This window comes from Novosphingobium sp. ERW19 (assembly GCF_012641315.1).
In the GTDB taxonomy this organism is placed as follows: domain Bacteria; phylum Pseudomonadota; class Alphaproteobacteria; order Sphingomonadales; family Sphingomonadaceae; genus Novosphingobium.
On the sequence record NZ_JABAIC010000009.1, the window covers coordinates 1 to 202069 of the forward strand.

Sequence of the window (202069 nt, forward strand, 5' to 3'; positions counted from 1 at the left end):
GCCGCAAATCGGCCGCTCGCACAAACAACCCCGGCGCGGGGTGGAGCAGCCCGGTAGCTCGTCAGGCTCATAACCTGAAGGTCGCAGGTTCAAATCCTGCCCCCGCAACCACCTGTACGGAACTCGGTGCACCGCCCCTCGGGGCGGTGTTTCCGTTTGTGGGCCAGGCATCCTGTGGTGCGGTCTGGGTTACCTCCCCACGCGGATAGATCGGCCATGATTGGTCCTCCCGCATTTTGGGAACGCGCCTGTCCAGGCATTGTTCTGGGTTATGGCTCGTTATGGCGGCCATGACTCAGTGGAGCGATGCCGTACGGTATCGAGGATGAGCGCCTTTTTGTCTGGTTGCTTGAATGGCGTCGCGGACGGCCGTCTTCAACGCTGATCTCAGACTCAACCGGCAACTCGACGCCAGAGACCTCAAGGCGCGCCACCATGACCCGGACAGGGGAGCGGGTGATACCCCTCAGCAGCGCAACTTTGCGCCCCTTCGGCCTCCGCGTCGGCATCCATCTCTCCGGCGCAGATCAAGCCGCCAGAATGGACCAGCGATCACGATTCACAGTCTCCCCAGCAGGTGGCTGGGAATGACGCGAAATGGCCGCCGTCATGACCTCGGAATCCGCATTCAACTTAAGCTGACAGTCTTTTGCTGGCTTGGCAGCAAGCGCTGCACCTGTTCGCCCGGAACAGGCCGGCCGATGAGATAGCCCTGGATCATGTCACAGCCTTCGTGGCGCAGAATGTCCATCAAAGCTTGAGTTTCCACGCCTTCCGCGAGAGTTTCCATCCCCAGTGCATCTGCCAGGGTGGTGATTGCCCGCACGATCGCGTGCGCACTACCGCCTTCCTCCAAGGCACGCACGAAGCTCTGGTCGATCTTGATCTTGTTGAAGGGGAAGGAGCGCAGATAGCTGAGCGAGGAGTAGCCGGTGCCGAAGTCGTCGAGCGCCACGCGCACACCCAATGCCTGCAGCGAGTGGAGGAGCTTCAGCGTCTTGTCGACGTTGCCGATGAACACGCTTTCGGTGATTTCGAGTTCGAGGCGGCTTGCCGACAGCCCGCTTTGTGCCAATGCCTGTGCGATACAGGGGGCGAGGCCGTCGGTCATCAACTGGCGGGGCGAGATATTGACGGCGACACTGATATCTTCCGGCCATTGGGCCGCCTGGCGGCAAGCGTCGCGCAGGGCCCACTCACCGAGTTGCACGATCAGGCCGGTTTCTTCCGCGATCGGGATAAAGGTGGCCGGCCCGATCATCCCGTGTTCCTTGTGCGGCCAGCGCATCAACGCCTCGAAACCTTTGATGCGATTTTCCGAGATGGAAAACAGGGGCTGGAAGTACAGTTCGAAATCACCGTCGCGGATCGCGCGGCGCAGATCGATTTCGAGGTGGCGCCGGCGGCTTGCCTCGGCGTCCAGCTCGGGTTCGAAGAAGTGGCAGGCGCCCTTGCCTTCGTTCCGGGCACGAAGAAGCGCAAGATCGGAGCACTTTAGCAAGCTATCGGAGCTACCGGCATCCTGTGGGCCAATCGCGATGCCGATGCTGGCCGAAACCGCGATGCTGCGCCCGTCGATGGTCAACTCGCGGTTGAGCAAAGTTTCGAGGGTTCTGGCCAAAGCCGTGCAATCGGTGGCAGGTTCAATCCCCTCGAGCAGAAGACCGAACTCATCGCCGCCTAGCCGCGCCACCATGGCGTTGGGAAAGCGTTCCTGCAGCGTCTGTCCCACGATCCGCAGCAGCCCGTCGCCAAAGGGATGGCCCATCGCGTCGTTGATCGCCTTGAAATCGTCAAGATCGATGAAGGCGACAAGCGTGCGATGGCTTCCGCTTTGCCGGGCTACCGCACGATCCAGCTTTTCGATGAAGAAGCGGCGATTTGGCAGGCCGGTCAGCGCATCGTGGAGCGATGCGTGCATGATCTGCTGCTCGCGCTCTTCCACCGCATCGACCATCGCATTGAAGCTGGAAGCGAGTGAGCGCACCTCCATTGCCCCTTCTACCTTGACCTTGGCGACTGCACCGCCGGCGTAGGCGCGTGCGGCTTCCGCAAGGAGCTGCAGCGGCCGCGCAATTTCGCGGGAGAGGCGGACTGCGGCCCACGCACCGGCCAACAGGCCAAACAATCCGATCAGCATCAGCACCAGGCGCAAGCTGAAATACCGGGCCAGCACCGAGTTCAGCGAATGTGCCATCACCAGGCGCGGCTCGTTGCCGTCTTCCAGACTCGGAATTGCCGAAACGCGGACGAGTCTCGGGCCGTCGCGGCCCTCCATTTCGGCGATCTGGCCAAGCTGGAGCGAAGCGAGGTGCCCGTCGAGTTGCGCCCGCTCGATCACGCGAGCCTCTATCGGTGCGGCCGACAGGCCTGAAAGCTGTGCCATGTCGGCCGGGCCAAGCGTGTTGAGCAGGACCAGCCATCCGGCAAGATCGGGCATCTCGATCGGCACGGCAGCGCCCAGCGCTTGCGCCTGGCCGACCCGGATGACGCCGCGATTGGCACCGTTTTCCAGCCGTGACAGCATGGCCGTGCCCTTGACCGTCGTGGCCATGTTCGAAGAGATTACGCTGCCGTCGAGCTGGACGATGGCCACTTCGCTGACCTTGGCGCGATCACGCAGGCTTTGCAGGGCCGAAACGAGGGTTGGCGCATCGCCAGTGGCCAGGGCTTCGCGAAAGCCGAAATCGTGGGCGACGACTTCGCCCGCGTCGGCCATCTGCCTTTGCCTGCTGGCAATGATCTGGTCGAACACGCGGGAATTGGCGGCAAGCTCGCGCTCGGCAGTTTCGTAGGCGAACGTGTTGACGCCTGAACCAGCCGCGATCAGCGTTGCGGTTGTGACCACTGCCAGCAACACGACGTACAGCAGTGCAATCCGGCTGCCGAGTGAACGGACGCGTACGCCAATCGCTTTGCGCAGGCGGCGGAGTGGCTGGTCAAGCGCCTGCACGATCGACCGTTTCATTTGCCGTTGCCAGGCCGCACCGCCACCATGATCCGGCCGCGGTTGCCCGGTTCCAGCACCATCTTGCCGCGCCACTCGCCACCTGTCCCGCGGATGCGGGGATGCCAGACGATGACATCATACGTGCCGCGACCGAGGCCCTCGATGGCGGCCAGTCCGTTCAGATCGCTGCGCGCGGCAAAGGGCGTGTCGGTCACGCGGATAAAGCCCTGCATCTTGTCGTGGATATTGCACCCCAGCGCGATCGTGCCGGCCACCTTGAACTGGTGCGTCCGCGTCTGGTCCTGCCCATAGAGATCTATCTTGAACGGGCCTGGCCTGGAAAAGCTGTAGATCGAATGGCGCAGGTTATCGAGGTTCGGGAAGGCCACCACTGCGCCCACTGGCACGATCAGTGTGCCCGGCACGAAAGCCTGGTTCTTCTGCGCCATGGCATTGCGCCACGCGAAAGCCGGGCGGCGGGTGTTGCCAGCCGGTGGCCGGATCTCGATCACCGCATCGCGCAATGGAACGCCCGCCTGATCGACCACCTGCACCGGCAGCACGTTTGCCGGCGTGGCCGAGATCAGCAGCGGTAGCGTCAGCGCCAAGCCCAGCGGGCCGGACCGGCGTGCTTGATAAGACCAGGCTCTGAAGCGGGGGCGGTTTCTCATGAGGCCCGATTACGACAGAATGCCTTAGAAATTCAGAATCCTGCCTAGAGGTTGCTTTAGGATTTCCCAACAGCTCTTGATTAACCCTTTTGCCTCGTGGTTCGACAATGGTGGCAGAAGCATGTTCAAGAATTCGAAGTGGGGCGTGGCCATGGCCAGCCTGATGCTTGCTTGCCCTGCGCAAGCCGATCCGCTGTTGGACGGCGGAAAGCTGGTGCTGACCAATGGCATTTCCTCGATCGAGGGCGCCAGCGGCGGCGGGCTTGCCAGCTGGGCCACGATTGCAGGCATGGAAACCGACCGCGGGCTTGGGCTCTCCGCCCATGTCACTGGTATCGAGCTGGCCGACTATGGCTGGCAGAGCCACGGTTTTGCCGTGGGCATCAAGGACCGGCTTGAGCTGTCCTATGCCCGCCAGAACTTCGATACGCGCAAGGTTGGCGCTGCCCTTGGCCTGGGCGAGGGTTACCGCTTCAATCAGGACGTCTTCGGCGCGAAGGTGCGGCTGATTGGTGATGTCGTCTATGGTTCGCCCCTGATGCCGCAGATCAGTCTGGGGGTGCAACACAAGCGGAGCCTTGATGGCGCCATTGTCAGGGCGGTGGGTGCAGCGTCGGCGTCGGGCACCGATTTCACGGCCAGCGCCACCAAGCTGTTCCTTTCGAAAAGCCTGTTGGTGAACGCCACCGCGCGCCTGACCAATGCCAACCAGTTCGGCCTGTTGGGTTTCGGCGGTCCCAACCAGACTGACCGCACGCTGCAGTTCGAAGGCTCGCTTGCGTGGATGCTGAGTCCACTCCTTGTCGTCGGCGGGGAATACCGGACGCGGCCCAGCAATCTTGCCATCGCGCGCGAGGATGATGCCCACGACCTGTTCGTGGCCTGGGCTGTCACCCGCAACGCCACGTTGACCGCGGCCTATACCGATGTCGGCTCGGTCGCCACTTTCGATGGCCAGCGCGGCGGGCTCGTCTCGCTCCAGATCGCATTCTGAGGAAGCTGTTGATGCCATTTGCCCTCGCCCTCGCGTTGCTTGCCGCCCAGCCGGTCACCCCCGATGCGCAGGAGTCCCCAGCTGCGCAGGACAATTTCTCCGGCGTCGATTGGGAAAAGGAATTCGGGGTCGAGAAGAAGGTAGCCGATCCTGTCACCGGCGAACTGCCGGTCGATCCCTATGAGCAAAGCCCTGCCAATGCGGAGGCCGCCCCCTTCACCGGCGACAGCATGGCCCGGGCCTTCGGCGGTCGGGATGGAATCCGCCGCATCGTGGATCGACTGGTCATGCTCAACGAGAGCGACCCGCGCATTTCCGCCATTTTCAAGAACCAGGATATGGTTCGCTTGCGACGCACCCTGTTCGAACAGTTCTGTTTCCTGTTGAACGCCGGCTGCGCCTATACCGGGCGCGACATGACGGCTGCCCACAAGGATCTCGGGATCACCCGCGCCGATCTCAACGCCCTGGTGGAAAACCTCCAGCAGGCGATGCGCGAGGGGCAGGTGCCCTTCGCTGCGCAGAACCGCCTTTTGGCAAAGCTGGCGCCGATGGATCGGCACATCGTCGAACGATGAAGGGCTGGCGGCCTCAGCCTTGCAGCGAGGCCAGCCCGCCGGTGGAGCCGAAGCCGCCTTCGCCGCGCGCTGTATGGTCGAGCGTTTCGGCCTCTACCCAGATTCCGCGCGTAACCGGTGCGACGACTAGCTGGGCGACACGGTCGCCACGGCGGATCGCAAAGCTGTCGCTGCCGTGGTTGATGAGGATCACTTTCAGTTCGCCGCGGTAGTCGCTGTCGATCGTGCCGGGCGTGTTGGGCACGGTGACGCCATGCTTGAGCGCGAGGCCCGAGCGCGGGCGGATCTGGATTTCGTAGCCCGCCGGAATTGCGACCGAAAGGCCGGTGGCAACGGCGTGGCGCGCGCCCGGGGCAAGATCGACGTCCTCGGCTGCGACAACGTCCATGCCTGCTGCGCCATCGGTGGCATAGGCCGGCAGTGGCAGGTCCAGCCCGTGGGGCAGGCGCTTTACGAGGACGGGGACTTCAGGCGAGTGCATCGGCAATTCTTTCGATCAGGAGCGCGGCGGCCGCGTCCTTGGGGAGTTCGGGCAGGCTCTCGACGCCCGCCGCGCTGACGATGTGGAGGAGGTTGACCTCGCCACCCATCTTGTGCGTGGCGACATCGTTGGCGACGATCCAGTCCGCCCCCTTGCGCGCCAATTTGGCCTTGGCGTGATCGAGCACGTCGTTGGTTTCGGCGGCAAAGCCGACCACCAGTGGCGGGCGGCGATCGGACTTGCTTAAGCTGGCAAGGATGTCCGGGTTTTCGACCAGTTGCAGCGGCGGGACTGCGCCGGAGCCGTCCTTCTTGATCTTCTGCGCGGCTTCTCCGGCGCTGCGCCAGTCGGCCACGGCGGCGACCATGATCGCGACATCGGCGGGCAGGGCGGCGTCGACGGCAGCGGCCATCTGGCGCGCGGTTTCCACATCGATCCGGGTTACGCCCTGTGGCGTGGGCAGGTTCACCGGGCCGGAGACGAGCGTGACCGAAGCACCTGCGCGGGCGGCGGCGGCGGCGATGGCGTAGCCCTGCTTCCCGCTAGAGCGGTTGGCGATGTAGCGCACCGGGTCGATCGGTTCGTGGGTGGGGCCTGCGGTGATGAGGACGTGGCGGCCGGTGAGCGGCTTGGCTTCACTGCCAAGATGGCGGGCAATTTCCGCGCAGATCGCAGGCGGTTCGGGGAGGCGGCCGGGGCCGAATTCGCCGCAGGCCATCGCGCCTTCGTCAGGTTCCATCACGGTAACGCCATCGCCGCGCAGAGTGGCGACGTTGCGCTGCGTCGCCGCGTGCTGCCACATGCGCACGTTCATGGCGGGCACGGCGAGCACCGGCTTGTCGGTCGCGAGCAGGAGCGTCGTGGCAAGATCGTTGGCGATGCCGCCCGCCATGCGCGCCATCAGGTCTGCCGTGGCCGGGCAGACGACGACGAGATCGGATGCCCGCGAAAGCTGGATGTGGCCCATCTCGACCTCGTTCTTGAGGTCCCACAGCGTGGTGTGGACGGGATTCTCGGACAGCGCGGCCAGCGTCATCGCGGTGACGAAGTGCGACCCGCCCTCGGTCAGCACGCAGGTGACGTCCGCGCCCTGCTTGCGCAGCAGGCGAACGAGTTCGCACGACTTGTAGGCCGCGATGCCGCCGCCAATGATGAGGAGGATGCGCTTTCCCTGCATGGATGGGGCTTGTGCAATGACGGGCAGGATCGCGCAATCCTTTTGCGCGAGGGGACGCGTTCGGGCACAGTCTGCCACAAACCATAACGGGGGATCGAGAGATGAGACTGATACTGACGGCGCTGGTGTTCCTGGCGGGCCTGTTCGACCTGTTCCTGGCGATCGGTTTCCTGACCGATCCGGTCCAGCAGGCCACCGGCTTCGGCATCGCCGCCAGCGGCGTGGGCGGCATCTCGACCATCCGCGCCGACTTCACCTCGTTCTTCGGCGTGGCCGCGTTCTGCATGATGTGGGGTGCGTGGCGCAGGAATGCCGACCTCATGCTGGTCCCGGCGCTGCTGTTCGGCACCTCGTTTGTGGGCCGCGCGATCAATCTGGCGGTGACCGGGGCCTATCCGGGCTGGCCGGTGCCGATGGCGGTCGAGGCGGCGCACGTCGTGCTGATGCTGGCGGCGTGGCGCATGCTGCCGCACCACAAGCTGGGCGAGATTGCGGGGTGACCGCACGAGCCTATCCCCTGGGACCCTGGTTCGCGCATCTGGCCGGGCCGGAGCGGTGCTTGGCCGTGGAGGTGGATGCGGCGTTCTGGGAAGGCGGTGTGCAGGCGCTGCCGCCGGGCCGGCTCGTCAGCATGTTCGAAAGCGCTGCGGACTGGCAGGTGTGGGAGTGTCATCCCGAAGGCGAGGAACTGATCATCCAGATCGAGGGCGAGTTGGTGCTGATTCTCGAGCAAGACGGTGCGGAAGTGCGCGTGCCGCTTCGTGCCGGGGAATTTGCAGTGGTGCCGAAGGGCGTCTGGCATACCGCAGATGCGCTCGTGCCGGGCAAGGCGATCTATATCACTCCGGGTGAGGGGACGCAGAGCCGCGAACGGCGATGATACGGTCAGGCCGTGGACAAGGTCCCCGGCCGGAGATAGCCAAACATGTGCGCGACGTAATCGGCCTTGCCCAGACCGACGCCCTTGTGGCGAAGAATGGCGTAGGCAATCATGATGTGGAAGTAGAACTGGCCTAGCGCCCAGTCGCGGCCGTACTGGTCCTCGGTAAGGTCGAACACCATGCCATTGGGAAGTTCGTGTGCAATCAGTGCGGTGCCGTCGGACCCTTCGCTTTCCGGACGTGCAGAGACGAGCGAAATGGTCTCGGCAATCCTTGAGCGTGCCTCGCTTAGCGACCCCGGCCGATCGCCGGCCTCGCGGCCTTCCTCAAGCAGGATCGCGTGCAAGGGCGGCAAGGACGCTCCCTGCAGCCGGTGGACGCCTTCCAGCGCCTGCGCGCAGGCAAAGCGGACCTGGGTGGCCAGCGGGAACATGTCCGGCGCGAGCCGCGCTGAAGGCAGCGCAGCCACTTCCGCCTCGGGCAATTCGGCTTCGGCCTTGTCCAGCCAATTGGACAGGGCGCCGAGCATCTGCAGATATGTCGGGGCAAGGAGTGCGAAGGGTGTCATGGCATTTCCCTTTCAGCGGGATTGCGCCGCGCCTTCCACCGTCCCCACAGAGCGAACACTGCGCGCTGGGCGGGGCGCTCGAACTTTGCGTGGCTGATGAAGCCCGCCGCGATGGCGAGAGTTACGAAGAGGATCAGGAACCACGGCTGGCGGGCAATGTCGCGCGAAAGGCCCGTGGAATCGAGGATCAGGACGAGCGTCAACTGGATCGGAATGTGCCAGAGGTAGATGCCGTAGGAGGCATCGCCGAGCTTCTGGCCGAACTGCAGGCGGCCCTTTTCGTCATTGAGGTCAAGCGCCAGCGTCAGGAACAGGACCGCGAAAGTGCCGGCGATCGTCGCCGCATCGCCGCTGCGGTAGTTGGCCTTGAGCATGAAGGCGCTCGCCAGGAGGGCCATGCCGAGCGGCAGGAGCGTGGCCGGGCGCAGCCAGCCCTTCAGCGTCGCCCCATAGGCCGCGCAGCCGAGCATGAAGTAGCCGATGCAGGACAGCACGTCCTTGTTCGGAGCGCCCTTCAGCGTGGCCCACAGCAGCAGCGCGCCCAGCGGCAGGGCCAAGGCCAGCGGGGCGCGGCGCAGGGCGGGGATGCTCAGGAAGAACACGAGGTAGGCGAGGATCTCGGTCGAGAGCGACCACGAGGGGCCGTTGAACGACTGGTTATCCTGCCAGCCCCAGTACTGCATCAGCGGGATCGAAAGCAGGAAGTGCTTGAGATCGTTGGTGTGATAGATGAACTCGGTGCCGGTGCGGGCGACGTAGATGCCCTGCAGGATTGCCATCAGGCCCAGCGTCAGCAGGTGCAGCGGCCAGAGGCGGGCGATGCGGGCTGGCCAGAACCGGGCCTTGTAGTTGGCGTCGGCGAGATAGACGTGGGCGAAGACGAAGCCTGATACTGCCCAGAAATACTGCACGGCGGTGTGACCGTGATTGTAGAGCCACGAGAGCGCCTCGTACCACGGCTGGATCGCGCGGTTGACGTGCACATGGTATGGCACCGGCGGCACGAAAACGTGCTGGTAATGCCAGAACAGCACCATGATCGCCGCGAGCAGGCGCGACAGGTCCAGCGCGTGAAAGTGGCGCTTGGGCAAGCGCAGGTGCGAAAGGTCGTGGCTCAAGGGAGCGGTCTTCTCAGCCCCACCAGCCAAGGGCGTGGGTGCCGATGACGAGGGCGCCGCCCGCGAGGAAGGTGAGGAGCTGGCCGAACATGCCGCTCCCGCGCTTGCGCTGCCACATCAGTTCGATCCTGGGCAGCGGCGGGGCTTCGGGCGCGCCGCCCTTGGGGGGGAAGCGGTCCTCGATGCGGCGGATCAGGTCGGGGATGCGCAGCAGCGTCTGCGCATCTTCGCGCAGGCGGTCGGCAATCGCGGCTTCAGGGCCAAGCTCGTCGCGCACCCAGGCGCGGACGAAGGGGGCCGAGGTTTCCCACATGTTGATCTCGGGATCGAGCTGGGTGGCGATGCCTTCGACCATGACCATGGTCTTCTGCAGCAGCAGCAGGTGCGGCTGGGTCTGCATGTCGAAATCGCGGGTGATGGCGAATAGGCCATCGAGCATCTGGCCGACGGAGAGTTCGGAAACCGGCTTGCCACGCATCGGTTCGCCCACCGCTCGCAGGGCCGTGGCGAATTCGTCGACCGAGTGGTAGCTTGGCACGTATTGCGCCTCGAAGTGGATTTCGGCGACGCGGCGGTAGTTGCCGGTGGTCAGGCCGTAGAGAATCTCGGCGAGCCACTGGCGGGCGCGCCGGTCAATCCGGCCCATGATGCCGAAATCAATGGCGACAATGGTGCCATCGGGTTCCACGAACAGGTTGCCCTGGTGCATATCGGCGTGGAAATAGCCGCCGTTGATCGCCTGCGTCAGGAAGGCAAGGACGAGGCGCTGGGCCAAGGCCTTGCGATCATGTCCCGCGGCATCGAGCGCGGCGGTATCGCTGATCTTGACGCCATCGATCCAGTCGAGCGTCATCACCCGGCCATTGGTGCGGTCCCAGTCGATGGCGGGGACGCGATAGCCGGCGTGGGCGCGCATGGTTTCGGCCAGTTCCGAGGCCGAGGCGGCTTCGCGGCGCAAGTCGAGCTCGCGCACGGTCCAGCGCTTGAAGTTGGCGATGACCATGCGCGGGCGCAGGCGGCTGGCTTCACCGCCGAGGCCTTCGAGATGGGCGGCGGCCCATTCGTAGGTGTCGATATCTCGCGCGAATTTCTCGCGCACGCCGGGGCGCAGGATCTTGACCGCGACCTTGCGGCCCTCTGTCGTCACCGCGCGGTGGACCTGCGCGACCGAGGCTGCGCCGACCGGGACCGGATCGAACGAGGAGAACAGCGCTTCCAGCGGCTTTTCGAACGAGCGCTCGATCTCGGCGCGGATCAGCGCGAAATCGACCGGGGGCAGCTGGTCCTGCAGCGCGAGCAGGTTGTGCGCCGCTTCCTCGCCCACGAGATCGGGGCGGGTGGCGAGGGTCTGGCCGAGCTTGATCGCAGCCGGGCCGATGGCGCGGAAGGCGCCGGCATAGTCGGGCGTCTTCGGCTGGATCGTGCCGAAGCGCGCGACCTTGCACAGGGTGCGGACCGGAGCGGGCGTGTTCGGGTCGCTCTCGATCCCGCGCAGCGCGCCGTGCCGGGCAAGCGTGCGGCCCCAGCCGAGCAGGCGGCGGATGTGCGTGGCGGGAAGGGTCAAGGGATCAGACCTTCCAGCCCGAATGGATCGCGACGAGACCGCCGAGGATCGGTTCGACCCGGGTGCGCTTGAAGCCTGCGGCCTGAATCATCTTCTCGAACTCGGGCATCGGCGGGAAGCGGCGGATCGATTCGATCAGATAGCGGTAGGAATCCTCGTCGCCCGCGATCATCTGGCCGAGCTTGGGGACCAGCTTGTGCGAATAGGCGTCGTAGATTTCGGAAAAGCCGGGCCATTCGGTCGTCGAGAATTCGAGGCAGAAGAAGCGGCCGCCGAACTTCAATACGCGATGGGCTTCGGCAAGGGCGCGGTCGATGTGCGTGACGTTGCGGATGCCGAAAGCGATGGTGTAGGCATCGAACACGCGATTGGGGAAAGTCAGCTCCTCGGCGTTCTGGCGCGACCATTCGAGGCCTTCGAGCCCACGTGTCCCAGCGCGTTCGATGCCGACATCGAGCATGTCCTGGTTGATGTCGGACACGGTGATCTGCGCGCCGTGCTTGGCCATGCGGAAGGCGATGTCGCCGGTGCCGCCGGCCATGTCGAGAATCGCCTCGCCCGGCTGGGGGCGTACCCGCTTGACGAACTTGTCCTTCCACAGGCGGTGCATGCCGACCGACATGGCATCGTTCATCACGTCATACTTGCGCGCGACGTTCGAGAAGATCGCGCCGACGCGGCCTTCCTTCTCTTCTGCCGGGATGTCTTCGTAGCCGAAGGAGGCGGTTTCGTGCGCGGATTCTGATGCGGTCATGCCTTGGCCCTTTAGTGGGGAATTGCCCGGACGGCAAAGACTGATAGGGGTGGAGCGGATATGCCAGAGCTACCCGAAGTAGAGACGACCGTTCGCGGCCTTGCAACCGTGCTGGAGGGGCAGATGATCACGAGCGTCCGGGTGAACCGCGCCGATCTGCGGCGGCCGTTTCCGGTCGATCTGGCGCAGGCGCTGACCGGTGCGCGGGTGACGGGGCTTTCACGGCGGGCCAAGTATGGCCTGATCCATACCGACCGCGAGCGGACGATGGTGTTCCACCTCGGCATGTCGGGGCGCTGGCGAATCGATCCGGAAGACATCGGCAAGCACGACCACCTCGTGCTGGAGACCGGGGAAGGCCGGTTCCTGTCGCTGAACGATGCGCGGCGGTTCGGTTCTGTGGACCTTGTCGACAGCGATAAGCTGGCGAGCTGGCCGCAATTCGCGGCACTGGGGCCGGAGCCATTGGGACCTGATCTGACGCCGAAGGTGCTGGCAAAGGCGTTCAAGGACCGCATTGCGGCGGTGAAATTGTTGCTGCTCGACCAGCGCATCGTGGCGGGGCTGGGCAATATCTATGTGTGCGAAGCGCTCTATCGCGCGCGGGTGCATCCGGCGCGCGAGGGCGGGAAGGTCAAGCCGGGCGAACTGAAGCTGCTCGTTCCGGCGATCAAGGCGGTGCTGGAGGAATCGATCGTGGCCGGCGGATCGACCTTGCGCGACTATGCCCGGCCCGACGGCGAGCTGGGCTATTTCGCCAAGGACTTTGCCGTCTATGGCCGCGAGGGCGAGCCGTGCACCTGCGGCGGCACCGTGGAGCGCATCGTCCAGGGCGGGCGATCGTCGTTCTTCTGTGCGAAGTGCCAGAAGTAGCTTCGGCGCTTTCCTGTTTCACGCAGAGACGCGGAGAGGAAAGGGGCGACGCGGAGAAGAGGAGAGTTTGAGGCGGCTGCGCCGCAGGCGCCTTCCCAAGAGCTCTGCGTCTCCCTTTCTTCCTCTGCGTCTCTGCGTGAACCATTCCACGCTTTGATACAGAAGATCATCCGCTGGCGAGTGCGGACGGTAACGCCGAGAGGAAGCTGACAGATCGCGCGACCGGTGCGGTGCCGTTGCGGCACGCAAGGGATGGGGCGCGGGACCGGTTGCGAGTGGCCGGGGGGCGGTTCCGAACCCTGGTCGGCTCAGCCTGAGGGCGGACACTGATGAAAGGACGAAGCCTTGGCAGCGGCTCGCTTGCTGCCTTGGCTTCTGGCAAGCGGCTGCGTGAAAAGAACCTGTCGTTTGCGCCGACATTGTCACGCAAGTCATGGCGGGTTCCGCATCCGCAGCGTCGCTCAGGGTTCGGCGCCGTGCTATCAGCCCTGGGTTGTCCTGTCTGTCCTTGGGTAACGACAGTTGTTGCCCGGTGGGTCTTGGGCTTTACGCCCCGCATTGAACCCACGCGCACCTGCCGCACCGATCGCGCCGGAAGCATCAGCACACAGCGTCAGCTTCCGAAGGAGAGGAGCGGGTTGGCCTTGTGCCCTCTCCTGACCTGTGGGCGGGGCGTATAACCTATATGGTTCGTTTTGTCAATTCAGTTCTTGAGTGTATCGCTTGGTTTTAGCTGGTGCAGACACTTGCAAAAGTTTCTTGATACGCCCGAACTCTTTCATCGAGCCAATCTGCCATTTGATCCCAATTTTCCCGGTTAGAGGTATCGATTTTAAGATTTTGAGAGAGAAAACTCGTCTGACCACCGGCGGGCGCGGCGAGGCTGGTTGCTAGAGCTGCGAGGTAAGGCGCTAGCTCAATCGCCAAGTCTTCCATCGCCCCACCTCGACGCGGCCTAACAAACACACCGACACTGTCACGTGCGAGATATTGAACTACAACTGCGTCCGTCCCAGGAAGTATACTCCAACGGGAACTCGCTGCATCAGGTGTCCCATAAGATGGATATTTGCCACAAAAATGCGTCCAAAACTGCCGCCGGTTTTGGCCTAACTCGCTCAAGTTGCCTTCTGCAGTGCGCTTCTGCTGGGCTAGCTGGCGATCCCAATTATTCGGGCGCTCAATGATCTCGAAAAGTGGAGCCAAGGGTGAGTTATCTATCCGCAGAACTCGCACTCTGATCGCGAAAAACGCAAATGGGTCAATTGTATGTTCGTTTAGCCAACGGATCGCTGAGAGGTGTTCGTCTCGAAAATTCGGCGCAACCCAAATCATCGTATGAGTTGAAAGCCCGGCAAGGTAGGTCATAATCTGGCCTAGGTGGGTATGATCCGAAGCTTCAAGTTGGTTTTCAATTAAAACGATACTGTCGTCCGCCGAATTTTTCGCAAGAATGTCAGCACTAAAGGAGCCGACACGGGTTTCAGTGCCGATCAGTTCAAGTGGAATGCCAATTAATGCTGATAGACGATCAAGATTTGATGCGAGCCACGGCGTGAAACGATGGGCTTCGTGTGACCATGCTTCACGGATTGAAACATCGACAAGGGTACCGAATGTTGCGCCGTGATCCACTGTGCACCTTTTGATTTCACTGACGGCTGAATACTAAAAATATTTATATGGCTGATTGTAAAAGCCATCATTAATTATATCGCTGAATCACTCAACTTTTTTGCGACCGGCCCCTCCGTCATTCGCTGGCGCGAATGCCACCTCCCCGTTTGTGCTTTGCAAAAACGGGGAGGATTTTGGTGGGGTTCACCGCCCCTTCCGCAGCACGATATAAACCGCCCCCGCCCCGCCATGCCTCGGCTGCGCGGGGCGTACTGCTGCGATCTGGCTGGCGTGGGGGCTATGCGCTAGCCAATCCAAGAGTTTGGCGCGGATGGCGCCGCGGCGGTTGCCGCGTTGGTCTTGTTCGTCGTGGGGGCGGGGCTTGCCGGCGATGAGGAGCATGACGCGGGCGCCCATGGCGAGGGCTTGCGACAGGCTGGCATTGAGGCGGGCATGGGCGGCGTCTAGGGTCAGGCCGTGGAGATCTATGGTCACGTCGGGGATGATCGGCCCTCGTGCCAGTTTGCGGTCCCAGCTGGAATCGAGGCCGTGGTTTTGGAGGGGGCGGGCGACGGGCGTCGGCGTTGGCGTGGGAAGTGGCGGGGGGATGCGGCCTTTCACGCGCTTGGCCGGGAGCGGCGGCGGGAGTGTGGTGGCCAGCGCTGGCTCGGCCGCTTTTGCCTTGGGGCGCGGCGGGTGGATCGGGGTGATGGTGGCGGCGACCTTGTTCCACAGGTCGGCCTCTTCGGGGGAGAGGCCTCTCGGAGCCCTGCTCACTGCTGGCCGAGACGCGCCAGCGTCCCCTTGGGCAGGAGTATAAGGGCGCGGCCCCTTGCGCTCATGCCGCCGGCGATCTGGCGGGCTTCGGCGCCCGCGCCCCAGAAGCTGTCAAAGCGGTTGGCGCCCTGGATCGCGCCGCCGGTATCCTGCGCGACCCAAAGGCCGCTGGCTTCCTTGCGGTCCACCTGCAGCCAGACCGGCGCGCCCAGCGGCACGAAGGCGGGATCGGCGGCGACGGTGCTGCGGCCTGCGATGGGCACGTTCAGTGCGCCGACCGGGCCGGGGCCGGTCAATTCGCGGAAGAAGACGTAGCTGCGATTCTGGCGCATCAGCGCTTTGCCGGCATCGGGGAAATCGCGCAGGTATTGCTGAATGCCCTGCATCGAGCCGGAATACTGCCCGGGCGAGGCGCCGATCAGCCCACGCTCACGCATCAAGGAGCCGATGCCGGTGTAGGCGTGGCCGTTCTGTCCGGCGAACCCTAAGCGGATCACGCTGCCATCGGGGGCGCGCAGGCGGCCCGAGCCCTGGATCTGCAGGAAGAAGAACTCGACCGGATCGGCGGCCCAGGCGATTTCGAGGCCTTTGCCCTGCAGGGCGCCATCCTCGATCTGGCCGCGGTCGTGGTAGGCAGTGAACACGCCGGCATCGTCATAGCGGCCGAGCGGCATCTTGCCATCGGGCAGGGGTTGCGCATCGCCCGGCCTGGCGCGGACGAGGTCCTTCGGCAGGGCATAGACCGGCACGTCGTAGCCCGGCTGGCGGGTGCGGGACCCTGCGATCTCGGGCTCGAAATAGCCGGTGACGAAGGCCGCGCCATCGCCGACTTCGGCGGTTTCGAAATAGGTGGTGAAGAAACGCGCGGCTTCGCCAGCGGGCCAGGTGGCGGCGGCGGTGCAGGCGGGCGCCCAGTCTTCGGGCCGGGTGAGGCCGGAATTGTCGGTGCGGCGGGTCAGCCGGGGGCAGGACGTGGCGAAAGCCTGCAGGGCGGCGGCGGTGTTATCGGGCTTGAAGCCGAGGCCCGCGGTGACGGGGCCGCGCATGACGCCGGTGAGCGCGGCGGTGGCGGGTTTTACCGCAGGCGGGGTTGGCGGCGTGACCGGGCGCGGAGCACTGCCTTCGGGCACAAGGCGCACGCAGCCGCCAAGCAGAAAGAGCGCCGCGATGATCGCAGCGCTCTTCGTTTTACAGAACCCTTGAATGCCCCTCACTTGAAGCCTCAGGCCTCGTCGGTTTCGTCGAGCAGCCAGTCGGGATCGCGCGAGGTGAGGTCGCGGCGGAAGGTCCACAGATCGCGGGCTTCGATCGCATCGTCGAGCGAGCCGGCGATGACCTGCCCTTCCGCGTTGCGGGTGACCGAGGCGATGTCAGCCAGGAAGCGGACGGTGATGCGCGCGGTCTGTCCTGCGATCGAGGCGGCGACGATGCGCGCTTCCTCGATGCGAATCACGCGGGCGTCGATCACTTCGCCCGCAGCGGCGCGGGCATCGATGGCCGAGCTGAAGCCTTCGAAGACGTCAGCATCGCAGAGCTGGCGCAGATCGTCCTTGTCCCCGCGCCAGAAGGCTTCGAGGATCATGGTGTAGGCGCCCTTGGAGCCGGCAAGGAACTGCGCGACATCGAAACGGCGATCGGCCGAAATGATGGCGCGGACGCCGGCTTCGGCACTGTTGTCAAACGTGCTGGGCGCAGGCGCTGCGAGTTCGCGCGGGCGCGGCGCGGCGGAACCGCCTTGCTGCTGCACCGGCTGCTGCGCTTTGGCGGAGGGATCGGGCTGTTCGATCCGGCGGCGCATCGGCTCCTCGTCATGCTCGGGCCGGCGGCCGAGGACGGAGTAGAGGCGCAGGCCAAGGAAGGCCGCAATCATCGCCAGGATCACAATTTGAACAATCACGCGCAAGATTCCCGAACTGTCCATGGCCCCGGATCGGAAGACCTGAGCTCACGGCGTCATTCCAACGTGCCTCAAATAGGTACGGATTACAAATGAACAACGCGTGCATGACCCTTTGGGCTCATCCCTTGGCAAAGAATCTTGGCCAGTTGTGGCGCTGATGCGCCAGACGCTTGCGCAGAGCTTGACGAAGACAAGGCGGATTGCGGGTCTTTGGCCATGGTGCTAGTCGCGCGGCCAAGGGAAACCCACACAGAAAGCACGTCTACATGGCCGACGAAGGCAACATCATTTCGAATCTCAACGTCGATGGTCCCGTTCCCAACGGGGAAGACACTTCGCCCGCGATCGGCCTGATCTCGCAATATGTGAAGGACCTTTCGGTCGAGAACCCCAATGCGCCCGAATCCTACCAGTGGAGCGAAGCGCCCGACATCGCGGTGGATTTCAACATCTCGGCCCGCGTGATCCAGCCGGAGATCCACGAGATCGAGCTGAAGATCAACGTGACCTCGAAGGGCAGCCAGGGCACCGCGTTCATCGTCGAGCTGGCCTATTGCGGCCTCATCGGCATGCGCAACGTGCCCGACGACCAAGCCCATCCGTTCCTGTTCGCCGAAGGTCCGCGCATCCTGTTCCCGTTCGCCCGCCGCATCGTCGCCGATGCCGTGCGCGATGCAGGCTATCCGCCGCTGATGCTCGAGCCGATCGATTTCAACGGCCTGTACATGCAGCAGCTGGCGCAGGCCCAGGCGACCGCGGAAGCGACCCCGGCCGGTCAGGCCTGATCTGACAGACTGAATCCGGTGGCCCGAAGGGTGCGGCTATGAACCTCCTCAAGGCTACCGGATCGATTGGCGGGCTGACGCTGCTCAGCCGGATTCTCGGGCTGGTGCGCGACAGCCTGTTCGCGCGGTTCGTCGGCGCGGCGTTTGCCTCGGACGCGTTCCTTGTCGCGTTCCGGCTGCCCAACATGTTCCGCGCATTGTTCGCGGAAGGGGCGTTTGCCAGCGCCTTCATCCCGATGTTCAACAAGAAGGTCGCCGATCCGGAAGGCGCTGGCCTGCGCGACGGGCTGGACTTTGCCGAGGCGGCGCTCGCCGTGCTGCTGCCGGTGCTGCTGTTGATGACGGTGGTGCTGGAAGTCTTCGCCTGGCCGGTGACGCTGCTGCTTTCGGGCAAGTTCAACGGGGTGAGCGCCGACCAGTTCGCCTATGCGGTGGAACTTTCGCGCTGGACGATCCCGTACCTGATGCTGATCAGCATCGTTTCCTTGTTTGGCGGGATTCTCAATTCGCTGGGCAAGTTCTGGGTCAACGCGGCGGCGCCGATCCTGCTGAACCTGACGCTGATCGTGGCGCTGCTGGGCTTCCATTCCGACGATCCGCTGGTGACGGCGCGCAATCAGGCGATTGCGGTGTCGGTATCGGGCGCGTTGCAGCTGGCGTGGCTCGCATGGGCCTGCCGGAAGAACGGGGTGCGGCTGCGCCTTAGGCGACCAAGGCTTTCGCCGGAAGTGAAGCAGTTGCTCAAGCTGATCCTGCCGGCGGCGGCAGGCGCGGGTGCAGTGCAGATCAATCTGGTGATCTCGACGGCCCTTGCCGCATCGCTGCTCGATCACGGCTCGGTCACCTACATCTACATGGCCGACCGGCTGAACCAGTTGCCGCTGGGGCTGATCGGCATCGGCCTTGGCACCGTGCTGCTGCCGACGATCTCGCGCCAGCTGGGCGGGGGCGAGGAGGCTGCGGCGATGGAGACGCAGAACCGGGGCATGGAACTGGCGCTGCTGTTGACCCTGCCTGCCACGGTGGCGCTGGTGCTGTGCGGCGAGCCGATTGCGGCGGCGCTGTTCGGCTATGGCAAGTTTGACGCGCAGGACACGCATTTCACCGCGCAGGCGCTGGCGGCGTTCTCGATCGGGCTGCCGAGCTATATTCTCGTCAAGGTGCTGACGCCCGGATACTACGCGCGGCAGGATACGAAGACGCCGGTGCGCTATGCCACGATCTCGATGGTGGTGAACCTTGCTGGCAACCTCGCGCTGATCGTGCCGCTCAGGCACATGGGGCCACCGCTGGCGACGGCGATAGCCTCGACCGTCAATGTCTGGCTGCTCTATCACACGCTGGTCAAGCGCGGGCACTTTGCGGCGGACGCGCGGCTCAAGCGGCGCACCGTGCGGCTGGCGCTGGCAGCGCTGGCGATGGGCGCGTTGCTGTGGGCCGGCCAAGGGCTGGTGATGCCCTATGTCCATGGCACGTGGACCCTGCGCATTGCGGCGATGGCTGCACTGGTCACCAGTGGGGTCGTCGTCTATGGCCTTGCCGCCGTCCTGACCGGGGCTTTCCGGGTGGACGACCTCAAGCTTCTCCTGCGGCGCCGCCGCTCCAACTGAAGGCAGTTCAATGCGTATCGTTTCGGGCATCCAGCCAACCGGCAATCTCCACCTTGGCAACTACCTGGGTGCGATCCGGAACTGGGTGCGCATGCAGGACGAGTGGTCGGCCAAGGGCGGGCAGTGCCTCTATTTCCTTGCCGATCTGCACGCGATTTCGATGCCGCATTCTCCCGCAGAACTCGCCGCCAACACGCGTGAGATGGTGGCGGCGCTGGTTTCGTGCGGGATCGATCCCGACAAGTCGATCCTGTTCAACCAGGCGCAGGTGCCCGCCCATGCCGAACTGCAATGGCTGCTCAACGGCACGGCGCGTATGGGCTGGCTGAACCGCATGACGCAGTGGAAGGACAAGGCGGGCAAGAACCGCGAGGGCGCGTCCGTCGCGCTGTTCACCTATCCGGTGCTGCAGGCGGCTGACGTGCTGCTCTACCAGGCGACTCACGTGCCGGTGGGCGAGGACCAGAAGCAGCATCTGGAACTGGCGCGCGACATCGCGCAGAAGTTCAACAACGACTTCTGTGCCGAGGACGCACCGCTGTTCACGCTGCCCGATCCGATCATTCCGCCCGAGGCCGCGCGCATCATGTCGTTGCGCGATGGCAGCGCGAAGATGAGCAAGTCCGATCCTTCTGACATGAGCCGTATCAACCTGACCGACGATGCCGATGCGATCATGCAGAAGGTGAAGAAGGCCAAGACCGATCCCGAGCCGCTGCCGGGCACGGTGGAGGGCCTCGCCGGGCGGCCCGAGGCGAACAACCTCGTCGGCATCTATGCGGCGATGGCCGGGACCACCCCGGCCGCAGTGCTGGCGCAATTCGAGGGCAAGGGCTTCGGCCAGTTCAAGCCGGCGCTGGGCGAACTGCTGGTCGAGACGCTGTCGCCGATGGCGGCACGCTATCGCCAGCTGCGCGAGGACGGCGAGGCGCTGGACGCGATTCTGGCCAAGGGTGCGTTGAAGGCGCGGGATCTGGCAGCGCCGACGCTCAGGCAGACCTATCAGGCATTGGGCCTTGTAAGGGGCTGATTTTCCGTCAGTTCGTTGCAAAACATTACGTGCCTGCAACATATGTTGCAGGCACCATTCAACGTGCATTCAGCACTTCCCGTCCAAAAAGGCGGCATGCTATGCAGTGCGTGTGTCTGGCAAGGGGCGGCGGACGCATAACAGGAGTCGCAAGGATGAATTCCGTTTCCAAAGTGAAGCCCTCGTCTTCCGGCAAGCGCCGTCTTCTGGGGCTTTCGGCTGTTTCGCTGATGCTCGTCTCGCTCGCCGGGTGTGCCACGCCGTTCAAGGCTGACGTCAAGCGTTTCCAGGCGCAGTTGCCGGCACCGGCTGGCCAGACCTTCGCGGTCGTGGCCGACGATCCCCGGGATGCAGGCGGGCTCGAGTTCGCGCAGTACGCCTCGCTGGTTGGTCGGCAGATGGAAAAGCTGGGTTATCAGCCCGCTTCCGCTGAAACCGCGGACCTGCTGGTCAAGTTCGACTACGGTATCGATGGCGGGCGTGACCGCGTCCGTTCCACCGGCTTTGCCGACCCGTTCTGGGGCGGTTGGGGTGGCTGGGGCGGCTGGGGCCCGGGTTGGGGCCCAGGATATGGTCGCTGGGGCCGTCGTGGCATAGTCGGCGGCGGCTGGGGCTGGGGATGGAACGACCCGTTCTTCTTTGGCGGCGGTGGCTGGGGTGGCGGCGTTGACGTCGTGACCGTCTACACCTCGGGCATGGACCTGAAGATTGACCGCCGTGCCGATGGCCAGCGCCTGTTCGAAGGCAAGGCCGAAGCAGCCTCGTCGTCGAATCGCCTGTCCTATGTCGTGCCGAACCTCGTCGAGGCGATGTTCACCGACTTCCCCGGCAACAACGGGGAAACGGTGAGGATCTCGATCGCGCCGGAAAAGAAGACGGTGAAGAAGGTCAACTGACCTTTAATGCGCTGAAATTCGGGAAGGCCTCGCAGCGATGCGGGGCCTTTCTGCTTGTGCGGCAGGCGTGGTGTTGTGCGTTTGCATCAGGTTTGCGCCATGCTGCGCGCGAAAGCGGATTGTTTGTGACAGCCCTTGGGGGATGCGCTATTCAGCCCGCGTAAACGTTGCCCGACGCGGCCTTGGGAGAGGATGCGACAACGTTCGCGCCGCGTCGGGCTTTCTACGTTCCCACATCATCGAAGCGCCTGAACACCGTGCGGGTCACTGCCGGTGCGGGATATCGCGTTCGAGCTCGAGCAATTCCTGCGGCAGGCGCAAGGAGCTGGCGGCTATGCGCGTTTCCAGCAGGAGATAGACCAGGGCAATCATCAGCAGCGCGATGGCGCCGAAGAAGGTGATGCCGGTAAGGTTGCGCAGTTCGAGCCCGGCCATTTCACCGATGAACAGCGATCCCACGGTGACGCCGATCGCGAGGCCGGACACGACCAGCAGCAGCAGCGCCCGGCCGATGAGATGGATGCGGCGATCGACATAGCGAATCTCGATCACGACAAGATCATGCTCCCGGCCCGAGGTCTGCGCGTGCTGGCTTTGCAGGGCGCGGGACCGGTCGACGATACGGCCAAGCCGCGTCGTGAGGATGTTCATGATATTGCCGATCGCCACGAGGACGAACACCGGGGCAAGGGCCAGCTGGATGGTCTGGGCGATCACGCCTGCATGGCCCGGATTCATGAAAACACTCGCTGCATCCGGGCTTTGTCGCACGTTGCCGCGCAAGCGGGCAAGCCGGATACGAATTCAGAACCACATCCTTAAGCCGACCACGGCGCTGACCTGCGAGGGACTTTCGCCTTCGAGGCGCGCCAGCCGGGCCGTTTCGCCAAGCTTGCGCTCCCAGTGTACACCGACATAGGGCGCGAATTCGCGCGCGAATTCATAGCGGACGCGGGTGCCCAGTTCGACCTTTTCAAGGCCCGCGCCGATGCCGAGTTCCGGCACGTCCTGCGCAGCAGCGTCGATCTCTATCGAGGGTTGCAGGATCAGGCGCTGGGTCAGGCGCATGTCGTGCTCTGCCTCGAGCCGGAAGTGCACGTCGCCCTTGTTCGAGACGAAAGCGTGGGCGCCGACTTCGAACCAGTAGGGGGCAAGGCCTTCGAAGCCGATCACGCCGTAGGTGCGATCGGGGCCAGCGCCGAAGTCCTGCCGCGCGCCGAGTTCGAAGTTCCACCACGGATCGAGCGCGTGGCGCCAGGCGGCGCGAACTTCGCCGGTTTCAAGCGGTTCGCCGAAGGCACCTTCGCCTTCGGTTTCGACGGCGAGGCGGTCAATATCGCCGCCGATCCAGCCCATGGCCTGCCACGCATAGCCGTCCTTGCCATTGCGCGGGCGATATTCGAGGCGATCGAGGATCAGTGCGTTGCCGAAGAAGCGCCCTTCCTTTGACAAATCGGCGCGGGCCTGCGCCATGCGCTGCTTGTCCCAGAAGGCATCGGCGGGATTGTCGGTCGGGACGGGCGGCGGCGGTGCATTGCCGACTTCGCTGTCGGTTACAGTGGGCATGGCATGGCCCATGTGGGCCGAGTGATCCATCGGCGCAGTGTCGGCGGGGGCGTCGGCGGGGGCGGCGGCGGGCGTGTCTGGCGCTGGCTGCTGGTGCATGGAGTGGTCCATGCCCTGCATTGCCGGCTCCTCGGCAGTCTGGCCGTCCATGGCGCCCATGTCGTGCCCGGAATGATCCATCTGGCCCTGCATCTGGCTCATATCGTGGCCGGCGTGCGGGTCCTGCGCTTCCTGGGCGAGGGCGGGCGTCGCGATCAGGGCCGCACCGGCGAGCAGCAGGCGCTTCATGCCGCGTCTCCCGAGCTGCGCACAGTCACGACGCGCATCATCCCGGCGTGCATGTGCAGCAGCATGTGGCAGTGGAACGCCCAGTCGCCCTCGGCATCGGCGGTGAGATCGAAGCTGGCCTTGCCGCCGGGCAGGACGTTGACGGTGTGCTTGCGCGGGCGGTTGCCCGGCTCTCCCGTGACCAGTTCGAAGAAGTGGCCGTGCAGGTGGATCGGGTGCGGCATCATCGTGTGATTGATCAGGTTCACCCGCACCCGCTCTCCCTTGCGGAAGGGGATCGGCTTGGCGCCGTCGGAGATGGTTTCGCCATCGATGGACCACATGTAGCGCTCCATGTTGGCGGTGAGGTTCACGTCGATCTGGCGCGACGGCGTGCGGCGATCGGGGTTGGCATCGCGCGAGCGCAGATCGGCATAAGTCAGCACGCGGTGGTCGACATCCTCGAGGCCAGTCGGCTTGTCGGCCAGACGGTCGGCGGGCATTGGCGAGATCGTGGCGACGCCCGGCCCCGGCTTCACGCCGGGCGCAAGGGAGAGGTCGCGCATCTTCATGGAATGGCCGGCCATGCTTTCGTTGGCGGGCTGGGACAGGTCGATCTCGCCGCCCGTCCCCATGTCCATCCCGCTCATGTCCATGCCCATGTCGCGCATGGTGAGGACAGGGCGGGCGCGGCGGGCGGGGATGGCCCCGGCCATGCCGATCTGCGGCGCAAGCGTGGCACGGACCAGGCCGGAACGGTCGATCGCCTCGGCGATGATGCCGAAGGGGGTGGTTTCGGTCGGCTGCACGATCACGTCGTAGGTTTCGGCAATCGCGATCTGGAACTCATCCGTCTCGACCGGCTGGACGTTGCAGCCGTCGGCCGCGACGACAGTCATCGGCAGGCCGGGGATGCGGAAGTTGAAGTTGGTCATCGACGAGGCGTTGATGATGCGCAGCTTGACCCGTTCGCCGGGACGGAACAGCGCGGTCCAGTTGGCGGCGGTGTCGTGCCCGTTGATGACGAAGGAATAGGTCGCGCCGGTGACGTCCGAGATGTCGGTCGCATCCATGCGCATCTTCGCCCATTCGAGCCGGTCCTTGAGGCTTTGGTCACGGCCTTTCAGCAAGCCGCCCACGGTTTGCCGTTGCCAGTTGAAATAGCCACCCATGGCCTTCAACTTGCGCAGCTGCTCGTGCGGGTTCATCGGGCTCCAGTCCGCCAGCATCAGCACGTATTCGCGGTCGAACGGGGCGGCGGTGTCGGGCTCGGCGGGGTCGATCAGGATCGGGCCGTAAAGCCCTTCGGCCTCCTGCATTCCCGAGTGCGAATGATACCAGAAGGTGCCGGAGTGCGCGATCGGGAACTCGTATGTGAAGGTCTCGCCCGGATCGATGCCGGGGAACGACAGGCCGGGCACGCCGTCCATCTGGAACGGCACCAGCAGCCCGTGCCAGTGGATCGAGCTTTGTTCACCCAGCGTGTTGGTAACGGCGATGCGCACCTTCTGCCCTTCGCGCAGGCGGATGAGCGGGGCGGGGATCGAACCGTTGACCGCGATGGCGGGGGCAGAACGATCCCCCACCGCGAACTTCGCCGCGCCGATGGACAGGGCAATGCTCTCGCCCGAAAGCACGCCGCCGGTGTTGCGCCCGGCCATGGCGCCGCCTTTACGCGAATGGCCGCCGTGGCCCGATTGCGCCCAGGCAGGGACAAGCGGCATTGCGGCGAGGCTACCTGCTCCGAGAAGCAGGTTGCGGCGATTGAGATGGAGCGTGTCGGTCATTACCTGCGATTACGCAGGACGACGGCTTATCCCTCAAGCATTTCCGACAATTTCTGCCGTGCCCGGTAGATCCGCGTTTCGACGGCCTTCTCGGTAAGGCCGAGCACGTCGGCGGCTTCGGCCATGCTCATTCCTTCGAGGCGGCACAGGATCAGCGGGTCCTTGAGATTGGCCGGAAGCGCGGCGATGGCGGCCGAGACGCGGGCGAACTCGCGCCGCGATATGGCTTCAGCTTCGGGATCGAGGCCGTGGTCGGCAACGTCGAAGGCATCTTCGAGGGGCCGCGCCATGCGGAACAGCCGCCGCACCGCACGGCGCCGCGCCCAATCACGGCACTTGTTGACGGCGATGCGCATCAGCCAGGCGCGAAACGGGCGGGCGGCATCGAACTTCGCCAGCGCGGCGAAGGCGGCGATGAACGCTTCCTGCGTGACGTCGAGCGCTTCGCCCTCGTCGCCGGTGTGGTGACGGGCGAGCCGGTACACGGCCTCGCGATGGCGTGCCATCAGCGTTGCGTAGGCGCTTTGCCTGCCGGCAAGCGCGCTGGCGACCAGCTGTGGGTCGCTTTCGTCTGGAGCGTCGCCCCCCGCCACCGGATCAGCGGCGGTCGGGCGAAGGGGGGGCGGGCGCGGTGAGGGCGCGGGCGATCTCGCGGTCGAAAATCGCCTGCTGGCTGGGGTTGAGCACTGCGCGCATCGCGAAGACATGGGCCAGCGTCGCCTTCTGCAGCTCGCCCATCGCCATGTGCGAGGCATCGACCGCGCCGGTCACCTTGGGGCCGATCTGGTGTTCGCTCTCGATCGCGCGGGCGAGATCTGCGTTCGAAGCGCGCAGGCGCTCGTCCAGCGTGCGGCGCTTGTTTGCGAATTCCGTCTCGAGCCGGTCGATCTCCAGGTTCTGCTGCGCCGAGAGATCGAGCCGCTCGTGCATGAGCTGGTGCAGTTCACTGCCGTGCTGCATCGGCATGAAGCCGCGCGCAAAGTGGCTGGCGGCAAGGGCGACGGCGGCCGAGACCACTGCCACCACGACATAGCGCAAGGCCGCGCCCATCAGTCCGCCAGCAGGTGCGAGGGCGCGCCCGAAGGCACGCCGAACAGGGGTTCCGCCTGGGCAGGCGCTGCAGGGGCGACTGAGCCGACGATTCCGACGACGGCGGCAATCGCCACGGCCATGACCATGCCGCGCCGTGCCGTGGCACTCTCGCGCCTGCGGGCGAGGCCGCGCATCACCTCTTCATCGATGACGAAGAGTGCAGGCGGAGGTGCTTTGGCGGCAAGAGCGCCCAAGAGTTCGTCGATATCGGCCATTGCTGGCTGGGTTCCTTTTTCCACGCAATTCCCATTACGCGCGCTCGGGCAAAATCCCTCAAGACAAAATTTGCGCTATGGCTTGAGGGATGCCGGGAATTGCTGCGTAAACCCTCCTAGATCCCAACCCGAAAGGACTTCCCATGCGCCGTCTTGCGCTCCTTGCTGCTCCTGCCCTTGCCATGCTGGCCATGCCCGGCGCAGCCTTTGCCCATCCCAAGCTCCTTTCGTCCAACCCGGCCCCGAATACGGCCGTGGCCAAGCCGACCAAGCTGACCCTGACGTTCTCAGAAGAGCTGGTCGGTCCGCTTTCGGGCATTGAGCTGGTGATGACCGGCATGCCGGGCATGGCCAACCATGCGCCGATGCCGATCAAGGGCTTCAAGACCGCCGCTGCCGGCAAGGTCCTGACCATCACCCTGCCGCGCGCTCTTCCGGCGGGCAGCTATAACCTCAAGTGGCATGCGGTTGCTGCCGACCAGCACCGCATCGAAGGCCAGTACGCCTTCACCGTTCGCTGATTCGGCCAAGGGGGCGTGGAAACGACGGGCCTGCTGACCGCGCGGGCGGCGGCGTATCTTGCGCTGCTGCTCGTGGCGGGCGTGCCGCTGCATGCGCTGGCGGCGGGGCAGGTGCTGGCGTTCCGCGCCCGACTTGTGCTGGCACTGCTGGCCATCGTCGCCGCTTTTGCCTCTGCATGGTGGGCGCTGGAAAGCGTTGCCGCCATGGCCGGCATCAGCCTTGCCGAACTGGATCAGGCGACGGCGGAGGTCGTGCTGGCGCAGACGCCGCTCGGCAAGGTCATGGAATGGCGGCTGACGGCGCTGGCCGCAGTGTTCCTCGCCTGCTTCTTGCCGCTTCGCGTGTTGCGCCTGCCGATCCTGGCGCTGGCTGGGGGCATCGCGCTCGGCTCGGTGGCCTGGACGGGGCATGCCGGGGCCAGCGAAATGGCGCTTCACCGTGTATCGGACGTGGCGCATGTCCTTGCCGCAGCGACGTGGATGGGCGCTCTGGCCGTATTCGTCACTTCGGCTTTCTCCCGCGAGGGGGCTGACATTGCCGCACTTGCGCGCTTTGCCCGCACCGGGAGCGCGGTGGTGGCGGTCCTCATCCTGACTGGCCTGCTCAACACGCTGGTGATTGCCGGCTGGCCGATGGCGTTCGAGGCGCGCTGGTTCAGCATACTTGCGGTGAAGCTGGCGCTGTTCGCGGCCATGCTGGCGCTGGCCGCCGGGAACCGCTGGCGTATCGTCCCGGCGCTGGAGCGGGGCGATAAGGGCGCCACGGCACGTCTGCGCCGATCGCTTGTGCTGGAATTCGCTGCAGGCATCGGTGTTGTCGGCGCGGTAGCACTGCTTGGCGTGCTCGATCCCTTGGTCTGAGGCCAAATGGCAACAAAGAATTCCCATCCGGGCGCTTGACCGCGCAAGCCAGTGGCTTAGCTCTCTTGCCGCTGCAACCTGTCAACGGGAGAGAGCTATGTTCAGCCATGTGATGGTTGGCGCCGACGATATCGACGCTGCCAAGAAGTTCTACGATGCCACCTTCGCTGCGTTCGGCGGGCCGGAAGCGATCACCGATCCCAAGGGCCGCCTGATCTATCAGCACAACGGCGGGCTGTTCATCGTGACCAAGCCGATCAATGGCGAGCCTGCCTGCGGCGCCAACGGTGGCACGATCGGCTTCCGCATGAACCCGGAACAGGCCAACGCCTGGCACGCCGCCGGCGTTGCGGCTGGTGGTACGGCTTGCGAAGACCCGCCGGGGCCGCGCGAAGGTTCGCCCTATTATCTGGCTTATCTGCGCGATCCGGCCGGCAACAAGCTCTGCGCGCTGGACATTATCGCCTGATGACACTCGAAACGGTCTCGACTTCGAAGGCGCACGGCGGAACGCTGGGCGTCTACAAGCATGAGTCCGCCGCGACGGGGACGGGGATGACCTTTTCGGTCTTCCTGCCCCCGCAGGCGGTGGACGGCGCTAAGTTGCCGGTGCTGGTCTACCTTTCCGGGCTGACCTGCACCCACGTCAACGTCACCGACAAGGGCGAGTACCGCAAGGCCTGTGCCGAACTCGGGATCGTCTTCGTTGCGCCCGATACGTCGCCGCGGGGCGAAGGCGTGGCTGACGATGCGGAAGGCGCCTACGATTTCGGCCTTGGCGCAGGGTTCTACGTGAACGCCACGCAGGAGCCCTTCGCGCAGCACTATCGCATGTGGGATTACATTGCCGAGGAACTGCCCGCGCTGCTGGGCGCGAATTTCCCGGTCGATCTGGATCGCATGGGGATCACCGGCCATTCGATGGGCGGCCATGGCGCACTGACGCTGGGGCTGACGTACCCGGAGAAGTTCAAGTCGCTTTCGGCCTTCGCGCCGATCGTGGCGCCGGGGCAGGTGCCATGGGGGCACAAGGCTTTGGGCGGCTATCTTGGCGATGACCGGGCGGCGTGGCGCAAGCATGATGCCGTGGCGCTGATCGAGGATGGCAAGCGTCCGGCGGGTGCGGTGCTGGTCGATCAGGGCGATGCCGATGGCTTCCTTGCCGAACAGCTGCGTCCTGAACTGCTGGAGGCTGCCTGCAAGGCGGCAGGCGTGGACCTGACGCTGCGGCTGCAGCCGGGTTACGACCACAGCTACAACTTCATCTCGACGTTCATGGAAGACCACATCCGCTGGCACGCCGAGCGGTTGTAATCGACAAGATCCTCCCCGTTTTCGCGGAACGCGCAAACGGGGAGGTGGCATTCGCGGTAGCGAATGACGGAGGGGTTCGATCCCCTCCACCACCAGCTGCGCTGGCGGTCCCCCTCCCCAATTGTCCTGCGGAAAATCGGGGAGGATTTGGAAGTTAACGCACGTCCTTCGCCACGGCGTCCAGCACGCCGTTGACGAACTTCGCCTCGCGCTCTTCGAAGAAGGCGTGGGCGACGTCGACGTATTCGGTGATCACCGTCGCCACCGGCACGTCCTTGCGGGCCATCAGTTCGTAGGAGCCGGCGCGCAGGATCTGCAACATGGTCTTGTCGAGGCGGGCGAGCGACCAGCCCTTGGCGAGCTTGGCCGAAAGCAGCAGGTCGATCTCGTTGCGGCGGGCGTCGACGCCCTTCACGACGTCATCGAAGAAGGCGACGTCGGCCTTGAGGTATTCGACGTCCTCGATCTCTGCGCCGAGGCGGTGCTGGTGGAACTCGTCCAGCAGCAGGTGGAGCGCGGTCTGCTCCATGTCGGCCTGATAGAGCGCCTGCACGGCGGCGAGGCGCGAGGCGGCGCGGGCCTTGCCCGAGATCGCGTTCACAGGCCGAGCCTTACTTCGATAGAACGGGCGTGGGCGGCAAGGCCCTCGGCCTCCGCAAGGGCGATGGCGGCGGGGCCGACGGCGGCAAGCGCGGCGTCAGTCGCCTCGATAAAGCTGGTGCGTTTCATGAAATCCAGAACGGAAAGGCCCGAGGAAAAGCGCGCGCGGCGCCCGGTGGGCAGGACGTGGTTCGGCCCGGCGACGTAATCGCCGACGGCTTCGGGGGTCATGCGGCCAAGGAAGACCGAGCCGGCATGGCGGATCTGGTCGAACAGGACCTGCGGATCGTCGGTGGCGATCTCGACGTGTTCGGCGGCAAGGGCATTGGCCAGCGCGGGCGCTTCATCGAGCGAGTCCACGACGATGATCACGCCGTAATCGTCCCAGCTGGCCTTGGCGACCCTGGCGGTCGGCAGCATGGCGATCTCGACGCCGACCATGTCCGCCACCTGATCGGCAAAGGCGGCATCGTCGGTGATCAGGATCGACTGGGCGACCGGATCGTGTTCGGCCTGGCTGAGCAGGTCGGCGGCGATCCACTGCGGGTCATTCTTCGAGTCCGCAATCACGAGGATTTCGGAAGGCCCCGCGACCATGTCGATGCCGACCACGCCGAACAGCTGGCGCTTGGCTTCCGCCACCCAGGCATTGCCGGGTCCGGTGATGACATCGACCGGCTTGATCCTGGCGGTGCCATAGGCCAGCGCGGCCACCGCCTGCGCCCCACCGACGCGCCAGACTTCGTCGGCTCCGGCGAGGTGGGCGGCGGCGAGGACCAGCGGATTGGCCTCACCCTTGGGCGTCGGGGTGACGACGACGAGGCGCTCGACGCCGGCAACCTTGGCGGGAATCGCGTTCATCAGCAGTGATGAGGGATAGGCCGCGCGGCCGCCGGGGACGTAGAGTCCGGCGCCATCGACCGCGCTCCACCGCGCGCCCAGGCGCATGCCGCTGGCGTCGGTGTAGTCGCGGTTTTCCGGCAACTGGGCGCGGTGATAATCGCGGATACGCTGGGCGGCGAGTTCGAGCGCGGCGCGCAGATCGGGCTGCAGCGCGTCGAAGGCTTCGCGGCAGGCTTCGGGCGAAATGCGCCAGTCATCCTCGCCGGGGGCGTGGCCATCGAACTTCGCGGTATATTCGGCCAGCGCTTCATCGCCGCGCAGGCGCACGTCCTCGATGATCGTCTGCACGTCGCGCGCGACGTTCTCGTCGCTCTCGCGGCGGTCCTTGACGAGGCGGGCGAAGGCCTTGGCAAAGCCGGGATCGCTGGATTTCAGGCGCAGCATCAGGCGGCCTTCCTTGCGGCGACCATCTCGCGGAAGGCATCGACCAGGCCGCCCATGCGGGCGCTGTCAGTCTTCAAGGCGGCGCGGTTGACGATCAGGCGGGCCGAAACGGGGAGGATCTGGCTGGTTTCGACAAGGCCGTTCTCCTTGAGCGTGCGACCGGTCGACACGAGGTCGACAATGCGGCTGGCAAGGCCCAGCGAAGGGGCCAGTTCCATCGCGCCGTTGAGCTTCACGACTTCGGCCTGGACGCCGAGCTTTTCGAAGTGGCGGCGCGTCAGGTTGGGGTACTTGGTGGCCACGCGGGCGTGGCTTTCGCGCGCGTTCGCGCCGCTTTCGACCATGCTCACCGGCTCGGCCACGGAAAGGCGGCAGTGGCCGATGTCGAGATCGACCGGGGCATAGAGATCGGCATAGTCGAACTCGTCGATCACGTCCGATCCCACAACGCCCGCATGGGCCGCGCCATGCGCCACGAAGGTCGCCACGTCGAAAGCGCGGACGCGAATGATCTTCACGTCGTCGCGGTTGGTGGCGAAGGACAGTGCGCGCGAGGCCTTGTTAAAGAAATCGGCCTCGGGCACGATCCCGGCCTTCTCGAGCAGAGGCAGGGCCTCGTCGAGGATGCGGCCCTTGGGCAGGGCGAAAACGAGCGGTGCGGCGGTGGACATAACCCGCCGCCCTTATGGCAGCACGGCGCAAAGGGCAACCGAATGAACCCGATCATGGAGATCGAAGAGGCCGCAAAAGCCATAGAATGGCAGGCTGACCACGCCACGAACAATGGTGCACCCTGCACGGGGCGGGTGGTGCGGGCGCAATTGCGGCTGCTGGATGGCGACACCGAGGTCGGCAAGCGAATCGCGGCGTGGCCGGGAAAGCCGCTGGAGGACGCCTTGCCGCTGCGGCTGGCGGGCGGGCATCACAACCTCGTGCTGACGGGCAAGGATGCGCGCCTCGCCCCGGTCTATCGCGGCGAGGTGACCGATCAGGCCGAGGTCGATGCGCTGGTGGTTGCGGCAACGCGGGAGCATGACGCCGAGTTGCTGCCGTGGCTCGACGGGCCGCCGCAGACCAACGAGGCGGGGCGGTCGGCCTCGATCATGGCGGCGCTGCTGTGGCTTTCGGCCCGCGTCGGCCCGCGCTTCGAGCTGAACGAGCTGGGGGCCAGTGCCGGCGTCAACACGATGATGGAGCGGTTCTTCTTCGATCTCGGCGGGACGACGGCTGGCCCAGCGGATTCGCCGATGCGGATCGTGCCGGAGTGGCGCGGGGCCCCGCCGCCGCAGGCAGAGGTCGAGATCGTGGGCATCAAGGGCTGTGACCGCGCGCCGATGAACCTTGCCGATCCGGAACAGGCGTTGCGGCTCAAGTCCTACGTCTGGGCCGAGGTGACAGAGCGCATCGGACGGATCGACGCGGCGATTGCCCTGGCTGGGGAGAAGGCCCCGGACGTGGTACAGATGGACGCGGGCGACTTCGTGGCCGAACGGCTGGCGGCACCGCAGGACGCCGATACGACGCGCGTGATGTTCCATTCCATCGTCTGGCAGTACCTGCCGGACGAGACCCGCGCGCGGATCGAGGCGCTGATGACCGAGGCGGGCGCGAAAGCCAATGAATCTCGGCGACTGGCGTGGGTCATGCTCGAGACCAATCGCCAGACCTTCCGGCATGAATTGACCGTGCGACATTGGCCCGGCGGAGAGCAGCCCGTGCTGCTCGGTACTGCCCATGCCCACGGCGCCTGGGTGGAGTGGCTGCCCTAAGGTCTGCCTCACGAAACGAACGCTTTGCGCAATGGTTGAGCGAGGATGCGTCGCTCTTTTCTCCGCACTGTCGTCGTCCTGCTGGTCATCGCCTCGGCGGGTCTGGCGGGGCGGGAGTGGCTGCAGCGGCATCCCGAGCATAACCCATGGGCGCCGCTGGCCTTGGCCGATCCGCCGGGCTGGGCGACGGCGATGAAGCTGCAGACGTTGCGGGGTGACCGTGCGGTGTGCGGCAGGTTTCTGGAAAGCAGCGGAATCATGGCCGAGGCCCTGCCGCCTGCCGGCGAAGGGCAATGCCTGCGGGATGACCGGCAGGTTCTGCAAGGTCTGGCGCAGGCGAAGGTGAGGCTGGCACCGGGCGGAGCGCAGGCGACTTGCGCGATCGATGCGGGGCTGGCCCTGTGGCTGCGGCATGGCATCCAGCCTGCGGCGCAGCGGCTGCTGGGCAGTGCTGTTGCCTCGGTCGAGCATTTCGGCACGAGCAACTGCCGCCGGATCGGCGGCGGGTCGGAAGGGGCGTGGAGCGAGCACGCGACAGGCAACGCCATCGATGTGAGCGCGTTTGTGCTGAAGGACGGACGCCGCGTCTCGGTGCTCAAGGACTGGGGAACGGGCGACGAGAAAGCGGCGTTCCTGCGAGCAGTACGCGACGCTGCATGCCAGAGCTTCTCGACCGTGCTGTCACCGGACTACAACGCCGCCCATGCCGATCACCTGCACCTCGATCAGGCGCAGCGCACCGGCGGCTGGGCGGCTTGCCGATAAATCTCAGCCAAGGAACCGGTCGAGCGCGGCATTCACCGTGTCCGGTGCCTCCCACGGCACGAAGTGCCCGCAATCGTGCACCGGTTCGATGGTGAGATTGGTGACAAGCTTGTCCATGCCATCGAGGTTGCACGGGGGCAGAGCCATGTCGTCCATTGCCCAGATCACCAGCGTGGGGATCTTGAGCGGCGGGACGGCGGCGTCCTGATAGCCCGCAGGCAGTTCGAACGGCGCGTCCATCGGCGGGACAGCCATCGGGCTGGCGCGATACCAGTTGAGCATGGCGATGGCGGCGTCGGGGTTCGACCAGTCCTTGAACAGGGCGGCGCGCTCTTCCTCTTCCATGACCGGCGAGCGGTTCCAGTTGAGGGCTTTCATCAGCAGCGCCCCGAGGCCGTGTTCGCGCACCATGGCGTCGTTGGCGGTATCGCGGAAGGCGCGCATGTACTGGCTCGCCTCGCGCTGCTGCCGGTCGGTCCAGAGCAGGCGCGGGAAGATCACCGGGTGCGGGGCATTGGCGATGACGGCACGGGTAACGCGCGTCCCTTGTCCTAGCAAGGCCACGCCCCATGCAATCGCACCGCCCCAATCATGGCCGAGGATCGTGAACTGCTGCACGCCCAATGCATCGGCAAGCTGGAAGATATCGCCGATCAGTTTGTCGGGCGTGTAGTTCTCCACGCCCTCCGGCTTGGACGAGCCGCGATAGCCGCGCTGATCGGGCGCGATGCAGCGGAAGCGGGAGGAGAGGTGCGCGATCTGGTGGCGCCAGGTGCGGTGGCTTTCGGGAAAGCCGTGGAGGAAGATCAGGGCCGGCGCATCGCGGGGGCCGACGTCCAGCACATCGAGTTCGATTCCGCTGGCAAGTTTCACGCGCGCAAGTGCAGTCATTCCGGAGCTCCCTCGTCCATCTTTTGCGCATAGCCTGCTGCGACGACTGCGGCCATGCGGTCGTGCAGGGCATCGGGCGTGCGGCGCAATTCGCCGATTTCCTTTTCCATGCCCTCGCCCATGATGATCTCGCGCTCGCCTGCCGCTATGGCATCAAGCATCATTCCTGCGGCAATGTCCGGGTCGAGCCCGTTTTCGATGACCGCATCGCTGACCCCACGCCGTGACCCATCGGCCGTAATCGCGTTGCGCGAAACGTCGGTGCGGATCGAACCGGGCGCGATCACGTGGACCTTGATGCCGAGCCCGGCAACTTCGGCGCGCAAAGCGTCGGAATATCCGAACAGCCCGAACTTGGCCGCGCTGTAGCCGGTGCGCATCGGCGAGCCGACCTTGCCGGCGATGCTGGAAACCATGACGATACGCCCTGACTTGCGCTGTGCCATGCGCGGCAGCAGCGCCTGTGTGAGGGCTATGGGCGCGAGCAGATCGACCGCGACGATGCGTTCATAGACGGGGAAGGCGGTGTCCAGCGCAAGCGAGCGCTGCGAGATGCCGGCGTTGTTGACCAGCATGTCGACGTGGCCTTGCCAGCCCCATGCCCGATCGGCTGCCTGAGCGGCGGCGGCGTAGTCGGTCGCCTCGAAGGGCAGGACGAGGGCGTTGCCGCATTGGCTGGCGATCCGGGCAAGCGCGGCTTCGTTTCGTCCCGACAGGATCAGTTGCGCGCCCTGGGCGGCCAAGGTTCGCGCCAGCGCGGCGCCGATGCCGGAGGACGCCCCGGTAATCCAAACGACTTGTCCAGCAAATGCCATCCGCACGTTCTCCCGTTTGGACCGACTCTTAATCGATCCATTAAGGGCATGGTGTCAGGGATTTGCCGGAGAGGGAAGAGCGGGAATTACAGGAGCGATCAGGCGACTCTCAGCACCGGGGGCGAACGCTCCGCGCGCTCATCGTGGTCCGACGTGCGGAACCTGCTGACGAGGCGGCGCAACTCCTCGGCCGCGCGGGCCAGTTCGTGGGCGGCGGCGTTGCTTTCCTCGACCATCGCCGCGTTCTGCTGGGTGAGCGTGTCGAGGTTGGCGAAGGAGCCGCTTACGCGAGCGAGTTCTGCCGATTGCCGTACCGCCGAGTCCGCGATTTCCGATACCGAGCCGCTGACCTGCGAAACTCTGGTCACGATGTCATCGAGCACCGTGCCGGTCCTGCCGACCAGGCTGACGCCTTGGGCGACCTGTTCGCTCGACGTCTGGATGAGGTGGCGGATGCTGCTGGCCGCGTCGGCCGACCTCTGCGCAAGCGCGCGCACTTCATTGGCGACAACGGCAAAGCCCTTGCCCGCATCGCCGGCGCGGGCTGCCTCGACCCCGGCGTTCAGGGCGAGCAGGTTGGTCTGGAAGGCAATGCCGTCGATCAGGGAGATGATCTGGCCGATTTCGTTCGACGAGCGCTCGATCTCGTTCATGGCAGCGACTGCGCTGGAGACGACCGTGCCGCCTGCTTGCGCAAACTGCTGCGCTTCCCCGATGGCTTCGCGGGTCTGGCCGGCATTTCGCGCGGTCTGGTTGATTTCCGCGCAGATGTCCTGCGTGACCGAGGTGTTCTGTTCGAGAGCGCTGGCCTGCTGTTCGGTGCGGCGTGCCAGATCGTCCGATGCGCTGCGGATTTCAGAAGAACCGCGCGTGATGTGATGGGTGGTGGTCGAGACCGCACCGACAAGCCGGTCGAGATCGGTCGTCGCGGCGTTGAAACTGTCCTTGAGTTTTGCATAGGCCGGGGGAAAGTCGACGTCGATCTTGGTGCGAAGATCGCCAGCGGCCAGTTCCTCCAGCCGCTGTTCCACGGCCGAGATCACCAGTCTCTGCTCGTCGGCAACGCGTTGCCGTTCTGCAGCCGTCGCCTCTTCCATGGCGCGCTTGTTCGCTTCTGCCTCAGCCTGGGCGATGATCAGGCGCTGCAACTGGACGCTGAGGAAAACCAGAGCTGCCGTTTCTGCAATCACGACCACCGCGTGCAGGACCACGCGGAGAAAATCGGCGCCATTGTTGTAGACAAGCTCGGGCGCGACGAAGTTGCCGAGCAGGTGATGCAGGGCGGTCAAGGCGGCTGCGGTGATGATCGCGCGCCAGTCTGCCAGCACGACGATAATCGCCAGGCAGGCGAAGAAGACCATGTGCAGGTCTATCATCCAGCTCGATCCGGCCCACTGATAGAGCAGGATCATCGGGAAGGTCATGATGCCAGCCGCAACGGCGCAGCGCTGTGTAGTGTCACCCTGGCCGTTGAGGGCGACATAGGCAGTGAGGGCGGCCGCAATCGTCGCTGCGATCGGCGGCATGAATCCCGATCCTGCCCAGATTGCGCCGAGCCAGACGATCAGGGCGCCTATGAGCGATGCGAACGCCAGGGCACGAAGGCCGTTGGTGCGAAGGGCCTGCAACTGATCCATTACTTTTCAATCCCTGGAGAGCTGGTGCAAAGCCCAAGCGGGACCGCAATCGCGATCGCGCCGTGGCTTAGGGCAGAATACAAGGCGCCATCGGGCGCATGATCGAGGACTATTCCGCCGAGCGGCGTCGTCCCGATGATCCGGGCTCCGCGACCGGTTGCCCAGCCTGCGTAAGAGGCAGAGCCTGTTGGCGAAAGGGAAAGCACGGCCAGCGCCGCGCCCTGCTTGGGGGCAAGTGCCGTTGCCGGAACAAGCGCGCAGGCAAGCAGCAGCAGGCTGAGGCTGCCACGCTGGCGTTTCCTGCTATCGTTTCCTGCGACCCGCATGGGACAAGGATAGCAAACGAGTCTTGCCGGTAAGATATTGGCTGATCCGGATTTATACGTGCAACGGGAGCCGCCCGTGCAGTTCCGGGCAGGTCGGACCTTGGTGGTCGGCGCTTGCCGGCCTATGAGCGGGCGCGCCTGTCAGCAGGTTCGGAACAAAGCGTCGGGATATCCAAGCACAGTGAACTATCGTCATTCCTTTCATGCAGGCAACAGTGCAGATGTCGTCAAGCACAGCTTGCTGATCGCGCTGGTGCGGGCATTGCAGCTCAAGGACGGCGCATTGACGCTGATCGACACCCATGCCGGTTGCGGGCTTTACGACCTTCATGGCGATCAGGCGCAGCGTACCGGTGAGGCCATGCAGGGCGTGATGCGGGCATTTGCCGATGCGGACCCGCTGCTCGATGACTATCGCGCTGCAGTGCGGGCAGTGAACGGGGCGGGAAATGAAGGGGCCGGGAATGAAGGGGCCGGGCCGCTGCTCTACCCCGGTTCGCCGCGCATTCTGGCGCAGCTGCTGCGCCCGCAGGATGCCCTGATCATCAACGAAAAGCATCCCGAGGACGCCTATGCCCTGCGCGGGGCAATGCGCGGCACGCCTGCTGCCGTACATGAGCGCGACGCCTACGAGTTCTGGCTGGCGATGCTGCCGACCCGGACCCCGCGAGGGCTGGTGGTGGTCGATCCGCCTTATGAACAGACTGACGAACGCGCGCGGATCACCAAGACTCTCGCTGCCGCGCAGCGCAAGTGGGCGCATGGCGTGACGGTGATCTGGTACCCGCTGAAGGACCGCTCGGCGCATGTGCACTGGAAGGAAAAGCTGCGCAGGCTGGGCATCGCGAAGCTGCTGAACGTGGAGCATTGGCTTTATGACGCCGACCAGCCCGGCATCTACAACGGCGCCGGGCTGTTCATCGTGAACCCGCCTTATGCGTTTACGCAAGGCCTGCCGCCGATGCTCGATGCGTTGCGCGAGGCGCTGGCGCCTGAGGGGCATCGCGGCACTCTCAAGGCTGAGTGGTTGAGCTGACGACTAGGGATAGCTGACGGTGGTCGCCACCTTCGGCAGTGGGATGAATTCTTCCTCGTCGCCCGGCACTTTCGGGAAGCGGCCTTCCTGCCAGTCGGCTTTGGCCTGGTTGATGCGGTCGCGGCTGGAGCTGACGAAGTTCCACCAGACGTGGCGCTTGGTCGAGAAAGCCTCGCCGCCCATCAGCATGACGCGGCCGCCGGTTTCGGATTGCAGCTTGAGGACTGCACCGGGGGCGAGGACGACGAGGTCGTAGAGGGAAAGGGGGTGGCCGTCGACCTGCGCTTCGCCGCCGACGAGCATGACGGCGCGTTCGTCCGCCTCGGCATCGATCGGCAGGGTGCCGCCGGGCGCGAGCAGGATTTCGGCGTAGATCGTGGCGGCGTGCTGGGTGGTCGGCGCGGTCTGGCCCCAGAGCGTGCCCATGATCACACGGGCGCTGGCGCAAACGTCCTCGACCAGTGGCAGGGCGGTGACCTGTTCGAAGGCGGGAGCGATTTCCTCCTTGCCATCGGGCAGGGCGAGCCAGGTCTGCATGCCGTAGAGGTGGGGGCCGCCGGGGCGTTCGGTTTCGGGCGAGCGTTCGGAATGGACGATGCCGGTGCCGGCGGTCATCAGGTTGACCTGCCCCGGGCGGATCGTGGCGAAGGAGCCGAGGCTGTCGCGGTGGTCGATCGCGCCTTCGAAGAGCCAGGTTACGGTGGCGAGGTTGATGTGCGGGTGGGGGCGCACGTCCATCGCGGTGCCGGCGGGCAGGTGGGCGGGGCCGAACTGGTCGACGAAGATGAACGGGCCGACCATTGTGCGCTGGCGCGAAGGAATGGCGCGGCGGACCTCGAACGCGCCGAGATCGTGGGCGACGGGGGTGATGGTCTGGATGATAGGTTGATTCACGCGTCAGCCTCCAGATCGAGCAGCTCGAGCAGGTTCACCGGAAACACCGGCTCGTGCCACTGTGCCAGTTCTTCGCGGGTAAACCAGCGAAATTCCTTGATAAGTTCGCGCTCGATGGCGGTGTGGCCGGAGGTGTCGGGCGTGAAGCTTTGCGTGCGGACGCGGAAGAAGCGTTCGTCCGAGGTGATCGGTTCGCCTTCGAGGGTGAGGTAATCGTCGGCGCGGCGCGCGACTTCGGGTCCGCAACTGTCCACGGCGAGGCCGGTTTCCTCGAAGAGTTCGCGCACGGCGGCCAAGGCGAAGTCCTCGCCGGGATCGCATTCGCCGCCGACGCCGCACCAGAACGGGCGGCGGTCCTTCGGCGCGAAACGGATGAGGAGCAGGCGGTCGTGCTCGTCGAGCAGGAGGATGCGGGCGGCGCGCCTTATGCGCCTTGGCTTATTCACCGGGGGCTTTTGCCTTGATGGCAAGCGCGTGGACGCGCTGGCCGGGGAGGTCGCCCAGGGCCTTGTTGACCATGCGCTGGCGGGCAAGGCGCGACTGGCCGGCGAAGGCCGCGCTTTCGATCTCTACGGTGAAGTGGGATTCGCCGGTGCCATCATCACCCATGTGGCCCGAGTGCGAGGCGCTGTCGTTGATCACGGCAAGGCGCACAGGCGCCAGGGCTTCGGTCAGGAGTCGTTCGATTTCCTGTGCAACTGGTCCCGTCATGTCTTCCCTTCCTGACTTCCCGTCGCCATGTGGGGCGCAAATGCGTAATGACAAGTTCCACGGCCGCGTCCAGGGCACAGGGCGTGTGTGCAATGCTCCCGGTTGTGACGAGCCGGGCGAATTCCGCGCGCCGGGCGTGCGCTCTTCGGGCTTCGACGGGCCGGGCGATTATCGCTGGTTTTGCCTTGAACACGTGCGGCAGTTCAATTCGGGATACGATTTCTTTGCCGGGATGACGCCGGAGGAGATTCTCAAGGCGCAATCGCCTCTGGCCGGCTGGGAGCGCGAGACGCGGGCGTTCCGGCCCGATGCCGGGATCGATCAGGCGCCGCGCTGGGCAGACTTTGCCGATCCTCTGGAGGCGATTGCCCAGCGTGCCAAGGCGCGACGGGCCGATCACCAGAGGGCGGCCGATGCGGCGCGGCGCGGGATCAGTCCGGACGAGCGCAAGGCCTATGATGCGCTGCACCTGGCCTATGATGCCGATCGTCGGCAGTTGCGGCAGAGCTATTCCGAACTGGTGCGCAAGTACCACCCCGATCGCAACGGCGGCGACCGTACGTTCGAAGGGCGGTTGCAGGAAGTGGTCGAAGCGTACAACCTGCTCAAGGGCAGTGCGCTGTTCGCCTGATTTTCCGGCGTTGCCTGACATTTGTTGCGCCAGTCTGGTGACGTCTCGCACAGACTTTCCATAGGAAATTTCCTATGCCCTCCGTGCCAACAGCACATGGAGGCACGGACATGGCTTACGTCATCAAGAACGGAATCCTCAACGACAACTCCGATCCCGTAAGACAGATCAAATCGCGCAACACCGGGGGCGCCTTTCCGGCCCCGCCGAAGATCGTGGTCATCCACTTTACCGCAGGCGGATCTGCCGCCTCTTCGGCCAACTGGTTCGCCTCGCGCGACAACACCAATTCATCGGCACACGTGGTTGTCGACCGGGATGGCTCGATCATCCAGTGCGTCAATTTCAACGAGGTGGCATGGCATGCGGGCAAGTCGAACTGGCGCGATCTCGTCGGGCTGAACAGGCATTCGATCGGCATCGAGATTGCCAACTGGGGCGCGCTGCGCGGCGGCGCTAACGGCTGGTACAACGCAGCCGGGCAGAAGGTCGACAATGTCGTGATGGCGGTTCACCGCAATGGCAATCCCGATGGATCACGCACGCCGATCGGCTGGGAAGCCTATCCGGCAGCGCAGTTCGAGGCCGTGGTCGCCTTGGTGCGGGCGCTGCGGGAAGTCTATCCGATTGCCGAGATCGTCGGGCATGACGACATCGCCCCGGTGCGCAAGTCCGATCCGGGGCCGGCATGGGACATGGTCCGCTTCCGCCAGCGTGCGCTGGGCGGGCGCGATCAGGATGGTGCGAATGTCGGGGTGGTCCGCTCTCCGGGCGGGCTCAACCTGCGCAGCGGCCCGGGGACGAATTTTGCCGTGGTCCAGTTGCTGGCCGACGGCAGCAAGGTCATGCCGATGGGCGTGAACGGGTCGTGGATCGAGGTCACCACGCTCGATGCGGCGGGCAGGCCGAACAAGACCGGCTGGGTGCACAGTCACTATGTCGACCTCGACTGAGGTCTGAAACGAAACGGGGCTCCCGAAGGAGCCCCGCAGCGTTTTCAGCAGTGCAGCCTGAGATCAGGCGGCGGCAGGCGCCGCATCGCGGACCGACTGATCGACGTAGTCGGCAAACTGCTGGAAGTTGTCCACGAACTTGTGGACCAGTTCCTGCGCGGTCTTGTCGTATTCCTCGGCGTCCGCCCAGGCAGAGCGCGGATCGAGCAGGCGGGTTTCGACGCCGGGAACTTCGACCGGCACTTCGAAGCCGAAGTTCGGGTCCTTCTTGAAGGTGGCGTTGTTGAGGCTGCCGTCGAGCGCGGCGTTGAGCAGGGCGCGGGTTGCCTTGATCGGCATGCGCTTGATGCCTTCCTGCGTGGCCTTGCCACCCGACCAGCCGGTGTTGACCAGCCAGCACTGCGCGCCGCCCTTGGCGATGCGCTCCTTGAGCAGATTGCCATAGACCGACGGGTGGCGTGGCATGAACGCCGCGCCGAAGCAGGTGCTGAAAGTGGCTTCCGGTTCGGTCACGCCGATTTCGGTGCCGGCGACCTTGGCGGTGTAGCCCGAGAGGAAGTGATACATCGCCTGCTCCGGCGTGAGCCGTGCGATCGGAGGCAGAACGCCGAAAGCGTCAGCCGTGAGGAAGATGATGTTCGACGGCGGCGGCCCGAGGTTCTCGGCGCTGGTGTTCGGAATGAACTCGATCGGGTAGGCGCCGCGGGTGTTCTCGGTCTTGCTGGAATCGGTGAAGTCCAGTTCGCGCGTGGCCTCGTCCATCGTCACGTTCTCGAGGATCGTGCCGAACATCTTCGTCGTGGCATAGATCTCCGGCTCGCCCTCTTCGGAGAGGTTGATCATCTTGGCGTAGCAACCGCCTTCGAAGTTGAACACGGCGGTGTCCGACCAGCCATGCTCATCGTCACCGATCAGGGTGCGCGACGCATCCGCCGAAAGCGTGGTCTTGCCGGTGCCCGAAAGGCCGAAGAAGATCGCGCTGGTGCCATCGGCGCCGATGTTGGCCGAGCAGTGCATCGGCATGACGCCCTGGGCGGGGAGCAGGAAGTTGAGCAGGCCGAACACGCCCTTCTTCATCTCGCCCGAATATTCGGTGTTGCCGATGAGGATCAGCTTCTCGGTGAAGTTGACCGCGATCACGGTGTCGCTGCGGCAACCATGGCGTTCCGGATCAGCCTTGAAGCTGGGCAGGTTGAGGATGGTGTATTCCGGCACGAACGAGGCCAGCTCTTCAGCCTTGGGGCGCACCAGCAGGGTGCGGACGAACAGGCTGTGCCAGGCCATCTGCGTGACCACGCGCACGTTGACGCGATATTCGGGCTGGCTGCCGCCGAACAGGTCGGCGACATAAAGTTCTTGCTGACCCTCCATGGCAGCGAGGAAATCCGCCTTCAGGTTGGCCCAGTGATCAACCGACATAGGCTGATTGATCTTGCCCCAGTTGATCGAATTCTCGGTGGTAGCGTCGCGGACAATGAACTTGTCCTTGACGCTGCGGCCAGTGAACTTGCCGGTGTCGACAAGCAGTGCCCCGTCCTTTGTCAGCCGTCCTTCGCCCTTGCGCACCGCATGTTCGACAAGCGGCGCAGTACCGAGATTGGCGAACAGCACTGCCGGTTCGGGGAAGCCCTGGCTGGCGAGGGACACGTTCAGGCTGGTATCGGACACTTGGGGCCTCCCGTTGGTGGCGCTTCGGACAGGGTTTTGCCCGCTTGCGCACGGATTGCGAATACGAATGCGCTGATTCTCGACCTGCGCATAGTCACCTGCGTTTGCTGCGTCAAATGACACGCGGCAACGAAGTTTTTTTGCGCATCGGGTTGCGTTCCATGCAACTGTAAATGCTGCAGTGCAGCGGCATTTGCGCTTGAAGTTGCAAGCTTTGCTTTGGCCCGGTATCGCTCGAAACCATGGCCACGCCGCAACCGCCTCGCGCCGAAAGCGCAGACATGCCGCGCACGATCGCGCTTGTGGATGATGACCGCAACATCCTGACAACGGTTTCGATCGCGCTGCAGACCGAGGGCTTCGCCACGCGGCTCTACAATGATGGCGATGCTGCCCTGAAGGCGCTGCTCGACAATCCGCCGGATCTGGCGGTGTGCGACATCAAGATGCCGCGCATGGACGGGCTGGAATTGCTGCGCCGCCTGCGCGAGAAGAGCGATCTGCCGGTCATCTTCCTGACCAGCAAGGACGACGAGGCCGACGAGGCGCTCGGCCTGTCGATGGGGGCTGACGACTACATCGCCAAACCGTTCAGCCAGCGACTGCTCGTGGCGCGGATAAAGGCGATTTTGCGGCGCAGCGAAATCGTGCGGCGCGAGGCTGCCGAACTGGAAGCGGACAGCGAACCTTTGCCCGAGCCGATCCGTCGCGGGCGGCTGGTGATGGATCCGGCGCGCCATGCGGTGACATGGGGCAGCGAGCCGGTTTCGCTGACGGTTACGGAATTCCTCATCCTTGAGGCGCTGGCGATAAGGCCGGGCGTGGTGAAGACGCGCAACCAGTTGATGGATGCGGCCTACCACGACGACGTGTTCGTCGATGACCGCACGATCGACAGCCACATCAAGCGCCTGAGGCGCAAGTTCCGCGCAGTGGATGGCGAGTTCGGGGCGATCGAGACCCTCTACGGCGCCGGGTACAGTTTTGCCGAAGACTGACGGCCGTGTTCAGCCGGGTTTGCGTCGGCGGCGCCTGCGGGCGCTGTGGCGTATCCGCGGCGTCTCGCTGACCACGCGCATCCTGTTCGTCAACGTCATTGCCCTGGCGCTGCTGGCGGGCGGGTTCTTCTATCTCGACAGCTATCGCACCCAGCTGATCGAGGAGCGGTTCAAGCTGGCGCGGGCCGAGGCGGAGATTGCTGCCGATGCCTTGGACGGGGCGAAGATGGCGCAACGCAAGGAACTGCTGGCGCGGATCGGCACCGATCAGGTGCTGCGCCTGCGGCTCTACGATCCTGAAAGCCAGTTGCTGGCCGACAGCTTCGGCCTCGCCCCCCCGTCGTTCGCGTTAATCAATCCCGAGACCGAGCCGTGGTACCAGAAGGCGGCGCGATTGCTGGACCGGGGGGTTGACTTCATCGTCAACGCGCCGACGGTCGAGCGCTACAGCGATACCTCCGAGCGGCCGGCCGGTAGCTGGCCGGAGATCAAGGCGGCGCGTCAATCAGGGCGGACGGAAGTGTACCTGCGCTATGCGCCCGACCGCACTCCGGTGATCACGGCGGCGACCCCGGTGGGCGACAAGGGCGAAGTGCTGCTGACCTTGCGCAACGCGCTCGACGTGACGCAATCGGTGCGTGATGCCCGCCAGACGCTGGTGATCATCATCGGCATTGCGCTGCTGCTGTCGGTGCAACTCTCGCTGTTTCTGGCGCGGACGATCGTGCAACCATTGCGGGCGCTGGTGCGGGCGGCGGTGCGTGTGCGGCTGGGGCGCGAGCGCGAGGTGGTGGTGCCGCGCCTGCCCGATCGTGGCGACGAGATCGGCCTGCTGGCGCGGGCGGTTTCGGACATGACGACGGCTTTGCGCCAGCGGATCGACGCGGTGGAAAGCTTTGCCGCCGACGTGGCGCACGAGCTCAAGAACCCGCTGGCTTCGCTGTCGAGTGCGCTGGAAACGATGGAGCGGGTCGAAGAGCCGGCACTGCGCCGCCAGCTTTCCGACATTGCCGCGCATGATGTGCAGCGCATCGACCGCCTGATCACCGAGATCGCCGACGCGAGCCGGATCGATGCGGAACTGAGCCGCGCGACCTTTGTCGAGGTGGACCTCGCCTTGCTGGCCTCGCAGGTGGTCGGCGCACGCGATGTGCGGGCCAGCGCTACCGTGCCGATCCGGATGGCGCGACTGGAGGGCGAGACGACCGTGCCGGGCGATGCCGCGCGGCTGGAGCGCGTGCTGGAGAACCTGCTCGACAACGCGGTGTCATTCTCGCCGCCGGGCGGCAGCGTTGACGTCAAGGTCTGGGGTGATGGGGATTGGGCGCATATCGCGGTGAGCGATCACGGCCCGGGCGTGCCTGTGGCAGAGCGGGACAAGGTGTTCGAGCGGTTCCATTCGGTGCGGCCTGCCGAGGAAGCGTTCGGCGCGCACAGCGGCCTTGGCCTGGCCATCGCCCGGACGATTGCCGAAGCGCATGACGGCACGCTGACGATCCATGACCGGCCCGATGGCAAGGCCGGCGCCTACTTTCTGCTGAGCATTCCTCTCGCGGTAGAGGAGGAGGCGGAGTGAGCCGGGCGGTGCAACTGACTTGCGTGGCGATTGGCGGAAGGGGCCTGCTGATCGCGGGTGCGCCGGGGAGCGGCAAGTCCAGTCTCGCGCTCGCGCTGATCGATCGCGGGGCGGTGCTGGTCGGCGACGACGGGGTGATGTTGGAGGCAAAGGCAGGCCGCCTGATCGTTGCCGCGCATCCCAATACGGCCGGAAAACTGGAAGTGCGCAACCTTGGCATTCTCGATTTCCCGGTCTCGGCCCCGGTCCCGGCGGCCTTGCTTGTGCGGCTGGACAGCGCCGCACCGCGGTTTATCGAGCAGGCGCAAGCATATGAATTGGAAGGAATTAGCCTTCCTTCAGTGGCGCTCTGGCCGGAGTCGCCGGTGCTGCCGCTGCGCGCGGAACTGGCGCTTTCGCGCTATGGGTTGACGTTTTCCTGATTGGGGACAGGTCCTTTTTGCGGACTTTCCAAGCGTGCGGCAAAGGCGCAAAGCGGGCTTCCGATGGCGCAAGACTCAAGCTCTCCAGACTCTGGCCCTCAGCGCATTCTCCTCGTCACCGGCTTGCTCGGCGCGGGGAAGACAACCGCGCTGCGCACGCTGGAGGATCTGGGCTGGGAGGCGATCGACAACTTCCCGATCCGCCTGCTTGATCGCCTGCTCGAGACCGAGCCGGGGACGGCGCGGATGGAATCGGGCGCGCCGATGGCGATCGGCTTTGACACCCGGACGCGCGGGTTCGATCCGGCCAGGACGATCCAGCTGGTCAAGAAGCTCTCGCAGCGCAAGGACATCGAGGTCACCACGCTGTTCCTCGATTGTGGTGGGGCCGAACTGGAGCGTCGCTACAACGAAACGCGCCGCCGCCATCCGATGAGCGAGGACAAGCCAGCCTCGACCGGGATCATGGCCGAGCGCGAACTGCTTGAGCCGCTGCGACGCTGGGCCGACGTGGTGATCTCGACCACCAGCTTCACCTCGAACGACTTGCAGCAGGCGATTCGCGACCAGTTCGGCAATGTGACCGCCGCTGCGCCAACGCTGACGATCAGCAGCTTCGGCTTTTCGCGCGGGACGCCGCCGCTGGCCGATCTGGTGTTCGACATGCGTTTTCTTGCCAACCCGCACTGGGTGGACGAATTGCGACCGCAGACCGGGCAGGACCCCGCGGTGGGCGACTATATCCGGCAGGACCCCGCTTTTGCCGAGGCTTTCGAGCGGATTCGCGATCTTCTTCTGCTGCTGCTTCCGCGCTATCGGCAGCAGGGCAAGGCCTATGTCCACGTGGCTTTCGGGTGCACCGGAGGCAAGCATCGTTCGGTGTTCATGGCCGAGCAGATCGCTTCAGCCTTGCGCGCGGAAGGATTTTCACCCACATTGCTGCATCGCAACCTCGCGTCGCGCGCGGCCGATCTGCTTGAAGGTCGGAAAGCTTGAGACAGCGAGGGAGAACAAGGATGGGCGGGGCAGCACTGGAAGCCATGCGTTTTGATTCCCAGTCGTCTTGCGCGCCCTGCAATCCTGCCAAGCTCGCGTTCATCGCCAGCAGTGCAGATTGCCCGGCCGCACTTCGGAGCCTGCCCCTTTCATGATCGGTCTTATTCTGGTTACCCACGGCGCTCTTGCCGACGAGTTCATTCATGCGATGGAGCATGTCGTCGGCCGACAAAGCGACGTGATCGGCGTGTGCATCGGCCCCAACGATGACATGGAGAAGCGCCGCAAGGAAATTGCCGACGCGATTCGGCGCGTCGACAGCGGCGAAGGCGTGATCATCCTCACCGACCTGTTCGGCGGAACGCCCTCGAACCTTGCGATCTCGCTGATGCAGGCGGGGCGCGTGGAAGTGATTGCCGGGATCAACCTGCCCATGCTGATCCGTCTGGCCAAAGCGCGCAATTGCATGGGTGTGAAGGAAGCGACAGCCGCCGCGCGAGATGCGGGGCGGAACTACATAACGATCGCTTCGGAGTTCTTAGGGCAGGATGCATGAGATGGCAGAACAGGGTTACGTCACCCGCGAGACGGTAACGATCGTCAACCAGCGCGGCCTTCATGCACGGGCCAGCGCCAAGTTCGTCAACGCGGTGGCCAAGTTGCCGGCGGGGTTCGAAGTGACAGTAGCGAAGGATGGCACCGACGCCGCCGGCGCCTCGATCCTGGGGCTTATGATGCTGGGCGCGGCCAAGGGCGATACTGTCGATGTGAGCGTGGCCGGGCCTGAAGGCGAGGCGGACGCGATCCTGATGAAGCTGACCGGGCTGATCAAGGACGGCTTCGGAGAGGATTGATCCTCTTGCCGCAATGGCTGCACTGCCCCATGGCAGCGGCATGACCCGCAAGATCATCACCGGCTATTCCAACCCGACGGTAAAGTTCGTCCGCAGTTTGCGGGAGAAGAAGCACCGGCGGCGCGAGCGCAAGTTCCTGGCCGAGGGGCTGCGCCTGCTGACCGACGCGCGCGAGGGCGGGCGGCTGCCGGAAATCCTGCTGATGGCGCAAGGGCGCGAGGGGCATCCGCTGCTCGACGAGCTAGAGGCGGATGTCGCCCGCGCCGGGGGCGAGGTGATCGAACTGCCGCTGGATATCCTGGCCAAGGTTACCGGCAAGGAGAACCCGCAGGCGGTGGCGGGGGTGTTTGCCGAGTGGGACACTTCGATCGGCCTGATCGATCGAAATTCTGCGCCGATCTGGTTGGTAGCGCACGCCATGCGCGATCCCGGCAATCTTGGCACGATGCTGCGCACGGCTGATGCGGTGGGTGCAGGCGGGTTGATCCTTATCGACGATTGCGTGGATCCGTTCTCGGTCGAGGCGGTGCGCGCCAGCATGGGCGCGATCTTTACCGAGCGGCTGGCGCAGGCGCGGTGGGATGAGTTTCTCGGCTGGTTGCGTCAGGGCGAGGGACAGCTGGTGGCGGCCAGCTTGCGCGAGGCGGTGCCCTATCGCGGCGCGCCCTACGCCAGCCCATGCTTCGTGATGGTCGGCAATGAATCACGCGGGCTGCCCGAAGATTACGAGATGGCCTGCGACTTGCGCGTGACCATGCCGATGAAGGGTCGCGCGGATAGTCTCAACGCGGCGGTGGCAGGCGCGGTGCTGGCCTACGAAGTGCTTGCCAGCCTGCCTGAATAACCACGTACTAACCGGTTAATCGCACGCTCAGTCGCGCGGGCGCATGGTCGCCTCATGCGTTCGACTCTTGCTCTTCTTGCGGTTTCGGCCTCGCTCATGGCGGGTTGCGCCACTGCGCCTTCGGGCAGCGCTGGGTTGTCCGGGACAGAGTGGACCATCCTGCGCGTAGATGGGGCGGCGCCGGTCGTGCCGGAGAAGGCTTCGCTGAAATTCGAGGACGAGCGGCTGAGTGCCAACGTCGGCTGCAACGGGATCGGCGGTGACTATCGCGTCGATGGCGTCCGGCTGGTCGCAGGGCCATTAATGGCGACGCGGATGTTCTGCGAGGGTCCGGTGTGGCAGCAGGAAGAGGCGGTCAATGCGCTGCTCTCTGCTGCGCCCCAGATCGAGCGGCGCGGACGGACGATGCGGCTGGTGTCCGGCGGTCATGCGCTAGATCTGGAACTGACCGCAGGTTGATCAATCCCCGGCGATGAAGGCGGTGATCTGCCACTGACCCTGCTTGGGTTCGGCAATCAGGCGATAGTCGAGCAGGCTGCGAAGCTTGCGCGTCTCGATCCAGCCCTTGGTGCCATCATGGGTGGTGACGCGGATCGCCTTGGCTTCACTGTCGAAATCCATCGGATCGATGCCGACAATCGTCCAGCCTGCCTGCGCTGAGGGTTTGCCGCCGGGCTTATCGAGGGGTTTGTCGAGCAGGGGCGTGTCGTCGCCGAGCACCAGCATGGCACTGTAGCTGTCGATGTCTTCCGGCACGTTCCAGAAAACCCACGGCATGGCAGCCAGCCCGCCTTGCACGGCGCAGCCGAGCGGCAGCAGCGCGTCGAGTTCCTGCCACAGCTTCGTTTCGGGATCATCGAGGCGCTTGACCAGTTCGGCAGGGCCATTGCCGCCGCCATAATCGAGCGCGATATCGGGGGCTGCGAGCTTGGATAGTGCTTGCGCGTCCCGCTTCCGGATCGCGGCGACCACGGCCTTGTGGAAGGCAGGCCAGCCTGGCTGCTTCTGGCACTCGTCCCGCGGCGCATAGCGGGCTTCCTTCACCGAAGTAGGCGCGAGGGTGGCGGGCTCGCTAGCTTCAGGTTCGGGCGCTGCCGCTGATTCCGTATCCCGTGGGGACGGTTGCGGGATTGGGGAGGCGGCACTCGCGCTTGGCGACGCATCAGGCTCGCTCCCCTTTTCGCACCCGGCCAGAGCCGCAAGCGCGGCAGTGGCCAAAAGGAGCCGGGCGAGCCTATGGGTCATTCTGCCGCCACGTCTCCATCGTCGTTGGCAATTGCCGAGAGCGCTGCCGGTTCTGCCTCGGCATAGCGTGGAGCGGATTCGACGAGGGGGACTTCTTCCAGCTCGCGCTTGCCGATTTCGATGTGCTTGTCCTTGAGGCGACGGCCTGCGGACAGGACGTTGCGTTCGAAGCTGCCGACGAACTTGTTGTAGTTGCTCACCGCACTGTCGAGCCCACTGCCCACGCGCTTGAGGTGCTCGGCGGCGACGGCAAGGCGGTCATAAAGTTCGCCGCCCATCTTGCCGATCTCGCGCGCTTCGCGGGCCAGCCCGTCCTGCCGCCAGACTTGCGCCACGGTGCGGGCGATGGCGACGAGGTTGGTCGGGCTGGCGAGCAGCACGCGCCGCTCGAAGGCGAAGTCCCACAGCGTCGGGTCGCGCTCCAGCGCGGCGGCGATGAAGTGTTCGCCGGGGACGAACATCAGCACGTAGTCCGGCGCTTCCTCGAACTGCGACTGGTAGGACTTTGCGCCCAGTGTCTGGATGTGGTTGCGCATCGACTGGACGTGGGCGTTGAGAGCGATCTTGCGGGTGTCGTCGTCCTCTGCCTCGAACGCATCCTGATAGGCGTTCAGGGAAACCTTGGCGTCGATAACCAGCAGCTTGTTGCCTGGCACGCGCACGATCGCATCGGGGCGCAGGCGGCCATCTTCGGTGTTGACCGAATGTTCGGTGATGAAATCGGTGTGTTCGGACAGGCCGCACTGTTCCAGCACGTTGCGCAACTGCAGTTCGCCCCAGCGCCCGCGCGTCTTGGGGCCATTGCGCAAGGAGTTGCCGAGCTGCGCGGCGGCGGCGCGCACGGCTTCCTGCCCATCGCGCATCGACTGGATCAGGCCGGTCAGCTGGCCGAACGAATCCACGCGCTGCTTTTCAAGGCTCTGCACCTGCTCTTCATAGCTGCGCAGGCGCTGGTCGACCGGGGCGAGGAGGGACTTGAGACGTTCGGCGCTGGTCTTCTCGCTCTCCTCGAAGCGGGCCTGGGCGCGGTTGAGGAAGGCTTCCTGCGCCTTTTCGAGCACCTTGTTGCCGGCGTTCTCGAACTCCTTGCGCAGCGCTTCCTGCGCCTCGATCAGCAGGCGCTTTTGCTCTGCAAAGTTCTCGGCATCGGCCTTCATGCGTTCGAGGTCGGCGCGCAGGGCCTCGCGCTCGGCACGCACTTGCGCGAGTTCGGCGCGTACCTGATCGGCATCTGCGGCGCGCTGTTGCGCGGCGGCGAGGGCGGGGGCGAGTTCGTCGCGCTGGCGGCGGACGTCCTGCAGTTCCGCGAGGCCAGCTTCGAGTGCCTTTGCCCGCTCCACCGTGGCGGCAAGGTCCACCGTCATAGCCTTGACTGTGCCTTCGTGCGCCTTGGCTTCGGCATCGCGGCTGTCATGGCGGGCGCGCCATTCGGCCGCCGGGCGTGAACCGAGGAACCAGCCGATACCAAGCCCGATCACAAGCGCTACGATTACGAAAAGGGCAGATTCCACGAACTTCTCCAGCAGGAACGAAATGGGAACCTACCGTGACGTGCGGATTGGCGCAACCGATTCAGCCGGCGTGTTCCACAAGCAGGACGGGGCGCGGAACGGAAAGGCGCGCGACCCGCTAAGTCCTTGCGAACGAAGGAGAGCGCCCATGTCGATCGAGAAGATGATTTCGGAGCACCCGCAGGTGGGTGGCAACTACAATGCGTCGCTGGGTCTGGCGGTGAAGCATGCGGTCTATTGCTCGGCGATCTGCAACTCGTGCGCCGATGCCTGCCTTGCCGAGGCGATGGACATGGACCAGTGCATCCGCATTTGCCTCGATTGCTCTGACGTCTGTGCGGCGACCAGCCGTATTGCGATGCGGCGGACGGGTTCGAACCGTGAGCTGATCAGGGCGCAGCTTGCCGTGTGCATCAAGGCCTGCGAGATCTGCGAAGCCGAGTGCGCGAAGCACGACCATGCCCATTGCCGCCGCTGCGCGCAGATGTGCCGGGAATGCGCGGACGATTGCCGTCGGGCGCTGGAAGATCTGGATCGTGAGGTGCATGAGGCCGCATAACGCGGCCTCATCGCGTCAGGCGACCTTGCGCAGCTTTTCCAGCTTCTTGAGCGCCATGTTGCGCTTGAGACGGGAAAGGTGGTCGATGAACAGGATGCCTTCGAGGTGGTCCATCTCGTGCTGGAGGCACGTGGCCATCAGGCCGTCCATGTCCTCTTCATGGGTGTTCCCCTCGAGGTCCCGCCAGCGCGCGCGGATGCGGGCGGGGCGTTCAACCTCGGCGTAGATCTCGGGCACCGAGAGGCAGCCTTCCTGGTAGAGGCTGTGCTCTTCCGAGGGATCGAGGATCTCGGGGTTGATGAACACCCGCGGTTCCTTCTTCGTCGGCTGGTGGTGATGGTGGTGACCATCATGATCGCAGGCGACGGGTTCGGCATCGGGATCATCGGGCTGAAGGTCGATCACCAGAACGCGCAGCGGCACGCCCACCTGAATCGCGGCGAGGCCGATGCCGGGGGCATCGTACATCGTCTCGAACATGTCTTCGACCAGCGTCTTGAGCTCGTCGTCGAACTTTTCGACGGGGACGGAGACCTGCTTGAGGCGCGGGTCGGGGACTTCGATGATTTCGCGGATGGCCATGGGGGGCAGATAAGGAATGTGGACCGGACTCGCAAGTGCGGTGCGCAGGCGTTGCGCCAGTGCCCACCCCCGGCCCCTCCCGCCTGCGGGAGGGGAGGTGACAGGGCGGTTTCCATTCCGGGGTGGGGTCCTAAGCCACGGGCCGCCTCGCCCGCAAGGCTTGCGCCAAGGTGCCCTCGTCGAGATAATCGAGCTCTCCACCCACCGGCAGGCCGTGTGCGAGCTGCGTCACGCGGACCGGTGCGTCTTCCAGCCGTTCGGCGATGTAGTGCGCGGTCGTCTGGCCTTCGAGCGTGGCGTTCATGGCGAGGACGATTTCGTCGATCCCGCCTTGGGCCACGCGATCGAGCAGCTGGCCGATGGTCAAGTCCTCCGGGCGCACACCTTCCAAGGCCGAGAGCTTGCCGCCCAGAACGTGGTACTTGCCGGTGAATAGGCGCGCACGGTCCAGCGCCCAGAGGTCAGCCACTTCCTCGACCACGCAGATGGAGCGCTGGTCGCGGCGGGGGTCGCTGCAGATGCCGCAGGGGTTGGTGGTGTCGACATTGCCGCACACTTCGCATTCGACCAGCAATTCCTGCACCTGGGTCAGCGCGTTGAGCAACTGGGGCAGGGCCGTCTCGCGCCGCTTGATCAGCCACAGCACGGCGCGGCGGGCCGAGCGGGGGCCGAGCCCGGGAAGGCGCGCCAATGCGCCGGAAAGTGCCTCGATCTCTTGCGATGCCATGGCAGCACAGATAGGGCCGGGGGCGACAAACGGAAGGCCTTGCAGACAGCTTATGCGCATCATCTTCATGGGGACGCCCGATTTCGCGGTGCCGACGCTGGAAGCGCTGGTGAAAGCGGGGCACGAGGTGGTTGCTGCCTATAGCCAGCCGCCGCGTCCGGCCGGGCGGGGCAAGAAGCTGCAACCCTCGCCGGTGCATCTGGCGGCAGACGCGCATGGCATCGAGGTGCGCACGCCGGTTTCGCTGAAGGGCGCCGATGAGCAGGCGGCCCTTATGGCGCTGGAGGCTGATGTGGCGGTGGTCGCGGCCTATGGGCTGATCCTGCCGCAAGCGGTGCTGGATGCGCCGCGGCTGGGGTGCCTGAACGTGCACGGCTCGATCCTGCCGCGCTGGCGCGGGGCGGCGCCGGTGCAGCGGGCGATCCTTGCAGGGGATAAGACGACGGGCGTCACCATCATGCAGATGGAGCGCGGGCTCGATACCGGGCCGATGCTGGCCAAGGTTGAGACGCCGATCGACGGCAAGACGGCGGGGGAGTTGACTTTGGAGCTTGCCGAGAAAGGCGCCGCTCTGATGGTGGAGGTGCTGGCTGACCTTGCGGCTTATACTCCCGTGGTGCAGCCGGAGGCGGGCGTCACTTACGCGCACAAGATCGACAAGGCGGAGAGCCGGCTGGACTTCGCGCGCGATGCGGTGGACGTGGAGCGGCAGGTGCGGGCGTTTGCGCCTGCGCCGGGGGCGTTCTTCGAGCTTGAGGGCGAGCGGTATCGCATTCTCGCGGCGGAAGTCGTCGATGGGACGGGAGAAGCAGGCGTGACGCTGGACGAAGCGCTCACCATCGCCTGCGGCGCAGGCGCGATCCGGCCGATGTTGATCCAGCGTGCAGGGCGTCCGGCGATGGACGCTGCCTCGCTGCTGCGCGGGCGGGCGATTGCGGCGGGGACGCGGCTCGGCTGATGCGGTTCGCTCTGACTCTCGAATGGAACGGCCGGCCCTACATGGGCTTTCAGCGCCAGTCGCACGGACCGAGTGTGCAGCAGGCGGTTGAGGACGCAGTCGAGTCCGTGACCGGTGAGGCCGTGATACTCAACGCCGCCGGGCGGACCGATACCGGTGTCCATGCGCTGGGGATGCGGGCGCACTTCGATCTGGCGCGCGAATTCGATCCGTTCCGCATGATGGAGGCGCTGAATGCGCGGCTGCGGCTGGCCGGGCATCCGATCGCCGTGCTGGATTGCCATGAGGCGGCGGACGACTGGCATGCGCGCTTCTCGTGCATCGGGCGGTCGTACGAGTATCGCATCATCAACCGCCGCGCGCCGCTGACGCTGGACCTTGGGCGGGCATGGCGTATCGCCAAGCCGCTGGACGCTGCGGCGATGCATGAAGCAGCGCAGGCGCTGGTCGGGCACCACGATTTCACCACGTTTCGTTCGGTTCATTGCCAATCGGCCAGTCCGCTCAAGACGCTCGACCGGCTTGACGTGCGGCGCGAGGGCGACCGGGTGATCATCGAGGCGGCGGCGCGCAGTTTCCTCCACCATCAGGTGCGCTCGATGGTCGGGTGTCTGGCGCTCGTGGGGCAGGGACAGTGGCCGGTGGCCCAAGTGGCCGAAGCGCTCGCAGCAAAAGACCGTAGCAAATTAGGACTTAACGCGCCCGCCGAAGGTCTATACTTCGTCTCCGCAACATATCCCGGAGAGTGAAAAATGACCGAACTTCAAGGCCAGCGCATCGTCTCGCAGCTTGATTCCGACGGCACCCTGACCGTCAGCCTTGAAGACTTCACCCTGCCTGCGCCCGAGGGGCGGCAGGTGGTGATCCGCGTGGAAGCGACGCCGATCAACCCTTCGGACCTTGGCCTGCTGTTCGGCCCTGCCGATATCGAGAACGCGGAATTCTCCCCGGGCAAGATCGTGGCGCGCATGCCGGACCCTGCCGTGCGCGCGATGAGCGCGCGTCATGGTGCTGCGATGCCGGTGGGTAACGAGGGCGCGGGCACGGTCGTCGCGGCGGGCGATGCGCCCGAAGCGCAAGCGCTCCTCGGCAAGCGTGTGACCTGCTTCCCGGGCGGCATGTATGCGACGCTGGCTGTGGCTGACGCCGCCATGTGCCTGGAACTCCCTGAGGGCGTGACGGCGGAGCAGGGCGCCTCGGCCTTCGTAAACCCGCTGACCGCGTTGAGCTTCACCGAGACGATGCGCCACCTTGGCCACAGCGCGCTGGTGCATACGGCGGCGGCGTCGAACCTGGGCCAGATGCTGGTGAAGATCTGCCAGGCTGACGGGATTCCGCTCGTCAATATCGTGCGCAACGATGCGCAGGTTGCGATCCTGAAGGGGATCGGCGCCGAGCATGTCGTCGACAGTTCGAAGGAGACGTTCCTCGATGATCTCGCCGCCGCGATCGGCGCGACCAAGGCGACGATGGCCTTCGATGCGATCGGCGGCGGCAAGCTGGTCAGCCAGATCATGACGGTGATGGAGCAGGTCGCCAATTCGGGCGCAGCCTACAGCCGTTATGGCTCGAACAGCCCGAAGCATGCGTTCATCTATGGCGCGCTCGATCTTTCGCCGACCGTGCTGACCCGCAACTTCGGATTCAGCTGGGATGTCTCGGGCTGGTTGCTGACGCCGTGGATGGGCAAGCTGGGTGCCGAAGTCGTCGAAAAGATGCGCCGCCGCGTCATGGCAGAACTCACCACGACCTTTGCCAGCCACTACAAGGCGCGGGTCACGCTGGACGAGGCGCTGACCAAGGCAGCGGCGCTGGAGTACAATGCGCGACGCACCGGCGAGAAGTATCTGATCACCCCCTGATTTGATGACCCGGCACCTGCGTAAGGTTACATAGGCTTTGCGCCAGCAATCTTGAACTGCTGGTGACCTATCCGGCAGTGATGGACAGGGTTCGGGGCAGGATTGGGCTGGAAAGGCTGTGGCAGTGGCTACTGTCGCAGCCCGGCTCGTTGCTGCATCTGTTGCGCTATCACATCGAGCCGGGCGAGGCCGAGTGGTTTGCACGGCGCAAGCTGGAATACATCAATTCCCTTAGCGGCAACCTGTTCGAAGCGCTGCGCATGGCGTTGTTGCTGGCGATTTGCGCTCCGGGCCTTACCTGGCACTTCTATGTTTGCGCCGTGCTGCTCCTCGCGCAGATGCGGGTCGGCTTGACCGAACTGCGCCGGAAGGAAAGCTGCGGACAGTACGCGCCATCCGAAATGGTCGAGATCTGGGCGAAGGGCATCTGGCTGCGCGCGATATTCCTGGCGGCGTTTACCGCCTGCTGCATCATCGCGGTGCCGACGGAGCGGGTTGGCGCGCTGATCATCTATGTGCTGGTGCTGGCGCAGTTGGAACTGCTGCTGCAGTTCACGATGCCGGTTGCCGGGATCATCTCGCAGACGATCTCATTGGGCCTGACCACAATCGCCCTGCTGTTCCGGCAGGATATGCGTGGAGAGCTGATTTTGCCGGTCATGGCGCTGCAGCTGCTTGCCCTGCACGTCATGCTGTTCAACCTGCACTACATGTTCGCCACGCGCATCCTGCGGACGCGGCGCTTGAAATCTGCCAACGAGACGATCCAAAGCCTGCTCACCGAGTACGAGACCCACGCCAGCGACTGGATGCTGGAAACTGACGCGAGCGGGCGGATCGTTGTGCCATCGGACCGGCTATGCGCGGCCTTGGGCCGGACTGCGGCCGAGCTTGAGGGCGTCAAGCTCATCAATCTCCTTGTCGCCGGGGTGGAGACAGAGGCGATGCGAGTGGCAGCTCGAAAGCTCAAGCCATTTCACGATTTGGTTGTGCCGGTGGTGATCGATGGGGATCTTCACTGGTGGTCGGTGACGGGAAATCCGGTCTATGACGACCTCCGGCATACGGGGTTCCGTTTGTTCATAAGAGACGTGACCGACCGCTATACGGCGGAAAGCCAGGTACGCTTCCTTGCCGACCATGACAGCCTGACTGTCCTGCCCAATCGCCACAATTTCCAATCGCGGCTGGAATCTGCGCTGGACGGTGCAGATGCGGACAATCCGTTCGCGGTGCTGTATGTCGATCTCGATCACTTCAAAGCGGTGAACGACACGCTGGGCCATCAGTTCGGCGATAGCGTGCTGGTTGAAGCGGCATGGCGCATCAAGTCCGCCCTTGGCGGCAAGGATTTCGTGGCGCGATTGGGTGGCGACGAGTTTGCGTGCATTGTCGATAGATTCGATGCGATCGAAGACCTGCGGCTGGCTGGCAAGGCAATCGTCGAGGCGATTAGCCAGCCAATGGAAATCGAGCGCCGCACCGTTCGCATCGGTGCAAGCGTCGGTATCGCGTTTGCGCCCGAACATGGGCCGACTTCGGAAGTCCTGCTGCGCAGCGCTGACCTTGCGCTGTACGAGGCGAAATCGCGCGGTCGCGGATCGGCGATCGTCTATGATCCGGCCATGGAGGAACTGAAGCAGGAGCGTGGACGGCTGGAGCTTGATTTGCGCAGTGCCCTCGCCGATGGGGAATTCGAGCTGCACTACCAGCCGTTGCATGAGCTTGCCGGAGACCGGATTGCCGGGTTCGAGGCCCTGCTGCGATGGCGACACCCCGAGCGTGGACTCATCCCGCCCGACGTGTTCATCCCGATTGCCGAGCAGACCGGTCTGATCGTGGCGCTGGGCGAATGGGTTCTGCGCGAGGCGTTGGCGGAAGCGGCTACCTGGCCGGCGGACATGACGGTGGCTGTGAATGTGTCGCCAGCGCAAATGGCGGATTTCACCTTGCTCAAGCAGGTGATTGCGGCGCTGTCGGCGAGCGGCTTCGATCCGCATCGGCTGGAGCTGGAGATTACCGAGACGATGCTGATGCAGGAATGCGACGAGCACCTGCAACAGCTTGAGCGCCTGCATGCCCTGGGCGTGCGGATCGCGCTCGATGACTTCGGGACGGGATATTCGTCGCTGAATTATCTGCGCAGCTTCCCGTTCGACAAGATCAAGATCGACCGCTGCTTCATCACCGAAATGCAGGCCGGTAGCGAGAGCAGCGCGATCATCGAGGCGGTGCTGGATCTGGCGAGCAAGCTCAACATGCAGACCATCGCCGAGGGCGTTGAATCCGAGGAACAATTGGCCAGCCTGCGCGCCTTGGGTTGCGAGCAGGTGCAGGGCTATCTGATCAGCAGGGCAATTCCGGCCGCTGACCTGCCGATTACCCGACGTTTTGCGAGGCAGGACTGCGCCATTGAGGCTGTCACGCCCCTCACGCCCGAATACCAGCCTGTGGCTGACGCGTTTCCAGGCGCAGACATTCAGGAGGCCCGGCGGGCCTGAGCCCGCCGCAACCGTCACCCGTTTCAGCCGCGGTGTGCGACGCTTTCGGGCAGGTCCTTGCCGAAGACGCGCTGGTAGTATTCGGCCACGAGCACGCGCTCGGTCTCGTCGCACTTGTTGAGGAACGAGAGGCGGAACGAGAAGCCGACGTCGTTGAAGATCTGGCTGTTCTGCGCCCAGCTGATCACCGTGCGCGGGCTCATCACGGTCGAGATATCACCGTTGATGAAGCCTTGGCGGGTCAGGTTCGCAACGCGCACCATGTCGGCCACGATCTTCGGATCGAGCGTCGGCACCTTCTTGCTGACGATTTCGACCTCGGTCGAATCGGGCAGATAGTTCAGCGCGACGACGAGGTTCCAGCGGTCCATCTGGCCCTGGTTGATCGCCTGCGTGCCGTGATAGAGGCCCGAGGTGTCACCCAGACCCACCGTGTTGGCGGTGGCGAACAGGCGGAAGTGCTTGTTCGGACGGATCACGCGGTTCTGGTCGAGCAGCGTGAGCTTGCCTTCGGTCTCCAGCACGCGCTGTATCACGAACATCACGTCGGGGCGGCCGGCGTCGTACTCGTCGAACACCAGCGCGGTCGGCGTCTGCAGCGCCCAGGGCAGCAGGCCTTCGCGGAACTCGGTGACCTGGAGGCCATCGCGCAGGACGATGGCGTCGCGGCCGACGAGGTCGATGCGGCTGATGTGGGCGTCAAGATTGATGCGGATGCACGGCCAGTTGAGCCGGGCGGCAACCTGTTCGATGTGGGTCGACTTGCCGGTGCCGTGATAGCCCTGGACCATCACGCGGCGGTTGTAGGCAAAGCCCGCAAGGATCGCCAGCGTGGTGTCCGGATCGAACACGTAGGTTTCATCGCGATCGGGCACGCGCTCATCGGCGCGGCTGAACGCGGGGACCTTCATGTCGATGTCGATGCCGAAGGTCTCGCGGACATCGATTTCGGTGTCGGGCGCGGCGAGCAGCGTCGTCGCGTGGCTGTTCGGAAGTTCGCTCATCGCTGCCTCGCCTATACGGGCGGGCGCGGCGCTGCAATAAGGTTTCACGGAACCTGTCCGTTAGAATGGGAGAATTTCGATGAAGCTCTACGGCGCGATGCTTTCGCCGTTCGTGCGCAAGGTGGCGGTTGTCCTTACGGAAAAGGGCATTTCCTTCGATCTGGCACGGGGCGGGCCGGGGAGCAGCGATCCCGAATTTCTCGCCTGCAGCCCCTTGGGCAAGATTCCGGCGATCGACGACGACGGCTTCCAACTGGCCGATTCGACTGCGATTGCGATGTACCTTGATGCTCAATACCGCGAACCGCGTCTGATCCCGGACGATGCCAAGCTGCGCGGCAAGGCGGTGTTCTGGGACGAGTTTGCCGACACCGTGCTGGGCGCGTCGGGCCTCAAGATCCTGTTCAACCGCCTCGTCGGTCCGAAGCTGATCAAGACCGGCGGTGACGAGGAGATTGCCCTGCAGGGCGAGGCCGAACTGCCGCGCTGGGTGGACTGGCTGGAAACGGCTGTGCCGAACGAGGGCTGGCTGCTGGGCGAGAGCTTCAGCCTCGGCGACATTGCCGTCGCCTCGATGTTCCGCACGCTGGCCTATGTTGGCCACGGTGTCGACGCAGCGACGCGGCCCAAGACGGCAGCGTGGTATGCGCGTGTCACGGCGCGGCCAGCGTGGGCGGCGGTGGCGGCGATGGAAGAGCCGATTGCGCGGCGCATTATGGCCATGTGACCTCGGGGTGCGGGAGGGCGGGTTGCGTCCCCCCGGAAACGCTTCATCGCTTTGCGCTTGTGGCATACCGACTGGTTGGTATGCCTGACCGGGTGATCCCGAATCGACCCTTTCGACCTCCGGCAGTGACCGCAAAGGACAAGCTGCTTGAGGCGGCGGTAAAGCTGATCCGGTCGAACGGCTTTGCCGGGACCTCGGTCGATCAGCTTTGTGCCGAGGCCGGGGTGACGAAGGGTGCGTTCTTCCATCACTTCGCCTCGAAGGAAGCGCTCGGCGTGGCGGCGGCAGAGTACTGGTCGGCGAGCACCAGCGGGTTCTTCGCCGAGGCACCTTTTCATGCACTGCCCGATCCGGTCGACCGGGTGCTGGGCTACATCGATCTGCGTATCGCTCTGATCGGCGGGCCGCCGGAAGCCTTCTCGTGCGTGGCCGGGACCCTGGTGCAGGAAGCGTTTCGATCGAGCGCGGCAATTCGCGTCGCGGCTGAAGCCAGCATCATGGCGAATGCGCGGGCGCTTGAAGCGGATCTCGACGCGGCGGTGGCACAGTACGGCGTAGCGGGCACGACAGGAGCCAGCCTTGCACGGCATGTCCAGGCGGTGATTCAGGGCGCGTTCGTTCTGGCCAAAACCCAGCCCGATGAGACCGCCGCGGAACTGGCGCGAGAGCAACTGGCGCACCTGAGGCGCTACTTCGCGATGTTGTTCGGGAGAGATACCGGAGAGGAGTGAAGGCCCATGCCCTATGTAGACGGGTTCGTGCTGGCGGTGCCGACCGCCAATCGCGAGAAGTACGAGGCAGTCGCCCGCAAGTTCGACGCCATGCTGGTCGAGCATGGCGCGCTGCGGGTGGTCGAGGCTTGGGGAGAAGATGTGCCCCATGGCAAGCGCACGGATTTCCACCGCGCTACTGAGGCGACAAGCGAAGAGACAATCGTGTTTAGCTGGGCGGAATGGCCTGACCGGCAGACCCGCGATGCCGCGCACGCCGCGATGGAAAAGCTCATGTCCGAAAGCAGCGAGCCGATGGACATGCCCTTCGACGGGACGCGGATGATCACCGGGGGCTTCACCACGATGCTCGATCTGGGGCAGAGGGTGTGAGCCGCCCTGTTCCGTTCTGCTGGTACGAATTGATGACCAGTGATGACGAGGGCGCGGCGGACTTCGACCAAGCGGTGGTCGGCTGGAGCTTTTCTGCGCCCGATCCGCAGTCGCCGATGGATTATCGCATGATCGCGCGCAGCGATTGCGGTGCCAATGGCGGGGCGCTGACCCTGATCGCGGAGATGCAGGCATGACCGTCCCTCCAGTAACGCTGTGCCTGTGGTACAACGGCGACGCCGAGGAGGCGGCGAGTTTCTACGCTGCAACATTCCCCGACAGCCATGTCAGAGCCAGCCATCGCGCGCCGACCGATTTTCCTGGCGGTTCCGCCGACACGGTGCTGACAGTCGATTTCACCGTACTCGGCATTCCGTGCATCGGCCTCAACGGCGGCCCGCTGTTCCCGCATAGCGAAGCGTTCTCGTTTCAGGTCGCGACCGATTCACAGGAGGAAACCGACCGTTACTGGAACGCCATCGTCAGCAATGGTGGTGCCGAGAGTGCTTGCGGCTGGTGCAAGGACAAGTGGGGCCTGAGTTGGCAGATCACCCCGCGCGTCCTCACGAACGGGATGGCCCATGGCGATCCCGCCGTCCGCGCCCGGGTCTTCACCGCAATGATGACCATGCACAAGATCGATCATGCCGCGATTGAGGCCGCAGTCCGAGGAGAAGCCTGATGCTCGCGCTCTACGGTCACCCGTTCTCATCCTACACATGGAAGGCGCTGATCGCGCTTTATGCCAATGGCACGCCATTCACATTCCATAGCCTTGATGCGGAAAACCCTGAGCATGAGGCCGCCTATGCACGGGTCCAGCAGGCCAGTCCGATGGGCAAGTTTCCGCTGCTGGTAGATGGGCAGCGCGAGGTGTTCGAGGCGACCTCGATCATCGAGTATCTTGCGCTTCATCATCCCGGTCCCGCGCCGCTCATGCCTGTGGAAGCAGACGACGCGATCCGCACGCGCATGATTGACCGGGTATTTGACAATTACGTGATGAACGCGATGCAGGACAGCGTCGACGATGCGATCCGGCATGGGGCGGTCTCGGCCGAAGTGCAGGCGCGGGTCGAGCAGCGCGTCACGCGCGCCTATCGCTGGATCGACGCATGGCTGGCGGGATATGCGATGCCTGCGACGATCAGCCTGATCGAATGCGCCGCCGCGCCCTCGCTGTTCTACGCCGACTGGGTGGTGCGCATCCCCGATGACTGCGCCCGCCTGCGGACGTGGCGCGCGCACCTTCTGGCATTGCCGCCGGTCGCGCGCTGCGTCGAGGATGCCCGGCGGTTCCGGCACTACTTCCCGCTTGGTGCGCCCGATCGCGATTGACATGCAAGGAGACAGACATGCACGAGCTTTCGATCACTCGGTATATTGCGGCCAGCCCGGTCAAGGTCTGGGACGTGCTCGCCAACCGGCAGGAGGAATGGTGGTGCCCCAAGCCGTGGCACATCACCATGGTCGCTCAGGAGCGTCGGCCCGGAGGCCGGTCGGCGATGGTCATGCACGGCCCGGATGGCGAGGAGATGCCGCAGGAGGGGATATTCCTCGCCTGGGAGGAAGGCCGGCGGTTCATCACGACAGATGCGGTGACGCATGACTTCGAGCCATCGGGACCGTTCATGATCGGTATCTGGGAAGTGGCGCCGGAGGGCGATGGCACGCGCTATACCGCCAGCGCCCGGCACTGGACCGAGGAGGCCATGCAGAGCCACGCCGAGATGGGCTTCGAAGCCGGGTGGAACGCCTGCGCCGACCAGTTGCAGGCGCTCGCCGAGGCAGATTGACGTTACGGCGGGGCAGGCGCAATCTCCCGCCATGGGAGAGAGAGCGCAGGCACCGGCGCAACTTGCCGGGTTCGATCGCGAGACGTGGGCGGCACTGCTGGGCAATGCCTCGCCGTTTGCCGTCGGCGCGGGGGAGGTGCTGTTCCGGCAAGGCGATCATGCCGATGCACTCTACCTTGTCGAAAAAGGCCTGCTGGAAATCGCCGCGCGCATCCCGGGTGACGACAATGCGGTAATCTCGGCGATCCGTCCCGGCGAAGTCGTGGGCGAGTTTGCGCTGCTGGACGACGGCCCGCGTTCGGCCCGGGTCAAGGCGGTTGAGGACACGCGCGGGCTGGTGGTGTCAGGCCGCCGCTTTCGGGCGCTGCTGGCCGATGGCTCGGACTGGGCCATGCAACTCGGCCACGCCTTGCGCCGCCTCGTGGCCGCGCGCACTCGGCAGACATTGGAGCGGATCGTTTCCGAGGGGCATTTCGATCCTCTTTCGCTGCGGCAATTGCATTCCGGCCCGGGACCGGTCCCGTCGCGTGTCGATGCTGCCGCGCTGGCGCGAGGGCTTGGTCGCCTGAAGGGGATCGAGAATGTTGTGGGGACGGGGACCCTGCTGGAAGCGCGGCGGGGTGCTACGGTCGCTGCTCCCGGCGATAGCCAGGACGGCCTGTTTCTTGTCTTGCGCGGGGCAGTGCGCGCAGCGGTGCCACGGGGCGCGATGGCGGAGCAGGTCTTCGTGTTCGGACCCGGCTGCTTTGTCGGCCTGACCGGCCACAGCGACGGCGGGCCGCAGCCCCTGCTGGTGACGGCGGCGGAACAGGCGCAACTTGTCCATCTTCCTGGCCATATGCTGGCCGCGCTGGAGAGAGAGGCGCCGCCGTGGCTGCCCGCGCTCCACGCCGCATTCGGTCGGCAACTGGTGCAGGACCAGCGCAAGGCCAATCGCCATCTCGGGCGCTCGCTGTCTCTGGCGCGGTTCAACCATGCCGGGGAGCTGGGCTGATGTGCCGCATCCTGAGCTATCTCGGCACGCCGGTCCTGCTCGACGACCTGCTCTATGCGCCTGATTCCTCACTGCTCAACCAGACCATCGGCGCGCAGATGCTGCAAATGCTGAATCTGGCAGGCTTCGGCATGGCGGCGTGGGACGAAGCAAGCCATGCCCCCAACGTGCCCTTCCGCTATCGCACGACGCAAGTCGCGCTGTTTGACCGCAATCTCAAGGCGCTGGCCGGAAAGCTGCGTTCATCCGCACTGCTAGCGCACATTCGCGGCGTGCCCTACAACTCGACCGTCCAGATCAACGAGCAGAACTGCCATCCCTTCCGCTTCGATGGGGTGCCCCTGTCCATGGCGCACAACGGTGATCTTGCGGGATTTCGCGACATGCGCTTCGATCTCGCGCCGCATATCCGGCCCGAGTTCGCCAGGCAGATCCAGGGCTCTACCGACAGCGAATGGATCTATGCGCTGGTCGTCTCGGCACTGCCCGATCCGGGCGGGATCAACGAGCCGGACGCCATCCTCGCCGCCATCCGCCATGCCTTGAGCGTGCTGCGCGAGGCGCGGGCGCGGCATGGGATTACGCGGTCGAGTTCGACCAACCTGATGTTCTGCGATGGCACCAACCTCGCCGCCGTGCGCTTCACTTTCGACTTCGGGCACTTCGATGCGGGCGCGCTGCAGGGCAGCTCGGAGTATCTCTCGATGTGGTACACCTGCGGACGCGACTATGGCCTGCACGAGGGCGAATGGAAGCTAACCGGCGGCGCGATCGATGCCGACAGCGTGATTGTCGCTTCCGAGCCGCTGACCCGCGATTTCGCCACGTGGATCGAGGTGCCGGAGTATTCGGCGTTGCTGGTGCGGCGCGATGGGGCAAGGCGGCGGGCGGAAATTCACGCTCTGGAAGTCTGACTGACGCCTGTTACTCTGCATGGGGCAGAGAAGGGGATTTCCAATGAGCCTGTTCGATTCGATCCTTGGCCAGGTGGCCGGCAATGTCGATGTGAAGAACCTTGCGGCAAAGGTCGGCATCGATCCCGACATGGCCGAGAACGCGATTGCGGCGCTGGCGGCGGGGCACCAGTCGAAAGGCGACACGATCGAGACGGCAGCGGCCAATTCCGGGCTCGATGCTTCGAAGCTGCAGGAGATCGTCGGCCATATCGGCGGCGAGGGCGCATTGGCGAGCTTTGCCTCGGCGCTCGGCCAGAATCCCGATGCGCTGAGCAAGGTTTCGGCGTTCCTTGACAGGGACGGCGACGGCAATCCGCTCGACGATCTTGCCGGTATGGCCAAGGGCCTGTTCAGCCGCTAACGGATTCTGATTGGCGGCACCGGCCCGCTCCCCGGCCCGACCACCCATAGGAGACACTGCCGGGTGGTCGGGCCGGGGGAGCGGGCCGGTGCCGCATTCAAGGAATCCTGCATGCTTGATGCCGCGCTTTCGCTGATGATGCTGGCCGCCATTGCTCTGGTCGGTGGGGCGGTGTTCCTGCTGCGCCGGGGTGAGCGCAAGCGGCCGGTGCTGATGCTGACGCTCGCCGGGATCATGGTGTTGAACCTGATCATCTGGACGCTGCCAGATAGCACAGGCACTACGCTGAAGGGCGCGGCCGAGGCGGGGCCGAACCAGTAGTCAGCCCAGTTCGATGCACCCGCCATCGACGCTGAGGTCCACGCCGTTGATGAAGCTGGCCTCCGCACTGGCGAGGAACAGCACCGCGCGCGCCACTTCTTCCGCGGTGCCCATGCGGCCGATCGGCACGACCGACGAGAGCATGTCGCGCATGCCTTGAACCTCCTCGGGCGTGGCGTCGCGCTTGAAGATTTCGGTGTCGGTCGGGCCGGGGCTGACCATGTTTACCCGGATACGGCGCGGCAGCAGTTCCTTGCCGACGATGCGCGCCATCGCCCTGAGGCCAGCCTTGGCGGCGGCATAGGCGACATTGCCCGGCACCGCGGCGGTCGATCCGATAGAGCCGGTGATGACGATCGCGCCGCCATCGCGCAGCAGCGGCAGGGCCTTCTGGATCGCGAAGAATGCGCCGCGCAGGTTGACGCTGTGGATCTGGTCCCAGAACTCGGGCGTGACATCGGGCACCATGGCGAAGCCGCCGACGCCAGCGTTGACGAACAGCACGTCGATCCCGCCCAGAGCCTCCTCGATCTCGGCCCAAGCGGCCTCGGTCTGGGCCAGATCGCCCATGTCCGAGCGGACGCACAGGGCATCAAGCTCTTCGGCCACCGCACGCAAGGTTTCGGCGTTGCGCCCGGTGATGGCGAGCTTGGCACCCTCGGCGGCAAACATTCGCGCTGCGGCAAGGCCGATGCCAGCGTTGCCGCCAAGGATTGCCACGCACGTGTTGTCGAACCGCATAGTTCGCTGCTCCTAGTCCAATTCTTCGTCGCCCCGGCGCAGGCCGGGGTCCATTGCCTCTCTGTCCCGCACGATTGCGCCGTTATGGATCCCGGCCTGCGCCGGGATGACGGGCAGGCAGTTTCAAAACATCGTGTTGGTATTGGCCGAAGCCTCCGGCACGGGCGAAAGCACGTCCCAATGCTCCATCACCCGGCAGCCCTCGACACGGAAGATGTCAACCACGGCAAAGCCCCGCTTGGCCGCTGCGTCGCCGTTTTCAATCCAGCCGTGACTATGGACCGCGACAAGATTGCCATCGGCGATGATGCGGTGGATCGTCGTGCGCTGGCCGGGGTTCTCGGCCACGAACTTCTCGAGGAACCCGATGGCGGCTTCACGGCCGGTGGCGGCATAGGGGTTGTGCTGGATGTAACCGGGATCGACCCAGCGCTCGAACGAGGAGCGGACCTTCTTCTGGATGTAGAACTCGTCCATGAAGTTGCTGACGACCTGCTTCGGGGTCAGCTTGCATTCCTTCGCCTGCGCGGCACTGGCGGTGAGGGCGAGGGCAATTGCTGCGAATACGAGGCGCATCGTTCTTCTCCCTTCAAAACATGCTGTTGGGGTTGACCGGCTGGGCCGGAACATCCTGAATTACGTCCCAGTGCTCGACGATCATGCCGTCTTCCACCCGGAAGATATCGACCACGGCAAGGCCCGGATCGCCCGGCCAGCGCACCACATGGGTGTGGGTGATGACATGGTCGCCATCGACGAAGCTGCGGTGGATGGTCTGCGTGGCCTCGGGCGATTCGGCTCGCACGCGGTCGAGGAAGCCCTTGAGCGCCTCTACTGTCGGCTCGGCCAGCGAGGAATGCTGGACGTAACCCGGCGCGATGTAGCGGTCGACCGCGCTGCTATCCATCGCGATCAGGACCTTGTGGTACATCTCCAGCACGAGGTCGTGGTTGGCCTGTTCAGCCGCTGTCCGCGCCATGCGCCTCTCCCCTTTATTTATAACAATTGGTAGAGTATGCCTTGCCACGAGAAGGCCGTCAAAGCCTCAATTTGTCTTGGGAGAATCGATGACCCGCGCCGAGCTCTATGCCGTTCTTGACCGGTTCCTGGCAGCGTTGAACGCGCGCGATCCGCACGCGCTCGATTGGGCGCCGGGCGCGCATCACAGCGAGAACAACGTCATGCTGGAGATTGGTGACGGCGTTTGGGGCACTATCGACCGGCTGGGCGACTATCAGTTGCGCTTTGCCGATGTGAAGACGGGTCAGGTGGGCTATTTCGGCACGGTGATCGAACCCATCGAGGAATCCGCCTTCACCCTGCGGCTGGGGCTGAACGAAGCGGGGCAAATCGTGGAGTGCGAGATGCTGATCGTCCGCCAGTCCGACAGTGGCATCAAGTTCGAGAACTGCCGCTACTGGGACAAGCCGATCCTGCACCGCGAAGCGCAAGCGCCGGTTGCGCGCGAGGAAATGGTGCGCCTGTCGAACGGCTACTTCGACACGCTCCAGCGCAATGACGGGACGATCCACACGAAGTTCCACCCCGATTGCAACCGGGTGGAAAACGGAGTCCAGACCACGCGCAATCCCGATTTCGCCAAGATCGTGCCGGTCTCGGCGCTCGGCTGCGAAGAGCAGTTCCGCATGGGCAACTACCGCTACGACGACGACTTGCGCGCCCGCCGATTCCCGCTGGTGGATGAGGAGCGGGGGCTGGTGCTGGCGTTCGGCTTCATCGACCATTCCGGCCGCTTGCGGGAGTTCCAGCTGACCGACGGGCGCACCGTGAAAAGCCCCGTGCTGCGCCCGCACAGCTTCTATATTTCCGAGCTGTTCAAGATCGACCACGGCATGATCGAGCAGATCGAGGCGAACTTCATTACCGTGCCCTACCGCATGCCTTCGCCATGGGATTCGCTGTGATGGCGGGTCTTGTGCGGGCATGCTTCGACAAGTTCCGCATGAGCGGCAAGGGAGCACTTGGGGTGGCAGCTCTGGCTGTCGCAGCCTGCACGGTGGCTGCCGTTCCACTGCAGGTTGGCGCAGGGCGGGAATGGCTCAGCCCGGGCGGCGATTCCGGCAAGACCCACCACTCGCGCCTGACGGCCATCAATGCACAGAATGTCGGCCAACTCGGCCTCGCCTGGGCGGCTGATCTCGACACCTTCCGCGGGCAGGAAGCGACCCCCGTCGTCGTCGATGGTGTGCTCTATACGTCGGGCACTGCCGGTCGCGCCTATGCCTTCGATGCAGCAACCGGCAAGGAACTGTGGCGGTTCGAGCCCGAGGTCGACATGCAGGTCAACCGCACGGTCTGCTGCGACATGGTCAATCGCGGTGTCGCCGTGGCGCGGGGCAAGGTGTTCGTCGCGTCGCTCGATGGCTGGATGTACGCGCTCGATGCGCGAAACGGCGCAGTCGTGTGGAAGAGCGACTTTATCGAAAACCGCGCCAAGGGTGATAATTCGACTGGCGCGCCGGAAGTGGCGGGCGATGTCGTGGTGATCGGCATGGGCGGCGCGGAATACGACGTGCGTGGCTATGTCACTGCGCTCGATCTCGACACTGGCAAGCTGCGCTGGCGCTGGCATGTCGTGCCGCATGATCCGAAGCTCGGGCTGCAGGAGACGCCGGAGCTTGAAGCCGCGCTCAAGACCTGGGACCCGAACAGCCGCTGGGACATCGGCGGCGGTGGTAGTCCGTGGGATGCGATCAACTATGACCCGGAAACCGGGCTGGTCCTTGTCGGCACCGGCAACGGCGGGCCCTATGCCACGTCGAAGCGCTCGCCTTCGGGCGGGGACAACCTCTACCTCGCCAGCCTCGTCGCGCTTGATCCGAAGACGGGGCGGATGAAGTGGCACTATCAGGAAACGCCGGGCGACAACTGGGACTTCACTGCCACCCAGCCGATGATCTTCACCCGCATGGACATCGATGGCGAGAACCGCCCGGTCGTGCTGCACGCGCCCAAGAACGGCTACCTCTACATTCTCGACCGGCGCGACGGGAAGCTGCTGCGCGCCAACCCCATCGTCCGCACCAACTGGGCCAAGGGCATCGATCAGAAGACCGGACGCCCGATCCTTGATCCGGAAGCGGCGGACTATACCACCGGCCCGAAGATCGTGTTCCCGGCCACGACCGGTGCGCGCAACTGGCATCCGGCCAGCTACGACCCGGCGACCGGGCTCTACATTGGCGCCGTGCTCGACATGGGCAACCTGATCTTCATGACGCCGGGGGCCAAGCCGCTCAAGGCGCGCGGGCTCAACAACGACGCGGCGCTGATCTTCACGCCCGATGTGAAGGAGGCGCTGGCTGCATTTCCGCCCGAGTTCGGTGATGCCGTGCGCAAGCTGCCTGCCTATCAGGAAGCGCTGCGGCAACCAGCCACTGCGCAGATCCGCGCGATCGATCCGCTGACCGGCAAGACCGTCTGGTCCGCCGACACCGCTGGCTGGCAGGATCGTGGTGGCGTGCTGACGACTGCATCGGGCCTTACCATCTATGGCGGCGTCACCGGCAAGCTGTTCGTGCGCGAAACGAAGACCGGAAAGCTGCTCAAGGAAATCGACACCGGCACCCCGATCATGGCGGCGCCAATGACCTACGAGGTCGGTGGCGTGCAGTACATCGCGGTCATGGCCGGGTGGGGCGGGGGCGGTTATCCGTTCGTGCCGCGCTATTCCGCTGCCTACACGCGCGGCAACATGAACCGGTTGCTGGTGTTCAAGCTGGGTGGCGGCACGGTGCCGATGCCCGATCTGCTGCCGACACTGGAAGTCGCGCCCGAGCCGCCTGCACAGTCCGCCGGCGTCACCGCGGCTACCATCGCAAAGGGGCAGGGGCTGTTCTTTGGCAACTGCGCCATTTGCCACGCCAACCAGCCGCGCTCGATCACGCCCGATCTGCGCCGGATGCAGCCGGGCACGCACGAGGCGTTCCGCCAGATTGTGCTGCAAGGGCTGCTGACGCCGAACGGGATGCCGCGCTGGGACGATATCCTCTCGCCCGGCGATGCCGATGCGATCCACGCCTATCTGATTGACCTGCAGGGCAAGACCCGTGCCGACGAGCTTGCCAAGCAGAAGGCCGGCAAGCCGCTTGACGGGCCGAGCCTGACGATCCTCTCGAACTATTGAGGCAACTCATGGACTTCTCCACGCTCGACAATCCTCGCCTCGAATTCGCCTTCGCCTGCCGGTTGCGCTTCACCCGCGTCCAGATGGTGCCGGACCTGCCTTCGGGGGGCATGCGTAGCGCGGTCTACGTGGACGAAGGCGAGTTCGAAGGGCCGCGCCTGAAGGGCAGGGCGGTGCCCAATTCGGGCGGCGATTATGCGTTCTTCCGGCCTGACGACACAGCCGTGTTCGACGCGCGTTATGTGCTCGAAGTCGATGATGGCACGCTGATCTACATGCAGAACAAGGGCTTCCTGTGGGGCCGCGAGCCGGGAACGATGGACCGCCTGCGTGCCTGGGCCTTTGCCGGGGGAGAGCCGGTGCCGCACGCGGAATACTACCTGCGCGCCCAGCCCACTTTCGAGACCAGCAAGGGCAAGCACGACTGGCTGACGCGGCATGTGTTCATCGGCGTGGGCGAGCGCAAGCCGGACGGGAATTACGTGAAGTATTACGCGCTGACGTGAGGCTTGACGGCATATCACAAGTGCTGCAAACAATAACAATTGTTAGAAAAGAAGTGACGGGAGAGTCCACGCCTTGAAGCTGCACCTGCCTCCGCGCGTCAGTCCCAAGCAGTTCCAGGCGGCAATGACCGCCTTCGCCGGCGTGGTCGGCAAGGACTGGGTGATGGACTCGGACGCCGACCGCGACGTCTATTCCGACACTTACGCCCCCGGCAGCACCGAGGAGTGGCCGGCATCGGCTGCGGTCGCGCCTGCCTCGGTCGAGGAAGTGCGCGCGATCGTGCGCCTCGCCAACGAGCACAAGACGCCGCTCTGGCCCGTCGCGCGCGGCAAGAACCTGGGTTACGGCACTGCCGCGCCGCGCCTGCCGGGTACGGTGGTGCTTGACCTTGGCCGGATGAACAAGATCCTCGAACTCGATACCAAGCTGGCTTACTGCGTGGTCGAGCCGGGCGTTGGCTTCTTCGACCTCTACGAGCATATCCAGCGCGAGAAGGCACCACTGTGGATGTCGGTGCCGGGCAATGCCTGGGGCTCGGTGCTCGGCAACGCACTCGAACATGGCATCGGCTACACACCCTATGGCCTGCACGCCCGCAATCTTTGCGGGATCGAGGCAGTGCTGCCCGATGGCGACCTTGTCCGCACCGGCATGGGCGCAATGAGCAACAATCCGGCCTGGCACCTCTTTCCGATGAGCTATGGCCCGACCTTCGACCTCGCCTTCTCGCAATCGAACCTGGGCGTGGTGACCAAGGCCGGTGTGTGGCTGCAACCTGCGCCGGAAAGCTCGCTCGAGATCGTGTGGGACATTCCGAAGGTCGAGGACATCGGCTGGGTGGTCGACACCATCGCCCCGCTCAAGATTTCGGGCCTGATCGACCAGAACGTGTTCATACCGTCGTGGCTGGGCAAGATGGTCCTCAAGGGCCAGCGGCAGGACTTCTGGGACAAGCCATCGGCCATCCCCGAATGGCGCGTCGAGGAACTGCTGAAGGAGCACAAGCTTGGCTACTGGCAGGTCGCGCTGCGGCTCTATGGCGAGGAAAGCGTGGTCAAGGCCAAGGCCGAAGTGGTCAAGGCGGCGATGAAGCGTAATCTGGCCGCCGCTCCCGAAGAGCATTGGTGGCATCCCGGGGACTACATCCACGGTGTCGACACGACGATGGGCATTCCATCAGCCGTGCCGCTGCAGATGTCCGACTGGATCGGCGGACGCGGGGCGCACATGGGCTTCTCGCCCGTGGTCCCGGCCACCGGCAAGCATGTGCTCGATCAGATGGCCCGCAGCCGCAAGATCATCGCCGACTTCGACGTCGATTTCTACGCCAGCTTCACCATCGGCGGGCGCTTTGCCAACAACGTCAACATGCTGATGTACGACCGCGACAATGCGGCCGAGGTGGTCAAGATGCGCAAGCTGTTCGACGCGCTGATCACCGAGACGGCCAAGGCCGGTTATGCCGAATACCGCACGCACCTCGGTTGGATGGATCCGGTGATGGAAACCTTCGACTTCAACAACCACGCGCTGCGTCGCTTCGGCGAGAAGGTGAAGAACGCGCTCGATCCCAATGGCATCATTGCGCCCGGCAAGCAGGGCATCTGGCCCGCGGCCTATGCGGACGCGCGCGGCAGGAGCAACAAGGTATGACCCGCGCATCGCTCGTCCTGGTCGGCGCACTGGGCCTCGCCGCAACAGCCGTCTTCGCTGCGCCTCCGGGGCCACCGCCCGGCCCCCCGCCGCCCTACCAGATGCGCCCGGTCGCACCGACAGGCGACAGGCTCAAGCCCGGCGGCGATGGCAAGGTGCTGTTCGAGGTGCATTGCGGTTATTGCCACCTGACCGGCGGCATGGGCACAAACCTGCTGACCAAGCAGCAGGTCATGGCCGGCAACAGCCCTGACAAGGGCCTGCTCGCCAACCGCACCGACCTGACTGCCGATTACGTCAAGACCGTGGTCCGCATGGGCAAGGGCGCGATGCCGCAGCAGACCAAGGTCGATTTGACCGACGCCGAGCTTGATGCCGTGGCGAAGTACCTCGGAAAGGCGGGCTGATGCGCGTTTCCCGTCGCTCGATGCTCAAGGGCAGTGCACTGGCAGGCGCTGTTGTCGCAACGCCCGCGATGGCAGCCGTGGCGAGCCCGCGGCCACTGGTGGTGTTTGACAGCCGCATTCCTGAATCCGCTGCCTTCGCTGCAACACGGGCTCCGGGCCGGTCGATCGACCTTGCCCTAAGTTCGGCTGATGCTGCGCGTGCGATCAAATTCCCTCAAGTCGTGACAGGGCTCACACGCTGGAGCGACTGGACTGCGCTAAGAGGGGTCATGGAGGCGCAGGGTTTGCGTCTCTCGGAAGAGATTCGTGCTGCCGCCCCCCTCTCCGGCCGCACGCATCTTTTCCTCTGGACGATGACTGCGCGCTAGACAGTCCCGGCGCAAAGCCAGCAGTCTGCAAAAAGGGGTGCGTTCCTGTCGGGACGTGCCCCTTTTAACGTGCCGTCCGTTTTCACTCGGTGAAACGTTCAGAATGGGCGTCTGCCCCACCCGCGTCTTATTCCTCAATGCGTATTTCGACAGCATGCGGGCTTGACCCGCGCTCTCGCGCAATTAGTATGTGTTACTAACAAATTCCGTCGCGTATCGGAATCGGGAGAGAGGCGATGCAACCAGTGGGCAACAGATGGACGCGGTAACTCTCTATCACTGGGAACCCAACGCCAACTCGGGCAAGCCGATGCTGGCGCTGATGGAAAAAGGTGTGCCCTTTTCCAGCCATTACATCGACATGCTGCAGTTCGACCAGCACAAGCCGGAATATCTCGCGATCAATCCGCAGGGCACGATCCCGGCCATGACGCACAACGGTCTCGTCCTGACCGAGAGCACCGCGATCATGGAATACGTCAACGACCGCTTCGAAGGCCCCGACCTCATGCCATCCGACGCGCAGGATCGCTGGCGGGTGCGCTGGTGGATGAAGTTCATGGACCAGTGGCTTGGCCCCAGCTTCTCGATGATCGGGTGGAGCGTGTTCGTCGGGCCCATGGTCCGCCAGCGCGATCCCGCCGAACTTGCGGCTGCGATTGATCGCATCCCGCTGCCCGAACGCCGCGTGGCCTGGCGCAAGGCGATCAACGGCGATTTCTCGGAAAGCGAGATGGCTGAAAGCCGCCGCCGCGTCGGCCTCGGCATTGCCAAGCTGGAAGAGGAACTGGGCAAGCGGCCCTACGTCGGCTCGCATGAGTACAGCCTGGCCGACATCAACATCTTCAACAGCACCTATTCGCTGCCCCTTTCGCAGCCCGATCTGGCCGGCAAGGACAAGACGCCGAACATCATGCGCTGGCTCAAGCGGGTCTACACCCGCGACGCGGTGAAGAAGACCTGGGCGATGGGCAAGACGGACCTAGCCCATCGCTATGGTCTGATCATGGCGGAGATCGAGGCATGAGTGCGGTTCTTTACCACGGCGAGCCCAACGGTGCTTCGCTGACCGTGCTTGCCGCGCTGGCGCAATCGGGCCTCGACATCGAATGTCGCCGCATCGACCTGCTTACCGGCGAACGCCATGCGCTGCCCGGCATTGCCGACCCGGTTGCGCTCGACCTGTGCATCGAGGGTGAAGGGCCGGTGCTCGTCATCAATGGCGAGGCCATGACCGAGTCCGTGTTCCTGGCGCAGTATTTCGACGAAGCGGCGGGCGGGGTCGGGCTGCAACCGGCGGACGCCTATGCGCGATGGGAAATGATGATGTGGTGCCGCCAGATCACCGAGCGCTTGTCGCCTGCTGCCGCGCTGCTCGGCAATCTCGCCACCTCGCAGCAGGCCATAACCGCTATCCCTGCCGAAGAGTTTGCAAGTCTTACAGCGCGCATCGTGTCGGACGACCTGCGCCAGCGCTGGCAGGCGCTTGACGACGATGTTGTCGATGCTGCCCAAGTGGCCGACAGCGAGACCAAGGTCGCCGCCGCTGTCGAGCGCTGCGAGAAGCAGCTGGCCGATGGTCGCGAATGGCTGATGAGCACATTCTCGATTGCCGACCTCGTCACTTGTTCCTGGCTCGCCGGGATGCAGGTTCTGCGCCCCGGCGCTTTCGCCCATGCGCCGCTGACGACCGCTTGGCTTGCTCGCACGCTGGAACAGCCCAGCGTTCAGGCGGCGCTTGCCAGATCGACCGTTTCCGAACCGCTCCGCGCCTGGGCGCCGGGGCCAGAAATCAACCGTTGGGGATAACCAATGCGCGCCATCGACTACTTTGACCGCGGCCATGACCGCGATCCGCAGCGTCTCGCCATCGTCGACACCGAGACCGGCCTCAAGCTGACCTTTGCCGAGACCAAGGCCCTGTCCGAACGCATTGCCGCCGCGCTGCAAAAGGGCGGCTTCGAGAACCAGGACTGCCTCGGCCTTTATGGCCCGAACGACGGCATGCTGCTGGTGGTGCTGCTGGCGATGTGGCGCGCCAACGGCAAGTGGATTCCGGTCAACACCCGCAACGCGATCGATGCCAACGCCGCCTACATCAATTACGTGCGCCTCAAGTGGCTGGTCTATCATTCGTCGAAGGCCGACGAAGTCCAGCAGCTCAAGGACCTTTGCCCGACGCTCCAGCACTTCGTCTGCCTTGATCAGCGCATGGGCAATGACCCGAGCCTCGACGAGTTCATGGCCGGCGTGAGCGAAGCCGATTTCGTCGAGCCCGAGATCGATGCGTTCGGCAACCTGATGGACATGGTCGGCATCTTCCCGACCGGCGGGACCACTGGCCCCTCGAAAGGCGCGAACGTGACCAACCTCGGCTGGGGCACGATGATCGAGACCGCAGCCGACGGCATGGGCGGGCGCACCGATTCTCCGGTCGCGCTGGTTTCTGCCCCGATCACCCACGCCGCCGGCCCGATTGCACTTTCCACGCTGAGCCTTGGTGCCACGCAGGTGATCCTGCCCGGTTTCGACGCCGAGCGCGTGCTGCGCACGATCGCGGAGTACAAGGTCACCCACATGTACCTGCCACCGACGGCGCTTTACCAGTTGCTTGCTTCGCCGGAGCTGGGTGACCACGACTATTCCAGCTTGCGCATCTTCATCCTCGTCGGCTCGCCCTGCAGCCCGGAAAAGCTGCGCCAAGCAGTCGAGGTGTTCGGCCCGGCGATGTGCCAGTCCTATGGTCAGGTCGAATGCCCGATGATCGTGGCGTGGTTCCCGCCTGAGGATGTGGCGAAGTTTGCGACCTCGTCACCTGAAAAGCTGGCCTCTTGCGGCAAGCCGACCCGCTCGATCAAGGTCGCGCTGCTTGACGATGATGGCAACGAAGTGCCGCTTGGTGAAGCGGGCGAGATCTGCGTGCGTGGCGCGCTCGTCACGCATTCCTATTTCGAGAAACCCGAGGAAACCGCCGAAATCCGCAAGTTCGGCTGGCACCACACCGGCGACGTCGGCAAGTTCGACAAGGACGGCTACCTCTATATCGTCGACCGCAAGAAGGACATGGTCGTCTCGGGCGGTTTCAACGTGTTCACCGCCGAAGTCGAAGCTGCCGTGACCGAGCTTGCGCAAGTGCGCGAGGCCTGCGTCTTCGGCATTCCGCACGAAAAGTGGGGCGAGCAGGTCCACGCGGTGGTGGTGGCAGACGGCATCACCGAGGCTGAAATCATTGCCTATGCCAAGGAGCGCCTGGGCGGGGTCAAGGCGCCGAAATCTGTCACGTTTATCGACTCGATTCCGCGCACCGCTGCGGGCAAGATGGACAAGAAGGCGCTGCGGGTTCCCTATTGGGGCAACGCCGATCGTATGGTCAACTGATCCGGAAAACGGACAGTCGGGAGAGAGCTGGATATGCGTTTGAAGGTCCTGGGCCTGATGGCCGCACTGCTGCCGCTGGCGGCGTGCAACATCAAGAGCGATGGCGACAAGGTCGCCGTCGCTACCGCAGGCGTCACCGATGCGATGATCGCGCAAGTGCCCGAAGGCGAATGGCTGAGCTACGGGCGCGATTACGGCGAGCAGCGCTTCTCCCCGCTGACCCAGGTCAACGATACCAACGTCGGCCAGCTCGGCCTTGCGTGGTTCCATGATCTGGAGACCGCACGGGGGCAGGAAGCCACCCCGCTGATGCACGACGGCACGCTCTACATCTCGACCGCGTGGTCGATGGTGAAGGCGTTCGATGCCAAGACCGGCGCGCTCAAGTGGTCCTACGACCCGGAAGTGCCGCGCGAAACGCTGGTCAGGGCCTGCTGCGATGCGGTCAATCGCGGTGTTGCGCTCTATGGCGACAAGGTCTTTGTCGGTACGCTTGACGGTCGCCTCGTCGCTCTCGACCAGAAGACCGGCAAGCCGGTGTGGTCGAAGGTCGTCGTGCCCAATCAGCAGGACTACACCATCACCGGCGCACCGCGCGTGATGAAGGGCAAGGTGCTGATTGGCAGCGGCGGTTCGGAATACAAGGCGCGCGGCTATATCGCGGCCTATGACGTGAACTCCGGCAACGAAGTGTGGAAGTTCCACACCGTCCCCGGCAACCCCGCCGATGGCTTCGAGAACAAGGCCATGGAGAACGCCGCCAAGACCTGGGCTGGCGAATGGTGGAAGCTCGGCGGTGGCGGCACCGTGTGGGATGCGATCACCTATGATCCCACCACCAATCTCGTGCTGTTTGGCACCGGCAACGCAGAGCCGTGGAACCCCGCTGCCTCGGGCCGCGAGGGCGACAGCCTCTATACCTCATCGATTGTCGCGGTGAATGCCGATACGGGCGAATATGCCTGGCATTTCCAGGAAACACCGGAAGACCGCTGGGACTTCGACAGCGCCCAACAAATCACGCTGGCAGACCTGAACATCGGTGGCCAGCAGCGTCATGTCGTGCTGCATGCCCCCAAGAACGGCCATGTCTACGTGCTCGATGCCAAGACCGGCCAGTTCATCTCAGCAACGCCTTTCGTTGCGGTCAACTGGGCGACCGGCATTGATCCGAACACCGGCAAGGCCACGGTCAACCCCTCCGCCCGTTACGAAAAGGGCGCGCCATTCGTTAGCCTGCCCGGCGCGGTCGGCGCGCACTCGTGGCAGCCGCAGAGCTTCAGCCCGAAGACGGGCCTGCTCTACTTGCCGGTAAACAACGCGGCGTTCCCCTACGCCGCTGCCAAGGACTGGAAGGCGACCGATATCGGCTTCCAGACTGGCCTCGACGGGTACGTCACCGCAATGCCGGCCGATGCCAAGGCTCGCTCCGCCGCGATGAGCGCGACTACCGGTACGCTGGTGGCGTGGGACCCGGTCGCGAAGAAGGCCGCGTGGAAGGTCGAACTGCCAAGCCCGTCGAACGGTGGCATTCTTTCGACCGCCGGCAATCTCGTGTTCCAGGGGACCGCGGGCGGTGATTTCGTCGCCTACAGCGCGGACAAGGGCAAGCAGCTCTGGTCGTTCCCAGCCCAGAGCGGGATCATTGCCGCACCGATGACGTATGCGATTGACGGCGAACAGTACGTCGCGGTCATGGTCGGATGGGGAGGCGTCTGGGACGTCGCCACCGGCGTCCTTGCGCACAAGGCCAAGAAGCAGCGCAACATCAGCCGCCTCATCGTGTTCAAGCTCGGCGGCAAGGCTGCGCTGCCTGCCGCTCCGCCAATGGCCAAGATGGTGCTCGACCCGCCGCCCTTCACCGGCACGCCTGAACAGGTCAAGGCTGGTGGCGAGCTCTATGGCCGTTACTGCAACGTCTGCCATGGCGATGCGGCGGTTGCCGGCGGCGTGAATCCGGACCTGCGCCATTCCGCCGCGCTCAACGCTCCTGAAGCCATCCGGTCGGTAGTGATCGACGGCGCGCTGCAGCACAACGGCATGGTGTCGTTCAAGTCGGCCCTGAAGCCCGAGGATGCGGACAACATTCGCCAGTACCTGATCAAGCGCGCCAATGAGGACAAGGCTCTGGAAGCGCGCTGACAAGAATGCTATGAACAATAGCAATCATAACGAGTGGAGAGATTCATGACGCATCTTTATCCCAACCTGATCAATGGCGAGCTGGTCACCACCGCATCGTCGCTCGATGTGGTCAACCCGGCCAACGAGCAGGTCATCGGCCAGGTCCCGGCTTGCGGCGCTGAAGAACTGGATCGCGCCGTTGCAGCCGCGCGCGCCGCCTTCAAGACCTGGTCCAAGACCCCGGTCGACGACCGCCGTGCCGTCATCCGCAACATGGCCTCGGCAATCGAAGCCAACTTCGATGAACTGTATCGCCTGCTGACCAGCGAGCAGGGCAAGCCGCACCACCAGGCCCAGCACGAGATCGGCGCCTGCGCCGGGATCATGAACGCCCAGTCGACGCTGACCCTCGAAGAGACGATCAACGAGGACAGCGCCGAACGTCTCAGCCGCACCCGCCGCGTGCCGGTCGGAGTGGTCGCCGGGATCGTGCCGTGGAACTTCCCGCTGCTGATGGCCGTGCAGAAGATCGCGCCCGCGATCCTCACCGGCTGCACCATCGTGCTCAAGCCTTCGCCGTTCACGCCGCTGACCACGCTCAAGTTTGCCGAGCTGATCAAGGACATCGTGCCGGCGGGCGTCGTCAACATCATCACCGGGGAAGACGCGCTCGGCCCGATGATGACCTCGCATCCGGACATCGACAAGATCACCTTCACTGGCTCGACTGCAACCGGCAAGCGCATCATGGAAGGCGCCTCGAAGGATCTCAAGCGCATCACGCTGGAACTGGGCGGCAACGATGCCTCGATCGTCCTGCCCGACGCCGACGTCGAGAAGGTGGCCGAGCAGCTGTTCTGGTCGAGCTTCACCAACGCCGGCCAGATCTGCGTCGCTGCAAAGCGCGTCTACATTCACGAGGACATCTACGACGACCTGTCCAAGGCGATCGCCGAATACGCCAAGACCGTAAAGGTCGGTGACGGTTCGGAACAGGGCACTGGCGTCGGCCCGATCCAGAACAAGAAGCAGTTCGAACGCGTCTGTGAATTGATCCAGGACGCCAAGGACAACGGCTACAAGTTCCTCGTTGGTGGCGACGTCGATCCCTCGGGTTCGGGCTACTATGTGCCGATCACGATCCTCGACAATCCGCCCGAAGACGCCCGCATCGTGGCGGAAGAGCAGTTCGGCCCGGTCATGCCGCTGATGAAGTTCTCGAGCGACGACGAAGTGATCGCTCGCGCCAACAATTCGGAATATGGCCTTGCTGGCGCTGTCTGGACCAAGGACACAGAGCGTGGCGTGAAGATCGCCGAGCAGCTTGAGACCGGCACGGTGTGGATCAACGAGTTCCTCCACCTCTCGCCTTTCGCGCCTTTCGGTGGCCACAAGCAGTCCGGCTTCGGTGCGGAATACGGCATCGAGGGCCTTAAGGAGTTCACCTATAGCCAGGTGATCACGGTCAAGAAGGACGCGCTGGTCTGATCCGCGCCTGAATGTCGAAGTCGGCCCTGTCGTATCGCGGCAGGGTCGTCTCGACCTTGCACAAATGAAGGAATAGAACGGTGCCTATCGACCTGTCGAAGATCAAGGCGATTGACGTCCACGTCCATGCCGAGGTCTCGTGCCACGATCCGGAAGATCCGGTCATGGGCCAGTTCTTCGACGCGGCTTCAGCCTACTTCAAGGCTCCGCGCGAACGCCCCAAGATGCCCGAGATCGTCGAGATCTACCGTGAGCAGCAGATTGCGTTCTGCATGTTCACGGTCGATGCCGAATGCGGCATGGGGGCCAAGCGCGTGTCGAACTACGAAGTCGCCGAGATGGCGGCCAAGAACGACGACATCTGCATCGCCTTTGCCTCGATCGATCCGCACAAGGGCAAGTTCGGCGCGCGCGAAGCACGTGACCTGATCGAGAACTATGGGGTAAAGGGCTTCAAGTTCCACGGCATTGCCCAGAACTGCCACCCCGCCGATCGCGTCGGCTATCCGATCTACGAAGTCATCGCTGAATACGGCCTGCCCGCAATCTTCCACACCGGCCACTCCGGCATGGGCACCGGCATGCGCGGCGGTGGCGGCATGCGCCTGAAATATGGCCAGCCGATGCTGGTCGATGATGTCGCGGTCGATTTCCCCGACATGAAGATCATCCTGGCCCACCCATCGTGGCCGTGGGTGGATGAAAGCCTGTCGATGGCGTTGCACAAGGACAACGTGTTCATCGACCTGTCCGGCTGGAGCCCGAAGTACTTTGCCCCGCAGATCATCCAGTACGCCAACACGCAGCTCAAGAAGAAGATGCTGTTCGGTTCGGACTTCCCGCTGATCCACCCGCAGAAGTGGATCGACGCCGCGCTTCAGGTCGGCTTCAAGGAAGAGGTCATGCCCGGCATCATGAAGGACAACGCCGCGCGCCTGCTCGGGCTCGCCTGAGCCTGCGCCATGGCCGATCCTGACGACATCCGCGCCTGGCAGAGGCTCGATGCGGAAGTGACCACGTCGGGCCGGATCGAGGACAAGGACGTCATGCGCCTCGCCGATCTGGGCGTCGCGCATGTCGTCAACCTCGCGCTGGAGACCCATCCCGAGGCCTTGGCCGGGGAAGGGGAGAAGCTGGCCGCGCAAGGCATTGCCTATACCCACATTCCCGTGCCGTTCGACGCGCCGGGCGAGGAGCACTTCGCCGCCTTCGTGAAGGCGGTGGAGGAAGGTCCCCGGCCGGTGCACGTCCACTGCATCATGAACTGGCGCGTCTCGGCGTTCTTCTACCGCTACAACCGCGAGATTCTCGGACTGCCCGAGACAGAGGCGCGCAAGCTGATGGAACGGCAGTGGTCTCCCGAAGGTCATGACAGCAAGGAAGCCCGCGTCTGGGCGGAGTTCATCGCAAGGACGTCCGAGTGACCGACCTTACGGGCAAGCACATCGTCATCACCGGCGCCTCCACAGGCATCGGACGCGCCACCGCTACCGTATGCAGACAGGCCGGCGCGCGTGTTTCGCTGATCGCCCGCCGCGCCGATCTGCTCGAACAAGCCGCGCGTGACCTTGGCGGGAGCACCGCCTTCGCTGCAGCGGACGTTGCCGACAAGGCCGCGCTTCATGCAGCGCTCGATCACGCGGCCGCTGCCAACGGCCCGATCGATGGCCTGTTTCTGAACGCCGGCATCGGCGGCATGTTCGCTCCCGTCGAGCAATATACCGACGAGATGTTCGATGCCGTGATGGCGGTGAACCTCAAGGGCGTGCTCTGGGCGATCCAGCACGTACTACCCGCCATGAAGGAGCGTGGGACAGGCGCGATCCTCGTCACCGGCAGCCTCGCCAGCGAGCGCGGTTTGCCGATGAACGCGGGCTATGTCGCGAGCAAGCATGCTGTCCTTGGCCTGTCGCGCGCGGTTGCCAACGAAGTCGCCGAGTTCGGGGTGCGCTGCAACTGCATCGTGCCGGGGCTGATCGAGACGCCGATGCTCGATGGCCTGCCGCCCGAAGCCGCCTCGCAGATGGCCAAGGCCGTGCCGCAAGGCCGCACTGGCCAGCCCGAGGAACTGGCCAGGGTCGCCGCCTTCCTCCTTTCCGACGCCGCGAGCCACGTCACTGCCCAAAGCTGGGCGGTCGACGGTGGCATGCTTGGCACCATGCGAGTCTGACCCCCGGGAGACGCCGATGGCCCTGAAATACTACCACGCCGAACCGCTGGCGAATTCGCTGAAGTCGATGGTGCCGCTCAAGGAGAAGGGCCTCGCTTACGAGAGCATCTACGTCGACCTGCACAAGTTCGAGCAGCACCAGCCGTGGTTCACTGCGATCAATCCCGAAGGCCAGGTGCCCGTGCTCGATCACGACGGCACGATCATCACCCACACCACGGTGATCAACGAATACCTCGAGGACGTTTTCCCCGATGCCCAGCCCGCCGACGCGCCGTTGCGTCCGCGCGATGCGGTGGGCGCGGCGCGGATGCGCTACTGGAACAAGTTCATCGACGAGCACGTGATGAACTTCGTCTCGATGCATGGCTGGCACCGCATGGTCGGCGTGATCGCGCGCAATATCGAGAATGGCGAGTTCGAGAAGCTGCTCGAGAGCATCCCGCTGCCCGATCAGCGCAAGAAGTGGGCAACGGCGCGCTCCGGCTTCTCCGAGGCGGACCTCGCCAACGCCACTGCCAAGATCGAATATGCCCTCGCCAAGGTCGAGGCCCAGCTTGGGCAGACAAAGTGGTTGGCAGGTGACACGTACACTCTTGCCGACATCAACTTTTATTCGCACTGCGGCATGATGGTCGAGCGTATGTTTCCCGAGATGGAAGTGGCGAGCCGCTTCCCCCGCCTGTGCGAATGGCGCGATCGCGTCACCGCGCGTCCCGCTGTCGCCGAAGCCCTCAAGAGCGAGGACCGGACCGCCCCGGGCCTGCGCACCTGGTCGGGGCATGTGCGCTGATGGCTGGTTTCGTTCTGATCCATGGGTCCTGGCACGGTGGCTGGTGCTTCGATCCTGTCGCGGAAATTCTCCGCGCGCGGGGGCATACTGTGGTCGCGCCGACACTGCCCGGCATGGGCGGCACCGCGGAGGAGATGGCCGCCGTCACGCTTGATCGCTGGGGCGATTTTGCTGCGCAGCATTGCCGTGACCTCAAGGCGCAGGGTGTAGGGCCAGTTGTCCTTGGCGGACACTCGCGCGGCGGCCTTGTCGTGTCGACCGCAGCGGAGCGTGATCCGTCTGCCATGGACGCCATCGTCTATATCTGCGCAATGATGTTGCCAGCGGGCATGAGCCGCGCCGAATTCAAGGAACTCGAAGGCCCCAACCCCGCCTTCGATGCGATCATTTCCAAGGTTCACGGCGGGATCGCGACCGTCATCGACGCGGCAAATGCCGCACCCGTCTTTGCGCAAGTCTCGCCGCCAGACCTCGTCAGTGCGGCGATGGCAAGGCTCATGGCCGAACCCCACGCGCCGCGTTCGGAGAAGATCGCGGTGACACCGGAGCGCTGGGGCAGTCTTCCGCGCACTTACGTCGAATGCACGCTCGACCGCACGATCCCGATCGAAAGCCAGCGCCGCATGATTGCCATGTCGCCTGGCGCGAACGTGGTCACGCTTGAGGCCGATCACAGCCCCTATCTGTCGAAGCCGCAGGAACTGGCCGACGCTCTGGAGGCGGCAATCTCCGCCTAATCGGCGAAGAAGTTCAACTCCAGCAGCACGTTGTTCGGGTCTGCGGTGAAGATTTGCCGCAGGCCGATGGCTTCAACCACGTTGGTCTGGCAGTCGAGTCCCAGCGCGGCCACGCGCGCCACCACTTCGTCATAGCCCGAGCAATTGAGCGCAACGTGATGGATCGCGCCGGTGAGCGCGCCCGGCTGCACCTCGCGGTCATAGGCGCGCGGGCAGTCCACGGCGTTGATGTGCACGATGGCCTTGCCGGCTGCATCGTACATCCACTGCGCGTTCTGCGGGGTGAGGGGAGGTGGGCCGTCCCGCCGTTCCAGCCCGAGCAGCGCCTTGTAGAACTCTGCCGTCTCGTCGAGCCGGTCGGTGATGATGTTGACGTGATCGAGCGCGTTGACGTGCATCTGTACTCTCCCGCAGCAAAACGGCGGCAGGAGCATGGTGCCCCCGCCGCCGCCCTTTCTCAACTATTGAAACCGCTCAGCTCTTGAACACGACCGTCTTGTTGCCGTTGACCAGTGCGCGATCCTCAAGGTGCAGGCGAACCGCTTCGGCGAGGACGCGGCGCTCCACGTCGCGGCCCTTGCGCACAAGGTCTTCGGGGCTGTCGGCGTGGGTCACGGTCTCCACGTCCTGGTGGATGATCGGGCCTTCGTCGAGGTCCGCGGTAACGTAATGCCCGGTCGCGCCGATCATCTTCACGCCGCGCGCATGCGCTTGGTGATAGGGCTTTGCACCCTTGAAGCTCGGCAGGAACGAGTGGTGGATGTTGATGCAGCGGCCGGCGAGGAACGCCGTGAGATCATCCGACAGGATCTGCATGTAGCGCGCCAGAACCACCAGTTCCGCGCCCGTCTCGGTGACGATGCGCTTCACTTCAGCTTCCTGCTGCGGCTTGGTCTCCTTGGTGATCGGCAGGTGGTAGTAGGGCACGTCGCCGATCAGCGAGATCGACAGCGCTTCCTTGGGATGGTTGCCGAGGATCGCCACGACTTCCATCGGCAGTTCGCCGATGCGGGTGCGGTACAGCAGGTCACCCAGGCAGTGGTCGAACTTGCTGACCATGAGCACGACCTTCCGCTTCACGGCGGTGTCGCGCATGTTCCATTCCATGCCGTAGTCATCGGCAACCGGCGCAAAGGCCGTGCGGAACGCATCGATCCCGGTCTCGCCCGGATCGAACACGACTCGCATGAAGAACTTGCCGCTCAGCGAGTCATCGAATTGCTGCGCCTCGCGGATGTTTCCGCCCGCTTCATAGAGGTTGCCCGTGACCCGGGCGACGATGCCCGGCTTGTCTTCGCAAGACAGCGTCAGAATCAGCGATGCGCTCATCAAAATCTCTCCCGTCCTTGTCGCGTTAGGGGTGGCGCACAGAGGGCGCAACATTTCCCATTGCGAATCTCGAAGGAGATTGTATGTGTTGCATACAAGTTTTTCAACCCTGCCATTTCACAAGTCGGGAGAGTTCAAGATGGCGAAGAACCTCGAAGAGGTAATCCAGCAAGGCGGCAACGTCGTCGAGATGCTGCGCAACTCGCAGCTCGGTGCTTATGTCTATCCGGTCGTTGCGCCGGAATTCTCGAACTGGCGCAGCGAACAGTGGGCATGGCAGCACAGCGCCGTCCTGTTCGACCAGTCGCACCACATGGTGAACCTCTACATTCGTGGCAAGGACGCGCTGAAGCTGCTGTCCGACACCATGATCAACAGCCCCAAGGGCTGGACGGTCAACAAGGCCAAGCAGTACGTCCCGACCACGCCTTACGGCCACGTCATCGGTGACGGCATCATCTTCTGGGAAGAAGAAGAATCGTTCACCTACGTCGGCCGCGCCCCGGCTTCGAACTGGCTTCGCTACCACGGCGCGACCGGTGGCTACGATGTCGAGATCGAACTCGACGACCGTTCGCCGATGCGCCCGATGGGCAAGCCCGTCACCCGCAAGGAATGGCGCTTCCAGATCCAGGGCCCGCAGGCGTGGAACGTGATCGAGAAGCTCCACGGCGGCCCGCTCGAGCAGCTCAAGTTCTTCAACATGAGCACCATGAACATCGCCGGCAAGACAGTGCGCACGCTGCGCCACGGCATGTCGGGCGCACCGGGCCTTGAAATCTGGGGCCCCTATGCCGAGCAGGAGGAAATCCGCGCCGCCATTCTGGAAGCTGGCAAGGAATTCGGCCTGATCGCTTGCGGCAGCCGCGCCTACCCGTCGAACACGCTGGAATCCGGCTGGATCCCCTCGCCGCTGCCCGCCATCTACACCGGCGAAAAGCTCAAGGGCTTCCGCGAATGGCTCGCTGCCGACAGCTACGAAGCGACCGGTTCGATCGGTGGTTCGTTCGTCTCGGACAACATCGAGGACTACTACCTCAACCCGTGGGAGCTGGGTTACGGCAACTTCGTCAAGTTCGACCATGACTTCCATGGCCGCGAGGCACTGGAAGCCCTGAACCCCGCCGAGCAGCGCAAGAAGGTGACGCTCGCCTGGAACCCTGAGGACATGGCCAAGATCATGGCCTCGCTGTTCAACCCGGATGGCGAACAGTACAAGTTCTTCGACACCCCGCTCGCCAACTATGCCTCGTCGAACTACGATCGCGTCGTCGATGCTGGCGGCAAGACCGTCGGCTTCTCGATGTTCACCGGCTACTCGTACAACGAGAAGCAGGCGCTCAGCCTCGCCACGATCGATCCGGAAATCCCGGTCGGCACCGAACTGCGCGTGGTGTGGGGCGAAGAAAACGGCGGTACTCGCAAGACCACCGTCGAGCCGCACAAGCAGATTGAGGTCCGCGCGATCGTCTCGCCGGTTCCCTACAGCCGCGTCGCTCGCGAAAACTATGCCGAAGGCTGGCGCACCGCGCGCTGAGCCCAAGCAGACTGGCGCCGCCCGGATTGCTGCAAAGGCAACCGGGCGGACTGCCCTCAACCATTGAGAGGATCCCGCACATGGCAGCACCGCTTATCCATCCCAACTGGGACAAGGCGCCCGACGGGATCACTGATGGCTTCAGCCTGGAGATGACCGCGAAGGACGAGGCGTCGCTGCGCGATGCCGCCCCGCTCATCCCGGCCGACACGCCCATTGCCGTCACGTTCCTCCCCGGCGAGGACGTTGCCGCCCGCGTTGCCGCCACAGTCGCGGTTCGCCAGCTCGGCTTCGAGCCGATGCCCCATTTCTCCGCCCGCCGGATCACCTCCGAGGACGATTTCGAAGGCTACCTTCGCGCTGTGGTCGAACAGGCCGGCGTGACGCGCTGCTTCATCGTCGCAGGCGATCCGCCCGAGCCGGTTGGCCCCTATTTCGATACCTCCGCCCTGATCGCCACCGGCGCGTTCGAACGCTCCGGCATCAAGGCCATCGGCATTGGCGGGCACCCGGAAGGGCATCCGAACATGACCGAGGCCGAATGCTGGGCGGTCCTCGAAAAGAAGGTGGCCGAGATCACCGCGCGCGGCATGGCCCCGCTGATCGTCACCCAGTTCGGCTTCGATCCCGATGCCTTCCTCGCCTGGCTCAAGGAATTGCGCGCGCGCGGCATCGATGCCCCGGTGCGCATCGGCGTGCCCGGCCCCGCCGGGATCAAGCGCCTGCTCGCCTTTGCTGCCCGCTGCGGCGTGGGTGCGTCGACCTCGGTGCTCAAGAAGTACGGGATTTCCGTCACCAACCTTCTCGGCACGGCTGGACCAGACAAGCTGGTCGATGCCTTCGCCCGTGGCCTCGGGGCCGAGCACGGCAAGGTGCGCCTGCACTTCTACCCGTTCGGCGGCCTGACCAAGACGCTCGAATGGATTCACGGTTACAACAAGAAGCACGGCATCGGCCCGGGGGCCTGAGCCATGACCGACTTCGTGCTGGTACACGGCGCGTGGGGCGGCAGTTTTGCGTGGGATCGGTTGAAAGCTGATCTCACCGCCGCCGGGCACCGCGTCCTCGCTGCCGATCTCACCGGTCTTGGCCGCCGCAAGGCCGAGTTCAACCCCGGCATCACGCTGACCACGCACATCGATGATGTGTGCGACCAGATTGCCAAGGCCGGTTTCGATCGCTTCGTGCTGGTCGGCCATTCCTGGGGCGGCATGGTCATCACCGGTGTCGCCACGCGCCTCGGTGCGCGGATCGACGCGATAGTCTACGTCGATGCTTTCCTGCCGCAGGATGGCCAGTCACTGTGGGACCTGACTGGGCAGTGGGAGCACGATCACTACATCGGCAGCCAGAAGCGCAAGCCGGGTGCGGTTTCCCCGCTCCCCGGTCTTGAAAGCCCTGTCCTGTCCGATCACCCGTTGCTGACGTTGGTCGAGGCGGTGCGCTTCACCGGTGAGGAAGCGAAGATCCCCCGCCACGTCTACATCTTCGCCAATGGCTGGAGTCCGTCACCTTTCGGCAAGTTCGCCGATGCAGTGCAGGACGATCCGGCGTGGGAGTATCACGAGGCCGAAGCCACCCACAACGTCATGGGCGATCAGCCCGAGCAACTGCTTCAGATTGTGCTCGGCTGCGCCTGAATTTTGCTCAACCCTGCTGCGCCAGGCTCTGCATCCGCTTGAGATAGCGCGCCAGCACGTCGATCTCGAGGTTGACCTTCGATCCCGGCTTCAGCGCGCCCATGGTCGTGACCTGCGCGGTGTGGGGGATGATGTTGAGCGCGAAGTGGCATGAACCGTCGGGTTGATCGGCCACTTCGTTGACGGTCAAAGACACGCCGTTGACCGTGATCGACCCCTTGGCCGCGATGTAGGGCGCCAGCTCCTGCGGCGCAGAAATGCCGAACTTCAGCGATGCGCCTTCCGGGCAGATGCCGACGACTTCGCCCACTGCATCGACGTGCCCGGTCACGATGTGCCCGCCCAGCTCATCGCCCAGTTTCAGCGCCGGTTCGAGATTGAGCGGCGCGCCCACGGTCCATTGTTCGGAGGCGGTGCGGCTGACGGTCTCGCCCGAAACGTCCACCGCAAACCAGCCTTCGCCAGCCACGCCACCCTTGTCCACCACGGTCAGGCATACGCCCGAGCAGGCGATCGAGGCACCGATGGCGATCTTTGCCGGGTCCATCGCGCACGAGATCGTGATGTGGCGGTCGCCCTTGTCCTCGATGGCGAGGATGTTGCCGATTTCCGTGACGATCCCGGTGAACATAAGAAATCTCCTTCAGCGGACCCGCTCGTAGACGTCGAGCGCATCGCTGCCAAGCGTCCGCCGGTCCACATTGCGCCAATGGCCGTGCGCGTCAGCAAGCGAGCCCAGGCGGATGTCCCCGATGCAGGGCAGGCCATCGCCAATGATGATCGGTGCGCGATAGAGCAGCAGCCGGTCGACCATGTCAGCGGCAAGGAAAGATGCCGCCGCTTGCGCTCCGCCTTCGACGAAAAGGTACTGGGCATCTCTGAAAGCCTGTGGTGCGGTGATATCTACTACCGCCGTCCAGCCTTCCGGAACCGTTCCCCGCGTCAGTACCATGCGCTGCGGGCTGCGGTGTTCAAGCCCCGGCAAGCGCACGTCAAGCCTTGGCGCATCGGCGCGAAAGGTTCCGCCGCCGACCAGGATCGCGTCGGCCCGCGCCCGCTCGACATGACAGTGCGCCCGCGCCTCGGGGCCGGTGATCCATTTGCTGCTGCCATCGGGAAGCGCGATCCGGCCATCGAGCGATGTGGCAAGCTTCAGCGTTATGTAAGGCCGTCCCAGTGTCGCGCGGCTCAGATATCCGGCCAGCGAATCCCTTGCAGCGGGGCTGGGCAGGATTTCGGCCTCGATCCCGGCTTTTCGTAATGCCGCGATGCCACTCCCCGCCGTTCGAGGGTCCGGGTCCTCAACGCCGATCACCGCCCGCGCAAGGCCGCTCTCCAGAACCAGTGACGTGCATGAGGGCCCGCGCGCACTGGCGTGGGCGCAGGGCTCCAGCGTCACGTAGAGCGTCGCACCATTAGCCGCCTCGCTCGCCATCGCGAGTGCCTCGGCTTCGGCATGAGGGCGACCGCCCGCCTGCGTCCAGCCGCGTCCAACGACCTTGCCGTCCTTCACGATCACCGCGCCTACCGCAGGATTGGGCCTGCTCAGCGGACGCCCGCGCGCAGCAAGTGCCGCCGCAGCATCGAGCCAGCGCAGGTCCTCAGGCCTGCTCATGGTTTTTCGGTCTGCGCCTTCTTCATCTCGGCATCGTAGACCGGATTGTCGACCAGGTGCTTGTCGAGCACTTCCTTGCGCGCGGCCTCAACCTTCTTGCGGTACGCCTCGCGCTCGGCCTTGCCTTCTTCATAGGCACGCTTGGTTTCAACCCCGGTGGCGTCGCCGACCGCCTTGTACATCTGGCGGATACGCTCCTGCCGCGCCTCTTCCTCGGCTTCCTCTGCCCGGGCCTTGGCCGTCGCCGCCTTGTTCTCGGCAAGAATCTCGGCGTCGCTGCGGTCCTCGATGAAGCTCGGGAAGTAGATGATCTCGGGCGGGCGGGGCAGCGCCGTGCCGCCTTCCATGGCCATCGCGGTGAACAACGTCCCCGTCACCGCCGCCGCCATCACCAGTCCGACACGGCGATAGTCGCTGGGCGCGGTAAACACCTGCCAGAAATCGACGATGGCCCGGCGGGGGGAAACATTGCGGAAGAAGGCTCTCATGCTGGCCTAGATAGGCGCTGGCGCAGGCTTTCGCTACCCATCGGCAGGCATTCAGCCAAACGGCACATAGAGCGAGCGACCGTGCCGCTTGAGCCAGCGGTTCGCGCTCTCGATCTCGCCTTCGAAAAGCTGTTCGAGATGAGCGTGGAAAGCGGGGCTGTGGTCGAAATGCTTCATGTGCGCCACCTCGTGGGCCACGACCGAACGTCGCACGAAATCGGGCGCCATGATCAGCCGCCAGTTCATCCGGATCGATCCGTCCGCCGCACAGCTACCCCAGCGGCGCTGCGCGCGCGACAGCGACAGGCGCGGCACCACTTCCCCGGCAAGGGCGCAATAGTGTGCAAGATCGACGGCAAAAAGCGCCAGCGCCTCTGCCTCCAGCCAGCGCTGCAGCCGTGGAGACAGCCCCTCGACCGGCCCGCCGACGATCAGGCGGCCATCTGTGATCACCGGCTTGCGGGGGGCCCGCTCCGACCATTCGATCTGCAAGGTCTCGCCCCGCCATGGCAGCGCGGCATCGGGCGCGATCGTGCGGGGTTCCGGCATCCGCGCCAGTTGGCCCGCGAGCCAGTCGGCCCGGTCGCGCGCAAATGCCTCGGCATCGCCGACGCGGCCCCACGCGGGGATGGAGATGCGCGCTTCGCTGCCATCGGGCGCAAGCCGCAGCGTCATGCGCCGGGCATGGCCAAGCTTGCGGATCACCAGCGGAAGTTCGCGCCCAGCCACGTCGATCGTGCGGCGCGATACCGCGCGCGGGGCCAAAGTTCCGCGAGAGGGGGTCTGCGACTTCGCTTTGGTGTCGGCGCGCCGTAGCCAGTCGAGCACGCCCCTACCCATCGAAGTATTCCGGGGGCACGACATGATCCTCGATCGGTCCGGCCAGCGTCTCGCTCACCGCCTTGCCCACGACCGACTTCCCGGCACGGTGCACTGCCTCGCGATCGCCCGACACCAGATAGTGCCAATCGGGCAGTGGCCTGTTCTCGGCCCTCAGGCGATAGGCGCAGGTGTCGGGCAGCCACGGCAGGTCGCGCGCCAGCTTCGGCGTCAGGCGCAGGCAATCGGGCACATAGGCGCGGCGGTGCTTGTAATCGCTGCACCGCGCAGTCCTGAGGTCCAGCAGCTTGCAGGCGACATTGGTGTGGACCACCTCGCCGGTGTCCTCGTCCTCCAGCTTGTGCAGGCAGCACTTGCCGCAACCGTCGCACAGCGCTTCCCACTGTTCGCGGCTGAGTGTCCCCACCGGCCGTTCCCAGAAGCGGTCCTCCGTCATTCCGGCGTCAATTCACCCACTTGGCGAGTTCGGCGGCCACGGCTTTGCCGTCCTGCTCGGCAGGCAGCAATGCGATGGCTGCGCCGTCCGGGCCCATCAGATAGGCCGCGCGGCTGTGGTCCATCAGGTAGGCATCGGGCTTGCCCTCGTCGCGCCGTTGATAGAACACCGCCCACTTCTTCGCGACGTCGGCGATCTGCGCCGGTGTACCCGTCAGCCCGACCACGTTCTTGCCGAAGTTCGCGGCATACTTGCCGACGACCGACGCGGTATCGCGCTCGGGATCGATGGTGATGAAGATCGGCACGATCGGCTTGGCGTCGGGGTGCTCCTTCGCGAACAGGCGCAGGCCCTGCGCGATGTTCTGCATGTCGAGCGGGCAGACATCCGGACAGAACGTGTAGCCGAAATAGACAATGCGATACTTGCCGGAAAAGTCGCTCCACTTCACGGCCTGCCCATCCTTGCCGGTCAGCGTGAAGTCGCCGCCGATTGCCGCGCCTGCGAGAGGCGGTTGCTCGGCAGGCGTCATATTGCAGCCGCCAAGCGCGAAAGTGCAGGTTGCGGCAAGCGCGGCGAGTGTCGATCTGAAAGTGAGGGCCATGGCGCGCCGGTTCATGCTCTGCTAACCGTGTCCTTGCAAGAGGCGAGTCCGCAAGGCCGTAAATGGCTGATGGGGCACGCAACAGGAGGATCGAATGCTGTCGAAGATGCGCAGGCCGCTTACCATGCTGGCCATGCTGCTGGCCGCTGCCACGGCAATTCCGGCGCAGGCCCAGTTTTCCGACAGCTACAAGTTTCTCGATGCCGTCCGCAAGAAAGAGGGCGACAAGGTGACCGAGGCCCTGAACGAGCCCGGCACACAGATCATCAATACCAAGGACTACACCACCGGGCAGACCGCGCTGCACATTGTCGTGGCCCGGCGCGACCTTGTCTGGGTGCAGTTCCTGATCGCCAAGGGAGCCAACGTCAACGCGCGCGACAACCGCGGTGTCACGCCGCTGGTGGCTGCCTCGGAAATGGGCTTTCTCGAAGGCGTGGATGAACTGATCAAGTCGGGCGCGCGCGTCGATGAGGCCAACAACACCGGCGAAACCCCGCTGATCAGCGCCGTTCACCGAAAGGACCTCGCGCTGGTGCGGATGCTGGTCAAGGCCGGGGCCAATCCTGATCGCCCGGACAATTCGGGCCGGTCCGCGCGCGATTATGCTGCGCTCGACAAGGGCAGCCCGGTGCTGGGCGAACTGGAAAAGGCTTCGAAGGAAGCAAAGTCCGCCGCGCCCAAGAAGACCTACGGCCCCTCGTTCTGACGGGTACTGACATGACCGACGAAACCCTCGATGCCCTCCGCCTTCGTCTGGCTCCGGCTATTGCCGAAGCTGCTGCGTTCGATGGCTGGAAACCGGCTGCCGTTGCTGCGGCCGCTGCCATGGAGGGCGTCGATCCCGCGCTGGCTGCCTTTGCGTTCCAGGGTGGTCCGATGCAGATGATCTCCGCATGGATCGCGCGCATCGACGCCGACATGGCCGATGCGCTGCCCAGCACCCAACTCGGCAACCTGCCGATTCGCGAGCGCATCCGCCGTCTTGTCCAGTTCCGGCTCGATGCGCTGGTCGGCAAGGAAGAAGCCCTGCGTCGCGCGCTGGCGGTCATGGCAATGCCGCAGAACGTGGCAAAGGCGACCCGGCTGGGCTGGTCGAGCGCCGATGCGATGTGGCGGCTCGCAGGAGATGTCGCCACCGATTACAACCACTATACCAAGCGCATCACGCTAGGCTCGATCTATGCTGCGACGCTTGCCTACTTCGCGCAGGATACCAGCGACGGCCACGAGGACACGCGCACCTTCCTCGACCGCCGGATCGAGAACGTGATGCAGTTCGAAAAGGCCAAGGCCAAGTTGGTCAAGCCGCGCGAGGAAACCTTCTCGCTGACGCGAATGCTGGGCCGCCTGCGCTATCCGGCGGCGTAACCGGTAACACATAGCGCGCCGCCCTTCGCCGGGATGACGATTGAAGGGTGGCGCCGACCTTCCTTTTTTGATCCAGCGCAATTCTATTGCGAATGACTTGCAAATGCTGGCTCGCTATGGCAGCGGGAACCGGTGACGCTCGATCAGCTCCCTATCGGTACGCCCGCCCGAATCGCATCGGTGGATTGGTCCGCGCTTGTCGCGGAAGAGGCGCAGCGCTTGCGTGCGCTTGGTCTTGACGAGGGGGCGAGGGTCACGCTCGCCTATCGTGGTGTCTTTGCCGGTCGCGATCCGCTGGCGGTGGAGATTGGCCGCATGACCGTCGCCATCCGCCGCATCCATGCGCTGGCGATGACGGTCGAACCGATCGCAGAAGCTGTCGCATGAGCAAGATGCCCACCGTCGCCGCACTGGTCGGCAACCCCAACGCCGGGAAAAGCGCGCTGTTCAACGCGCTGACCGGTGCGCGCCAGAAGATCGCCAACTATCCCGGCGTCACGGTAGAGCGCAAGGCGGGCCGCCTGCTGCTCCCCTCGGGCGAGCCGGTCGAACTGGTCGACCTGCCCGGCTCCTACGGCCTCGAAACCACCAGCCCTGACGAGGAAGTGACCCGCAAGGTCATCATGGGCGAGCAGGCCGGCCAAGCCAGGCCCGATGTCATCGTGCTGGTGCTCGACAGCTCGAACCTCGAACAGCACCTCGTTTTCGCGCAGGAAGTGCTCGAACTCGGCCGGCCTACGGTGGTTGCGCTCAACATGGTCGACCTTGCCGAGCGCGATGGCTTGACCCTCGATCCCGCCGCACTCGAAGCTGCGCTCGGGGTGCCGGTGATCCCGACCGTGGCCGTACGCCGTCGTGGCCTGACCGAACTTGCTGCCGCCATCGCCGAAGCGCGTGACAAGCCCGAGCGCGCGCACGATGCAGCGCGTCCCCACGTCACCCTGCCCGAACGCCGCATGCTGGCCCACCAGATGGCGACCGCGGCGATCCTTTCGGAGACGGCAAAGCACCGCATCCATGCGCGCATGGACAGGCTCCTGCTCCACCCGTGGGCGGGGCCACCGATCCTCTTCGCGTTCCTGTTCATCGTCTTCCAGGCGGTGTTCAGCTGGGCCACGCCCTTTGCCGATGCGATTGACGGCGGCGTTTCGGCGCTCGGCGATCTGGCCAAGGCCACCCTGCCCGAAAACCTGCTGCGCGATCTCCTGACCGATGGCGTGATCGCAGGCGTCGGCTCGGTGCTGGTGTTTCTGCCGCAGATCATCATCCTGTTCTTCTTCATCCTGACGATGGAGGCGACCGGCTACATGGCCCGCGCCGCCTTCCTGATGGACCGCATGATGGCCGGCGTCGGCCTTTCCGGGCGCAGCTTCATCCCGCTGCTGTCGAGCTTCGCCTGCGCCATCCCCGGCATCATGGCCACGCGCAGCATCACCGATCCCAAGGACCGCCTGACCACGATCCTGATCGCCCCGATGATGACGTGTTCGGCGCGTTTGCCGGTCTATGCGGTGATCATCGCCGCGTTCATCCCCAACACCCGCGTCGGCCCCGGCATTGGGTTGCAGGGTCTCGTCCTGTTCTGCCTCTACGTCGCCGGGATCGTCGGCGCGATGGTGGTGGCGCTTGTCCTGCGCCGTTCGGTCACCAAGGGCGCGGCTTCGGGCTTCATCATGGAGCTGCCCAAGTACCAGCTGCCCACGCTCAAGGACCTCGCGCTCGGCCTGTGGCAGCGCGCGTGGATCTTCCTGCGCCGCGCGGGCACGATGATCTTCACCGTCACGATCGCGCTGTGGATCCTGCTGAACTTCCCGCGCGCAGAGCCGGGGCAGGACCAGGTCAACGCCTCGGTCGCCGGTACTCTGGCCAATGGCCTGTCGGTCGTGCTCGAACCCATCGGCTTCAACCGTGACATGAGCCTGGCGATCATCCCTGCAATGGCCGCGCGCGAAGTCGCGGTCAGCTCGCTCGCCACGACTTATGCCGTCAGCGCCAGTGATGACGAGGATCAGGCTGCGATGGCGCTGGGCGACCAGCTCAAGTCGCGCTGGACCCTGCCGATGGCGCTCGCCTTCCTCGCGTGGTTCGTCTTCGCGCCGCAGTGCCTCTCGACCATCGCCGTCGCCCGGCGCGAGACCAACGGCTGGAAATGGCCGGCGTTCATGCTCGCCTACCTCTTCGCGCTGGCCTATGCGGCGGCGGGGGTGACCTACTGGACGGCGATTGCGGCGGGGCTGGGTTAGAAGGGTTTCACGCAAAGGCGCGGAGAAGAAGGGGAGGCGCGGGGTTGTCGCGCTTGCGGCATAGCCGCTCTCCAATTCCAATCTTGCGTCAGCCTCGTCGTTGCCGGAGTAGAGGGGCCTGTCGGCCCAGCGCTACCCCCCTCTGCGTCTCCCTTTCTTCTCCGCGTCTCTGCGTGAACCAATCTTCCTTCTGGAAAACTCACAGGCCCGGACTCGCCCCCCACCAAAGCCATGCGCTACGCAATCGGCCAGATCAGAAGGAACGTGATTCGATGGCAGGCAGCGTCAACAAGGTGATCCTTGTCGGGAACCTCGGGGCAGACCCCGAAATCAAGAGCTTCCAGAACGGTGGCCGCATCGCCAACCTGCGCATCGCGACATCCGAAAGCTGGAAGGACCGCGCCACCGGCGAGAAGAAGGAGCGCACCGAGTGGCACTCCGTGGTGATCAATTCCGACGGTCTCGTCGGCGTGGTCGAACGCTTCCTGCGCAAGGGCTCGAAGGTCTACATTGAAGGCCAGCTGCGCACCCGCAAGTGGCAGGATCAGTCCGGCAATGACCGCTACACCACCGAAATCTCGGTCGGCGGCATGGGCGGCGTGCTGACCATGCTCGATGGGTCGGGCGGCGCTGGCGGCGGCGGCATGGGCGGTGGCGGCGGCGGCCGCTCGTCCGGCGGTGGCTGGAATGATGGCGGTTCTTCGGGCGGTTCGGGCGGCTTCGGCGGCGGTTCCTCGCGCGGTGGCGGCTCGTCAGGCGGCAGCGCCGGCGGTGGCTGGAACCAGGGCGGCGGCGGCTTCGGCGACGATCTGGACGACGATATTCCGTTCTGATCGTCGGATTGCTTGACGCAGGAACAACAAGGCGCTGCGGGCAAAAGCTTCGCGGCGCTCTTGTTTATCGCAAGCTCAGGTCCCCCGTGTATCCCCGTAGAGGTGGATATGCAGCCGGTCGGTAAAGCGCCAGCCGCGTTCCAGCGCTTCCTCGGCCAGCCAGCGCGAGCGTTCGCGCAGAACTGAACTGGCTGTGCCCTCGGGCATCACGAACAGGTGATCGCTGGCGATGCCATGGCGGTCCTGCAGCGCGGCGATCTCGGCAAGGTCGGAAGCGCTGGCCACCACGAACTTGAACCATGCGCGGGTATCGCGTGCCCATGCATCCAGCCGCTCGGGCACCAGCGCCAGTTCTGCGGGATTGCCCGAATGCGCCAGCTTGGGGCTGACGTTGAACTGGTCGATCAGCGCATCGAGTTCCGGATGCACTGCCACGGTGCCGTTGGTCTCGACCTCGACATGCAGGGCAGGGCGTTCGGCCTTGAGCATGGCCACGGTGCGCGCCAGCGCTGCCCCCTGCAACAGCGGCTCACCACCAGTGATCACCAGCCGCTCCTCGGGGTGGGACAGGATCAGCGCGGCTGCGTCAGCCTCGCTCATCGCGATCTGGTTCTCTCCCCGCTCGAACGCCACCTCGTCGCGGTGCGGCCGATTGTCGCCGGTGAAGCGCCAGGTATAGGCGGTGTCGCACCAGCGGCAGGCGAGGTTGCAGCGCGAAAGCCGTACGAACACCGAGGGCCGACCCATGCCAGGGCCTTCGCCCTGAAGCGAGGAGAACACCTCCGGCTCGCCGGGGTTCACGGTGGCCAACACGATCGACATCTCAGGCCCTTACTTCTTCCCCCATCAAGGGGGACGGGAGTTTATCCCAACCGCTGCAGCGCCGCCGCCAGGCGCTCGGCCTCGGCAGCATGCATCGCGTGGTCGGCGCGGGCCTTCTCGACCGCTTCGGGCTTGGCCTTCTCGACGAACGAGGGATTGCCCAGACGCCCTTCGAGCGACTTCGCTTCCTTCTGCGAGACTGCCAACGCCTTCTCCAGACGCGCCTTCTCCGCCGCGATGTCGATCACGCCTTCGAGCGGTACGATGATGTTGGCATCGCCCGCGCCAACCTGCATCGCAGCGCCCGAAGGCGCCGATTCGAAGCGGATGCCGTTTAGCCGCGCAAGACGCTCGATTGCCGCAGGGTTCGCCTCGATGATCGAGCGCGTCTGCGCCGAAGGCTCGGGCAGGTAGGCGTCAAGCTTGGCCCCCGGCGAAATGCCGAGTTCGTTCTTGGCGGTGCGCAGGTTGGAGACCAGCGCGATCAGCCATTCGACCTCGCGCTTGGCGGCCGCATCTACCGTAGCTTCGGGCTTGGGCCAGGCCGCGACGATCAGCTCGCCGTCGCGCTTGCCCAGCGCATGCCACAGCTCTTCGGTTACGAACGGCATGAACGGATGGAGCATCACCAGAATCTGGTCGAGCACCCAACCCGCGACCGCCTTGGTCTCGGCATCGAAGTTGCCCTTGATCAGTTCGATGTACCAGTCGCAGAACTGGTCCCACACGAAGTGATAGACGGTGTTGGCCGCGGCATCGAAGCGCAGGTCGGCCATCGCCTGATCCAGCGCGGCGACGGTTTCGACGACTTCGCCGATGATCCACTTGTTGACCGCCGCTGTGGCGGCAGGGGCTGCGACCGAGGTGCTGCCGGTGATACCGTTGCTCTGGCAGAAGCGCGCGGCGTTCCACAGCTTCGTGGCGAAATTGCGATAGCCCTCGACGCGCTTCTCATCCATCTTCACGTCGCGGCCCTGGCTCTCCATCGCGCACATGAAGAAGCGCAGTGCGTCAGCCCCGTACTTGTCGATCAGGCCGAGCGGATCGACCACGTTGCCCTTGGACTTGCTCATCTTCGCGCCATCGGCGGCGCGGACAAGGCCGTGCAGGTAAAGCTTCTTCCAAGGCACCTCTTTCATGAAGTGCAAGCCCTGCATCGCCATGCGCGCATCCCAGAAGAACAGGATGTCGAAACCCGAGACAAGCAGGTCGTTGGGATAGTGCTTCTTGAGCAGCGGTGCGTCTTCATCCGGCCAGCCGAGCGTGGCGAAGGGCCACAGGGCGGAGGAGAACCACGTGTCGAGGACATCGTTGTCGCGCTCCAGCGTCACGCTCGCGCCTGCTTTGGCCTGCGCTTCCTCTTCGGTTTCGGCAACATAGCACTGGCCGTCCGAGCCATACCAAGCCGGAATCCTATGCCCCCACCACAGCTGGCGGCTGACGCACCAGGGCTGGATGTTTTCCATCCAGTTGAAGAAGGTCTTTTCCCAGGTCTTCGGCACGATCTCGATAGCACCCGAGCGGACCGCTTCCATCGGCGCCTTGGCCAGCGTTTCGGCATCGACGTACCACTGGTCGGTCAGCCACGGCTCGATCACCACGCCGCCACGATCGCCAAACGGGGTCTGGATCGTGCGCGGTTCGGCATCGTGCAGAACCTCGTTGCCTTCCTTGTCCTTCGTCACGTGCGGGATCAGGAAGCCCTGTTCCTTCATCCGCTCGACCACGAGCTTGCGCGCATCGAAGCGGTCGAGCCCGAGGAACTCCGCAGGCACCAGCCCGTCGGCGGTCTGCACCACCTTGGCCTCGGCATCGAACATGTTGAGCATGCCGGCGGCCTTGATCCCGGAGCGCTTGCCCACTTCGAAGTCGTTGAAATCATGCCCCGGCGTGATCTTCACCGCACCCGAACCCAGTTCCGGATCGGCGTGCTCGTCGGCCACCACCTTGAACCGGCGTCCGGTCAGCGGCTGCAGGATGTCCTTGCCGATGACCGACTTGTAGCGCTCGTCCTCGGGATGGACCGCCACGGCCATGTCGGCCAGCATCGTCTCGGGGCGCGTGGTCGCAACCTCGATGTAGTCCAGCCCGTCGTCGCGCTTCACGCCATCGGCCAGCGGATACTTGAAGTGCCAGAAGCCACCCTGAACCTCGCGCGTCTCGACCTCAAGGTCCGAGATCGCCGTCTTGAGCTTGGGGTCCCAGTTCACCAGCCGCTTGTCGCGGTAGATCAGGCCCTGGTTGTAGAGGTCGACGAAGACCTTCACCACCGCGCGGGTGAAGTGCGGGTCCATCGTGAACTGCTCGCGCGACCAGTCCATCGAGCAGCCGAGGCGGCGCAACTGGCCGGTGATCGCGCCGCCGCTTTCCGCCTTCCACTCCCACACCTTGTCCACGAACTGCTCGCGGGTGTAGTTGGTGCGCTTGTCCTGCTTCGCCTCCATCTGGCGCTCGACCACCATTTGCGTGGCAATCCCGGCGTGGTCCATGCCCACCACCCACAGCGCATCCTTGCCGCGCAGGCGTTCATAGCGGATCGCCACGTCCTGCAGCGTGTTGTCGAGCGCGTGGCCTATGTGGAGCGAACCTGTCACGTTCGGCGGCGGGTTGACGATGGTAAAGGGCGCGGCATCGGGCCGCTCGGGGCGGAACAGCCCGTTCTGCTCCCAGTGGGCATACCACTTGGCTTCGATCCCGGCGGGTTCGAATGTCTTGGCGAGTTCGCCGGAAGTCTGCGCTGAAGTCGTCTCGGTCATGGGGCAGCGCCTTGCCATTGCCGGCCCGCGCCTGCAAGCGTTCCGGGGAACCGCAAGCGTTGTTCCGCCGTTACGGCGCTTGTGATGCACTTGTCGCCTTGGATTAAATCCCCCATGAAGCGGGCAAGATGCGGGAACTGACCGATTTCCAGATTGAGGCCTCTGCGCAGGGGGAAGGCGCGACGCTCGCCTTCCGCGGGCCGATGACGGTGTCCTCGCTGGGCCTTGCCGATGCGCGTCTGCGCTCCATCGGCGAATCCGTCAGCGTGATCGATCTTTCCGGTGTGACCCGGATGGACACCGTCGGCGCGTGGACCGTCTGGCGGCTGTCGCGAGACAACGACGCGAAAATTACTGGCTGCAGCGAGGATGCGCAGAAGCTGGTCGATGCGATCAGCAAGGCGGATTCGAACGACCATTCGGTGGCCGCCGCGCGCCTCCCGCTGCTTGAACGCGTGCCCGCGCATGTCGGCGATGTGATGATCGGTCTGGGGCTGGGCATGTTGCAGGTGCTCGGCTTCCTCGGCCAGATCATCCAGGCCGCCGGGACACTGCTGCGCCACCCATCGCGCTTTCGCGGCAAGGCGCTGGTCCACCAGATGGAACTGGTGGGCGTGAACTCGCTCGCGATCATCGGGTTGATGAGCTTTCTCGTCGGCATCGTCATCGCCCAGCAGGGTGCAGTGCAGCTGCGCCAGTTCGGGGCGGAGATCTACACCGTCAACCTCGTCGGCCGCCTGACCTTGCGCGAGCTTGGCGTGCTGATGACCGCAATCATGGTCGCCGGCCGCTCCGGCTCGGCCTTTGCGGCACAGCTTGGCACGATGAAGCTGACCGAAGAGGTCGACGCCATGCGCACCATCGGCGTCTCTCCGATGGAGGCTCTGGTCGTCCCGCGCATTGCGGCAACGATGATCATGATGCCGCTGCTCGGCTTCTATTCGGCCTTCCTTGGCATCATCGGCGGCGCCTTCCTGTCGAGCGTTTCGCTCGGCATCCCGTTCTTCACCTTCCTCGCGCGGATTCAGGAAGTGGTGCCCCTGCACGACGTCTGGGTTGGCCTGACCAAGGCACCGGTATTCGGCCTCATCGTTGCGCTGGCGGGCTGCTATCAGGGCATGCAGGTCAAGAACAATGCCGAGGAAGTCGGCGCGCGCACCACCGCTGCGGTGGTCATGGCGATCTTTACGGTCATTGTGCTCGATGCGTTCTTCGCGGTGTTCTTCACCAATATCGGGTGGGGCTGATGGAACAGGCCGCAACCACCACGACCGAGCAGCTTGTCGGCCTGCCTGATCCGTTCGAGGGCAAGTACCCGATCCGCGTGCGCGGCGTGCGCAATGTCTTTGGCGATCACGTGATCCACGATGGCCTCGATCTCGATGTGCGCCGGGGGGAAATCCTTGGCGTTGTCGGGGGGTCGGGCACCGGCAAGTCGGTCCTGATGCGCACGATCATCGGCCTGCAGATTCCCGATGCGGGCGAGGTCGAAGTGCTCGGCGATACGATCACCGATGCCCGCGACGATGATGACATCGACATCCGCAGCCGCTGGGGCGTGTTGTTCCAGGGCGGCGCGCTGTTTTCGACGCTGACCGTGGCCGAGAACGTCGAAGTCCCCTTGCGCGAATTCTATCCCGAAATCAGCGACGAACTCCGCCACGAGATTGCGCGGTACAAGGTCCTGCTTTCGGGCCTGCCGGCCGAGGCGACAAGCAAGTATCCGTCCGAACTTTCCGGCGGCATGAAGAAGCGCGCCGGCCTTGCCCGTGCGCTCGCGCTCGATCCCGAATTGCTGTTTCTTGACGAGCCGACCGCCGGGCTGGACCCGATCGGCGCAGCGGCGTTCGACCAGCTGATCCTCAAGCTGCAGCAGACGCTTGACCTCACCGTGTTCCTGATCACCCACGATCTCGATACGCTGTATGAAATCTGCGACCGGGTGGCGGTGATCGCGGACAAGAAGGTGATTGCCGTGGGCACGATCCCGGAACTGCTCGCGCTCGATCATCCGTGGATACAGGAATACTTCAACGGCCCGCGCGGACGTGCGGCGCAAGATGCGCAAGAGCGGCATGATGCTGTGCGGGCAACACTTTCGGACGACGGGCGTTCTTCGCCTGATCCTGACGGGGCATAAGGACTAGCCGATGGAAACGCGCGCAAACCATATCTGGGTCGGGCTCGTCACGCTGGCATTGCTGGCGGCGACCGCCGTGCTGACCATCTGGATCGCGCGCCTGAACCAGGGCGACCTCAACGAATACGACATCTTCTTCAAGCAGTCGGTCGACGGCCTGGCCAAGGGGTCGGAGGTCTCATTCTCGGGCGTGCCGTCGGGCCAGGTCAAGGACATCAAGCTGTGGGAGCGCGATCCCGAGTTCGTGCGCGTGCGCATCGCGGTCGACCGCAAGGTGCCAATCCTGCAGGGCACCACTGCCAGCCTGCTCGGCAGCTTCACCGGCGTTTCGACGATCCAGCTTTCCGGCGCGGTCAAGGGCGCCCCGCCTATCGCTTGTCCGAAGGAAAACAAGCGCGCCACTTGCCCCGAAGGCGTGCCGGTGATCCCGACCAAGCGCTCGGGCCTTGGCGAAATCCTTTCGAACGCGCCGCTCCTGCTCGAACGTCTCGCTACGCTGACCGAGCGCCTGACCATGGTGCTGTCGGACAAGAACCAGAAGTCGATCGAGAACATCCTCGCCAACACCGATCGCATGACCGGCAATCTCGCCGATGCCTCGCCCGATGTGAAGCGCACGCTGGCCGAACTGCAGGCCACGCTGCGGCAGGCCAACTATACGCTGGCCAGCTTCGAGAAGCTGACGAACTCGGCCGACAATATGCTCAACAACGATGCCAATGGCCTCGCCAAGCAGCTGCGTCAGACGCTGAAATCGGCCCAGGGCGCGGCTGATGAGCTGCAAGGCACCCTGAGCGAAGCCCGCCCGGCCGCCCGCCAGCTGAACGAACGCACGCTGCCTGCGGCCGAAGCGGCCATCCGCGATCTGCAGGCGACCACGAAGAGCTTGCGCGAAGTGACCGACCGCCTGAACGATCAGGGCGTCGGCGGTTTTGTCGGCGGCCCCAAGCTGCCCGACTACAAGAATTGAGGAGGCGATGAAGATGATCCGCAAAGCCCTTGTCGTCCCCGCACTTCTCGCCGCCCTCTCCGGTTGCGTCAGCCTCGGCCCCAAGGTGCCGGACACGCTGCTGGCGCTCACCCCCACCGCCGCGCCTGCTGCAGGCAGCGGCACCAGCGGCACGTTGGCCACTGCGCTGGTAGTGATGGAGCCCTCGGCCGAAGCGCGCCTCGCCGTCACGCGGGTGCCGGTGCAGATTGACGATGCCAACGTGGCCTATCTCCAGAAGACGATGTGGGTCGAACGCCCCTCGCGCCTGTTCCAGCGCCTGCTCGCCGAAACCATCCGCGCGCGCGGCAGCCGCCTCGTGATCGAGAGCGATCCGGGTGCAGCGGGTCTCCACCTCTCGGGCCGCCTGCTCGACATGGGCTACGACGCGCGCACCCGCTCCGCCGTGGTCCGCTACGATGCGGTCAAGGAAGCCGGCGGCCGCGTGGAGACCAGGCGCTTTGAAAGCACGGTGCCGGTGGCAGAGGCCGAAGCCAAGTACGTCGGCCCGGCGCTGAACGAAGCCGCGAACGCCGTGGCCAAGCAGGTGGCCGACTGGGTGGGGTGATGTTGCCCTTGCGCTGATTGGGCAGCAACTGGATCCCGGCCTGCGCCGGGATGACGAGAAACAGAGCTTTGTATCAATCGTCACCCCGGCGCAGGCCGGGGACCATTGCCTGTAAGCCTAACCCCGCGCCAGCCCCGCAAACCGCGCCGCCGCCGCAAACGCGCCAGCCCGCTTCTCGCGCCGCTCCATCGCTTCGGCGTCCTTGCCCCAGAGTTCGGCCTGCCAGTCTTCTTCGAGGTTGGCGGCATCCCACAGCGCGTCAAGGTCGGCTTGCGGTTGCAGCGCGGCGAGGCCGATCACCAGCGAGGCGGCGAGGCTGGTGGTGTTGCGCAAGGCGGCAAGCTGGAAGGCATCGAGCGCTTCGAGTTCATCGCGCAGGGCGGCCAGCGTTTCGACCGGTTGCGGCTTGTGGATAATGCCGGTTACCCGCACGAACTGCACGCCCAGACGGGTTTCGGCATTCGCCAGCAACGGTTCCCACATCAGCCGCTGGCGCGCGGCAAAGGCCTCGTCCGGCTCGGCGCGATAACATAGCGTATCGGTCTCGGCGTAGGGCAGGATTTCCCCGATCACCGAGGCGCGGTCCCGCGCCACCACGTCGATCGCGTAGTCTGCCATGTCGCGCAGCAGGAACAGCGCGGGGTCGATTTCCGGTCCTTGCGCAGACCATTCCGCCGCCATGGCCTCGGCCAGGGCTTGCGTCGGCACCACTTGCGGCCTGCCGCCTACCGTCTTGATCGCCCGCCCGTCGAGCCTCACCCCGAAGCCGCCTTCTGCCGCCTCGACCGTCACTGCCTTGTAAAAGCGCTTCATTGTCTATTCCGGAGTACGCCACCGCCGCGCGACGATGCGCGGCAGGAAAAAGAAGTCCCACAGGCCTGCCAGAGCCAGCACGATCCCGACCAGCGGCGGGAGCTCGGCCAGCGGCCCCGGCCCCTTGCCCGCCTGCACCAGCACGCCGAGCAGCACCAGCACCGCGCCCGAAGCCCGCACCGCCTGCAACGCGAAATAGCGGCCCATTGCCGGATCTCGGGCCTGATCGCTCATGCAATCCTCCCCAGCAGTGCACGCAAGTCCTCGATGCTCGTCGCCACCGCTTCCGCGCCGGCTTCGATCAGTTCCTCGGTCTCGTGATAGCCCCAGTCGACCCCGAACGAGCGCACGCCCGCGTTCACGCCCATGTGAATGTCATAGACGGTGTCGCCGATCATCGCCGTGCGTGCGCGATCCGCGCCGGCATCGGCAATGCACTGCTCGATCATCGAGGGGTCGGGCTTGGAAGGATGACGGTCCGCGGTTTGCAGCGAGACGAAATGCCCGGTCAGCCCATGCGTGGCGAGGCAATGGGCAAGGCCCCGGTCTGACTTGCCGGTGGCGACGGCAAGTTGCCAGCCTTGCCCCGCGAGTTCCTCGATCAGCGAGGCGATGCCTTCATAGAGCGGCTCGGCCACCGCCCCTGCGGCACGGCGGGCGCGGAAGGCGTCCTTGTAGAGTTCGGTGAGGCTCGCGTGCTCGTGGTGTTCGCCCTCAGGGTGCAGTTGGCGCATCGCCTCGTGCAGCGAGAGGCCGACGACGCGGCGCGTCAGCTGGCGTTCGGGCGGGATCAGGCCCGCAGCCTTGAACGCCGCATCCATCGCCGCGCAGATATCGGCCTGGCTGTCGACCAGCGTGCCGTCGCAATCGAAGATCGCCAGTTTCAAGGAACAAGCCTCCGCATCAGTTCGGCGATCGCCGGAGAGCCCTCGGCTTCCAGCCCAGCCGCCACGCGCGCACGCTCATCGGCGCTCTTGTTCTGCGATAGCTTGAAGGTGGGCCGCCATGCCAGCACTTCCATCTCGAAGCCGACGATCCCGCCCATCATCGCACGCAGCTTGTCCTCGGGCATCTTGTCCATCGTCCAGGGTGTGCCTTCGGTCACCCGCGCCTCATGCGCATCCGAAACGGTCTCGAGCAGTCCGCGCAGTCCATCCTGATCCATCCGCCGCACCCGGCCTTCCATCTCCAGCGCGACGTAGTTCCACGTCGGCACTTGCGCCGGATCGGCATACCAGCGCGGGCTGACATAGCCGTCCGGTCCGTTGATCACCGCCAGCGCGGTCATGCCGTCAAGATGCCGGGTCAGCGCATTGCCCCGCGCGAGGTGGAACTGCACCGCTCCGTCGCCGGTCGAATGCAGCGGTACGTGCGCCACGCGCGGCCCGTCCGGCACCGTGGCAAACACCATCCCGAACCCGATCTCGGCAATCAGCGCCTCGAACAGGTCGCGGTCATCATGCCGGAAGGACGGGTTGGGATGCATCAGTCCTTCCGCGTCCTCGGGGCAGGCTTGCCCGATGGCGCCCTGCGCGGAGCAGCAGGCTTCCCGGCAGGCTTTGCAGGACCCTTTTTCGGCGGCGCGCCCTTTGTCGGACCAGCGCGCTTGCCCGTGGGCTTGCGACCGGCGCTGCCCGCACCCTTCTCACTGTCGGCGCGCTTGCGGCGTTCGCCCCGGCGCTCCTTGCGATATTCCTTGGCGTGCTGCTTCGCCGCGCGCTTTTGCATGGTCTTTTCAGGGACCAGCTTGGGCGCTTCCAGCGGCAGGTCGCCGTCTTCCTCGTAGAAGCCGAGGCTGGCCATGCTCGCCGCGAAGTGCGCCGGAAGCGGCGCGGTCACGTCGATCAGGTCGCCCTCGGGATGCTCGATCCGCAGGCGGCGGGCGTGGAGGTGCATCTTGCGGCTGATCGTGCCGGTCAGGAACGCGGCCTGCCCGCCATACTTGCCGTCACCGACGATCGGATGGCCGATCGCTGCCATGTGCACGCGCAACTGGTGGGTGCGCCCGGTCAGCGGCTGCAGTTCGACCCATGAGGCCGAATTGCCCGCGCGGCTGATCACGCGGTAACGGCTGCGCGCGGACTGGCCCTGGCCGCTCTCGTCGACCATCATCTTCTCACCGCCCGTGCCCGGCTGCTTGGCCAGCGGCAGTTCGATCAGTCCGTCCTTCACTTCTGGCACGCCAACCACCAGCGCCCAGTAGATCTTGCGCGCCGAGCGGCCGGAGAAGTGCTTGGAAAAGAATGCTGCGCTGCCCGGCGTGCGCGCGATGAGCAGGACGCCCGAGGTGTCCTTGTCCAGGCGGTGGACGAGGCGCGGGCGGGGCTCGCCATCGGCGGCATAGGCATCGAGCAGTCCGTCGACATGCTCGTGCGTGCCGCTCCCGCCTTGCGTCGCAAGGCCCGGCGGCTTGTTCAGCACGATTGCGGCGCGGTCCTTTTCGAGGACCATCGATTCGGCCAGCGCAATCTGCTCCTCGGTCAGCGGCTTGCGCACGCGCTGGCCCTTGATCCCGGCGCCCACCGGCGTGGCATTGCCGGGAGGGACGCGCAAGGTCTGCCCGGCTTCGAGCCGCGTATCGACATCGGCGCGCTTGCCATCGACGCGGATCTGCCCGGTGCGGGCCCAGCGCGATACGGTGGCAAAGCCGACCTGCGGCAGGTGGCGCTTGAACCAGCGGTCAAGCCTTGCTCCGGCATCGTCGCGGCCCACGGTGAACTGGCGGACGTTGTCGTCCGGGATCTTGCCGCGGCTCATGCTGCACCCCGCATCATTGAAAGGCCAAGGAACAGCCCGGCCACGCCGCCCAGCAGCGAGCCCAGCGCATAGAAGCCGGCCATGCCATAAAGTCCGCGCTGCATCAGCATGGCGGTTTCAAGGCTGAAGGCAGAGAAGGTGGTGAAGCCGCCGAGCACGCCGACGCCGAGCAGCAGGCGCAGCGATTCGCTGCCGTCCTGCCGCGCCAGCCATCCTGCAAGCAGGCCCATCAGCAGGCTGCCGCTGACGTTGATCAGGAAGGTGCCCCATGGGAACAGCGTGTTGGGACCGGAAAACGCAGTTACGGCGCGCCCCGCGTGATAGCGCAGCATGGCGCCTACGCCGCCACCCAGGGCGACGATGGCAGTTGCCGTCAGTGTATTGGGAGAGTTCATCCGCCGCCCTTAACCTCATGGCCTGCAAAATGCACGACTTTGCTTGCCTTTGTGGCCCGATTTGGCTAGTGGCGCACCCGTTCGGGCCGGTCCTGTACGGATTCGGCTTGTTTTGTGTTTCCAGATTCAAGGTGACTCCCGCCGGTTTCGCGGGCTCTCGCCGTCAGATTGAGGTGTAGCGGTTTATGCAGATTCTCGTTCGCGATAACAACGTCGACCAGGCTCTTCGTGCACTCAAGAAGAAGCTGCAGCGTGAAGGCGTGTATCGCGAAATGAAGCTGCGTCGCCACTTCGAGAAGCCCTCGGAAAAGCGCGCTCGCGAGAAGGCTGCTGCCGTCCGTCGCGCCCGCAAGCTTGAGCGCAAGCGCCAGGAGCGTGACGGCGTCAAGTAAGAAGGATCGGGGCGGAAACGCTCCATCTGGCTACTTGCCGTTCGCGCCCTGATGGGCCAAGAGGGCGCCGCACTCCGGCGCCCTTTTTCGTGTGCCGGATCAGGTCATTCGAATCATCCAGCGCGATTCGAAGCGAATCGCGCTTGAGGGGGAAAGCATGTCGGAAATCACCCGCGTTCCGCTCCAGCCCGTTGCCAAGGGCTCGGTCGGCAAGATCTGGCTCGGCGTCATCGCTGCGGTCGTGCTCGGCTCGGGCGTGGCCTATGCCACCCGCTACCAGGGCATCGAGATCGAGACGGTCAAGGCCGGCACCGGCGCTTCGCCGACCAAGGCTGACGTGGCGCTGATCAACTATGTCGGTCGCCTCGCCAGCGGCAAGGAGTTCGACCGTGGCCAGAATGCGGTCCTCCCGCTCGAAACCGTGATCCCTGGCTTCTCCGAAGGTCTTTCGAAGATGCAGAAGGGCGGCAAGTACGTCCTCGAGATCCCTTCGGAAAAGGCCTACGGCGCCGAAGAGAAGCGCAATCCGCAGACCGGCGAAGTGGTGATCCCCGCCAATTCCGACCTCGTCTTCGAAATCGAACTGCTCGATTTCCGCAGTGCTGCCGAAATCCAGCAGCAGCGCATGATGCTCGAACAGATGCAGCGCATGCAGGGTGGGGCCGGTGGTGCGCCCGGTGGCGCTCCGGGTGGCGTGCCGATGCCCGAAGGCGCTCCGCAACCCTGATCCTGGCCGGGCGCCCTTATGGGGCGGCCTCGGCTTGAAGCACGCCGTGCGCTCTGGTAGCGCGCGGCGTTCCTTTTTTCTTTCCGATAAGAGTATCCGCCATGTCCGTAGATACCGCCACGGTGGCGAAGATCGCCTCGCTGGCCCGCATCAAGGTCACCGAGGCCGAGCTTGACGCGATGGTCCCCGAACTCAACGGCATCCTCGCCTGGGTCGAACAACTCGGCGAAGTCGACGTCACCGGGATCGAGCCGATGACTGCCGTCATCCCGAACCACCAGCGCCTGCGCGATGACGTGGTCAATGCCGATCCGCTGACCGGCGGCGACATGCGCGATGCGGTGCTGGCCAACGCGCCAGCGCCCGAACATGGCTTCTTCGGCGTGCCCAAGGTGATCGAATAATGACGAATATTACTGATCTCGGCATTGCCGCCATCCGCGATGGCGTGGCCAAGGGCGCGTTTTCCGCCACCGAAGTCGCCACCGCGTTCAACGCGGCGGTCGAGGCCGCGCAGCCCGCGCTCAACGCCTTCATTGTCACCACGCCGGAAAAGGCGCTGGAAGCTGCCGCGAAGGTCGACGCGGACCGCGCCGCTGGCAAGCCGCTTGGACCAATGGCGGGCGTGCCGATTGGCATGAAGGACCTGTTTGCCACCAAGGGCACGCAGACCACCGCCGCATCGAAGATCCTCGAAGGCTTCAAGCCGCAGTACGAATCGACCGTTTCGCAGAAGCTGTGGGACGCGGGCGCCGGCATGCTCGGCAAGCTCAATCTCGATCAGTTCGCCATGGGCTCCTCGAACGAGACCAGCGCCTTCGGCAATGTGATCTCGCCGTGGCGTCGCCCGAACGACACCGCGCCGCTGGCCCCCGGCGGCTCTTCGGGTGGTTCGTCCGCGGCGGTTGCCGCGCGCATCGCGCCTGCTGCCACCGGCACTGACACTGGCGGCTCGATCCGCCAGCCCGCGGCCTTCACCGGCATTTCCGGCATCAAGCCGACTTACGGCCGATGCTCGCGCTGGGGCGTCGTGGCGTTTGCCTCGTCACTCGATCAGGCAGGCGCAATGGCCCATGACGTGACCGACTGCGCGATCATGCTGGAAGCCATGGCCGGGTTTGATCCGAAGGATTCGACCAGCCTCAACCTGCCGGTGCCGGAATGGACCGCAGGCCTCAACGCCGACATGCGCGGCAAGAAGGTCGGCATCCCGCGCGAATACCGCCTCGATGGCATGGACCCTGACGTCGCGAAGAGCTGGGACGATGGCATCGCCTGGCTGAAGGATGCCGGCGCCGAGATCGTCGAGATTTCGCTGCCCCACACCAAGTACGCGCTGCCGACGTACTACATCATCGCGCCGGCAGAAGCCTCGTCGAACCTCGCCCGCTACGATGGCGTGCGCTATGGCCTGCGCGATCTGCCCGATGGTGCCGGCCTGCAGGACATGTATGCCGCCACCCGCGCCGCCGGGTTCGGTCCGGAAGTGAAGCGCCGGATCATGATCGGCACCTATGTGCTCTCGGCGGGCTTCTACGATGCCTACTACACCCAGGCGCAGAAGGTCCGCACCCTGATCGCGCGCGATTTCACCAATGCGTTCATGGACGTCGACGTGATCCTCGTCCCCACCGCGCCGTCCTCGGCCTTTGCGCTGGGCGAAAAGAGCGCCGACCCGCTGGAAATGTACCTGAACGACGTGTTCTCGGTGCCTGCCAGCCTTGCTGGGCTCCCGGCCATGTCGGTCCCGGCCGGGCTTGACCGCAACGGGTTGCCGCTTGGCCTTCAGGTCATCGGCAAGGCGTTCGACGAGCAGGGCGTGCTCAATGCCAGCCTCGCCATCGAACAGCGCGCGCAGTTCTCCGCGCGCCCGGAGAAGTGGTGGTAAGACAGTCGACCGACGGGAGCGGCGCGGGCATGCCCTTGCGCTATCCCGTCCTCGATGCCTTGCGCGGTCTTGCGGCGCTGGGGGTGGTGTTCCACCATATCCCCGCAACAGCAGGCCTGTCCGCCGCCGGATTCGATGCGAACTTCGGCCGCATGGTCGATCTGTTCTTCGTCCTTTCCGGCTTCGTGATTGCCGCCTCCTATGGCGCGAAGCTGTCGGCAGGCTTCTCGTTCTCGCGCTTCATCTGGCTGCGCTGGGGCCGCGTCTGGCCGCTGCATGCCGCGATGCTCACCGTCTTCGCGCTGTCGATGCTGGCGCTGGGCGTGATGCGGCCAGAATTGCGCACCCACGGCCTGATGGCAGGGCAGGGCGATCCGGCGGACCTGCCGATTGCCTTCCTGCTGCTGCAGGGCGTGGTGCCGTCGCTCGGGATTACATGGAACCACCCGAGCTGGTCGGTCTCGGTCGAGATGCTGCTCTATCTGCTCGCCGCTGCGGGCTGGAAGCTCGCCGGGCAGCGCGTGTGGATGGCGTGGCTGGCGCTGGCCGTGGCGGTGCTGACCTTTGCCACGTTCGGCGGTCCGCTTGATGGCCTGGCGTCCAACATCGGGCGCGGAATTGCCGGGTTCGGCCTCGGTCTTGCGCTGCATCGCGCCTACGAGCAATCATCGCCACCGCAGTTGCCGATTGCTGTGGCGACCGTGCTTGAGCTGGCTGCCTTTGCCGCTCTTGGCGCGGTGCTGTGGGGCAGCGGCAATCTCATGGCCTTCGATCTTGCCGCCACCGCGCTCGTCGCGCTCTCGGCCCTGCAACGCGGGCTCGTCTCGCGCCTGCTGTGCGCCGCGCCGTTCCAGTGGCTCGGCACGATGTCCTACGCGCTGTACATGGTCCACGTCTTCGTGATCGGCCGCGTGTTCGATCTTCTGGCGGTGCTCCAGCCGCGCCTGGGGCTGATGATTGCCGATAGCACCATCGGCGGTGCCGACGCGCTGACCGGCCCCGATTGGCAGGCCGACGCGATGAAACTTCTCATCATGGCGCTGTGCCTGATCGTGGCGGTGCCGTTTGCCAGACTGATCGAACAACCGGCGCGGGCGTGGTCGCGCCGCCTGGCCGGACGACCGGAGCCGAGGCCAGCCAATTGACCCCTTTCCAACCCATCCCTCACACCTTATCGGGCAGAGCATGAGCGAATATCGTATCCAGGGCGCAACCGGCGAATGGGAGGTCGTGATCGGCCTCGAAGTCCACGCGCAGGTCACTTCGAATGCCAAGCTGTTTTCCGGCGCGGCCACCGCGTTCGGGGCTGAGCCGAACACGCAGGTCAGCCTGGTCGACGCGGCGATGCCCGGCATGCTGCCCGTGCCGAACATGGAGTGCATCCGCCAGGCGGTGCGCACCGGCATGGCGATCAATGCGCAGATCAACAAGTGGTCGCGGTTCGATCGCAAGAACTACTTCTATGCCGATTTGCCGCAGGGCTACCAGATCAGCCAGCTCTACCATCCGATCGTCGGCGAAGGTTCGATCGAAATCCAGCTTGACGACAAGAACCCGGAATCGACCAAGACCATCGGGATCGAGCGCATCCATGTGGAGCAGGACGCCGGCAAGCTGATGCACGATCAGCACCCGACGATGTCCTATGTCGATCTCAACCGCTCGGGCGTGGCGCTGATGGAAATCGTCAGCCGCCCGGACATGCGTTCACCGGCAGAGGCCGGGGCCTACCTGTCGAAGCTGCGCACGATCCTGCGCTATGTCGGCTCGTGCGACGGCAACATGGACCAGGGCTCGATGCGCGCCGACGTCAACGTCTCGGTCCGCCGCCCCGGTGAACCGTTCGGCACCCGCACCGAAACCAAGAACGTCAACTCGGTCCGCTTCGTCATGGCCGTGGTCGAGCAGGAGGCAAAGCGCCAGGTTGCCCTGATCGAGGATGGCGGTGCGGTGGTGCAGGAAACGCGCCTCTACGATCCCGACCGCAACGAGACCCGCTCGATGCGTTCGAAGGAAGACGCGCACGATTACCGCTACTTCCCCGACCCCGACCTGCTCCCGCTCGAACTCGATGATGCTTTCCTCGAGGACTGCCGCGCGTCGCTGCCCGAGCTGCCGGACGCCAAGCGCCATCGCTATGAGACCGCGCTCGGCCTGTCAGCCTATAACGCAGGCGTGTTGACGGCGGACGTGGAAACCGCGCGCTGGTTCGAGGCGCTGCTGGCCGAGACAGCCGCCAAGGCGAAGAAGCCCGAAGCGGAAGTGGCCAAGCAGGCCGCCAACTGGCTGATTTCCGAACTGTTCGGCGCGCTGAACAAGCTCGGCAAGGGGCTGGACAATTCGCCGGTCAGCCCGGCGGCAGGTGCCGAACTGCTGGCGCTGATCGCCGACGGCACGATTTCCGGTTCGATCGCCAAGCAGGTGCTCGAAAAGATGCTCGAGAGCGGTGACGGCGCCGCCGCCATCGTCGAGCGCGAGGGCCTGAAGCAGACCTCCGACACCGGCGCGATCGAAGCGGCGATTGACGGCATCCTCGCCGGCAATGCCGACAAGGTCGATCAGTACAAGGCAGGCAAGGAAGCCCTGTTCGGCTTCTTCGTCGGCCAGACGATGAAGGCGATGCAGGGCAAGGCCAACCCCGGCGTCGTGAACGAACTGCTGAAGAAGAAGCTGGCCTGATCCGAGTTGTGATGCGGCAGGGACCGACGTTGCGCCCGTCCCTGCCGCATAAGGTCAGGGCTTTATCGGCTTGCGCGGGGCCTTGGCTTCGTTGTTGGCGTATTCCTCGAAGTTCTTCTTGAACACGCCGACCAGCTCGTCGAGCGCCGCAAGCGCATCTTCGCCTTCCTTCGGCGGGAAGAGCTTGAGGCCATTGCCGCCCCAGGCCTTGTATTCGAAGTCGATCTTCTGGTCCTTGCCGAACTCGCGCACCATGAACAGCGTGCGCAGCGAGCGGCCATAGATCGCCGCCTTCTGGTAGAACACGTCAGCCACGATCAGTTCGGAGTAGCACGTCGCCTGCGAATCCGAGCGGCGCGTCTTGACCGAATTCATCGTCTTGCGCTCAAGCGGCTTGGCATGGGTGATGATCGTGGTGCCCGGCGTCATCTTGATCATGCTGCGCAGGTCAAGCGACAGGAGCGCGTCGAGCTGGCTGGGGCTGTCGAGCGCGCTGGCCAGCAGCGTGCGGTTCGTCGCGTCGCGGTTCGAATGGAGGGCGGCATCGAGCAGACCCCCGCCCAGCAAACCAGTCGTCATCGAGGTCATGCGCTCGGCAGGCCAGATGTGCAGCTCGCAGCCGTCAGCTGCAGCATCCTTGGGTGCATAGGTCATGGTTTCAGGGCCAGCGGGCGTTGCCGGAGCAGCCGCTGCTTCCGTCGCGGCGGTCGGCGCCTGCTCTTGCGCGAATGCCGCGCCAGCGCTTGCCAGCAAGAATGCGCTGGCAGAGATCAGATACGTCTTCATGCTTGGATCTTTCCCCGTCCGTTAGATTTCCCGTACTTCACTTCTTCTTTTTCGGAGGCGCATTGAGCGCCAAGCCGAAATCTTCGACGCTGCGTGCGAGCGCAGCGCCAATTTCCTTCATTGCCGGTGCGGGATCGGTTCCCTGGGCTGGCGGGAAGGCCAGCAGCTTGATTGCCATGATTTGCCCGAAGCTGCGCGATGGCGTTTCCGCGCCATCGAAGCGCTTGAAGCGGTAGATGACCTTCAGGTATTTTCCGCTGAACACGTCTTCCTGGAAGAACACGTCGTCTATCGCGAGCTCGGCCTGGCAGGCGGCAGGTGCCGCCCCACCGCTGGCGGCAAGCCACGATCCCGGCGTTCCGCGCAATGTGCGACTGTCGAGTGCTTCGGGATGTATCGTCAGCGAATAGCCGTTCAGGCCGAGCGCCTTGGCAATGTCGATGCCCGAGAGGATGTCTTTCTGCCGTTCGGTGTCCAGCGGACCCTCCGGCAACTTCTTGTAGCCATCGCGGCCGTTCACTGCCCCATCGACGATCCCGCCGTGAAGCCAGCCGTAATATGTCGAGCGCAGGTTGCTCCCGGGCCAGACGTGCAGCGCGCAGGCAGCTTCGGGCTGCGGCGCGGCAGCAGTGGCCGGGGTGGTCTCTGTTGCCTGAGCCGGGGCGTCCTGAGCCTGGGCAGAGTGCGATGCCGCCAGCAGGCAGGCAAGAACGGTCATCACGCGGGACTGTTTGGTCATTTGGCCTTTCCGCCTTTGTCTTGCGCCTTGTCGCGCGCACGCGCGAAGAGCCCGATCGTATCCAGAAAGGCTCGCTCGAGATCCTCGGCAAAGGCTTCGGGCGTGCGCTGTTCTTCCTTTGGCGAGGTCATGAGCGCAGCCTCGACCGGGATTGCCGCGCGCTGTTTCAGGTCGTGTGTCGACCCGAATTCTCGCAGGATCACCAATGATTTGAGGCTGTGGCCGTGGGCATAGACGCGGGTATAGGTAAGATTGGCCAGCAGCAACTCGGCATGGCAGGGGCTTGCCGCGCTGACCAGCGGAGCCGCGTTGCGAGCCATGGCCATTGTCGCGGTCTCATCATGAAGGACGATGCGGTAGCCGCCGAGATGCAGGGTTTCCGCCAATGGGGCCTGCAGCAGCAAAGCGCGTTGCCGCGACGGCTGCAGCATCTCGACCTGTTCAGCCTCTTTTTCTTCGTAAGAGAAATTGTCGACCACGCCCTTGGCGCGATTGGCCCGTTCAGGTGCGATCAGGCCGACCACGCCTCCGCCAATAGGATGGCCATGGCCATAAGTGAAATTATCGAGGGCGCGCGCACTCAACATAGCGAGTCCGGGGCTCGGCCAGACGTGAAGTTCGCAGCCCTCTGCCGGCTGCGCGGCTGAAGGGCTATCAACCAAGGCGGTGCTTGCAGCAAAGGCGAGGCAAGCTGAAACCAGCGCAGCTGCGCGCTTGTTCATGATCTTAACCGCCCCCAGATCCCCAATGGAGCGGACAGTACTGTTATGAAGATTACAGAACAAGGTCCAAAATGGCCCGTTCCGACTGCCATTTCAGATATTCTTGGGTCGTGTCAGTGAACCGGGCGCCTGTGCAGCTGTGCTGACCGGCGCCCAGCATTCTTACCCCCGCGTACCCTCCATCGGGAAAGTGCCGAACATGCCTGCCGTTACCTTGCCGGTCAGGGTGTCGCCTTCTATCGTGGCGGTGCAATCGAGCGTCATCGGCATCGGCACGGTCATCTTCATCTGCCAGGTCAGCGTGTTGCCATCGACCTTGCCGTTCTCGACGTCCATCGAGCCCATCTGGCCGCTGTTGGTGCCGGTGAAGCTGTCGCCATCGACGTTGACGGTGAAGGTGCTGGTCTGATCGCCCATCGGGGTGTGGGTCACGCAATTGTAGGTGCCGGCAACGGACATTGATGCTCTCCCATTATGGTGTGCTGGGCAAAGTCTATCTACAAACGTGTCAATAGCAAGGCAGGCCGCGTGACGAAGCGTTGCGCGCGGTTGGCAGCACGAAAAAGGGGGCGTGCTCGCCGCACGCCCCCCCAATTCGCTTGCCGTTGTGAAGCTTACTTCGGCGCGGCCATTTCCTCCACCGGCAGGCCGAACTTGTCGAGCTGCGGCTTCACCTTGGCGGCATCGCCGACAACCACCCAGACCATGCCGTCCGAGTTGATCTTCGAACGGAACGCCTTGTCCACTTCGGCGGCGGTCATCTTGCCGTAGCGGGCGGACAGCGTCTCGTAGAAGTCGTCCGGGCGCTGGTAGTTGACGATCTTGGCAAGGCCGTCGAGCACAGCGGCGCTGGTCTCGAACATGCCCGGCAGTTCGCGGGCGCTGCCCTTGGTCGACCAGTCCAGCTCCTCGGCGGTCACGCCCTTGGTGCTGCCGTACTCGTCGATCTCGCGCTTGATCTCGACCAGTGAATCCCCGGTGCGGTCGGTCTGCACCGGTGCGATCACCTGGAAACGGACCTTGTCGAGCGGTTCGCTGACGCCGTTGTAGGCGCCATAGGTCCAGCCCTTGGCCTCGCGCAGGTTCATGTTGATGCGGCCGAGGAAGTTGCCGCCGAGGATATCGTTGGCGGTGTTCAGCGCGACGGTGTCGTCAGTGCCCTTGGCGTCGATCACCTTGCCGGCCATGATGAACGACTGCGGCGAGCCCGGGCGGTCGACGAGGATGACGCGGCTCTTTTGTGCCGGAACTGCCGCCGAGAAGTCCTTCACCGGCCGCGCCATGCGGTTCGAGGGCCAATTGCCGAAGCTGTCGTCGAGCATCTTGACCACGGCGTCGAGCGTGGTGTCGCCCACCACGAAGATGCGCGCGGTGTCCGGGCGGAACCAGCGGGCGTGGAAGGCCAGCAGATCCTCGCGCGTCAGCTTCTTCACGACTTCGGCATCGCCGAGGCCGCTGGAGGGGAAGGCGTAGGGGTGGCTGCCGTAGAGCGTGGGCACGAGCACGCGGGTGGCGAGGGCCTGCGGGCTTTTCATCTCGGCCGAGATTGCGGTGAGCTGCTGCGTGCGCACGCGCTCGAGGTCTGCCGGGGCGAGCGCGGGACGGCGCACCACGTCTGCGAGCAGGCCGAGCGAGGCGCCGAGGTTGGGCGACAATGCATCGACCTGGAACGAGGTCAGGTCGCTCGTTGCCGACAGCGAGATGTTGGCGCCGAGGCGTTCACGCTCCCGCGCGAATTCCGAGCCCGAAAGCTTCTGCGTGCCTTCGTCCATCAGGCTGAGCAGTAGCGATTCGGTGCCGAGCGCCGACTTGGGATCGGCGGCATAGCCGGCATCGAAGCTGACGCGGACCGATACGGTCGGCACTTCGGAACGCTTGGCGAAATAGACGGGAATGCCGTTCTTGAGCGTCGCGCGCTGGATCGCCGGGAAGTCGAGCGGGGCAAGCTGGCCAACGGCGGGCAGCTTCGAACGGTCGGCTCCGGCGACAGCAGGGGCGGGCACGCCCTTGGCCGGCATGTCGGGATCGCGGAAGTAGGCAGGGTGGGCACCGGTTGCGGTCTGGGTGTAGAACCCGCCGCGCGCCTCGCCACCCTCGGTCCGCTCACCCGGCTCGACAGTCAGCGCGAAGGCCGGGCGGGTGAGCCACTTGGCCGCTGCTGCCTTGACCTCGGCGGGCGTCATCTTGGCGGTGCGCTCAAGCTCCTGCCGATAATGTTCGGGCGTGCCGTTGTAGAGCAGGCCCTCGGCCAGCGTCGGAGCCTTGCCGTTGAAACCGCCGGTGCGCTCCAGCCCGCGGATCTCGCTGGCGGTGGCGGAGGTTGCCGCGCGCAGCAGCTCGTCCTGCGTCGGGCCTTCCTTGATGAACTTCGCAATCTCGGCGTCGAGTGCGGCGGCGACCTTGGCCGGATCCTGGCCCGGCGTGACATCGGCCTTGATCACGAACTGCGCAGCCTGCGCGAAGACTTCGGCATCGGCCGAAACCGCGACCGCAACTTTCTGTTCGCGCACCAGCGCATCGTCGAGACGCGACGAGGCGAGGCCGCCCAGCACCGAGGCGGCAAGGTCAAGCGGCAGATAGTCCGGGTTATCGAGACCGGGCACGGCCCACATGCGGTAGATGCGCGTGGTCGCGACCTGATCCTTGATCGTCTTGGAGACGGTGGAAGGCAGCGTTGGCACCGGGGCGCTGACCGGCTTGACCTTGGGACCCGGCTTGATGTCGCCGAACCACTTGGCAACCTTTGCCTTGGCGGTCGCCGCGTCAATATCGCCCGACAGGACGAGGATTGCATTGTTCGGGCCGTAGTGGTCGGTGAACCAGCCCTTCACATCGGCGAGGCTGGCGGAATCGAGGTCGGCCATCGAGCCGATGGTCGAGTGGTGGTAGGGGTGGCCCGAGGGGTAGAGGTTCTCGAGCTGTTCGTACTCGACGATGCCGTAAGGGTTGTTGTCGCCCTGGCGCTTCTCGTTCTGGACGACGGCGCGCTGGTTATCGAGCACCTTCTGGGTCACCGCGCCGAGCAGATGGCCCATGCGGTCGGATTCCATCATCAGCACCATATCGAGCGCGGCAGTGGGCACGGTCTCGAAGTAGTTGGTGCGATCGAACCAGGTGGTGCCGTTGACGTCGGTCGCGCCGACCTGCTGCAACGGGGTGAAGAAATCGCCCGGCACATTCTCGGTGCCGTTGAACATCAGGTGTTCGAAAAGGTGGGCAAAGCCGGTCTTGCCCTTGGGCTCGTTCTTCGAGCCGACGCCGTACCATACCGACACTGCCACGACCGGGGCCTTGCGGTCGGTGTTGACCAGTACAGTCAGGCCATTGTCGAGCTTGAAGCTTTCGTAGGGAATCTGGACCTTGGCGACGAGGTCAGGCAGCGGAGCGGGCTTTGCTTCCTGGGCAAAGGCAGGGGATGCAAGTGCAGTCGATGCGGCAAGGGCAAGCAGGCTGGCGGAAAGTTTGTGCTGCATGAGTGTCCCATGGAGTGGCAGCGAACAGGGGCGCTGCGGGGGTTGTGCAAGGTCGAAGAGCAGGTCCCGCCTGAACAGCGGCTTAGCCACAGCTCCCAGATTTGGTTTGATTGGAAACTTTCTAGTGCCCATGCTCGCGCGCGCAAGTGGGGCGTGCCCAATGGGCAGGTGCCACGCGATCCGTTTCGACAAACGACAAAGAGAGACCGATGAACGTCAAGCTGCTTGTTTCTGCCCTGTTGCTGTCTGGCGCAGCGGTTCCCGCCCTGGCCGAGGAGCCGGTGTTCGATGCGCAGGCCGTGCGCGCGCACGTGACCTTCCTGGCCGACGATCTGCTGGAAGGCCGCGACACCGGCAGCCGCGGCTACGACATCGCCGCCAGTTACGTTGCCTCGCAGTTCATCGCGTTGGGCCTCAAGCCCGCCGCTGCGGACGGCTCGTTCTTCCAGAAGCTGACGGTGCGCGAGGCGCGGCTCGATGGGGCGCCGAAGCTGGCGCTGACCTATGGCGGTAAGGAAACGGTGTTATCCGACACCGCGCAAGTGCTAGTGCGGCCGAGCCTGACCGACGCCAAGGTAGCGATCGAAGCGCCGCTGGTGTTTGCAGGCTTCGGCTTCGACCGCCCGGACCTCGGCTTCAATGACTACAGGGGGCTCGACGTGAAGGGCAAGATCGTCGTCGTCCTGACCGGCGCGCCCAAGGGCACGCCGAGCGAGCTTGGCGCGCACCTCAACTCCGACAAGGCAATGATGGCGATGAAGCGCGGCGCGATCGGCGTGATCAGCATTCCGACCGACGAGGACACCAGGCGCCGCCCCTGGGACAAGCGCGTGGCGATCTCGGACGGTCCGGCCAAGGGCTGGGTCGGGACCGATGGCAAGGCGTTCAGCCGCACGCCTGGAATCATGGGCGGCGCCACGCTCAACCCTGATGTTGCCGCGCCGCTGTTTGCCGCATCGGGCAAGTCGCTCACCAAGATTCGCGCCGAGGCCGACAGGACCGGCGGCAAGCCCAAGGGCTTTGCGATGAAGGCCAAGGCCAGCCTGTCCTACGCGCAGACCTGGAAGGACGTGCAGAGCGAGAACGTCGTTGCCGTGCTGCCGGGTTCCGACCCGGCGGTTGCCGGCGAATTCATCGGCATGACCGCGCACCTCGACCACATCGGCATCCACGGCAAGGGACAGGACACGCTGCACAACGGCGCGATGGACAATGCCTCGGGCGTGGCGACGATGCTGGAAGTGGCCAAGGCCGTGGCGAAGGAAAAGCCCCGCCGTTCGGTGATGTTTGCGGCGCTGACCGGCGAGGAAGGCGGGCTGATCGGCTCGGACTACCTCGCGCGCAATCCGGTGGTTGGGGGTGAAGTGGTCGGCCTCGTCAACTTCGACATGCCGGTGCTGACTTACATGTTCTCGGACGTCGTCGCGTTCGGGGCGGAGAATTCGACGATGGGCAAGGTCGTGGCCGAGGCCGCGAAGAAGGCGGGCATCAAGCTTTCGCCCGATCCGATGCCGGAGGAGGGCCTGTTCACCCGGTCGGACCATTATCGCTTCGTCCAGCAGGGCGTGCCGGCGGTTTTCATGATGACCGGCTTCGAAGGGCCGGGCGAAAAGGCGTTCCGCGGGTTCCTGAAAGACCACTACCACCAGCCCAGCGATGACCTGAAGCTGCCGTTCAATTGGGACGCGGGCGCGCTGTTTGCAAAGGTCAACTACTACACCGTGATGGGCCTCGCGAACGGGGCCGAGCGGCCCAAGTGGTACGCTGGCAGCTTCTTCGGCAAGGAGTTTGCACCCAAGGCGGCGAAAGCGGCTGATCCTGTGAAGTGAGGTTGCGCGGGGTGCCCACCCCGCTGCGACTAAGCCTTTCTGCGAAAGGCCAAGTCTCGCGGCCCTCCCGCCTGCGGGAGGGCTGGAACAGGTCGTCCAACTCCCCTCCCGCAGGCGGGAGGGGCTGGGGGTGGGCATCGGCACCACACTTTGCTCCCGATCAAGGAACCACCCCGGTCGAGTGGTGTAGCTTTTTCGTCGGCGCAGCACTTGTGTTGCGAAAAAGCCACACCATGTCTTGCGCAACAGGAGGACACTCGACCTTATGAACCTCGAGAAATTCACCGACCGCGCCAAGGGCTTCCTGCAAGCCGCGCAGACCGTTGCGATCCGCATGAATCATCAGCGGATCACGCCGGACCATATCCTCAAGGCCCTGCTGGAAGACAGCGAGGGCATGGCCAGCGGGCTGATCCAGCGCGCGGGCGGCAATGCTGCCCTGGCGCAGACCGAAGTCGACAAGGCGCTGGCGAAGATTGCCGCCGTCTCCGGCTCGGGCGCGCAGCAGACGCCGGGCCTCGACAACGATGCCGTGCGCGTGCTCGATTCCGCCGAGCAGATCGCGGCCAAGTCGAACGACAGCTTCGTGACTGTCGAGCGTATGCTCGTCGCGCTGACGCTCGCCACCACGACTTCGGCGGGGCAGGCGCTGAAGGCTGCGAACGTCACGCCGCAGGCGCTCGAGGCGGCGATCACGCAGCTGCGCGGCGGGCGCACGGCGGACAGCGCCAGCGCCGAAAACGCCTATGACGCGATGAAGAAATACGCCCGCGACCTGACCGAGGCCGCGCGCGAGGGCAAGCTCGATCCGGTGATCGGCCGCGACGAGGAAATCCGCCGCACCGTGCAGATCCTCGCCCGCCGCACCAAGAACAACCCGGCGCTGATCGGCGAACCGGGCGTGGGCAAGACCGCGATTGCCGAAGGCCTCGCGCTGCGCATCGCCAATGGCGACGTGCCGGATTCGCTGCGTGACCGCACGCTGATGGCGCTCGACATGGGCAGCCTGATTGCGGGCGCGAAGTATCGCGGCGAGTTCGAGGAGCGGCTCAAGGCGGTGCTTGACGAGGTCAAGGGCGCGGAAGGCCAGATCATCCTGTTCATCGACGAGATGCACACCCTGATCGGGGCGGGCAAGAGCGAGGGCGCGATGGATGCGGGCAACCTGCTCAAGCCCGCGCTCGCCCGCGGGGAGCTGCACTGCATAGGCGCGACGACGCTGGACGAATACCAGAAGTATGTCGAGAAGGACCCCGCGTTGCAGCGGCGGTTCCAGCCGGTGTTCGTGGGCGAGCCGACGGTGGAGGACACGATCAGTATCCTGCGCGGCATCAAGGACAAGTACGAACTGCACCATGGCGTGCGCATTGCCGACAATGCGATCGTGGCGGCGGCGACCCTGTCCAACCGCTACATCTCCGACCGCTTTTTGCCTGACAAGGCCATCGACCTGATGGACGAGGCGGCGAGCCGCATCCGCATGGAAGTGGAAAGCAAGCCCGAGGAGATCGAAAAGCTCGACCGCCGCATCATCCAGATGAAGATCGAGGAAATGGCGCTGGCCAAGGAGACCGATACCGCGTCGAAGGACCGGCTGGCGACCTTGCGCGAGGAGCTGGCGAACTTCGAACAGCAATCGGCCGAGCTGACCACGCGCTGGCAGAACGAGCGCGACAAGATCGCCGCCGAGGGCAAGGTGAAAGAGGCCCTCGACGCCGCGCGCAGCGAGCTGGACGTGGCGCAGCGCAATGGCGACCTGGCGAAGGCCGGGGAGCTTGCCTATGGCCGCATTCCCGAGCTTGAGCGACAATTGGCCGAAGCGCAGGGCGTCAGCGCCAATGCCATGCTGCGCGAGGAGGTGACCGCCGAGGACATCGCCGCCGTCGTCAGCAAGTGGACCGGCGTGCCGGTTGACCGCATGATGGAAGGCGAGCGCGAGAAGCTGCTCAAGATGGAAGAAGTGCTCGGCCAGCGGGTGATCGGGCAGAAGGACGCGGTGCTGGCCGTGTCCAAGGCGGTGCGCCGTGCGCGGGCCGGCCTGCAGGACCCGAACCGTCCGCTGGGCAGCTTCCTGTTCCTCGGCCCCACGGGCGTCGGCAAGACCGAGCTGACCAAGGCGCTGGCCGGCTTCCTGTTCGACGATGACAACGCGATGGTCCGCATCGACATGTCGGAGTTCATGGAGAAGCATTCGGTCAGCCGCCTGATCGGCGCGCCTCCGGGCTATGTCGGTTATGACGAGGGCGGGGTGCTGACCGAGGCGGTGCGGCGCAGGCCCTATCAGGTCGTGCTGTTCGACGAGGTCGAGAAGGCGCACTCGGACGTGTTCAACGTGCTGCTGCAGGTGCTTGACGATGGCCGCCTGACTGACGGGCAGGGCCGCGTGGTGGACTTTACCAACACGCTGATCATCCTGACCAGCAATCTCGGCAGCCAGTACCTCGCCAATCTGGAAGAGGGGCAGGATGTGCAGACCGTCGAGCCGCAGGTGATGGACGTGGTGCGCGGACATTTCCGGCCCGAGTTCCTCAACCGCCTGGACGAGATCATCCTGTTCCACCGTCTGGGCCAGGAGCACATGGCACCGATCGTCGAGATCCAGGTGGCGCGGGTGGCCAGGCTGCTCAAGGATCGCAAGATCGTGCTGGACCTGACCGATGCGGCCAAGCGCTGGCTGGGCCGGGTCGGCTACGATCCGGTCTATGGCGCGCGTCCGCTGAAGCGGGCGGTGCAGCGCTATCTGCAGGACCCGCTGGCCGAGAAGCTGCTGGGCGGCGAAGTGCCGGACGGTTCGACCGTGCGCATCGACGAGGGCGATGGGGCTTTGAGTTTCGTCGTCGAGTGATCGAGGAAGGGGCTGCTGCGGTGGCCCCTTTTTCTTTCTGTTTCACGCAGAGACGCGGAGAAGAAAGGGGAGACGCGGAGGAGAGAAGAGAGTTTGAGGCGGCTGCGCCGCAGGCGCCTTCCCAAGGACTCTGCGTCTCCCTTTCTTCCTCTGCGCCTCTGCGTGAACCATTCCACGCTTTGATACAGAAGATCATCCGCTGGCGAGTGCGGACGGTAACGCCGAGGGGAAGCTGACAGATCGCGCGACCGGTGCGGTGCCGTTGCGGCACGCGCGGGATGGGGCGCGGGACCGCTTGCGAGTGGCCGGGGGGCGGTTCCGAACCCCTGATCGGCTCAGCCTGAGGGCGGACATATGTGAAAGGACGAAGCTTTGGCAGCGGCTCGCGGGCTGCCTTGGCTTCTGGCAAGCGGCTGCGTGAAAAGAACCTGTCGTTTGCGCAGACACTGTCACGCAAGTCAGGCGGGTTCCGCATCCGCAGCGTCGCTCAGGGTTCGGCGCCGTGCTATCAGCCCTGGGGTGTCCTGTCTGTCCTTGGGTAACGACAGGTCTTGCCCGGTGGGTCTTGGGCTTTACGCCCCGCATTGAACCCACGCGCACCTGCCGCACCGATCGCGCCGGAAGCATCCGCGCCAGACTCTGGGCATCGGCTTCCGAAGGGAGAGGAGCGGGTTGGCCTTGTGCCCTCTCCTGACCTGTGGGTGGAGCATGTAACCTATATGGTTCGTTTTGTCAAGAAACTTAGTTTGTGCTCTCTGTGCGCGAGGAGGATGCAGATCGCCGCGAACGACTTTGCAGGTGCGAAGAAGATGCTGCATTGCAGTTCCCTGCACCGGGAACCCTCGCTATAGGCAGCATCAAGGGTATGTCTCACGGCAGGCCAAGTGGAGCGGAAAATGAAGTTTATTCGCGAGATAGTTGGTCTGCGAATCTACCTCGCATTATGGGTTGCAGTAGGACACGGTCTGCAGCTGAGTGGCTGGCTGAAAGGTGACAATCCAGTTCTCTGGTTGCTCCTGCGGACAGATGCAGCAGTATATGTGTTCATGATCGTTAGCGGGTTTGTGATAACAAACCTGATCGAGAGTCAGAAAGAACCGTATTTAAAGTACATTTTTCGGCGTTTCTTTCGACTCTATCCCGCCTTTATTGCCTGCTGTGTCATTGGATACTTTATTCTACCAGCTTGGGCTGAATTGGTTGTTCGGGTGGCGTGGCAGGACGCACCGGGATGGCAAGAATATGCTTCTTCGGTGGAGCTGCTCCGGAGTCAATCAGTCGATAATACAGCGCCGCATTTGCTCTTGCACGCCACCATGCTCCACGGACTTGTCCCGATCGAGATGCTTCCAAAGGCACCGGTGGCCTTTCTGCCGGCGGCATGGAGCATTTCGTTGGAATGGCAGTTTTATCTCATCGCACCTTTCCTGCTGTCCCTGAGGGGAAAGCCATTCGCAATGGCAGGTGGTGCGATCGTAATGGCTGTACTTCACCTCACATTTTATCGGGGATTGCTCGGGCACTACGAGGTGGCTTCATCCATTTTTGGTGTGCTGGTGTTCTTCGTGGTGGGCATCGTCTCCCGCTTGGCCTACGATCGGTTGCGCGGTCTTGATGGCAACCCCTATGCATGGTCGGCTTTGCTTGGCGCCGTTGCACTTGCCGTTTTGAAAGATCCCATACCCCTTGGCATTTGGGCGATCTTTTATCCTTTTCTGCTTTGGCCCGAGAAAGCCGGCTATGCATTTCGGTTGCTGTTTGCCTCCAAGCCCGCACAGATCCTCGGGGAGGCCTCTTACTCTCTTTACCTCATCCATCGGCCAGTTCAGGTTGTGCTGGCTGTCGTTGCCGTGTCGATCGTTCCAATATCGAGTATTGGGCGCCAAGAAATGCTTATCGTTCAACTTGTTGCAATCGTTGCAGCGCTCCCGATAAGCGTTGCCATGTATTACTGGCTGGAGCGACCGGCGATGCGTTTTGCAAAACGAGTGACTTCAGGCCCCGTCCTAACACCCCCAGAATTGCGGTGAGAAGTACGGCGACAATTTGCGGGGGTGGCTAACGTCCACCCCCGTCGTGCGCCACGGTTGCTACCGCTCATACAGTGCCTTGCACCCTACCTCCATCCTTCCCATATCTCCACCAATGGGGGCCGCTGACACGATCATTTCCGGAACTGTCGCGAGTGGCGGGCAGCGGCTGGACAAGGCTCTGGCCGATGCTTCGGGCCTTTCGCGGGAGCGGGTGAAGGCTTTGCTTGCCGAGGGGCGGATCAGCCTTTCGGGCAAGGTTGCCGCGCAAGCCTCGGTCAAGGTGGCCGAGGGCACCGCCTTCGAAATCCGCGTGCCGGAAGCCGCGCCGGCCGAGGCTGTGGCGCAGGATATTCCGCTGAGCGTCGTCTATGAGGACGATGCGCTGATCGTGGTGGACAAGCCGGCCGGGCTGGTGGTGCATCCGGCGGCGGGGAATCTCGACGGCACGCTGGTCAACGCGCTGCTGCACCATTGCCGGGGGCAGCTTTCGGGCATCGGCGGGGTGGCGCGGCCGGGGATCGTGCACCGGATCGACAAGGATACGTCCGGGCTGCTCGTCGTCGCCAAGACTGACGTGGCGCATGAGGGGCTGGCCAGGCAGTTTGCCGACCATTCGATCGTGCGCGCCTACAAGTGCGTAACGGCGGGCGTGCCGATGCCGCCATCCGGCACAGTGCGCGGGGCGATTGCGCGGTCCAGCCATGACCGCAAGAAGATGGCGCTGGTCGAGGACGGTCGCGGAAAGCATGCCGTGACGCATTTCCGCACGCTTGCGGCGCTCGAAGGGGCGGCTTTGGTCGAGTGTCGGCTGGAGACCGGGAGAACCCACCAGGTGCGCGTTCACCTTGCGTCAATCGGCCATGCGCTATTGGGTGATCCTGTCTATGGACGCGCACCTTCAAAGCTTCGGCCGCTGCTCCAGCGGCTCGGGTTTCATCGCCAGGCGCTGCATGCGGCGGAACTGGGGTTCATTCACCCCGTTACCGGTGCAACCCATCATTTCGCCAGCCCGACGCCCGTCGATATGCGGGAACTCATCGTCGAACTCTGCGCTGAAGGGCATGATGCAAAGGTACTGGCGATGTTGTAATGAAGGACTTTGGAGTCGTCCGCGAGGAGGCTCCGTTTGAGTGGTCCCGCCGCCGGTCGCCCATCAGGGGGCCGTCACATGGGAACCGACGAGAAGAAAGGACGTGTTCAGGTGAGTGAGGAAAGAAAAGCTGTGACAGTACCTGCCCTTGGCGGGGAAGCCAGCCTCAACCGCTATCTCTCGGAAATCCGCAAGTTCCCCGTGCTTACGGCTGAGCAGGAATACATGCTCGCCAAGCGTTTTCAGGAACATCAGGATCCCGAAGCTGCCGCTCAACTGGTGACGAGCCACCTGCGTCTCGTGGCGAAGATCGCCATGGGCTATCGCGGCTATGGCCTGCCGGTCAGCGAGCTGATCTCCGAAGGCAACATTGGCCTGATGCAGGGCGTGAAGAAGTTCGAGCCCGACCGGGGCTTCCGTCTGGCCACCTATGCGATGTGGTGGATCAAGGCTTCGATGCAGGAATTCATCCTGCGCTCGTGGAGCCTGGTGAAGATGGGCACCACGGCGGCGCAGAAGAAGCTGTTCTTCAACCTTCGCCGGATGAAGAAGAACCTCGAGGCGTTCGAGGATTCGGACCTGCATCCGGACGACGTGCGCAAGATCGCGACCGACCTGGGCGTGCCCGAGCAGGAAGTGGTCAACATGAACCGGCGCATGATGATGGGCGGCGATGCCTCGCTCAACGTCTCGATGCGCGAGGACGGCGAGGGTTCGTGGCAGGACTGGCTGACCGACGACCGCCCGCTGCAGGACGAGACCGTGGCCGAGGCCGAGGAGGCAAGCTATCGCCACCAGCTGCTGGTCGAGGCGATGGACAGCCTGAACGAGCGCGAGCGCCATATCCTCACGGATCGGCGTCTGGTCGACGAGCCGAAGACGCTGGAAGAGCTTTCGCAGGTCTACAATGTCAGCCGCGAACGCGTCCGCCAGATCGAGGTGCGCGCATTCGAGAAGCTGCAGAAGGCGATCCAGCGGATCGCGGTGGAGCGCAAGCTGCTGCCGGCCTGATGCGGGTTGGGTGTTTGATAAGAAACGGCCGGGTGGTGAGCCCGGCCGTTTTTGTTTGGGCTACGACATGTGCAGCCGGTCCGTATCCAGCGCGGCCCCGGCCAGAAACCACAAGGCGTGGCGGCCGGGGAGGAAGAAGTAGCCGCCGCCTTTCAAGGTGACGTAGCGCTGTACCGGGCATAGCTCGAGCGGGGCGTTGCGGCCGATGATGGTGAAGCGCTGGACGTCGCTCTCGCTCGGCCCCTTGTGCATGGCGAAGGGGTCGGGCTCGCATTCGAGGCCGTGGAAGGTGGGCGAGGCGAGCCAGGTTTGCTGGACGAATTCGAACTGGCGTTCGAGATCGGCGTTGAAGGCCATGAACAGCGTGCCGCGCGCGGTATCGCCGTCGTTGTCGAGATAGGGCCGGCCACGGCGGAGCAGGCGGTGGCGGTTGCTGACCGAGAGTTCCACCGGCTCTGTCGGCGCGAGGCTGTCGCGCGGGAAGGTGCGGCGGACGTGGGCACCGAAGGGGCAGCGCAGGCCTTGCGGATCGGCGTCCTTGTAGAGGAAATCGTTCTTGCGCATCGCGTCCACGCCGCTCTTCATCGCCGGGTGGAAGGGATTGTCGATCAGCGCCGAGCCATCGCGCCAGCGGCCGAGCATCTTGGCGGCGATCCATTCGCGGGTGCGATGGATGTTGCCGTTGTGCGGGTTGATGACATCGGGCTGCTTGCAGATTTCGTGCGCCTTTTCATCGAGCTGCCTGCGAAAGCCGTCGACGTCCTGCGCGAGCTGGCGGATCACCAGATAGCTGCCGTTGCGGCCGAAATCGCGCGCGCGGGCGCCCTGATCGGCGAAGTCGGGGTACTGCGTCGGCTGGTCTGGCGGGGGCGAGGGGAGGAGGAGCTGCGGGCACATCCCGAGATCCTGCATCGGGCGCTCGACCAGCGGCGATGGCGGGTAGTAGCCGCGATTGTCGGTGTAGCCGAGGATGAACTCGCCGGGTTCGACGCCGTGGACCGGATCCGGCGCGCCGTGGCGACCGGGGAAGCCGCGCACCAGGGGCTGCGAGACGCCGTCGACGAAGCCGAAGGGTTCTTCGGAGAGGTCGTCGTTGCTTGATGTGGCATGGACGAATTCTGCGCCCTCGGCAGGCTTGGACACGCTGTCGTCGCTGGTTCGCCATGCCTCCTTGAAGCGTTCGAGGTCGAAGGCCTTGAGGCCGGTGCGTATGGAGGCCTTTTCGGTGATGCCGATGGCGGCAGCGTCGCTGACGATCTGCGCGAACTTCTGCGCGGCAACTTCGTCCTTGGCATAGAGCAGCAGCACGATGTGGGTATCGTCGTCACACCATTCGAGCTGTTCTGGATCGCCCAGTGCGCGCTTGCGGCTGGCGTGGGCCATGCCGAGCGAGAAGGCCGGCGGGAAGGCTTGCGGCGTGCCGGGGCCTTCGAGCGCCAGTTCCTTGTCCAGCCCGAGCAGGCGCAGGCCGGCGGCGGAGAAGGCGATATTGCAGACGAAATCCTGCGGCGGCTTGTCACCGAACGAGACGAGGTCTTCGGCGATCAGGCCAGCCAGCCACTTCTGCACATGGGCATAAGGGTGGGCGCTGCCTTCGCGGCGGGGTTCGCCGAAGTTGAGCGCGACGACCCGGCTGTGCGGGTGGCGCTTCAGCCCGCCAAACATCAGCGTCTGGATTTCCTCGTACTGCAACCCGTAATCGGGGCGTGGGATCGAGCCGAACAGGTCGAGCCAGGCCTCGGCGTCCGACGGGTTGGCTTCGAGGCGGTCCTTGCACAGAAGGCCGCTGACGATCAGCGCGTGCTTGCGCATGGCGGTGGTGGAAAGATCGGGGTGTGCGGCGAACCAGAACGGGGTGGGGCGCATCGAGCAGCGGGCATAGCGCTTCATCCGGTCGCCGTCCTCGGCGCCCTTGAAGAACAGCAGGCGCGTGGCGGGGAAACCCTCGGCGTTGCTCCACACGGCGGTGACGCCCTCGGACGCCTTGGTGATGAAGTCCTCGAGGTAGCTTTCCCAGCTGCCATCGTAGTTGGAGAAGAACACCAGTTGGCGCGTGCCGGGCAGGACCACCCAGCGTGCGGCGTGGATCGTGCCGATGGTGGCGAGGAAGCCTTTCCGCATCACCCCGATCTTCGCCATGATGGCAACGGCAGTGAAGGCGAGCGGCAAGGTCCACTTGCGCACCCATGCCTTGCGCAGGGTAGTGACGCTGACCATGTGGTTGGGGATCACGCCGGGCGCATTCTCCTTGGCCATCATCGCGCCGAGTGCGGCGGCAGACGGCGTGCGGTCCACCGGCGTGTTGGCGAGTTCGTCGCGGCGCAAGGCCCACGCCACCGCGGCGACAATCAGCAGCGCGATGACCACGGAGGGCAGGATCGCGCCCTTGAGGAGCGCAAAGCCGGTGGCTCCGCCCGCGCGGCCGAGCAGAAGTGCCAGAAGATAGCCGATACCCAGCAGCGGCCAGATCAGTCCTTGTGCGTTGGCAAGGCCCTTGCCGATCCAGCCGAGCGTCCAGCGCGAGCGGGCGAAATCCAGCCACGGCGCGTCGTTGCGTTCGCAGAACGCGAGCTTGGGCGGCTTGCGGTCTTCCAGATGGGCGAGGTCGTCCTTCAGCTCTGTCGCGACGACGCGGAACAGGCTTTGCGGGCCGTGGAGCGAGGAGCGGGCACGTTCGCGCGCGATGATGGAACGCGCCTTGGCGACGATCGCGCGGTTCTCGTCGATGGTGCGAACGCCGAGGCCCGGCAGACCGACGAAGGGCAGGCCGGTCAGGCGGCGGTCGAGAAACGGCACGCGGAACACCGCCGGGTTGATGCCGTAGGCATGGCGACGCAGCAGCGGCAGGACCTCGCCGACCGCGCTGATGCCGCTGGTCAGCTTGAGCACCGGGAGCAGGAGCGCTCCGGCGTGTTCGGCAATCAGATCGAGCGCACGTCCGGCGTTGCCATCGACGGTGGCTTCGAGCACCAGATGGGCCTGCTTTCCCGGCGCTTCGGGCGGGATGGCGTGGATGCTGGCGAAGTGGACCACGCCGGTCTGGCGCAGGGCCGTGGCCATGGCTTCGTTCGCCGGATTGCCGAGTTCGCCGATCTCGCGCTCTATATCGCCGACGTCGCACCATTCGGACTTGTCTCCGAAGGGGATGGCAACGGTGACGAAGTCCTGATTGACGCTCAAAGGTTGGTTCCTTTGTAATTAGGGGATGGCGGTAAAGCTCAGGTCGTCGGGCAGGCCGAGGAAGGTGCCGAGAGCGGCGTTGGGTGCGGGTTCAATCCGCCCGGATGTGGCGGCGATGGCCTCGGCAATGATGGTCCAGGCAATGCCCCGGCCGTAGCAGACATGGGGCCCCTGCAGCGGGCCGGAGGTGATGTAGGGGCGCGCCGGATCGGGAGCGAAGCGGTGCGGCTGGGGGAATGCGGCCTCGTCGTGCGCTGCAGCGCCGACCAGCGCAACGATGCGGTCACCGGCCTTCAGTTGTTCCCCGCGCCAGGTGCAATCGTGGCGGACGCGGCGGACGAGCTGGCTGGTATCAGCAAGGCGCAGCATTTCGGCGACGGTGGCGTCGCGCGCTTCGGGCCCTGGCGCGGGATCGCCCAGCCGCTGCACCAGCGCGGGCCAAGGGATGCCCGCTGCGCGTCCACGCTCCGAGGCGCTGAAGGCGGCCACTTCCGAAAGCACCTTGCCGACGATCAGCACGAGCGCGCCGGTCAATTCGAACAGGACGCTGCGCGCCTGCAGGCGGTAGTCGGCGACTTCGGGGAACTGCGGCTGCACCGCGACAAGCGCGCTGAGCAGGCTGGTTTCGGGCGCCACTTGCGGCATGTCGAGCGCATCGTCGATGGCGGCGAGGCCGACGCTGGCGGTCTTCCCGGCCAGCCACGGCATCGCTCCGGAGCTGGTGGTGATGGTACCGAAGACATGGCCGAACAGCGGCACCTGCAGGAACAGGGCGTTGAGCGCATCGCCCAGTTCGTCCCTGCGGCGCAGGGCGGGGCCGGGTCTCGTCAGGTTCCGTGCGAACAGCAGCAGCGGCACCGGCCATGGCACCTTGGAGGGTGCAGGCACGCCCAGAACCCGCCGCGCCATGCGGTAGGAGAGCAGGAAGGCATATTCGCGGACGAAGTTGATGGTCTCGCCAGTGCGCGCGCGCGACTGGTAACGGTCGAGAAGATGCGTAGCTTCCTCGCGCGCCATGGCTGCAATCCAGCCGCGGAAACCGGGATCGAGATTGGGCGGAAGGCTTGGGTTCACGCCGGGGATGCGGGCATTGAGCCAGCTTTGCGCAGCATGGAGCTGGCGGAGGCGCACTTGCCGGTTGGCGTCGTTCTCACCCACCAGGTAGCGCGTGCCGGGCAGGACCTGTTCGAGCAAGTCGTCGTACTGCTGCAGCGAGAACGTGTCTTCTTCGCAGAGCAGGGCGCTGACCACGTCGTGCCTTGCGGCGGCGAAGACACGAACGCCGTTCTTGTCCAGCTCGGCGCAGCGGAGCAGCGCGGGCGCACCCGGCTGGAACAACCGGGCTGACGCTGCGGCAAGCACGGCCTGCTGGTTCATGCGATGCGATCCTCGATGGCGACGAGCCGGCGTTGCAGGCAAGCGAGGCCGAGTTCGTCGATCCTGCTGACGAGATCGGCGGTCGGCACATCCTGCGCGCCCCACACGGCCATCCCGGTATGCGCCTCAACCTCGCGGCACAGCACCAGTGCGTGCAGTTCGTGCATCGCTTCTCCGCACGAGCGGCTGTGTTCGAGAGCCTCGGCGGCAAGGTCGGCGGCCTGCACCACCTTGCCCTGCGCCATGGCGAGGCGGGCGCGGGCCTCGTGCAGGTAGTAGGTCGCAGAAGTGCGGACCTGCCGGAAGTGGCCACGCGCGACCGATTCCGCCAGCACGGCTTCGGCTTCGTGCAATTGGCCGAGTTCGATCAGGGTCAGGGCAAGCCAGCTTGCGCTGGCCGGTTCGAAGCCGAGGAAATGGTGGTGCAGGCAATCGGCATAGGCGCCGCGCAATATGCCAAGGGCCCGTTCGAACCTGCCCTCGCGGTAATGCAGGTAGCCATGGGCGAGATCGGCGAGCAGTCGGGAATAGGCGTGGGCATAGCGGCGCGAAAGGTTGAGCGCCTCGGCCACCCACGAGCGTGCCTTGGCGATTTCACCCAGATCGGTAAGATACCACGCGCCGAAAGCGCGGGCGAGGACGTGGGGGATCACCACCACCGCGCCGAAGGTCGATCCGCGCTGTCCATCGTCCAGCCGGTTGCCCAGACGTTCGATCCGCGCGATTGCCGCACGCGGGCGGGCTTGCGAGAAGGCAAGATAGGCCGCGACGAGATCGGCATAGGTCCGGCGGGGCAAGCTGTCATGCGCATCGAGATCGGCCTCGGCGCGGGCGAGCCAGGCCTCGCCCTGAAGTGGGGCGCCATCGATCCAGTCGAGCACGGCCATGTTGATCCGCGCCACGGTGCGGATGCCGGGGCCCATGTCGACGGTGCCTTCGGCCAGAAGCGCCATGTCTTCGCGCGTGATCTGCTCTTGCGAGAGTTGCTGCAGCGTATCGAAGGCGAGCAGCGAGAAGCGTGCCCGTTCCATGGCGGCAGCGGCCGGTTCCAGGCGTGCCGCCATTTCACGCGCGCGCAGGTAGAGCTGGCGCACCGAATCGATCGCGGCGAGGCTCAATGCCTGCTGGCAGGCATCCCAGAGATGTCCGAGAGCGCGCTGCGGCAGGCCGGCCTTCTCGGCGTGGGTCGCAAGTTCGGCATGGCTGGCAACCTCGGCCTCCTGCGACGACGAGGCTTGCGCGGCGAGCAGTTCGAGCGCCCTGGCGTGCATCATGGTGCGCCGACGGCGGGGCATGGTGCGGTAGGCCGCTTCCTGCACAAGCTGGTGGGTGAAGCGCGCCTGGTTGGCCACGGCAAATTCCACCACGCGCGCTTCGACCAGCCGCGCGATGGCGCCGGAAGGGTTGCGGCAGACGAGGGCAGCGCCGTTCTGCAGTCGGCTTACCGGGAAGATCGGCCCAAGTGCGGCGCAGAACTGGCACAGGCGCGTCGCATCATCGTCAAGCGCGGCGAGGCGGGCGCCAAGCAGGGCATCGAGCCGTGCCGGGATGCGGGCCGACAGTTCGGCCGGTTCGGTGCCGTCCTCGCCTTGCGCGCTGACCGCGAATTCCTGCAGGGCGAGCGGCAGGCCTTGGGCGCGGTCAAGAATCCGCTCGATTGTATCGTCATCAAGCGGAGCGAAGCGGTTGATCATCGCGACAAGGCTGCGTGCGGCGCGGGGGCCGAGCGGTTCGAGGTTCATCACCTGATCGCAGCATTGGGCGAGGCTGGTGAGCGCTTCCGGCCGTCCGGCCAGAAGCATCGTCATGATGCGGCCATCCCTGATGCCGGTGAGCACCGACAGGCTTTCGCGATCGAGATACTGGCCATCGTCGACCAGCAGGAGCAGGGGAACGTGGACTACGGCCAGCTGCAACAGGCGCAGGATCGTCTGCGTGGCGATACGGTTGCGGTCGCCCGGAGCGAGATGGGCCAGCCACTTCTGGCCATTGTCGATAAGGCCCTGCAGGCATTCGGCCTGGTCTGCCGTCAACGCTGCGGCGGATGCCACGTCGGCCAGCAGGGGCTGCAACAGTTGCATCAGATGGCGGACAGGACCGCCGAGGCAACCGAACGGCACCGGCGCGAGCAGCGCGTTGCCACGGACCACCAGCGTCGTCACGCCGAAGCCCGCCGAGAGGCGCGCGCCTTCCAGAAGCAGGCGGCTCTTGCCCATCCCGGCTTCGCCGACGATGCACAATGCGGCGCCCGCCTGACCCGAAACCAGCGCCTTGACCGCGTCGAGCTCGACATCGCGGCCAATCAGCGGGCTGGTGGCGTTGCCCTTCACCGGAATGCGGTCCCCGCCTTCAAGGTCAATCGCGGTGAGTTCGAAGACCGCTTCGCCGCGCTGGTCGATCTCGCTGGTGATCGTGCCGAGTGGCTGCAGCTGGCAGGATTCGGCAATCAGCGAAACGGTAGTGGCCGAAATTGCCACGCTTGCCGGTGGCGAGAGCTTTTCGATCTGCCCGGCAACGTGCGTGGCGTGGCCGACGACATCGAGGATGCTGCCGAAATCGTTGTCCTGGCGGCGCAGCAGGATCGGCCCGGAATGGAGGCCGACGCGTGCGCGCGGTGCCGGAAGAATGCCCGAAGGCCCGCTGCGCATGCGTTCGACAATGGCACGTGCGGCAAGCGCGGCGCGCAAGGGGTGGTCCTCCACCGCCGGATGCACGCCGAACACGGCCATTACGCCATCGCCCTGCACGCGCACGACCATGCCGTCGAAATCGTGGATCGCCTTGCGGATGAGGCTGATCGTGCTGTCAAGAACATCACGGGCGTCTTCCGGATCGAGCACGGAAATGAGCCGGGTGGAGCCGACGATATCGGCGAAAAGCACGGTGGCAAAGCGCACGGCCTCGACATCGCCGGACAGCGAGGGCACCCGCCCGTTCGCTTCCCCGGCAATCGGCTGCACCGGTTGTCCGGTGGCAGTATCGAGTCCCTCGGCCCGCACCTTGTTGTCTTTCGCCCCCATGACAGTCCGGTCGAATCTCGCGCCGAACCGACTGACAATGGCAGATATTCAGTTTGTTGACTGAATCGCAACGAGAATCGGCAGGGACCTTCGGCATGTGCTGTCGCACAGCCGGTCATGACAGGCCGATGATCTGGTGGCTGCGCGCCATGCCCGAGCGTTCCGGGATGCGTTGCAACTGCGCCCGGGTAAAGCCATCGCGGCGCAGCGGCAGGGCCGTGCCGTCAAGGTCATAGCATGGCAGCGCCTCGCCCTGGCGCGAGACGCGGATGGACCAGCCCCAGCGGCGCTGGTCGCATGCGAGGCCGAGAAAAGCATCGCATTGCAGCATCAGGCAGGGCGGGCGCAGAGCGCCCCTTGCCGCAAGCACGCGGTCGACATCCTCGTCTGAAAGCGAAAAGCGCGCGACATCGCAATCGTCCTGCCGGGGCAGGGGATCGGAACCGGTCGGCGTGACGATCTGCAGCGACGGGCGCAGGATAGCCTCGCCCACGCGTCGGAATTCGACCTGCAGGGGGCCGGGGCCGGATTTCCAGATGAGATAGCGCTGCATTGGCCTCGGTCGTTCGTCCCCGGCAATTGGCCGAAAACGGTGGAAGTGTCGGGCCGCTCTCTATGCCGTCCGCCCGCGTGAGGCGTCCGTCGGCCAGCGCACCGGCCCCTTGTGATTTGGCGCACATTCTCTAAGCCTTCGCCGTGAGATGCCGCGGGAACGGTGATATCTGTGTCCAGTTCGATCCTAATGGTGCCGGATGATGTCCAGGCAGTTCTTGCTCTTCACGGGCGGCAGATGCGCGTGCGCAAGGGGCAGGTCCTGCTTGCGGTGGGTCTGCCAGCGACCGACGTCTACGTCGTGCTGGAGGGCAGCGTCAGCGTCTCGCTCGTCTCGGCGCAGGGGCGCGAGACGGTGCTCCGGGCCATCGGCGCGCGGGAGATGTTCGGGGAACTTGCCGCGATCGACGGGGAGCCGCGCTCGGCCGACGTGGTCGCGGCTGAGAACAGTACCCTGCTGGTCATTCCCGGGCCGACCTTTGCCGGCCTGCTGGGCGTGGAGCCGGTCCTCTCGCTGTGGCTGGCCCGGTACCTTTCGCACCAAGTCCGCTACCTGACCAACCGCATCTACGAGCTTTCGACGATGGGCGTGGGACCGCGCCTTCAGGCAGAATTGCTGCGGCTGGCAGGCGAGCCGGACCAGGCCGGGGCCGCCACGATCAACCGCATTCCGACCCAGGCCGAACTTGCCGCCCGCATCGGCACCAACCGCGAAACCGTGACGCGCGAATTCTCGCTGCTGATCAAGGAAGGGCTGGTCACGCGCGAGGGACGCCGCATCGTCGTGCCATCGGTGGCGCGGCTGGCCGACCGGCTGCATCGTTATTCGCAGAGCAGTTGACGATCAGGTCTGCCAAGGCGTTGCCAGACCGGGTGCGGCGCGGATAGGCTGGGTCCATGCTCGAGGACCTGAAGAACCCCCGCACCACCACTGGCCGACGCTCCGGAATCATCGGGCGCATCGGCTGGATTCTTGCCCGGCTGATTGCCGCCTTCCTGTTCATCTCGGTCGTGCAGGTGGTGATCTACAAGTTCGTGCCGGTGCCGGTCACGCTGACCATGCTGATGGACGATCATTCCATCACCAAGGACTGGACCCCGCTGGGCGACATTGACCGCGACATGGTGGCGGCGGTGATTTCGGGCGAGGACGGCAAGTTCTGCCAGCACAACGGCTTCGATCAGGAGGCGATGATGCAGGCGTTCAAGCGCAACCAGAAGGGCGGGCGCATCCGCGGCGGTTCGACGATCAGCCAGCAGACCGCCAAGAACGTGTTCCTATGGCAGGGCGGCGGCTATTTCCGCAAGGGTCTGGAAGCCTGGTACACCGTGCTGATCGAGACGATCTGGGGCAAGCGCCGGATCATGGAAGTCTACCTCAATGTCGCCGAGACCGGGATCGGCACTTATGGCGTCGAGGCAGGTGCCCAGCGGTATTATGGCAAGAGCGCGCGCAAGCTGAGCCCAGTGGAGGCCGCGCGCATCGCCGCCGTGCTGCCTTTGCCCAAGGAGCGCGAAGTAAACGGCGCGGGCGGCTTCACCCGGCGCCACGGCAATTCCATCGCGCGCCAGGTCCGGGTGGTGAAGAACGACGCGCTGGATGCGTGTGTCTATAATTGAGGGTGGGCTGCCACGTTTCGGCGATCATCTTACTTTAGGAGCTGATAGCTTCCATCCGTTTCAAAAAGGCAGAGAATTCCTGTAGAACTCTAATGTCACTATCGTCTAATCCATCGGGATCAAAGTGCATAACTTGGTTGCGAATCCCCCGGACCCGGTCGAGCTGCTCGCAAAACGCACCGCGATCGATTTTTATGTCGAGGCGGTTCCAGTTAGCTGGATCTCGCAACAGAAAAACGTATTCGCCGAATGTCAGATCCGCGACTGAGTGGACGACGTGTGTGCTGCCAGGATCGCGAGCGGCGGTCAGCTCCGGAATTGTGAAGGCATGTCCGATCATGTTGCGCACATGAGTTTCGACCTCGCTAAGTAACAGAAATGGCTCTGAAAGCGCGCGGAACTGAAGGCTAAGGTCGGCAGCTGTGACAATCCCCACGATTCGGCGCTCGCGGTCACGCACGAGCACGAAGTCGTGTTGTACGATTTGCTGGATCGCATCGAAGATTGATGCGTCACCGTCGAGTACGACTGGCTTGATCATATGGTCGACTAGTCGACCGTCGGCCTTTCCCAACACCGACCGCATCGCGATGGAGGACCATGTAACGACACCTTTAACGTCCCGTTCGCCAACCATCACAGGCAATTGACTGAAGTCGTTGAGCATCATCGTTGTAACCGCCTGCTCAAGGCTCGCCTCTGGGTTGATCGAGACGACCGGTTTGTTGGCAGCTTGGAAGCGGCTCAGTCGATAACCCGCCTCGCGCCGCTCCCACTTGGATTCCAGATGCTCTACGTCTGGTGCTTGTGAGGCGACCCCTTCGGTTACCCCAATGGAGCCTGCAGCGGTGTGGCTTGCCGCCTCCGCGACGCCGCTGAGATGAAAGGCGATCAATCCGTCGATCCATTGCTCATCAATATCCGGCACCGTGGAGAGTTGCAGCGATTCCAGTTCCTCGCGGATCCGCGCCACAATTGAGATACCGCGTCGCTTTGCGTCGAACCAAGAAAGAAACTCGCGCACGGTGACTGGGTTGACAGCTCGCCCTTCATGAAGCGCATCACGGATAGTGGTCAATTCGGTTGGTGGCACGTTACTTCCCAAACGGTTAGCGATCATTGGCTGCCTCGGTTCGAACCTTTGCCGCCTGCTCAACGGCTGCCATAGAGCCCCTTCACGGTCGAAGTTCAATCGGGAAATAGACGACATTCCTTTTACGGGCACGAACGACCGTTTCGTCCCATTTGATGCAACACGTTGCGCAAACTCTGCTGCGTTTCATGGTCGCCACCAGTGAAACCCATACCAACCAACAAAAAGCGCGGGGTGAGTTTCCCCACCCCGCGCCGTTTTGTTCAACCGTTCAGGCTAATCAGAAGCCGACGCTGATCGAGCCGATCACCGTGCGCGGTGCGCCGATCTGGGCGAAGGGCACGCTGCTGGTCGAAGTTGCGGTGCCGCTGAAGCCGCCGACATAGACTTCGTCGAACACGTTGAGGACGTTCAGCTGGAAGAACGTCTTGTCGTTCAGGCCGAGGAACTCGAGGCTGACCTTGGCGTCGAGATCGACCAGCGTGTAGGCCGGGGTCTTGTTCGGATAGACCACCGAACCGCCCGAGGTGATCGGCAGGTTCTGGTCGTTGACATAGCGCGGACCCGTGCGCTTGGCCTGGACGCCGAGCGAGACCGGGCCGATTTCACCCTGGGCGCGGGCGCCGAAGGTGTAGACCGGCGCGCCGCCTTCACGCTTGCCGGCGGTCTGGGCGAAGATCGGGGTGGTCACGCCGCCCGAGGTCGTCTCGCCGATGACCACGTTGTTCTTGATCTTCGACTTCAGGTACGAGCCGAACAGGTAGAGGCTGAACTGGTCGACCGGCATGAACGAGATCGAGCCGTCGACGCCGTACTTGTCGACGCGGCCGAGGTTGCGATAGATCGTCGCGTCCAGATCGACGTCGTAGGCCGAGGCCAGACGGTTGTTGTAGATCGTCCACCAGCCCGAAGCCTGCGCCTGCACGCGGCCCGAACGGACGCGGAAGCCGAGGTCGAAGTTGTGCGAGGTTTCGGGGTTCGGCTTCGCTTCAGCACGATCCGGAGCGTAGAAGAACGACTGGTAGAGGTTGTCCGTACCCGGCACCTGCAGGCCCTTCGAGTAGTTGCCGAACACGCTGGCGCTGGCACCGATGCGGTACGTGAAGCCGGCGGTCGGCAGCGGCTTCGAATAGTTGAAGATGCGCTGCTGCGGGGTCTGGAAGGTGGTTGCCGCGTCGTACGTGGCGTTGGCCGCATCGGTGCCGAAGCAGGCGACGTTGCCGCCTGCTGACGTTGCGAAGCAGTAGTTGGTCAGGTTGCGGCGGAAGAACGGCATGCGCACACCGGCGGTCACCGTCAGATCCTTGAAGTCGCCGCGGTATTCGCCCGAAACCTGATGCAGGATCGCATAGGACAGGCGGTTGCGCTTCTGCAGGCTCGAACCGTCCTTGGCGAGGATCGGGTTGTCGACCGGGAAGTAATCGGCGCCGAAGCCGTTCTGGGCGAGCAGACCCGCTTCACCCGTCTGCCGGTGACGGCCGCGATCGTACGAGTAGGCAAGACGGACGGTGTTGTTGTCGTCGATATCGTAGCGCAGCGACGAGATGACGCCGAGGCGCCAGGTCTGGGTCTGGCTGGGGCTGTGGACGCGGACGCGATCGAGGATGTCACCGTCGCCATTGATGTCGACACCGGCGAAGTAGTTCGGGTTCGAGCTCGAGCCCTGAATGAAGCCCGAAAGACCCTGCGGGGTGAGGCCTTCGCTGGCGATCAGCGTGCCGCCGCCGTTGGCCTTGGTGTACTGGATGCTCGGATCGACGGTCAGCACCAGGCCATCGGCCAGCGTGAAGCGCGAATTGATGCGGATATTGCCGGTGTTCGAGGGGTTGTAGCGGTAGTCGAAGGCCGAACCGCAGCTGGATGCGGCATCGGCAACGCCTGCGACGCCAGCGGGCACGGTGCAGCGCGCGGTCTTGATGTCACGCTCGGCCTTGGTGTCGGGGAAGGTGTCGCTGCGCAGGTTGACCGAACCGAAGAAGTTGTTGCGGTTGCGGTTGTAGTGACCGGCGATCGAGATGAAGTCGCCATTGTCGCTCAGCGGCTGGAAGATGCGGGCGTTGATCTGCTTCTTGTCGATCTGGCCGATGCCGCCGAAGATGGTGTCATTGGTGGCCGAGCTGGCGGCGATGAACGCGCGAAGGCCCGAGGCATTGAGGTTGCCAGTGTCGATCGAGCCGAACACGCGCATGAAATCGAAGCGGCCAGCCGAACCGACCATGCGCACGCCGAAGTCTTCGGTCGGCTTGCGGGTGCGGTAGTTGACGGTCGAACCCGAAGCGGCGGCAGTCGGGCTGTCGACATCGGTCGAGCCGAGGTTGACGTTGACCTGTTCGATCAGCTCGGGGTCAAGCTGCTGGTTCGAATAGAGCGCATAGTTGCCGGTGTCGTTCAGCGGCAGGCCGTCAAAGGTCTGCGAGATGCGCGTGCTGTCGAAACCGCGGATGGTCAGCGTGCCGCCGGCCGAACCGAACGGGTCGTTGTTCTGGAAGCTGACGCCGGGAACGAGGTTGATGATGTCGTTGATCGACTGGCCGGGTGCCTGGCGGCTGATGATGGCCTGGTCAAGCACCTGCTTGGCGCGGGTCGTGTTCGGCGTTTCGACGCCTGCAACCGACTTGGCGACGGTGCCGGTGACGATGATCGGCTGTTCGAAGTCGACCGAACCGGTGGACTGGGCGTGGGCTGCGCCGGCCATGGCGACGCTACCGAGAGCAATGGTCGAGGCTGCGACCAGGAACTTCATCTGCATTATCTGACCCCGTTTCAAGGCGCCGTGTGGCGCGGTTTGTGGCGCGGTTGTTCCCCGCCGTATGCTTAGGCCGGAGCGGGAATCACCCGGTGCGCCGAACCTTCGCGAGCGGCCTTAGCGGCCCTTGCCTTGGCTCCAAACCGGTCTCAGGTGACACTATAATGACGAGGTTACGACAATGCGGCGGCGTGGTTTGCGCCTGCGTAAAAAACTGTCGTGGAGTTTGCCTGCGCGTATCCAAAGATTGCGCAGTTGCCTCGTTTCCGGCCATTTTCCGGAAGCCGTGGCGATGTTGCAACACATAACAAAAATTGTTGCATTGCAGCGAAGTGCAGCGCCTCAACGGCTCAGGCGGCTTCGCGTTCCTGCGGTGCGATGAAAGCTGTCAGCAGCCATCGCCGATCTCCCTCGCAACCCAAGGCGGTGAGCTTGCCGGAAGCAAAAGCGCCGGTATCGATGCCGATGCGGTTGTGCCTCAGCACCGGCTCGTCGGTGATCGTGTGGCCATGCACGACAAGGTGGCCGTGCGGATCGGCATGATCGAGAAATTCGCGGCGGATCCAGCGCAGGTCCGAAGTCATCTGCCGGTCAAGCGGCACACCGGGGCGGATGCCGGCATGGACGAACAGGTAATCGCCCATGACGATCTGGTCTTCCATCGCCTGCATGAAGGCAATGTGATCGGGGGGAACCAGTGCATTCGCCCGCTCGATGATCTCTTCGAGATTGCCGCGGCTGTATTCCTCGCCCCGCAACCCATAGCTGAACAGCGTTTCCCGGCCGCCGTGGCGCAGGAAATGGCGCATCGTTTCCTCGTCGCGCAGGCTGCCGAGCATCATCTCTTCATGGTTGCCGGCAAGGATGCGGACCTTGCCGGTGGCCATGAGCTGCATTGCCCGCTCGATCACCCCGCGGCTGTCGGGGCCGCGATCGACCAGATCGCCGAGCAGGATCAGCGTCGTGTCGGCAGCCCCGCGCGACGCATCGTCGGCGTCGATCCGGGCGAGCAGCTGCTCGAACAGGTCAAGCCGTCCGTGGATGTCGCCAATCGCATAGACGCGCTGCCCGGCAGGCAAGGAGGCTTGCTGCGGCAGGGGCTCTTCGGCGACAGGAGATGAAAACAGCGAGCGAAGCTTGTTGAACATGGATCCTCGTTAGCGCGCGATATGGCCCCGGCCTGTGCTTCATGCAACACCTTTGCCAAGCAATGCGTTGCCGAGGCCCTCGGGGCTTGCCCGCAGTCCGGCCCGCAGCCCGGCCGGATCAGCGCAAGTAGAAGTCGATCGTCGTGACCACCCGGACCTTCTTGTATGGCGTGTCCGACACGCCCCAGCCGCCGCCATCGCCATCGCGCGCGGTGATCTCGAAATAACCCTGGCTTGCGGTCTTGATGCCATCGACCGAGGCGCCGCTGTCGCGCGCGAACTGTTCGGCGGCGGCGCGTGCATCCTTGGTGGCGGCGGCGACCATTTCGGGCTTGATCGCGTTGAGGCGCGTGAAGGTATAGGCCATGCCCGAGCCTTCCTCGAGCATCACCCCGCGCCGCACCAGATCGAACTGGCGCTTCACTGCCCGTTGCGCGCGGGCGATATCGGTGGTGCGCAAGGTCATGCGCTGGCGCACCGAGAAGCTGACGACGCCGTCGCTGGTCATCGTCTGGACGTTGACCCCGGTCGGCTGCAGCGCGTCTGCGGGGAAGCCGAGTTCGCCGAAGAAAGCGCGGATCGCCTGGCTGTCGCGGTCGACGCTGGCCTGTGCGCTGGCAAGGTCGGGCGCGGTGGCGGAATAGGCCAGGGTCCATGTGGCGAGATCGGCAGTCACCTCGCGTTCGGCCAGGCCGCGCACGGTGACGGAACGATCGGCAACCTTGGCGCGGCGGAATCCGTCGCCGATGAACCAGCCGCCGGTGACCAGTCCGGCCGCCAGGATCGCGACCGGCAGGAGCGCCATTCCACCCTGCGGCAGGATACGTGAGCCGCGCCCTTGGGTTTCCGTCGCGTCGTCACTATCTTCAGCCTGCATCGCCATCTCCCGGGCTTGGTTGCCTGCGACGAGTTGTGCGATTCTGTCGATGAACCGCTTTTGAACGGAATCCCTAGCCGTGACCAAGTTTCTCCACACCATGATCCGCGTGACCGACCCGGACGCGACGATCGCCTTTTTCGAACTGATCGGTCTCAAGGAGACGCGCCGCTTCTCGAGCGAGCAGGGACGCTTCACGCTGATCTTCCTGTCCGCTCCTGGACAGGAGGGCGTCGCCGAGGTCGAGCTGACCTACAACTGGCCGCCGGAAGACGGATCGCCTGCCGAAGTCTATGGCGGCGGGCGCAATTTCGGCCATCTCGCCTATCGCGTCGACAATATCTACGAGACCTGCCAGCGCATCATGGATGCGGGCCACATCGTGCACCGCCCCCCGCGCGACGGGCACATGGCTTTCGTCAAATCGCCTGACGGCATTTCGATCGAACTGCTTCAGGAGGGCCATCTGCCGCCGCAGGAGCCTTGGGCAAGCATGCCGAACACCGGCAGCTGGTAAGCGCAAAACCTTGCTGTTGTCCGAAACGGCGCCCGGAGTGATCCGGGCGCCGTTTGCTATGTGCGTCAACGGGTTTCTGGCCTCGATCCGAAAAGGGTGAGCCACCTGCCCAAAAGGGCGTTGACTCCATGTTGCTCTGCAGCATTATCAATCCCGGACAGGCGTCATGGAATGGTCAAAAGGCCGCGCCGGTCGAAGGGGTATTGCTGACAACCTGATGTCTGTCGCGCCGACGCGACGGGGCCGGAGACGCTGCTGTCTTCGGCTGGCGGGGATGCTTTGCCTTTTCATCTGGGCCGTCTGTGCGGCGGTCCGGCCATGTTGCGGTGCAATGTGGGGAAGATGCGCAATGGAATTGGGGATGGATGCACGGGGAGAAGCAAGGGCCGGGTCAGACCTGTCCGGGCCAGCCATAACAGGGGGTTGACGAGATGAAGAAGCAGATCGGGTTCAAATCCAAAGCCATGCGGGCGCTGGGCGTTTCGACCATCCTTTCGACGATGGTCCTGCCCACCGTCGCCCGCGCCGCCGACGAGCCTCAGGAAGCCGCCGCTCCTGCTGCCGAACCGCAGGCTGCCGAGGAGCAGGGCCTGGGCGAGATCGTGGTGACCGCGACGCGCACTGCCACTTCGATCCAGAAAGTCCCGATCTCGATGCAGGCGCTGAGCGCCGACACGCTTGGCCAGCGCCAGGTCAAGGGCCTGACCGACTTTGCCTCGCTCCTGCCGTCTGTGACCTTCGCCGGCATCGGGCCGGGCCGCAACACGCCCTATTTCCGCGGGATCGTGCCGGCGGGCGGCGGGCGTGAATCCGTGGGCTACTATATCGACGATATCCCCATCACCGGGACTGGCCTGCCCGACATCATGGCCTACGATCTTGAGCGCATCGAGGCGCTCTCGGGGCCGCAGGGCACGCTCTACGGTGCAGGCTCGCTGGCCGGTACGATCCGCTTCATCACGAAAAAGCCCAATCCCGACAAGTTCGAGTTCGGCTATGATGCCGAGGTCAACAAGTACGGCAAGGGCGATTTCGGCGGCCAGTACCAGAGCTACATCAATGTGCCCGTTACCGATACGCTGGCGATCCGCGCGATGGGTTTCTACCGGCGCGATGGCGGCTACATCGACAACACGCCCAACAACGGCAAGTTCAACGATGGTCGCCCCTCGGTCCTGACGCTGGGTGACGAAAATCCGAACACCAGCTTCACGCTCGACAATTCGTCGATCGCTCAGGACGACTACAACTCCATCGAAGGCTATGGTGGGCGCATTCAGGTGCTGTGGCAGCCGTTCGATGGCTGGGACATCATGCCCCAGATCAGTGCGCAGAAGCAGACGACCAATGGTTACTTCGGTTTCGATCCCCGCGTCGGCGATCTTGAAGTCCACGACTATGACAAGACCAGCCAGAACGACAGGTGGTATCAGGCCGCTCTGTCAATTCACGGCCATATCGGTGACTTCGATCTGGTCTCGGCCACTGGCTACTACCAGCGCCAGATCAAGCTGCTGAACGACTACACCTACTACACCGTCACGTATGATGGCTTCGGCCCGGGCTACGAAAACTACCTGCAGTTCTTCAGCAAGAACGGTTGTACCGGTTCCGGCGCCTCGCTCAAGTGCAGCAGCCTGATCAATCCGACGCAGTTCTACAGCGGGCTTCGCAACGAGAAGAAGTTCACGCAGGAAGTGCGCCTGACTACGCCGAAGTCCTGGCCGTTCGACGTGACCATCGGTGGTTTCCTTCACCACCAGACCAACGACATCAACAACGACTACGGTATCCACGGTCTGGCCGACATCGTCGGCTACACGCAGTCGGGCGGTGGTGACAGCAATCCGGCAGGCTTCGGCATTCCGGTCAGCCAGGGCGGAACGATGGTCCTTGGCTCACCCGCTGTGAAGCGCGATGCCTTTTATCTCAGCGAGCAGACAAACCACTGGAAAGACTATGCTGTCTTTGCTGAAGGGCACTACAACATCACGCCCGAACTGAAGCTGACCGGCGGCATCCGATACTTCTGGACGCGGTTTGACGTGACCGGATTTGGCGGCGTGGCGGCATCGGCGCAGAACGCACCATCGATCTTCCTGCCGACCGGTGCGGTGGGCTGCCCGCTGCCGTTGCCGGCCGAGCGACTGCAGTGCCGCAACTTCAACCGCCTCGATCCGCTTAGCGTCGGCCGCTATCGGGAGCAGGGCGAAACGCACAAGGTCGCCGTGAACTGGCAGTTCCAGCCGGACAAGATGATCTATGCGAACTACTCGACCGGGTTCCGTCCGGGTGGCTTCAACCGACCGCTCCGCATTCGTGCCTCGGGCGGGTTGCCGCAAGTGATCGTGGCGGCGCCACCGTTCAAGTCGGAAGAGCTGACCAACTTCGAACTCGGCTTCAAGGGTACATGGAACAACATGTTCCGCCTGAACGCCGCAGTCTATCTCGAAAAGTGGAACAACATCCAGTATTCGGTTGTGGTCGCGGGCGCACAGGGTGCGGGCTACACCGGCAACGCCGGCAAGGCCGAGGTCAAGGGCATCGAGTATGACGCCGATCTCAAGCTTGGTGCCGTTACACTCTCGACCTCGGGCGCCTATAACGACGGCAAGCTCAAGGGCGACTTCTGCAATTTCATCGCAGACCGCGCCGCGCTTAGCATCACCCAGCTTGCCACTTGCGCCGTCGGTACGCCGGTCCCGGGCACCAATGGCCAGACTCCTTCGGTTGCCGCGATCGACGGAACCCGCCTGCCGCGCCAGCCGAAGTTCAAGGGCACCACGTCGGTGCGCTATGACGGTGACTGGGGCGACAAGGACTTCTACGTCCAGGGCGCAGCGCTCTATCAGACTGGCGCGACGCAGGACCTCAATGTCGACCAGAACGCTCTGTACGGCAACACCCCGGGCTTCGTAAGCTTCGACTTCTCGGCCGGGATCAAGACCGAAAGCTGGACGCTCGACGTGTTCCTGCAGAACGCCTTCGACAAGCGCGGGCAACTGACCAAGAACACCTTCTGTTCGATCGACTTCTGCTCGGGCTCGTCCCGCACTTTCATCATCAAACCGCAGTTCTTCGGCATCCGCTGGGGCCAGAAGTACTGAGGTTCCCAGGACTTTACCCTGCAAAAGCGACTGTGCCCCCACGGGAAACCGTGGGGGCTTTTTGGTGGGGTGGTGTGCATGATCCCCCTCCTCTGAAGAGAAGGGGAGATGCTTGTGCGATGGCTTGGCGGGCGCTCGCCCCTCTCCCAACCCTCTCCCCTGAAGGGGAGAGGGCTTTAGACGGAAGGCGCGTCGGGGTAGCTGTCCAGCACCGGACCCAACGCGGACTTGAGCGGGCCGAGCCACGGCTCGTAGGGCTTCCACGCCTCGAGCCCGTCCTTGAAGATCGGCTGTCGGACCTGTTCAGAGCTGGCGGTGCGCACCGCGCGCTCGGTCTTGTAGAATTCGAGGCAGGCGGCATCGAACGGCACGCCGATGTAACCGAGCAGGCGCCGCACTTCGCTTTCGGTATCGGCGACCATGCGCTCGTAGATCACGCGGTGGACGTGGCCGGGCGCTTGCGTGTCCCACGCTGCCATCAGGCCGACGTAATCGCTGTAGTAGCGCCCGATGTCAGTCAGATTGTAAGTGAAGGTCTGGCCGCGCGCGAAGTGCTGCTTCCAGCCTGAGAAACAGCAGGACAGAGGGTGCCGCCGCGCGTCGACGATCCTGGCGTTGGGCAGGATCAGCCGGATCAGGCCGACGTGCTGCCAGTTGTTGGGCATCTTGTCGATGAACAGCGGACGGTCGGTCTGACGGTGTACACGCGTGCGCTCGATGTATTCCTCGCCGAGCCGCTGGCGGTCGGCCGGGGTGAGCGAGGCGATCATCGCGGCGAAGTCGGCAAACTCGCCCTCGTCGACCCGCGATTGCAGCCGCGCCCCGATCATCATCATCTCGGGCAGTTCCATCGTGCCCTCGATCATGGGATGGCTCGACAGGATCTGTTCGACCAGCGTGGAGCCCGAGCGCGGCAGGCCGACGACGAAAATCGGATCAGGGGCAGGGCAGCCGCCGTCTCCCATGGTGGCGATGAATGCGGAAGTGAACGTGCGCTGGGCCGCCTCAACCTCTGCCGAGAAGGCATCGGCATCGTGCAGGATCATCGTGCGCCGCAGGGCGTTGCCCTTGTAGTAATGCGCGAAAGAGGCGGCGTGGTCCTTGGCATCCTCGAACGCCTTGCCGAGCGAGAAGTGCAGGTGGAACACGTCTTCCTTGCGCTCCTCGGTGGTGTCGGCGAGCGACGCGAGAGCGCCTTCCATCGTCGCGATGTCGTCAGGCCCGAGCTTCACCGTCTTGAGATTGGCAAGGCTCCACCAAGCCTCGCCCATGGTCGGTTGGCGGGTAACGGCGGCGCGATAGGCATCGACTGCCTCGGCTTGTCGGCCCAAGGTTTTGAGCACGTGGCCGAGGTTCTGCCAGACTTGCGGCTGGTCCGCATCACGGGCGAGCAAATCGCGATAGAGGCCTGCCGCTCGCACCTGATGGCCCAGGCGCACCAGCACCGAGGCGAGGATCAGCTTGTGGCCGGGCGACGGGATCGGCGAAGCCTGCAGCACTTCGGCGTGTTCGAGCGCTTCGGGCAGGCGGTTGGTCTGGAGCAGCAGGCGGATCAGGAAATCGCGCGCGAGATCGAAGCCCGGCGCGCTGGCCACGGCCTGTTCAACGCGCGCGATGGCCGGTGTCATCTCGCCCTTTCGCCAGGCAATTTCGCCATGGAGGCGCAGAGCCGGGGGATCGTCGCTATCGCGGGCGAGACGTTCGGCGAGCATCCGGTCCGCGGCCTCGAGATCGCCATCCTGCACCGCGACCGCTGCCTTGAGCAGGCCGGTATCGCGCGAGGACGCGTGGACGCCGGACAGGTCGGCCCGCCATGCGTCCTGCGTGCGTCCTGCCTTGCGCAACTGTCTGGCGAGGAGGAACCAGCCACCGGCGATGGTGGGCTGCAACTGCGTCAGCGCCTGCAGGGCGGCAATCGCGCGCTGCGTGTCTTTGGCTTCGGCAGCGGCCTGGCCCAGTTCCCACAACACGGCGGGGACCCGGCCATTCGCTCGCGCCAGGGCGTCAAGCCTGGCGACGGCCTGCTTGCCCTTGCCCATCTTGCGCAGCGCCCGCGCGGCGAGGAATTCTGCAGGCGGATAACCCGGAGCCTGCCGCAGGATCGCTTCGGCTTGCGTCAGCGCCTTGTGCGGCGCGCTTGCCAGCAGGGCTTCTCCTTCGGCGAGGGCTTGCTGGGGCGAGGGCGCGCGCAAAGGCTGGATCATGGGCGCAAGCCTAGTCGGCACCGGCTCCTTGGGGTGTACGCAAATCGGCGCAAGCGGCGATGGCCTCGGCCCGGTGGCGCAGCCCGCACGCCGCGACCCAGCCGGTCACCTGCGCGACGGCGAAGCTGACGCCATAGAGGTTGCGGCGTGGTTCGACGCCGGGGATCGGGCGGGGATAGCCTGAGGCCATGACCATGCGCTGGTCGGCGCAAAGGGCCGGGGTGCCGCGCGGCAGGTCCCAGTCGAGACCGACGCCGAGGACTTGCGGCAGGCATCCCGGCCAGCAGGGCTGCCCGTCTGCCTCGTACGCGGCAACAATCAGGGTGCCGCGGTCTGTCGCTTCCTCGGCCAGCAGGGCGAAGACTTCGGCGTGCTGGGGGTTTGCGGTGCCGAGGCTGAGGTTGATCAGGTCGCACTCGGCTTCGAGGGCTTGCCGGATGCCTGTTGCCAATGCGCGGGCCGAGGCGCGCAGGCCATCGCGGAAGACGCGGATGGTCAGGATTTCGGCCTGCGGCGCAAGCTCCTGAATCGCGGCGGTAACGGCGGTGCCATGGCCAAGCTTGTCGAGCGCTTCGCGCGGGTCGGTCAGCACCGTGCCATCGGCGAGGATCGAGCAGCCGGGCAGGAGCCGCGCCGCGTCGATGTGCGGGTGGGTGGGGTGGACGCCGCTGTCGATCACCGCGATTCTAGCCATGCGCGGTAACCTGCGGTTCTATGCGCGCCTTGCCTCCCTCCAGCCGGATCACATGGTCCGCCATTTCAGCGAGTGCAGGCTTGTGCGTGATCACGATCAGCGTGGCATGGGGCAGGGCGCGGCGCAGGCCCAGCGCAACGACGCGCTCGGTCTCCTCGTCCAGCGCGGCGGTGGGCTCATCGAGGATCAGCACATCGGGCTGGCGCAGCAGGGCGCGGGCGATGGCGATGCGGTGGCGCTCGCCCGCCGAGAGAGCAAGGCCGCGCTCGCCGGTGCGGGTGGCGAGACCCTGGGGCAGACGGGCGATCAGCGGATCGAGGCCGGCGGCGCTGGCGGCGGCGGTGACCTGTTCGATCGTTGCTTCCGGGCGGGCGAAGGCGATGTTCTCGGCGATGCTGGCGTTGAACAGGAACGGGGCCTGATCGACGAGCAGGACTCGCGCCCTGAGGTCAGTGAGCGACAATTCGCGCAAGTCGGTGCCGTCGATGGTGACGTTGCCCGATACCGGATCGAGGAAGCGCACCAGCAGGTCCGCCAGCGTGGACTTGCCCGCGCCGGAGGGGCCGAGGATGGCGGTGAGAGAACCGGCCGGAATGGCAAGGCTGGCGTTGTCCAGAACCGGCGCGCGGCCGTGGTGCATGGTCACATTCTCAAGCCGGATCTCGCGGGCGACGACGGGCAGGGGCCAAGGCTTTTCGGCCTCAACCACTTCGGGCGCGGTGTCGAACAGTTCGAAGATGCGGGCGAGCGCGACGCGCGCCGTGGCAAGGCTCGCGGTCAGGCCCATCAGCGCCTGGACGGGGGCGAGCAGGCGGCCGTGGTAGGTGATGAAGGCGACGAGCGCGCCGATGGTCATGGTGCCGTCGATGATCTGCTTGCCGCCGTAGAGGATCACCGCCGCACTCGATGCGGTGACAATCGTGCCGGGGAGCGCGCCGGTGAGGAACGAGGTCGTCTGCATGCGCAGCATCGTGGCTACGAAGCCGCTGTTGGCCTTGGCGAAACGATCGGCCTCGTGCTTTTCCGCGCCCAGCGTGTTGACCGTGCGCATACCGAGGATCGTGTCGGCAAGCAGGCTGCCGATGTCCGCGCCGCGCTCGCGCATCTGGCGGGTGAGGTCGGTCATGCGGCGCTGGAAATGGAGGAAGCTCATCACCGCGAAGGGCACGAGCACAGTGCCGACGAGGAACAGCCTCCAGTCGAGCCAGAGCATCATGGCGACGGAGCCTGTGAAGAACAGCACGTTGCTGAGCACCGAAAGCAGCGTGTCTCCGGCCACGCGCTGCACGTCAGAGACGTCGGAATTGAGGCGCGACATCAGGTCACCCAGGCGGAAGCTGCCGTAGAAGCGCGGCGAAAGGCGCTGGAGGTGGCGCAGCAGGGCCACGCGCATGTCGAACAGCATCTGCGCCGAGAGCGAGACGTAGCGATAGGAGACCAGCGCGTTGACGGCAAAGCCGCCGACCGTCGCCCCGACCATAAGCCCGGCGATCCGCACCAGCATCGGCCAGTCCCGCTTGAGCAGCGCCTCGTCGATCATCAGCTTGGAAATCCACGGCTGCGCAAGGGTCAGGCCAGTGGCAATGAGGCTGCCGAGGAGGACGAGGATCAGGCGCGGGGCATAGGGTTTGAGCCAGGGCCAGAGGCGCTTGTAGGTGCTCCACGGCGCGATCTTGGGCGCGGTGTTCATGCCGCCTGCTCGCGGCGGACAAGGTCGAAGCCATGGAGGGCGAAGCGCGGTTCCGGCAGCCTGGCGAGCAGGGCGGTGGTCTGTTCGTAGCCTGCTTTGGCGGCGGCGTATTGCTCATGCCACCAGCGGCCCGCGCCGCCATTGGCGTAGAACGGCAGCGAGAGTTGCAGGTGTCGCCGCAGCGAGGCGAGCAGGAGCGAGTGGTAGTGCGTGGCGAGCAGGGCAGGGTCCTCGCCCCGCGCCAGAGCACCGATAACTGCGGCAGCCAGAATGCCCTCGCGCGCGGCCTGTGCGGTGCCATCACCGCAGATCGGGTCGAAGGCAATGGCGGCGGTGCCGCAGGCCAGCCAATTGTCCCCGGCGAGTTGCGCCAGCATGCGCGGGCTGGTGTCGAACTGGCCGCCAGTGGACTCCAGTGCGTCGATCAGTGGGCCGATCAGCGGCGCATCACTTGCGAGCGTTTGCGGATCACCCCCAACGGCGAGGAGCCACGCTTGTCCGAAGCCGTCGGGGATCAGGAACAGCCATCCTGCATCCACGGCCTCGATCCAGCAGGTGCGGGCGGGGGCATTTGCTTTGAGAGTGACCCGCGCGGTCGCTGAAATCCGCTCGCCAAAGCGCAGCGTTTTGCCGCAGGAAAACGGTGCCATCGCCTCGATCGTGAAACGAGGCTGCACCGGCCCTGGATCGCACCCGCTCGTCGGATCGAGCGCCGCGGCAAGGTCGTCCTCCGAAACAACGACTGCCCCGTGCGGCATCGCGACGGCCTCGGCGCCGCCCCACTTCACCACCCGGTGCTCGATCCGGGGCCTGTCAGCAAACAGCGCAGGCTTGCCGAACACATCGCGCAGCAAGGCCAGCGCTGGATCGCTCAGCATGATCACCGGCACCGGACGGCGCAGGCCGGGTTCGCGCGCAAACGCGAACCCGGCCCGGTCCAGCAGGTGCGCGGCCGTAGCCACCGCGACGCCCTGCCCCCTCATGAGCACGTCAGCTGTCACTGCGTAATGATCATCCCCGCGCCGGTGGTATCGTTGCCGAGGTCGATGGTCTTGACGTGCTGCAGGGTCTGCGCATCGTACATCTCGATGTCGTAGCTGGCGCCATAGATGTAGAGCAGCTTGCCATCGCCCGACATGCCGAACTGGAAGCGCGTGCGGCAGGGGAACTCGGCCTTGTTCTTGACCAGGTTGGTAGTGAGGTCGAGGTGCCAGAACTCGCAGCGCTTGTTGCCGACCTTCTCCTGCGTGACGACGGTCCAGCCTTCCTTCATGTCTTTCGACACCTGCAGGCCGGCCATGCCACCGCCGACCGGGGCGGGGCCGATGGGGCGGAAATCGAAGGTCTTGGTGACGAGGTCGAACCGACCCACGCCATAGACCTTGTTGCGGATGTATGGGTCCTGCGCGGTGAACATCGAGACGTACTGATCGGGATTGCGCAGTGCCTCCACGCCGCCGCCGAAGCTGACGCCTTCGATGCCGGTGGCCTCGGGCTTGGAGAACTCCAGCCGGTCCTTGACCTTGAGCGATGCGGTATCGACCACCAGCACCTTGTCGCGGATCAGGAACAGCGTGCTGCCGTCCTTCGACAGCATGTAGTTGCCGCGCCCGGCGCCGTTGCGCACGTCCTCGTCGGGCACGTCGGCGGTGCGGACGACCGCCTTCCTGGTCAGGTCGATCACCCCGAACATCTGCGGGCTGACGGTCCAGCGGTCCTGCAGCTTCTCGAACTTCTGGATCATCGTGTAGAAATAGCGACCGGTCGGATCGGGCACGCCGCCGCCGAAGCGATAGCGCGTGGTCGGGGTGTTGAGGCTGAAGGAGTTGACCACCTTCTTGGTTGCCGTGTCGATCACCTCGATGCCGCTGGTGGTGATCGTGGTGACGTAGATCTTCTTCATGTCGTTCGAGATGCGCATCGAGGTGGGCAGGCCCGATGCCAGCGTGATGCGGTCCTTGATCTCGCCGGTCGCCTCGTCGACGATCAGCATCTTGTCGGGGTAGGACCCCATGAACACGGTCGATGCGTGCGCCGGGGCGGCGGTCGCAAGAAGGGGCAGGAGCGCGAGACCAAGTTTCTTCATGGGTCGGGTCTTCCGATGCTGACGTTTCACGAGAGAGCAGCAGCTCTCAGGGGAAGATGATGTCGAGGCTGCGCCAGTCCTTGGCCGCGGTCGCGCAATTGCTGGCCCAGTCGGGCGAGTAGTTGACATGATCGGGGACCTGCACCGGCCAGAAGCAGGTGACGTAGCAGTCGTAGATGTCGCGCTCGGCCGGCTGGCACAGGCCTGCCGTGCCGCCCCCGGCATCGACTTCCCAGCCCGGCGAGAAAGAGATCGAGCAGCCCATCGGCGTGTGCATCGGCTTCTGCTGGAGCGCGACGACGTCTTCCTCGGTCGAAGAAATGGTTTCCTCGATCCGCAGCGCCTTCTTGTTGAGGGGTTTCAGGTGCTTCATGACAAGCCCTTTCGTGCAGCAAAGCGTTCAAGAAATTCAGGGTTACGCTGGGCGACCGTGCCGTAGATCTTGAGGCAGGCCTCGGTCCATTCGCGGATCCAGTCGCAGTAGTGCAGGTTGGCGTGGCCGGTGTCGCCGTAGCGGACGAAGGCCTCGTGATGGCAGCCACCGGCGCAGAGCGGGCGCGCCCAGCAGGACGCGCATTCGTACTTTGCGCCGACATGGCCGCGCGTGAGGAAGTCGGTGCGCTTTTCCTTGTCGAGCCCGGTCGTCACGTGGCCGAGCACATGCGTGTCGGCATCGGTGAAGCGGTGGCAGGGTGACAGATCGCCCGAGGGGCTGACGCCGACAAGGCCGAGGCCAGCGCCGCAGGGGTGCGACTTGTTGGTGCCCTGGATCAGCTCGCTGATCGTCTCAGAGACGTTGGAGAAGCCATGCATCTCGCCGCGCAGGGCATAGGCGAGCCATTCGGCGGCGAGCTCGTGGAACGCGGCGACAACCGTGTCCATGCCCTCGTCATCGAGCGTGTAGGCCTGCTGGCCGGAGTCCGTGACTGGGGCGAAGCCGACTTCGTGGAAGCCGAGGTCGTCCTTGAGGTGGCGATAGATGCGGATCACGTCGGTCACGCCTTCGGTCAGCGTGACGCGGGCGGTGATCGCGCGGGTCTTGTGCCCGGCGATGAGCTTCCTGAGGCGCGGCTCCATTACCGCGTAGGAACCCTTTCCGTTCTTGTAGACGCGGTGGCGGTCCTGCAGGTCGGGCGGGCCGTCCATCGAGACGGTCACGCCGATTGCCTGATCCGACAGGAACTGGATGATCTCGTCGGTCAGCAGCGTTGCGTTCGTGGTCAGGCTGTAGGTCATGCGCTTGCCCGCCGCAGCAGCGGCTTCGTTGGCATAAAGCACCACGTCGCGCAGGAGCTTGAAGTTCATCAAGGTCTCGCCGCCGAAGAAGGTGATGTGCGGCACCTCGCGCTCGCCCGAACTCTTGAGCAGGAAGTCGACCGAGGTCTTGGCCGTCTCCAGCGTCATGTACTTGGGCTTGCCCGCAGGCGTGGCGATCTTGTCGGCGCCGAATTCGTAGCAATAGGTGCAGGCAAGATTGCACTGGTTGGTGACGTTGAGCACCAGCGCCTGCAGCGGATAGTCCTCGGGCGGAGCCGCCGGGGCGAGGGGAGCTTCGCGGATCTCGTCCGAAACGATGCCGCGAACGGCGCGCAACTCGCGGATCAGGTCTTCGGCATCGGCGCGCGAATAGCCCTTCTCGACCAGCGCACCAACCATCTCGCCATAGGCCATCTGGCGCTCGCCAAGCACGGCCATGACACTGGCCGCGCCTTCATCCAGCGCAAAGATTGCCCCTGCGGAGGCAAGGTAGACGAAGCCCGCGCCATCGGCTTCGAACAGGTGGATGTCGCCGCGGCGATACTTCGGGGCAAGGATCGTGGTCACTTGGCCACCTCCGGCTGATCCCAGCGCTTGTAGGCGGGCACGGTGACGATCATGAAGGCCTTGCCCTTGAGCGGCCTGCCCAGCGCGTCCTTCTCGGTCTTGGCCGTGGCGACGACCCAGACTTCGCCATAGTTGTTGCGACCCCACTTGCGCTCGGGGTTCGGCCCGTCGATCGCCGGGGTGAACAGCGCGGTCGGGCTGAGCTTGCCGACGTAGTTGACGTCGTCGTCGTAGTAGACGGTCGGCAGTTCCTCCATTGACCAGGTCACGTCGATCGGGCCCAGCGAGACGTCATCTGCGGTGTAGGGCTTGCCGTCGAGGCCCGCGTCGTAGCCAAGCGCGTCGAACTGCTGGTAGCCGGGCGTATGCTTCTCGCTGCCGCCGAGGCGGGCGATGGCGGTTTCTGGCGTGACCTTGATATAATCGACCTTCTTGTAGACCGGCAGGCCAGCGGCCAGGATCGAGCCGCCCACGCCGACGTCATGCGCGCCGACTGTGGCATCGGGGGCGACATCGACGGTGAGCACCGCCTCGGTCGGGCTGGCGGAAACCACCTTGGTCACCGTCACGCCTTTGCCGAGGTCGATGTCCGAAGCCTTCAGGCCTGCCGGGAAGGCATCGCCGATCAGCTTGAGCGATGCGCCCTTGGTCCCGGCCTTCAGCGCGTAGGGCCAGGTGGCGACGACCGTCGGTTCCGCGGCGGCGCGGGTCAGCTTCACGTTGAAGCCGAACTCGGTGTAATCGCCCCAGAACCAGCGGCCTTCCGCGCTCCTGCGGTCGGGCGAGAACTGCATCGCCTCGCGCGTTTCATGGTCCTGCGGTGCATCCGGCCGTGCCCCGGCAGGGCCGCTCGACGACGTGCCGCGCCAGGAATATCCGGTGTAGACCAGACCCTTGCCGCTGCGGGTGAGGGTGGAGCCATCGGCCAGCGATTTCAGCGTGATGGTGGTAGTGTAATCGTCATCGGCGCCAGCAGGCGTCAGCATCATATCGCCGACATAGAGCCCCTTGCCTGGCAGGAAGGCGTTGACCAGCCATTTGCCGCCGAGCTTGGCCGACGACTGCCGCGCCTGCCACTTCGTCCATTCGGGCGTCATCAGCGGCGCGTTCTTGTTCATGTAATCGAGCGCCACTTCCACCGGCAGCGGCTTGGGCGCGCCATTGGCGGGGACAGGCTGCGTCGGGTCTTCCACGGGCTTGCGAAACTGCGCGTCAGCCTGCGAATACATGGCGACGTGCAAGTTGCGCAGCAGGCTCCATTCCGCCTTGGAACGCCGCCAGGACAGCGGCTGGGCAAAGGCATGGCAGGCCGCGCAGGACTGGCGGATCGTCTCGTTCGGGATATTGCTTTCCACGACGATGCGGTGTTCGGGCAGGTAGGAAACCGGCTTGGCTTCCTCAGGCGAAAGGCCGTTGCTGGCCGAGAGCGAGCGGATCACCGCCTTGGCCTCAGCGGGCGTGATCGACAGGCCGTTGAGCGAGGCCATGCGGCGGATGACCTGTGCCCAGCCTTCGGGCGTGGTCCGCACCCAGGAAATGCGCGAGAGGTTGCCCTTCGCATCTGCGGTATGGCAAGCGCCGCATTTTTCGACGACCAGCGGGTCCTTGATGGCGATGCCGGCCTCGGTTTCCATCGGGTTAGAAGGATCGCGTGGCGGCTCCTTGGCGGACTGTGCCAGCACGATCGAGGCAGGGAGCGCGGTCAGGGCAAGGAATTGCAGAAGATGCCGACGGTGCGGGCGCTTTGCCCCAGTCTGGCTAACATCCGTGGCAGCATCACGGGCAGCATTTTCGGCCAAAGTCATGGTCGCGATTTCCCCCTTGGCAGGCCGTGTCCGCAACGAGTCGAACGCGGTGTCAGGGCAAAGACTGGACAGATGTCAAAAGTTCGTCAACGCCTTTGTTTTTGCGGTTGCGAAAAGGGTTTGGCGCTGTACCGGATGATACTCGCGCATGACCAAGGCAGGGGCCATACGCTGATCGCGCACACCGTTCAGTGGCAAGCCGACACGTGCATCGGGCAAATGCGGCGAACCGCAGCCGCAAGGTTGACGACCGCCCCTCGATCATGCCAGAGGCAGCGCATCCGGCAGCCCCGGATCAGGCAGCCTCCACGGCCGCGCGGGTGTAGCTCAATGGTAGAGCAGCAGCTTCCCAAGCTGAATACGAGGGTTCGATTCCCTTCACCCGCTCCAGCCTCTTATTTCGCCGCATCGCTGAGTTCAGGGTTGGCTCATCCCTTCGCCCGCTCCATTCTCACACGCAATTGCGCGCGTCGGCTTCTCTGTCCTCCATCACGGCGCGCCAGACGAGCGCGATGGTGTGCCACGCCAGCAGGCTGGGGGCCAGGATGTTCAGGACCGGCCGGATGAACATGCCGAGCCCGATGCCGTGCTGGACGGTGACGGTGCGCCCGGCAAAGAAGCTGTCCTGGATCATCGAAGGGATGGTCGAAAATACGATCTCGCCGGGAAGTGACAGGACATAGGCGATGACGATGGCGGCGGGGCGCAGCCAGCCTTCCCAGCGCTCCATCATCACGAACAGCAGTATCAGGGCGGGGGTGTAGCCGCCGGCTTCCGAAGTGATCAGGGCGAGGCTGACGGCCAGCAGCGTGGCCCGGTGGGCCGGCACCGCCTGTGGGCGGAACCAGATGGCGGCGGCACCGAGCACCATGCTGGCCTGACCCAGGCGAAGAATCAGGGAAATGATCGGATCGCCGGTCTCGACCAGCTGCGAACCGACCAGTGCAGTGATCGGGAAATCGGTGCTGTTCAGCAGCGACTTCATCGGGATGAACGTCACCGGATACCAGACATCAAGGACGCTTGCGGCATTGAAGCCGCCAGAGAAGGCCGTGATGTTGCCGACGATCTCGCCGGGCGTGCCGATGCCGAGCATGGCAAAGGAGGCGAGGTAGACAGCGACAAAGGCGATTGCGCCGCCTTCGAACCAGCGCCAGCGGCGACGCAGCAGTTGTGCCGCCAGGGCTGCCACCAGATAGACCTTGAGATTGATCGCCACGGCAAGGCTCAGCCACCGCAGGCGGGCCGACTTCAGCAACGGGCCAAAGGCCAGGATCATGCAGGCAAAGGCCAGCAGGATGAGATTGCCGCGCTCCAAGCCATAAAGCAGCGGCATGCCCGCGGTGAGCGCAAAGGATCGCGGTATGGCGGTGCGCCGGTCCAGCTTGGCAAATGCCAATGCGCAAAGGACGATATCCAGAAGATAGAAGCCATGGATCGCGGCGATGCCGAGCCAGTCACACGTGCGGACCTCGAGCCCGGCCGTCGTCTGCGCATAGCAGGATGCGAGGCCGAGGGGGCGCAGGACGACGAACGAAATCGGCGGGTAGATCGAGGCCCAGCTATCGTAGATGCCGCGGTCGTGCGCCCACCAGGCGGTGTTGAACCAGTCCATCCAGGTGTCGGACGATTCATAGAAGAACGGCTGCGGCAGATATCCCCGCGTGACGAGGTGCCACATGTTCCACACGGTCATCGCGGCAATGAGCGCGGCCATCGCCCATTCGAAGCGGAGCCCTGCGCGTCTGGCCATGATCAGGAGGCCGAGGGCCGGAAGACCCAGCGCTTGAGGACGAGATAGTTCAGGATGACACCGAAGGCGGTGGTTGCCGCGCCTGCAGCATAAGGGTTGGGTATGTATTGCGAAGCCAGGCGCAGGACGAGCAGGTTGACGATGTAGTTGCCGAGGTATGAAGCCACGAAGCGGAGTTTTGCCGGGCCGCTGCCGATGAACACGCCGCGCGAGTAGGTGACATAGTTGAACGCGGTGCCAAGGACGTACCCGATGGCCTGCGCCAGATACCGATCGAGGCCCAGCCATACCAGAGCGGCGTAGATGCCGAAGCCGAAGGCGGTGTTCATCGCTCCGGCAACCAGATAGCGCACAATCTCAACCATGCCCGCGCGCGGCATGTCAGTAATCTTGCGGGAAATTGTAGCGTTCCCGTTCGTGGACGAGCGGGGCTGCCCGGGTCCGCTCCGAAATCTGACGAACATGGTCTCCCATAAGCCCAAGGAAGCCGAAGATCAGCGAAACCTGCGCCTGCATCACGCTGCCGATCAGCCACCCGGCGATGGGGCGACCGGTAAAGAAGGCGATGCCTGCGCCGACCAGCATGGCCAAGGCGATCACGATGCCGACCACTCCGAAGTAAAGCGGCACGCGCAGGAGACGCTTGGACGAGCCGGTCAACCCCGTTACCGCGAAGTCGAGCAGAGTGAAGAAGTTGTTCTTCGATGCGCCACGCGCCCGGGGCGGGCGGACATAGCCGATCGTTTCAAGCGGGAAGCCCGTTTCTACCAGCAGCCCGCGATAGAACGGTTCAGGCTCATTCAGCGCCTTGATCGCATCGACGACACGGCGGCTGTAGAGACCAAAGCCGGTGGCATTGGGAATGGTCTGGAAATCGCCGAAGTTCTTGGCGAGCCAGTAGGACAGGCCACGCACCGCGCGTAGCACGGTTCCGGAATCCTCGGCTTCGCGGACGCCCAGTACGATGTCCACGCCTGCTCGCCAGCGTTCCACGAACTGAGGAAGCAGGGCAGGCGAATCCTGGAAATCGGCGCACATGCCGATGACGGCCCGCCCGCGCGCCGCGAAGATCCCATGCGTAGGCGAGCGCATCTGCCCGAAGTTGCGGGTGTTGACGATCAGGCGGATGCGCGGATCGCGCGCGCACATTTCCCGGATGATCGGCACCGTGCGGTCGGTGGAGCAATTGTCGATGAACAGGATTTCGAAGCTGGCTCCGGTCTTCTCAAGCTCGGCGATGACCGCCGCGGCAATGGCTTCGGCGTTGAGTTCCTCGTTGTAGCACGGGATCACGACCGAGATGTCCTCGATCCCGGTGGCATCTGCCGAAACGAGAGCGCGTGTCGGGGCGGTGCTGGCGCAGGTCATTGCACGACCTTTCGCGGCTCTCCCGGGGGAGGACGCAGCTTGTAGAATTCCACGGCCAGCCCGAGCAGCAACAGGAGCAGCCCGATCGCCAGGGCAGGGAGGTTGTACTGGCGGTCCGGATCGACATAGGCCGGTTCGAGAATGCGGATGTTGGCAGTGGAAGTCAGGTCCTCGACCGACGTGCCCTGCAGGAAACGCTTGTAGTTGTCGTAGAGCGACTGGGCGACATCAAGCTCGCGCCGCAGCCTGAGGCCCTTGGTCGATTCCTGGACCACCTGCCCGACCGAGCCGCGCTGTTGCGGCTGGGGTTCGGCTGCAAGCGCGCGACGCCGCAGCAGTTCCTGCAGTTCAACCTGGGCGCGCTGGACGAGAATGTTCTGGTCCGTGGCAAAACGGCGCAGCGCATTGAGTTCGGACTGCTTGGCCTCGATCTGCGCATCGAGCGCAGGGACTTTCTTGGCCACTTCCTGCACCGCCGACTGAGGATCGCCATAGCGCGTGTTGAGGCGGAAGGTATCGAATTCGGCCTGTGCCCGATCCAGCCGCTGCGCTGCCTGATCGACCAATTGTTCCAGAATGCGGCGCTTGTAGGCGGTTTGCTCGCGCGAGATCACGCCAAGCTGCTCGCGCACCGCATCGGCATAAGTTGCGACCACATCGCGCGCGAAATCACCGTCACGGCGGACCATCTCGATCTCGATGATCCCGCCGCGCATGATGCGTACGTCGACGTTCTTTTCGAGCCAGCGCAGGCCTTGCGTCTCGGTCAGGCCAAGCCGCTCACCCAGCTTGACGCGCCGGGCGACGAGCTGGCGGACATATACGCTTCGCGCGACCTTCAGGCTGACTTCGATCGCCGTCTGGTTGCCGAAGATGTTGGCGCCGGCACCAAGCTGGCTGAGCGTGCCCGAGAGGCCGAGCGTGGAGGGATCGCTTGGCGTCAGGCTTACCGCAGCGCGGTAGTTCTGCGGGTAAACCGTCAACACGGCACAGATCACCAGCGCGACAGCAAGACCGGTGCGACGGACGCGATCGTTGCCGATGATACGCCCGTGCACGAGGCTGCCGACAAGGCTCTTGCGCGGTGTCATCACTTGATCGCCGCAAGGGCTGCGGCACTGATGCCGGCCTGGAAGATGATCTGGGTAATGTCCTTGATCTTGGCCAGCAGCGTGGACGATTGCGTGCGAACCGGCACGAACAGCACGTCACCCGGCAACGCCGTGCTGTCGAGCGCGCCCTTGCGTTTGGTCTCCACTGCGCCATTGGCGTGGACAACGAAGATCGCGCCCTTGTCGGCCGAGCGCTGGACGCCGCCGGCCGATTCCAGATAGTCCTTCACCTTGCCGCTGCGTGCCGGATCGAGCAGGAACGAGGCCGGCCGGTATACCGCGCCGAATACGCCCACCGTATCGACGCGCGGCGGAACGATGATGCGATCGTTGTTTTCGAGGACGACCGTTTCGGGCAGACTCGTCGCGGTCGGCGTGATGTTCATCACCAGGCGCCCATCGGGTTCTGCGGTGCGCATTCTTTGCAGCAGGGCCCTGGCCGATGCCAGTTGCGCTTCACGGTAAGGCTGGCTTTGCGAGGCATAGCCGGTGAGGGCGGCGGCATTGACCATCTGTTCAAGCTGTTCGACCGCAGCCCTGAAGCTTTCGCGCTGTTGCTCGCGGACCGTGGCGCGGCTGAACACCGTTCCATAGACGAATGCCCGGCTGGTGAAGCCGCCGGCAAGGCGGACGACTTCGCTGACCGATGTGCCGGGGGCGACGAAGTAGTTTCCGGGCCGCTGAACCTCGCCCTCGAGCCGCACGAGCACGGACTGCTTTTCTATGGGGCGGGCGAGGCTGCCCTTGGCGAGGATCTGGAGAACGTCGCCGCCCTCGGCCGGGGAGAGGGCGAGCTGGGCGCGAGGCAGCTCGCGGCTGCCGACGCTGTCGCGGTCTGCAAGGCGGTAGAGGATGACACGATCGGGATCGGCCAGCTGGTTCGGGCCGCCGGCGTAGGCCAGAAGATCCTCCAGCGTCTCCTGTCCGCGCAGTTCGTAGATCGCTTCCTCGTTCGCGCTGCCGATCACCGCGACCTGCTTGCCGACTGCGGGCACGAACAGCACGTCCTCGTTGCGCAGTATCGGATCGCGTGAACGATCGCCCTTGCGCAGGATGTCGTAGAGATCGAAATCCTGCACTTCCTGCCCGTTGCGGTAGAGCTTGACGCTGCGCAGGCTGCCGCCCGCATTGGGGCCGCCCGCAGCGACCAGAGCACCGAGCAGCGTAGACAGGGAATTCACGGTGTAGACGCCCGGCTTCTGCGCGAAGCCTGTCACGAACACCCGGATGCCGTGGAGCTTCTTGATGCTGACAGACACGTCGTAGCCGCGATATTGCGCGCCGATCGCCTGCGAGACGTGCCGCTTGAGATCGCGATAGCGCACCCCGATGAGGCTGACCTCGCCAATGTTCGGGAGAAAGATGCGCCCGTTGGCGTCGACCGGGAATTCGGCGCTGCCGACGACCGATCCGGTCAGGTTGATCGCAATGACATCGCCCACGCCGATGGGATAATCGGGCGGAATGACGAGGGCCGAGGGCACGGAGTAATCGGTGGCACTTGGCACCAGCAGATCGGCGCCGAAGCGCGGCACCTTGCGGCCGGCCATGCTGGCGAGGAACTGTTCGAATTCGCTCAGCTTCGGTTCGGGGCGTTCGATATCGCCGCCCGATGTTTCGCGGGCGGCCTTGTCGGTGCCGGAACCGGACGAGCCTTCGGCGGAAACGTCGCGCTCGGTGCTGCTTCTTGCCGATGGCGTGATGTCGAGCGGCGTGAACAGGGTCGAGGTATTTGCGCTTTCGCTGTCGCTGCTGTCACGCTGCCCATTCTGCTGCGAGTTCTGTTGCGATTCCTGCTGCGCAAGTGCGGGCATGGCAAAGGCCAGCAAGCCCCCGGCGAGGGCGGGAACTATGGCCCGCGCGAAAGGCGCGGTGCGAGCGGGGGAGGGGGTGATAGGCATGACGTCTTCTTTTCTCGATCAGGCTGGGGCCGGCACGCCGGGAACAAGGGCCTTGGGGTGCGACTGTCCGAGCCAGTCCATCGTTTCTCTGATGCCCTGAAGCAGCGGCACGCGGGCGATCCCGTGCGTCCGGAGAAGGGCATCGTAGCGTGCGCCGTCCCCGTGATAGATGTCGGCATCGGGCGCGGTGATCGCCGCACGCTCGACGCTGCCTTCCGGCATCAGGCTGGCGACGAGCCGGGCGACGTCCCCCAGCTCCATCGGCTCTCCACCGCTGTCGAACCGCGATACGCCCTGCCCGCGCAGCATTGTGGCGAGGACCAGGCTCAGCAGTTCGCGCAAGCTGGCGTAGGAGCGGACGACTTGGCGGGGACTGCGCACTGCGATCGGCCTGCCTGCCAGCGCGTCAAGGATAAAGCTGGCAATGGCATAGGCTTCGGGCTTGTTGATGCGGGGGCCGAGCAAGGCATAGATGCGCACGATGGCGGCTGTGGCCTGACGATCCTGTGCCCATTTGCCGAAGCGCTCTTCCTCTTCGAGCTTGAGCTGCCCGTAGAGTTCGAGCGCACCTTGGGCGCTGCCGTCTTCCGCTTTTGCGGCGGCGCCTGACGAGGCAACGAACAGACCGGTGGTGCCGATCGCGTCCAGTGCGTCAAGCACTTGTCCGGTGATGGCGCGATTGGCCGCGGCGTAATCACGCTCGTCCATCACCGACGCGCGGTCCTTGGTCAGGAAGGCGGTGTGAAATACCCAGGTCAGGGCATGGGGGAGGTCGGCAATGGAAGAAAGCGCGGCTTGCGGCAGAGTGCTGCCGTCAGCCAGTGTCAATTCTCTGGCGCTCGATCCGAAAGCGCGGACCCGGGCGCGCAGAGCGTCAGGACCAAGTGCGGCGTTCAGCAAGTCGAGCAGCGCAAGGCCGATCCATCCACCCGAACCGGTGATGACGATCCGATGCCCGTCCCGGCGCAGAGCTTCCGCCACGATCGGATCAAGCATGGACGCCTGCCAGAATGGTGGAGGCAAGGTCTCCGAACCGGTCAAAGCTGCGGTCGGGGTCGGGGATGTAGTCAGCTTTTGCGTAGCCGTGGGTGAGGAACATGAACGGAATGCCGAGGCAGTCGGCCACGGCGTGATCGATTTCGCTGTCGCCAATGAACAGGCAATCGCGCGGCCGAACCTGCAGTTCCTCAAGGACCGCTTCGAGAAGATCGGGTGCAGGTTTGGACGGAATCCCCGGGCGTCCGCCCACGATCGAAGAGAACAGGTGCGCCAGATCCGTGTCGGCGAGGACCTGGTCGACGAGGGGCTGTGGCTTGTTCGAGCAGATTGCCAGCGTGAAACCCGCCTCGCGCAGGTCGATCAGACCTTTCTCGACATCGGCGAAGAGCGAGCTGCGCGCGGTTCGCTTGGTGGCATATCGCGCGCGGAATTCGGCTATTTCCTCGTCGGGATCGGCACAGGCGCTCCCGAGCAGCGCGGCGACCATGCGGGGACCGCCTTCGCTCATCCACGGCCGGGCAAACTCCGGGTCGATGACGAGATCGCTGCCACGGTCGCGCAGCATGTCGTCGAGAATCTCGACGCATATCGCGCAACTATCGACGAGCGTGCCGTCGAGGTCGAAGATCAGCGATTTCTGCACCCCCGCCATGGCCTATCTCAGGATGGCGCAGGGGCTCATGGCCTCTGCCAGTTCGGCATCGCTGAGGAAAGGCGAAAGGTCTTCCAGCGGCGGCGATACCATCGAGCCATCGGCCAGGCGGCGGCTGGACAGCTTGGGTTCGAACTGCTGACCCTTGTCTATCATCACTTCGCACAGCTGGGGCCCCGGACCATCCAGCGTCGCCCGAATGGCCGAATGCAGCTCACCATCGCGGCAGGCCTTGCGTGCGGGAAGTCCGAAACCATCGGCCAGTCTTGCGAAGTCGGGAAATGTCAGGCCGCTGTCTGGCCCGCAACCAACCGAAAAGCCGCTGAAGTGCGCAACCTGGGACTGGCGGATCGAATGGTAGCCGTCATTATTGAGGACGAAAATCTTGATTGGCAGATTTGCGCCGACGATCGTCTGCAATTCCTGCAGGTTCATCATGATCGAACCGTCACCGGCAAGGCAGACGATCCGCTTGGGTGCGCCACCCATGGCTGCGGCCCCGAAGTATGCACCGATCGCTGCGGGAAGATCGTAACCCATGCTGGCGCAGCCGGAGTTGGTGTAGAGCCGCTGGCCGGCCTTGATGCGTGCCGCCTGGAAAATCGTGACGCAGGCCGTACCGTCACCGGTGACGATGATGTCACCCTCGTCCAGTTCCTCGAACAGGGCTTCGGCAAACACGTAAGGGTTGCTTGGTCCTTCGGTCGAGCGCATCGAATCCAGCACGGCGGGGTATCGCGCAGAGCGTTCGCGACTGCGGGCGAGATAGGCTGCCCTGTGCGCTTCGCCAGCCGCTGGAATGGGCATGGACCGTGCCGCGGCAAAGAAGGCTCGCAGGTCAGCATGAATCGGTCGGTGAAGGCGCAGCGTCGGCTTGGCGAGTTCGGCGCTGTCGATGTCGACCATGGCCACCCGTGCATTGCGGGCAAAGCTGCCCCAGTTATAGCTGATCTGGCGGACATTGAGGCGGCTGCCGAGTACGAGGACGTAGTCTGCCGCCTGGACCGCGAAGTTGCCGCCACGATCGCCCACGCTGCCGGGCCGCCCGACATAAAGCGGGTGCGCATCCGGCAAGGCGTCGTGCGCGTTCCAGCCGGTCACGACCGGGGCACCGAGACGTTCGACGAATTCGAGAAACGCGGCATGCGTGCCTGACAGGCGGACACCGGCGCCCACGAACACGACTGGGCGTTCGGCTGCCGTGATCTCTGCCAGCAAAGCGCCGACTTCTGCTTCAAGATCAGTGCCTTCGAGAGCGCCGGCCTCTGCATCGGTATTGCTCGGAAGGTCGGCCAGACCTTCGTCAGACGCAGGATCATAACCTGCCAAGGCTTCGGGATCTACCGGGGCTGCCTGAACGTCGATCGGTACGTCGATCCAAACCGGGCCGGGCCTGCCCCTTCGGGCGAGGTGAATGGCGCGTTCGACCACCCGGCGCGTGTCCTGCGGGTCCTGCAGCAAGACGGCATACTTGGTAATCGGGCGCGCCATCGCGATGATGTCGACTTCCTGATCGCCAAGCTGGCGCAGGGGAATCTGCGGATAGTTACCCGCGATGGTCTCGCGCTTCACCTGCCCCGAAACGACGATCATCGGGACGGAATCGACATAGGCGCCATATACGCCGTTAAGGGCGTTCACGCCGCCCGGACCGGTCGTCACGTTGACCAGGGCGGGGCGTCCCGTGAGACGCCCGTAGCTTTCCGCGGCAATGGCGCAGGCCTGTTCGTGGTGGGAGAAGATCTTGCGCAGGCCCGCTTCCCGGCCGAACGCATCGTTCAGGTGCATGGCACCTCCGCCCGTCAGCATGAAGCAATCGCTGATGCCATGCTGGACGAGCAGACGCGCGATCAGGTCTGCAACACGAATAGTCTGCGCCATGGGGTCAGGCTGCTTCCGCCGTGCGGGCCGACACCTTCTGGCGGGCTTCCATCATTTCGATGCGGGCGGCGTCCTCCTCGGCGATGCCGCGGTAGAAATCGCGCTTGTTCTTCAGCCAGAGCAGTTCGAACTCGATCGCAAGTTCCATGCCGGCTTGGGCACGGCCATCATCGGCCACGATGGAATCGAACACGACCTTGCGGGTCTCGAAGCGGTCAAGCCGGTGGCGACGCGCGCCCGAAAGAAGCGGGATCGAATCCGGGCTGACACCGCCGCCCACGACCAGTTCGATGCCGCGAATGCGCGCTTCCTGCGCCACGCGGTTGACGTAGGCCGCCATGTCCGGTGAATTCACGAAGCCGCGATCCTGGCCGAGCGAGCCTGCAAAATCCACGCGGCCGAAGACGAAGCCGACCTTGCCTGCCTGCGCCACGCCGCCAAGTTCCTCGAGATGCTCGAACGTTGCCGCAGTTTCGACGTTGAACAGGAAGGACATGTCCTCCTGCTCCTTTGCCGGAAACACCTTGTTCTTGGCAGCGATGAACTTGCTGAGCGCATAGGGCGTTTCGACCATCGGGGCGATGATCATGTCGACTCCGTACTGGCGGGCTTCGATAAGATCGCGGATGGCCTCGCACCCGCCGATCTTCAGTGCCACCTTGAGTCCGGCGCGGCGCGCCAGTTCGAGCAGGCGAAGGAATTCATCGGAGCGTGTGCCTTCGGCTTCGAATTCCGCCTTGACCGCAACGAAACCGAGATCTTTCCGACCCTTTTCGAGAATGGCAAGCATTTGCTTTTCGTAAGTATTCATCTTGTCATCCTGTCCTTTTAACCAACAGATCAGCGCTTGCCGTTGACGAAATTGGCGAGCATTTCCACGCTGTAGGAAAGATGGTCTTCGGTAAGACCCGGATAGAGACCAATCCAGAAGGTGTTGGTCGTCACGAGATCGGCGTTGGCAAGGTCGCCAACAACACGAACATTGCGCCCCTTCATGTAGGGCTGATGCAGCAGGTTGCCGCCAAACAGCAGGCGCGTGCCGACCTGCTTGTCATTGAGGTACTGGACGAGCTCTTCGCGGTTCAGGCCGCTTTCGGGGCGGATCGTCAGCGGGAAGCCGAACCAGCTTGGCTTGCTGCGCGGGGTGGCCTCCGGAAGGATGAAGACATCCTCGAGCGGGCGCATCAGTTCGATCAGCTTGGCAAAGTTGCGACTGCGCGCGGCAATGAAATCATCGACCTGGGCAAGCTGGGCGAGGCCCACGGCAGCCTGCATGTCGGTAATCTTCAGGTTATAGCCGACATGGCCGTACGTGTACTTGTGGTCATAGCCGTGCGGCAGGGTGCCGAGGCGACGGGCAAAGCGCTTGCCACAGGTGTTGTCCTGACCGGGCGCGCACCAGCAATCCCGGCCCCAGTCGCGGATGGATTCGACCACGCGCTTGAGGCGCGGCTTGTCGGTGAACACAGCGCCGCCTTCGCCCATGGTGATGTGGTGGGCAGGGTAGAACGACAGCGTACCGAGATGGCCGAAGGTTCCGACCGGCTTGTCGTCATAAGTGGCGCCAAGCGCGTCGCAGGTGTCCTCGACCACCCAGAGGTTGTACTTCTCGGCAACGCGCATCACCTCGGCAAGGTCGAACGGGTTGCCCAGCGTGTGGGCGATCATGATCGCGCGGGTCTTTTCCGAGACCGCAGCTTCGATCATTTCCGGCTTGATGTTGTAGGTCGGGATGTCGACGTCGACGAACACGGGCACGAGCCCGTATTGCAGCGAGGGATTGACCGTCGTGGGAAAGCCGGTGGCGACGGTGATGACTTCGTCACCAGCCTTCAGCGCTTCGCTGCGATGGTAGTGCGACGTGAGCGCGGCCAGCGCGAGAAGGTTTGCCGACGAGCCGGAATTGGTGGTGAGCGCGTGGGCTACGCCCATGCGTTTGGCCAGCTGTTCCTCGAAAAGCGCATTGTAGCGCCCTGTCGTCAGCCACATGTCGAGGCTGGCGTCGACCAGGTTGCGCATCTCGCTTTCGCCCACGACCTTGCCGGACACCGGCACTGGGCTCTGTCCCGGCACGAAGGGGCGAGGGCCGTGGAAACGGCGGGCATATTCGCCAGAAAGGCTCAAGATCAGCTGGCGCAGCTCGGCTTCGTCGGCATGGGCGGCCACGGCCTGAACGTCGGCAGCGCGGGGAAGGGTGTCGGTTGTCATGTCATGCACTGCCTGATTGGAATTGTTGGGCCTGATTGGAATTGCTGGAATTTTTCGCGGTATTCGGTGAGCTGGCCAAGCGAAGTGGCTCTGGCGCAGTCGCCGCGATCCACGGTCTGGTGCCAGGAGACGATGCGCTGCAGCGCTTCGTCGAGCCGCCAGGTCGGCCGCCAGCCGAGGACGCTGCGCGCCTTTGCGCAATCGAGCCTGAGATTGTGTGCTTCGTGCAGGTTGGCCGCAGTTTCCGGACGGTCCCAGCCGGATGCGCCCCACGCTGCGGTCATCCTGTCGGCAATCCAGTCAACCGGCCGAGTGTCGTCATCCGCCGGGCCGAAGTTCCAGCCCTCGGCCGCCCAGGACTTCCCAGAAGCTAGCGCTTCGGCAATCATCAGGTAACCGCCGAGAGCTTCCAGTACGTGTTGCCACGGGCGGATGGCATGAGGGTTGCGAATCAACGGGCGCGCACCGGCGATCAACGCGCGGACGATGTCCGGGATCAGGCGATCCTGTGCCCAGTCGCCCCCGCCGATGACGTTGCCGGCGCGGACCGAGGCAAGACCAGCTGCCCCTTCGGCCGAGAAGAAGCTGCGGCGATAGGCGGAGATCACGATCTCTGCCGCGCCTTTGCTGGCGGAATAGGGATCGTGCCCCCCCATCGGATCGTTTTCGCGATAGGGCCAGAGCCATTCGCGGTTCTCGTAGGCCTTGTCCGAAGTGATGCAGACGATCGCCCGCAGGGCCTTTGCCCGTCTGCACGCTTCGAGCACGTGCACCGTACCCTGGACGTTGGTTGCAAACGTCTCGACCGGCGTATCATACGACAGGCGGACGAGAGGTTGCGCGGCCATGTGGAATACGACTTCGGGATCGCTCCGTTCGACCGCAGCCACGCACGTGGGCAGATCGCGAATGTCGCCTTCGATATGGTCGACCAGCGCATCGATCCGTGCCTGGCGGAACAGGCTCGTCTCTTCGGCCGGAAGTGACAGGCCGGTGACCTTGGCGCCCATTTGCGTAAGCCACAAACATAGCCAGCTGCCCTTGAAACCGGTGTGACCGGTCAGCAGGACCCGGCGTCCTGCCCAGAAAGCGGGATCGTGTTGGTGCGCCATGCTTACCAGCACTTCCAGGGCGCGGAACCTTCGGCCCAGAGGCGGTCAAGCAATTGCTTGTCGCGCAGGGTATCCATGGGTTGCCAGAACCCGCTGTGCCTGAAGGCGACGAGTTCGCCCTGCCGAGCGAGTGTTTCCAGCGGGCCGCTTTCCCAGATTGTGTCGGCGCCGGGGATCAGATCGATGACCGATGGATCGAGGACAAAGAAGCCGCCGTTGATCAGCCCGCCGTCGCCAGCGGGCTTTTCCTTGAAGTCGACCACCTTGTCACCATCGAACTCCAGCGCGCCGAACCGCCCGGGAGGGGCGACAGCCGCGATGGTCGCCTTGCGGCCGTGGGCGCGGTGGAAGGCGAGTTCGGCGGTCACGTCGATATCGGCAACGCCATCGCCATAAGTGAAGCAGAACGGCTCATCATCGAGATGGGAGCGGACCGCGCGCAGGCGGCCGCCGGTCTGCGCTTCGGCACCGGTTTCGACCAGCGTCACCTTCCATGGCTCGCACTTGGCCTGGTGGACCTCGATGGCATTGCGCGAAAGATCAATGGTTACATCGGCCGAATGCAGGAAATAATTCGCGAAGAACTCCTTGATGACGTATCCCTTGTAACCAAGGCATATCACGAAATCAGTCACGCCATGGGCAGCGTATATTTTCATGATGTGCCAGATTATCGGAAATCCGCCGACTTCGACCATTGGTTTTGGGCGAACAGACGTTTCTTCGCCAAGGCGAGTCCCCAGACCGCCTGCCAGAATGACCGCTTTGGTCAAAGTATACCCCAGAATGATTGTATGATATAAGGGCGTCGCCCCAACCACTCCTCATTATTACTTAGGTTTGCCAAAAGCGCGGCCATTCGCGTCCATTTTGGAGAAGAAGCGAAAAGTTACCTTCATTTAGAAGCTAATAATTCTGACCACCGGGCCGCTTCTTGGCGCATTTTCTTGCGGGCGAAGCACGATCCGCTCCTGTCCCTTTTGCAATAGCGTCTGGTACATTCGCATTTCGTCGCGGAAGCGATCGCTCTCGGCTGCGTAGCGATCATACTGTGCGATGATCGCATAATCGGCTGCGCAGGAGCCGGCGCGTTCAGGCGCAAGTGTGCCGTAATCGACGATGGCGCGTGATCCCCGCGCGGACTCGATCGTGGCATAGTCGATCTTGCCCGCCAGCATGGCTTTGGCATCGACGCAGCCTGCATCGCCCATCGGAAACAGGATGCGCCATGGTGCACCCTGCAGGTCAAAGGCGAACTGTTCGATAAGCACCGTGGAGCCGGGCGGAATGTTGGCCAGCGCCCAGGCGGAGGCCGCTTGACGCGTGTCCTGCGCCCGCGCCGCAGTTCGATCGAGCGAGGCTGCGGCCAAGGGAAGGGCAACCCCTGCGAGAACGGCGGCAGGAGCGAGCCTTTGGGCCCAGGATCCACGCGCGGCGGCCCGGTTTGTGATCCAGCTTGTGGCTGCACCGATGGCAATCGCCATGAGCGGCAGCAACGGCAAGGCCCAGCGGTCCCACACCAGACGTTGCGCTGCCAATACCACGATGAAGCCCAGCAGCACTGGCAGCAGCACTCTTGCCGCCATCCCGAGGCGCGCGATCAGCCACAGGCCCCAGATTGCGAGCAGTGATCCCGCCAGGCCAAGACCTGTCAGGACCGGACCCTGCCCATACCACGCCAGGTTCTGCCAGGGAGGGCCACCGGTTGCGCCAAGGTGATGCGCCTGCGCCTCGCCCTGCAGGTTGCGCCAAAGCGTTTCGTGATCCAGCACAAGGTAGGGGGAAATCAGCAGCAGCAGTGCGATGGTCAGCGCGCCGAACACCGCTAGACCGGCGAGGCTTTCGCGCAAGGTAGCCTCATCTTTCCTCCAGCGATCGAGCAGCACCGCGACCATCGCCAGGGCGCCCAGCGTAAACGGCCATTTGGTGGCGATGGCCAGCGCCAGCCAGACTGTGGCCCACACGAAGCGGCTTTTCGAGGCCTCGCGGGCAAAGAGCGCAGTGGCGATCAGGCAGGCAAGCAGAAAGCTTGTTGCCATGATGTCGGACCTGATGACTTGCGCCCAGGTCACCGCCAGAGGGCTGACCGCAAGGACGAGGCCCGCACCCAGCGCTGCCTTGCCATCGAGAAGCTCGGAAGCGAGGCGCATGGTCAGCCAGACGCAGAGGACTCCGAACCCGGCCATGGCGATGCGTCCCGGCAGGATGATCAAGGTCGGATCGGCAAAGACCGCGTCGGCAAAGGCTGCGGGTGATGCGAAATGACCGGTGACGTAACCCGCACCGAATACGAGCACGTCGACCAGCGCGAGAACATACATCGTGGTTGTGGCAGGATGGCCGAACCATCCGGGATTGAGCGTGCCGGTGCGCAGCATGCGGATGGCTCCCATCTCGAACATCAGTTCGTCGGGATCGTTGAGCGCGGGCAGACCAAAATCGATGTGCTGAAGGCGCAAGGCTGCGGCCAGAACCAGAACTGCCATCATGGCCAACTTCATCCTGATCCCGGTCATTCGCAGGTTTGATCAGCCATATGCGATGCCGCAGGCGTTGAGTCCGGGTGCGGCATGGTATCAATAGGTCCTTGTCTGTGCTTGCCTTCCTGCCGGCGTCTCTTGAGAATAGCGTGCGGCGGGAAGTTACGGCGAACTTCAAGGCACCCTATAGCCTGAAGTCGCAATAGTCCGCGTCGGCCCGCTCCATTTTGGATTCACTTTCGATATGTCGATGTGCGGCGCGACCGTCAGAACGGGATCTCCGCACCGTCCCAGGCCATCAACCTGCCGGATTGCGCCGGTGTCAGGCCGTCGATCACGTCGAGCAAGTGTCCGGCCGAGCGTTCGGCGGTAAACAGCTTTTCCGATGGCACGCCGCGCTGGAAGGGCCGTGAGAGGGGGGTATCGACCGTGCCCGGATGCAGCGTGACGGCCACGGCCTGCGGGTGGGTGCGGGCAAGTTCGATGGCGAGAGTCTTCACCAGCATGTTCAGCGCCGCTTTCGAGGCGCGGTAGGAGTGCCAGCCGCCAAGGCGGTTGTCGCTGATCGAGCCGACGCGGGCTGATATGGCGGCGAAAACGGCAGGCCGGTCCCTCGGCAGCAGAGGCAGGGTGTGGCGGGCGATCAGGGCAGGGCCGATGGTATTGATCGCGTAGAGCTCCGCCATCGCACCGGCATCCAGCGCGCGCCATGACTTTTCGGGGCCTTCGCCAGTTGCGCGAACCAGACGGCCGGTCGCCACGATCACAAGGTCGAGCGGGGCGCCGATCGCTGCGCAGGCCTGGGCGATGGAGCTCTCATCGAGCAGGTCGAAGCGGTGGGGCACGATTTTGCCATCGCCGCCGCCGCCGCTGCGCGACAGGGCATGGACTTCGGCCACGTCTTCACGCGCGGCAAGAAGAGCGGTCAGGGCGGCGCCGATGCCGCCACTCGCACCGAATACGGCACATCGTTTCATCATGGTCATCATGCCGTTGATGGAGCTGTGGCAACGCTCCGTCGATATGGCCCAAGGCATGGCGCTGTGTTGCGAGTATAAGACAGCTTGCGCCCGGCCGCGCGACATACCATGTTGCCAAGATAGCATGTTGAACGCGCTCAATTCCGAAAGTCCCAGCACGATGGCTTCCACACCGACCGAAACCGCCACGATGTCCCCGATCAGCCTGACCCCGCCCGATCCGGTGCCGGTAGTTGCCCCCGCGCAGGCGGCAGGGCTGGTGCCGGTATCGGACGAGAACCGGTCCAAGCTTGAGGCCAAGGTCGATGCGTTCGTGGCCGATCTGATCTCGGTCGATGCGCAGAGCCCGGAATTTGGCAAGAAGGTCGACCAGTTGACCAACATGGGCCGCAAGGAGATTGCGCAGGCGGCGGGCATGTCGAACCGGTTTCTCGACCGGCCGATCCGCGCGATGGACAAGGACAGCGGCGTCGGTGCCGATCTTGCCGCGCTGCGCCGCACGATCGAGGACCTCGATCCCGGCCGGCAGGGCAACCTGTCCTCGGGCCGCAAGTTTTTGGGCATCATCCCCTTCGGCAACAGCCTGAAGAAGTATTTCGATGGCTACACCTCGGCGCAGGGGCACATCAAGGCGATCCTTGAACGCCTTGCCTCGGGCAAGGACGAGTTGCTGATGGACAATGCCGGGATCGACGTGGAGCGCCAGAAGCTGTGGGAGGCGATGGGCAATCTCGAGCAGATGATCCATATCTCCAAGACGCTCGACGCCAAGCTGGAGGAGGCCGCTGCCGATCTCGACCACACCGAGCCGGCCAAGGCCAAGGCGATCCGCGAATCTGCGCTGTTCTACACCCGCCAGCGCACGCAGGACCTGCTGACGCAGATGGCGGTGACGGTGCAGGGCTATCTCGCGCTCGATCTGGTCAAGAAGAACAACGTCGAACTGGTCAAGGGCGTGGACCGCGCCAGCACGACCACAGTGGCGGCACTGCGCACGGCGGTGACCGTGGCGCAGGCGATGACCAACCAGCGGCTGGTGCTGCAGCAGATCACCGCGCTCAACACCACGACCGCGAACATGATCGACAGTACCGGAAAGCTGCTGCGCGAGCAGACCGGCAAGATCCACGAGATGGCCGCTTCAAGCACGATCCCGCTGGAAACGCTGCAGCGTGCCTTCCAGAACATCTACGACACGATGGACACGATCGACACCTTCAAGCTCAAGGCTCTCGATGCGATGAAGCAGACGGTGACCACGCTGTCGGGCGAGGTCGAGAAGTCGAAGGGGTACATCGCGCGGGCGGAAGGCGCAGCGCAGGCCAAGCTGGCAGGCCCCGAAACCTCGCCGCTCCTGACGCTCGAGGGCTGAGCAGCGCATGGCCAATTCCTCGGCTCATGACAGCGACCGTATCCTTGCCGAAGCGCGCTCCTCGCTGGTGCGACAGCAGGCGGGCGGGCGGCGCAGCATCGGCAAACGCTCAGCCGAACTGAAGCGACAGCATTTCGGCAAGAAGGCCGCACGCATGGCGATGTCGGTCGGCGTACTGCTGGTGGGCGCGATGGTTGCGGGGATGATCCTCGACGGCATCGGCATTCTCGGCGTGATGGTGCTGGGCCTGGCGATCGTCGCTGCGCTGGCATTCTTCGCGAAGTATCCGAAGATGAAGGTGCCTGATCTGTCGGCGCTCAACACCGGCGATGTGCGAACGATGGTCGGGCGGACCGAACTGTGGCTCGAGGCCCAGCGTCCGGCGCTGCCTGCGCCGGCGGTGCAGCTTGTCGACCAGATCGGCGTGCAGCTCGATGGCCTCGGAGTCCAGCTCGAAGGCATCGATCCGGCCGAACCTGCCGCCGTCGAGGTGCGCAAGCTGGTGGGCGAGCATCTGCCGGGCATGGTCGAAAGCTGGCGCAAGATTCCGCCCCATTTGCGGCGCGAAGAGCGCGGCGGGCGAAATGCCGATCAGCAGCTTGCCGATGGTCTTGGCAAGATATCCAAGGAAATCGACGAGATCACGCGGCAGCTGGCGGCGGGCGATCTCGATGCGCTCGCCGTGCGCGGGCGCTATCTGGACTATCGCTACGGGGAAGGTCTAGAGGCGGCGCCCCAGCTCGAAGCCCCGAAGGTCAACTGATGCGCATCGCCATTCCCCACTCGCTCGACCGTGACGAAGCGCGCCGGCGGCTGCGCGAGAAGGCGGCGCAGGCCGCGGCCAAGGCTGACGGCATGGCAGAGGTGAAGACCACCTTCACCGACGACGACCACATGGTGATGACCGTCAGCGCGATGGGCTACACGCTCGATTGCGGGGTGGAACTGGCCGAAAAGGAACTGGTGGTCGAGGTCGACATCCCCGCCAGCCTCGGTTTTGCCAAGCGCATGATCGAAGGCGTGATCCGCGAGAAGAGCGGCAAGCTGCTGACGTGAAGCCGAGGGCGCAGCCATCAAGGCCGCGCCCCTGATCAATCAGGCCTTTTCCAGTTGCGGGCGGTTGGCGACGAGGTTGTCGACCACGCTGGGATCGGCCAGCGTCGAGGTGTCGCCAAGATTGGACATGTCATTCTCGCCGATCTTGCGCAGGATGCGGCGCATGATCTTGCCCGAGCGGGTCTTGGGCAGGCCGGGGGCGAACTGGATCACGTCGGGCGTGGCGATCGGGCCGATCTCGTGGCGGACCCACTGGATCAGCTCCTTGCGCAGGGCCTCATCCGGCTCGACCTCGGCATTGCAGGTGACGAAGGCATAGATGCCCTGGCCCTTGATGTCGTGCGGCATGCCGACGACGGCAGCTTCGGCAACCTTGGCGTGGGCGACCAGCGCGCTTTCGATCTCGGCCGTGCCCATGCGGTGGCCCGAGACGTTGATCACGTCATCGATGCGGCCGGTGATCCAGTAGTAGCCATCCTCGTCGCGGCGGCAGCCGTCGCCGGTGAAATAGAGGCCCTTGAACGTGCTGAAATAGGTCTGGAAGAAGCGTTCGTGATCGCCCCAGACCGTGCGCATCTGGCCCGGCCACGAGTCGGTGATGACAAGGCAGCCGTCGGTCGCGCCTTCAAGAAAATTGCCATCGTTGTCGACCAGCGCCGGCTTCACGCCGAAGAACGGACGGCTGGCCGAGCCGGGCTTGAGCGGCGTGGCGCCGGGCAGGGGCGTGATCATCGCCGCGCCGGTTTCGGTCTGCCACCAGGTGTCGACGATCGGGCAGCGGCTGTCGCCCACGACCTTGTGATACCATTCCCACGCCTCGGGATTGATCGGCTCGCCCACGGAACCCAACAGGCGCAGCGACTTACGGCTGGTCTGCTTCACCCAGTCATCGCCTTCGCGCATCAGGGCGCGCAGGGCGGTGGGGGCGCCGTAGAAGATCTCGACCTGGAACTTGTCGACCACCTGCCAGAAGCGGCTGGGATCGGGGAAGTTGGGCACGCCTTCGAACATCACCGTGGTCGCGCCATTGGCGAGCGGTCCGTAGACGACATAGGAGTGGCCGGTGACCCAGCCGATATCCGCTGCGCACCAGTAGATCTGGCCGGGCCGGTAATCGAACACGTACTGGTGGGTCATCGAGGCCCAGACCGAGTAGCCGCCAGTGGTGTGCAGCACGCCCTTGGGCTTGCCCGTGGAGCCGGACGTGTAGAGGATGAACAGCGGATCTTCCGCGTTCATTTCCTCAGGCGTGCAGTCGGCACTTTGCGCGGCAACGCCCGTGGCCCAGTCGACGTCGCGGCCCTCGACCATCGGCACGTCGGCACCGGTGTGGCGCAGCACGATCACGCTGTCGACGCCGGGGCACTGCTTGAGCGCTTCGTCGACGTTGGCCTTGAGCGGGACCTTCTTGCCGCCGCGCAGGCCTTCGTCGGCGGTGAGAACGATGCGGCTGTCGCAGTCGATGATGCGGCCGGCAAGAGCGTCGGGGCTGAAACCGGCAAAGACGATCGAGTGGATCGCGCCGATGCGGGCGCAGGCGAGCATGGCGACGGCGGCTTCAGGCACCATCGGCAGGTAGATCGTCACGCGCTCCCCGCGCTTGACGCCTTGCGCCTTGAGCAGGTTGGCAAAGCGGCAGACCTGTTCGTGCAGTTGGCGGTAGGTGATTTCGCGGTGGGGCGTGGTCGGGCTGTCCGGCTCCCACAGGATGGCAATCTGGTCGCCGCGCGCTTCCAGATGGCGGTCAAGGCAGTTGGCCGAGAGGTTGAGCGTGCCGTCCTCGAACCAGCGGATGCCGAAATCGGCCTCATGATACGATGTATTCTTCACCTTGGTGAAGGGCTTGATCCAGTCGAGCCGCTTGCCGTGTTCCGCCCAGAAGGCTTCGGGATCTTCGACCGACTGGCGGTACATCTCGAAGTAGCCCACTTCATCGACAAGGGCGTTCTCGGCCCATTCTGCAGGGACCGGATAGACTGCTTCGCCCATGTTCAAACCCTCCTCGAAACTTTCTCTTACCCGCGTGTGTAACCTGTGTCGGCTGCTGGGGCTTTTGGACAATAGTCGTAGATATCCGCCGACTCCGCCGAAGCGGCAAGCCGCTCCGTAAGCCCTTGGCAGCACGATGTTGCGATTGGCAAGCGCTTGACGCAATAGCAGCAAATGCAAACCTTTGCCGACTACCACGCGCACGTCTATTTCGATCCTGCAGAGGCGGATGAAGCCGGCGGGCTGTGCATGAGAATGCGCGACGAGCTTGGCGTTGCGATGGGGCGCGTGCACGCCCGCCCGGTTGGGCCGCATCCGCGTGGGTCGTGCCAGATGACGATCCCGGCAGAGCGAATCGGTGCTGCCATCCCCTGGATGATGGAAAATCGCGGACATTTCACGATCTTCTGCCACGGCAACAGCGGCAATGACCTGGACGATCACACCCGCCATGTCATGTGGTTAGGCGATAGCGAGGCCCTGAACCTTGCTCAATTCGGATCAATTCAGTCAAAAATGTAAATCAGCAACATTTTGTCGCATTGCCGCCCGTCGCGCGCAAAACGGTGCCTTCAGCTAGAGAACATGTCGATCTGCGGGGGCGAACGGATCGGGCAGGCGCAAACAGGGCGCCAAACCGCCGCTTTTCCCCAGCAAACGTCACCATAGTGCCTGTTCTTCAACCTTGGCACCACGGGCGTCGCTGCTATCGTGCACCGTGTTGCTGCAACCGCGCCGGAGCTTTATGCAATCTCCATCAATCGTACTTGTGGAAGACGACGGGCCGCTGCGGACGCTGACCGCGCGTGCCTTGCGGGAAAACGGCTACAATGTCCGCACTGCTGCCACTGGCGCAGAAATGTGGGTGGCACTGGAAAGCGAGCCGGCCGATCTGGTCGTGCTCGACATCATGTTGCCGGGAACGAGCGGGATCGAGCTGTTCCGTCGCCTGCGCAAGCAAAGCGACGTGCCGATCATCTTCGTCTCGGCTCGCGGCAGCGAGGAGGATCGCGTCCTCGGGCTTGAACTCGGCGCGGACGATTATCTGCCCAAGCCATTCAGCACGCGCGAACTGGTGGCCCGGATCGGCGCGGTACTGCGTCGCGGGGCCAACGCCGTCACCGATACCGCTGGCGATACGGGCAGCCGCAGCGGCGACATCCATTTTGACGGCTGGTCCGTGTCGATGGCCCGGCGCGAACTGCATTCGCCCAGCGGCGCGATGGTGGACCTGACGGGGGCTGAATTCGATCTGCTGGCCACTTTCATCGGCCAGCCCCAGCGCGTGCTCGGGCGTGAGCGCCTCATCGAACTTTCGCGCACCCGCTTGGGCGACAGTTCGGATCGCAGCGTCGACGTGCTGGTCAGCAGGTTGCGCCGCAAGCTTTCCGCGGCTGGAGGCAATGCTCCGATCGTAACGGTTCGCGGCGTGGGCTACATGTTCAAGGCCGAAGTGCAGCGCGCCTGATGCTGTCGCGCCGCTTTGGCCTGCCCGAGCGGCTTCTGGCGATCCTGCTGCTTGTCGCGTTGGTCGATTTTGCGGCCAATACCCTGCTGTTCGATCGTGCCAGCCAGTTCGCGTTGCGCGAAGACGACGCCGCGCGCGTTGCCGAGAATCTGATCATCGCCACCCGCGCGATCGAGCGCGCGCCGGTTACTGATCGCAGGCAGGTTGCCAAGGACCTCAGCTCGGCGCGGTTCGCGCTTGATTGGCAGCCGTCCGGCAATCGTCCGGGCGGGTCGATCCAGCTGTCGCGCCTGCGCCAACAGATCATAGAAGACGCCCCCGAACTTGGCCGGGCCGACCTGCAACTGCATCTCAAGCCGGTGGCCGTTGCCGGCAACATCACTGGATCGCTCACCCTGCCTGACCGCAGTATCGTGCAGTTCCAGACTTACGCCAGCGATGCCTGGACGCTCAATGCCGGGCGCATCCTCACGCTGATGATGCCGACCCTTGCGCTGGTCCTGCTTGCCTGGGTGCTGTTCCGGGCAACACTGGCGCCGCTGCGGACCCTGGTCCGGGCGTCGAAGACCGTCGGTTCGGGACCGCCGCAACTGCTGTCCGAACAGGGCACCGCCGAAGTGCGCGACCTCATCCATGCCTTCAACGAGATGCAGCAGCGCGTCTATGAATCCATGACCAACCGCACGCAGTCCATGCTGGCGATCGGGCATGATCTGCGCACCCCGCTCTCGCGCATGCAACTGCGCGTCGAAAGCCTCGATCTCGACGAGGAAACGCGCGAGGGCATGAGCGCTGACCTCGGCGAGATGCGGCACATGCTTGAATCGCTGCAGGCCTTCGTCGAATCCGGCGGGAGCCGCCTGCCAGCCGAACGCATCGATGTGGCGGTGATGGCGCAGACGCTGGTGGATACCGCCGCCGACAATGGCGCCGATGCCACCTTCCACGGCCTCGAAAGCCTCGAGATCATGGCGCGCCCCGTCTCGGTGCGCCGTGCTCTTTCCAATCTGATCGAGAATGCGCTGCATTACGCGGGCAGCGTGCGGGTTACCGTGCAGCGCGTCGACGGCGCGGCCGAGCTCCAGTTCGACGACGATGGCCCCGGCATCCCGGCCGAGCGCATCGACGATGTTCTGCAGCCATTCGTTCGGCTGGACACTGCGCGCGCCCGCGATACGCCGGGCATGGGCCTTGGCCTCGCCATCGTGCGGCGGGCAATCCAGCTGGATAATGGCACCTTGCTACTGCGCAATCGGCCCACTGGGGGCCTCCGCGTCACGGTCCGTTTCCCGTTGGCGACGAACTGAAAGGTTGCGAAACAGTTCGTTACACACCCGCGCTCATGCGGAAAGATGCGGCACATACTTTGACTAGTTTCCGGGCGACCTCAGTCGGTTGTCGAGTCTAGTGAAAGGTCCAGCACCGTGAACGAGCTTATCGGCCGCGTCTTCAGCTTCGAAAAGACCATCTTCCCCGACAGCCGCGAACTGTTCGGCAAGCTTGTCAGCGAGGGACAGTCACCCAAGGCGCTGATGATTTCGTGCGCGGATTCCCGCATCGTTCCCGAGCAGATCATGCAGGCCCAACCCGGCGAGCTGTTCGTCTGCCGCAACGCCGGAAACATGGTTCCTCCCTACGCCACCATGAACGGCGGCGTGACCTCGACCGTAGAATACGCCGTCATGGCGCTGGGCGTGCGGGACATCATCGTTTGCGGCCATTCAGATTGTGGCGCGATGAAGGCGCTCTCCGCGCCGGCGCTGCCTGAAGGCATGCCGAACGTGGTCGCCTGGCTGCGCCATGGCGCGGCGGCGGAAAGCGTGGTCTCCAGCTGCTCGCCCCACCTCGGCACTGACGAGCGCGTCCGCGCGGTCAGCCTGCAGAACGTGATTGTTCAGCTTGACCACCTCCGCACGCATCCTTCGGTGGCGACAGCCATCGCAAAGGGTGAAATGTCGCTGCATGGCTGGTTCGTCGACATCAGCGCCGGCATGGTGCTTGGTCTCGACGGCGAGACCGGTGAGTTCGTGCCGCTGCGCGAAGACAAGCCGCTGCCAGTGGCGCTTCCAGCCCGCTCGCGCCGCGTCCTCGACGCCTGGATCGCCGAGGCCGCAGAATGACAGCCGCGACTGCCGAGGCCGGTGGCGGGATTTCCCGCTACTTCGTCCGCGATTTCACCGCGTCTATCGTGGTGTTCCTTGTTGCCATGCCCTTGTGCATGGGCATCGCCATTGCGTCGGGCGTGCCGCCTGAGAAGGGACTTGTTACCGGGATCATCGGCGGGATCGTCGTTGGCCTGCTCGCCGGTTCGCCGCTGCAGGTAAGCGGTCCGGCCGCCGGCCTTGCGGTAATCGTCTTCGAGTTCGTCCGTGATAACGGCCTATCTGCTCTCGGACCGGTGCTGGTGCTGGCCGGTGCCCTGCAACTTCTTGCGGGCGTCGCCAAGCTGGGCGGCGTGTTCCGCGCAATCTCGCCTGCAGTGGTCCACGGCATGTTGGCCGGGATCGGCGCCCTGATCGTCATCGGGCAGTTCCATATCCTGTTCGATGCCAAGCCGCTCTCCAACGGTATCGACAATCTTGCCATGATGCCCGCGCGCGTGCTTGGCCTGACGCCGTTCGATCTGCGGTCGACCGAGCTTGCGCTCATGCTCGGCCTGCTCACCATCGGCACGATGCTGGCGTGGGAAAAGCTCAAGCCGGCAAGGCTTGGACTCGTGCCGGGCGCGCTGCTTGGCGTGCTGGCGGCGACGGGCGTGGCCTGGGGCTTCGGGCTCGACGTGGCGCGCATTGCCGTTCCGGATTCGATCGGCGCTGCCTTTGCGCTGCCCGGCGGTGATTTCCTCACCCCGTTGACCAACGGCTCGCTGATCGTTTCAGCCATTGCCATCGCCTTCATCGCCAGCGCCGAAACCCTGCTTTCGGCCGCAGCGGTTGACCGCATGCATGATGGCGTGCGGACCGACTACAACAAGGAGCTGCGGGCGCAGGGCGTCGGCAACCTGCTGTGCGGCGTGGTCAACGCGCTGCCGATGACAGGCGTGATCGTGCGCAGCTCGGCCAACGTGCAGGCGGGCGCGATGACTCGCACGTCTGCGGTGCTGCACGGGGTGTGGATTCTCGGCTTCGTGGCCCTGCTGCCGTTCATCCTGCGCGAAGTTCCTATGGCGGCGCTGGGCGGGGTTCTGGTGGTCACCGGATGGAAGCTGGTCAGTCTCAAGCAGGTTCGTCGCCTGTTCGAGGTGCATGGCTTCATGCCCGCGTTGATCTGGGTCGCGACCTTTACGCTCGTGGTGACGACCGACCTGCTCACCGGTGTGCTGGTGGGTCTAGCCCTGTCTGCGCTCGAGCTTGTTCCGCACCTGCGAAACCTGCGCTTCCGTGTCGGCGAGCAGACCGTGGGCGAAACCGTGCGCCTTGAACTGGAAGGTGCGGCCACGTTCCTGGGGCTGACGCGGCTGACCAACGCTCTCGAGCAGGTCCCGGTTGCCAAGCCCGTTCACGTCGACCTCGACCGTGTCCATGCGATGGACCACACCACGGCCGAGATGCTGACGGAGTGGCTGGCAAGGCGCAAGCAGCGGGGGGATGCGGTGACCGTCTCTGGCCCCGCGCCCCTGCTGAAGACGCTGGCACACGCCTGAAACCCCGCTCGATTCAGAGCGTTGGGATCAAGACGCGCGCGACGGCCCACCCCCTCTTGTTGCGCGCCAGATGGCAAGAGTCGGCAGAAATTGCCGGCTCTTGCCATTTGACGGAAGAATCTATCTTGCAGTGCAGCAAAACGGCGTGTATTACTTTTGGCTCTGCAGTGACGTCGCTCCGTCTTTGAGAAGCGCTCGCACGGCAGACGCAGGTGGAACGTGATAACCTATCCAGGGAGCGTTCCGTATGAAGACCCGTCTCGCCGCAGCCGTGGCACCTGTCGCCCTCGCACTTTTTGCGACTCCGGCTTTCGCGCAGGAAGAAACCCCCGCCATCACCGTTTCGGGCAGCGCAGCTCTCGTTTCGGACTACCGCTTCCGCGGCGTTTCGATGACCGACAAGGAAATGGCAGTTCAAGCCGGCGTCACCGTGGCGCATGAAAGCGGCTTCTATGTCGGCACCTGGGGTTCGAACCTCGCCGGCTGGGGCACCTTCGCCGGTTCCAACATGGAACTCGACATCATCGGCGGCTACAAGACCGAGATCAGCGGCGTGACGGTCGATGTCGGCCTGACCTGGTACATGTATCCGGGCGGCCTCGACAACACCGACTTCGCCGAGCCTTATGTCAAGGTGTCGAGCGCCGTCGGTCCGGCCAACGTCCTCGTCGGCGTGGCTTATGCTCCCAAGCAGGAAGCGCTTGGCCAGTGGTACAACTCGGGCGCCTCGGCTGCCACCGGCGTCTACGACAATCCCGGTGCCAAGGCTGACAACGTCTATGTCTGGACCGACCTTTCGGCTGGCATCCCCGACACCGGCCTGACGGTCAAGGGCCATATCGGCTACACCAACGGTGGCAACAAGGGCCTTGGCCCTCAAGGCACCTCGGTTTCGCCGACCGGTGACTATGTCGACTGGCTGGTCGGTGCCGATTACACCCTCGGCAACGTCACGCTCGGCGTGGCCTATGTCGATACCGACCTTAACCCGACCGACTTCAACTACCTGACGCCGAACTTCTCCTCGACCAAGGATGGTTCGTCGATCGCCGGTTCGCGCGTGGTCGTTTCGGCTACTGTCGCCTTCTGATCGGGGCGGCCCCTGGCCGCTATCTGACGATAATTGACGAAAGCCCTTCTCTCCGATGCGGAGGGGAGGGCTTTTTCTTTACGGCGCGCACCGCACTCCCAGCAGTGCTTACCCATTCCGTCCGACCCTGCCGGTGGGCGTGAAAATTGTTATGGCATATACCAAATGGTTCATGCGCCGGGTTCACGCGCGGCCTAGCCATATCCCGAGGATGACCGATGCGAGTCGTCCGCCAGGGAGACAGTTCACGATGACTCTTGCCATTCGTCTGACCGCAGCCGCGCTGTCCGGGTTGCTGGCCTTGCCGATGCCGGTTCAGGCCCAGCAACAATTACCCGCGCAACTGCAATCCGGCCCTGCTTCGGACGTGCCGGTGGCAACGCAGGTGATGCGCTGGCGCATGAACGACGCCGATGTGAACAGCTTTGCCTTCCGCAACATGGATCAGTTGTTCACCACGCGCACGGTCGCGCATTCCGGGTCACCGTGGGCCTTGCCCAAGGTCGAGCGCCCGATGGATTTCACTTATGCATTCGGCGGCAAGACCTGGACCGCCGAGCAGGCGCTCGAGCGCACTTACACCAACGCTCTCCTGATCATGAAGGACGGGCGGATCGTCACCGAAATCTATCGCAACGGCTCGAACGAGCGCACGCGCTTCATGGGCTGGTCGATGACCAAGTCGCTGACCTCGACCCTTGTCGGCGCGGCGCTTGCCGATGGGCTGATCGGCTCGCTAGATGATCAGATCGTGCGCTACCTGCCCGAACTGAAAGGCAGCGGCTACGATGGTGTGACCATCCGCCAGATCCTGCAGATGCGCTCCGGCGTCGACTACGAGGAGCGCTACGACTTCGCCAATCCCGGCATCGCGGCGAGCAACCATATCAACGCGCTCGTCAAGAACGTTGCGCGCTTTGCCGATGTCGCCCGTACCATCAAGCGCAAGTCGAAGCCCGGTGAAGTCTTCGCCTACAAGACCATCGACACCGCCGTGCTCGGCTGGTTGATCGAACGGGTCAGCGGTGGTTCGGTGGCGGCCTTCACCGCGCGCAAGCTGTGGGAGCCGCTCGGCACCGAGGCCGATGGCTTCTACATCATGGATGGCCAGCCCGGCACAGGACGCGAATTCAGCGGCGCAGGCTTCAACGCCACGCTGCGCGATTGGGCGCGCTTTGGCCAGATGATGCTGAATGGCGGGATGGCCAACGGCAAGCGCGTTGTTAGCGAGGAGTGGGTCAAGGTGGCCCAAGCTCCGGCTGGTCCCGAGGACGGACCGGAAGGCGGTTATGGCTACCAGTGGTGGACCATGGCCAATTCGCCCGCCTATTCGGCAATCGGACTGCAGGGTCAGTACGTCTACGTAGATCCCGCCAGCCGGACCGTGGTGGTCAAGCTGAGCTACTTCCCGCCCATGGAAGGCAGCGTCGGACAGGAAACCATGGCCTTCCTTGCCGCCGCCTCTGCATGGAAGCCGGCACCGTAAGCAATAACAAGAGGGAGGATACCATGAAGACTCAGTATCTACTGGGCTGCGCGATGACGCTTGCCCTTGTCACCCAGCCGGGCACCGCGTTTGCACAAGCGGCGCAGGATACGGCCAGCGCGTCGGAGGAAGCGAGCGAGGGCGTTGGCGAGATCATCGTCACGGCGCAGCGTCGCAAGGAAAAGCTCCAGGACGTCGCCGTCTCCGCAACCGCCTTCGATGCCAGTGCGCTGGCCGACAAGGCGGTGACCAATCTGGCAGACCTGCAGAATGCCAGCCCTGCGCTGTCCATTTCCGATGGTGGAATCACCCAGTCGATCAACATTCGCGGCATCGGCCTTGCCAGCAATTCGCCAAGCGTGACGGCAGGTGTCGCAACTTATGTCGACGGCCTGTTCCAGCCACCAATCGTGCAGGCCAACAGCTTCTACGACCTTGCCAGTGTCGAAGTGCTGCGCGGGCCGCAGGGGACGCTGGTCGGTTCCAACTCCACCGGCGGCGCAATCTTCATCAACACGCAGAACCCGCTGCTGGATGAAGGCCTTGGCGGCTATGCCGTGTTCGGTGCCGGCAATTACAACTCGGTCCAGTCCGAAGGTGCAGTGAACCTGCCGGTGTCCGATACCTTCGGCTTCCGCGCCGCAGGCTTCTATCGCAATCGCGACAGCTTCTACAACAGCGTTGGCCCCGTATCCAACCAGGCCGGCAGGCTGCGCGAAGGCGGCGGACGCCTGACCGCGATGTGGAAGCCCGGTTCGTTCCAGGCCGTTGCCAAGGTCTCGTTCAACGATCGTGATTCGGGCGGTTATGCCTATCGCCCGATCCTCGGTACGCCCTACGACGCGTTCCGCGTGGGCGATATTCGCACGATCAGCTTCGATACGCCTGTGGCAGAGCGGCAGAAGGCGTTCCAGGCCAGCCTCGAACTTCGCCAGGAACTGGCCAGCGGCATCACCCTGCGTTCGGTCACCGGCTATCAGCACAAGCGCATCAAGGCCCTGAACGACCTAGATGCCTCGGCGGGACCGGGCGGCATTGCCGAAGACTACTTCGCGGGCGAAAAGGTCTACACGCAGGAATTCAACGTCATCTCGCCGACCGAGGGCCGGTTCGACTGGATTCTTGGCGGGTACTTCCAGCGCAACGACATTGCGATCCGCATCCTGCAGGACCAGCAGGGCTTCCGCACCGACATCATCGGCGGCAACCAGCGCACCACCACCGGCCTCTTCGCGCAGGGCAACTACGAGATCGTCCCTGGTCTCGAAGCCCAGCTTGGCGCGCGGTATTCCACCTACAAGGCCACTGGCGAGGGCGACGTGAAGATCGGCAGGGGCATCCCCGACTTCCCGCCAAACGGGCTTTCGGTTGCATCGCTGGCTGGCAGCCACAAGGACTCGCTGGCCACCGGCAAGTTCGCGCTCAACTGGAAGGTTGATGCCGACAACCTGCTCTATGCGCTCGTCGCACGCGGGTACAAGCCGGGCGGCTTCAACTCGCCCACCTCGAACTTCGATCCGGAGCGCGTGATCAGCTATGAAGCAGGGTGGAAATCCGCCTTCCTGCGCAACCGCATCCGCACCCAGATCAGTGCCTTCTACAACAAGTACGCCAACTTCCAGTTCAACGTGGTCGAACCCACCACCGGCTTTGCCGGCGTCGAGAACATCTCGACCGTCGAGATCAAGGGTGTTGAGGCGCAGGTGCAAGGGCGCTTCGGCGGCTTCGGCTTCGATGCCAACGTGGCCTATGTGGACTCGGACCTGGCCAGCGTCACCTTCGTCAACACCCGGACGTTCGGCGGCGCAGCCCTTGGCCCTCAATGCGCGACCGGTGCGCCATCCAACCCCCCGGTCTGCTTTGACTACACGCCGTTCATCCAGACCACCGGCGGCGGCCCCAACCTCTATGCGCCGCGCTGGACGTGGGGTGGCGGCGTAGAATACGAGATTCCGCTCGGCGGGGAGATGTCGCTGACGCCGCGGGTGAACTATGCCTATGTCGGTGAGCAGTTCACCTACATCGGCTATTCGCCGCTGTCGGACCGCCTTAATCCGCGCGGCCTGCTTTCGGCAATCGTGACGCTCAGGATCAACGACAGGCTGAAGCTCGAGGCCTGGGGCACGAACCTGACGAACAAGGACTATATCACCGGCCAGCTGAACTCGAACGAGTTCTACGGCGCACCGCGGGAGTACGGGGTCAAGCTGAACGTCACCTTCTGACGCGCAGAGGTCGGAGCGGAAGGACCGTTCCGGCCTCTCACAACCTGGCAAGAGACTGGCAGACCTGCCGCACCAGATCGGCCTGTCTGCCAACGCCCGCCTTGGCCAGCGCGCTCTTGAGCTGCATGCGCGCGGTGCCCTCGGCAATGCCGCGATGCGATGCGTAGTCCTTGACCGTCATCCCCCCGACAAGGTGCGCGGTCAGTGTCGCTTCGGCCATCGTCAGCCCGAACAGGCTGGCCACTTCGGCTGCATCGATCCGGGGAGCCGTGCCGGGCGAGCACAGCGCCAGCAAGGCAAGGTTGCGTCCCCATTTGCGCTTGTCTGCCGCATCGCGGCGCAACACGCGCAAGTGCAGGACTTCTGCTGGCTGCTCACCTGGCACGCGGCAGGTATCGCCCAGCGTTCCCGCAATCGCGGCGCGGACAACGCCGGTGGCTTCGCTCGCGCCAAACCGCAATCTGCCGCGCACCTGGGTGACCTGTGGCAAGGCATCGATAAGCGCCTCGGCAGCAGCGTTCATCCAGTGGATGCCGAGATCCGTGTCGCAGGCGACCAGCGCCAGACTGGTGGAGTCCATGAAGGCCTCGGCAACCGAGAGGCGCGCCTCGTATCCTGCCATGCTCGTCACCAGTCTGGAGACCTGCCGGAAATGCGGCAGCAGCAGGTTGAGGAAGTGCAGGTCTTCCTCGGTCATGTCGCGCCCGTCGCCAGCGTGGCGATGAAAGATCAGCGTCGTATGTTCGCCCGGCACGGTCTTGCAGCCGAGCCAGAACCCTGCGCCAAGACCACAGCCCGCAAGGCCGCGCCTGAGAGCTTCCCGATCGCTTGCCGTCAGGGCAATGCTGCGCTGGTCGCTCTCGATCTCGTCCTGCCCGCGCGGTTCGGTGTCGCGGCGAAACCGCGGGTTGAGGGGCGAATTGGCCCAGGTGTCGTGCGTCTTGGCTTCCTGGGTAGACCAGGTGTCACGCAGACTGGTGACCGGCACCAGATCGTCCCCGTCGGTTATCAGCCGCTGGAATACCGCACTTGCCACGCCCAGGCGCAATTTGATCGCGTCGAGGACCTCGGTCCAGCGAGCATCCTCGCCGACCGCGCCGTACATGGCCGCAACGAGATCGTTGTCGCTCACCCTCGGCTCGCACTCCTCTTCGCGCTGCCCATCGTTCTCCGTTTCAGGGCATGCCGTGGCTTTAACCGAGTTTGCGGTCCGGCGATACCGTTTCGGCTAAGTGGTCTGTCGCGCCATGCCGCTGCGTCACGATGGCGCATCGGGCTGCCGCTCCGGCGCTGCAGACGCGAAGGCGGCAAGCTTCATGCATTCGCTCTCGATCGCGGCAATCCGCCCCAAGTCGAACCTTGCGCCAAAGCGGCGTGCATTGCCCAGTTGCGGCACCAGCACCACGTCGGCCAGCGTAAGCTGATCGCCAAAGCAGTAGGGACCATCGAAGTCCGCGATAAGCGCGGCAAAAGCATTCAGTCCGCTTTCGATAACCTCGGCTGCCCAGGCATTGGTCTCGCTTTCGTCCAGTCCACGCCGCCGCAGCATCTTGAGCACCTTCAGGTTCTGCACCGGGTGGATGTCGCAGGCGATGACTTGCGCCGCGGCGCGAACCTTGGCGCGCTCCAGCGGCGTTCCCGGCAGCAGCGGGGGCTGGGGATGCAGCTCGTCCAGATATTCGCAGATCGCAAGGCTCTGGGTGAGGACGTCGCTCCCGGTGACCAGCGCGGGCACGAACCCTTGCGGATTGAGCGCGACGTAGTCCGGCGCCTTCTGCTCGCCCGCCCGCAAGTCGTGCGCTACGCCCCGCCATTCGAGCCCCTTGAGGCCAAGCGCGATGCGTACGCGCCACGTCGCCGTAGAGCGCCAGAAACCATGCAGGATCAATGGGTCAGTCATGAGTCGTCCACCAGTCATGCCGGTGGTATCGCCCAAGACCAAGCTAGATGCCATCCCGGGGCCAACCACCCGGACGACCAGCAAAGGTCGATCGGTCTGGGTGTCCATCACTTTCTGGGAGGGCTTCGCGGCATTGCGCATGGTGGCGGAGCTGTCAGTCTAAAGCGAAACGTTCTCTGCTGACAAAGTAGCCCCTGAGGCAGTCGGACCTCAGGATACGAGGGATTGCCACTCGGCAAGAGCTGCCGAGCGTCGCTGCTTGAAGGTCTGTCGGTCGACGAGGTGGCGTTCCTGGGAGAAGTGGTTGTGGAGGGAGGCGTGGACTGAGGCGAACTTCTGTAGCGCCTTCATCTGCCGAAAGCGGAGCATGGCTCGCTCTCTTCGTCGGAAGGGCAGGTGGCTGTTCTCGACCCGGTTGTTGGCCCATCTCCCGATTTCCTGTTTGTCCTCGCAGCCAAGCTCGGTCATCGCGGCGCGATAGGAGCGCAGGCCAACGGTTGTGATGCGCTCTGGCGAACCATGCCGTTTCAGGGCCTTGCGCATGAAGGTGAGGGCGGCAGCCTTGTCCCGTGTGCGGGTGACGTAGCTTTCAAGCACTGCGCCTTCCTGGTCCACTGCGCGCCAGAGATAGACCATCTCGCCATTCAGCTTCACGTACATCTCGTCGAGATGCCAGCGCCAGTGCCGGAAGCCCCGCATGCGGTTGACCCGCTGCCGCCGGATGTCGGCCGCGAACATTGGTCCGAAACGGTTCCACCACAGCCGCACTGTCTCGTGGCAGACATCGATCCCGCGCTCGAAGAGCAGGTCTTCCACGTTGCGCATGGACAACGGGAAGCGGACATACATCATGACCGCGAGCCGAATGATCTCCGGCGAGGAGTTGAAATAGCGGAAGGGACTGGGGCGTTTGCGCGGTCTTGGCATCAGGCGAAGCTAGCGGCGTGAGCGTCCATCTCCAACCGGTGCGTTAGCTTTGACAGTGCCGGACGGAACGATGCAGGCGGCCAACGCGACAGGTGCATTGCCAGCTTCGCGAAACACCAGTAACGGCTCGCCCAAGATGTGCCGCGCAAGCAGCACGCCTCCGTTCAACTCTTGGGCAAATCCCGCAGCGGACCAGATACTTGGCGGGACATTCCCTGCACTTTTTGCATTTGCTGGACCAGCATTGGCCCCCGTCGTCATCAATGGTTGCTCCAGATGCAGGGCTTTCCAATCATCGCTGAACGGCTTGCAGGCCAAAGGGATAGCCCCACAAAAGAAGTGGTTAGAATTTCTGTCCGTCTGCGGCGATTTGGACGTTGCCGGAATAGTGCTGCAAGATTTCCTGCTTGTAACGCGCGGCCGCGTCTGGCTGGCCCGCTGCCCCACCGCCTGCGATGTGCGTGACAACAACCGACTTCACGCCCGCCTTCTGCGCCATCTGGCCGATGTCCGCTGTCGTAATGTGATGCGTTCGCAGATGCGTTGCCATGTTGGCCGCATCCTGGGGCGAAAGGTCGGCTGCCCGGCGGCGCATGGCGGCCATCGTGGCGTCGATGTCTATCATCTCGCTTACAAGCAGGTCGGCTCCCGCAGCCAGCGCCTTAACCTTGTCGCTTGGCCCGGTATCGCCTGTGTAGACTATGGAACGATCCGGCGTATCGAAACGGAAGGAGAAGGATTTGAAAAGGCGCTCTTCCTCGGATCCTGCCGGGAAGCTGTAATGCGTGTTTTCGGCTACCTTCACCTTGATGTCGCCGATGGTAATCTGGTCGCCATCTGCAAGTTCCCGCACAACGATGCCGGTTGCAGGGTCTATCGGAACTTCCCCGGGCACACCGAAGCCGGACCGGGCGCTTGGGCGCATTGCAGCGATCAGGCCGTCGATGATCGCCTTGGTGCCATAGGGGCCATAGATCGTCAGCGGCGTAGTTGTGCGGGTCTGCAAACGCAGGCCCAGAACCCCGTAAAGTCCGCCGATGTGATCGAAATGGATGTGGCTGATCCAGATGCTTCGAAGATCGCGATAGTTGCCACCGACACGGACAATTGCTGTGGCCGCGCCGTCTCCGGCATCGACAAGATGACCTTCGCCCCGGCGCATCAGCAGGTTGGCAGGCTCTGCCCGCTCCACGCTGGGCATCGGTCCTCCCATCGTGCCGAGCGTGTACCAGTCGAAATGGTCGCTCTGACGTTCGACAGGCGCAGAGGCCTGCGCCGGCCTGCCGCTCGGCGCTGACTGCCCCTGCGCACAGGCCGAAGTCGCTGTCATGCTCAGGATCAGGGCCAATGTGGCGGCGGTCTTGCACAGTCTCATCATCGCTGGGTCCTTGCCAAAAGCTGTCAAAGTCAAATTCAGTCAGAAGCTCAGGCGCGCAAGGTCGCTGCCAAGCACGACTTTGCCAGAGTACACCGAACGGATCACGGCCAGATCCGCCTCGCTCACGACGCCAATGTGCGAAAGCACCAGCATTTTCACATTGGCCGATGCCGCAAGCTTGCCCACCTCAAGCGGTGAGAGGTGTTCCACATCCATATGGCTGCGCACAACGGGAGGCACCGATGCGCGATCAGCGAGCGACGTCATTTCGCTGACGAGAACATCCGCGCCTTTTGCGAACGCCGAAAGCTCAGTCGTCGGCCCGGTATCCCCTGTGAAGACGACCGTGCGTCCTTGACTTTCGAACTTCAGCGAAAAGGACTGGTCGCGGTTGCTCTCGGTAGAAGGGGGCAGATTGAAATGGGTGTTCGGCAGTGCCGTGACGCGCACGACGCCATCATCGAGGACGACGGTGTCTGAGAACTCCTGCGTCGCCAGGAACTCGGCCGGTGTGCGCGGCAAACGTTGTTCAATTGTGCGGATGCGCGCGCTGGGCATCATGACCGCATTTACGCCTTCGCCAAGCGCTGTGGTTCCTTGCGGACCGATTACGGTCATCTTTGGCGAACGCAGGGTGTAGGCAAAGGATGCGAGGCCCGGAAGGCCTGCATAGTGATCGTCATGCAGGTGAGTCAGCAGGACCGTCGAGATATCGGACGCTTGAAGGCCCACCTTGCCAAGCTGGTGGACCACTCCTTCACCGGCGTCGATCAGATACTTCCTGCCACCGATCATCAGCAGCGTGGCAATCCCGGCGCGATCGGCCCTTGCGATTGGCCCGCCTGCCGTGCCGAGCAGGATGATGGATCCCTGTTCGGCAGCGGGCTTTTGAGCGACCGGAGGCTGGCTGACATTCGGGGACGCGGGTGTTGCCGCGCTCGTGCAGGCTGCAACGGTAGCGCTGGCAATGGCGAGCAGGCATTTCGCCAGTCTCATGCAATTCTCTCCCGGAGAGGGGAGGCGCTGCGGCCTCCCCGCCCCATCTGTGGGCGATCAAGGTATCAGAAACGATACCCGATACGCGCGCCATACGTACGCGGCGCACGCAGCGTGGCGTAGGAAACGTTCAAGATCGGGCGATTGCCTGCCCGGGCGAAGATCACTTCGTTTTCGATATTGTTGATGAACCCGGTGAGGCTCCAGCGATCATCAGAGCCATTGAGCGTCAGGTAGGCATCCGAGGTCATGAAGGCCTTCTGGCGCTCGTTCTCCTGGAAGTTGACGTTCAGGAAGAAGCTCGACGAGATGTTGGTGCGGGCACCAGCAACAAGGTTCATGTCACCGCCAAGCTCGAACGTGTGTTCGTAGCCCAGGTTTGCCACCCACTTCGGCGACTGCACCGTCGGCTTGCCCGAGCAATCGGTGTCGAAGAAACGCGCGTTGTTCACGCCCGGGTTGGCAAGACGCGAACCGGTCACCACGCAACCTGTCGGAATGGGATTGCCAGGGCCGGAGAAGTTGGCGGTCTTGAGCGAGTTGTACTTGCCGTTGAGGTACTGGACATTGGCATTGAAGCGGTCGTTCGGCGTCAGCGCGAAGGCCATTTCGAGTTCGGCACCGTAGATCCGCGACTTGCCTGCATTTACGGTCACGCCGCCATTGGCGAACAGACCGGTACCGGTACGAACGCCACCGACGAAGGTGACCTGCTGGTCGGTGTAATCCCAGTAGAATGCCTCGAGGTTCACCTGCAGGCGGTTGTTCATGAAGCGGTTCTTGGTGCCGATCGTGTAGGCGGTCAGCTCTTCGGGAGCGAAGGTGTTGTCCGGCGGGCTTGCGACGAAGAAGCCACCGGTCTTGAAGCCGGTCGCCACGTTGGCATAGACCAGCGAGGCCGGGCCTGCATCCCATTCGACGCCCGCCTTCCAGGTGAATTTCTCGAATGACAGCGCACCAGGGAAAGGTGCCCCCAGCGGAGGATTGACCGGCCCAGGCCGTCCGCCCGAAACCGACGAGGTGAGCTGGGTCTTGTCTTCCTTGGTGTAGCGGCCACCGGCCACAAGGCGGAAGGTGTCGGTAACATCGAAGGTCAACTGACCGAACACCGCGCGCGATTCCGTCTTGAGCTTCGGATTGAAACGCGCCGTCGACAGATCGCCCTGCGCGAAATAGTTCAGCGCGGCCTGATCTTCCCAGAAATAGAAGCCACCCAGAACATAGCGCAGGCGCTGGTCGGCCTTCGAAGAAATCCGAACCTCGACCGACATCTGATCGGCGCTGTCCTGGATTTCCCCGAGGAAGCCGGGAAGATACGTGCGGAAGTCGGTCTTCGTGCTGCGATAGGCCGGAATGACGGTCAGGTCGGCGAAGCCGAGGTCCCCTTCGACGGTGGCGCTGACGCCCCAGAACTCGTTGTTCAGATAGCCATCGTTGCGGGGCGTATAGACGCAGCCGCTATTCACGAGGTTTCCGAAACCGCCGCAGAACGGATTGCCCGGAAGCGTTCGCGCAGCAACACCGGCAGCGGCCACGGCGATGGGATCCGATCCTCCGATACGGTCAGACAGCGGCGGAGCGGCAAAAGTCGCGGTGGGGATCAGAACGTTGCCCGGCCCCTTGCCATGCTGGTTGTAGTAATCGGCCACCAGCAGCATCGACCACTGGTTGTCCGGCTTGATCAGCAGCGAAGCGCGCGCTGCCTCGCCGCGTTCGTCGTCATAATTGTCCGAGAGATAGCCGTCGCGGTCAACGATCTGCGTCGCAAGGCGCAGGGCAACGGTTTCGCCGATGGGCAGGTTGATGGCGCCCATGCCCTTCTTGGCGTCGTAGTTGCCGTATTCAAGCGTCACGTCGCCGGAGAACTCGCCAAGCTTGGGCCGCATGGGCAGGACGTTGATCGCACCGCCGGTGGCATTGCGGCCATAGAGCGTGCCTTGCGGCCCTTTGACCACTTCCACGCGCTGCAGATCATAGAAGGTGCCTGCAGGAGCGGTAGGACGACCTACAAAGACGCCGTTGAAATTGAATGAAACCGCATTTTCTGCAAACGAGTTGCCCGACTGCGTGCCGACGCCGCGCAGGAAGAAGCTGGTGCTCGAACCGCCCGACGGCTGGATCGACAATGCAGGAACAATTTTGGCAAGGCCCGTGGCTTCACTGACGCCGGCGTTTATCAGCGTGTCACCCGTTACGGCAGTAACAGCCAGTGCTGTTTTCTGCAGCGATTCTGCACGGCGCTCTGCCGTCACGACGATTTCGGCAAGACCGCCTTGATTGCTGCCTTCAGCGGCAGCTTCTGCGGCTTCAGCAGCCGCTTCCTGCGCCAAGGCCGGTGCTGCCATGGCAACGGCGCTGACGCCAGTTGCAATCGCAAAAATCGTGCGCTTCATGCTTCACTCCCCAAATGCGTTTCCAGTCCCGTCTCAGCGGGTCTGGTGGGGCAATGACGCATGAGCCCAAAGGCTGGAAGAACAGTTTGATTAGAGCCTCATAAGCAAACCTGATGCCCGGGCGATTCGGAGAGGATCACGAGGCGTTCGCGGGGATCACAAGGCGTTCGCTGCCGCTTGTTCAAGAAACTTCGATATCAACCATTGCAGCCCGGCGTCATTCTGGCGGGTCCTATGGTATTGCACATGTTCCTCGATGTGGATCGTATCACCGGGCACGGGTTTGATTTGCAACGGGAAATGATTGCAGAAGCGCCGCGCCAGGCTTTGCGGAACAATGGAAAGTCGGTCGGTGCCCAAGAGCAAGGTCGGGATGCTGGCAAAATTGGCGACTACGATGGTCGACTCAGTGACGCGCCTTGCGCTCATCAAGCCGCCAAAGCCGGAGCGTGCCTTCACGCTGCCGCGGAAAAACGCAGCCACGAAGCTCGCGCTGTCCAGATCCGGCTCAGACAGAGGGCGGTTGAGAAGGGAATTGTCCCGGCATCCTATCAGGACCATTTTCTCCCGCATGAGGAACTGCGTAGGATGGTCTGGTCCCAGCAATTGCTTGGGCAGGATAGAAAGATCGACCTCACCCTGTTCAAGCGGCAGCCAGGATTCCTGAACCGGTGGCAAAACCTTGACCCGAATGCCCGGCGCCTCTTCTTCAAGATGGCGAAGCGCATCGGCCATGACCGTTTCGATCACGAAGTCCGACGCCTGAATGACGAAGCTGCGCTCTGCCGTTGCCGGATCGAAGGCGCTGGTCTTCTCGATCATGCCACGCAAGGTGACCAGGGTCTTGGCAACCTCCTCGGCGATGCCCTCTGCCAGCGCGGTCGGGATCATGACATTCCCGTTGGACACCAGGATTTCGTCCTGGAACTGGTCGCGCAGCTTGCGCAGGGCAATGCTGATCGCGGGCTGCGTGACATTGAGCACGCGCGCCGTTTCCGAGACGCTGCGGGTCTTCAGCAGGGAATCGAGGGCGACGAGAAGATTGAGATCAAAACCGTGGAAACGCATCGCTGTGCTCGCCTGTGACCATTGTGACCCGCAAGGCGGGCTTTGTCATTAGTACAGTTTATGACCACTCATATCCCGATGCAATTCGCTAATGACCTGATGGCGCAGTATCCTGCCCTCATAACAATCGGGCGAGGATCCATGACCACCAGCACGACAAGTTTGAGCAATGGCGGCGGACTAGACCCCCGTGCCTTGATTACATTTGCCAACGTCTGCGAAGCCGGGACGCTTAGCGGCGCGGCGCGGCAGATGAACGTCTCTCAGCCGTCGATCTCGCTGACCATCGGCCAACTCGAGAAGCGATTGGGCGTTACGCTTTTCGAACGGACGGCGAGCGGGGTGGTCCTGACCACCGAAGGTCACGCGCTGCGCGGTCGTGCCGATGCATTGAAGAAACTTATAGCCGATGCGCGAAGGGCAGTGGATCTGGCCCGCAACAACATGACCGGACCGCTGCGGATCGGGGGCACGCCAGGCGCCCTTGTTACTCTTCTGCCGCATGCCCTGGCGCGCATGGAGAAATCACACCCGACGTTCGAGTTGACGGTACTCGAACGGACCGAAGCCGAGCTGACCGAGATGTTGCGCAAGGGGGAAATCGAGCTTGCGCTGGTGACGACCCAGATCGAACCGCCGCCTGCCGGAATTTCGGAATTCACCGTGGCATCCGATCCATTCGCCCTGGTGGCGAGTGCACAAAATCCGTTCGTGCTCGAAAACGCGAGTCTCGCCGATCTGGTGGACCTCCCCTGGATCCTGCCACACGCAGGCGGCGGTTTCCGGCGCCAGATCGATGCCCTGTTTCTTGCAAACGAGATTCCGACGCCAGCTAATGTGCTGCGCTGCGATTCCCTGCTCACCACGAAAGCCATCCTGTCGCGGACCGACCGCGTGACGATCCTGCCAAAGCGCATAGTTCGCCCGGAAGTGGCAATGGGCGAACTGAAGGCCGTGGACATCGCGGACAGCACCTTTACCCGGCATATCGGTGTGCGGGTCGCGGCAGACAGCGCACTCTCGCCTCTGGCAGAGAGCTTCGTGGAGGCTTTTTCGGCCACGGAATAGCCGGCTTGCGCAGCGAGGTCATAAGGCATGACTATGGCCGTATTGGGTATTGATACTTCTCCCATATCGCTTCCGGCCATAAGCCACTCCCGACAAGAATCGGGAGTAGGCCATGTCATCAGTGCTCATCCGCAACGTGCGAATTTTCGATGGTGAGAACCTGCTCGAGGGCGAGCGCTGGGTGCGGGTCGAAGGCGACCGCATCGCGGCGATAGGCGAAAACGCGCAGAGCGCTTCTGCTGCCGATGTGGTGATTGACGGCGCGGGCCGGACGTTGATGCCGGGCATGGTTGAGGCACATGCGCATTTGACGTGGGGGTCTTCGGTGGAGAAGATCTATCACCAGTTCATCCTGCCGGAGGACGAGTTGAAGGTGGCGGCGTGGCGCAATGCGCGGGTGCTGCTCGACCATGGCTTTACCAGCGCCTATTCGGCAGGCGCGCTGGGGGATGGCATCGAGGTTGCGCTGGCGCGGGCGATCGAGGCGGGCGAGACGCCGGGGCCGCGGCTCGTGCCTTCGACGCTGGAGCGCAGCCCGGAAGGGGCCGAGGGCGTCGACACCGGTGACGTGTTCAACGGGCGCGGGGCCGAGGCGATCCGCAAGTTCGTGGCCTATTGCAAGGAGCAGGGCATCGGCTCGCTCAAGCTGGTGGTATCGGGCGAGGATGCCCTGAAGCCCGGTTCGGCCGGCGACGTGCTCTATACCGACGAGGAGATGGAAGCGGCAGGCGAAGCGGCGCGCGAGGCCGGCCTGTGGATCGCCACCCATGCCTATTATCCCAAGGCGATCGAGCTGGCGCTGAAGGCCGGGGCGCGGATCATCTACCACGCTTCTTACGCCGACGAGGCGGCAGCCGACGCGATGATCGCGGCCAGGGACACGACGTTCTACGCACCATCGCCGGGCGTTTCGATCGCCGCGCTGGAAGCCACGCCGCCGCCGCACATCGACATGAGCCACATGAAGAAAAGCGCGGCCGAGCGGATGGAGCTTGAATCAAAACTGGTGCCTGCGCTCAAGGCCCGGGGCATGCGCATCCTGATCGGCGGCGACTATGGCTTTCCGTTCAATCCCAATGGCCGCAATGCGCGCGACCTGCAGATCTTCGTCGAACACTTCGGCTACACCCCGGCCGAGGCGCTGCACGCAGCAACCGCGCTGGGCGGCGAACTGATGGACCTTGAGGTTGGCCGGGTGAAGCAGGGCTGGCTGGCCGATCTGCTGCTGGTCGATGGCGATCCGACGCAGGACGTCTCGATCCTGCAGGACAAGGACAAGCTCGTCATGATCATGAAGGGCGGCGCGCTCTACAAGGCGCCTGCCGAGGTTGCCGCCTGATGTCGACGATGTTTGACGTTGCCGTGATCGGTTGCGGCCCGGTGGGGGCGATGGCGGCCAACCTGCTGGGCAGGCAGGGCCTGTCGGTGGTCGTGCTCGAGAAGGAGACCGAGCACTATCCGCTGCCGCGCGCGGTCCATCTCGACCACGAGATGATGCGCCTGTTCCAGAGTGCAGGCGTGATCGACCGGGTCGAGCCGGACATGGTGGCGACCGACGGGCACCTCCATGTCGGCGCCGATCATGGCGTGATCCGTTACATGGGCACGGTCGGCAAGCCGCGCCCGTTCGGATGGGCCAACGACTACTTCTTCTACCAGCCCGAGTTCGAGGCGCACTTGCGCGCGGCATTTGCCGACAACAGCCGCATCGGGGGCAGCATTGGTCTGCTGCTGGGCGCGGAGTTCACCTCGCTTGCGCAGGATGAGGATGGCGTGACGGTGACCTACGCGCAGGATGGCACGCAGCGCAGCCTGACCGCGCGCTGGGTGATTGCTGCCGATGGCTCGCGCAGCCCGGTGCGCAAGGCGCTGGGCGTCAAGCTCGACGATCTCGGCTTCGAGGAGCCGTGGCTGGTGGTCGATGCCGAAGTGGAAGGGCCGGTGACCTTCCCGGACCTGACCGGCGTGCCCGAGGGTGCGGACCTGCAGCGCCTGTCGGTGATGATGTGCGATCCCAACCGGCCCGCCACGGTCGTTCCCGGCCGTCGCAACCATCGCCGCTGGGAGTTCATGCTCCTGCCGCATGAAGACGATGCCGAGATGATGCGCGAGGAGAATGTCGCGGCCCTGGTCGGCGCCTGGATGAAAGATGTGCCGCACAAGGTCGTGCGCGCCGCCACCTATCGCTTCCACGGGCTGGTGGCCGAGCAGTGGCAGGTGGGCCGCGTGTTCCTGGCCGGCGATGCCGCGCACCAGACCCCGCCGTTCTTCGGACAGGGCATGTGCCACGGCCTGCGCGATGTGGCCAACCTTGCCTGGAAGATGGCGGCGATCGTCAACGATGGCGCGGACGAGGCCATCCTGACGACCTACCAGCCCGAGCGCGACCCGCACGTGCGCGGCGTGATCGGCGCGGCAGTGGCGGCAGGGCGCTATATCTGCGAACTCGATCCGGCCCGGGCGGCGCAGCGCGATGCCAGCATCCGCGCGCAATCGGCGCAGAAGGCAGGCGAGACCGCGGCAGACCTGATCCCGGCGATCTCGACCGGCTTCGTGGCGCAGGGCACGCCTGCCGCAGGCCAGCGCTTCATCCAGCCGATTCTCACAGACGGGCGCAAGCTCGACGATCTCGTCGGCCAGGGCTGGCGCCTGTTCGTGCGCGACGGCGGCACGGACGGCGCTGTCGTGGCCAGCGATCTGCCCGACAACGGCGCGGTGCTGAACTGGCTGGTGGACCGCAATGTCGATGCCGTGCTGGTGCGCCCCGATCACTATGTGTTCGGCACCGGCGCTGCGGCAGACCTGCTGGCCTTGCGCGATGCGATGCTGCGCCAGAAGCAGGAGATTGCGGCATGAGCCTGACGCTCAACGCAGCCCAGACCATCGTCACCGCCGCACTGGCAGAGGCGCGCTCGCGCAGTGCCAGGCCGCTTGCGGTGATCGTGCTCGATGCCGGCGGCCATCCGGTGGCCTTCGCGCGCGAGGACGGGGCCAGCCTGTTCCGCCATGACATCGCCCGCGCCAAGGCGATGGGCGCGCTCGGCATGGGCGATGATACCCGCGTCCTGGCAGAACGCGCCAAGGGCAATCCCGCCTTCTTCCAGAGCGTCAGCGTGGCCGTCGGCGGCAACATCGCCTTCTCGCCCGGCGGCGTGCTGATCCGCACAGGCGGCGCGATCATTGGTGCCGTGGGCATCAGCGGCGATACCGGCGAGTGTGACGAGGACTGCGCGCTTGCAGGCCTCAAGGCTGCCGGATTCGATCAGGAGAACCCCAAGTGAAGCTGCGCAGCATCGAAATTGCCCTGCCCGATCCCGCGGGCGCCGCGGCGTGGATGGTCGACGTCTGGGGGCTCTACCCCGCCGAAGTTCGGGGGCAGACGCACTACCTGCGCG

197 protein-coding genes and 2 tRNA genes are annotated in these 202069 nt (G+C 64.5%); 103 read left to right on the forward strand and 96 right to left on the reverse strand.

Annotated features, from left to right (window positions below; translation table 11 throughout):
- The first annotated feature begins 34 nt into the window (after positions 1-34).
- Positions 35-111, forward strand: a tRNA-Met gene (locus HGI46_RS16230).
- Between the two features lie 517 nt (positions 112-628).
- On the opposite strand, the gene HGI46_RS16235 is transcribed toward HGI46_RS16230, so the two are convergent.
- Together HGI46_RS16235 and HGI46_RS16240 are read right to left on the reverse strand one after the other, a co-directional pair.
- On the reverse strand, positions 629-2968 hold the full coding sequence (locus HGI46_RS16235; RefSeq protein ID WP_168905092.1) for an EAL domain-containing protein: 2340 nt from the start codon (positions 2966-2968) through the stop codon (positions 629-631).
- Positions 2965-3558 carry a methylamine utilization protein gene (locus HGI46_RS16240; protein ID WP_240946842.1) on the reverse strand — a complete coding sequence of 198 codons (594 nt, stop codon included), beginning with the start codon at positions 3556-3558 and terminating at the stop codon, positions 2965-2967. The genes HGI46_RS16235 and HGI46_RS16240 overlap by 4 nt, the downstream gene beginning before the upstream one ends.
- 184 nt (positions 3559-3742) lie before the next feature.
- Here HGI46_RS16240 and HGI46_RS16245 point away from each other — a divergent pair, with 184 nt between their 5' ends.
- Positions 3743-4615, forward strand: coding sequence for a DUF3034 family protein (locus HGI46_RS16245; RefSeq protein WP_168905093.1), 873 nt, complete (start codon positions 3743-3745; stop codon positions 4613-4615).
- An 11-nt stretch (positions 4616-4626) separates the two neighbouring features.
- Positions 4627-5193 (forward strand): group 1 truncated hemoglobin, encoded by a 567-nt coding sequence (locus tag HGI46_RS16250; RefSeq protein ID WP_168905094.1) that lies wholly within the window; start codon positions 4627-4629, stop codon positions 5191-5193.
- A 13-nt stretch (positions 5194-5206) separates the two neighbouring features.
- Here the strand turns inward: HGI46_RS16250 and dut are convergent, their stop codons facing one another.
- Entirely contained in the window at positions 5207-5674 is a 468-nt protein-coding gene (gene dut, locus HGI46_RS16255) for a dUTP diphosphatase (protein WP_168905095.1), read from the reverse strand.
- Entirely contained in the window at positions 5661-6851 is a 1191-nt protein-coding gene (gene coaBC / locus HGI46_RS16260) for a bifunctional phosphopantothenoylcysteine decarboxylase/phosphopantothenate--cysteine ligase CoaBC (protein ID WP_168905096.1), read from the reverse strand. Before coaBC ends, dut begins: the two co-directional genes overlap by 14 nt.
- Before the next feature lie 101 nt (positions 6852-6952).
- Here coaBC and HGI46_RS16265 point away from each other — a divergent pair, with 101 nt between their 5' ends.
- Both HGI46_RS16265 and HGI46_RS16270 read left to right on the forward strand, forming a co-directional pair.
- Positions 6953-7351, forward strand: a complete 399-nt coding sequence (locus HGI46_RS16265; protein WP_168905097.1) for a hypothetical protein — start codon at positions 6953-6955, stop codon at positions 7349-7351.
- A gap of 65 nt (positions 7352-7416) precedes the next feature.
- Entirely contained in the window at positions 7417-7731 is a 315-nt protein-coding gene (locus HGI46_RS16270; protein ID WP_346766763.1) for a cupin domain-containing protein, read from the forward strand.
- 5 nt (positions 7732-7736) lie between these two features.
- Here HGI46_RS16270 and HGI46_RS16275 read toward each other — a convergent pair whose 3' ends face one another.
- The 4 genes from HGI46_RS16275 to HGI46_RS16290 are packed head-to-tail and all read right to left on the reverse strand — an operon-like array spanning position 7737 to position 11736.
- Complete coding sequence (locus HGI46_RS16275) at positions 7737-8300, reverse strand: DUF1993 domain-containing protein (protein ID WP_168905099.1); 564 nt, start codon at positions 8298-8300, stop codon at positions 7737-7739.
- The gene (locus tag HGI46_RS16280; RefSeq protein ID WP_240946843.1) at positions 8297-9418 is read right to left on the reverse strand and encodes an acyltransferase; all 1122 of its coding nucleotides are present in this window, start codon (positions 9416-9418) and stop codon (positions 8297-8299) included. Before HGI46_RS16280 ends, HGI46_RS16275 begins: the two co-directional genes overlap by 4 nt.
- Before the next feature lie 13 nt (positions 9419-9431).
- Positions 9432-10982 (reverse strand): 2-polyprenylphenol 6-hydroxylase, encoded by a 1551-nt coding sequence (gene ubiB, locus HGI46_RS16285; RefSeq protein ID WP_168905100.1) that lies wholly within the window; start codon positions 10980-10982, stop codon positions 9432-9434.
- Between the two features lie 4 nt (positions 10983-10986).
- Positions 10987-11736: a class I SAM-dependent methyltransferase gene (locus HGI46_RS16290; RefSeq protein WP_168905101.1), complete on the reverse strand. Its 750-nt coding sequence runs from the start codon at positions 11734-11736 to the stop codon at positions 10987-10989.
- A gap of 60 nt (positions 11737-11796) precedes the next feature.
- Here HGI46_RS16290 and mutM point away from each other — a divergent pair, with 60 nt between their 5' ends.
- On the forward strand, positions 11797-12609 hold the full coding sequence (gene mutM / locus HGI46_RS16295; RefSeq protein WP_168905102.1) for a bifunctional DNA-formamidopyrimidine glycosylase/DNA-(apurinic or apyrimidinic site) lyase: 813 nt from the start codon (positions 11797-11799) through the stop codon (positions 12607-12609).
- A gap of 729 nt (positions 12610-13338) precedes the next feature.
- Here mutM and HGI46_RS16300 read toward each other — a convergent pair.
- The 4 genes from HGI46_RS16300 to HGI46_RS16315 form a co-directional block, all read right to left on the reverse strand.
- Positions 13339-14244, reverse strand: coding sequence for a hypothetical protein (locus HGI46_RS16300; protein WP_168905103.1), 906 nt, complete (start codon positions 14242-14244; stop codon positions 13339-13341).
- Between the two features lie 186 nt (positions 14245-14430).
- A complete protein-coding gene (locus HGI46_RS16305; protein WP_168905104.1) occupies positions 14431-15003 on the reverse strand; it encodes a Smr/MutS family protein in 573 nt (190 codons plus the stop codon).
- A complete protein-coding gene (locus tag HGI46_RS16310; protein WP_346766757.1) occupies positions 15000-16217 on the reverse strand; it encodes a murein transglycosylase A in 1218 nt (405 codons plus the stop codon). Before HGI46_RS16310 ends, HGI46_RS16305 begins: the two co-directional genes overlap by 4 nt.
- An 8-nt stretch (positions 16218-16225) precedes the next feature.
- Positions 16226-16900, reverse strand: coding sequence for a Tim44/TimA family putative adaptor protein (locus HGI46_RS16315; RefSeq protein WP_162895945.1), 675 nt, complete (start codon positions 16898-16900; stop codon positions 16226-16228).
- 269 nt (positions 16901-17169) lie between these two features.
- Here HGI46_RS16315 and secB point away from each other — a divergent pair, with 269 nt between their 5' ends.
- The 4 genes from secB to HGI46_RS16335 all read left to right on the forward strand — a co-directional run bounded on the left by secB (position 17170) and on the right by HGI46_RS16335 (position 21224).
- Positions 17170-17688, forward strand: coding sequence for a protein-export chaperone SecB (secB, locus tag HGI46_RS16320; protein ID WP_168905105.1), 519 nt, complete (start codon positions 17170-17172; stop codon positions 17686-17688).
- A gap of 38 nt (positions 17689-17726) precedes the next feature.
- On the forward strand, positions 17727-19298 hold the full coding sequence (gene murJ / locus HGI46_RS16325; protein ID WP_168905106.1) for a murein biosynthesis integral membrane protein MurJ: 1572 nt from the start codon (positions 17727-17729) through the stop codon (positions 19296-19298).
- A gap of 10 nt (positions 19299-19308) precedes the next feature.
- Positions 19309-20328 (forward strand): tryptophan--tRNA ligase, encoded by a 1020-nt coding sequence (trpS, locus tag HGI46_RS16330; protein WP_168905107.1) that lies wholly within the window; start codon positions 19309-19311, stop codon positions 20326-20328.
- Positions 20329-20558: 230 nt separating this feature from the next.
- Entirely contained in the window at positions 20559-21224 is a 666-nt protein-coding gene (locus HGI46_RS16335) for a DUF4136 domain-containing protein (protein ID WP_240946850.1), read from the forward strand.
- A 264-nt stretch (positions 21225-21488) separates the two neighbouring features.
- On the opposite strand, the gene HGI46_RS16340 is transcribed toward HGI46_RS16335, so the two are convergent.
- The 6 genes from HGI46_RS16340 to HGI46_RS16365 all read right to left on the reverse strand — a co-directional run bounded on the left by HGI46_RS16340 (position 21489) and on the right by HGI46_RS16365 (position 26151).
- Positions 21489-21962, reverse strand: a complete 474-nt coding sequence (locus HGI46_RS16340) for a DUF2721 domain-containing protein (protein WP_205525272.1) — start codon at positions 21960-21962, stop codon at positions 21489-21491.
- Positions 21963-22028: 66 nt separating this feature from the next.
- Positions 22029-23078: a copper resistance protein B gene (locus HGI46_RS16345; protein WP_168905109.1), complete on the reverse strand. Its 1050-nt coding sequence runs from the start codon at positions 23076-23078 to the stop codon at positions 22029-22031.
- A complete protein-coding gene (locus HGI46_RS16350; protein WP_168905110.1) occupies positions 23075-24844 on the reverse strand; it encodes a copper resistance system multicopper oxidase in 1770 nt (589 codons plus the stop codon). Before HGI46_RS16350 ends, HGI46_RS16345 begins: the two co-directional genes overlap by 4 nt.
- A 26-nt stretch (positions 24845-24870) precedes the next feature.
- On the reverse strand, positions 24871-25437 hold the full coding sequence (locus tag HGI46_RS16355; protein WP_346766758.1) for an RNA polymerase sigma factor: 567 nt from the start codon (positions 25435-25437) through the stop codon (positions 24871-24873).
- 4 nt (positions 25438-25441) lie between these two features.
- A complete protein-coding gene (locus HGI46_RS16360) occupies positions 25442-25894 on the reverse strand; it encodes a periplasmic heavy metal sensor (protein ID WP_168905112.1) in 453 nt (150 codons plus the stop codon).
- On the reverse strand, positions 25894-26151 hold the full coding sequence (locus tag HGI46_RS16365; protein WP_168905113.1) for a hypothetical protein: 258 nt from the start codon (positions 26149-26151) through the stop codon (positions 25894-25896). Before HGI46_RS16365 ends, HGI46_RS16360 begins: the two co-directional genes overlap by 1 nt.
- Before the next feature lie 143 nt (positions 26152-26294).
- Between HGI46_RS16365 and copC the strand changes: the two genes are divergently transcribed.
- From copC to fghA, 4 genes are all read left to right on the forward strand, one after another.
- Entirely contained in the window at positions 26295-26672 is a 378-nt protein-coding gene (gene copC / locus HGI46_RS16370) for a copper homeostasis periplasmic binding protein CopC (RefSeq protein WP_118074646.1), read from the forward strand.
- A 15-nt stretch (positions 26673-26687) separates the two neighbouring features.
- Positions 26688-27533: a copper homeostasis membrane protein CopD gene (gene copD / locus HGI46_RS16375; protein WP_168905114.1), complete on the forward strand. Its 846-nt coding sequence runs from the start codon at positions 26688-26690 to the stop codon at positions 27531-27533.
- Between the two features lie 97 nt (positions 27534-27630).
- Positions 27631-28002, forward strand: a complete 372-nt coding sequence (locus HGI46_RS16380) for a VOC family protein (protein ID WP_118073045.1) — start codon at positions 27631-27633, stop codon at positions 28000-28002.
- Entirely contained in the window at positions 28002-28847 is an 846-nt protein-coding gene (gene fghA / locus HGI46_RS16385) for an S-formylglutathione hydrolase (RefSeq protein ID WP_168905115.1), read from the forward strand. The genes HGI46_RS16380 and fghA overlap by 1 nt, the downstream gene beginning before the upstream one ends.
- Before the next feature lie 154 nt (positions 28848-29001).
- Here the strand turns inward: fghA and nusB are convergent, their stop codons facing one another.
- Genes nusB through hisG form a run of 3 tightly spaced genes read right to left on the reverse strand, consistent with a single transcriptional unit; the run spans position 29002 to position 31405 of the window.
- Positions 29002-29448, reverse strand: coding sequence for a transcription antitermination factor NusB (gene nusB, locus HGI46_RS16390; protein ID WP_118073047.1), 447 nt, complete (start codon positions 29446-29448; stop codon positions 29002-29004).
- The gene (hisD, locus tag HGI46_RS16395; protein WP_168905116.1) at positions 29445-30734 is read right to left on the reverse strand and encodes a histidinol dehydrogenase; all 1290 of its coding nucleotides are present in this window, start codon (positions 30732-30734) and stop codon (positions 29445-29447) included. The genes nusB and hisD overlap by 4 nt, the downstream gene beginning before the upstream one ends.
- A complete protein-coding gene (hisG, locus tag HGI46_RS16400) occupies positions 30734-31405 on the reverse strand; it encodes an ATP phosphoribosyltransferase (RefSeq protein WP_168905117.1) in 672 nt (223 codons plus the stop codon). The genes hisD and hisG overlap by 1 nt, the downstream gene beginning before the upstream one ends.
- A gap of 42 nt (positions 31406-31447) precedes the next feature.
- Between hisG and HGI46_RS16405 the strand changes: the two genes are divergently transcribed.
- Both HGI46_RS16405 and HGI46_RS16410 read left to right on the forward strand, forming a co-directional pair.
- Positions 31448-32503, forward strand: coding sequence for a DUF2332 domain-containing protein (locus HGI46_RS16405; RefSeq protein ID WP_168905118.1), 1056 nt, complete (start codon positions 31448-31450; stop codon positions 32501-32503).
- 45 nt (positions 32504-32548) lie between these two features.
- The gene (locus tag HGI46_RS16410; RefSeq protein ID WP_168905119.1) at positions 32549-33268 is read left to right on the forward strand and encodes an extensin family protein; all 720 of its coding nucleotides are present in this window, start codon (positions 32549-32551) and stop codon (positions 33266-33268) included.
- Positions 33269-33271: 3 nt separating this feature from the next.
- Here HGI46_RS16410 and HGI46_RS16415 read toward each other — a convergent pair whose 3' ends face one another.
- The 4 genes from HGI46_RS16415 to HGI46_RS16430 form a co-directional block, all read right to left on the reverse strand.
- The gene (locus HGI46_RS16415; RefSeq protein ID WP_168905120.1) at positions 33272-34159 is read right to left on the reverse strand and encodes an alpha/beta hydrolase; all 888 of its coding nucleotides are present in this window, start codon (positions 34157-34159) and stop codon (positions 33272-33274) included.
- The gene (locus tag HGI46_RS16420; protein ID WP_118073053.1) at positions 34156-34974 is read right to left on the reverse strand and encodes an SDR family NAD(P)-dependent oxidoreductase; all 819 of its coding nucleotides are present in this window, start codon (positions 34972-34974) and stop codon (positions 34156-34158) included. The genes HGI46_RS16415 and HGI46_RS16420 overlap by 4 nt, the downstream gene beginning before the upstream one ends.
- Before the next feature lie 98 nt (positions 34975-35072).
- Positions 35073-36611, reverse strand: a complete 1539-nt coding sequence (locus HGI46_RS16425) for a methyl-accepting chemotaxis protein (RefSeq protein WP_168905121.1) — start codon at positions 36609-36611, stop codon at positions 35073-35075.
- A complete protein-coding gene (locus HGI46_RS16430; protein WP_168905122.1) occupies positions 36611-36937 on the reverse strand; it encodes a hypothetical protein in 327 nt (108 codons plus the stop codon). Before HGI46_RS16430 ends, HGI46_RS16425 begins: the two co-directional genes overlap by 1 nt.
- A gap of 181 nt (positions 36938-37118) precedes the next feature.
- On the opposite strand from HGI46_RS16430, the gene rlmJ reads away from it, so the two are divergent.
- On the forward strand, positions 37119-37973 hold the full coding sequence (rlmJ, locus tag HGI46_RS16435) for a 23S rRNA (adenine(2030)-N(6))-methyltransferase RlmJ (protein ID WP_168905123.1): 855 nt from the start codon (positions 37119-37121) through the stop codon (positions 37971-37973).
- 3 nt (positions 37974-37976) lie between these two features.
- Here rlmJ and HGI46_RS16440 read toward each other — a convergent pair whose 3' ends face one another.
- From HGI46_RS16440 to HGI46_RS16450, 3 genes are read right to left on the reverse strand one after another with little or no spacing between them, the layout of a single operon-like run.
- Complete coding sequence (locus HGI46_RS16440) at positions 37977-38867, reverse strand: pirin family protein (RefSeq protein ID WP_168905124.1); 891 nt, start codon at positions 38865-38867, stop codon at positions 37977-37979.
- A complete protein-coding gene (locus HGI46_RS16445; RefSeq protein ID WP_168905125.1) occupies positions 38864-39313 on the reverse strand; it encodes an NUDIX domain-containing protein in 450 nt (149 codons plus the stop codon). The genes HGI46_RS16440 and HGI46_RS16445 overlap by 4 nt, the downstream gene beginning before the upstream one ends.
- Positions 39306-39578 carry a BolA family protein gene (locus HGI46_RS16450; RefSeq protein WP_118073059.1) on the reverse strand — a complete coding sequence of 91 codons (273 nt, stop codon included), beginning with the start codon at positions 39576-39578 and terminating at the stop codon, positions 39306-39308. Before HGI46_RS16450 ends, HGI46_RS16445 begins: the two co-directional genes overlap by 8 nt.
- Before the next feature lie 40 nt (positions 39579-39618).
- Here HGI46_RS16450 and HGI46_RS16455 point away from each other — a divergent pair, with 40 nt between their 5' ends.
- Complete coding sequence (locus tag HGI46_RS16455; protein WP_118073060.1) at positions 39619-40209, forward strand: J domain-containing protein; 591 nt, start codon at positions 39619-39621, stop codon at positions 40207-40209.
- A gap of 110 nt (positions 40210-40319) precedes the next feature.
- Positions 40320-41162 (forward strand): N-acetylmuramoyl-L-alanine amidase, encoded by an 843-nt coding sequence (locus tag HGI46_RS16460; RefSeq protein ID WP_168905126.1) that lies wholly within the window; start codon positions 40320-40322, stop codon positions 41160-41162.
- A 63-nt stretch (positions 41163-41225) separates the two neighbouring features.
- On the opposite strand, the gene HGI46_RS16465 is transcribed toward HGI46_RS16460, so the two are convergent.
- Positions 41226-42830: a phosphoenolpyruvate carboxykinase gene (locus HGI46_RS16465; protein WP_118073062.1), complete on the reverse strand. Its 1605-nt coding sequence runs from the start codon at positions 42828-42830 to the stop codon at positions 41226-41228.
- Positions 42831-43111: 281 nt separating this feature from the next.
- On the opposite strand from HGI46_RS16465, the gene HGI46_RS16470 reads away from it, so the two are divergent.
- From HGI46_RS16470 to HGI46_RS16505, 8 genes are all read left to right on the forward strand, one after another.
- A complete protein-coding gene (locus HGI46_RS16470; protein WP_118074648.1) occupies positions 43112-43828 on the forward strand; it encodes a response regulator transcription factor in 717 nt (238 codons plus the stop codon).
- A complete protein-coding gene (locus HGI46_RS16475) occupies positions 43767-45404 on the forward strand; it encodes a stimulus-sensing domain-containing protein (protein WP_168905127.1) in 1638 nt (545 codons plus the stop codon). Before HGI46_RS16470 ends, HGI46_RS16475 begins: the two co-directional genes overlap by 62 nt.
- The gene (locus tag HGI46_RS16480) at positions 45401-45826 is read left to right on the forward strand and encodes an HPr kinase/phosphatase C-terminal domain-containing protein (protein WP_118073064.1); all 426 of its coding nucleotides are present in this window, start codon (positions 45401-45403) and stop codon (positions 45824-45826) included. The genes HGI46_RS16475 and HGI46_RS16480 overlap by 4 nt, the downstream gene beginning before the upstream one ends.
- Before the next feature lie 63 nt (positions 45827-45889).
- Positions 45890-46822 (forward strand): RNase adapter RapZ, encoded by a 933-nt coding sequence (rapZ, locus tag HGI46_RS16485; RefSeq protein ID WP_168905128.1) that lies wholly within the window; start codon positions 45890-45892, stop codon positions 46820-46822.
- 151 nt (positions 46823-46973) lie between these two features.
- Positions 46974-47378, forward strand: a complete 405-nt coding sequence (locus tag HGI46_RS16490) for a PTS sugar transporter subunit IIA (RefSeq protein WP_039331580.1) — start codon at positions 46974-46976, stop codon at positions 47376-47378.
- 1 nt (position 47379) lies between these two features.
- Positions 47380-47676, forward strand: a complete 297-nt coding sequence (locus HGI46_RS16495) for an HPr family phosphocarrier protein (protein ID WP_039331581.1) — start codon at positions 47380-47382, stop codon at positions 47674-47676.
- A 40-nt stretch (positions 47677-47716) separates the two neighbouring features.
- On the forward strand, positions 47717-48520 hold the full coding sequence (locus HGI46_RS16500; protein ID WP_168905234.1) for an RNA methyltransferase: 804 nt from the start codon (positions 47717-47719) through the stop codon (positions 48518-48520).
- Positions 48521-48574: 54 nt separating this feature from the next.
- Positions 48575-48979 (forward strand): META domain-containing protein, encoded by a 405-nt coding sequence (locus tag HGI46_RS16505; protein ID WP_118073066.1) that lies wholly within the window; start codon positions 48575-48577, stop codon positions 48977-48979.
- On the opposite strand, the gene HGI46_RS16510 is transcribed toward HGI46_RS16505, so the two are convergent.
- Both HGI46_RS16510 and rmuC read right to left on the reverse strand, forming a co-directional pair.
- Positions 48980-49564 (reverse strand): hypothetical protein, encoded by a 585-nt coding sequence (locus HGI46_RS16510; protein ID WP_168905129.1) that lies wholly within the window; start codon positions 49562-49564, stop codon positions 48980-48982. It lies immediately after the preceding gene.
- A 197-nt stretch (positions 49565-49761) separates the two neighbouring features.
- Positions 49762-51276 (reverse strand): DNA recombination protein RmuC, encoded by a 1515-nt coding sequence (rmuC, locus tag HGI46_RS16515; protein WP_346766759.1) that lies wholly within the window; start codon positions 51274-51276, stop codon positions 49762-49764.
- A 148-nt stretch (positions 51277-51424) separates the two neighbouring features.
- Here rmuC and HGI46_RS16520 point away from each other — a divergent pair, with 148 nt between their 5' ends.
- Positions 51425-51835 carry a four-helix bundle copper-binding protein gene (locus HGI46_RS16520; RefSeq protein WP_168905130.1) on the forward strand — a complete coding sequence of 137 codons (411 nt, stop codon included), beginning with the start codon at positions 51425-51427 and terminating at the stop codon, positions 51833-51835.
- A 15-nt stretch (positions 51836-51850) separates the two neighbouring features.
- Here HGI46_RS16520 and def read toward each other — a convergent pair whose 3' ends face one another.
- Both def and recR read right to left on the reverse strand, forming a co-directional pair.
- Entirely contained in the window at positions 51851-52417 is a 567-nt protein-coding gene (gene def, locus HGI46_RS16525) for a peptide deformylase (RefSeq protein WP_118073070.1), read from the reverse strand.
- Positions 52418-52547: 130 nt separating this feature from the next.
- Positions 52548-53144, reverse strand: a complete 597-nt coding sequence (recR, locus tag HGI46_RS16530; protein ID WP_168905131.1) for a recombination mediator RecR — start codon at positions 53142-53144, stop codon at positions 52548-52550.
- A 52-nt stretch (positions 53145-53196) separates the two neighbouring features.
- Between recR and fmt the strand changes: the two genes are divergently transcribed.
- From fmt to HGI46_RS16550, 4 genes are all read left to right on the forward strand, one after another.
- Positions 53197-54102 (forward strand): methionyl-tRNA formyltransferase, encoded by a 906-nt coding sequence (gene fmt, locus HGI46_RS16535; protein WP_168905132.1) that lies wholly within the window; start codon positions 53197-53199, stop codon positions 54100-54102.
- Entirely contained in the window at positions 54099-54851 is a 753-nt protein-coding gene (truA, locus tag HGI46_RS16540) for a tRNA pseudouridine(38-40) synthase TruA (protein ID WP_168905236.1), read from the forward strand. Before fmt ends, truA begins: the two co-directional genes overlap by 4 nt.
- 3 nt (positions 54852-54854) lie before the next feature.
- The gene (locus HGI46_RS16545; protein WP_168905133.1) at positions 54855-55964 is read left to right on the forward strand and encodes a zinc-binding dehydrogenase; all 1110 of its coding nucleotides are present in this window, start codon (positions 54855-54857) and stop codon (positions 55962-55964) included.
- Positions 55965-56044: 80 nt separating this feature from the next.
- Positions 56045-58465 carry an EAL domain-containing protein gene (locus HGI46_RS16550; RefSeq protein ID WP_206065788.1) on the forward strand — a complete coding sequence of 807 codons (2421 nt, stop codon included), beginning with the start codon at positions 56045-56047 and terminating at the stop codon, positions 58463-58465.
- Positions 58466-58488: 23 nt separating this feature from the next.
- Here the strand turns inward: HGI46_RS16550 and cobS are convergent, their stop codons facing one another.
- A complete protein-coding gene (cobS, locus tag HGI46_RS16555) occupies positions 58489-59469 on the reverse strand; it encodes a cobaltochelatase subunit CobS (protein WP_168905135.1) in 981 nt (326 codons plus the stop codon).
- A gap of 79 nt (positions 59470-59548) precedes the next feature.
- Here cobS and HGI46_RS16560 point away from each other — a divergent pair, with 79 nt between their 5' ends.
- From HGI46_RS16560 to HGI46_RS16610, 11 genes are all read left to right on the forward strand, one after another.
- Positions 59549-60196: a glutathione S-transferase family protein gene (locus tag HGI46_RS16560; protein WP_168905136.1), complete on the forward strand. Its 648-nt coding sequence runs from the start codon at positions 59549-59551 to the stop codon at positions 60194-60196.
- A gap of 125 nt (positions 60197-60321) precedes the next feature.
- Positions 60322-60927, forward strand: coding sequence for a TetR/AcrR family transcriptional regulator (locus HGI46_RS16565; RefSeq protein ID WP_346766760.1), 606 nt, complete (start codon positions 60322-60324; stop codon positions 60925-60927).
- A 6-nt stretch (positions 60928-60933) separates the two neighbouring features.
- Positions 60934-61299, forward strand: a complete 366-nt coding sequence (locus HGI46_RS16570; protein WP_118073079.1) for a DUF1428 domain-containing protein — start codon at positions 60934-60936, stop codon at positions 61297-61299.
- A complete protein-coding gene (locus HGI46_RS16575) occupies positions 61296-61496 on the forward strand; it encodes a hypothetical protein (RefSeq protein ID WP_168905138.1) in 201 nt (66 codons plus the stop codon). The genes HGI46_RS16570 and HGI46_RS16575 overlap by 4 nt, the downstream gene beginning before the upstream one ends.
- Positions 61493-61981, forward strand: coding sequence for a VOC family protein (locus tag HGI46_RS16580; RefSeq protein ID WP_168905139.1), 489 nt, complete (start codon positions 61493-61495; stop codon positions 61979-61981). Before HGI46_RS16575 ends, HGI46_RS16580 begins: the two co-directional genes overlap by 4 nt.
- Positions 61981-62637, forward strand: coding sequence for a glutathione S-transferase family protein (locus HGI46_RS16585; RefSeq protein ID WP_346766761.1), 657 nt, complete (start codon positions 61981-61983; stop codon positions 62635-62637). The genes HGI46_RS16580 and HGI46_RS16585 overlap by 1 nt, the downstream gene beginning before the upstream one ends.
- A gap of 17 nt (positions 62638-62654) precedes the next feature.
- Entirely contained in the window at positions 62655-63095 is a 441-nt protein-coding gene (locus HGI46_RS16590) for an SRPBCC family protein (protein ID WP_118073083.1), read from the forward strand.
- Between the two features lie 31 nt (positions 63096-63126).
- Entirely contained in the window at positions 63127-64089 is a 963-nt protein-coding gene (locus tag HGI46_RS16595) for a cyclic nucleotide-binding domain-containing protein (RefSeq protein ID WP_168905140.1), read from the forward strand.
- The gene (locus tag HGI46_RS16600; RefSeq protein ID WP_168905141.1) at positions 64089-65003 is read left to right on the forward strand and encodes a class II glutamine amidotransferase; all 915 of its coding nucleotides are present in this window, start codon (positions 64089-64091) and stop codon (positions 65001-65003) included. The genes HGI46_RS16595 and HGI46_RS16600 overlap by 1 nt, the downstream gene beginning before the upstream one ends.
- A gap of 43 nt (positions 65004-65046) precedes the next feature.
- Positions 65047-65406 carry a hypothetical protein gene (locus tag HGI46_RS16605; RefSeq protein WP_118073086.1) on the forward strand — a complete coding sequence of 120 codons (360 nt, stop codon included), beginning with the start codon at positions 65047-65049 and terminating at the stop codon, positions 65404-65406.
- A gap of 111 nt (positions 65407-65517) precedes the next feature.
- On the forward strand, positions 65518-65727 hold the full coding sequence (locus HGI46_RS16610; protein ID WP_118074650.1) for a hypothetical protein: 210 nt from the start codon (positions 65518-65520) through the stop codon (positions 65725-65727).
- On the opposite strand, the gene HGI46_RS16615 is transcribed toward HGI46_RS16610, so the two are convergent.
- The 3 genes from HGI46_RS16615 to HGI46_RS16625 all read right to left on the reverse strand — a co-directional run bounded on the left by HGI46_RS16615 (position 65728) and on the right by HGI46_RS16625 (position 67447).
- Positions 65728-66468 carry an SDR family oxidoreductase gene (locus HGI46_RS16615; RefSeq protein ID WP_168905142.1) on the reverse strand — a complete coding sequence of 247 codons (741 nt, stop codon included), beginning with the start codon at positions 66466-66468 and terminating at the stop codon, positions 65728-65730.
- A 123-nt stretch (positions 66469-66591) separates the two neighbouring features.
- Positions 66592-67044, reverse strand: coding sequence for a nuclear transport factor 2 family protein (locus HGI46_RS16620; RefSeq protein WP_162895950.1), 453 nt, complete (start codon positions 67042-67044; stop codon positions 66592-66594).
- Positions 67045-67057: 13 nt separating this feature from the next.
- Positions 67058-67447: a nuclear transport factor 2 family protein gene (locus HGI46_RS16625; RefSeq protein ID WP_168905143.1), complete on the reverse strand. Its 390-nt coding sequence runs from the start codon at positions 67445-67447 to the stop codon at positions 67058-67060.
- Positions 67448-67535: 88 nt separating this feature from the next.
- On the opposite strand from HGI46_RS16625, the gene HGI46_RS16630 reads away from it, so the two are divergent.
- The 16 genes from HGI46_RS16630 (at position 67536) to HGI46_RS16705 (ending at position 84240) form a co-directional block, all read left to right on the forward strand.
- Positions 67536-68393 (forward strand): hypothetical protein, encoded by an 858-nt coding sequence (locus HGI46_RS16630; protein WP_168905144.1) that lies wholly within the window; start codon positions 67536-67538, stop codon positions 68391-68393.
- Positions 68393-70615 carry a PQQ-dependent dehydrogenase, methanol/ethanol family gene (locus HGI46_RS16635; RefSeq protein ID WP_240946845.1) on the forward strand — a complete coding sequence of 741 codons (2223 nt, stop codon included), beginning with the start codon at positions 68393-68395 and terminating at the stop codon, positions 70613-70615. Before HGI46_RS16630 ends, HGI46_RS16635 begins: the two co-directional genes overlap by 1 nt.
- Positions 70616-70623: 8 nt before the next feature.
- On the forward strand, positions 70624-71121 hold the full coding sequence (locus HGI46_RS16640) for a DUF3237 domain-containing protein (protein WP_011446517.1): 498 nt from the start codon (positions 70624-70626) through the stop codon (positions 71119-71121).
- Between the two features lie 73 nt (positions 71122-71194).
- Positions 71195-72775, forward strand: coding sequence for an FAD-dependent oxidoreductase (locus HGI46_RS16645; RefSeq protein WP_168905145.1), 1581 nt, complete (start codon positions 71195-71197; stop codon positions 72773-72775).
- Positions 72772-73182 (forward strand): cytochrome c, encoded by a 411-nt coding sequence (locus tag HGI46_RS16650; protein ID WP_168905146.1) that lies wholly within the window; start codon positions 72772-72774, stop codon positions 73180-73182. The genes HGI46_RS16645 and HGI46_RS16650 overlap by 4 nt, the downstream gene beginning before the upstream one ends.
- Positions 73182-73550 carry a twin-arginine translocation signal domain-containing protein gene (locus HGI46_RS16655; RefSeq protein ID WP_168905147.1) on the forward strand — a complete coding sequence of 123 codons (369 nt, stop codon included), beginning with the start codon at positions 73182-73184 and terminating at the stop codon, positions 73548-73550. The genes HGI46_RS16650 and HGI46_RS16655 overlap by 1 nt, the downstream gene beginning before the upstream one ends.
- Before the next feature lie 256 nt (positions 73551-73806).
- Positions 73807-74577 (forward strand): glutathione S-transferase family protein, encoded by a 771-nt coding sequence (locus tag HGI46_RS16660; RefSeq protein ID WP_168905148.1) that lies wholly within the window; start codon positions 73807-73809, stop codon positions 74575-74577.
- Positions 74574-75359 (forward strand): glutathione binding-like protein, encoded by a 786-nt coding sequence (locus HGI46_RS16665; protein WP_168905149.1) that lies wholly within the window; start codon positions 74574-74576, stop codon positions 75357-75359. Before HGI46_RS16660 ends, HGI46_RS16665 begins: the two co-directional genes overlap by 4 nt.
- A 3-nt stretch (positions 75360-75362) precedes the next feature.
- A complete protein-coding gene (locus HGI46_RS16670) occupies positions 75363-76928 on the forward strand; it encodes an AMP-binding protein (RefSeq protein WP_168905150.1) in 1566 nt (521 codons plus the stop codon).
- A 33-nt stretch (positions 76929-76961) separates the two neighbouring features.
- Positions 76962-79070 carry a PQQ-dependent dehydrogenase, methanol/ethanol family gene (locus HGI46_RS16675; protein WP_168905151.1) on the forward strand — a complete coding sequence of 703 codons (2109 nt, stop codon included), beginning with the start codon at positions 76962-76964 and terminating at the stop codon, positions 79068-79070.
- Positions 79071-79115: 45 nt separating this feature from the next.
- Complete coding sequence (locus HGI46_RS16680) at positions 79116-80540, forward strand: aldehyde dehydrogenase family protein (RefSeq protein ID WP_118073098.1); 1425 nt, start codon at positions 79116-79118, stop codon at positions 80538-80540.
- Positions 80541-80620: 80 nt separating this feature from the next.
- Positions 80621-81493 carry an amidohydrolase family protein gene (locus tag HGI46_RS16685; RefSeq protein ID WP_118073099.1) on the forward strand — a complete coding sequence of 291 codons (873 nt, stop codon included), beginning with the start codon at positions 80621-80623 and terminating at the stop codon, positions 81491-81493.
- A gap of 9 nt (positions 81494-81502) precedes the next feature.
- Positions 81503-81964, forward strand: a complete 462-nt coding sequence (locus tag HGI46_RS16690; protein WP_168905152.1) for a sulfur transferase domain-containing protein — start codon at positions 81503-81505, stop codon at positions 81962-81964.
- The gene (locus HGI46_RS16695) at positions 81961-82710 is read left to right on the forward strand and encodes an SDR family NAD(P)-dependent oxidoreductase (protein ID WP_118073101.1); all 750 of its coding nucleotides are present in this window, start codon (positions 81961-81963) and stop codon (positions 82708-82710) included. Before HGI46_RS16690 ends, HGI46_RS16695 begins: the two co-directional genes overlap by 4 nt.
- A gap of 16 nt (positions 82711-82726) precedes the next feature.
- Positions 82727-83503 (forward strand): glutathione S-transferase family protein, encoded by a 777-nt coding sequence (locus HGI46_RS16700; RefSeq protein WP_168905153.1) that lies wholly within the window; start codon positions 82727-82729, stop codon positions 83501-83503.
- Positions 83503-84240 carry an alpha/beta fold hydrolase gene (locus HGI46_RS16705; RefSeq protein ID WP_168905154.1) on the forward strand — a complete coding sequence of 246 codons (738 nt, stop codon included), beginning with the start codon at positions 83503-83505 and terminating at the stop codon, positions 84238-84240. Before HGI46_RS16700 ends, HGI46_RS16705 begins: the two co-directional genes overlap by 1 nt.
- On the opposite strand, the gene HGI46_RS16710 is transcribed toward HGI46_RS16705, so the two are convergent.
- On the reverse strand, positions 84237-84638 hold the full coding sequence (locus HGI46_RS16710; RefSeq protein WP_168905155.1) for a VOC family protein: 402 nt from the start codon (positions 84636-84638) through the stop codon (positions 84237-84239). The two genes, HGI46_RS16705 and HGI46_RS16710, sit on opposite strands and share 4 nt — an antisense overlap.
- A 76-nt stretch (positions 84639-84714) precedes the next feature.
- Entirely contained in the window at positions 84715-85569 is an 855-nt protein-coding gene (purU, locus tag HGI46_RS16715) for a formyltetrahydrofolate deformylase (protein ID WP_118073106.1), read from the reverse strand.
- Positions 85570-85708: 139 nt separating this feature from the next.
- Between purU and HGI46_RS16720 the strand changes: the two genes are divergently transcribed.
- From HGI46_RS16720 to HGI46_RS16730, 3 genes are all read left to right on the forward strand, one after another.
- Positions 85709-87106 carry an aminomethyltransferase family protein gene (locus HGI46_RS16720; protein ID WP_118073107.1) on the forward strand — a complete coding sequence of 466 codons (1398 nt, stop codon included), beginning with the start codon at positions 85709-85711 and terminating at the stop codon, positions 87104-87106.
- Positions 87107-87186: 80 nt separating this feature from the next.
- Positions 87187-88074: a methylenetetrahydrofolate reductase gene (locus HGI46_RS16725; RefSeq protein WP_118073108.1), complete on the forward strand. Its 888-nt coding sequence runs from the start codon at positions 87187-87189 to the stop codon at positions 88072-88074.
- Positions 88075-88077: 3 nt separating this feature from the next.
- On the forward strand, positions 88078-88746 hold the full coding sequence (locus HGI46_RS16730) for an alpha/beta hydrolase (protein WP_168905156.1): 669 nt from the start codon (positions 88078-88080) through the stop codon (positions 88744-88746).
- Between the two features lie 7 nt (positions 88747-88753).
- On the opposite strand, the gene HGI46_RS16735 is transcribed toward HGI46_RS16730, so the two are convergent.
- Genes HGI46_RS16735 through HGI46_RS16760 form a run of 6 tightly spaced genes read right to left on the reverse strand, consistent with a single transcriptional unit; the run spans position 88754 to position 92744 of the window.
- Positions 88754-89377, reverse strand: coding sequence for a riboflavin synthase (locus HGI46_RS16735; protein ID WP_118073110.1), 624 nt, complete (start codon positions 89375-89377; stop codon positions 88754-88756).
- A gap of 12 nt (positions 89378-89389) precedes the next feature.
- Positions 89390-90361 carry a bifunctional diaminohydroxyphosphoribosylaminopyrimidine deaminase/5-amino-6-(5-phosphoribosylamino)uracil reductase RibD gene (gene ribD, locus HGI46_RS16740; protein ID WP_168905157.1) on the reverse strand — a complete coding sequence of 324 codons (972 nt, stop codon included), beginning with the start codon at positions 90359-90361 and terminating at the stop codon, positions 89390-89392.
- Positions 90358-90849: a hypothetical protein gene (locus HGI46_RS16745; protein ID WP_168905158.1), complete on the reverse strand. Its 492-nt coding sequence runs from the start codon at positions 90847-90849 to the stop codon at positions 90358-90360. Before HGI46_RS16745 ends, ribD begins: the two co-directional genes overlap by 4 nt.
- Before the next feature lie 51 nt (positions 90850-90900).
- Positions 90901-91689, reverse strand: coding sequence for a SprT family zinc-dependent metalloprotease (locus HGI46_RS16750; protein WP_168905159.1), 789 nt, complete (start codon positions 91687-91689; stop codon positions 90901-90903).
- The gene (locus HGI46_RS16755; protein ID WP_168905160.1) at positions 91682-92125 is read right to left on the reverse strand and encodes a YcgN family cysteine cluster protein; all 444 of its coding nucleotides are present in this window, start codon (positions 92123-92125) and stop codon (positions 91682-91684) included. The genes HGI46_RS16750 and HGI46_RS16755 overlap by 8 nt, the downstream gene beginning before the upstream one ends.
- A 7-nt stretch (positions 92126-92132) precedes the next feature.
- Positions 92133-92744 (reverse strand): SCO family protein, encoded by a 612-nt coding sequence (locus HGI46_RS16760; RefSeq protein WP_168905161.1) that lies wholly within the window; start codon positions 92742-92744, stop codon positions 92133-92135.
- Between the two features lie 79 nt (positions 92745-92823).
- Between HGI46_RS16760 and HGI46_RS16765 the strand changes: the two genes are divergently transcribed.
- The 5 genes from HGI46_RS16765 (at position 92824) to ssb (ending at position 97176) form a co-directional block, all read left to right on the forward strand.
- Positions 92824-93438 carry an ankyrin repeat domain-containing protein gene (locus HGI46_RS16765; RefSeq protein ID WP_118073114.1) on the forward strand — a complete coding sequence of 205 codons (615 nt, stop codon included), beginning with the start codon at positions 92824-92826 and terminating at the stop codon, positions 93436-93438.
- Between the two features lie 11 nt (positions 93439-93449).
- Entirely contained in the window at positions 93450-94100 is a 651-nt protein-coding gene (locus HGI46_RS16770; RefSeq protein ID WP_168905162.1) for a COQ9 family protein, read from the forward strand.
- A gap of 132 nt (positions 94101-94232) precedes the next feature.
- Complete coding sequence (locus HGI46_RS16775) at positions 94233-94487, forward strand: FeoA family protein (protein WP_168905163.1); 255 nt, start codon at positions 94233-94235, stop codon at positions 94485-94487.
- Positions 94484-96343 carry a ferrous iron transporter B gene (locus tag HGI46_RS16780; protein ID WP_118073116.1) on the forward strand — a complete coding sequence of 620 codons (1860 nt, stop codon included), beginning with the start codon at positions 94484-94486 and terminating at the stop codon, positions 96341-96343. The genes HGI46_RS16775 and HGI46_RS16780 overlap by 4 nt, the downstream gene beginning before the upstream one ends.
- Positions 96344-96615: 272 nt before the next feature.
- Entirely contained in the window at positions 96616-97176 is a 561-nt protein-coding gene (gene ssb, locus HGI46_RS16785; protein WP_168905164.1) for a single-stranded DNA-binding protein, read from the forward strand.
- Between the two features lie 75 nt (positions 97177-97251).
- On the opposite strand, the gene HGI46_RS16790 is transcribed toward ssb, so the two are convergent.
- Both HGI46_RS16790 and HGI46_RS16795 read right to left on the reverse strand, forming a co-directional pair.
- Entirely contained in the window at positions 97252-97998 is a 747-nt protein-coding gene (locus HGI46_RS16790; RefSeq protein WP_168905165.1) for a 7-carboxy-7-deazaguanine synthase QueE, read from the reverse strand.
- 41 nt (positions 97999-98039) lie between these two features.
- Positions 98040-100754, reverse strand: a complete 2715-nt coding sequence (locus HGI46_RS16795; RefSeq protein ID WP_168905166.1) for a valine--tRNA ligase — start codon at positions 100752-100754, stop codon at positions 98040-98042.
- Between the two features lie 128 nt (positions 100755-100882).
- Between HGI46_RS16795 and HGI46_RS16800 the strand changes: the two genes are divergently transcribed.
- From HGI46_RS16800 to HGI46_RS16815, 4 genes are read left to right on the forward strand one after another with little or no spacing between them, the layout of a single operon-like run.
- A complete protein-coding gene (locus tag HGI46_RS16800) occupies positions 100883-102001 on the forward strand; it encodes an ABC transporter permease (RefSeq protein WP_168905167.1) in 1119 nt (372 codons plus the stop codon).
- The gene (locus HGI46_RS16805; protein WP_168905168.1) at positions 102001-102894 is read left to right on the forward strand and encodes an ABC transporter ATP-binding protein; all 894 of its coding nucleotides are present in this window, start codon (positions 102001-102003) and stop codon (positions 102892-102894) included. Before HGI46_RS16800 ends, HGI46_RS16805 begins: the two co-directional genes overlap by 1 nt.
- A gap of 10 nt (positions 102895-102904) precedes the next feature.
- Positions 102905-103864 (forward strand): MlaD family protein, encoded by a 960-nt coding sequence (locus HGI46_RS16810; RefSeq protein WP_118073118.1) that lies wholly within the window; start codon positions 102905-102907, stop codon positions 103862-103864.
- A gap of 13 nt (positions 103865-103877) precedes the next feature.
- On the forward strand, positions 103878-104450 hold the full coding sequence (locus HGI46_RS16815; protein WP_168905169.1) for an ABC-type transport auxiliary lipoprotein family protein: 573 nt from the start codon (positions 103878-103880) through the stop codon (positions 104448-104450).
- 117 nt (positions 104451-104567) lie between these two features.
- Here HGI46_RS16815 and HGI46_RS16820 read toward each other — a convergent pair whose 3' ends face one another.
- From HGI46_RS16820 to crcB, 6 genes are read right to left on the reverse strand one after another with little or no spacing between them, the layout of a single operon-like run.
- A complete protein-coding gene (locus HGI46_RS16820; protein WP_118073119.1) occupies positions 104568-105263 on the reverse strand; it encodes an ATP12 family protein in 696 nt (231 codons plus the stop codon).
- A gap of 3 nt (positions 105264-105266) precedes the next feature.
- The gene (locus HGI46_RS16825) at positions 105267-105497 is read right to left on the reverse strand and encodes a hypothetical protein (RefSeq protein ID WP_168905170.1); all 231 of its coding nucleotides are present in this window, start codon (positions 105495-105497) and stop codon (positions 105267-105269) included.
- On the reverse strand, positions 105494-106150 hold the full coding sequence (locus tag HGI46_RS16830; protein WP_168905171.1) for an HAD-IA family hydrolase: 657 nt from the start codon (positions 106148-106150) through the stop codon (positions 105494-105496). Before HGI46_RS16830 ends, HGI46_RS16825 begins: the two co-directional genes overlap by 4 nt.
- Positions 106147-106749, reverse strand: a complete 603-nt coding sequence (locus HGI46_RS16835) for an FMN-binding negative transcriptional regulator (RefSeq protein ID WP_168905172.1) — start codon at positions 106747-106749, stop codon at positions 106147-106149. The genes HGI46_RS16830 and HGI46_RS16835 overlap by 4 nt, the downstream gene beginning before the upstream one ends.
- Positions 106749-108020, reverse strand: coding sequence for an RluA family pseudouridine synthase (locus tag HGI46_RS16840; protein WP_168905173.1), 1272 nt, complete (start codon positions 108018-108020; stop codon positions 106749-106751). The genes HGI46_RS16835 and HGI46_RS16840 overlap by 1 nt, the downstream gene beginning before the upstream one ends.
- Complete coding sequence (gene crcB / locus HGI46_RS16845; protein WP_205525275.1) at positions 108017-108415, reverse strand: fluoride efflux transporter CrcB; 399 nt, start codon at positions 108413-108415, stop codon at positions 108017-108019. Before crcB ends, HGI46_RS16840 begins: the two co-directional genes overlap by 4 nt.
- A 185-nt stretch (positions 108416-108600) precedes the next feature.
- On the opposite strand from crcB, the gene rpsU reads away from it, so the two are divergent.
- The 6 genes from rpsU (at position 108601) to gatB (ending at position 114101) form a co-directional block, all read left to right on the forward strand.
- Positions 108601-108807 carry a 30S ribosomal protein S21 gene (gene rpsU, locus HGI46_RS16850; protein WP_039331685.1) on the forward strand — a complete coding sequence of 69 codons (207 nt, stop codon included), beginning with the start codon at positions 108601-108603 and terminating at the stop codon, positions 108805-108807.
- A gap of 157 nt (positions 108808-108964) precedes the next feature.
- On the forward strand, positions 108965-109534 hold the full coding sequence (locus HGI46_RS16855; protein WP_118074654.1) for an FKBP-type peptidyl-prolyl cis-trans isomerase: 570 nt from the start codon (positions 108965-108967) through the stop codon (positions 109532-109534).
- A 101-nt stretch (positions 109535-109635) separates the two neighbouring features.
- Positions 109636-109938 carry an Asp-tRNA(Asn)/Glu-tRNA(Gln) amidotransferase subunit GatC gene (gatC, locus tag HGI46_RS16860; protein WP_118073124.1) on the forward strand — a complete coding sequence of 101 codons (303 nt, stop codon included), beginning with the start codon at positions 109636-109638 and terminating at the stop codon, positions 109936-109938.
- Positions 109938-111422 carry an Asp-tRNA(Asn)/Glu-tRNA(Gln) amidotransferase subunit GatA gene (gene gatA, locus HGI46_RS16865; RefSeq protein WP_168905174.1) on the forward strand — a complete coding sequence of 495 codons (1485 nt, stop codon included), beginning with the start codon at positions 109938-109940 and terminating at the stop codon, positions 111420-111422. Before gatC ends, gatA begins: the two co-directional genes overlap by 1 nt.
- Positions 111416-112567, forward strand: coding sequence for an acyltransferase (locus HGI46_RS16870; protein ID WP_168905175.1), 1152 nt, complete (start codon positions 111416-111418; stop codon positions 112565-112567). The genes gatA and HGI46_RS16870 overlap by 7 nt, the downstream gene beginning before the upstream one ends.
- A gap of 40 nt (positions 112568-112607) precedes the next feature.
- Positions 112608-114101 carry an Asp-tRNA(Asn)/Glu-tRNA(Gln) amidotransferase subunit GatB gene (gene gatB, locus HGI46_RS16875; RefSeq protein WP_168905176.1) on the forward strand — a complete coding sequence of 498 codons (1494 nt, stop codon included), beginning with the start codon at positions 112608-112610 and terminating at the stop codon, positions 114099-114101.
- A 54-nt stretch (positions 114102-114155) separates the two neighbouring features.
- Here gatB and HGI46_RS16880 read toward each other — a convergent pair whose 3' ends face one another.
- The 5 genes from HGI46_RS16880 to HGI46_RS16900 all read right to left on the reverse strand — a co-directional run bounded on the left by HGI46_RS16880 (position 114156) and on the right by HGI46_RS16900 (position 119821).
- On the reverse strand, positions 114156-114887 hold the full coding sequence (locus HGI46_RS16880) for a hypothetical protein (protein ID WP_168905177.1): 732 nt from the start codon (positions 114885-114887) through the stop codon (positions 114156-114158).
- Positions 114888-114924: 37 nt separating this feature from the next.
- The gene (locus tag HGI46_RS16885; RefSeq protein WP_168905178.1) at positions 114925-115626 is read right to left on the reverse strand and encodes a hypothetical protein; all 702 of its coding nucleotides are present in this window, start codon (positions 115624-115626) and stop codon (positions 114925-114927) included.
- A complete protein-coding gene (locus tag HGI46_RS16890) occupies positions 115623-116348 on the reverse strand; it encodes a hypothetical protein (protein ID WP_168905179.1) in 726 nt (241 codons plus the stop codon). The genes HGI46_RS16885 and HGI46_RS16890 overlap by 4 nt, the downstream gene beginning before the upstream one ends.
- A gap of 162 nt (positions 116349-116510) precedes the next feature.
- Positions 116511-116807, reverse strand: coding sequence for a hypothetical protein (locus tag HGI46_RS16895; protein WP_168905180.1), 297 nt, complete (start codon positions 116805-116807; stop codon positions 116511-116513).
- A 155-nt stretch (positions 116808-116962) separates the two neighbouring features.
- Complete coding sequence (locus HGI46_RS16900; protein WP_168905181.1) at positions 116963-119821, reverse strand: pitrilysin family protein; 2859 nt, start codon at positions 119819-119821, stop codon at positions 116963-116965.
- A 209-nt stretch (positions 119822-120030) separates the two neighbouring features.
- On the opposite strand from HGI46_RS16900, the gene HGI46_RS16905 reads away from it, so the two are divergent.
- From HGI46_RS16905 to rpoH, 5 genes are all read left to right on the forward strand, one after another.
- The gene (locus tag HGI46_RS16905) at positions 120031-121650 is read left to right on the forward strand and encodes a M28 family metallopeptidase (protein WP_168905182.1); all 1620 of its coding nucleotides are present in this window, start codon (positions 120031-120033) and stop codon (positions 121648-121650) included.
- 265 nt (positions 121651-121915) lie between these two features.
- Complete coding sequence (gene clpB, locus HGI46_RS16910) at positions 121916-124495, forward strand: ATP-dependent chaperone ClpB (protein WP_168905183.1); 2580 nt, start codon at positions 121916-121918, stop codon at positions 124493-124495.
- An 896-nt stretch (positions 124496-125391) separates the two neighbouring features.
- Entirely contained in the window at positions 125392-126525 is a 1134-nt protein-coding gene (locus HGI46_RS16915) for an acyltransferase (protein ID WP_168905184.1), read from the forward strand.
- A gap of 115 nt (positions 126526-126640) precedes the next feature.
- Positions 126641-127618, forward strand: a complete 978-nt coding sequence (locus HGI46_RS16920; RefSeq protein WP_168905185.1) for an RluA family pseudouridine synthase — start codon at positions 126641-126643, stop codon at positions 127616-127618.
- Between the two features lie 78 nt (positions 127619-127696).
- Entirely contained in the window at positions 127697-128629 is a 933-nt protein-coding gene (gene rpoH / locus HGI46_RS16925; protein ID WP_206065789.1) for an RNA polymerase sigma factor RpoH, read from the forward strand.
- Between the two features lie 60 nt (positions 128630-128689).
- Here rpoH and HGI46_RS16930 read toward each other — a convergent pair whose 3' ends face one another.
- The 4 genes from HGI46_RS16930 to HGI46_RS16945 form a co-directional block, all read right to left on the reverse strand.
- Complete coding sequence (locus HGI46_RS16930; protein WP_168905186.1) at positions 128690-131809, reverse strand: hypothetical protein; 3120 nt, start codon at positions 131807-131809, stop codon at positions 128690-128692.
- An 18-nt stretch (positions 131810-131827) separates the two neighbouring features.
- Positions 131828-133186, reverse strand: coding sequence for a cytochrome P450 (locus HGI46_RS16935; RefSeq protein ID WP_168905187.1), 1359 nt, complete (start codon positions 133184-133186; stop codon positions 131828-131830).
- Entirely contained in the window at positions 133183-136206 is a 3024-nt protein-coding gene (locus HGI46_RS16940) for an adenylate/guanylate cyclase domain-containing protein (RefSeq protein WP_206065790.1), read from the reverse strand. The genes HGI46_RS16935 and HGI46_RS16940 overlap by 4 nt, the downstream gene beginning before the upstream one ends.
- A 115-nt stretch (positions 136207-136321) precedes the next feature.
- A complete protein-coding gene (locus tag HGI46_RS16945; protein WP_118073140.1) occupies positions 136322-136759 on the reverse strand; it encodes a hypothetical protein in 438 nt (145 codons plus the stop codon).
- Between the two features lie 237 nt (positions 136760-136996).
- On the opposite strand from HGI46_RS16945, the gene HGI46_RS16950 reads away from it, so the two are divergent.
- A complete protein-coding gene (locus tag HGI46_RS16950) occupies positions 136997-137599 on the forward strand; it encodes a Crp/Fnr family transcriptional regulator (protein ID WP_206065791.1) in 603 nt (200 codons plus the stop codon).
- 56 nt (positions 137600-137655) lie between these two features.
- Positions 137656-138378 carry a monofunctional biosynthetic peptidoglycan transglycosylase gene (gene mtgA, locus HGI46_RS16955; RefSeq protein WP_168905190.1) on the forward strand — a complete coding sequence of 241 codons (723 nt, stop codon included), beginning with the start codon at positions 137656-137658 and terminating at the stop codon, positions 138376-138378.
- A 34-nt stretch (positions 138379-138412) separates the two neighbouring features.
- Here the strand turns inward: mtgA and HGI46_RS16960 are convergent, their stop codons facing one another.
- The 4 genes from HGI46_RS16960 to HGI46_RS16975 all read right to left on the reverse strand — a co-directional run bounded on the left by HGI46_RS16960 (position 138413) and on the right by HGI46_RS16975 (position 144170).
- On the reverse strand, positions 138413-139498 hold the full coding sequence (locus HGI46_RS16960) for a CBS domain-containing protein (protein WP_168905191.1): 1086 nt from the start codon (positions 139496-139498) through the stop codon (positions 138413-138415).
- Between the two features lie 253 nt (positions 139499-139751).
- A complete protein-coding gene (locus HGI46_RS16965) occupies positions 139752-142214 on the reverse strand; it encodes a TonB-dependent receptor (RefSeq protein WP_168905192.1) in 2463 nt (820 codons plus the stop codon).
- A gap of 353 nt (positions 142215-142567) precedes the next feature.
- Positions 142568-143365 carry a metallophosphoesterase family protein gene (locus tag HGI46_RS16970; RefSeq protein ID WP_168905193.1) on the reverse strand — a complete coding sequence of 266 codons (798 nt, stop codon included), beginning with the start codon at positions 143363-143365 and terminating at the stop codon, positions 142568-142570.
- 118 nt (positions 143366-143483) lie between these two features.
- A complete protein-coding gene (locus HGI46_RS16975) occupies positions 143484-144170 on the reverse strand; it encodes an SIMPL domain-containing protein (protein ID WP_168905239.1) in 687 nt (228 codons plus the stop codon).
- A gap of 151 nt (positions 144171-144321) precedes the next feature.
- Here HGI46_RS16975 and HGI46_RS16980 point away from each other — a divergent pair, with 151 nt between their 5' ends.
- Positions 144322-144759: a VOC family protein gene (locus tag HGI46_RS16980; RefSeq protein ID WP_168905194.1), complete on the forward strand. Its 438-nt coding sequence runs from the start codon at positions 144322-144324 to the stop codon at positions 144757-144759.
- A 431-nt stretch (positions 144760-145190) separates the two neighbouring features.
- Positions 145191-147866 carry a TonB-dependent receptor gene (locus tag HGI46_RS16985; RefSeq protein WP_240946846.1) on the forward strand — a complete coding sequence of 892 codons (2676 nt, stop codon included), beginning with the start codon at positions 145191-145193 and terminating at the stop codon, positions 147864-147866.
- Positions 147867-148042: 176 nt separating this feature from the next.
- Here HGI46_RS16985 and HGI46_RS16990 read toward each other — a convergent pair whose 3' ends face one another.
- From HGI46_RS16990 to peaA, 8 genes are read right to left on the reverse strand one after another with little or no spacing between them, the layout of a single operon-like run.
- Positions 148043-150070 (reverse strand): tetratricopeptide repeat-containing sulfotransferase family protein, encoded by a 2028-nt coding sequence (locus tag HGI46_RS16990; protein WP_168905195.1) that lies wholly within the window; start codon positions 150068-150070, stop codon positions 148043-148045.
- 10 nt (positions 150071-150080) lie between these two features.
- Positions 150081-150764 (reverse strand): S8 family serine peptidase, encoded by a 684-nt coding sequence (locus HGI46_RS16995; protein WP_168905196.1) that lies wholly within the window; start codon positions 150762-150764, stop codon positions 150081-150083.
- Positions 150757-152454: an ABC transporter ATP-binding protein gene (locus HGI46_RS17000; RefSeq protein WP_168905197.1), complete on the reverse strand. Its 1698-nt coding sequence runs from the start codon at positions 152452-152454 to the stop codon at positions 150757-150759. The genes HGI46_RS16995 and HGI46_RS17000 overlap by 8 nt, the downstream gene beginning before the upstream one ends.
- Entirely contained in the window at positions 152451-153416 is a 966-nt protein-coding gene (locus tag HGI46_RS17005; RefSeq protein WP_346766762.1) for a hypothetical protein, read from the reverse strand. Before HGI46_RS17005 ends, HGI46_RS17000 begins: the two co-directional genes overlap by 4 nt.
- 35 nt (positions 153417-153451) lie before the next feature.
- Positions 153452-154540 (reverse strand): hypothetical protein, encoded by a 1089-nt coding sequence (locus HGI46_RS17010; protein WP_168905198.1) that lies wholly within the window; start codon positions 154538-154540, stop codon positions 153452-153454.
- A 46-nt stretch (positions 154541-154586) separates the two neighbouring features.
- Positions 154587-154913 (reverse strand): quinohemoprotein amine dehydrogenase subunit gamma, encoded by a 327-nt coding sequence (gene qhpC, locus HGI46_RS17015; RefSeq protein WP_084278627.1) that lies wholly within the window; start codon positions 154911-154913, stop codon positions 154587-154589.
- On the reverse strand, positions 154910-156364 hold the full coding sequence (gene peaB, locus HGI46_RS17020; protein WP_168905199.1) for a quinohemoprotein amine dehydrogenase maturation protein: 1455 nt from the start codon (positions 156362-156364) through the stop codon (positions 154910-154912). The genes qhpC and peaB overlap by 4 nt, the downstream gene beginning before the upstream one ends.
- Positions 156361-158169 carry a quinohemoprotein amine dehydrogenase subunit alpha gene (peaA, locus tag HGI46_RS17025; RefSeq protein WP_168905200.1) on the reverse strand — a complete coding sequence of 603 codons (1809 nt, stop codon included), beginning with the start codon at positions 158167-158169 and terminating at the stop codon, positions 156361-156363. Before peaA ends, peaB begins: the two co-directional genes overlap by 4 nt.
- A gap of 316 nt (positions 158170-158485) precedes the next feature.
- Here peaA and HGI46_RS17030 point away from each other — a divergent pair.
- Positions 158486-158559: transfer RNA gene (locus HGI46_RS17030), tRNA-Gly, on the forward strand.
- A 61-nt stretch (positions 158560-158620) separates the two neighbouring features.
- Here HGI46_RS17030 and HGI46_RS17035 read toward each other — a convergent pair.
- The 14 genes from HGI46_RS17035 to HGI46_RS17100 form a co-directional block, all read right to left on the reverse strand.
- On the reverse strand, positions 158621-159886 hold the full coding sequence (locus HGI46_RS17035; RefSeq protein ID WP_206065793.1) for a glycosyltransferase 87 family protein: 1266 nt from the start codon (positions 159884-159886) through the stop codon (positions 158621-158623).
- 38 nt (positions 159887-159924) lie between these two features.
- Positions 159925-160287 (reverse strand): GtrA family protein, encoded by a 363-nt coding sequence (locus HGI46_RS17040; protein ID WP_162895957.1) that lies wholly within the window; start codon positions 160285-160287, stop codon positions 159925-159927.
- Positions 160288-160303: 16 nt separating this feature from the next.
- The gene (locus HGI46_RS17045; protein ID WP_168905203.1) at positions 160304-161290 is read right to left on the reverse strand and encodes a glycosyltransferase family 2 protein; all 987 of its coding nucleotides are present in this window, start codon (positions 161288-161290) and stop codon (positions 160304-160306) included.
- Positions 161287-162381: a hypothetical protein gene (locus HGI46_RS17050; RefSeq protein WP_168905204.1), complete on the reverse strand. Its 1095-nt coding sequence runs from the start codon at positions 162379-162381 to the stop codon at positions 161287-161289. The genes HGI46_RS17045 and HGI46_RS17050 overlap by 4 nt, the downstream gene beginning before the upstream one ends.
- Complete coding sequence (locus tag HGI46_RS17055) at positions 162381-164303, reverse strand: SLBB domain-containing protein (protein WP_168905205.1); 1923 nt, start codon at positions 164301-164303, stop codon at positions 162381-162383. The genes HGI46_RS17050 and HGI46_RS17055 overlap by 1 nt, the downstream gene beginning before the upstream one ends.
- 18 nt (positions 164304-164321) lie before the next feature.
- On the reverse strand, positions 164322-165299 hold the full coding sequence (locus HGI46_RS17060) for an NAD(P)-dependent oxidoreductase (protein ID WP_168905206.1): 978 nt from the start codon (positions 165297-165299) through the stop codon (positions 164322-164324).
- The gene (locus tag HGI46_RS17065; RefSeq protein ID WP_168905207.1) at positions 165292-165954 is read right to left on the reverse strand and encodes an HAD-IA family hydrolase; all 663 of its coding nucleotides are present in this window, start codon (positions 165952-165954) and stop codon (positions 165292-165294) included. Before HGI46_RS17065 ends, HGI46_RS17060 begins: the two co-directional genes overlap by 8 nt.
- A gap of 3 nt (positions 165955-165957) precedes the next feature.
- Positions 165958-167835, reverse strand: a complete 1878-nt coding sequence (locus tag HGI46_RS17070; protein ID WP_168905208.1) for a thiamine pyrophosphate-binding protein — start codon at positions 167833-167835, stop codon at positions 165958-165960.
- A 4-nt stretch (positions 167836-167839) separates the two neighbouring features.
- On the reverse strand, positions 167840-168646 hold the full coding sequence (locus HGI46_RS17075; protein WP_118073158.1) for an aldolase/citrate lyase family protein: 807 nt from the start codon (positions 168644-168646) through the stop codon (positions 167840-167842).
- Between the two features lie 29 nt (positions 168647-168675).
- Positions 168676-170043 (reverse strand): lipopolysaccharide biosynthesis protein RfbH, encoded by a 1368-nt coding sequence (gene rfbH / locus HGI46_RS17080; protein ID WP_168905209.1) that lies wholly within the window; start codon positions 170041-170043, stop codon positions 168676-168678.
- Entirely contained in the window at positions 170040-171155 is a 1116-nt protein-coding gene (gene rfbG / locus HGI46_RS17085; protein ID WP_168905210.1) for a CDP-glucose 4,6-dehydratase, read from the reverse strand. The genes rfbH and rfbG overlap by 4 nt, the downstream gene beginning before the upstream one ends.
- Positions 171156-171157: 2 nt before the next feature.
- On the reverse strand, positions 171158-171913 hold the full coding sequence (gene rfbF, locus HGI46_RS17090) for a glucose-1-phosphate cytidylyltransferase (RefSeq protein ID WP_305036990.1): 756 nt from the start codon (positions 171911-171913) through the stop codon (positions 171158-171160).
- 141 nt (positions 171914-172054) lie between these two features.
- A complete protein-coding gene (locus HGI46_RS17095; protein WP_206065794.1) occupies positions 172055-173656 on the reverse strand; it encodes a glycosyltransferase family 39 protein in 1602 nt (533 codons plus the stop codon).
- 245 nt (positions 173657-173901) lie between these two features.
- On the reverse strand, positions 173902-174615 hold the full coding sequence (locus HGI46_RS17100) for an SDR family NAD(P)-dependent oxidoreductase (RefSeq protein WP_168905212.1): 714 nt from the start codon (positions 174613-174615) through the stop codon (positions 173902-173904).
- Positions 174616-174775: 160 nt separating this feature from the next.
- Between HGI46_RS17100 and HGI46_RS17105 the strand changes: the two genes are divergently transcribed.
- Genes HGI46_RS17105 through HGI46_RS17115 form a run of 3 tightly spaced genes read left to right on the forward strand, consistent with a single transcriptional unit; the run spans position 174776 to position 177043 of the window.
- The gene (locus HGI46_RS17105) at positions 174776-175987 is read left to right on the forward strand and encodes a toxic anion resistance protein (RefSeq protein WP_168905242.1); all 1212 of its coding nucleotides are present in this window, start codon (positions 174776-174778) and stop codon (positions 175985-175987) included.
- Positions 175988-175994: 7 nt separating this feature from the next.
- The gene (locus HGI46_RS17110; RefSeq protein ID WP_118073161.1) at positions 175995-176750 is read left to right on the forward strand and encodes a hypothetical protein; all 756 of its coding nucleotides are present in this window, start codon (positions 175995-175997) and stop codon (positions 176748-176750) included.
- The gene (locus tag HGI46_RS17115; RefSeq protein ID WP_168905213.1) at positions 176750-177043 is read left to right on the forward strand and encodes a polyhydroxyalkanoic acid system family protein; all 294 of its coding nucleotides are present in this window, start codon (positions 176750-176752) and stop codon (positions 177041-177043) included. Before HGI46_RS17110 ends, HGI46_RS17115 begins: the two co-directional genes overlap by 1 nt.
- Positions 177044-177082: 39 nt before the next feature.
- On the opposite strand, the gene acs is transcribed toward HGI46_RS17115, so the two are convergent.
- Positions 177083-179032 carry an acetate--CoA ligase gene (gene acs, locus HGI46_RS17120; RefSeq protein WP_168905214.1) on the reverse strand — a complete coding sequence of 650 codons (1950 nt, stop codon included), beginning with the start codon at positions 179030-179032 and terminating at the stop codon, positions 177083-177085.
- A gap of 174 nt (positions 179033-179206) precedes the next feature.
- On the opposite strand from acs, the gene HGI46_RS17125 reads away from it, so the two are divergent.
- The 8 genes from HGI46_RS17125 (at position 179207) to HGI46_RS17160 (ending at position 188944) form a co-directional block, all read left to right on the forward strand.
- Positions 179207-179554: a DOPA 4,5-dioxygenase family protein gene (locus tag HGI46_RS17125; RefSeq protein WP_168905215.1), complete on the forward strand. Its 348-nt coding sequence runs from the start codon at positions 179207-179209 to the stop codon at positions 179552-179554.
- Between the two features lie 223 nt (positions 179555-179777).
- Positions 179778-180500 (forward strand): response regulator transcription factor, encoded by a 723-nt coding sequence (locus HGI46_RS17130; RefSeq protein WP_039331775.1) that lies wholly within the window; start codon positions 179778-179780, stop codon positions 180498-180500.
- On the forward strand, positions 180500-181807 hold the full coding sequence (locus tag HGI46_RS17135; protein WP_168905216.1) for an ATP-binding protein: 1308 nt from the start codon (positions 180500-180502) through the stop codon (positions 181805-181807). The genes HGI46_RS17130 and HGI46_RS17135 overlap by 1 nt, the downstream gene beginning before the upstream one ends.
- A 117-nt stretch (positions 181808-181924) precedes the next feature.
- Positions 181925-182620 (forward strand): carbonic anhydrase, encoded by a 696-nt coding sequence (locus HGI46_RS17140; RefSeq protein WP_168905217.1) that lies wholly within the window; start codon positions 181925-181927, stop codon positions 182618-182620.
- Entirely contained in the window at positions 182617-184143 is a 1527-nt protein-coding gene (locus tag HGI46_RS17145) for a SulP family inorganic anion transporter (RefSeq protein ID WP_168905218.1), read from the forward strand. Before HGI46_RS17140 ends, HGI46_RS17145 begins: the two co-directional genes overlap by 4 nt.
- A 247-nt stretch (positions 184144-184390) precedes the next feature.
- Positions 184391-185233 carry a TorF family putative porin gene (locus tag HGI46_RS17150; RefSeq protein ID WP_118073168.1) on the forward strand — a complete coding sequence of 281 codons (843 nt, stop codon included), beginning with the start codon at positions 184391-184393 and terminating at the stop codon, positions 185231-185233.
- A 250-nt stretch (positions 185234-185483) separates the two neighbouring features.
- Entirely contained in the window at positions 185484-186719 is a 1236-nt protein-coding gene (locus tag HGI46_RS17155; RefSeq protein ID WP_168905219.1) for a serine hydrolase, read from the forward strand.
- A gap of 23 nt (positions 186720-186742) precedes the next feature.
- Positions 186743-188944: a TonB-dependent receptor gene (locus HGI46_RS17160; RefSeq protein ID WP_168905220.1), complete on the forward strand. Its 2202-nt coding sequence runs from the start codon at positions 186743-186745 to the stop codon at positions 188942-188944.
- Positions 188945-188981: 37 nt separating this feature from the next.
- Here the strand turns inward: HGI46_RS17160 and HGI46_RS17165 are convergent, their stop codons facing one another.
- Together HGI46_RS17165 and maiA are read right to left on the reverse strand one after the other, a co-directional pair.
- Entirely contained in the window at positions 188982-190076 is a 1095-nt protein-coding gene (locus HGI46_RS17165; RefSeq protein ID WP_168905221.1) for a helix-turn-helix transcriptional regulator, read from the reverse strand.
- Between the two features lie 126 nt (positions 190077-190202).
- Positions 190203-190844, reverse strand: a complete 642-nt coding sequence (maiA, locus tag HGI46_RS17170) for a maleylacetoacetate isomerase (RefSeq protein WP_168905222.1) — start codon at positions 190842-190844, stop codon at positions 190203-190205.
- On the opposite strand from maiA, the gene HGI46_RS17175 reads away from it, so the two are divergent.
- Entirely contained in the window at positions 190843-191007 is a 165-nt protein-coding gene (locus tag HGI46_RS17175; RefSeq protein ID WP_168905223.1) for a hypothetical protein, read from the forward strand. The genes maiA and HGI46_RS17175 overlap by 2 nt on opposite strands.
- A 47-nt stretch (positions 191008-191054) precedes the next feature.
- Here HGI46_RS17175 and HGI46_RS17180 read toward each other — a convergent pair whose 3' ends face one another.
- The 5 genes from HGI46_RS17180 to HGI46_RS17200 form a co-directional block, all read right to left on the reverse strand.
- On the reverse strand, positions 191055-191771 hold the full coding sequence (locus tag HGI46_RS17180) for an IS6 family transposase (protein ID WP_168905224.1): 717 nt from the start codon (positions 191769-191771) through the stop codon (positions 191055-191057).
- Between the two features lie 343 nt (positions 191772-192114).
- Entirely contained in the window at positions 192115-193146 is a 1032-nt protein-coding gene (locus HGI46_RS17185; protein WP_168905243.1) for an MBL fold metallo-hydrolase, read from the reverse strand.
- 42 nt (positions 193147-193188) lie between these two features.
- A complete protein-coding gene (locus HGI46_RS17190) occupies positions 193189-194145 on the reverse strand; it encodes an MBL fold metallo-hydrolase (RefSeq protein ID WP_168905225.1) in 957 nt (318 codons plus the stop codon).
- A gap of 65 nt (positions 194146-194210) precedes the next feature.
- On the reverse strand, positions 194211-196538 hold the full coding sequence (locus HGI46_RS17195; protein WP_168905226.1) for a TonB-dependent receptor: 2328 nt from the start codon (positions 196536-196538) through the stop codon (positions 194211-194213).
- Positions 196539-196694: 156 nt separating this feature from the next.
- Positions 196695-197606 carry a LysR family transcriptional regulator gene (locus HGI46_RS17200; RefSeq protein ID WP_168905227.1) on the reverse strand — a complete coding sequence of 304 codons (912 nt, stop codon included), beginning with the start codon at positions 197604-197606 and terminating at the stop codon, positions 196695-196697.
- Between the two features lie 141 nt (positions 197607-197747).
- Between HGI46_RS17200 and HGI46_RS17205 the strand changes: the two genes are divergently transcribed.
- The 4 genes from HGI46_RS17205 (at position 197748) to HGI46_RS17220 (ending at position 201955) form a co-directional block, all read left to right on the forward strand.
- Positions 197748-198674: a LysR family transcriptional regulator gene (locus HGI46_RS17205; RefSeq protein ID WP_168905228.1), complete on the forward strand. Its 927-nt coding sequence runs from the start codon at positions 197748-197750 to the stop codon at positions 198672-198674.
- Positions 198675-198786: 112 nt separating this feature from the next.
- A complete protein-coding gene (locus HGI46_RS17210) occupies positions 198787-200013 on the forward strand; it encodes an amidohydrolase family protein (protein ID WP_168905229.1) in 1227 nt (408 codons plus the stop codon).
- Positions 200014-200021: 8 nt separating this feature from the next.
- The gene (locus tag HGI46_RS17215; protein WP_168905244.1) at positions 200022-201530 is read left to right on the forward strand and encodes a bifunctional 3-(3-hydroxy-phenyl)propionate/3-hydroxycinnamic acid hydroxylase; all 1509 of its coding nucleotides are present in this window, start codon (positions 200022-200024) and stop codon (positions 201528-201530) included.
- Positions 201527-201955, forward strand: a complete 429-nt coding sequence (locus tag HGI46_RS17220) for a heme-binding protein (RefSeq protein ID WP_168905230.1) — start codon at positions 201527-201529, stop codon at positions 201953-201955. Before HGI46_RS17215 ends, HGI46_RS17220 begins: the two co-directional genes overlap by 4 nt.
- Positions 201956-202069 lie beyond the last annotated feature (114 nt).

What these genes read in the sequence shown, in the direction of transcription:
- HGI46_RS16235 (WP_168905092.1), bottom strand. Translation starts at nt 2,968, where the DNA reads ATGAAACGGTCGATCGTGCAGGCGCTTGACCAGCCACTCCGCCGCCTG.
- HGI46_RS16245 (WP_168905093.1), top strand. Translation starts at nt 3,743, where the DNA reads ATGTTCAAGAATTCGAAGTGGGGCGTGGCCATGGCCAGCCTGATGCTT.
- HGI46_RS16250 (WP_168905094.1), top strand. Translation starts at nt 4,627, where the DNA reads ATGCCATTTGCCCTCGCCCTCGCGTTGCTTGCCGCCCAGCCGGTCACC.
- dut (WP_168905095.1), bottom strand. Translation starts at nt 5,674, where the DNA reads ATGCACTCGCCTGAAGTCCCCGTCCTCGTAAAGCGCCTGCCCCACGGG.
- coaBC (WP_168905096.1), bottom strand. Translation starts at nt 6,851, where the DNA reads ATGCAGGGAAAGCGCATCCTCCTCATCATTGGCGGCGGCATCGCGGCC.
- HGI46_RS16265 (WP_168905097.1), top strand. Translation starts at nt 6,953, where the DNA reads ATGAGACTGATACTGACGGCGCTGGTGTTCCTGGCGGGCCTGTTCGAC.
- HGI46_RS16275 (WP_168905099.1), bottom strand. Translation starts at nt 8,300, where the DNA reads ATGACACCCTTCGCACTCCTTGCCCCGACATATCTGCAGATGCTCGGC.
- HGI46_RS16290 (WP_168905101.1), bottom strand. Translation starts at nt 11,736, where the DNA reads ATGACCGCATCAGAATCCGCGCACGAAACCGCCTCCTTCGGCTACGAA.
- mutM (WP_168905102.1), top strand. Translation starts at nt 11,797, where the DNA reads ATGCCAGAGCTACCCGAAGTAGAGACGACCGTTCGCGGCCTTGCAACC.
- secB (WP_168905105.1), top strand. Translation starts at nt 17,170, where the DNA reads ATGGCCGACGAAGGCAACATCATTTCGAATCTCAACGTCGATGGTCCC.
- murJ (WP_168905106.1), top strand. Translation starts at nt 17,727, where the DNA reads ATGAACCTCCTCAAGGCTACCGGATCGATTGGCGGGCTGACGCTGCTC.
- trpS (WP_168905107.1), top strand. Translation starts at nt 19,309, where the DNA reads ATGCGTATCGTTTCGGGCATCCAGCCAACCGGCAATCTCCACCTTGGC.
- HGI46_RS16335 (WP_240946850.1), top strand. Translation starts at nt 20,559, where the DNA reads ATGCTCGTCTCGCTCGCCGGGTGTGCCACGCCGTTCAAGGCTGACGTC.
- HGI46_RS16340 (WP_205525272.1), bottom strand. Translation starts at nt 21,962, where the DNA reads ATGAATCCGGGCCATGCAGGCGTGATCGCCCAGACCATCCAGCTGGCC.
- HGI46_RS16345 (WP_168905109.1), bottom strand. Translation starts at nt 23,078, where the DNA reads ATGAAGCGCCTGCTGCTCGCCGGTGCGGCCCTGATCGCGACGCCCGCC.
- HGI46_RS16350 (WP_168905110.1), bottom strand. Translation starts at nt 24,844, where the DNA reads ATGACCGACACGCTCCATCTCAATCGCCGCAACCTGCTTCTCGGAGCA.
- HGI46_RS16360 (WP_168905112.1), bottom strand. Translation starts at nt 25,894, where the DNA reads ATGGGCGCGGCCTTGCGCTATGTCGTGGTGGCAGTGGTCTCGGCCGCC.
- HGI46_RS16365 (WP_168905113.1), bottom strand. Translation starts at nt 26,151, where the DNA reads ATGGCCGATATCGACGAACTCTTGGGCGCTCTTGCCGCCAAAGCACCT.
- copC (WP_118074646.1), top strand. Translation starts at nt 26,295, where the DNA reads ATGCGCCGTCTTGCGCTCCTTGCTGCTCCTGCCCTTGCCATGCTGGCC.
- HGI46_RS16380 (WP_118073045.1), top strand. Translation starts at nt 27,631, where the DNA reads ATGTTCAGCCATGTGATGGTTGGCGCCGACGATATCGACGCTGCCAAG.
- fghA (WP_168905115.1), top strand. Translation starts at nt 28,002, where the DNA reads ATGACACTCGAAACGGTCTCGACTTCGAAGGCGCACGGCGGAACGCTG.
- hisD (WP_168905116.1), bottom strand. Translation starts at nt 30,734, where the DNA reads ATGCTGCGCCTGAAATCCAGCGATCCCGGCTTTGCCAAGGCCTTCGCC.
- hisG (WP_168905117.1), bottom strand. Translation starts at nt 31,405, where the DNA reads ATGTCCACCGCCGCACCGCTCGTTTTCGCCCTGCCCAAGGGCCGCATC.
- HGI46_RS16405 (WP_168905118.1), top strand. Translation starts at nt 31,448, where the DNA reads ATGAACCCGATCATGGAGATCGAAGAGGCCGCAAAAGCCATAGAATGG.
- HGI46_RS16410 (WP_168905119.1), top strand. Translation starts at nt 32,549, where the DNA reads ATGCGTCGCTCTTTTCTCCGCACTGTCGTCGTCCTGCTGGTCATCGCC.
- HGI46_RS16415 (WP_168905120.1), bottom strand. Translation starts at nt 34,159, where the DNA reads ATGACTGCACTTGCGCGCGTGAAACTTGCCAGCGGAATCGAACTCGAT.
- HGI46_RS16420 (WP_118073053.1), bottom strand. Translation starts at nt 34,974, where the DNA reads ATGGCATTTGCTGGACAAGTCGTTTGGATTACCGGGGCGTCCTCCGGC.
- HGI46_RS16425 (WP_168905121.1), bottom strand. Translation starts at nt 36,611, where the DNA reads ATGGATCAGTTGCAGGCCCTTCGCACCAACGGCCTTCGTGCCCTGGCG.
- HGI46_RS16430 (WP_168905122.1), bottom strand. Translation starts at nt 36,937, where the DNA reads ATGCGGGTCGCAGGAAACGATAGCAGGAAACGCCAGCGTGGCAGCCTC.
- HGI46_RS16450 (WP_118073059.1), bottom strand. Translation starts at nt 39,578, where the DNA reads ATGACGGGACCAGTTGCACAGGAAATCGAACGACTCCTGACCGAAGCC.
- HGI46_RS16455 (WP_118073060.1), top strand. Translation starts at nt 39,619, where the DNA reads ATGCGTAATGACAAGTTCCACGGCCGCGTCCAGGGCACAGGGCGTGTG.
- HGI46_RS16460 (WP_168905126.1), top strand. Translation starts at nt 40,320, where the DNA reads ATGGCTTACGTCATCAAGAACGGAATCCTCAACGACAACTCCGATCCC.
- HGI46_RS16470 (WP_118074648.1), top strand. Translation starts at nt 43,112, where the DNA reads ATGCCGCGCACGATCGCGCTTGTGGATGATGACCGCAACATCCTGACA.
- HGI46_RS16475 (WP_168905127.1), top strand. Translation starts at nt 43,767, where the DNA reads ATGGCGAGTTCGGGGCGATCGAGACCCTCTACGGCGCCGGGTACAGTT.
- rapZ (WP_168905128.1), top strand. Translation starts at nt 45,890, where the DNA reads ATGGCGCAAGACTCAAGCTCTCCAGACTCTGGCCCTCAGCGCATTCTC.
- HGI46_RS16490 (WP_039331580.1), top strand. Translation starts at nt 46,974, where the DNA reads ATGATCGGTCTTATTCTGGTTACCCACGGCGCTCTTGCCGACGAGTTC.
- HGI46_RS16495 (WP_039331581.1), top strand. Translation starts at nt 47,380, where the DNA reads ATGGCAGAACAGGGTTACGTCACCCGCGAGACGGTAACGATCGTCAAC.
- HGI46_RS16500 (WP_168905234.1), top strand. Translation starts at nt 47,717, where the DNA reads ATGACCCGCAAGATCATCACCGGCTATTCCAACCCGACGGTAAAGTTC.
- HGI46_RS16505 (WP_118073066.1), top strand. Translation starts at nt 48,575, where the DNA reads ATGCGTTCGACTCTTGCTCTTCTTGCGGTTTCGGCCTCGCTCATGGCG.
- HGI46_RS16520 (WP_168905130.1), top strand. Translation starts at nt 51,425, where the DNA reads ATGTCGATCGAGAAGATGATTTCGGAGCACCCGCAGGTGGGTGGCAAC.
- def (WP_118073070.1), bottom strand. Translation starts at nt 52,417, where the DNA reads ATGGCCATCCGCGAAATCATCGAAGTCCCCGACCCGCGCCTCAAGCAG.
- recR (WP_168905131.1), bottom strand. Translation starts at nt 53,144, where the DNA reads ATGGCATCGCAAGAGATCGAGGCACTTTCCGGCGCATTGGCGCGCCTT.
- fmt (WP_168905132.1), top strand. Translation starts at nt 53,197, where the DNA reads ATGCGCATCATCTTCATGGGGACGCCCGATTTCGCGGTGCCGACGCTG.
- HGI46_RS16545 (WP_168905133.1), top strand. Translation starts at nt 54,855, where the DNA reads ATGACCGAACTTCAAGGCCAGCGCATCGTCTCGCAGCTTGATTCCGAC.
- HGI46_RS16550 (WP_206065788.1), top strand. Translation starts at nt 56,045, where the DNA reads ATGGACAGGGTTCGGGGCAGGATTGGGCTGGAAAGGCTGTGGCAGTGG.
- cobS (WP_168905135.1), bottom strand. Translation starts at nt 59,469, where the DNA reads ATGAGCGAACTTCCGAACAGCCACGCGACGACGCTGCTCGCCGCGCCC.
- HGI46_RS16560 (WP_168905136.1), top strand. Translation starts at nt 59,549, where the DNA reads ATGAAGCTCTACGGCGCGATGCTTTCGCCGTTCGTGCGCAAGGTGGCG.
- HGI46_RS16570 (WP_118073079.1), top strand. Translation starts at nt 60,934, where the DNA reads ATGCCCTATGTAGACGGGTTCGTGCTGGCGGTGCCGACCGCCAATCGC.
- HGI46_RS16580 (WP_168905139.1), top strand. Translation starts at nt 61,493, where the DNA reads ATGACCGTCCCTCCAGTAACGCTGTGCCTGTGGTACAACGGCGACGCC.
- HGI46_RS16585 (WP_346766761.1), top strand. Translation starts at nt 61,981, where the DNA reads ATGCTCGCGCTCTACGGTCACCCGTTCTCATCCTACACATGGAAGGCG.
- HGI46_RS16590 (WP_118073083.1), top strand. Translation starts at nt 62,655, where the DNA reads ATGCACGAGCTTTCGATCACTCGGTATATTGCGGCCAGCCCGGTCAAG.
- HGI46_RS16595 (WP_168905140.1), top strand. Translation starts at nt 63,127, where the DNA reads ATGGGAGAGAGAGCGCAGGCACCGGCGCAACTTGCCGGGTTCGATCGC.
- HGI46_RS16600 (WP_168905141.1), top strand. Translation starts at nt 64,089, where the DNA reads ATGTGCCGCATCCTGAGCTATCTCGGCACGCCGGTCCTGCTCGACGAC.
- HGI46_RS16605 (WP_118073086.1), top strand. Translation starts at nt 65,047, where the DNA reads ATGAGCCTGTTCGATTCGATCCTTGGCCAGGTGGCCGGCAATGTCGAT.
- HGI46_RS16610 (WP_118074650.1), top strand. Translation starts at nt 65,518, where the DNA reads ATGCTTGATGCCGCGCTTTCGCTGATGATGCTGGCCGCCATTGCTCTG.
- HGI46_RS16615 (WP_168905142.1), bottom strand. Translation starts at nt 66,468, where the DNA reads ATGCGGTTCGACAACACGTGCGTGGCAATCCTTGGCGGCAACGCTGGC.
- HGI46_RS16620 (WP_162895950.1), bottom strand. Translation starts at nt 67,044, where the DNA reads ATGCGCCTCGTATTCGCAGCAATTGCCCTCGCCCTCACCGCCAGTGCC.
- HGI46_RS16625 (WP_168905143.1), bottom strand. Translation starts at nt 67,447, where the DNA reads ATGGCGCGGACAGCGGCTGAACAGGCCAACCACGACCTCGTGCTGGAG.
- HGI46_RS16630 (WP_168905144.1), top strand. Translation starts at nt 67,536, where the DNA reads ATGACCCGCGCCGAGCTCTATGCCGTTCTTGACCGGTTCCTGGCAGCG.
- HGI46_RS16635 (WP_240946845.1), top strand. Translation starts at nt 68,393, where the DNA reads ATGGCGGGTCTTGTGCGGGCATGCTTCGACAAGTTCCGCATGAGCGGC.
- HGI46_RS16640 (WP_011446517.1), top strand. Translation starts at nt 70,624, where the DNA reads ATGGACTTCTCCACGCTCGACAATCCTCGCCTCGAATTCGCCTTCGCC.
- HGI46_RS16650 (WP_168905146.1), top strand. Translation starts at nt 72,772, where the DNA reads ATGACCCGCGCATCGCTCGTCCTGGTCGGCGCACTGGGCCTCGCCGCA.
- HGI46_RS16655 (WP_168905147.1), top strand. Translation starts at nt 73,182, where the DNA reads ATGCGCGTTTCCCGTCGCTCGATGCTCAAGGGCAGTGCACTGGCAGGC.
- HGI46_RS16660 (WP_168905148.1), top strand. Translation starts at nt 73,807, where the DNA reads ATGGACGCGGTAACTCTCTATCACTGGGAACCCAACGCCAACTCGGGC.
- HGI46_RS16665 (WP_168905149.1), top strand. Translation starts at nt 74,574, where the DNA reads ATGAGTGCGGTTCTTTACCACGGCGAGCCCAACGGTGCTTCGCTGACC.
- HGI46_RS16670 (WP_168905150.1), top strand. Translation starts at nt 75,363, where the DNA reads ATGCGCGCCATCGACTACTTTGACCGCGGCCATGACCGCGATCCGCAG.
- HGI46_RS16675 (WP_168905151.1), top strand. Translation starts at nt 76,962, where the DNA reads ATGCGTTTGAAGGTCCTGGGCCTGATGGCCGCACTGCTGCCGCTGGCG.
- HGI46_RS16680 (WP_118073098.1), top strand. Translation starts at nt 79,116, where the DNA reads ATGACGCATCTTTATCCCAACCTGATCAATGGCGAGCTGGTCACCACC.
- HGI46_RS16690 (WP_168905152.1), top strand. Translation starts at nt 81,503, where the DNA reads ATGGCCGATCCTGACGACATCCGCGCCTGGCAGAGGCTCGATGCGGAA.
- HGI46_RS16700 (WP_168905153.1), top strand. Translation starts at nt 82,727, where the DNA reads ATGGCCCTGAAATACTACCACGCCGAACCGCTGGCGAATTCGCTGAAG.
- HGI46_RS16705 (WP_168905154.1), top strand. Translation starts at nt 83,503, where the DNA reads ATGGCTGGTTTCGTTCTGATCCATGGGTCCTGGCACGGTGGCTGGTGC.
- HGI46_RS16710 (WP_168905155.1), bottom strand. Translation starts at nt 84,638, where the DNA reads ATGCACGTCAACGCGCTCGATCACGTCAACATCATCACCGACCGGCTC.
- purU (WP_118073106.1), bottom strand. Translation starts at nt 85,569, where the DNA reads ATGAGCGCATCGCTGATTCTGACGCTGTCTTGCGAAGACAAGCCGGGC.
- HGI46_RS16720 (WP_118073107.1), top strand. Translation starts at nt 85,709, where the DNA reads ATGGCGAAGAACCTCGAAGAGGTAATCCAGCAAGGCGGCAACGTCGTC.
- HGI46_RS16725 (WP_118073108.1), top strand. Translation starts at nt 87,187, where the DNA reads ATGGCAGCACCGCTTATCCATCCCAACTGGGACAAGGCGCCCGACGGG.
- HGI46_RS16730 (WP_168905156.1), top strand. Translation starts at nt 88,078, where the DNA reads ATGACCGACTTCGTGCTGGTACACGGCGCGTGGGGCGGCAGTTTTGCG.
- HGI46_RS16735 (WP_118073110.1), bottom strand. Translation starts at nt 89,377, where the DNA reads ATGTTCACCGGGATCGTCACGGAAATCGGCAACATCCTCGCCATCGAG.
- ribD (WP_168905157.1), bottom strand. Translation starts at nt 90,361, where the DNA reads ATGAGCAGGCCTGAGGACCTGCGCTGGCTCGATGCTGCGGCGGCACTT.
- HGI46_RS16745 (WP_168905158.1), bottom strand. Translation starts at nt 90,849, where the DNA reads ATGAGAGCCTTCTTCCGCAATGTTTCCCCCCGCCGGGCCATCGTCGAT.
- HGI46_RS16750 (WP_168905159.1), bottom strand. Translation starts at nt 91,689, where the DNA reads ATGGGTAGGGGCGTGCTCGACTGGCTACGGCGCGCCGACACCAAAGCG.
- HGI46_RS16755 (WP_168905160.1), bottom strand. Translation starts at nt 92,125, where the DNA reads ATGACGGAGGACCGCTTCTGGGAACGGCCGGTGGGGACACTCAGCCGC.
- HGI46_RS16760 (WP_168905161.1), bottom strand. Translation starts at nt 92,744, where the DNA reads ATGAACCGGCGCGCCATGGCCCTCACTTTCAGATCGACACTCGCCGCG.
- HGI46_RS16765 (WP_118073114.1), top strand. Translation starts at nt 92,824, where the DNA reads ATGCTGTCGAAGATGCGCAGGCCGCTTACCATGCTGGCCATGCTGCTG.
- HGI46_RS16770 (WP_168905162.1), top strand. Translation starts at nt 93,450, where the DNA reads ATGACCGACGAAACCCTCGATGCCCTCCGCCTTCGTCTGGCTCCGGCT.
- HGI46_RS16780 (WP_118073116.1), top strand. Translation starts at nt 94,484, where the DNA reads ATGAGCAAGATGCCCACCGTCGCCGCACTGGTCGGCAACCCCAACGCC.
- ssb (WP_168905164.1), top strand. Translation starts at nt 96,616, where the DNA reads ATGGCAGGCAGCGTCAACAAGGTGATCCTTGTCGGGAACCTCGGGGCA.
- HGI46_RS16790 (WP_168905165.1), bottom strand. Translation starts at nt 97,998, where the DNA reads ATGTCGATCGTGTTGGCCACCGTGAACCCCGGCGAGCCGGAGGTGTTC.
- HGI46_RS16795 (WP_168905166.1), bottom strand. Translation starts at nt 100,754, where the DNA reads ATGACCGAGACGACTTCAGCGCAGACTTCCGGCGAACTCGCCAAGACA.
- HGI46_RS16800 (WP_168905167.1), top strand. Translation starts at nt 100,883, where the DNA reads ATGCGGGAACTGACCGATTTCCAGATTGAGGCCTCTGCGCAGGGGGAA.
- HGI46_RS16805 (WP_168905168.1), top strand. Translation starts at nt 102,001, where the DNA reads ATGGAACAGGCCGCAACCACCACGACCGAGCAGCTTGTCGGCCTGCCT.
- HGI46_RS16810 (WP_118073118.1), top strand. Translation starts at nt 102,905, where the DNA reads ATGGAAACGCGCGCAAACCATATCTGGGTCGGGCTCGTCACGCTGGCA.
- HGI46_RS16815 (WP_168905169.1), top strand. Translation starts at nt 103,878, where the DNA reads ATGATCCGCAAAGCCCTTGTCGTCCCCGCACTTCTCGCCGCCCTCTCC.
- HGI46_RS16820 (WP_118073119.1), bottom strand. Translation starts at nt 105,263, where the DNA reads ATGAAGCGCTTTTACAAGGCAGTGACGGTCGAGGCGGCAGAAGGCGGC.
- HGI46_RS16825 (WP_168905170.1), bottom strand. Translation starts at nt 105,497, where the DNA reads ATGAGCGATCAGGCCCGAGATCCGGCAATGGGCCGCTATTTCGCGTTG.
- HGI46_RS16835 (WP_168905172.1), bottom strand. Translation starts at nt 106,749, where the DNA reads ATGCATCCCAACCCGTCCTTCCGGCATGATGACCGCGACCTGTTCGAG.
- HGI46_RS16840 (WP_168905173.1), bottom strand. Translation starts at nt 108,020, where the DNA reads ATGAGCCGCGGCAAGATCCCGGACGACAACGTCCGCCAGTTCACCGTG.
- crcB (WP_205525275.1), bottom strand. Translation starts at nt 108,415, where the DNA reads ATGAACTCTCCCAATACACTGACGGCAACTGCCATCGTCGCCCTGGGT.
- rpsU (WP_039331685.1), top strand. Translation starts at nt 108,601, where the DNA reads ATGCAGATTCTCGTTCGCGATAACAACGTCGACCAGGCTCTTCGTGCA.
- HGI46_RS16855 (WP_118074654.1), top strand. Translation starts at nt 108,965, where the DNA reads ATGTCGGAAATCACCCGCGTTCCGCTCCAGCCCGTTGCCAAGGGCTCG.
- gatC (WP_118073124.1), top strand. Translation starts at nt 109,636, where the DNA reads ATGTCCGTAGATACCGCCACGGTGGCGAAGATCGCCTCGCTGGCCCGC.
- gatA (WP_168905174.1), top strand. Translation starts at nt 109,938, where the DNA reads ATGACGAATATTACTGATCTCGGCATTGCCGCCATCCGCGATGGCGTG.
- gatB (WP_168905176.1), top strand. Translation starts at nt 112,608, where the DNA reads ATGAGCGAATATCGTATCCAGGGCGCAACCGGCGAATGGGAGGTCGTG.
- HGI46_RS16880 (WP_168905177.1), bottom strand. Translation starts at nt 114,887, where the DNA reads ATGAAGACGTATCTGATCTCTGCCAGCGCATTCTTGCTGGCAAGCGCT.
- HGI46_RS16885 (WP_168905178.1), bottom strand. Translation starts at nt 115,626, where the DNA reads ATGACCAAACAGTCCCGCGTGATGACCGTTCTTGCCTGCCTGCTGGCG.
- HGI46_RS16890 (WP_168905179.1), bottom strand. Translation starts at nt 116,348, where the DNA reads ATGAACAAGCGCGCAGCTGCGCTGGTTTCAGCTTGCCTCGCCTTTGCT.
- HGI46_RS16895 (WP_168905180.1), bottom strand. Translation starts at nt 116,807, where the DNA reads ATGTCCGTTGCCGGCACCTACAATTGCGTGACCCACACCCCGATGGGC.
- HGI46_RS16900 (WP_168905181.1), bottom strand. Translation starts at nt 119,821, where the DNA reads ATGCAGCACAAACTTTCCGCCAGCCTGCTTGCCCTTGCCGCATCGACT.
- HGI46_RS16905 (WP_168905182.1), top strand. Translation starts at nt 120,031, where the DNA reads ATGAACGTCAAGCTGCTTGTTTCTGCCCTGTTGCTGTCTGGCGCAGCG.
- clpB (WP_168905183.1), top strand. Translation starts at nt 121,916, where the DNA reads ATGAACCTCGAGAAATTCACCGACCGCGCCAAGGGCTTCCTGCAAGCC.
- HGI46_RS16915 (WP_168905184.1), top strand. Translation starts at nt 125,392, where the DNA reads ATGAAGTTTATTCGCGAGATAGTTGGTCTGCGAATCTACCTCGCATTA.
- HGI46_RS16920 (WP_168905185.1), top strand. Translation starts at nt 126,641, where the DNA reads ATGGGGGCCGCTGACACGATCATTTCCGGAACTGTCGCGAGTGGCGGG.
- rpoH (WP_206065789.1), top strand. Translation starts at nt 127,697, where the DNA reads ATGGGAACCGACGAGAAGAAAGGACGTGTTCAGGTGAGTGAGGAAAGA.
- HGI46_RS16935 (WP_168905187.1), bottom strand. Translation starts at nt 133,186, where the DNA reads ATGAACCAGCAGGCCGTGCTTGCCGCAGCGTCAGCCCGGTTGTTCCAG.
- HGI46_RS16940 (WP_206065790.1), bottom strand. Translation starts at nt 136,206, where the DNA reads ATGGGGGCGAAAGACAACAAGGTGCGGGCCGAGGGACTCGATACTGCC.
- HGI46_RS16945 (WP_118073140.1), bottom strand. Translation starts at nt 136,759, where the DNA reads ATGCAGCGCTATCTCATCTGGAAATCCGGCCCCGGCCCCCTGCAGGTC.
- HGI46_RS16950 (WP_206065791.1), top strand. Translation starts at nt 136,997, where the DNA reads ATGCGCGTGCGCAAGGGGCAGGTCCTGCTTGCGGTGGGTCTGCCAGCG.
- mtgA (WP_168905190.1), top strand. Translation starts at nt 137,656, where the DNA reads ATGCTCGAGGACCTGAAGAACCCCCGCACCACCACTGGCCGACGCTCC.
- HGI46_RS16960 (WP_168905191.1), bottom strand. Translation starts at nt 139,498, where the DNA reads ATGATCGCTAACCGTTTGGGAAGTAACGTGCCACCAACCGAATTGACC.
- HGI46_RS16965 (WP_168905192.1), bottom strand. Translation starts at nt 142,214, where the DNA reads ATGAAGTTCCTGGTCGCAGCCTCGACCATTGCTCTCGGTAGCGTCGCC.
- HGI46_RS16970 (WP_168905193.1), bottom strand. Translation starts at nt 143,365, where the DNA reads ATGTTCAACAAGCTTCGCTCGCTGTTTTCATCTCCTGTCGCCGAAGAG.
- HGI46_RS16975 (WP_168905239.1), bottom strand. Translation starts at nt 144,170, where the DNA reads ATGGCGCTCCTGCCGGTCGCGATCCTGGCGGCCGGACTGGTCACCGGC.
- HGI46_RS16985 (WP_240946846.1), top strand. Translation starts at nt 145,191, where the DNA reads ATGAAGAAGCAGATCGGGTTCAAATCCAAAGCCATGCGGGCGCTGGGC.
- HGI46_RS16990 (WP_168905195.1), bottom strand. Translation starts at nt 150,070, where the DNA reads ATGATCCAGCCTTTGCGCGCGCCCTCGCCCCAGCAAGCCCTCGCCGAA.
- HGI46_RS16995 (WP_168905196.1), bottom strand. Translation starts at nt 150,764, where the DNA reads ATGGCTAGAATCGCGGTGATCGACAGCGGCGTCCACCCCACCCACCCG.
- HGI46_RS17000 (WP_168905197.1), bottom strand. Translation starts at nt 152,454, where the DNA reads ATGAACACCGCGCCCAAGATCGCGCCGTGGAGCACCTACAAGCGCCTC.
- HGI46_RS17010 (WP_168905198.1), bottom strand. Translation starts at nt 154,540, where the DNA reads ATGAAGAAACTTGGTCTCGCGCTCCTGCCCCTTCTTGCGACCGCCGCC.
- qhpC (WP_084278627.1), bottom strand. Translation starts at nt 154,913, where the DNA reads ATGAAGCACCTGAAACCCCTCAACAAGAAGGCGCTGCGGATCGAGGAA.
- peaA (WP_168905200.1), bottom strand. Translation starts at nt 158,169, where the DNA reads ATGACTTTGGCCGAAAATGCTGCCCGTGATGCTGCCACGGATGTTAGC.
- HGI46_RS17035 (WP_206065793.1), bottom strand. Translation starts at nt 159,886, where the DNA reads ATGGCCGCGCTCATTGCCGCGATGACCGTGTGGAACATGTGGCACCTC.
- HGI46_RS17040 (WP_162895957.1), bottom strand. Translation starts at nt 160,287, where the DNA reads ATGGTTGAGATTGTGCGCTATCTGGTTGCCGGAGCGATGAACACCGCC.
- HGI46_RS17045 (WP_168905203.1), bottom strand. Translation starts at nt 161,290, where the DNA reads ATGACCTGCGCCAGCACCGCCCCGACACGCGCTCTCGTTTCGGCAGAT.
- HGI46_RS17050 (WP_168905204.1), bottom strand. Translation starts at nt 162,381, where the DNA reads ATGACACCGCGCAAGAGCCTTGTCGGCAGCCTCGTGCACGGGCGTATC.
- HGI46_RS17055 (WP_168905205.1), bottom strand. Translation starts at nt 164,303, where the DNA reads ATGCCTATCACCCCCTCCCCCGCTCGCACCGCGCCTTTCGCGCGGGCC.
- HGI46_RS17060 (WP_168905206.1), bottom strand. Translation starts at nt 165,299, where the DNA reads ATGCTTGATCCGATCGTGGCGGAAGCTCTGCGCCGGGACGGGCATCGG.
- HGI46_RS17065 (WP_168905207.1), bottom strand. Translation starts at nt 165,954, where the DNA reads ATGGCGGGGGTGCAGAAATCGCTGATCTTCGACCTCGACGGCACGCTC.
- HGI46_RS17070 (WP_168905208.1), bottom strand. Translation starts at nt 167,835, where the DNA reads ATGGCGCAGACTATTCGTGTTGCAGACCTGATCGCGCGTCTGCTCGTC.
- HGI46_RS17075 (WP_118073158.1), bottom strand. Translation starts at nt 168,646, where the DNA reads ATGAATACTTACGAAAAGCAAATGCTTGCCATTCTCGAAAAGGGTCGG.
- rfbH (WP_168905209.1), bottom strand. Translation starts at nt 170,043, where the DNA reads ATGACAACCGACACCCTTCCCCGCGCTGCCGACGTTCAGGCCGTGGCC.
- rfbG (WP_168905210.1), bottom strand. Translation starts at nt 171,155, where the DNA reads ATGGCGCACCAACACGATCCCGCTTTCTGGGCAGGACGCCGGGTCCTG.
- HGI46_RS17095 (WP_206065794.1), bottom strand. Translation starts at nt 173,656, where the DNA reads ATGAAGTTGGCCATGATGGCAGTTCTGGTTCTGGCCGCAGCCTTGCGC.
- HGI46_RS17100 (WP_168905212.1), bottom strand. Translation starts at nt 174,615, where the DNA reads ATGATGAAACGATGTGCCGTATTCGGTGCGAGTGGCGGCATCGGCGCC.
- HGI46_RS17105 (WP_168905242.1), top strand. Translation starts at nt 174,776, where the DNA reads ATGGCTTCCACACCGACCGAAACCGCCACGATGTCCCCGATCAGCCTG.
- HGI46_RS17110 (WP_118073161.1), top strand. Translation starts at nt 175,995, where the DNA reads ATGGCCAATTCCTCGGCTCATGACAGCGACCGTATCCTTGCCGAAGCG.
- HGI46_RS17115 (WP_168905213.1), top strand. Translation starts at nt 176,750, where the DNA reads ATGCGCATCGCCATTCCCCACTCGCTCGACCGTGACGAAGCGCGCCGG.
- acs (WP_168905214.1), bottom strand. Translation starts at nt 179,032, where the DNA reads ATGGGCGAAGCAGTCTATCCGGTCCCTGCAGAATGGGCCGAGAACGCC.
- HGI46_RS17125 (WP_168905215.1), top strand. Translation starts at nt 179,207, where the DNA reads ATGCAAACCTTTGCCGACTACCACGCGCACGTCTATTTCGATCCTGCA.
- HGI46_RS17130 (WP_039331775.1), top strand. Translation starts at nt 179,778, where the DNA reads ATGCAATCTCCATCAATCGTACTTGTGGAAGACGACGGGCCGCTGCGG.
- HGI46_RS17135 (WP_168905216.1), top strand. Translation starts at nt 180,500, where the DNA reads ATGCTGTCGCGCCGCTTTGGCCTGCCCGAGCGGCTTCTGGCGATCCTG.
- HGI46_RS17145 (WP_168905218.1), top strand. Translation starts at nt 182,617, where the DNA reads ATGACAGCCGCGACTGCCGAGGCCGGTGGCGGGATTTCCCGCTACTTC.
- HGI46_RS17150 (WP_118073168.1), top strand. Translation starts at nt 184,391, where the DNA reads ATGAAGACCCGTCTCGCCGCAGCCGTGGCACCTGTCGCCCTCGCACTT.
- HGI46_RS17155 (WP_168905219.1), top strand. Translation starts at nt 185,484, where the DNA reads ATGACTCTTGCCATTCGTCTGACCGCAGCCGCGCTGTCCGGGTTGCTG.
- HGI46_RS17160 (WP_168905220.1), top strand. Translation starts at nt 186,743, where the DNA reads ATGAAGACTCAGTATCTACTGGGCTGCGCGATGACGCTTGCCCTTGTC.
- HGI46_RS17175 (WP_168905223.1), top strand. Translation starts at nt 190,843, where the DNA reads ATGAGTCGTCCACCAGTCATGCCGGTGGTATCGCCCAAGACCAAGCTA.
- maiA (WP_168905222.1), bottom strand. Translation starts at nt 190,844, where the DNA reads ATGACTGACCCATTGATCCTGCATGGTTTCTGGCGCTCTACGGCGACG.
- HGI46_RS17180 (WP_168905224.1), bottom strand. Translation starts at nt 191,771, where the DNA reads ATGCCAAGACCGCGCAAACGCCCCAGTCCCTTCCGCTATTTCAACTCC.
- HGI46_RS17185 (WP_168905243.1), bottom strand. Translation starts at nt 193,146, where the DNA reads ATGAGACTGTGCAAGACCGCCGCCACATTGGCCCTGATCCTGAGCATG.
- HGI46_RS17190 (WP_168905225.1), bottom strand. Translation starts at nt 194,145, where the DNA reads ATGAGACTGGCGAAATGCCTGCTCGCCATTGCCAGCGCTACCGTTGCA.
- HGI46_RS17195 (WP_168905226.1), bottom strand. Translation starts at nt 196,538, where the DNA reads ATGAAGCGCACGATTTTTGCGATTGCAACTGGCGTCAGCGCCGTTGCC.
- HGI46_RS17200 (WP_168905227.1), bottom strand. Translation starts at nt 197,606, where the DNA reads ATGCGTTTCCACGGTTTTGATCTCAATCTTCTCGTCGCCCTCGATTCC.
- HGI46_RS17205 (WP_168905228.1), top strand. Translation starts at nt 197,748, where the DNA reads ATGACCACCAGCACGACAAGTTTGAGCAATGGCGGCGGACTAGACCCC.
- HGI46_RS17210 (WP_168905229.1), top strand. Translation starts at nt 198,787, where the DNA reads ATGTCATCAGTGCTCATCCGCAACGTGCGAATTTTCGATGGTGAGAAC.
- HGI46_RS17215 (WP_168905244.1), top strand. Translation starts at nt 200,022, where the DNA reads ATGTTTGACGTTGCCGTGATCGGTTGCGGCCCGGTGGGGGCGATGGCG.
- HGI46_RS17220 (WP_168905230.1), top strand. Translation starts at nt 201,527, where the DNA reads ATGAGCCTGACGCTCAACGCAGCCCAGACCATCGTCACCGCCGCACTG.